General features: G+C 69.5%; 215 protein-coding genes, 2 tRNA genes and 1 riboswitch (1 of these 218 cut by a window edge). Of the genes, 98 read left to right on the forward strand and 119 right to left on the reverse strand.

All coding sequences use genetic code 11. From position 1 onward, the window contains the following. Positions 1–125, forward strand: the final stretch of a protein-coding gene (locus ABT352_RS10935; RefSeq protein ID WP_350944330.1) for an NsdA family TPR-like regulatory protein. Its footprint begins 1258 nt before the window's first position; 125 of the gene's 1383 nt are visible here — the last part of the coding sequence; the start codon falls outside the window, past its left edge; it ends in the stop codon at positions 123–125. After that, positions 122–607 carry a GNAT family N-acetyltransferase gene (locus tag ABT352_RS10940; RefSeq protein ID WP_350944331.1) on the forward strand — a complete coding sequence of 162 codons (486 nt, stop codon included), beginning with the start codon at positions 122–124 and terminating at the stop codon, positions 605–607. The genes ABT352_RS10935 and ABT352_RS10940 overlap by 4 nt, the downstream gene beginning before the upstream one ends. Before the next feature lie 127 nt (positions 608–734). Here the strand turns inward: ABT352_RS10940 and ABT352_RS10945 are convergent, their stop codons facing one another. Next, positions 735–1250, reverse strand: a complete 516-nt coding sequence (locus tag ABT352_RS10945) for a DUF6879 family protein (RefSeq protein WP_350944332.1) — start codon at positions 1248–1250, stop codon at positions 735–737. Between the two features lie 356 nt (positions 1251–1606). On the opposite strand from ABT352_RS10945, the gene ABT352_RS10950 reads away from it, so the two are divergent. Genes ABT352_RS10950 through ABT352_RS10960 form a run of 3 tightly spaced genes read left to right on the forward strand, consistent with a single transcriptional unit; the run spans position 1607 to position 2858 of the window. Next, a complete protein-coding gene (locus tag ABT352_RS10950; protein WP_350944333.1) occupies positions 1607–1969 on the forward strand; it encodes a hypothetical protein in 363 nt (120 codons plus the stop codon). A gap of 26 nt (positions 1970–1995) precedes the next feature. Beyond that, a complete protein-coding gene (locus ABT352_RS10955) occupies positions 1996–2415 on the forward strand; it encodes a helix-turn-helix domain-containing protein (RefSeq protein WP_350944334.1) in 420 nt (139 codons plus the stop codon). Beyond that, on the forward strand, positions 2415–2858 hold the full coding sequence (locus ABT352_RS10960; protein ID WP_350944335.1) for a DUF6941 family protein: 444 nt from the start codon (positions 2415–2417) through the stop codon (positions 2856–2858). The genes ABT352_RS10955 and ABT352_RS10960 overlap by 1 nt, the downstream gene beginning before the upstream one ends. Before the next feature lie 74 nt (positions 2859–2932). Here the strand turns inward: ABT352_RS10960 and ABT352_RS10965 are convergent, their stop codons facing one another. Continuing rightward, positions 2933–3328, reverse strand: coding sequence for a helix-turn-helix domain-containing protein (locus tag ABT352_RS10965; protein WP_350944825.1), 396 nt, complete (start codon positions 3326–3328; stop codon positions 2933–2935). Then, positions 3309–3455 (reverse strand): hypothetical protein, encoded by a 147-nt coding sequence (locus ABT352_RS10970; protein ID WP_350944855.1) that lies wholly within the window; start codon positions 3453–3455, stop codon positions 3309–3311. The genes ABT352_RS10965 and ABT352_RS10970 overlap by 20 nt, the downstream gene beginning before the upstream one ends. A gap of 142 nt (positions 3456–3597) precedes the next feature. Between ABT352_RS10970 and ABT352_RS10975 the strand changes: the two genes are divergently transcribed. After that, positions 3598–4812, forward strand: coding sequence for an MFS transporter (locus ABT352_RS10975; RefSeq protein ID WP_350944336.1), 1215 nt, complete (start codon positions 3598–3600; stop codon positions 4810–4812). A gap of 64 nt (positions 4813–4876) precedes the next feature. After that, complete coding sequence (locus ABT352_RS10980) at positions 4877–5563, forward strand: CGNR zinc finger domain-containing protein (RefSeq protein WP_350944337.1); 687 nt, start codon at positions 4877–4879, stop codon at positions 5561–5563. A 145-nt stretch (positions 5564–5708) separates the two neighbouring features. Here ABT352_RS10980 and ABT352_RS10985 read toward each other — a convergent pair whose 3' ends face one another. After that, the gene (locus ABT352_RS10985) at positions 5709–6860 is read right to left on the reverse strand and encodes an HNH endonuclease (RefSeq protein ID WP_350944338.1); all 1152 of its coding nucleotides are present in this window, start codon (positions 6858–6860) and stop codon (positions 5709–5711) included. Between the two features lie 178 nt (positions 6861–7038). Here ABT352_RS10985 and ABT352_RS10990 point away from each other — a divergent pair, with 178 nt between their 5' ends. Both ABT352_RS10990 and ABT352_RS40760 read left to right on the forward strand, forming a co-directional pair. Next, a complete protein-coding gene (locus tag ABT352_RS10990) occupies positions 7039–7290 on the forward strand; it encodes an AbrB/MazE/SpoVT family DNA-binding domain-containing protein (protein ID WP_350944826.1) in 252 nt (83 codons plus the stop codon). A gap of 12 nt (positions 7291–7302) precedes the next feature. Next, positions 7303–7473 carry a hypothetical protein gene (locus ABT352_RS40760; RefSeq protein ID WP_502992855.1) on the forward strand — a complete coding sequence of 57 codons (171 nt, stop codon included), beginning with the start codon at positions 7303–7305 and terminating at the stop codon, positions 7471–7473. A 60-nt stretch (positions 7474–7533) separates the two neighbouring features. On the opposite strand, the gene ABT352_RS11000 is transcribed toward ABT352_RS40760, so the two are convergent. After that, entirely contained in the window at positions 7534–7848 is a 315-nt protein-coding gene (locus tag ABT352_RS11000) for a hypothetical protein (RefSeq protein ID WP_350944339.1), read from the reverse strand. A 163-nt stretch (positions 7849–8011) separates the two neighbouring features. Between ABT352_RS11000 and ABT352_RS11005 the strand changes: the two genes are divergently transcribed. Then, entirely contained in the window at positions 8012–8527 is a 516-nt protein-coding gene (locus tag ABT352_RS11005) for a DUF4240 domain-containing protein (RefSeq protein ID WP_350944340.1), read from the forward strand. Positions 8528–8547: 20 nt separating this feature from the next. Here ABT352_RS11005 and ABT352_RS11010 read toward each other — a convergent pair whose 3' ends face one another. Further along, positions 8548–9744 carry a cytochrome P450 gene (locus ABT352_RS11010; RefSeq protein ID WP_350944341.1) on the reverse strand — a complete coding sequence of 399 codons (1197 nt, stop codon included), beginning with the start codon at positions 9742–9744 and terminating at the stop codon, positions 8548–8550. 521 nt (positions 9745–10265) lie between these two features. Here ABT352_RS11010 and ABT352_RS11015 point away from each other — a divergent pair. Continuing rightward, positions 10266–10784 (forward strand): O-acetyl-ADP-ribose deacetylase, encoded by a 519-nt coding sequence (locus tag ABT352_RS11015; RefSeq protein ID WP_350944342.1) that lies wholly within the window; start codon positions 10266–10268, stop codon positions 10782–10784. Positions 10785–10853: 69 nt separating this feature from the next. On the opposite strand, the gene ABT352_RS11020 is transcribed toward ABT352_RS11015, so the two are convergent. Beyond that, positions 10854–11297, reverse strand: coding sequence for a DUF4345 domain-containing protein (locus ABT352_RS11020; protein ID WP_350944343.1), 444 nt, complete (start codon positions 11295–11297; stop codon positions 10854–10856). Next, on the reverse strand, positions 11294–12124 hold the full coding sequence (locus ABT352_RS11025) for an NAD(P)H-binding protein (protein ID WP_350944344.1): 831 nt from the start codon (positions 12122–12124) through the stop codon (positions 11294–11296). Before ABT352_RS11025 ends, ABT352_RS11020 begins: the two co-directional genes overlap by 4 nt. 132 nt (positions 12125–12256) lie before the next feature. Here ABT352_RS11025 and ABT352_RS11030 point away from each other — a divergent pair, with 132 nt between their 5' ends. Next, positions 12257–13258, forward strand: coding sequence for an AraC family transcriptional regulator (locus tag ABT352_RS11030; RefSeq protein ID WP_350944346.1), 1002 nt, complete (start codon positions 12257–12259; stop codon positions 13256–13258). A gap of 132 nt (positions 13259–13390) precedes the next feature. Continuing rightward, a complete protein-coding gene (locus tag ABT352_RS11035) occupies positions 13391–14206 on the forward strand; it encodes a neutral zinc metallopeptidase (RefSeq protein ID WP_350944347.1) in 816 nt (271 codons plus the stop codon). A 71-nt stretch (positions 14207–14277) separates the two neighbouring features. Here the strand turns inward: ABT352_RS11035 and ABT352_RS11040 are convergent, their stop codons facing one another. After that, positions 14278–15162, reverse strand: coding sequence for a phosphatase PAP2 family protein (locus ABT352_RS11040; RefSeq protein ID WP_350944348.1), 885 nt, complete (start codon positions 15160–15162; stop codon positions 14278–14280). 441 nt (positions 15163–15603) lie between these two features. Between ABT352_RS11040 and ABT352_RS11045 the strand changes: the two genes are divergently transcribed. Together ABT352_RS11045 and ABT352_RS11050 are read left to right on the forward strand one after the other, a co-directional pair. Next, on the forward strand, positions 15604–16296 hold the full coding sequence (locus tag ABT352_RS11045) for a response regulator (RefSeq protein WP_350944349.1): 693 nt from the start codon (positions 15604–15606) through the stop codon (positions 16294–16296). Continuing rightward, positions 16290–17543 (forward strand): sensor histidine kinase, encoded by a 1254-nt coding sequence (locus ABT352_RS11050; protein WP_350944350.1) that lies wholly within the window; start codon positions 16290–16292, stop codon positions 17541–17543. The genes ABT352_RS11045 and ABT352_RS11050 overlap by 7 nt, the downstream gene beginning before the upstream one ends. On the opposite strand, the gene ABT352_RS11055 is transcribed toward ABT352_RS11050, so the two are convergent. Next, complete coding sequence (locus ABT352_RS11055; protein WP_350944351.1) at positions 17492–18193, reverse strand: hypothetical protein; 702 nt, start codon at positions 18191–18193, stop codon at positions 17492–17494. The two genes, ABT352_RS11050 and ABT352_RS11055, sit on opposite strands and share 52 nt — an antisense overlap. A gap of 172 nt (positions 18194–18365) precedes the next feature. Here ABT352_RS11055 and ABT352_RS11060 point away from each other — a divergent pair, with 172 nt between their 5' ends. From ABT352_RS11060 to ABT352_RS11075, 4 genes are all read left to right on the forward strand, one after another. Continuing rightward, positions 18366–19277 (forward strand): helix-turn-helix domain-containing protein, encoded by a 912-nt coding sequence (locus ABT352_RS11060; protein ID WP_350944353.1) that lies wholly within the window; start codon positions 18366–18368, stop codon positions 19275–19277. Between the two features lie 302 nt (positions 19278–19579). Further along, the gene (locus ABT352_RS11065; protein WP_350944354.1) at positions 19580–19957 is read left to right on the forward strand and encodes a hypothetical protein; all 378 of its coding nucleotides are present in this window, start codon (positions 19580–19582) and stop codon (positions 19955–19957) included. A 45-nt stretch (positions 19958–20002) separates the two neighbouring features. Beyond that, positions 20003–21187, forward strand: a complete 1185-nt coding sequence (locus ABT352_RS11070; RefSeq protein ID WP_350944356.1) for a serine hydrolase domain-containing protein — start codon at positions 20003–20005, stop codon at positions 21185–21187. Between the two features lie 277 nt (positions 21188–21464). Then, complete coding sequence (locus ABT352_RS11075; protein WP_350944358.1) at positions 21465–22214, forward strand: dienelactone hydrolase family protein; 750 nt, start codon at positions 21465–21467, stop codon at positions 22212–22214. A 95-nt stretch (positions 22215–22309) separates the two neighbouring features. On the opposite strand, the gene ABT352_RS11080 is transcribed toward ABT352_RS11075, so the two are convergent. Continuing rightward, positions 22310–23224 (reverse strand): NADP-dependent oxidoreductase, encoded by a 915-nt coding sequence (locus ABT352_RS11080; protein ID WP_350944360.1) that lies wholly within the window; start codon positions 23222–23224, stop codon positions 22310–22312. 91 nt (positions 23225–23315) lie between these two features. Here ABT352_RS11080 and ABT352_RS11085 point away from each other — a divergent pair, with 91 nt between their 5' ends. The 4 genes from ABT352_RS11085 (at position 23316) to ABT352_RS11100 (ending at position 26827) form a co-directional block, all read left to right on the forward strand. After that, positions 23316–24284 (forward strand): AraC family transcriptional regulator, encoded by a 969-nt coding sequence (locus ABT352_RS11085; RefSeq protein ID WP_350944361.1) that lies wholly within the window; start codon positions 23316–23318, stop codon positions 24282–24284. 9 nt (positions 24285–24293) lie between these two features. Further along, a complete protein-coding gene (locus ABT352_RS11090; protein WP_350944362.1) occupies positions 24294–24581 on the forward strand; it encodes a hypothetical protein in 288 nt (95 codons plus the stop codon). A gap of 123 nt (positions 24582–24704) precedes the next feature. Next, a complete protein-coding gene (locus tag ABT352_RS11095; protein ID WP_350944363.1) occupies positions 24705–25565 on the forward strand; it encodes an alpha/beta fold hydrolase in 861 nt (286 codons plus the stop codon). Between the two features lie 968 nt (positions 25566–26533). Then, positions 26534–26827, forward strand: coding sequence for a MerR family transcriptional regulator (locus ABT352_RS11100; protein ID WP_350944827.1), 294 nt, complete (start codon positions 26534–26536; stop codon positions 26825–26827). A gap of 39 nt (positions 26828–26866) precedes the next feature. Here ABT352_RS11100 and ABT352_RS11105 read toward each other — a convergent pair whose 3' ends face one another. Next, positions 26867–27334 carry a GNAT family N-acetyltransferase gene (locus ABT352_RS11105; protein WP_350944364.1) on the reverse strand — a complete coding sequence of 156 codons (468 nt, stop codon included), beginning with the start codon at positions 27332–27334 and terminating at the stop codon, positions 26867–26869. Positions 27335–27737: 403 nt separating this feature from the next. Between ABT352_RS11105 and ABT352_RS11110 the strand changes: the two genes are divergently transcribed. Next, entirely contained in the window at positions 27738–28556 is an 819-nt protein-coding gene (locus tag ABT352_RS11110) for a TetR/AcrR family transcriptional regulator (RefSeq protein WP_350944365.1), read from the forward strand. 37 nt (positions 28557–28593) lie between these two features. Further along, positions 28594–31068 (forward strand): PEP/pyruvate-binding domain-containing protein, encoded by a 2475-nt coding sequence (locus ABT352_RS11115; protein ID WP_350944829.1) that lies wholly within the window; start codon positions 28594–28596, stop codon positions 31066–31068. Positions 31069–31254: 186 nt separating this feature from the next. Here the strand turns inward: ABT352_RS11115 and ABT352_RS11120 are convergent, their stop codons facing one another. The 18 genes from ABT352_RS11120 to ABT352_RS11205 form a co-directional block, all read right to left on the reverse strand. Beyond that, positions 31255–32325 (reverse strand): PLP-dependent cysteine synthase family protein, encoded by a 1071-nt coding sequence (locus ABT352_RS11120; RefSeq protein WP_350944366.1) that lies wholly within the window; start codon positions 32323–32325, stop codon positions 31255–31257. A 19-nt stretch (positions 32326–32344) separates the two neighbouring features. Further along, positions 32345–33052 (reverse strand): restriction endonuclease, encoded by a 708-nt coding sequence (locus ABT352_RS11125; protein WP_350944367.1) that lies wholly within the window; start codon positions 33050–33052, stop codon positions 32345–32347. A 241-nt stretch (positions 33053–33293) separates the two neighbouring features. Next, positions 33294–34103 carry a thioesterase II family protein gene (locus ABT352_RS11130; protein WP_350944369.1) on the reverse strand — a complete coding sequence of 270 codons (810 nt, stop codon included), beginning with the start codon at positions 34101–34103 and terminating at the stop codon, positions 33294–33296. Positions 34104–34582: 479 nt separating this feature from the next. Then, positions 34583–35467: an NAD(P)-binding domain-containing protein gene (locus tag ABT352_RS11135; protein ID WP_350944371.1), complete on the reverse strand. Its 885-nt coding sequence runs from the start codon at positions 35465–35467 to the stop codon at positions 34583–34585. Positions 35468–36155: 688 nt separating this feature from the next. Further along, positions 36156–37565, reverse strand: coding sequence for a dihydropyrimidinase (gene hydA, locus ABT352_RS11140; RefSeq protein ID WP_350944373.1), 1410 nt, complete (start codon positions 37563–37565; stop codon positions 36156–36158). Further along, a complete protein-coding gene (locus ABT352_RS11145) occupies positions 37562–37966 on the reverse strand; it encodes an allophanate hydrolase-related protein (protein ID WP_350944374.1) in 405 nt (134 codons plus the stop codon). The genes hydA and ABT352_RS11145 overlap by 4 nt, the downstream gene beginning before the upstream one ends. 10 nt (positions 37967–37976) lie before the next feature. Then, entirely contained in the window at positions 37977–38780 is an 804-nt protein-coding gene (locus ABT352_RS11150) for an ATP-binding cassette domain-containing protein (RefSeq protein WP_350944376.1), read from the reverse strand. Further along, positions 38777–39637, reverse strand: a complete 861-nt coding sequence (locus tag ABT352_RS11155) for an ABC transporter ATP-binding protein (protein ID WP_350944377.1) — start codon at positions 39635–39637, stop codon at positions 38777–38779. Before ABT352_RS11155 ends, ABT352_RS11150 begins: the two co-directional genes overlap by 4 nt. Continuing rightward, entirely contained in the window at positions 39634–40500 is an 867-nt protein-coding gene (locus ABT352_RS11160) for an ABC transporter permease (RefSeq protein ID WP_350944379.1), read from the reverse strand. Before ABT352_RS11160 ends, ABT352_RS11155 begins: the two co-directional genes overlap by 4 nt. Further along, positions 40497–41552 carry an ABC transporter permease gene (locus ABT352_RS11165; protein ID WP_350944381.1) on the reverse strand — a complete coding sequence of 352 codons (1056 nt, stop codon included), beginning with the start codon at positions 41550–41552 and terminating at the stop codon, positions 40497–40499. Before ABT352_RS11165 ends, ABT352_RS11160 begins: the two co-directional genes overlap by 4 nt. A gap of 75 nt (positions 41553–41627) precedes the next feature. Beyond that, positions 41628–43235 (reverse strand): ABC transporter substrate-binding protein, encoded by a 1608-nt coding sequence (locus tag ABT352_RS11170; RefSeq protein ID WP_350944382.1) that lies wholly within the window; start codon positions 43233–43235, stop codon positions 41628–41630. 6 nt (positions 43236–43241) lie between these two features. Next, positions 43242–44969 (reverse strand): hydantoinase B/oxoprolinase family protein, encoded by a 1728-nt coding sequence (locus ABT352_RS11175; RefSeq protein ID WP_350944383.1) that lies wholly within the window; start codon positions 44967–44969, stop codon positions 43242–43244. Further along, positions 44966–47032 (reverse strand): hydantoinase/oxoprolinase family protein, encoded by a 2067-nt coding sequence (locus ABT352_RS11180; protein ID WP_350944384.1) that lies wholly within the window; start codon positions 47030–47032, stop codon positions 44966–44968. The genes ABT352_RS11175 and ABT352_RS11180 overlap by 4 nt, the downstream gene beginning before the upstream one ends. Next, the gene (locus ABT352_RS11185; RefSeq protein WP_350944385.1) at positions 47029–48327 is read right to left on the reverse strand and encodes a metal-dependent hydrolase family protein; all 1299 of its coding nucleotides are present in this window, start codon (positions 48325–48327) and stop codon (positions 47029–47031) included. Before ABT352_RS11185 ends, ABT352_RS11180 begins: the two co-directional genes overlap by 4 nt. Beyond that, positions 48321–49559: an NAD(P)/FAD-dependent oxidoreductase gene (locus tag ABT352_RS11190; protein ID WP_350944387.1), complete on the reverse strand. Its 1239-nt coding sequence runs from the start codon at positions 49557–49559 to the stop codon at positions 48321–48323. Before ABT352_RS11190 ends, ABT352_RS11185 begins: the two co-directional genes overlap by 7 nt. Next, positions 49556–51013, reverse strand: coding sequence for an FAD/NAD(P)-dependent oxidoreductase (locus ABT352_RS11195; RefSeq protein ID WP_350944389.1), 1458 nt, complete (start codon positions 51011–51013; stop codon positions 49556–49558). The genes ABT352_RS11190 and ABT352_RS11195 overlap by 4 nt, the downstream gene beginning before the upstream one ends. Beyond that, positions 51003–51323: a (2Fe-2S)-binding protein gene (locus ABT352_RS11200; protein WP_350944390.1), complete on the reverse strand. Its 321-nt coding sequence runs from the start codon at positions 51321–51323 to the stop codon at positions 51003–51005. The genes ABT352_RS11195 and ABT352_RS11200 overlap by 11 nt, the downstream gene beginning before the upstream one ends. Beyond that, on the reverse strand, positions 51320–52336 hold the full coding sequence (locus ABT352_RS11205) for a dihydrodipicolinate synthase family protein (protein WP_350944392.1): 1017 nt from the start codon (positions 52334–52336) through the stop codon (positions 51320–51322). Before ABT352_RS11205 ends, ABT352_RS11200 begins: the two co-directional genes overlap by 4 nt. 159 nt (positions 52337–52495) lie before the next feature. Between ABT352_RS11205 and ABT352_RS11210 the strand changes: the two genes are divergently transcribed. Beyond that, positions 52496–53533 carry a LacI family DNA-binding transcriptional regulator gene (locus tag ABT352_RS11210; protein ID WP_350944393.1) on the forward strand — a complete coding sequence of 346 codons (1038 nt, stop codon included), beginning with the start codon at positions 52496–52498 and terminating at the stop codon, positions 53531–53533. A gap of 159 nt (positions 53534–53692) precedes the next feature. Here ABT352_RS11210 and ABT352_RS11215 read toward each other — a convergent pair whose 3' ends face one another. Both ABT352_RS11215 and gad read right to left on the reverse strand, forming a co-directional pair. Beyond that, complete coding sequence (locus ABT352_RS11215) at positions 53693–54562, reverse strand: class II glutamine amidotransferase (RefSeq protein ID WP_350944395.1); 870 nt, start codon at positions 54560–54562, stop codon at positions 53693–53695. 76 nt (positions 54563–54638) lie between these two features. Beyond that, positions 54639–56057 (reverse strand): glutamate decarboxylase, encoded by a 1419-nt coding sequence (gene gad / locus ABT352_RS11220; RefSeq protein ID WP_350944397.1) that lies wholly within the window; start codon positions 56055–56057, stop codon positions 54639–54641. Between the two features lie 322 nt (positions 56058–56379). Between gad and ABT352_RS11225 the strand changes: the two genes are divergently transcribed. The 3 genes from ABT352_RS11225 (at position 56380) to ABT352_RS11235 (ending at position 59898) form a co-directional block, all read left to right on the forward strand. Continuing rightward, on the forward strand, positions 56380–56973 hold the full coding sequence (locus ABT352_RS11225; protein WP_350944399.1) for an RNA polymerase sigma factor: 594 nt from the start codon (positions 56380–56382) through the stop codon (positions 56971–56973). Then, positions 56966–58009: a CU044_5270 family protein gene (locus tag ABT352_RS11230; protein WP_350944400.1), complete on the forward strand. Its 1044-nt coding sequence runs from the start codon at positions 56966–56968 to the stop codon at positions 58007–58009. The genes ABT352_RS11225 and ABT352_RS11230 overlap by 8 nt, the downstream gene beginning before the upstream one ends. A 260-nt stretch (positions 58010–58269) precedes the next feature. Beyond that, complete coding sequence (locus ABT352_RS11235; protein WP_350944402.1) at positions 58270–59898, forward strand: heparinase II/III domain-containing protein; 1629 nt, start codon at positions 58270–58272, stop codon at positions 59896–59898. Positions 59899–60472: 574 nt separating this feature from the next. On the opposite strand, the gene ABT352_RS11240 is transcribed toward ABT352_RS11235, so the two are convergent. Next, the gene (locus ABT352_RS11240) at positions 60473–61840 is read right to left on the reverse strand and encodes a ricin-type beta-trefoil lectin domain protein (protein WP_350944404.1); all 1368 of its coding nucleotides are present in this window, start codon (positions 61838–61840) and stop codon (positions 60473–60475) included. 794 nt (positions 61841–62634) lie between these two features. Between ABT352_RS11240 and ABT352_RS11245 the strand changes: the two genes are divergently transcribed. After that, a complete protein-coding gene (locus ABT352_RS11245; RefSeq protein WP_350944406.1) occupies positions 62635–63858 on the forward strand; it encodes an HNH endonuclease in 1224 nt (407 codons plus the stop codon). A 19-nt stretch (positions 63859–63877) separates the two neighbouring features. Here ABT352_RS11245 and ABT352_RS11250 read toward each other — a convergent pair whose 3' ends face one another. The 5 genes from ABT352_RS11250 to ABT352_RS11270 form a co-directional block, all read right to left on the reverse strand. Further along, positions 63878–64786: an HNH endonuclease gene (locus tag ABT352_RS11250; RefSeq protein ID WP_350944408.1), complete on the reverse strand. Its 909-nt coding sequence runs from the start codon at positions 64784–64786 to the stop codon at positions 63878–63880. Positions 64787–65006: 220 nt separating this feature from the next. Further along, complete coding sequence (locus ABT352_RS11255) at positions 65007–66071, reverse strand: Shedu anti-phage system protein SduA domain-containing protein (protein WP_350944410.1); 1065 nt, start codon at positions 66069–66071, stop codon at positions 65007–65009. A gap of 52 nt (positions 66072–66123) precedes the next feature. Next, on the reverse strand, positions 66124–66684 hold the full coding sequence (locus ABT352_RS11260; protein ID WP_350944411.1) for a cysteine hydrolase family protein: 561 nt from the start codon (positions 66682–66684) through the stop codon (positions 66124–66126). 4 nt (positions 66685–66688) lie between these two features. After that, positions 66689–67864, reverse strand: coding sequence for a hypothetical protein (locus ABT352_RS11265; protein WP_350944413.1), 1176 nt, complete (start codon positions 67862–67864; stop codon positions 66689–66691). A gap of 86 nt (positions 67865–67950) precedes the next feature. After that, positions 67951–68361, reverse strand: a complete 411-nt coding sequence (locus ABT352_RS11270; protein ID WP_350944414.1) for a GntR family transcriptional regulator — start codon at positions 68359–68361, stop codon at positions 67951–67953. 113 nt (positions 68362–68474) lie between these two features. On the opposite strand from ABT352_RS11270, the gene ABT352_RS11275 reads away from it, so the two are divergent. The 14 genes from ABT352_RS11275 to ABT352_RS11340 all read left to right on the forward strand — a co-directional run bounded on the left by ABT352_RS11275 (position 68475) and on the right by ABT352_RS11340 (position 78747). Further along, positions 68475–68645, forward strand: a complete 171-nt coding sequence (locus ABT352_RS11275) for a hypothetical protein (RefSeq protein WP_350944416.1) — start codon at positions 68475–68477, stop codon at positions 68643–68645. A gap of 80 nt (positions 68646–68725) precedes the next feature. Next, complete coding sequence (locus ABT352_RS11280; RefSeq protein WP_350944417.1) at positions 68726–68863, forward strand: hypothetical protein; 138 nt, start codon at positions 68726–68728, stop codon at positions 68861–68863. Continuing rightward, positions 68860–69183, forward strand: a complete 324-nt coding sequence (locus ABT352_RS11285) for a WhiB family transcriptional regulator (protein WP_350944418.1) — start codon at positions 68860–68862, stop codon at positions 69181–69183. The genes ABT352_RS11280 and ABT352_RS11285 overlap by 4 nt, the downstream gene beginning before the upstream one ends. A 1-nt stretch (position 69184) precedes the next feature. Next, positions 69185–69355, forward strand: a complete 171-nt coding sequence (locus ABT352_RS11290; protein WP_350944419.1) for a hypothetical protein — start codon at positions 69185–69187, stop codon at positions 69353–69355. Positions 69356–69368: 13 nt separating this feature from the next. Next, on the forward strand, positions 69369–70115 hold the full coding sequence (locus ABT352_RS11295; protein WP_350944420.1) for a M48 family metalloprotease: 747 nt from the start codon (positions 69369–69371) through the stop codon (positions 70113–70115). Continuing rightward, on the forward strand, positions 70115–70501 hold the full coding sequence (locus tag ABT352_RS11300; RefSeq protein ID WP_350944421.1) for an RRQRL motif-containing zinc-binding protein: 387 nt from the start codon (positions 70115–70117) through the stop codon (positions 70499–70501). Before ABT352_RS11295 ends, ABT352_RS11300 begins: the two co-directional genes overlap by 1 nt. Next, positions 70498–71478, forward strand: a complete 981-nt coding sequence (locus ABT352_RS11305; RefSeq protein WP_350944422.1) for a hypothetical protein — start codon at positions 70498–70500, stop codon at positions 71476–71478. Before ABT352_RS11300 ends, ABT352_RS11305 begins: the two co-directional genes overlap by 4 nt. Beyond that, positions 71471–71923, forward strand: coding sequence for a plasmid transfer protein TraA (gene traA / locus ABT352_RS11310; RefSeq protein ID WP_350944423.1), 453 nt, complete (start codon positions 71471–71473; stop codon positions 71921–71923). The genes ABT352_RS11305 and traA overlap by 8 nt, the downstream gene beginning before the upstream one ends. 24 nt (positions 71924–71947) lie before the next feature. Then, positions 71948–74002, forward strand: a complete 2055-nt coding sequence (gene traB / locus ABT352_RS11315) for a plasmid transfer protein TraB (protein ID WP_350944424.1) — start codon at positions 71948–71950, stop codon at positions 74000–74002. 158 nt (positions 74003–74160) lie between these two features. Next, positions 74161–74883 (forward strand): DNA cytosine methyltransferase, encoded by a 723-nt coding sequence (locus ABT352_RS11320; RefSeq protein WP_350944425.1) that lies wholly within the window; start codon positions 74161–74163, stop codon positions 74881–74883. Further along, on the forward strand, positions 74880–75782 hold the full coding sequence (locus ABT352_RS11325; protein WP_350944427.1) for a bifunctional DNA primase/polymerase: 903 nt from the start codon (positions 74880–74882) through the stop codon (positions 75780–75782). The genes ABT352_RS11320 and ABT352_RS11325 overlap by 4 nt, the downstream gene beginning before the upstream one ends. A gap of 32 nt (positions 75783–75814) precedes the next feature. Beyond that, on the forward strand, positions 75815–77002 hold the full coding sequence (locus ABT352_RS11330) for a DUF3631 domain-containing protein (RefSeq protein WP_350944428.1): 1188 nt from the start codon (positions 75815–75817) through the stop codon (positions 77000–77002). 150 nt (positions 77003–77152) lie between these two features. Continuing rightward, entirely contained in the window at positions 77153–77338 is a 186-nt protein-coding gene (locus tag ABT352_RS11335; RefSeq protein WP_350944429.1) for a helix-turn-helix transcriptional regulator, read from the forward strand. Then, entirely contained in the window at positions 77338–78747 is a 1410-nt protein-coding gene (locus ABT352_RS11340; RefSeq protein ID WP_350944430.1) for a tyrosine-type recombinase/integrase, read from the forward strand. Before ABT352_RS11335 ends, ABT352_RS11340 begins: the two co-directional genes overlap by 1 nt. A gap of 143 nt (positions 78748–78890) precedes the next feature. Here the strand turns inward: ABT352_RS11340 and ABT352_RS11345 are convergent. Next, a tRNA-Ile gene (locus tag ABT352_RS11345) sits at positions 78891–78964 on the reverse strand. A 161-nt stretch (positions 78965–79125) separates the two neighbouring features. Between ABT352_RS11345 and galK the strand changes: the two genes are divergently transcribed. Then, the gene (gene galK / locus ABT352_RS11350) at positions 79126–80310 is read left to right on the forward strand and encodes a galactokinase (RefSeq protein ID WP_350944431.1); all 1185 of its coding nucleotides are present in this window, start codon (positions 79126–79128) and stop codon (positions 80308–80310) included. 165 nt (positions 80311–80475) lie between these two features. On the opposite strand, the gene ABT352_RS11355 is transcribed toward galK, so the two are convergent. The 6 genes from ABT352_RS11355 to ABT352_RS11380 form a co-directional block, all read right to left on the reverse strand. Then, positions 80476–82287, reverse strand: coding sequence for a dipeptide ABC transporter ATP-binding protein (locus ABT352_RS11355; protein ID WP_350944433.1), 1812 nt, complete (start codon positions 82285–82287; stop codon positions 80476–80478). Beyond that, positions 82284–83153 (reverse strand): ABC transporter permease, encoded by an 870-nt coding sequence (locus ABT352_RS11360; protein WP_350944434.1) that lies wholly within the window; start codon positions 83151–83153, stop codon positions 82284–82286. Before ABT352_RS11360 ends, ABT352_RS11355 begins: the two co-directional genes overlap by 4 nt. A gap of 127 nt (positions 83154–83280) precedes the next feature. After that, positions 83281–84252 (reverse strand): ABC transporter permease, encoded by a 972-nt coding sequence (locus ABT352_RS11365; RefSeq protein ID WP_350944435.1) that lies wholly within the window; start codon positions 84250–84252, stop codon positions 83281–83283. After that, positions 84249–86087 (reverse strand): ABC transporter substrate-binding protein, encoded by a 1839-nt coding sequence (locus tag ABT352_RS11370; protein WP_350944436.1) that lies wholly within the window; start codon positions 86085–86087, stop codon positions 84249–84251. Before ABT352_RS11370 ends, ABT352_RS11365 begins: the two co-directional genes overlap by 4 nt. Further along, positions 86084–87841 carry an FAD/NAD(P)-binding protein gene (locus ABT352_RS11375; protein ID WP_350944438.1) on the reverse strand — a complete coding sequence of 586 codons (1758 nt, stop codon included), beginning with the start codon at positions 87839–87841 and terminating at the stop codon, positions 86084–86086. The genes ABT352_RS11370 and ABT352_RS11375 overlap by 4 nt, the downstream gene beginning before the upstream one ends. After that, positions 87838–88773, reverse strand: a complete 936-nt coding sequence (locus ABT352_RS11380; RefSeq protein ID WP_350944439.1) for a glutathione S-transferase C-terminal domain-containing protein — start codon at positions 88771–88773, stop codon at positions 87838–87840. The genes ABT352_RS11375 and ABT352_RS11380 overlap by 4 nt, the downstream gene beginning before the upstream one ends. Before the next feature lie 39 nt (positions 88774–88812). After that, positions 88813–88925, reverse strand: a riboswitch (SAM riboswitch). Between the two features lie 52 nt (positions 88926–88977). On the opposite strand from ABT352_RS11380, the gene ABT352_RS11385 reads away from it, so the two are divergent. Next, positions 88978–89499 carry a DUF402 domain-containing protein gene (locus tag ABT352_RS11385; RefSeq protein WP_350944440.1) on the forward strand — a complete coding sequence of 174 codons (522 nt, stop codon included), beginning with the start codon at positions 88978–88980 and terminating at the stop codon, positions 89497–89499. A gap of 20 nt (positions 89500–89519) precedes the next feature. Here ABT352_RS11385 and ABT352_RS11390 read toward each other — a convergent pair whose 3' ends face one another. Further along, positions 89520–90272, reverse strand: coding sequence for an ABC transporter permease (locus ABT352_RS11390; RefSeq protein ID WP_350944442.1), 753 nt, complete (start codon positions 90270–90272; stop codon positions 89520–89522). Positions 90273–90352: 80 nt separating this feature from the next. Continuing rightward, entirely contained in the window at positions 90353–91315 is a 963-nt protein-coding gene (locus ABT352_RS11395) for an ATP-binding cassette domain-containing protein (RefSeq protein ID WP_350944444.1), read from the reverse strand. Positions 91316–91415: 100 nt separating this feature from the next. Between ABT352_RS11395 and ABT352_RS11400 the strand changes: the two genes are divergently transcribed. Continuing rightward, positions 91416–92153, forward strand: a complete 738-nt coding sequence (locus tag ABT352_RS11400) for a TetR/AcrR family transcriptional regulator (protein WP_350944446.1) — start codon at positions 91416–91418, stop codon at positions 92151–92153. A gap of 62 nt (positions 92154–92215) precedes the next feature. On the opposite strand, the gene ABT352_RS11405 is transcribed toward ABT352_RS11400, so the two are convergent. The 8 genes from ABT352_RS11405 to ABT352_RS11440 all read right to left on the reverse strand — a co-directional run bounded on the left by ABT352_RS11405 (position 92216) and on the right by ABT352_RS11440 (position 99060). Next, positions 92216–92956: an AAA family ATPase gene (locus ABT352_RS11405; RefSeq protein WP_350944447.1), complete on the reverse strand. Its 741-nt coding sequence runs from the start codon at positions 92954–92956 to the stop codon at positions 92216–92218. 3 nt (positions 92957–92959) lie between these two features. Continuing rightward, complete coding sequence (locus ABT352_RS11410; RefSeq protein ID WP_350944449.1) at positions 92960–93811, reverse strand: aminoglycoside phosphotransferase; 852 nt, start codon at positions 93809–93811, stop codon at positions 92960–92962. Between the two features lie 21 nt (positions 93812–93832). Then, complete coding sequence (locus ABT352_RS11415) at positions 93833–94732, reverse strand: radical SAM/SPASM domain-containing protein (protein WP_350944831.1); 900 nt, start codon at positions 94730–94732, stop codon at positions 93833–93835. Between the two features lie 666 nt (positions 94733–95398). Further along, positions 95399–95716 (reverse strand): hypothetical protein, encoded by a 318-nt coding sequence (locus ABT352_RS11420; protein WP_350944450.1) that lies wholly within the window; start codon positions 95714–95716, stop codon positions 95399–95401. Between the two features lie 137 nt (positions 95717–95853). Next, positions 95854–96141 carry a hypothetical protein gene (locus tag ABT352_RS11425; RefSeq protein WP_350944451.1) on the reverse strand — a complete coding sequence of 96 codons (288 nt, stop codon included), beginning with the start codon at positions 96139–96141 and terminating at the stop codon, positions 95854–95856. 33 nt (positions 96142–96174) lie between these two features. Next, entirely contained in the window at positions 96175–97779 is a 1605-nt protein-coding gene (locus ABT352_RS11430) for a caspase, EACC1-associated type (protein ID WP_502992856.1), read from the reverse strand. Then, positions 97727–98173, reverse strand: coding sequence for an effector-associated constant component EACC1 (locus tag ABT352_RS11435; protein WP_350944454.1), 447 nt, complete (start codon positions 98171–98173; stop codon positions 97727–97729). Before ABT352_RS11435 ends, ABT352_RS11430 begins: the two co-directional genes overlap by 53 nt. 251 nt (positions 98174–98424) lie before the next feature. After that, a complete protein-coding gene (locus tag ABT352_RS11440) occupies positions 98425–99060 on the reverse strand; it encodes a hypothetical protein (RefSeq protein WP_350944456.1) in 636 nt (211 codons plus the stop codon). A 350-nt stretch (positions 99061–99410) separates the two neighbouring features. Between ABT352_RS11440 and ABT352_RS11445 the strand changes: the two genes are divergently transcribed. Continuing rightward, a complete protein-coding gene (locus ABT352_RS11445; RefSeq protein ID WP_350944833.1) occupies positions 99411–99869 on the forward strand; it encodes a transposase in 459 nt (152 codons plus the stop codon). A 90-nt stretch (positions 99870–99959) separates the two neighbouring features. Here the strand turns inward: ABT352_RS11445 and ABT352_RS11450 are convergent, their stop codons facing one another. Both ABT352_RS11450 and ABT352_RS11455 read right to left on the reverse strand, forming a co-directional pair. Beyond that, on the reverse strand, positions 99960–100211 hold the full coding sequence (locus ABT352_RS11450; RefSeq protein ID WP_350944458.1) for a DUF397 domain-containing protein: 252 nt from the start codon (positions 100209–100211) through the stop codon (positions 99960–99962). Positions 100212–100235: 24 nt separating this feature from the next. Continuing rightward, on the reverse strand, positions 100236–101087 hold the full coding sequence (locus ABT352_RS11455; protein ID WP_350944460.1) for a Scr1 family TA system antitoxin-like transcriptional regulator: 852 nt from the start codon (positions 101085–101087) through the stop codon (positions 100236–100238). Positions 101088–101313: 226 nt separating this feature from the next. Between ABT352_RS11455 and ABT352_RS11460 the strand changes: the two genes are divergently transcribed. Both ABT352_RS11460 and ABT352_RS11465 read left to right on the forward strand, forming a co-directional pair. Beyond that, positions 101314–101604 (forward strand): hypothetical protein, encoded by a 291-nt coding sequence (locus ABT352_RS11460; RefSeq protein WP_350944461.1) that lies wholly within the window; start codon positions 101314–101316, stop codon positions 101602–101604. Next, positions 101601–102059, forward strand: a complete 459-nt coding sequence (locus ABT352_RS11465) for an ATP-binding protein (RefSeq protein WP_350944462.1) — start codon at positions 101601–101603, stop codon at positions 102057–102059. Before ABT352_RS11460 ends, ABT352_RS11465 begins: the two co-directional genes overlap by 4 nt. Positions 102060–102087: 28 nt before the next feature. Here the strand turns inward: ABT352_RS11465 and ABT352_RS11470 are convergent, their stop codons facing one another. From ABT352_RS11470 to ABT352_RS11500, 7 genes are all read right to left on the reverse strand, one after another. Beyond that, a complete protein-coding gene (locus ABT352_RS11470) occupies positions 102088–102861 on the reverse strand; it encodes an enoyl-CoA hydratase-related protein (RefSeq protein WP_350944463.1) in 774 nt (257 codons plus the stop codon). A gap of 61 nt (positions 102862–102922) precedes the next feature. Then, positions 102923–103690, reverse strand: coding sequence for an ABC transporter ATP-binding protein (locus tag ABT352_RS11475; protein ID WP_350944465.1), 768 nt, complete (start codon positions 103688–103690; stop codon positions 102923–102925). A 46-nt stretch (positions 103691–103736) separates the two neighbouring features. Further along, on the reverse strand, positions 103737–104732 hold the full coding sequence (locus tag ABT352_RS11480; protein WP_350944466.1) for an ABC transporter permease: 996 nt from the start codon (positions 104730–104732) through the stop codon (positions 103737–103739). A gap of 70 nt (positions 104733–104802) precedes the next feature. Next, a complete protein-coding gene (locus ABT352_RS11485) occupies positions 104803–105906 on the reverse strand; it encodes an ABC transporter substrate-binding protein (RefSeq protein WP_350944467.1) in 1104 nt (367 codons plus the stop codon). Next, positions 105906–107108 (reverse strand): agmatinase family protein, encoded by a 1203-nt coding sequence (locus tag ABT352_RS11490; RefSeq protein ID WP_350944468.1) that lies wholly within the window; start codon positions 107106–107108, stop codon positions 105906–105908. Before ABT352_RS11490 ends, ABT352_RS11485 begins: the two co-directional genes overlap by 1 nt. A gap of 235 nt (positions 107109–107343) precedes the next feature. Next, a complete protein-coding gene (locus ABT352_RS11495; RefSeq protein WP_350944469.1) occupies positions 107344–108540 on the reverse strand; it encodes a nitric oxide synthase oxygenase in 1197 nt (398 codons plus the stop codon). A 344-nt stretch (positions 108541–108884) separates the two neighbouring features. Further along, a tRNA-Asn gene (locus ABT352_RS11500) sits at positions 108885–108960 on the reverse strand. A gap of 170 nt (positions 108961–109130) precedes the next feature. On the opposite strand from ABT352_RS11500, the gene ABT352_RS11505 reads away from it, so the two are divergent. Next, complete coding sequence (locus ABT352_RS11505; RefSeq protein WP_350944470.1) at positions 109131–109442, forward strand: YtxH domain-containing protein; 312 nt, start codon at positions 109131–109133, stop codon at positions 109440–109442. 99 nt (positions 109443–109541) lie between these two features. Here ABT352_RS11505 and ABT352_RS11510 read toward each other — a convergent pair whose 3' ends face one another. From ABT352_RS11510 to dnaG, 4 genes are all read right to left on the reverse strand, one after another. Beyond that, positions 109542–110003, reverse strand: coding sequence for a hypothetical protein (locus ABT352_RS11510; protein WP_350944471.1), 462 nt, complete (start codon positions 110001–110003; stop codon positions 109542–109544). Continuing rightward, the gene (locus tag ABT352_RS11515) at positions 110000–111301 is read right to left on the reverse strand and encodes an MGH1-like glycoside hydrolase domain-containing protein (RefSeq protein ID WP_350944472.1); all 1302 of its coding nucleotides are present in this window, start codon (positions 111299–111301) and stop codon (positions 110000–110002) included. Before ABT352_RS11515 ends, ABT352_RS11510 begins: the two co-directional genes overlap by 4 nt. A gap of 424 nt (positions 111302–111725) precedes the next feature. Next, positions 111726–112862, reverse strand: a complete 1137-nt coding sequence (gene rpoD, locus ABT352_RS11520) for an RNA polymerase sigma factor RpoD (protein WP_350944834.1) — start codon at positions 112860–112862, stop codon at positions 111726–111728. A 166-nt stretch (positions 112863–113028) separates the two neighbouring features. Continuing rightward, complete coding sequence (gene dnaG / locus ABT352_RS11525; RefSeq protein WP_350944474.1) at positions 113029–114879, reverse strand: DNA primase; 1851 nt, start codon at positions 114877–114879, stop codon at positions 113029–113031. A gap of 201 nt (positions 114880–115080) precedes the next feature. Between dnaG and ABT352_RS11530 the strand changes: the two genes are divergently transcribed. After that, positions 115081–115965, forward strand: a complete 885-nt coding sequence (locus ABT352_RS11530) for a M23 family metallopeptidase (protein WP_350944836.1) — start codon at positions 115081–115083, stop codon at positions 115963–115965. 120 nt (positions 115966–116085) lie between these two features. Here ABT352_RS11530 and ABT352_RS11535 read toward each other — a convergent pair whose 3' ends face one another. From ABT352_RS11535 to ABT352_RS11585, 11 genes are all read right to left on the reverse strand, one after another. Beyond that, positions 116086–117318 (reverse strand): deoxyguanosinetriphosphate triphosphohydrolase, encoded by a 1233-nt coding sequence (locus ABT352_RS11535; RefSeq protein ID WP_350944476.1) that lies wholly within the window; start codon positions 117316–117318, stop codon positions 116086–116088. Positions 117319–117645: 327 nt separating this feature from the next. Then, entirely contained in the window at positions 117646–120288 is a 2643-nt protein-coding gene (gene ppdK / locus ABT352_RS11540) for a pyruvate, phosphate dikinase (RefSeq protein WP_350944477.1), read from the reverse strand. Positions 120289–120534: 246 nt separating this feature from the next. Next, positions 120535–121746: a sensor histidine kinase gene (locus ABT352_RS11545; RefSeq protein WP_350944478.1), complete on the reverse strand. Its 1212-nt coding sequence runs from the start codon at positions 121744–121746 to the stop codon at positions 120535–120537. Then, positions 121743–122414 (reverse strand): response regulator transcription factor, encoded by a 672-nt coding sequence (locus tag ABT352_RS11550; RefSeq protein ID WP_350944480.1) that lies wholly within the window; start codon positions 122412–122414, stop codon positions 121743–121745. The genes ABT352_RS11545 and ABT352_RS11550 overlap by 4 nt, the downstream gene beginning before the upstream one ends. A 134-nt stretch (positions 122415–122548) precedes the next feature. Then, the gene (locus tag ABT352_RS11555) at positions 122549–123451 is read right to left on the reverse strand and encodes a S1C family serine protease (protein ID WP_350944482.1); all 903 of its coding nucleotides are present in this window, start codon (positions 123449–123451) and stop codon (positions 122549–122551) included. A 10-nt stretch (positions 123452–123461) separates the two neighbouring features. Beyond that, positions 123462–124400 carry a VWA domain-containing protein gene (locus ABT352_RS11560; protein WP_350944484.1) on the reverse strand — a complete coding sequence of 313 codons (939 nt, stop codon included), beginning with the start codon at positions 124398–124400 and terminating at the stop codon, positions 123462–123464. Further along, complete coding sequence (locus ABT352_RS11565; RefSeq protein ID WP_350944486.1) at positions 124397–125335, reverse strand: DUF58 domain-containing protein; 939 nt, start codon at positions 125333–125335, stop codon at positions 124397–124399. The genes ABT352_RS11560 and ABT352_RS11565 overlap by 4 nt, the downstream gene beginning before the upstream one ends. Then, positions 125335–126336, reverse strand: coding sequence for an AAA family ATPase (locus ABT352_RS11570; protein ID WP_350944837.1), 1002 nt, complete (start codon positions 126334–126336; stop codon positions 125335–125337). The genes ABT352_RS11565 and ABT352_RS11570 overlap by 1 nt, the downstream gene beginning before the upstream one ends. Before the next feature lie 38 nt (positions 126337–126374). Beyond that, the gene (locus ABT352_RS11575; RefSeq protein ID WP_350944488.1) at positions 126375–126548 is read right to left on the reverse strand and encodes a hypothetical protein; all 174 of its coding nucleotides are present in this window, start codon (positions 126546–126548) and stop codon (positions 126375–126377) included. 320 nt (positions 126549–126868) lie between these two features. Further along, on the reverse strand, positions 126869–128254 hold the full coding sequence (locus ABT352_RS11580) for a glycine--tRNA ligase (protein WP_350944490.1): 1386 nt from the start codon (positions 128252–128254) through the stop codon (positions 126869–126871). A 144-nt stretch (positions 128255–128398) separates the two neighbouring features. Then, complete coding sequence (locus ABT352_RS11585) at positions 128399–128677, reverse strand: antibiotic biosynthesis monooxygenase family protein (protein WP_350944492.1); 279 nt, start codon at positions 128675–128677, stop codon at positions 128399–128401. Between the two features lie 214 nt (positions 128678–128891). On the opposite strand from ABT352_RS11585, the gene ABT352_RS11590 reads away from it, so the two are divergent. The 6 genes from ABT352_RS11590 (at position 128892) to ABT352_RS11615 (ending at position 133450) form a co-directional block, all read left to right on the forward strand. Then, a complete protein-coding gene (locus ABT352_RS11590; protein ID WP_350944494.1) occupies positions 128892–129281 on the forward strand; it encodes a DUF6703 family protein in 390 nt (129 codons plus the stop codon). 566 nt (positions 129282–129847) lie between these two features. Then, on the forward strand, positions 129848–130654 hold the full coding sequence (locus tag ABT352_RS11595; protein WP_350944496.1) for a metal ABC transporter substrate-binding protein: 807 nt from the start codon (positions 129848–129850) through the stop codon (positions 130652–130654). Between the two features lie 36 nt (positions 130655–130690). Further along, positions 130691–131443, forward strand: coding sequence for a metal ABC transporter ATP-binding protein (locus tag ABT352_RS11600; RefSeq protein WP_350944839.1), 753 nt, complete (start codon positions 130691–130693; stop codon positions 131441–131443). Further along, positions 131440–132285, forward strand: coding sequence for a metal ABC transporter permease (locus tag ABT352_RS11605; protein ID WP_350944498.1), 846 nt, complete (start codon positions 131440–131442; stop codon positions 132283–132285). Before ABT352_RS11600 ends, ABT352_RS11605 begins: the two co-directional genes overlap by 4 nt. Next, entirely contained in the window at positions 132269–132676 is a 408-nt protein-coding gene (locus ABT352_RS11610) for a Fur family transcriptional regulator (RefSeq protein WP_350944500.1), read from the forward strand. The genes ABT352_RS11605 and ABT352_RS11610 overlap by 17 nt, the downstream gene beginning before the upstream one ends. A 225-nt stretch (positions 132677–132901) precedes the next feature. Beyond that, on the forward strand, positions 132902–133450 hold the full coding sequence (locus ABT352_RS11615) for a CGNR zinc finger domain-containing protein (protein ID WP_350944502.1): 549 nt from the start codon (positions 132902–132904) through the stop codon (positions 133448–133450). Between the two features lie 80 nt (positions 133451–133530). On the opposite strand, the gene ABT352_RS11620 is transcribed toward ABT352_RS11615, so the two are convergent. Next, entirely contained in the window at positions 133531–134340 is an 810-nt protein-coding gene (locus ABT352_RS11620) for an isoprenyl transferase (RefSeq protein WP_350944504.1), read from the reverse strand. Then, complete coding sequence (gene recO / locus ABT352_RS11625) at positions 134337–135074, reverse strand: DNA repair protein RecO (RefSeq protein WP_350944506.1); 738 nt, start codon at positions 135072–135074, stop codon at positions 134337–134339. Before recO ends, ABT352_RS11620 begins: the two co-directional genes overlap by 4 nt. 169 nt (positions 135075–135243) lie before the next feature. Between recO and ABT352_RS11630 the strand changes: the two genes are divergently transcribed. The 5 genes from ABT352_RS11630 (at position 135244) to rocD (ending at position 140429) form a co-directional block, all read left to right on the forward strand. Beyond that, positions 135244–136818: a CDP-alcohol phosphatidyltransferase family protein gene (locus ABT352_RS11630; protein ID WP_350944508.1), complete on the forward strand. Its 1575-nt coding sequence runs from the start codon at positions 135244–135246 to the stop codon at positions 136816–136818. Continuing rightward, positions 136815–137525 carry a DUF5941 domain-containing protein gene (locus tag ABT352_RS11635; protein ID WP_350944509.1) on the forward strand — a complete coding sequence of 237 codons (711 nt, stop codon included), beginning with the start codon at positions 136815–136817 and terminating at the stop codon, positions 137523–137525. Before ABT352_RS11630 ends, ABT352_RS11635 begins: the two co-directional genes overlap by 4 nt. Before the next feature lie 192 nt (positions 137526–137717). Further along, a complete protein-coding gene (locus tag ABT352_RS11640; protein WP_350944510.1) occupies positions 137718–138215 on the forward strand; it encodes an Lrp/AsnC family transcriptional regulator in 498 nt (165 codons plus the stop codon). Positions 138216–138351: 136 nt separating this feature from the next. Further along, complete coding sequence (gene ddaH / locus ABT352_RS11645) at positions 138352–139158, forward strand: dimethylargininase (protein ID WP_350944511.1); 807 nt, start codon at positions 138352–138354, stop codon at positions 139156–139158. A gap of 59 nt (positions 139159–139217) precedes the next feature. Beyond that, positions 139218–140429: an ornithine--oxo-acid transaminase gene (rocD, locus tag ABT352_RS11650; RefSeq protein ID WP_350944512.1), complete on the forward strand. Its 1212-nt coding sequence runs from the start codon at positions 139218–139220 to the stop codon at positions 140427–140429. Between the two features lie 123 nt (positions 140430–140552). Here the strand turns inward: rocD and ABT352_RS11655 are convergent, their stop codons facing one another. From ABT352_RS11655 to ABT352_RS11670, 4 genes are all read right to left on the reverse strand, one after another. Continuing rightward, positions 140553–140984: a hypothetical protein gene (locus ABT352_RS11655; protein WP_350944513.1), complete on the reverse strand. Its 432-nt coding sequence runs from the start codon at positions 140982–140984 to the stop codon at positions 140553–140555. Continuing rightward, positions 140977–147261: an RHS repeat domain-containing protein gene (locus ABT352_RS11660; protein WP_350944514.1), complete on the reverse strand. Its 6285-nt coding sequence runs from the start codon at positions 147259–147261 to the stop codon at positions 140977–140979. The genes ABT352_RS11655 and ABT352_RS11660 overlap by 8 nt, the downstream gene beginning before the upstream one ends. 115 nt (positions 147262–147376) lie before the next feature. Beyond that, a complete protein-coding gene (locus tag ABT352_RS11665) occupies positions 147377–151579 on the reverse strand; it encodes a LamG-like jellyroll fold domain-containing protein (protein ID WP_350944515.1) in 4203 nt (1400 codons plus the stop codon). 278 nt (positions 151580–151857) lie between these two features. Further along, complete coding sequence (locus ABT352_RS11670) at positions 151858–153417, reverse strand: alkaline phosphatase D family protein (RefSeq protein WP_350944517.1); 1560 nt, start codon at positions 153415–153417, stop codon at positions 151858–151860. Positions 153418–153672: 255 nt separating this feature from the next. Here ABT352_RS11670 and ABT352_RS11675 point away from each other — a divergent pair, with 255 nt between their 5' ends. Next, entirely contained in the window at positions 153673–154965 is a 1293-nt protein-coding gene (locus ABT352_RS11675; RefSeq protein ID WP_350944519.1) for a Glu/Leu/Phe/Val family dehydrogenase, read from the forward strand. A gap of 158 nt (positions 154966–155123) precedes the next feature. On the opposite strand, the gene ABT352_RS11680 is transcribed toward ABT352_RS11675, so the two are convergent. Then, on the reverse strand, positions 155124–156068 hold the full coding sequence (locus ABT352_RS11680) for an NAD-dependent epimerase/dehydratase family protein (RefSeq protein ID WP_350944520.1): 945 nt from the start codon (positions 156066–156068) through the stop codon (positions 155124–155126). Positions 156069–156189: 121 nt separating this feature from the next. Between ABT352_RS11680 and ABT352_RS11685 the strand changes: the two genes are divergently transcribed. The 3 genes from ABT352_RS11685 to ABT352_RS11695 all read left to right on the forward strand — a co-directional run bounded on the left by ABT352_RS11685 (position 156190) and on the right by ABT352_RS11695 (position 159159). Next, positions 156190–156891 carry a TetR/AcrR family transcriptional regulator gene (locus ABT352_RS11685; RefSeq protein WP_350944521.1) on the forward strand — a complete coding sequence of 234 codons (702 nt, stop codon included), beginning with the start codon at positions 156190–156192 and terminating at the stop codon, positions 156889–156891. 1003 nt (positions 156892–157894) lie between these two features. Further along, the gene (locus ABT352_RS11690; protein WP_350944523.1) at positions 157895–158134 is read left to right on the forward strand and encodes a hypothetical protein; all 240 of its coding nucleotides are present in this window, start codon (positions 157895–157897) and stop codon (positions 158132–158134) included. A 416-nt stretch (positions 158135–158550) separates the two neighbouring features. Next, entirely contained in the window at positions 158551–159159 is a 609-nt protein-coding gene (locus ABT352_RS11695) for an NsdA family TPR-like regulatory protein (protein ID WP_502992862.1), read from the forward strand. A 115-nt stretch (positions 159160–159274) separates the two neighbouring features. Here ABT352_RS11695 and ABT352_RS11700 read toward each other — a convergent pair whose 3' ends face one another. From ABT352_RS11700 to ABT352_RS11720, 5 genes are all read right to left on the reverse strand, one after another. Beyond that, a complete protein-coding gene (locus tag ABT352_RS11700; protein ID WP_350944527.1) occupies positions 159275–159826 on the reverse strand; it encodes a hypothetical protein in 552 nt (183 codons plus the stop codon). Positions 159827–159974: 148 nt separating this feature from the next. Then, positions 159975–161246 carry an FAD-binding protein gene (locus ABT352_RS11705; protein ID WP_350944528.1) on the reverse strand — a complete coding sequence of 424 codons (1272 nt, stop codon included), beginning with the start codon at positions 161244–161246 and terminating at the stop codon, positions 159975–159977. A 238-nt stretch (positions 161247–161484) separates the two neighbouring features. Further along, entirely contained in the window at positions 161485–161934 is a 450-nt protein-coding gene (locus tag ABT352_RS11710; protein ID WP_350944529.1) for a TraR/DksA family transcriptional regulator, read from the reverse strand. A gap of 233 nt (positions 161935–162167) precedes the next feature. Beyond that, a complete protein-coding gene (locus ABT352_RS11715; RefSeq protein ID WP_350944530.1) occupies positions 162168–162803 on the reverse strand; it encodes an SSI family serine proteinase inhibitor in 636 nt (211 codons plus the stop codon). Between the two features lie 383 nt (positions 162804–163186). Continuing rightward, entirely contained in the window at positions 163187–163648 is a 462-nt protein-coding gene (locus ABT352_RS11720) for a VOC family protein (protein ID WP_350944531.1), read from the reverse strand. A 176-nt stretch (positions 163649–163824) separates the two neighbouring features. Here ABT352_RS11720 and ABT352_RS11725 point away from each other — a divergent pair, with 176 nt between their 5' ends. Next, positions 163825–164874: a helix-turn-helix transcriptional regulator gene (locus ABT352_RS11725; RefSeq protein ID WP_350944532.1), complete on the forward strand. Its 1050-nt coding sequence runs from the start codon at positions 163825–163827 to the stop codon at positions 164872–164874. A 248-nt stretch (positions 164875–165122) separates the two neighbouring features. Here ABT352_RS11725 and leuA read toward each other — a convergent pair whose 3' ends face one another. Next, positions 165123–166835, reverse strand: coding sequence for a 2-isopropylmalate synthase (leuA, locus tag ABT352_RS11730; RefSeq protein WP_350944533.1), 1713 nt, complete (start codon positions 166833–166835; stop codon positions 165123–165125). A gap of 311 nt (positions 166836–167146) precedes the next feature. Between leuA and ABT352_RS11735 the strand changes: the two genes are divergently transcribed. Further along, on the forward strand, positions 167147–167392 hold the full coding sequence (locus tag ABT352_RS11735) for a DUF2630 family protein (RefSeq protein WP_350944534.1): 246 nt from the start codon (positions 167147–167149) through the stop codon (positions 167390–167392). Positions 167393–167486: 94 nt separating this feature from the next. On the opposite strand, the gene ABT352_RS11740 is transcribed toward ABT352_RS11735, so the two are convergent. The 7 genes from ABT352_RS11740 to urtA all read right to left on the reverse strand — a co-directional run bounded on the left by ABT352_RS11740 (position 167487) and on the right by urtA (position 175068). Beyond that, positions 167487–168629 (reverse strand): hypothetical protein, encoded by a 1143-nt coding sequence (locus ABT352_RS11740; RefSeq protein ID WP_350944535.1) that lies wholly within the window; start codon positions 168627–168629, stop codon positions 167487–167489. Beyond that, positions 168626–170245 (reverse strand): transporter substrate-binding domain-containing protein, encoded by a 1620-nt coding sequence (locus ABT352_RS11745; protein WP_350944536.1) that lies wholly within the window; start codon positions 170243–170245, stop codon positions 168626–168628. Before ABT352_RS11745 ends, ABT352_RS11740 begins: the two co-directional genes overlap by 4 nt. 127 nt (positions 170246–170372) lie before the next feature. Continuing rightward, positions 170373–171062: an urea ABC transporter ATP-binding subunit UrtE gene (urtE, locus tag ABT352_RS11750; RefSeq protein WP_350944538.1), complete on the reverse strand. Its 690-nt coding sequence runs from the start codon at positions 171060–171062 to the stop codon at positions 170373–170375. Continuing rightward, the gene (gene urtD, locus ABT352_RS11755; protein WP_502992857.1) at positions 171040–171798 is read right to left on the reverse strand and encodes an urea ABC transporter ATP-binding protein UrtD; all 759 of its coding nucleotides are present in this window, start codon (positions 171796–171798) and stop codon (positions 171040–171042) included. Before urtD ends, urtE begins: the two co-directional genes overlap by 23 nt. Next, on the reverse strand, positions 171795–172901 hold the full coding sequence (gene urtC, locus ABT352_RS11760) for an urea ABC transporter permease subunit UrtC (protein ID WP_350944540.1): 1107 nt from the start codon (positions 172899–172901) through the stop codon (positions 171795–171797). The genes urtD and urtC overlap by 4 nt, the downstream gene beginning before the upstream one ends. After that, positions 172898–173764, reverse strand: coding sequence for an urea ABC transporter permease subunit UrtB (urtB, locus tag ABT352_RS11765; RefSeq protein ID WP_350944542.1), 867 nt, complete (start codon positions 173762–173764; stop codon positions 172898–172900). The genes urtC and urtB overlap by 4 nt, the downstream gene beginning before the upstream one ends. A 116-nt stretch (positions 173765–173880) precedes the next feature. Beyond that, the gene (gene urtA / locus ABT352_RS11770) at positions 173881–175068 is read right to left on the reverse strand and encodes an urea ABC transporter substrate-binding protein (protein ID WP_350944843.1); all 1188 of its coding nucleotides are present in this window, start codon (positions 175066–175068) and stop codon (positions 173881–173883) included. Between the two features lie 379 nt (positions 175069–175447). Here urtA and ABT352_RS11775 point away from each other — a divergent pair, with 379 nt between their 5' ends. The 6 genes from ABT352_RS11775 to ABT352_RS11800 all read left to right on the forward strand — a co-directional run bounded on the left by ABT352_RS11775 (position 175448) and on the right by ABT352_RS11800 (position 180381). Then, positions 175448–175750, forward strand: coding sequence for an urease subunit gamma (locus tag ABT352_RS11775; protein WP_350944544.1), 303 nt, complete (start codon positions 175448–175450; stop codon positions 175748–175750). Between the two features lie 70 nt (positions 175751–175820). Beyond that, a complete protein-coding gene (locus tag ABT352_RS11780; protein WP_350944545.1) occupies positions 175821–176147 on the forward strand; it encodes an urease subunit beta in 327 nt (108 codons plus the stop codon). Continuing rightward, complete coding sequence (locus ABT352_RS11785; RefSeq protein ID WP_350944546.1) at positions 176137–177852, forward strand: urease subunit alpha; 1716 nt, start codon at positions 176137–176139, stop codon at positions 177850–177852. The genes ABT352_RS11780 and ABT352_RS11785 overlap by 11 nt, the downstream gene beginning before the upstream one ends. A gap of 59 nt (positions 177853–177911) precedes the next feature. Further along, the gene (locus tag ABT352_RS11790) at positions 177912–178847 is read left to right on the forward strand and encodes an urease accessory protein UreF (RefSeq protein WP_350944548.1); all 936 of its coding nucleotides are present in this window, start codon (positions 177912–177914) and stop codon (positions 178845–178847) included. A 27-nt stretch (positions 178848–178874) separates the two neighbouring features. Next, positions 178875–179543, forward strand: coding sequence for an urease accessory protein UreG (ureG, locus tag ABT352_RS11795; RefSeq protein ID WP_350944549.1), 669 nt, complete (start codon positions 178875–178877; stop codon positions 179541–179543). A gap of 4 nt (positions 179544–179547) precedes the next feature. Further along, positions 179548–180381, forward strand: a complete 834-nt coding sequence (locus tag ABT352_RS11800; protein WP_350944551.1) for an urease accessory protein UreD — start codon at positions 179548–179550, stop codon at positions 180379–180381. Between the two features lie 153 nt (positions 180382–180534). Here the strand turns inward: ABT352_RS11800 and era are convergent, their stop codons facing one another. From era to ABT352_RS11835, 7 genes are all read right to left on the reverse strand, one after another. Next, positions 180535–181455, reverse strand: a complete 921-nt coding sequence (gene era, locus ABT352_RS11805) for a GTPase Era (protein ID WP_350944552.1) — start codon at positions 181453–181455, stop codon at positions 180535–180537. Between the two features lie 17 nt (positions 181456–181472). Continuing rightward, positions 181473–181805: a cytidine deaminase-like protein gene (locus ABT352_RS11810; protein ID WP_362870178.1), complete on the reverse strand. Its 333-nt coding sequence runs from the start codon at positions 181803–181805 to the stop codon at positions 181473–181475. A 27-nt stretch (positions 181806–181832) separates the two neighbouring features. Then, on the reverse strand, positions 181833–182405 hold the full coding sequence (locus ABT352_RS11815) for a hypothetical protein (protein WP_350944555.1): 573 nt from the start codon (positions 182403–182405) through the stop codon (positions 181833–181835). A 471-nt stretch (positions 182406–182876) separates the two neighbouring features. Beyond that, positions 182877–184178 (reverse strand): hemolysin family protein, encoded by a 1302-nt coding sequence (locus ABT352_RS11820; RefSeq protein ID WP_350944557.1) that lies wholly within the window; start codon positions 184176–184178, stop codon positions 182877–182879. Continuing rightward, the gene (ybeY, locus tag ABT352_RS11825) at positions 184175–184657 is read right to left on the reverse strand and encodes an rRNA maturation RNase YbeY (RefSeq protein ID WP_350944559.1); all 483 of its coding nucleotides are present in this window, start codon (positions 184655–184657) and stop codon (positions 184175–184177) included. The genes ABT352_RS11820 and ybeY overlap by 4 nt, the downstream gene beginning before the upstream one ends. Before the next feature lie 109 nt (positions 184658–184766). Beyond that, on the reverse strand, positions 184767–185831 hold the full coding sequence (locus ABT352_RS11830) for a PhoH family protein (protein WP_350944561.1): 1065 nt from the start codon (positions 185829–185831) through the stop codon (positions 184767–184769). Between the two features lie 92 nt (positions 185832–185923). After that, entirely contained in the window at positions 185924–186274 is a 351-nt protein-coding gene (locus ABT352_RS11835; protein WP_350944844.1) for a histidine triad nucleotide-binding protein, read from the reverse strand. A 284-nt stretch (positions 186275–186558) separates the two neighbouring features. Here ABT352_RS11835 and ABT352_RS11840 point away from each other — a divergent pair, with 284 nt between their 5' ends. Together ABT352_RS11840 and ABT352_RS11845 are read left to right on the forward strand one after the other, a co-directional pair. Then, positions 186559–187038 carry a SigE family RNA polymerase sigma factor gene (locus ABT352_RS11840; protein ID WP_043655278.1) on the forward strand — a complete coding sequence of 160 codons (480 nt, stop codon included), beginning with the start codon at positions 186559–186561 and terminating at the stop codon, positions 187036–187038. Beyond that, on the forward strand, positions 187035–187736 hold the full coding sequence (locus ABT352_RS11845; RefSeq protein WP_350944562.1) for a hypothetical protein: 702 nt from the start codon (positions 187035–187037) through the stop codon (positions 187734–187736). Before ABT352_RS11840 ends, ABT352_RS11845 begins: the two co-directional genes overlap by 4 nt. Positions 187737–187859: 123 nt before the next feature. Here the strand turns inward: ABT352_RS11845 and ABT352_RS11850 are convergent, their stop codons facing one another. The 3 genes from ABT352_RS11850 to hrcA all read right to left on the reverse strand — a co-directional run bounded on the left by ABT352_RS11850 (position 187860) and on the right by hrcA (position 190924). After that, positions 187860–188591, reverse strand: coding sequence for a 16S rRNA (uracil(1498)-N(3))-methyltransferase (locus ABT352_RS11850; RefSeq protein WP_350944564.1), 732 nt, complete (start codon positions 188589–188591; stop codon positions 187860–187862). Between the two features lie 162 nt (positions 188592–188753). Next, complete coding sequence (gene dnaJ, locus ABT352_RS11855) at positions 188754–189896, reverse strand: molecular chaperone DnaJ (protein WP_350944566.1); 1143 nt, start codon at positions 189894–189896, stop codon at positions 188754–188756. Positions 189897–189910: 14 nt separating this feature from the next. Then, on the reverse strand, positions 189911–190924 hold the full coding sequence (gene hrcA, locus ABT352_RS11860) for a heat-inducible transcriptional repressor HrcA (RefSeq protein ID WP_350944845.1): 1014 nt from the start codon (positions 190922–190924) through the stop codon (positions 189911–189913). A 182-nt stretch (positions 190925–191106) separates the two neighbouring features. Here hrcA and ABT352_RS11865 point away from each other — a divergent pair, with 182 nt between their 5' ends. Genes ABT352_RS11865 through ABT352_RS11875 form a run of 3 tightly spaced genes read left to right on the forward strand, consistent with a single transcriptional unit; the run spans position 191107 to position 193440 of the window. Then, positions 191107–191895: a hypothetical protein gene (locus tag ABT352_RS11865; RefSeq protein ID WP_350944567.1), complete on the forward strand. Its 789-nt coding sequence runs from the start codon at positions 191107–191109 to the stop codon at positions 191893–191895. A gap of 57 nt (positions 191896–191952) precedes the next feature. After that, positions 191953–192768: a DUF3097 domain-containing protein gene (locus ABT352_RS11870; protein ID WP_350944569.1), complete on the forward strand. Its 816-nt coding sequence runs from the start codon at positions 191953–191955 to the stop codon at positions 192766–192768. 24 nt (positions 192769–192792) lie between these two features. Continuing rightward, positions 192793–193440, forward strand: a complete 648-nt coding sequence (locus ABT352_RS11875) for a DUF4870 domain-containing protein (protein ID WP_350944571.1) — start codon at positions 192793–192795, stop codon at positions 193438–193440. Between the two features lie 34 nt (positions 193441–193474). On the opposite strand, the gene hemW is transcribed toward ABT352_RS11875, so the two are convergent. Then, a complete protein-coding gene (gene hemW / locus ABT352_RS11880; RefSeq protein WP_350944572.1) occupies positions 193475–194686 on the reverse strand; it encodes a radical SAM family heme chaperone HemW in 1212 nt (403 codons plus the stop codon). A 648-nt stretch (positions 194687–195334) separates the two neighbouring features. Here hemW and ABT352_RS11885 point away from each other — a divergent pair. Further along, positions 195335–196621, forward strand: a complete 1287-nt coding sequence (locus tag ABT352_RS11885; RefSeq protein ID WP_350944573.1) for a glycoside hydrolase family 18 protein — start codon at positions 195335–195337, stop codon at positions 196619–196621. Between the two features lie 68 nt (positions 196622–196689). On the opposite strand, the gene lepA is transcribed toward ABT352_RS11885, so the two are convergent. Further along, the gene (lepA, locus tag ABT352_RS11890; RefSeq protein WP_389769820.1) at positions 196690–198528 is read right to left on the reverse strand and encodes a translation elongation factor 4; all 1839 of its coding nucleotides are present in this window, start codon (positions 198526–198528) and stop codon (positions 196690–196692) included. Between the two features lie 74 nt (positions 198529–198602). Between lepA and ABT352_RS11895 the strand changes: the two genes are divergently transcribed. Together ABT352_RS11895 and rpsT are read left to right on the forward strand one after the other, a co-directional pair. Continuing rightward, positions 198603–199604, forward strand: a complete 1002-nt coding sequence (locus ABT352_RS11895; protein ID WP_350944577.1) for a glycoside hydrolase family 18 protein — start codon at positions 198603–198605, stop codon at positions 199602–199604. A gap of 168 nt (positions 199605–199772) precedes the next feature. Beyond that, complete coding sequence (gene rpsT, locus ABT352_RS11900; protein WP_350944578.1) at positions 199773–200045, forward strand: 30S ribosomal protein S20; 273 nt, start codon at positions 199773–199775, stop codon at positions 200043–200045. A 121-nt stretch (positions 200046–200166) separates the two neighbouring features. Here the strand turns inward: rpsT and holA are convergent, their stop codons facing one another. The 5 genes from holA to hutI all read right to left on the reverse strand — a co-directional run bounded on the left by holA (position 200167) and on the right by hutI (position 207371). Next, positions 200167–201138: a DNA polymerase III subunit delta gene (gene holA, locus ABT352_RS11905; protein WP_350944580.1), complete on the reverse strand. Its 972-nt coding sequence runs from the start codon at positions 201136–201138 to the stop codon at positions 200167–200169. A 178-nt stretch (positions 201139–201316) separates the two neighbouring features. After that, the gene (locus ABT352_RS11910; RefSeq protein ID WP_350944582.1) at positions 201317–203779 is read right to left on the reverse strand and encodes a ComEC/Rec2 family competence protein; all 2463 of its coding nucleotides are present in this window, start codon (positions 203777–203779) and stop codon (positions 201317–201319) included. Between the two features lie 253 nt (positions 203780–204032). Continuing rightward, complete coding sequence (locus ABT352_RS11915; protein ID WP_350944584.1) at positions 204033–204914, reverse strand: helix-hairpin-helix domain-containing protein; 882 nt, start codon at positions 204912–204914, stop codon at positions 204033–204035. Between the two features lie 270 nt (positions 204915–205184). After that, positions 205185–206054 (reverse strand): DegV family protein, encoded by an 870-nt coding sequence (locus ABT352_RS11920; protein WP_350944586.1) that lies wholly within the window; start codon positions 206052–206054, stop codon positions 205185–205187. A 108-nt stretch (positions 206055–206162) separates the two neighbouring features. Next, a complete protein-coding gene (gene hutI, locus ABT352_RS11925; protein WP_350944587.1) occupies positions 206163–207371 on the reverse strand; it encodes an imidazolonepropionase in 1209 nt (402 codons plus the stop codon). Between the two features lie 875 nt (positions 207372–208246). Between hutI and ABT352_RS11930 the strand changes: the two genes are divergently transcribed. The 6 genes from ABT352_RS11930 to ABT352_RS11955 are packed head-to-tail and all read left to right on the forward strand — an operon-like array spanning position 208247 to position 214159. After that, complete coding sequence (locus ABT352_RS11930; protein ID WP_350944589.1) at positions 208247–209122, forward strand: STAS domain-containing protein; 876 nt, start codon at positions 208247–208249, stop codon at positions 209120–209122. Further along, complete coding sequence (locus tag ABT352_RS11935) at positions 209122–209502, forward strand: STAS domain-containing protein (protein WP_350944590.1); 381 nt, start codon at positions 209122–209124, stop codon at positions 209500–209502. Before ABT352_RS11930 ends, ABT352_RS11935 begins: the two co-directional genes overlap by 1 nt. After that, complete coding sequence (locus ABT352_RS11940) at positions 209499–209900, forward strand: anti-sigma regulatory factor (protein ID WP_350944592.1); 402 nt, start codon at positions 209499–209501, stop codon at positions 209898–209900. The genes ABT352_RS11935 and ABT352_RS11940 overlap by 4 nt, the downstream gene beginning before the upstream one ends. Continuing rightward, positions 209888–210898: an ATP-binding protein gene (locus ABT352_RS11945; RefSeq protein WP_350944593.1), complete on the forward strand. Its 1011-nt coding sequence runs from the start codon at positions 209888–209890 to the stop codon at positions 210896–210898. Before ABT352_RS11940 ends, ABT352_RS11945 begins: the two co-directional genes overlap by 13 nt. Next, entirely contained in the window at positions 210895–212574 is a 1680-nt protein-coding gene (locus ABT352_RS11950; protein WP_350944594.1) for an ATP-binding response regulator, read from the forward strand. The genes ABT352_RS11945 and ABT352_RS11950 overlap by 4 nt, the downstream gene beginning before the upstream one ends. Further along, the gene (locus tag ABT352_RS11955; protein WP_350944595.1) at positions 212567–214159 is read left to right on the forward strand and encodes a SpoIIE family protein phosphatase; all 1593 of its coding nucleotides are present in this window, start codon (positions 212567–212569) and stop codon (positions 214157–214159) included. The genes ABT352_RS11950 and ABT352_RS11955 overlap by 8 nt, the downstream gene beginning before the upstream one ends. A gap of 83 nt (positions 214160–214242) precedes the next feature. On the opposite strand, the gene hflX is transcribed toward ABT352_RS11955, so the two are convergent. Together hflX and ABT352_RS11965 are read right to left on the reverse strand one after the other, a co-directional pair. Next, positions 214243–215613, reverse strand: coding sequence for a GTPase HflX (hflX, locus tag ABT352_RS11960; protein ID WP_350944847.1), 1371 nt, complete (start codon positions 215611–215613; stop codon positions 214243–214245). Positions 215614–215863: 250 nt separating this feature from the next. Then, complete coding sequence (locus tag ABT352_RS11965; RefSeq protein WP_350944597.1) at positions 215864–216544, reverse strand: DUF4097 family beta strand repeat-containing protein; 681 nt, start codon at positions 216542–216544, stop codon at positions 215864–215866. Between the two features lie 257 nt (positions 216545–216801). On the opposite strand from ABT352_RS11965, the gene aceB reads away from it, so the two are divergent. From aceB to ABT352_RS11995, 6 genes are all read left to right on the forward strand, one after another. Further along, complete coding sequence (gene aceB, locus ABT352_RS11970; protein ID WP_350944598.1) at positions 216802–218388, forward strand: malate synthase A; 1587 nt, start codon at positions 216802–216804, stop codon at positions 218386–218388. Between the two features lie 109 nt (positions 218389–218497). Then, complete coding sequence (locus tag ABT352_RS11975) at positions 218498–219133, forward strand: DUF1016 N-terminal domain-containing protein (RefSeq protein ID WP_350944600.1); 636 nt, start codon at positions 218498–218500, stop codon at positions 219131–219133. An 85-nt stretch (positions 219134–219218) separates the two neighbouring features. Then, positions 219219–220676 carry an FAD-binding oxidoreductase gene (locus ABT352_RS11980; protein WP_350944601.1) on the forward strand — a complete coding sequence of 486 codons (1458 nt, stop codon included), beginning with the start codon at positions 219219–219221 and terminating at the stop codon, positions 220674–220676. Continuing rightward, complete coding sequence (locus ABT352_RS11985; protein WP_350944603.1) at positions 220676–221992, forward strand: FAD-binding oxidoreductase; 1317 nt, start codon at positions 220676–220678, stop codon at positions 221990–221992. The genes ABT352_RS11980 and ABT352_RS11985 overlap by 1 nt, the downstream gene beginning before the upstream one ends. A gap of 1 nt (position 221993) precedes the next feature. Continuing rightward, positions 221994–223241, forward strand: a complete 1248-nt coding sequence (locus ABT352_RS11990; RefSeq protein ID WP_350944604.1) for a (Fe-S)-binding protein — start codon at positions 221994–221996, stop codon at positions 223239–223241. A gap of 82 nt (positions 223242–223323) precedes the next feature. Next, positions 223324–224094: an IclR family transcriptional regulator gene (locus tag ABT352_RS11995; RefSeq protein WP_350944605.1), complete on the forward strand. Its 771-nt coding sequence runs from the start codon at positions 223324–223326 to the stop codon at positions 224092–224094. Between the two features lie 156 nt (positions 224095–224250). On the opposite strand, the gene ABT352_RS12000 is transcribed toward ABT352_RS11995, so the two are convergent. Then, complete coding sequence (locus ABT352_RS12000) at positions 224251–224763, reverse strand: hypothetical protein (RefSeq protein ID WP_350944606.1); 513 nt, start codon at positions 224761–224763, stop codon at positions 224251–224253. A gap of 93 nt (positions 224764–224856) precedes the next feature. Between ABT352_RS12000 and ABT352_RS12005 the strand changes: the two genes are divergently transcribed. The 3 genes from ABT352_RS12005 (at position 224857) to ABT352_RS12015 (ending at position 227593) form a co-directional block, all read left to right on the forward strand. Beyond that, positions 224857–225540 carry a response regulator transcription factor gene (locus ABT352_RS12005; RefSeq protein ID WP_350944608.1) on the forward strand — a complete coding sequence of 228 codons (684 nt, stop codon included), beginning with the start codon at positions 224857–224859 and terminating at the stop codon, positions 225538–225540. Next, positions 225537–226796: a HAMP domain-containing sensor histidine kinase gene (locus ABT352_RS12010; RefSeq protein ID WP_350944610.1), complete on the forward strand. Its 1260-nt coding sequence runs from the start codon at positions 225537–225539 to the stop codon at positions 226794–226796. Before ABT352_RS12005 ends, ABT352_RS12010 begins: the two co-directional genes overlap by 4 nt. Positions 226797–226978: 182 nt before the next feature. Further along, positions 226979–227593, forward strand: coding sequence for an acyl-CoA-like ligand-binding transcription factor (locus tag ABT352_RS12015; RefSeq protein ID WP_350944611.1), 615 nt, complete (start codon positions 226979–226981; stop codon positions 227591–227593). Positions 227594–227598: the final 5 nt, after the last annotated feature.

Here is a 227598-nt window from a genome sequence, read left to right on the forward strand (position 1 = left end):
AGGTCCAGTCGATCCGCGCGTTCACCTACCTGCGTCGCCTGCGCCCGGCCTTCGCCCGCCGCAGCCGCTCCCCGGCGGTCGCGTCATTTCTCCCCCGGCTCGACACCGCACTGGCCCAGGCATGATCGCCACCCGTTTCCTCATCCGGCCCCGTCCCTACGATCACCCTGACTCCACCCACCTGGTCCACGCACTCTTCGACGACCAGCAACAGCGTTACGGCTACGCCGACCCCTTCGAAGCCGACCCCGCCTCCTACGCCCCGCCCCACGGCCTGTTCCTCGTCGGCTATCTCAACACCGTCCCGGTGACCTGCGGCGGCTACCGCACCTTCGACGAAAACACCCGCACCATCGAGATCAAGAAGATGTACACCGTCCCACGCCTACGCGGCCTCGGCCTGGGCGAACGCATCCTGACCGCCCTCGAACACCACGCCGCACGGAACGGGGCACAGCACTCCATCCTGGAAACCGGCGTACGCAACACCGCAGCTCTCGCCCTCTACACCGGCATCGGCTACCAACCCGCCGCCCGCTACGTCAACGGCCGCGACCCCGCCATCAACCGAGCATTCACCAAAACACTCACGAGCCCCACCCTCTGATCGGTCCAGCTTCCACCAGCGCGTTATTCAGTAGCGCCAGCCCGCCAGGGCACGGCCGGTGAGGTTGGCGCCCGTACGAATCTCGCGAAGACGCCGCCCGAGAGCTTCGGCGGCCTGCCGGGCGGGGCTAGGTTGGCGTGTACTCACTGTGGGGGATCGCGAGTTTCCAGACGGTCTCAAAAGCGCTCTTGCACAGCGCTATGTCGCCCGGATCGGTGGACGCCACCTTCGCTTCTCCCAGGCCGTTGCCGGCGTAGTGGAGAAACACCACCAGGCGATCGTCAAACAGGTAGAAGTCGTTGCCCGGTAAAGGGACCGACGAGACCAGACGTCGCGGAACCCAGCGGATGTCCTCGCCGGCTTCGACCATCGGATGAGCGACGCTGTACGACCAGCGCTGATAGTCACTCAGCGGCTCCGAAACGATACGTGCCCTTCGTATCGTCTTGCCGGTTTTCACGTGTTCGCGCAGTGTGGAGCACCAGCCCTGCAACCACTCCAGGTCATCCGGTTCTCCGGCCGCCCACTTGGCCATATAGGGCAACTCCACCGCGGTGCCGTAGGCATCCCGCATCTCCAGATGGACAGCGCTGCGCTCGAAGCCGGCCAACAGTTCCTCGAACGCGTCGTCAGAGATGTTCATGAGCCTTCCGAGGCGAGGAAACAAAGCATTCGATGGAGGGTCTCACAGGCAACCGCGCCCAGAGATGTCCGCCCGAGCGAGGGCTTTCAGGTCAGCGGCATTCCCTGCCCCAGCAACCGAAAGCGTTACGACCTTTTCCCTGAACACCCCCTATCGCTTTTTCTGTCTATATATTCCAATATGCGCCAACCACCTCACTTTTTGAAGTTTTGACGCAATTCAGACCTTAACTCCTACTAGCAAATCCATATTGGCTACACCCACCAAAGCGGAATCTCTGAGCCGGAGAGCAATTGCACTTCAAACCATGTAGGTTCGTTCACCATCGATAGCCAAACGCAGGCAAAGGTGCACGCGTGCAGGACAGACAGAGGTCAAAGTGGCAGCTCTATACCACAGCTTCTGGATCCGATGTGGTCAGCAAGGAGATCCGCGAGGTCTTGCAGGGCAGGCCGCCGAGGCTGGAGCTAGGGAACCTCATGCAGCGCATCGAGGACGGCAGGACACTTCGACGCGATACCAAGCACCTGGGCAAAGGGCTACACGAGGCTCGGCTCACCCATGAGACGAACGAGTACCGCCTGTACTACGCCGTCAACCCCCAGGGAGAGCATCTCCTCCTCGGTCTCAAGTTCCACATGAAGGGAGGCTCTGGAGCTCAAGACCGAGCCGTGGAAGTCGCTCGAGATCGGCTAGCCGAGTGGCAGAGCAGGATATAAGGTGAACCCGATATGAGGAGGTCATGATGGATCAGCACATCGCCGATCTGCTGGGCATCGATCTGGACGACCCTGCCGTGCGCCGGGAGAGTGCTGCCATTGAGCGTGACATGCAGCTGATCGAAGCTCTTGTTGCGACGCGTAAGCAGCTCGGCCTCTCTCAGGCGGATGTGGCGAGCCGCATGGGGCGCACCCAGCCGTCCGTTTCCGACTTCGAGCGCGTCGGGGGAGATCCACACCTTTCCACGATTCGCCGGTACGCCCTTGCCATCGGAGCCGAAGTACGCCACACGGTCTGTGTGACCACCACCAAGGAACCCGCGACCCAGGCACCCTCCTCACTCATAGTTCGTATGAAGGGCACTGGAGAAGGAACACAGACGACAGCGGCACAAAGCAGCACAGCAGGCGTCATGGCCGTCAATCTTATTCGAAGGAGCGCATAGTGCAGGCGTTCCTTCTCCTATGCGACTCCGCTCAATCCGACCCGGCCACCGGAAAAATTCATATGCTTGGCGCAGGATGGTCGGTAACCGGCCCCGTTGTTCCGGCTATGACGATTGCTGTCTTCCTACGGCTGTCCTGGGACGAAGCAGGCTCGCCGCGCGAATTCAACCTTTACCTGGTCGATGAGGACGGCGAATCAGTTACGACATCGTCCCCGGAAGGGGGCAGGCCGATCCAGTTCGGCGGAAGTGTCGGATTGGACAAGACGGCACAGGTGGAAGTCGATGAAATCCTACAGAAGACGGACCTGCAGACCAGCTTCACAGTGAGTGTGCCGCCTCCCCCTTTGAGTCCAGGCCGACATTACAAATGGATCTTCACCGTGAACAACGAAGAGCTGTCCAGCATTCCTTTCAGCGTACGACCTCTTCCAGAGGACTGACATCGCCTCCCTCGTAGACCCCGACTTTGGCTCCACCACGCCCCCGCCCTATCGAAGCCGGAAACGTCCAGGACCTACTGGCCCAGATGAACGACGCGTACGGCCAAGGGAGCAAAGGTCCCAGCCAGGAAGGGCCGAAGCGACGGCACCACGCCTTCCCCGGGAACGCTGGCGCTGACGTGGAAGCGGCCCCTCATCCAGGGCCGATAAGTTTCTGGAATCCAGTCCTCGGGGTCGCAAATCCGACACGAGATCCGGAGTTCTTCCTCGGTGGGAGTCTTGCCGCTGTGCTCCGAACGGCTGACCTTGCTGTAGTGCCGGCCCGCTTCGGCCGCCAAGGCACGGCCGGTGAGGTTGGCGCCCGTACGAATCTCGCGAAGACGCCGCCCGAGAGCTTCGGCGGCCTGCCTGGCGGGGCTGAGTGAGCCCCGCCCGGAAGTTCGTCGGGGGTCAGTAGTTGAGGTAGAGATCGCAGGCGCGGTCGAGGGCTTCTTGGGCGGTGCCGACGGGTAGCCCGGTCGGCACGCCCCTGCGACCCTGGTGAATTTCCAGGCGCACGACATGGCCGGAAGCCGCCTCACACTCGGACTCCTGCACGGCCGTCAACGTACCGTCTAAAACGCATTGACCGGTAGCATGCAAACGTCTAAATTAATGCTCAACAGGGAATTCCCACGATATGACATGAAAAAGCTACCTTCATCATCTCGAACGATGGTGAACAAGCCGAGGAGACCGCGTGCAAGAACGCTTCGGAAGCAGGTCGGCGATCGTCGCACTGACCGCTCTGACCCTGGCCGTGTTCATCTACGTGACCACCGAGTCGCTGCCCATCGGCCTGCTCTCCCTGATCGCCCAGGATCTCGGCACCAGCCCGTCAGCGGTCGGGCTCCTGGTCACCGGATACGGCCTGATCATCGTGCTGGTGTCCCTGCCGCTCACGCGACTGACTCGCCGGCTGCCCCGGCGGCGACTGCTGTGCGTTTTGTTGGGCATCTTCGTCGTGGCGACCTGCCTGTCGGCCATGGCGGGGAACTACTGGCTGCTCATGGGCGCCCGGATGGTGACAGCGTTGAGCCAGGCGTTGTTCTGGGCCATCGTGACGCCCGCCGCCGCCGGCCTCTTCCGGGCCGAGGTGCGCGGCCGGGCCCTATCCATCCTGTACGCCGGCGCCTCCAGCGCCGCGCTGACCGGCATCCCGGCCGGCACGTGGCTCGGCCAGCAGACCAACTGGCGGGTGGCGTTCCTCGCGCTCAGCGGCCTGGCCCTGCTCGTCCTCGCCACGATCGCGGCCGTCCTGCCCGACACGCCCGCCGGGCAGGGCGCGGCGGACCGGGGCAGCGCGCCCGACCGCGGCCGGTACCTGTCGATCGTGGCCACCACGGCGGTCGCGGTCACCGGCGCGTTCACGGCGTTCACCTACATCAGCCCGTTCCTGAGCGACGTCAGTGGCTTCACCGAGTCATCGATCGGCCCGCTTCTGCTGGTACGCGGGATCGCGGGCCTGACCGGAGTGTTCATAGTGGGCTACCTCGTCGACCGCCATGGCTGGAGCACCATGACGGGGCTCATAGGCCTGCAGACGTTGGCGCTCGCCGGGCAGTACGCGTTCGGCGCCTCCCCGGTCGGGGCCGTCATCGCGATATCCCTGTCCGGCTTCACTCTCGCGGGCCTGACCGCCGTACTGGGATCGCGGGTGCTCGTGTACGCGCCGGGCGAGTCGGTCATGGCGAGCGCCGCTACCTCCATGGCGTTCAATGTGGGCATCACCGCGGGCGCGTTCCTCGGCAGCGTGCTCCTGCCCGGTCCGGGCGTGCGCAGCACGGCACTGGCCGGGGCGCTGCTCAGCCTGGCGGCGTTCGCCATCGTTCTGGCCGAGCCGTTCCTGTCCAGCCGACGGAAGGGCCCGGCCATGGCCGCCGCCCCCCTGCCCGAGGGCACCCGAGTCACGTGATCCGATACTCAACCCACCAAGCCGTGCAACCTCCTTTTCTGTCTTGAGTGGTAGCATCAAGGGCATGATGCTCGACGTGGGACACCTTCCCCTGGTCGGCGGGCACCCCGCGCTCGATCTGGTCAACACGCTCGAACGAGGGGTACCGCTCGACGGCGGGCCGCCCCACGACTATCTGTCCGACGCCCCCGCATTGCTGCGCTGGGCGGCCAGGGCAGGCCTGATCAGCGACGCGGAGCGCGATCGGGCCGATCAGGCGTGGCACGACGATCCCGCGTCGGCGCAGGCGGGGCTGGCCACCGTACGCGACATCCGGGAAGGGCTGCATCTCGTGGTGCTCGCGACGATCCGGCCTGCCGACGGCGGGCCGGCGGACGACGCGGGCGAGGGGGATCCGATCGCGGCCGGGGCCGCGCTGATCGTGCTGCACGAGCGATGGGCCGGGGCGGCTGCCAGAGCCGCGCTGGTGCTCGACAGAGGCGACCCGCCGCAGGTGCGGCTCACCTACGGCACGATACCCGCCATGCTGATACCCGACCGGGTCGCCGAGGCCGCACTCGACGTCCTGCGGACGGCCGACCTGCCCCGGGTACGCCGCTGCCCCATCCGCGAGGGCGGCTGCGGATGGCTGTTCCTCGACCAGAGCCGCAACGGCTCACGCCGCTGGTGCCGCATGGCCGACTGCGGCAACACGGCCAAGGCCCGGCGGCTCACCGAGCGTCGCCGCGCCGCCCGGGGCGGCCCCCCGTAGGACTCGTACGCGATCAACGGTCGACGCCGCACCCAGACCGCGAGCAACACGCCGTTCGCGCCCGGCTGGAATGTTATCGGCGGCTTGGTGCGACCCTGCCCACCGATGGCGTCCCCGCCCTCGCCCCGCCGGGAAAAACCTCGGCTCAGCCCTGCTTGGCGATGTTCTGCCGGTGATAGTCGAGGTGATCCTGGCTGATCTCGTGGTTCTGGACGACTCGGAGACGGCCGAGCGAGGCACCGGACACCGTGTCCGTCGTCGTGAGATCCGCCTGGATGGTGATCATCCCTCGGTCCAGCAGGACGTGGTGGTTGGGGCAGAGGCAGAGCAGGTTGCCGGGCTCGTCGGGGCCGTTGTGCGGCTTTCCGAGCGGGCGGATATGAGCGCCTTCGGCGTAGAAGCCCCGGTGGAGGGCGAGTCGGTCGCCGCAGATCTGGCAGTGGAAGTCGTGCGCACCCTTGATCTGCTCGGAGAGCAGGGAGTCGCGGATGATGCGCTCCACGATCATCTCGCGACGACTGGCCGGAGAGGACACCGCGTCGAGTCCGACCCGCGCGAGAAGCCTGTTGTGGTCCACGCCGTGGAAGTACGCGCCAAGCAGCCTCACGACGATCTGGGCACGAACGTCCTCCCGATCGGTGACGATCTCGTACGCCCATGGCAGCAGGCCGCTGTCCGGCTCTTGTTCTTTCATCCACTGCTGCGCGTGCCGGCCACTGGCAGGCGGTATGTCGGCGCGGCCGGGCAGTTCCCAGAGACCGTGGTGGTAAAGCCACAACACGGGGAACTCAGGGTTGGGCCGGTCCTCTTCAAGACCGAACTCCTCGATGAGCCGCCCGAGTTCGCGGTAGGTGCTCTCCCACCGCCTCAGGCGTGGCTTGCCCTGGGCCGCGCGGCCGATCGCCCAGAGCAGGGTCAATGGCTGATGTCGTTTCCTCGCACCAGATGTGGGAGAAACAGCGGGCTTGAGCGAGTCGACCTTCTGTAAGAGGTCTTCGACGGAGGACACCTCGGCGGCCTGCCCCGGTTTCGTCACTTCAAAGCCCAGTCCACCGAGCACCCGAGCAACGGTTGCGTTCCCCCCGGAGAACTCGCCGGGACGCAGGGGCCTGCCGCTGACTCCTCGGTACGCGACTCCGGCGATCGCCTTGGAGTCGTACCGCTTGCCGTCATACACGAGGAAGTAATCGAGGGCGGGCCGGTAGCCGTACTCCTTGAGAAAGGCGTCGCGGCCCAGCTTGTCGCATTCGTCGATGGCGGCGAGCACCATCTCCCGCCGAAGGTCGGAAAGCGCCACCCCACAAGCCTATGCGGGCGCCGCCGGAACCGCTGCCTATTTCAGGCGAAAGCGGACTTAAGGTCAGCCGCAGCGTCGACCGAAATCCTCCGCATCGACAGCGGTGACTTCCTGAAATCGACTGCACACCATGGGCGACAGAGTTCAGTCTTTACTCGTGACGGCTGAAGCGAAGAGCATGGATCACGGCGAGTGGACACGTGCCAGACGTACGGGACCGGTACGCATCTCCAGCAAGAACCAGGTGACCCTGTCTGCGGCGGTCCTACGCACGCTCGGCCTTCATCCGGGAGACCTGGTGGACATCGCCGAAGAAGGTGGTCAGATCGTCATCCGGCGACACCGCAGCCGCCTCGATGGGGTGACCGGTGTCATCCCGGGCTTCACCGAGGCCGTGGACGTCGAGGCGAGCCGCGAGAGCTGGAGGTGACGGGTGCCGACCGTGGTTCTCGACGTCAACGTCGTCACCGAGCCGCCACAGCTGGTTGTCCCAGCCACGCGCGCCGAGCCGCACAGCGTGATCGGCCAGGTCGGGGTGCTGGTCGCGCAGCAGATCCCGCACCAGCTCCGCGGTGATCTCGATCTCGGTATGCGTCATGCGGGGCAACGGTAGCCGGACCCCGTTCGCAGGGTCAGGTCACTTCTGAGCTGCATGGAGGGCGGGAAGAGCCGGTCAGAGGAATTCGAAGCTGTGTCTGCCCACATGCTCGGCCGGCAGGCAGCACGCGTCCTCGCTGATCGGCTCGGTGGTCAGACAGTTCGGAAGCACCTTGAGCTCCCCGTGGATGTCCTCGGTGTCCCAGGTCGCCCACCAGTCCGTGACCGACGACCCCTGCGCCAGGGTGACGTGCCGACCGCGATGTCCCGCCTCCAGAGAGCACCGCATGTAGGGCTCCACGATGAGTCCTGGGCACGGGAGGCTGGAGAGGAACTCCCCCTGGACCCGGGTCAACTCCACGATGGCCGTACAGAACGGCAAGGGCACCATGCGCTAACAGTAGGCACAGCTCGGCGGGGGTGTCCTCCCTTTGGGGCGATGACGCCGACGGCGTTGCCAAGACGGCCTTCGCGTTGGTCATCGCCCGGACGGCGGCTGACTGTCGGTGCTCTCTGGTTGGGTGAGCGGCACCGATATGAGAAAGGCGACGATCATGAAAACTGATGAAGGTTTCTGGGACCTGGTGGAGGCGGCCTGGGCACCGCTGGGAGTGGAGGTCAATCAGGCACGACGGGAGTTGACACATCGGACGCCCGCCCCCGACGAGGACTTTTACGGCAAGCCGCCGTTTGTCGTGGTCGAAGCCGCCCTGAAGGAGTTTCTGAGCAACCTCGGCTCCCTCAGCGAGGGGTTGTCGTCGGACGAGCTGACGGATCTCGATCGGGTGGTCGAGGCGAAGCTCCACGACATCGACCGCGCGGACATCCAGGCGGTCACCGACGGTTCCGACGACGGTTTCCTCTACGCGCGTGGCTTCATCGTCGCGATGGGCCGCGACTTCTACACCGCGGTGGCCGAGGATCCGAAGAAGGCGGTGCTGGATGCCGAGTGCGAGAGGATGTGTTACTTCTTCGCCCATCTGCACCACGAGCGCTACGGGACCTTCCCTGACACCGGATCGGGAATCTCCCGCGAGTCGTGCTCGAACCCGGCCGGCTGGCCTCGCTGACCGGGCTCTGCTCACCCCCATTACGCGACGGGAACCGGCGGATCCCAGGTGATCGGTAGCTGGGCGATGCCACCACCGAGCTTCCGTTCGCTCATCCCCCCGGAGACCGGGATGTCACTGACCGGGATCGCCAGGCGCATGGTGGGCAGCCGGGGCAGAAGCCTGGCGAGTACCTCGTTGATCTCCAGCCGAGCCAGGGGGGCACCGAGGCAGTAGGTGATTCCGTGGCTGAACACCAGGTGGGGGTTGGGCGATCGGGTGACGTCGAACCGTTCCGGGTCCTCGAACACCCGGTCGTCGAACGCGGTCGAGCCGTGGTCGCACAGCACGAGGTCGCCGGCGCGGATCGTGACCCCGCCGATCTCGATGTCCTCGCTGGCGTAGCGGGGCAGTGCGGATTCGGCGAATTTGCTCATCCGCACGGCCTCCCCCACCGCGCCGGGCAGCAGTTCCGGGTCATCGAGCACCAGCTTGTGCTGGTCCGGGTTCATGGCGAACAGCGCGATCGCCGCGCTGATGCTGTGCGGAGTCACCTGGTACGACATGGTGACAAAAGCCAGCAACGCACCGACGAAGTCGTTGGGGAGTCCGGATTGGCACAGCGCCGAGGCCAGATCGTCGCCCGGTTGCGCGCGTTTGCGCCTGGCAACCTCGCTCAGGTATCTGAACAGCTCCTGCGCCTGGCCCAGTCCCGCCCCCACCCTGCTGACCCGGTCGAGCACCACCTGGTATTCCGCTGGATCCGCTATGCCGAGCAGATCGCACAGGATCTGATAGGAGAACGGCAGCGAGAACTCGGTGTGGATGTCTATCGGCGGCTGCTTGGCGAGTACGGCGTCGAGATACTCGTCGACCACGGCGCCGACGCGCGGCCGCATGCCGGCTATGCGCTTGGCCGAGAAATACGGGGTGAGATTCGACCGGAGGGCCTGATGCGCACGATGCGCCTCAGCCGGATCCTGGTTCGACACGACCAGGTCCAGCATCGGGCTGTCCAGGTACCGTGCTCTGTTCGGCGGGTCCGGGTGGGTGGTCCCGAGTCGGTCGTCGAGCAGGAGTTGCTTGAGTTCGGCGAGCCGGGTCACCAGCCACGCTTCATCGCCGACCGGGGTACGAACCCGGACGATGGGGCCGCTGTCTCGCAGTTGGCGGATCAACGGGTTCAACTGGCCTAGACATCCGGGTTCGCCCAGTGTCGGCAGTTCGCTATGGACCATCCAAGCCCCCCGAGGTTTGGTTTGAGCGCCACGCTATCGCTAGATGATCTCCTCTTTATGGCTAGGGGTTTTCTCAGATGCATCGGCAATTTTCAGGTCGCACACCATCCCGACATCCTGTTAATCCTGTTTCATCCCGTTAGTCCTTTTCGCGGCTCGTCAGGCGGTCTCGGAGTCGCGACAGGCGTACAGGTCGGCCAGGAGCTTGCCGCATCTCTTCCGCCTCGTCTTCAAGGGGCCGAGACGCCGTCGCCCCCAAATCTGACGCTTGGTCCACTTCGGCGACCGCCCTGGCCTCCTCGGCGCAGGCAGCAGCGGCTCCAGCCGCGCCCACTGCACACCGGTCAGGTCAAACCGCCTCGTCACCGCCAAGGTGGCCACAAGGTCTCCGGTGTTCAGGTTCTTCTTGGTCGATCACCGCAGCAGGAGATCCCGGCGACGCCTCGGCCGTCAACTCCATTGAGTGTGGCCGTATCGTGAGCGGCGAACCGCGTCGAGACTCTGCTGACAGACTCGTTCCCATGAGAATCACGCTGGTCCAGGGGGACATCACCGTGCAGCACGTCGACGCCGTCGTCAACGCCGCCAACTCCTCGCTGCTGGGAGGTGGCGGGGTCGACGGGGCCATTCACCGGCGTGGCGGCCCCGTGATCCTCGCCGCCTGCCGCGAGTTGCGCGCCTCGCACTACGGCGAGGGACTGCCGACCGGTCAGGCCGTGGCCACCGTCGCGGGTGAGCTGCCGGCCCGCTGGGTCATCCACACCGTCGGCCCCGTCTTCTCCGCCACCGAGAACCGCTCGCACCTGCTCGCCTCCTGCTACCGCGAGTCCCTCCGGGTCGCCGACGAACTGGGTGCCACCAGCGTCGCCTTCCCCGCGATATCCACCGGTGTCTACCGCTGGCCCGTCGACGACGCCGCCCGCATCGCGATCGGCACCGTACGTGCCGCGCCGACCCGGGTGACCGACCTGCGGCTCGTCCTGTTCACTGCCGACGCCTACGACGTCTTCGAAAGGACACTTGAGACCGAGGGGGCATGAGCGTCGAACGATCTGGCTCGACCGATCGACCCGCATGCCGTACACCTCGACCGTCTCGCGCCAATCGGCTCAGGCGGAGGTGTCCCGGTGGCGATACCGTACGAGAACGAAGACGCAGGCCAGCCCGATGACCAGTTCCAACGCGGTCGCGAGCACCAGCCCGCTCGCCGGTATCCCGTCCAGGGTGATGCCCAGCAGGCGGGACAGGCCGTAGGAGAGGTACATCACGGCACCGGCGAGTGTGGCGGTGAAGGCCAGCCGCGCGACGAACGCGCCGAGCGCGATCAGTGCGCCGGTCGCGAGCAGCGCGCCACCCCCGGCCCTGATCTCGCTGAGCAGGCCGGCGTCGCTCCCGAGCTCGATGCCGTTGGTGCCGTGGAAGGCCGCGGGCGCGAACAGCACGGCCGCGCCTATCCCGATCATCACCGCGCCGGACACGAGCAGGACGAGTCTCAGCGGTCTCGCGTGCCGCATCCTCGTCGCGTCCTGCGGGGGGTACGGCGGGCTCGTCATCTCCACGTCCCGGAGGCGGCGGCCGTACGGCAGAAGTCGGTGAAGTCGTGGGGTTCGCGGCCGAGTGCCTCGCGCACACCGTGGGCCACCGAGGCGTTGCGCCCGTCGAACACCTCCTTGCACAGGTCCGTGAGCAGGTCCGCGTAGTCGAGCCCGGCACTCTGCGCCACGGCGGCGTGAAACACCTCCGGTGAGACGGCGACGTACTCGACCGGCCGGTCAGCGGCCTTCGCGATCTCGGCCGCGGCCTCGTGGAAGGTGAGCGCGCGCGGCCCGGTGAGCTCGTAGAGCCGGCCGGAGTGGCGGTCGTCGGTGAGGGCGGCGACCGCGACGTCGGCGATGTCGTCGACGTCGACGAACGGCTCCGCGACCTCGCCGGCCGGCAGCGCGATCACGCCGTCGAGCACCGAGTCCCGCAGGTGGCCCTCGCTGAAGTTCTGCGAGAACCAGCTCGTGCGGATGAGCGTGTGGCTCAGACCGGACTCACCGACGATCCGTTCGCAGCGCTGCGCGTTGGCCTCGCCCCGGCCGGAAAGCAGTACCAGCCGCCGGACGCCCTCGTCGACCGCGCAGGCGGTCAGCTTCTCGATCGCGGCCGGTGCGCCGGGGTCGGCGAGGTCGGGGAAGTAGGAGATGTAGACGGATTCGGCGCCGCGCAGTGCCTGGCGCCAGGTGTCGGGCCGCTCCCAGTCGAAGGGGGGGTCGAGGTGGCGCGAGCCGCCCCTGACCGGGTGGCCGCGCTCGGCGAGCCGTTGCACGATTCGCCGGCCGGTCTTGCCGGTCGAGCCGATGACGAGGGTCACGGGGATGACGGGGGTGCCACGCATGGTCCAGATGCTCCCTTGGTTGTCGGTGAGTCCAGTTTTGTGCGGCACCCGTGGACCAACAATAGAAAAAGGTCCGCTCTCCTTTGCTGTTCGTCCAGGTTTTTGGACGGTCAATCAGGCATGATGAGATCTGTGCCAAATGTCCCCCGCCCGTTCCCCGCTCCCTCCGACCTGCTGGGCGAGAGCCTGCACCTGCTCCGGCTCACCGGCACCCTGTACTGCCGCGCCGAGCTCACCGCGCCGTGGGGGATCGAGGTGCCGGCGCTCGACGGGTTGATGGCGCTGCTGGTCGTCACCTCGGGCCACTGCCTGCTGGAGGTCGACGGAGCCGAGCCGCGCCTGCTCCGGCAGGGCAGCCTCACCCTGATCCCGCACGGCATCCCGCACCGGTTGCGCAGCGACCCGGGAGCCGACGTCGAACCGCTCTTCGACATACCGGTCGAGCAGGTCAGCGAGCGCTACGAGATCATGCGCCACGGTGGCGGCGGGGACCTCACGCACACCACCTACGGCGTCGTGCACTTCGACCATGTGGCCGCCCAGCGTCTCGTCGCGCAGCTTCCCGAGGTGCTGCACATCGACGCCTGGGACGAGGACACCGCCAACTGGCTCAGCAGCACGCTCCGGCTCATCTCCCGTGAGGCTCTCGCCCTGCGGCCTGGCGGGGAGACCGTCATCACCCGGCTCGCCGACATCCTCGTCGTCCAGGCGATCCGCTCCTGGCTCGACTCGGCGCCCGAGGCGAACCGGGGCTGGCTGGCCGCCCTGCGCGACGAGCAGGTGGGACAGGCGCTCGCGTTGCTCCACCGCGCGCCCGAACGGCAGTGGAGCGTCGCCTCGCTCGCGCGGGAGGTCGGAATGTCGCGTTCGGCCTTCTCGGCGCGGTTCACCGAGCTGGTCGGTGAGTCCGCCATGCGCTATCTCGCCCACTGGCGCATGCAGCTGGCCCGCATGCACCTTCGGCGCACGTCGGAGCCGCTCTCGGTGGTCGCCCGCCGCTTCGGTTACCAGTCCGAGGCGGCGTTCTGCCGGGCGTTCAAACGGGCCTTCGGTGTGCCGCCGGGCAACGTCCGCCAGGCGTCGGACGAGGTGATCCCGACGGCGCGAGGGTGGGACGGTGCTCCGGCGCGTTGAGCCGCGTGGGTGGCAAGGGCGGGAATTCCACGTCGGGAGCTCTGAAGCGGGAGCTCTGAGCCGGGAGTTCTAAGCTGTCCGATCGTGCGCTTCCTCCCGCTCCGTGCCGGTTCTCCGCGACCTCTCCGACACGTGACCCTGTTGTCCGCCGTGTGTCTTGCCGTCCTGCCCGCCGGAGCCGCGCAGGCCGCATCCCCCGAGTCCACGCCGGCCAAGCCGTCGAAGCAGGCCGCCACGTCCGGCTCTTCGTCTCCAGGGCGGACTGTCGCGCCCAAGACCTCGTTGCTGAAGTCCGGCAGGTTGGCGACCACCTCGTGCCCGGAGCCGCCGCTCGTCGACAGGGGCATCCCGCAGCCGGGCGAGTATCTCACCCTGGTCACGAGATGTCTGAGAACCTCGTGGGCCGCTCACTTCGCCCGCGCCGGGCTGCGGTTCCGCACGCCCACGGTCCGCATCTACTCCGAGCCCGAGCGGCGCGTCTGCGGAATAGTGTGGCCCACCGGCGCGGACGCCTTCTACTGCACGGAGCGGGCCACGCTCGTGTTCCCGCTCACCGGCCTGTGGATCGAGGACAGGATCGACCTGTACCCCTTCAAGGTGGCGGCGCACGAGTACGGCCACCACCTGCAGAGCCTCACCGGCATCAGGACGCATTTCGAAAGGCGCGTCCGCGCCGAACGCACCCGCCATTTCGAGCTCCGCCGCCGCTACGAACTCCAGGCCGACTGCCTGTCGGGGGTGTTCCTGGGCAGCGTACGAGCCTCCCTGCCCCGTACCGAGCAGGACTGGAAGGCACTGTCGGAGACGATCCGCGCCAACGGCGACGAGGGCGAGTACCGCACCCACGGCAGCGGCGCCAACCGGGTCCGCTGGTTCGAACGCGGCTACCGGGCTGTCTCCCCCGGCGCCTGCGACACCTGGACCGCCACACCGTCCCGGGTGTCCTGACCCGCGAACCCCGGCCGACGCGGCGCGGGGAGGGCTTCGGCTCCAGCCGGCCGCCCGTGTCGCCGGGAACCTCAGGGGTTCGGGCCGGCGCGGTGCCTGCCCACGGGGGCGACCCGGCGATCGGCGTACCTGTCCATGGGAGCGACCGGCCGATCGGCGTACCCGTCCCCGGGAGCGATCGGACGGTCGGCGTACCCGTCCCCGGGAGCGATCGGACGGTCGGCGTACCCGTCCCCGGGAGCGGAGCCGTTGCGGCCCAGGCGCTCCAGCAGCGGCGACACCAGTCGCACCGCCGGCGGTGTGAACGTGAGAAGCACCGCCGTCACCACGGCCGCGGCGAGGAGCACACCGGCGAGCACGTCGTGCGGGTAGTGGACCCCCACCATCACCCGGAGCAGCGCCGCCGCCACGGCCAGCGGCAGGGTCACCGCGGCGAGGCGGGGACGGAGCAGGGCCAGTCCGACCGCGAGTCCGGCGGCGAGGGTGGCGTGGTTGCTCGGAAACGACCAGTCCCCCACGCCGGGGCACTCCGCGATCGCCGCCGCGGCTCCCGGCACCACCCGGCAGGGGCGTTCCTCGACCACCATCAGCTTCACCGTCTCGCTGATCGCGTAGGCGGTGACGGTGCCCACACCGATCATGACGGTTCCCGCGACACCGCGCGCGTCGCCCCGGCGCAGGGCGGTCCACCACACCCAGACGAGGATCAGGCCGAGGATGACGAGGGTGCCCTCGCTGGCTATCTCCATCGCCGTACTCGCCCAGGTGGGCGCGTTCGCCATCGCCTCGGTCACCGATCGGTAGCCGGAGGCCGAGGCGCCTTCCACGACCTTCGCCGGACCGGTTCCTTCCGTTCCCTCCGGCGAAAGCCAGGCGACGGCCCCGGCTCCCAGGCCCAGTGACGCGGTCGAGCCGAGCAGCCGGTTGCGGAGATTGTTCCCACCGTCAGTCTTCATAGCGGATGATCATAAGAAGGAACGTGGCATAACGTCTAAATGAACAGTATTTGACTTCACGATGAAGGCCGGTCGTCATTCGCGGCCAGGTGTCGGGAGCCACTCCCCGGCTCTCGGCGCGTTCCGCGATCGGCCGCCGTACACCATCGGCCCGACCCGACCTCGCCACAGCCTCACATCGTCCCGTCCCGTCCCGTCCTCGCCCCGCCCCGACCTCGCCTCCGCCTCACGTCGTCCCGCCCTCGTCCCGCCCTGACCTCGCCTCCGCCTCACGTCGTCCCGCCACGGCCTCGCCTCCGCCGGCGGGTCGAACCCTGCCGAGACGCGGTAGCCGCTGCCGTCCGCCGGGTGACGGATCCGCGCTCCGCCGTACGACGGACGCGGTCGGCCCGTACCCCGCACGAAAATGGAGGGGTGGACGGCCTGGGTAGCATGCTGTGCATGTCTGGCACGACGACCGGTCTCGCGAGGATCAGGCTGGTCATCGCGGACGACCAGGCCATGATCCGCACCGGGCTGCGGTTCGTCGTGGAGGCCGCGACGGACATCGAGGTCGTCGGGGAGGCGGGCGACGGGCTGGAAGCCCTCTCCGTGACCCGGCGGCTACGACCGGACGTGCTGCTGATGGACATCGCGATGCCCCGAATGGACGGCCTGAGCGCCGCCCGGCGACTGCTCGCGGACCCGCATCCGCCCCGGATCGTCATGCTGACCACCTTCGACACCGACGAGAACCTGCATGCCTCGCTCCGCGCCGGAGTGAACGGCTTCCTGCTCAAGTCCTCGCCCCCCGAGCAGCTCATCGAGGCGATACGGGTGGCGGCGGCCGGCGAGGCGCTCATCGACCCGGCGGCCGCCATGCGGGTCATCGCCTCGTTCGCCGCGCACCACGAGCCGGTCGCACCGCCGGAGCTGGCCACGCTCACCCCGCGCGAACTGGAGGTGCTGCGCCTGCTCTCCCGAGGACTGTCCAACCCTGAGATCGCACGGGAGTGCCAGGTCGGTGACGCGACCATCAGAACCCACGTCGCCCGGGTGCTGCACAAGCTCGGCCTGCGCGACCGGATCCAGGCCGTCGTGTTCGCCTACGAGGCCGGGGTCGTGCGGCCGGGACAGCAGGACCGCCCGTGCTGAGGAGACTGCTCGGCGACTGGCGGCCTACCTGGCTGGATCTCCTGCTCTCCCTCGCCGTGGTGATCACCGGCCTCGCCGAGTCCTTCGGCCGTCAGGGCTCCCAGCCCGGCCAGATCAGCGACCCGGTGCCGCTGGCGGTGGGGGCGGTCGTCACCGGGACGCTACTGCTGCTCCGGCGCAGGTTCCCCACGACCCTGCTCATCGCGCTCATCTCGATCGGCCTCACCATACGGACGGTGGCGGGTGACGGCTACTACGCCGCCTGGCACTTCTACTCGACGCTCATCCTCGTCCACACCGTGGCGAGCGCCGCGGAGCTGCGCAGCCGCCGCGGGCTCGCGGGACTGGCGTGCGTACTGGTGGCGTACGCGAGCCTGCAGACGTTCCAGCGCAACGACATCGCCGAATTCATGATCAGCGCCGTCTTCATCGGGGTGGCGTACGGGAGCGGCATCCTGTTGCGCCGCCAGATCGACCGGACGTTGCGGCTGGCGGAACGCGCCGTTCGCCTTGAGGTGGAACGGGAGGAGCGGGCCCGGCAGGCGGTGGCGGAGGAGCGGACCCGGATCGCGAGGGAGCTGCACGACGTCGTCTCGCACAACGTGAGCGTGATGACCCTGCACACGGGCGGGGTGCGGATGCGACTCGGCGAGGAGCACCGGCGGGAGCGTGACATGCTGCTCGGGGTCGAGAAGGCGGGTCGCGAGGCGATCGAGGAGCTCCAGCTCATGCTGGGAGTGCTCCGCGGGAGCGGCGATCCGAACCCCGGCGCCTCCCAGCCGAGCCTGGAGCGGCTGGACGAGCTGGTCGCGCAGGTCAGGGAGGCCGGGGTGGACGTACGCCTCCGGATCACCGGCGAGCCGCGTCCCCTGCCGCCGGGACTCGCACTCTCCGCCTACCGGGTGATCCAGGAGGCTCTGACGAACGTGCTGAAGCACTCCCCCGCCGCCGCTGCCGAGGTCGTCGTCGCCCACGGGCCGACCGGGCTGGATCTGGAGATCACCGACGACGGCACGGGCGACGGCACTTTCCCGGCCGACGTGCCCGACTCGGACGCACAGCGCTCGAACGCACAGCGCTCGGACGGACAGCGCTCGGACGGACGGTACTCCGGTGGGCACGGTCTGATCGGGATGCGTGAGCGGACCGCGATGCACGGCGGCGAGTTGTCCGCGGGCCCCCTGCCCGGTGGCGGTTACCGGGTGGTCGCCCGGTTTCCGCTGGACGCCTCGGTGGCGACCGGCTGAGCCGTTTCCTGCCCGGCCCACTCCGCGTCGCTCATCCGCAGCATCCGCAGCCCGATCGCGCCGGAACCGGCCAGGTAGAGCAGGCCGCCCACGGCCGTGCCGATCGGGAAGACCGGGGCACCGAAGATACCCACGATGATCGCGAAAGGGGCCCACCACGGCCCGTGACCGGCGTAGGCCAGGACCAGGCCGAGCAGGAACAGGCCGAGCAGCCCGAGAAATCCCGGGATCTGGAACCCGAAGGTGGCGCCGGGGTCGGAGAACGCCTGTTCGGCGAGCTTCGCGCCCTCGGCGGGCGGCAGGGCGCGTTCGAGCCGGGAGTAGAAGAAGTCCCCGAGCATCAGCCCGGAGAAGTTCACCACGCCGAGGAGCGCGAGACCACCGGCGAGATGGCCGAAGACGACTCCCCTGTGCCGGATGAGGTGGATCATCCCGATGATTCCCGGGATCAGCAGCACCCAACTCCAGTGCAGCAGCGAGGCGCTGACCGAGACCTGTTCCGGATACCTGCCGTAGACGCCGGTGGTGTCACCGCCCTGCCGCAGGGCCGGGTCGGCGACGACGCCCGCGATGTAGATGAGCGGCGCGACGATGAGGCACACCCCTGCGGCCCATCTGCGGAAGCCGAGTGGATTGGAGAGCGACGGCATGAGATCTTCCCTTGCGTTCCGGCCCGCACCTGGACCGGCGGGGCGAGGACGGGAACGCTAGGCAACGACACGGCGTGCGTCGTCCTCCTCATGGTCTATCGCCACTCCGCCGTCCGGCGGACCGCCGTAATCGGTTTGACTCTCCAGTGACTGGAGGGTTGATGCTGCTGTGGTGAACGACCGCGACCAACTGCTCACCATCGGACAGCTCGCCGACTGCACGGGCCTGTCGGTGCGTACGATCCGCTTCTGGTCCGACATCGACGTCATCCCGCCGACGCGCCGGTCGGCGGGCGGTTTTCGTCTGTACGACATGGAGGCGGTGGCCCGGCTTGACCTGGTGCGAACGCTGCGCGAACTGGGGCTGGACCTCGACACCGTTCAGAAGGTCCTGACCAGGCAGTGCACGGTGGCCGACGTCGCGCGGGCGCACATGCGGGCGGTGGACACCCAGATCCGCTCCCTGCGGTTGCGCCGGGCGGTGCTGCGGTCGATCACCCAACAGGAGCGCACGACCGAGGAGATGGTACTCATGCACAGGTTGATCCGCCTGTCCGCTCAGGAGCGGCAGCGAATGATCGACGACTTCGTCGACCGTACGTTCGACGGCATCGACCCACAGGCGCCGGGGGCTCACATCGCGGCCTCGATGCGCCAGGTTCCCGCGGAGCTGCCGGACGATCCCACCCCGGAGCAGGTCGAGGCGTGGCTGGAGCTCGCCGAACTCCTGGGCGACGCCGGCTTCCAGGAGCGCGCACGACAGATGGCGGTGGCCGGTGCCACAGCATCCGGCGACGAGGTGCCGCAGCCGTACGACCCCGCCCTCGTCTTTGAGCACGCGGGGAGAGCGGTGGCCGCCGGCATCGGCCCCGAGTCTGCCGAGGGCAGGGCGATCCTGGATCTGATCGTGGATCCGGGGCTGCCCGCCGCGGACCGCGCCCGGTTGGCCGACCAGGTGGAGACGTTCACCGACCGCCGGGTGGAGCGGTACTGGCAGCTCGTGGGTGTGCTGAACGGCAGGCCGCCGTTTCCGCCCAGGGTTCCCGACTTCGAATGGTTCATCGCCGCGTTGCGCGCGTCCTGATCCGCGGCCGCCCTCGGAGACAGGCTCCGAGGGCGGCCGGCACCGTCCGGAGGTGAGGGTCCCCGGCTTCCGACCCCGGGCCGGTTCGCCGTCGTGGTCGTCAGTACGGCTTCGCGGTGGACCGCCACGAGAGGAAGAACCTCGTCTTCGTCGTTGACGACGTTCACCGCTCTCCCATAACATCGTCTCTACTAGAGACGATGTTCGGCGCATCCCGTGGACGTGGGGCTTCGCCTCGGGCGAGGCGGCGAGTGGTAGTAATGAGACCCGTAAAGGAGGCCGGACAGACAAGTTGGTGCGCCATGACCGAGCACTTCCTCGGCGTTCTCGGCATCGGCGAGGCGCTGGGGGTGAGCCGACACGCGGTGCACAAATGGCGCTCCCGCTATCCGAGCGGTTCGAGCCACCCCTTTCCGGAGCCCGACGTCGAGGTCGACGGGGCTCCCGGCTGGCGGGCCGACCGGCTGGAGGAGATCACGCGGTGGCGTGACGGCCTGCCGGGCCGCGGCGCGGGCGGAGGCCGCCCCTCAGCGGCACGCCAGGAGTATCTGAGGGCGGCGACGGCACGCGGCCTGGATCGGGACGAGGCGATGCGCGCGCTCGTCACGTTCACCGAAGAGTTCCCCGAGATGACCGAGCCGGAGATCTGTGCCTGGCTCATCGAGAAATGGCGCCGGTAGCACTTTCCGGCGACACACCCCAAACGAGACGAGAGGCGATGACGCATGCCCGAAATCGGCGGGAACACCGCACCGGGATTCGAAGGGGTACGCGAGGCGTTCGCGGCCAACCTGGCCGGTGGACAGGAGGTGGGCGCCGCGGTCGGCGTCTACCTGCACGGCAGGAAGGTCGTGGACCTGTGGGGCGGGATCGCCGATCCCAAGACCGGCCGCCCCTGGGAGCGCGACACCGTGCAGGTCGTGTTCTCCACCACCAAGGGCGTCACCGCCGCCTGCGCGCACCTGCTCGCCCAGCGGGGCGAACTGGACCTCGACGCACCCGTCGCCGCGTACTGGCCGGAGTTCGCGGCGAACGGCAAGGAGCGCGTCCCGGTCCGCTGGCTGCTCACCCACCAGGCGGGACTGCCCGTGATCGACCACCCGATCACCCCGGCCGAGGCGATCGCCTGGGACCCGATGGTGACCGCCCTGGCCGCCCAGCGCCCCTCCTGGGAGCCGGGCACCGCGCACGGCTACCACGCGCACACCTACGGCTGGCTGGTCGGGGAGGTCGTCCGACGGGTGACCGGCCGCAGCCTCGGCACGTTCCTCGCCGAGGAGATCGCCGCACCGCTCGGCCTGGACCTGTGGATCGGGCTGCCGGGAACCGAGTCGCACCGGGTCAGCCGGATCGTCGCCGACCCGATCGATCTGGACGCGTTCACCCGGATCGACCTGGACGCCCTTCCCGGGCCCGCACGCGAGGTGATGGCTGCGTACGCGGACCCCACGTCGCTGACCAGGCGGGCGATGTCCGTCATCACGCCGCTGCCGGACCACGACGACCCCGCCGAGCAGGCCGCCGAGATGCCCTCGACCAACGGCATCTGCACGGCCCGCTCGCTCGCCCGTTTCTACGCCGCGCTCATCGGCGAGGTCGACGGACATCGTGTCCTCACGCCCGACACCCTGGCCGCGGCGACCGCGGAACAGGTCGCCGGCATCGACCGGGTCCTGCGAGTGCCCGTCCGGATCGGCACCGGTTTCGGCCTGCCGACGCCGGACGCCTTCTGGTACAGCCCGACCGCCTTCGGGTTTCCCGGCTACGGGGGATCGCTCGGCTTCGCCGACCCGGCGAACGGCCTCGCCTTCGGTTACGTGATGAACCGTCTCCAGGAAGGCGTACCGGACCACAGAGCCGCCACCCTCCTCGGCGCGGTCCACGACGCACTCGAACTCCGGGCCCGGTAGGCCCCGCTCACCGTCCCGCGACGGCCCTCCGGCGGTGACCCGCAGGCGCCGAATCGGTTTCCCGGTCACGAAGCGGCTCGTCATGCCGTTCGGAGACCTCGCCCCGAAACCCCCGGGGCCGATGAACAACAGCTCCCTTCGTACGGTTTCGGGAGTCGATACCGGTTCGCTCGGTGATCGCGGATCATCGCTAGATTGATCTCCGGTCAACCTCACCTCCCGACAGACCTGACACCAGGTCGTGCACCGGCATCAGCCGAAGGAAGGAAGATCCGCCATGCCCACCGTGACAGTGCAGATTCCCACCGCGGACGGCCATGCCGACGCCGTGGCCGCCTTCCCCGACGACGGCGAACGGCATCCGGGCGTGCTGATGTACACGGACATCTTCGGCGTGCGGCCCGTGCTGAGAGAGATGGCCCGCGAACTGGCCGACCACGGGTACTACGTGCTCGTCCCCAACCTCTACTACCGGCACGGCCCGGCACCGGTGGTCGAACTTCCGGAGCACATCAGCAAGGAGATCCGGCCCGCGCTCTTCGCCCAGCTGCTGCCTCTCGCCCAGGCGCACACCACCGAATGTGTCCTGCGCGACGCCGACGCCTACCTCGAGTTCCTCACCACCCGGCCGGAGGTCGGTGCCGGACCGGTCGCCGTGGTCGGCTACTGCATGGGCGCCGTCCTGGCGATGCGCACCGCGGCGGCCCACCCCGGCCAGGTCGCCGCCTTCGCCGGATTCCACCCCAGCCCGCTGGTGACCGACGCGCCCGACAGCCCGCACCTCCTCGTCCCCGAACTCACCGCCCAGGTCCACCTCGGCCTCGCGGAAACCGACATGTCGCCCGAGGCCATCGGCGAGCTCAACCAGGCCATGGATGCCGCGGGACTCACCTACACCACCGAGGTCTACCCCGGTGCCCTCCACGGCTTCACCATGTCCGACACCGATGTCTTCGACCCCGCCGCGCTGCGGCGCCACTGGGACCGCCTGCTCCCCCTCCTCGGCCGCACCCTGGCCGGCGGCTGAGACTCCGGCTCGGAGACCGCGCCTGACATACGCCCGGAGTCCCCGGCTCGCCCGCCGGCGGCCGGGACCCGGTGATCGCGGTCACCGGGATTCCCTCAGGGAACGAGGATGATCTTGCCGCGGGTACGGCCGGACTCGGCGTCGCGGTGCACCGCGGCCAGGTCGGCGAGCGGGCGCGTCTCGGAGATGTCGAGACGGACGACGCCCGCGTCGACGAGCTTGACCAGGGCTGCGAGGTCGCCCGTGTCGTTGCGGGCCACGAAGTGCGTCGCGGTCACCGGGGAGTCCGCGGGGAGCCTGAGCGGAACGGTGACGGACACGACGAGACCGCCCGGCCGGACCAGCGGCACCAGTGGCCTCGCGCCGGCCGCGACGATGTGCAGGACCACATCCACCGGTTCGTCCAGCGCTTCGGCGACGGGCGTGGCCGTGTAGTCGACGATCCGGTCCGCGCCGAGGCGGCGGACCGTCTCCGCGCTGCGAGGACCGGCCGTGGCGATGACGTACGCCCCGGCGTGCTTGGCGAGCTGGACGGCGAACCCTCCGACGCCGCCGCCCGCGCCGTTGACGAGCACCCGCTGCCCGGAGGTGACGGCCGCGTGCTCGAACACCGCCTGCCACGCGGTGAGACCCGCGATGGGGAGGGCGGCGGCGTGCGCGAGAGGGACACCGGTCGGCGGCGTGACCAGGGTGTCCGCGGCGGCGGTGACGTACTCGGCCGCGGCGCCTCCGCCGTCGACCCTGCCGACGACCCGGTCGCCGACGGCGAGGGTACGCACGCCGTCGCCGACCTCGGCGACCGTACCGGCGACGTCCCCGCCGAGCGTGTACGGCAGGTCGAGCGAGAAGACCGAGCGCAGGAGCCCCCGGCGCAGGCCGATGTCGGACGGGTTGAAGGAGGTCGCGGCGACGTCGATCAACACCTCCCCCGGGCCGGGCACCGGCCTGGGGACGTCGTCGCGGCGGATGACGGAGGCGTCACCGTACTCATGGATTCGGATGGCTTTCACACAGTCGAAGCTATGGGCAGCCGACGAGACGAACCATGTTCGGTGATCCCTTATTCATAATCGATCGTCTTCGCGGGGATATCCTCGCCGGATGGACGTGCTCAGCGACGTGATCGCGGTCATGCGGACCGGACAGCCGCGCTCGGCCCGGGTGGCCTGGCACGCCCCGTGGGCGCAGCGGTTCGCCCCCATCCCCGGGGCCATCGGCCTGCAGGTGATCCTTCAGGGACCGTGCTGGCTCATCGGGCCGGACGGCGACGCCGTGCAGCTGGTCGCCGGGGATGTGGTGTTCCGGCCCCACGGGCGCGGGCACACGCTGGCCGACAGCCCGTCGACCTCGCCGGTCGCGCCCGCCTGCGACCCGGGCGATCCCCGCCTCCTCCAGCGCTACGTCACCGACACCGTCGGCGCCCCCGACAGCACCTCCGGCAGCGCCCCAGGCGCCCCCGGCGGCACCGGCGCTCCGGCCGCCGTGACGCTCTGCGGCGGGTATCACCTCGACCCGGCCCGCACCCACCCGCTGCTGAACGATCTTCCCGAGCTCATCCACCTTCCCGCGCACCTCGGACGACACCCCGAACTGCGCTCCACCGTCGACCTGCTCGCGGGCGAGGTGGCAGGCCCCCGCCTCGGTACGGACGCCATCGTGCCCGCGTTGCTCGACACGCTGCTGCTGCACATCCTGCGGGCCTGGCTCGACCGGCGGCCGGTGCCGGGGACCACCGGCTGGGCGGCGGCGCTCAACGACCCGGCCACCACCGCCGCGCTGCAGGCCATGCACAGCGACCCGGCCCGGCCGTGGACCGTCGCGACGCTCGCCGCCGAGGCGGGGCTGTCCCGGGCGCCGTTCGCCCGCCGCTTCACCGCCCTGGTCGGCCGGCCGCCGCTGACCTACCTGACCTGGTGGCGGATGACCGTCGCCGCGCGGCTCCTGCGCGAATCCGACGCCCCGCTGCACTCCGTCGCGACCAGGGTCGGCTACACCTCGGAGTTCGCCTTCGCCAACGCGTTCAAACGCCAGTGCGGCACCGCCCCCGGCAGATACCGCCGCAGCGGGTAGAACAACGTCATGGTGCCCCGAGACCACGAACTCCTGCAAGCCGCCCGACGCGTCGCCGCCGCGATGGGCTTCACCCCCGACGAGGTCATGCGACGTGTCGTGGAGCTGGGGCGCGGCGAGCGCCTCGGCTGCTCCAGCGGCGAACTCCTGCTGCTCGCCCTCGCCCAGCTCGCGCCCGAGCGGCCGATCTCCCAGAAAGCCGGAGGGCGTGCCTCGACGGTCGAGACCGTCGAGGCACCGCGCCTCGGCGTCGCCGCCGGCGGGTCCGCCCCGACGTGGGAGGGAGACATCCGCTGATCTCCGCGCGCGACCTCCCCTGAGGCCGACGGCGCAGCGGAGATCATCCCTGGACACCGGGCGCCTCCCCCGGCCCGATCGCCTGAGACGGTTGTGATCGCCCTCCTCGGAAATACTGGGGCGATGTTCGAAGGCTTCGAGGAAACATCGGTCCAGGTCGAGGAAGCGTCCGTTCTCACCCGGTACGGCGGGGAGGGGCCGCCGGTGCTGTTGCTGCACGGTCACCCCCGGACCTCGGCGACCTGGCATCGTGTCGCGCCGCTCCTCGTCGAGCGCGGTTTCACGGTCGTCTGCCCCGACCTGCGGGGATACGGTCGCTCGCGCGGTCCGGCCCCCGCACCGGACCACTCCGGGCACTCCAAGCGCGCCGTCGCGAACGACATGGTGGCGGTGATGCGTTCTCTGGGACATGACCGGTTCGCCCTCGCCGGACACGACCGAGGGGGTGCCGTCGCGTTCCGCCTCGCCCTGGATCACCAGGACGCGGTGTCCCGGGTGGCGCTCCTGGACTGCCTGCCCATCAGCGAGCACCTGTCCCGCATCACCGTGGAGTTCGCGACGCAGTGGTGGCACTGGTTCTTCTTCGCGCAGCCGGGCACCCCGGAACGCGTCATCAACGCCGACCCCGACAGCTGGTACCACGGCGATCCGGAGAGCATGGGCAGGGAGAACCACGACGAGTTCCGTGCGGCCACCCGGAATCCCGACGTGGTGCGGGCCATGCTGGAGGACTACCGGGCCGGTCTCACCGTCGACCTGCGCGACGAGGAGGCCGACCGGGCCGCCGGTGTGCGGCTGCGCTGCCCCGCTCTGGCCCTGTGGTCGCTGCGCGACGACCTCGAAGACCTGTACGGCGATCCGCTGGAGATCTGGCGGGGCTGGGCCGACGACGTACGCGGCCATGGCATCGACTCCGGCCACCACATGGCGGAAGAGGCCCCGGACGCTCTCGCCGCCGCCCTCGGTGACTTCTTCCACGGCTGACCTCGAAGGACCGGTTTCCTTCGTGACCGGCCGGTGCGGGGTCCAGAGGTCATCGCCGTCAGGGCCCGGAGGACGTCAGGGCCTGCGGGGTTCGCCCTGCTCTCGACACGGAGGCACGAATCCTCGCTTTGATGGAACCGAAAATCTGTAGTGGCCGAGGTAGACATTTGCGTTGGGTGAGGCTAGAGTTCCTGACATCGCAAGGAACGGTTCCACGAGGGCAGAGCAGGACGTAGGCATCACGACGAACTGCCCGGACGAGCGTGGACATCGAAGGACGACGAAGAAAGACGGGCAGAAGGTCGGACGTGCCAGGACCGAGCGGTAGAAGGGTCCCGGCCGTGGACACGCTGCCACCGCGGTAACGAGTACCACCGTCGGACGTGCCAGGACCGAGCAGTTGAAGGGTCCCGGCCGTGGACACGCAGCCGCCGCAGCGAAGGAGTACCAGCGTCGGACGTGCTGGGACCAGCGGTAGACGAAGGGTTCCGGCCGTGGACGCGCGGCTGCGACACGTGATGCATGAGCTCGAAGAGGACAGATAACGAAAGGAGTGTTGAACGCCATCAGGATCGCCCGTCGCCGGTTGATGTTCGCCGCACGGGTACCGCAGTCCCACAGATTGGAAGGTGGTCTACGGTCACGCATACGCGATCCCCGCATCCCCGCCCCCTGCGGGCGGCCAATGCGGAAGAAACAGGTTGGCCTCAGGGCCGATAGATGGTGTTGAACCTCGTGGGTCCCGGCGCATCATGGCGCCGGGACCCCTGTTGGCGTTACAGGAAGGTTGTATGGATCGAACACCGATGACGTCGGCCGTACGCGCGGAGCCCAGACTTCGCGACACCGCCGATAAGGCTGAAACGGCCGGTAAGGCCGACACCGCGGACAGGGCCGACGAGCTCCCCGCCACACCGGGCGAGGTCTCCGCTCGCCGGTTCGACGACGAGGACTATCCCGCCTACAGCATGGGCCGGGCCGCCGAGATGCTCGGCGTCACCCCGGCGTTCCTGCGCAGCCTGGGCACCGCCAGGCTGATCGAGCCGCAGCGCTCCGAGGGCGGCCATCGCCGCTACTCCCGCTACCAGCTCCGTCTGGCCGGCCGCGCCCGCGAACTGGTCGACCAGGGCACCGCCCTGGAGGCCGCCTGCCGCATCATCATCCTGGAAGACCAGCTCGCCGAGGCCCTGCGCATCAACGCCGAACTCCGGCAGGCCCGTGACCGGCAACAGCCCGACAGCGCGGACCGCCGCTCGGCGTGAGGCCGGCGATCCGCGGCACGAAAAGACGAGCCAGACGAGTCAAGGGGCGACTCCCGGTCGCCCCGCCTCCGGCTGGAGATCGATCTGGTAGAGGATGAAACCCCTGTTCACCGCGACCTTGTCGTAGAGCCGCCGGGCCTCGGTGTCGGTCTCCTTGGTCGACCAGTAGACCCGGCTGCAGTCGCGGGCGCTCGCCCACTCGGTCACCGCCTCGATCAGCGCCCGCCCCGCCCCCTCGTCCCTGGCCTGCGGCGCGGTGAACAGGTCCTGGAGATGGCACACGTCCAGCGCCGTGGTGCTCGAGTGGATGAGGAAGTGCGCGACGCCGACCAGCTCGCCGTCGAGCTTCGCGCCGAGGGCGTGCATACGAACACCCTCCCGGAACTCGTCCCAGGCCCGGTCGTACAGCTGGGGCGGGAGGGTGCGCCCGTAGAAGTCGTTGTGACCGCGGAAGAGGGTTTCCCAGCGGGGACGGTCCGCGGGGGTGAGCTTGCCGATCCTGAGCATGTGATGTCCTTCAGGCGAGGGTCGGGAGTTCAAACTCCGTATCCCCCGTGAGGACCGTCCCGAACGTTGAACGGGTGTCGCTTCCCGACAACCGGTGGGAACCGTCCCCACCGTTGACCAGGTATGCCTTCCCGGCAGCACGCGGGAACCCTCCCTAACGTTGACCGGCTGTCGCTTCCCGACAGCGCGTGGAAACCGTCCCCGCCATTGACGCAGGTGTCGCTGCCCGACAACCGGTCACCGCTTCTCACTGCCTGCCCGACAATCTGCCACCGCCTTCCTCCTTGCTCGGCCCCGTCCTTACCGAGCCCCCCACCGCCTTCCTCCCCCGCCTGGCGGCGTGGTATCAATTAAATGACCGGATACAGATATGTGGTCAAACTTTCAGGAAATGACGGGGGCCATGAAACCGGAGACCAGAAGGGTGGGGCGACCTCCGCAGGACGCCTCCCAGCGGCTCGCGCGGGCGCACCGCATCCTGGACGCCACCGCCGACCTCGTCCTGCGCTGGGGGTACGACAAGACCACCGTCGAGGACATCGCCAAGCGGGCCGGGGTCGCCAAGGGCACGATCTACCTGCACTGGAAGACGCGCGAGGAGCTGTTCGTCGCACTGCTGCGCCGTGAGCGGGTCGAGATGGTCACCGAGGTGCGACGGCATGTCGCAGACGGCCCGGCCACGCTTCGCGACCTGCTCAGGCTGCTCGTCCTGGAACTCCTCGGCAGGCCCCTGATGCGCGCGAGCATCCTGGGCGACTCGGAGGTGCTGGGCAGACTCACCCGCCAGAAGTGGGACGGCACGGCCGAGGCGGAACTGGGCGGCGGTTTTCAGACCTACCTCGGCACGCTGCTGAAACACGGCGCGCTACGGAGCGACCTGTCGCCCGCCGAACACGTGACCACGTTCGTCTCCGTCCTGTACGGGTTCCTGACCGTCTCGCCGATGATGCCCGCCGGGTACCGGCCGTCCGACGAGCGGCTGGCGGAGCTGGTCGCCGATGCCGGCGGCAACGCGATGGAGGCCACCGTCCCCGCCACCGTCACCCTCTCCCCCACCGCCACCGATCCCGCCGCCGCCGTCACCCAGGCGGTGACGCGAGCCACCCTGGAGTACGTCGACGCCGCCCTGGAGGTCGCGCGGCGGAAACTTCGCGTCTCCCTCGGCTTCGAGGAGACCGACCAGTTCGAGGAGCACGAGGAAAACAAGGAGAACGCGCGGTGAAGACCCCCCCCTTGACAGCGAAACGGCCGATCTCGCGCTGGCGGGCGGCAAGGGAGCCTCGCTGGCCCGGATGGCCCGCGCGGGACTCCCGGTTCCCGACGGCTTCCACGTCACCACGGACGCCTACCGCGACTTCGTCTCCCGCGACGGGCTGAACGACCAGATCATGGAGGCCGTCTCGGGCATGCCCCCCGAACAGGCGTCGCGGCGGATCGCGGCGCTGTTCGCCGAGCGGGAGATCCCGGCGGAGACCGCCGCCGAGATCCACGCGGCCCACGCGAGGCTCGGCGCGGACGTGCCGGTCGCCGTACGCTCGTCGGCCACCGCGGAGGACCTGCCCGACATGTCGTTCGCCGGGCAGCAGGACACCTACCTCAACGTCCGGGGCGACGGCCTGCTGGACGCGGTCCGACGCTGCTGGGCCTCGCTGTGGACGGCGCGCGCCATCGCCTACCGGGCCTCGAACGGCGTACCCCAGGACGACGTGGCGCTGGCGGTGGTGGTCCAGGAACTGGTGGCCGCCGACGCGGCGGGCATCCTGTTCACCGCGAACCCGGTCACCGGCGCGCGGGACCAGGTCGTGATCAACGCCTCGTGGGGACTGGGCGAGGCCGTCGTCGGGGGGCAGGTGACCCCCGACACCGTCGTCGTCTCCAAGGAGCGCGGCGAGATCGTCGAGGAGCGCGTCGGCGACAAGACCGTGATGACGGTCCGCACCCCCGGCGGCACCCGCGAGGAGGCCGTACCCGAGAACCTGCGCCACCGGCCCGTGCTCGCCCACGCCGAGGTCACCCGGCTCGCGCGGCTCGCGACGCGGATCGAGGAGTTGTACGGGACGCCCATGGACGTGGAGTGGGTGAGGCGCGAGGAAACGTTCCTCGTCGTGCAGGCCCGCCCGATCACCCGGCTCAGGCAGCCCGTCGAGGAGTGGAACGACAGCCTGACCGGCGACTACCTGTGGACCGGCGCCAACCTCGGCGAGGCCATCCCCGACGTGATGACGCCGTGCACCTGGTCACTCGTCCAGATCTTCATCGGGGAGGCGATGTCGACGTCGAAGGTGCCCGGCTTCGACGTGGTCGGCAACATCGGCGGACGCTTCTACATGAACCTGAGCGTCGCGTTCTCGGTGGCGCACGCCCTGGGCATGCGGAGAAGGCTCGGCGCGATCGAGCAGGTCTTCGGCAGGCTCCCGCGCGACCTGGACGTACCGTTGCTGCCCGCCTCGCGCCTGCGGATCATCAGAAGCGTGCTGCCGCTCGCCTTCACCCTGCGCAGGCGGGTCGCGGTCAACACCAGGAGGATGCCCGGTTTCCTCGCCACGGCGCGACGGCGCTGCGAGGCGCTGCGCGAGCGGATCGCCGCCGCCGCGACGACCGGCGAGCTGGCCGGGCTGTGGGAGAGGGAGCTGCTTCCGTACTTCGTCGAGGCCTGCCAGATCCTGGAGGCCTCCGGGCGGCAGGGCGGCGCCGCCCTGGTCATGACCCGCGACAGACTGCGCGCGCTGGTGGGTGAGATCGACGCCGAGGCCATGCTCACCGGCGCCAACGCCGACGGGGAGCTCGCCAGTCTCGGGACGATCGTCGGCCTGGAGAGGCTGGCCGCGCGGGAGATCGACAGGGAGACCTTCGCCCGCCTCTACGGGCACCGGGGCGCGCACGAGTTCGAGGTCTCCATCCCCCGGCCCGGCGAGGACCCGCGGTGGATCGACGCGCAGCTCGCGGCCATCTCCGAGAGCGACGGGCACGCCGGTACGCTGCTCGACCACCAGCGGGAGGCGCGTGAGGCGGCCTGGAGGCGTTTCGGGGAGCGCCACCCCCGCGAGGTCGCGAAAACGCGCCTGCGGGTGGCGCGGTGGAACGCGATCGTCCGTGACCGGGAATCGGCCCGCTCGGAGGTGATCCGCGCCTTCTGGGCGTTGCGTGCCTTCGTCCTGCGTGCCGGTGAGCTCACCTGCCACGGCGACGACCTGTTCTTCCTGTCGATCCAGGAGATCCTCGCCGTCCTGCGCGGCGACGACACCCCGACCGCGAAGGTGGCGGTCCGGCGGGCGACGTACGAACGGTACGCGGCCCTGCCCGCCTACCCCACGCTGATCATCGGCCGTTTCGATCCGGAACGCTGGGCCGCCGATCCCGGCCGGCGCGGCGACATCTTCGACGCCAGGGGCGGTGACACCCCGGTGAGCGACACCGTGACCGGCTTCCCCGGGGCGCCGGGCGTCGTCGAGGGCGTGGCCCGCGTCATCGCCGGTCCCGAAGACGGCGGCAGGCTCGCGCCCGGCGAGATCCTCGTGACGACGCTGACCAACATCGGCTGGACCCCGATGTTCCCCCGCGCCGCCGCCGTGGTAACCGACATGGGTGCTCCGCTGTCACACGCCTCGATCGTCGCCCGCGAGCTCGGCATCCCGGCCGTGGTCGGCACCGGCAATGCGACCATGCGTCTGCGCGACGGCGATCGGATCAGGGTCGACGGCGAGCGCGGCACGGTCGAACTCCTGGAGCGGTGATCCCCGGAACCCCGAACACGCCCGCCTCCTCGGCACCGTCCGGCCTGGCGACCCCCGGCGCCCTGAGCTGACGACCTCGGCGCCGCCCGGCCTGACGACCTCGGCATCACGGCTTGACCACCCCGCGCCCTGGCCTGACGACCTCGGCGCCGCCCGGCTCCACCATCCCAGCGCCGCCCGGCCTGATCACTTCGGGGTCGCCTCCGGTGTGGAATCCGGCCGCCAGGGCCCGCCGTGGTCGAGCAGTCGTTCCAGCCTCTCCGCGTACGGCCGCCAGTCCAGCCCCCTGTCCGCGGCCCAGGTGTCGTCGTGGCACGTTCGCAGATGGCGCGGATCGGCGTCGCCGAGCACGGTCACCACGTCACCTCCGACACCCTGGGCGCGCATGCGTGTGACCATCTCCAGCGCACCCCACAGGTTCGTTCCGGTGGCGGGGCCGACCGGGGATCCGATGTCCCTGCGGACGCGGCGGGCCGCGGCCACACTCGCGGCGTCCGGTACGGGAACGACCAGGTCGACGAGGTCGGGGACGAACCCCGGCTCCAGGCGTGGCCGGCCGATCCCCTCGATCCGGGAGGGCATGCCCGTGCCGTAGTCGGCGGCGCCGCTCGCCCAGCCGGGGAAGTAGGCGGAGTTCTCAGGATCGACCACGGCCAGCCGTCCCGGCAGGTCATGGGTGCGCAGGTGGCGGCCGACGGCCGCGGAGGTGGCGCCGGTGCCCGCGCCGACCACGACCCAGCGCGGGCACTCCTCCAACTGCCCGAACAGCTCCTCGGCCAGGCTCCCTCCGCGCCAGTCGACGTCCGCCGCCGAGGTGTAGTGGTCCAGGTAGTGGCCGCCCACCCGCTCGGCCAGCTTCGCGGCCTCCGCGTAGATCGCGAGGGGCGGATCGACGTGCAGGCATCTCCCGCCCAGCCTTTCGACCCCCTCCCCGGACGACCTCTTCGGCATGACGGCGACATACGGCAGGCCGAGCAGCCGGGCGAAGTACGCCTGCGCGACGGCCATCGCGCCACCGGTGGCCTCCACCACGGTGGTGCCCTCCGTGACCAGGCCCGCGGTGATCGCCCGAGCGAAGAGCGCCCGCGCCAGCCGGTGCTTGAGGTTGCCCGTCGGCTGCGCGGACTCGTCCTTCAGCCACAGCCGCACCTCCCATCCGACGGGCAGCGGGAACCGGCGCAGCGGTGTGGGAAGGGTCCGTTCCCTCTCGCCGTCCAGCTTCGCGATCGCCTCCACCGCCCACGTGCCACCACCCATGACGGCAATCTAGTGCGATTCACCGGTCTGACAGTGACCGAAAAATCCGCGGGGAACGGCCGAATGCGCGGCGCTCGGGCGGGGCGAGGGTGAAGGACCCGGTGAACCAGGCGGCGAGCAGCGCGCGGTCGATCAGCGTCAGGTCGGTGCCCGCCGCGTACTCCCTGGCAGGAGCCGTGAACGTCGCGGAGGTGACGAGCACACCGCGATGACCGGGGTAGGCGTGAAGCGCGCCGAGGAGGTCACGGATCTGGGGTGAACCGACCGAGGTGCCCCAGCGCTTGCACTGGATGACGAAGCGGTCGCCGCCGGGCGCGGTCGCGACGACGTCGACACCGCCGTCACCGCTGCCGCCGACCCTGCGTACCCCGCGAAAGCCCTCTCGCCGCAACAGAGCCTCGACGAGAGCCTCGAACCGGTCACCGGTCATCCGGTCGACGATCTCGAGGCGCGCGTTGACCTCCAGCCATTCCCGCTCCCGGGCCTCGACCACCCGATGACGCAGCAGGAGTGCCCCGGCCAGAGCCACGATCAGCGCGATCGTGCCACCGATCACCAGCGGCCAGTTGGCGATGACGACGTCGACGAGCCACACCCCGACCACGACGAGGGCGATGGCCGCGACCACCCACAGGAACGGGCCGCCGTCGTCCTTGCCCCGGCGTGATCTTCGCCCGCCGGAAGCCCGCCGTCGCGCCGTCCTGGCGGGTGTCCGTCGCCGTGCCATCGTGCACCTCCGGGGGACGAGGTTGGAACGTTGCCGCTGACCCTGCCGACTCTGACAACGGGCACCGACAATTTTCAGGGTGACGTGCCTGAGGCGGCGTGCCGCAGGGGGAACGCGCTTCGGCGTAACCGGCGGACGTGGAATCACGTCGGCCGCGTCGGATGCGCCCCACCCGTGACGATGCCGCGCACCCCTCCGTTCAGGGTCGAGGTCCGGAAGGGCGCGAAGTGTGCCGGGAACCTCACACGTTCCGGGGAGGAGCGGGCGAGTCCTCGGGGAGCGTCCCGCTCGCGCCCCCGACGCCGGCGAGGCGCTCCGCGATGTCGGTGACGAGTGCCGCCTCCCCGTCCTCCGGATGGCGGTGATCCCCGGGAAAGGTACGCAGCTCGAACCCGGAGGCCGCGACGCGGCTCCAGGCGCGCATCTCCCCGTGACTCACGCGCGGGTCTCCCGTCCCCAGGTAGCCGGTGATCGGAACGATGACCGGCGGGGTGGACGCGGGCCGGTAGGCGTGCAGGAGGTCGTGGTCGGCCCGCAACGCGATCATCGCCAGGTCCATCAGCTCAGGAAAGCGCAGGAGCGTCGGGTCCGCGGCGGCGGCCCGCTGGGCGAGCTGACGGTCACCCACGGGGATCCTTCGCGCGTCGTCCGCGCACAGGTGCGGCGCCGCGTGCGCCGACACCAGCAGCGCCACCGGGGAGATCCGGTACTGTCCGGCGAGCCTGACCGCGACCTCGTACGCGACCACGGCGCCCATACCGTGCCCGAACAGGGCGAGCGGCCGATCCGCGAGAGGGAGCAGCGCCCGGCACACCTGGTCGGCGAGAGGTTCCATGCGGTCGATCGGTCGCTCGCCGACGCGATTCTGCCTGCCGGGGTAACACACGGCGGAGAGCTCGATGTCGGTGGGCAACAGGTCCTGCCACCCCTGGTAGGCGGTCGGGGCACCTCCGGCGTGGGGAAAACAGACGAGGCGCAGGCGAGGCTCGGCGAGCGGGCACTGCCTGCGCAACCACAGGCGGGAGCTCGCCGGGAGGGTCTTTTCGAGCATGTCCCACTCGGGGACGCCTGATTCGGGGACACCCGAACGTGGGATACCGAGATCGGGTCCGAGGACATCGGAATCCGACGTCCCGGAACCCGGGACGTCGAGGTCGGGTCCGAGGGCAACGGAACCCGAGGCTCCGGAGCCCGGAACACCGAGGTCGGGAGCGCTGGGATCAGGAGCTCCCGGACGGGGACGACCTGGCCTTCGAGGGCCGGGATCCGGGCCCGCTGGACCGGGGCCGGGAAGGCCCGGGCCGGGACCGGGGATTCCGGGACCCAGGCCTCCGGGATCGGGGATTCCAGGACCGGGACCTCCGGGAGCAGGACTTCCGGGACCGGGACCTCCGGGAGCAGGACTTCCGGGACCCGGGATTCCAGGACCGGGGACGGCCGGGTCGGGAAGGCCGGGGCCGGGAGCGCCCGGCCTCGGGAAACCACGTCTCGCCCTGCCGTCAACCGGTTCGAACCCGTGCATGCTTCCCCTTAGCGGTTATGGACGGCCGCTCGGCGGCTACGGAACTGTTCGGTCAGCACCGCCACGTGCTCGCGCCGGTAGCCCTGCTCCATCGCCCTCAGCACGCGTTCGCGCATCACCGCGAGGTAGGACTGGTCGATCCCCGCCCGCTCCGCGATGCCCGCCAGGTTGTTGAGGACGTCCAGGTGCGAGGTGAGCGGGGCCTGCTCGAAGGTGTAGTCGCGGCGCGCGATGAGGCCGAGTCCGACGCAGATCGTGTTCCGGAAAGCGGGGTCGTAGAGCGGCACGGACTCCGCGAATTCGTGGAGGGGGACGCCGATGCTCTCCGCGATGGCCGAGCATTCGAGGAAACCGCTGAGGAACGCGTAGTGGAAGGCGCTGGAGACGACGTGGTACGCCTTGGCGTAGACGGGGTCGGCGCCCAGGCGCACCTGCTTGCCGGACAGCGCCTCGGTCACGCCCGCCAGTTTCTTGAAGTCCTCGGCCGCCCCGCTGTAGACGGTGAAGCAGTCTTCGGTGCCGATGGCGTCCGGGTAGTTGAGGATCGCGGCCTCCAGATATCTGCCTCCGGCGGCCTCCACCCGCTCGCGCAGGGGGGCGACGTCGTCGGGAACACCTCCGGCGCTCTGGACGACGAGCTTCCCGGAGAGGTCGGCCCCGGCCTCGTCGAGGACCGCGTGGGTGATCTCGTAGTTGAGAAGACACAGCAGCACGATCGGGGAGGTCTCGATCGCCTCGGCCACCGTCGCGTGGAGGTGGACGTCCCTTCCCGCGAGTCTCGCCGAGTGTTCCGGCGTACGGTTCCAGACCGAGACCTCCAGGCCGGAGTCGACGCAGGCCCGTACGATCGCGGAGCCGGTCACGCCGGTCCCGACGACCGTCACATCCGTCATGGCACCACTCCATTGTTCCTAGCGAGGGGACTGCCAGGTTCACCTGGCAGGTGAATCACTTCCCCGTCACCGTTCCCGTGTTTGAAACGGTCAGGGTTTCGCCGTCGCCTACCTCGACCGAGGGAAGCGAGAAGCCGCTCCCTTCGGGGAGCGGAGGGGTCACCCCGGTGAAGGTCATGCCGCCCCACCGACCTTGGCGAGGTCCGCCCACTCGGCGCTGCGCGGTGCCGGATGTAAGGCGAATTACGCCATTAGTTATAAATCGTCGGTCGCGCTAATCCGTCGACCGAGCGAAACATTAGCAGCGTACGCCGGGACAGTCGATGACCTCGAATATTTGGTTCTCACCAGGCAAGGTCAACATTTCCGCGGATATCATCCTTGACGTCCCACTCTTCCGCCATAAAACCATCTTCCAGCAAAAGGCATCAAAAACCCGCCTTCCCGCTGACTTCCTGTTTTACGATCCGTGGGCGTTCCGGCTACGCGAATCTCGGAAAGACCGCCCGGCACCTGAAAGGGACCCGGCTTGGGAACGGTCGTGAGGTGGCCCCTGTGCACCGGGTGGTCTCTTCGGCGTCGTCATCGGAGAACCCCTACCGGCGGCGGGTACGTCAAAGCCCCGGTCACGCAGGCGGACGAGACCGGCGAGCCGGCGGGACCGGCCTGCGCCGGGCTTTCGACGTCGTCACGGGGTCGCGCGTCCCAGTGCGGGGGTGAGCGAGATCGGCCCCGCGGACAGGTGCCGGCCTCGGGGGACGGGGTCGACCAGGATGCCGTCGTGGACCACCACCCGGCCGCCGACCAGGACGGTCCGCGGCCTGCCGGTGAGGGTCATGCCCTCGTACGGCGTGTAGTCCGTCGCCATGTGCAGGTCGCCGGCGCTCACCCGCCATCGGGCGGCCGGATCCCAGATCGCGATGTCGGCGTCCGAGCCCGGCATCAGCGTGCCCTTGCGCGGATACAGGCCGTTGGTCCTGGCCGGATTGGCGGCGGTCAGCTCGACGAACCGGGTGGCGGGCAGCCCGGCCCCGGCGACGTACTCGGAGAAGATCACCGGTAGCCGGGTCTCCACCCCGGGCAGGCCGTTGGGCATGGCCCGCACGTCGGTGCGCCGCGACTCCTTCTGCGCCACGTCGTAGCAGCAGTGGTCGCTGCCGATCGTGGTGATCTCCCCGGTGAACAGGTGGCGTCCCAGCGCGTCGACCGCCTGGCGGGAGCGGAGCGGCGGGCAGCAGACGAACCGCTCGGGGGCGGGGCCGTCATAGTTGCCGTCGTCCAGCACCAGGTGGTGGGCGACCGACTCGGTGAACGCCGGCACGCCGCGCCGCCTGGCCGCCGCCACCAGCTCGACCGCCTCGGCGGTGGACTGGTGCACGAAGTAGACCGGTGCCGACAGCGACTCGGCGATGGCCAGCACCTCGGCCACCGAGGCGGTCTCGGCCAGTTCCGGACGGGTCGCGGCCATGTGCTCGGCGCCGATCCTGCCGCTCGCCGCGCACCGCTCCTGGGTGTCCTCGATGATGTGGTTGGCCTCGCAGTGGATCACCACCATGCCGTCCAGGTCGCGCAGCGTCCTCATGGTCCGCAGGACGGTGTCCTCGCCCGCCATGGTCTCGCCGCGGTAGGTGGTGAACATCTTCACCGTGGGCATGCCGTCCGCGACCAGCGCGCCGAGTTGGTCGGGCACGCTCTCGTCCCACTCCACGACGCAGGCGTGCAGGGCGCTGTCGCACAGGCCCCGATCGGCCTTGGCCCGCTGGGCGTACGCCGCGTCGGCGGGTGCCTGGCCGGGCCGTGGGATGGCGAAGTCCACGATCGTGGTGGTGCCGCCGAACACCGCGGCCGTCGTGCACGCGGTGTAGTCGTCGAGCGAGGTGAAGTCGCCGGAGGTGAAGCCGACGTGGCAGTGCGGGTCCACCCCGCCCGGCATGACCAGCCGCCCGGTCGCGTCGACCTCGGCCGCACCGCCCGGCGCGGGTGTGCCCGGCTCGGCCAGGGCGACGACGACGCCGCCCGCCACGAACACGTCGGCGGGGGCGGACCAGCCCGCCTCGACCACCGTGCCGCCCCGCACGACCAGCTCGGCGTCTCTCATCCGGTCGCGCCCTGCGTCCGGCCGGACGCGAGATAGGCGCGCCAGCCGCCGGCCGTACTGATGTCGGTGACCCCCGGCAGGGTCAGCGACTCGTCGCGCATCCGCATGGAGAGCGATCCGCTGCCGTCGGAGAGCTCGATCACGCTCAGCTCCAGCTCCTCGGGCTCGTTCGGCAGCAGGTGCTCGCGCAGGATCCGGTAGCTCACCTCGTACAGCTCGCCGGGGACGACGTGCCCGTCGGAGGTCACCGGGTACAGGCCGGGAAACTCGTCGCGCACCGAGTAGAACCGGTAACGGGGTGCGGTCTCGACGGGTCCGACGAACACCGCGCCGCTCAGCGCGGTGTTCAGGCTGCCGCCCGACATCGCCTGGCCGTTGACGAACATCCGCAGATTCTCCACGGGTCCTCCTTCAGTACTGGGGTTCGGCCGCGCGGCGGGCACGCTCGGCGGCGGGGTCGGGGATCGGGACGGCCGCCAGCAGCGACCGGGTGTAGGGGTGCTCCGGCGCCTCGTACACCTGCTCCCGGGTGCCGATCTCGGCGAGCCGTCCCTGCTCCAGGACCGCTATCCGGTCGCAGAGGTAGTAGACGACCGCCAGATCGTGCGCGATGAACAGGATCGACAGGTTCAGCCGCAGCCGCAGGTCCCGGAGCAGGTTGAGCACCTGGGCCTGGACCGAGACGTCCAGGGAGGAGATCGGCTCGTCGCAGATGAGCAGCCGGGGCTCGACCGCGAGGGCTCTCGCGATGGCGATGCGCTGGCGCTGGCCTCCGGAGAACGACCTGGGGTAGCGGTCCAGGTGCTCGGCGGACATGCTCACCGTCTCCAGCAAAGCCGCCGCGCGCTCCCTGCGCCGGCGCCGGTCCGGTTCGAGGCCGTGCACGGCGAGTGGCTCCTCAAGCAGCTCGGCCACGGTCATCCGGGGGTTCAGCGACGAGTACGGGTCCTGGAACACCATCTGCATCTCGCGGCGCAGGGAGCGCAGTTCCCGGCGTCCGGCCGCCAGCACGTCGCGTCCGCCGAGTTCCACCCGGCCGGAGTCGGGTTGGGTGAGCCGCGCCACGCACCGCGCGGTGGTGGACTTTCCTGAGCCCGACTCCCCCACCAGGCCGAGCACCTCGCCCGGCATCATGTCGAAGGAGACGTCGTCCAGCACCCGCCTGCCCTCGAACGTCTTGACCAGGTTTCGCACCCGCAGCAGGGGCTCGCTCACGACGGGCTCACCGTTCCCTCCTCGGCCGTCTCCACCGCGGAGCCGATGGTGGCCAGCGGCCTGGACAGGTCTCCCCCGATCCTGGGCACGGCTGCGAGCAGCGCCCTGGTGTAGGGGTGCCGGGGCGCCGCGTAGATCTCCTCGACCGGGCCGCTCTCCACCGCCAGGCCGTGGCGCATCACCACCACCCGTTCGGCGAACCCGGCCACGATCCCCAGATCGTGGGTGATCAGCAGCACCGCCATGTCCCGCTCGTCGGCCAGCTCGTGCAGCAACCGCAGCACCTGTGCCTGGACCCGCACGTCGAGTGCGGTGGTCGGCTCGTCGGCGATGAGCAGCGCGGGTTCCGCGATGATCGCGATGGCGATCACCACCCGCTGCCGCATCCCGCCGGAGAACTGGTGAGGGTAGTCGTCGAAGCGCTGCTCGGCGTCGCGCACACCCAGCCGGGAGAGCAGCTCGACACCGCGCCGCCTGGCGACCTTCTTGGACACCCCTCGGATGACCAGCGGCTGCGTGATCTGCCAGCCGATCGTCATCACCGGGTTGAGCGAGGCGAGCGGGTCCTGGAAGACCAGGCCGACCCCCGAACCGCGGATCTGCCGCATCCGGCGCGGCGGCAGCGCCAGCAGGTCGGTGCCGTCCAGCTCGATCCGCCCGGTCAGCGTGGCCTCGGCGTCCAGTCGCAGCACGGCTCGCGCGGTGACCGACTTGCCGGAGCCCGACTCGCCGACCAGCGCGACCTTCTCGCCGCGGGCCAGTTCCAGGTCGACGCCGTGCACGACCTCCACCGGCCCCTCGGGCCCGGGAAAACTCGCCCGCAGATCTCGTACGGCGAGCAGTGGTGTGTCCTTCATCGGCCGGCCCCCTCGCGGATCGTCGGGTCGTTGCGCACCCGCAACCAGTCGCCCAGCAGGTTGAAGGAGATCGCGGTCAGCATGATGGCGAGGCCGGGGAAGGCCACCGCCCACCAGCCGTTGGTGAGGTTGTTGGCCGCCGCGGCGATCATCGCGCCCCATTCGGCGGACGGCACCTGCGCGCCGACGCCGACGAAGGACAGGCCGGAGATGACCAGCATCACCGCGGCGACGTCCAGCGTGGTCTGCACGTACAGGGTGTTCAGCGCGTTGGGCAGGATGTGCCGGAAGACGAGACGGGTTCTGGAGACCCCGAGCATCCTGGCCGCGTCGACGTACTCGGCGTCCTTGACGTCGCGGACCAGCGTGCGCACCAGCCGCGCGTAGCCGGGCCACCAGGTGAGGGAGAGGGCGATCACCGCGGACTGCAGGCCGGAGCCGAGCGCGGCGGCCAGGCCGAGGGCCAGGATGATCGACGGGAGCGAGAGGCCGATGTCGGTGATTCGCATCAGCACCTCGTCGACGACCTTACCGCCGAGGGCCGCGACCGTACCGATCACGGTCCCGATCAGCGCCGCGGCGACGATCACGATCATCGTGGCGGGCAGGGTGACCCGCGCGCCGGACAGCACCCGGCTGAGCACGTCACGGCCGCTGGCGTCGGTGCCGAACCAGTGGTCGCCCGAGGGGGGCAGCAGAGCCTTGGACAGGTCGACCGCGTAGGGGTCGTGCGGCGCGATCAACGGCCCGATGACGGCGAGGACCACCATCACCACGGCCACCGTCACCGCGGCGCGCTCGACGATCGGGACGCGGGGCAGGCTGCGGCGGCGCGTGCCGGCGCGCGCCGTGGCGGCGCTCACGCGTTCACCTCCGCGAGAGCGGGTACGGCCGGCTCGCCCGTGCGGCGCTTCGTCCTGCGCAGCCGTGGGTTGAGCCAGAGCTGGACCAGGTCCACGGCGATGTTCGCCACCACGAAGACCACTCCGATCACGAGAACCGTGCCGATCACGGTGTAGAGGTCGCTCTGCAGGACGGCGGCGACCGCGTGGGCGCCGATGCCCGTCCTGCCGAAGATGGATTCCACCAGGACCGTGGAACCGAGCATCCAGCCGAGTTGCATGCCGAGAATCGTGCTGGCCGGGACCATGGCGTTGCGCAGGCCGTGCCGTACCACCACGCGGAACTCCGAGGCGCCGGTCGCCCTGGCCAGCGTGATGTAGTCGGAGTCCAGCGTGGTGATCATCGAGGAGCGCACCGTGCGGGCCACCACCGCGACGAACGAGGCGGCCAGGGTGAGGGCGGGGAGTATCAGGTGTCGCAGGGCGTCGCCGAAGGCGGCCAGGTTCCCGCCGAGCAGCGCGTCCAGCGAGGTCATCCCGGTGATCCTCGGCACGTCCTGGCCGAAGGCGAGCTGGCCGGTCAGCGGCAGCAGCCTGAGTTCCGCGGCGAAGACGAGCTGAAGCATGAGTCCCAGCCAGAAGACCGGGACCGCCGCGCCCAGCAGGGCGATGAGCCGGGCCGCGATGTCGGCCGACCCGCCTCGGCGGTAGGCGGCGTACACGCCCAGCGGTACCGCCACCACGACGTTGATCGCCATCGCGGCGAGCACGAGTTCCACCGAGGAGGGCAGCATGGCCGAGATGTCGTCGAGCACCGGCCGCTGGGTGAACACCGAGATGCCCAGGTCGCCGTGGAGCAGCCGGTCCAGATACCCCGTGAACTGATGCCACAGCGGCTGGTCGAGGCCGAGCTCGATCCGTACCCGTGCCACCTGTTCGGCGGTCGCGTTACGCCCCGCGGCGGTCCTGGCCGGGTCGCCGGGCAGTACCTGGGTCATCAGAAAGGTGACGACGGCCAGGCCTGCCAGAACGACGACGCTGGTCACGAGTCGCCGTAGCAGGAAACGAGCCATGGGGTACCTTCCCTCAGTGGTGATCTCCGATGATGGGCGGGCTCGGCGCGAAGGTTCCGCGCCGAGCCCGGCGGGTCAGCCGACCTGCACCTGGTAGACGTCCACGGTCTGGTGGTGCGCGGGGTCATAGGCGTAGCCGGTGAGCCCTTCGCGGTGAACCGTCACGTACTGCGGGTTGGACATGTTGACCGAGGGGTGATCGGCCGCGATGGTCTGCTGGGCCTCCTTGTAGAGAGCACAGCGGGCCTCGGTGTCCGTCAGCTTCTGAGCGTCCTCGACCAGCTTGTCGACCTTGGGGTTGTCGTAGCCGCCGCTGTTCTGCCCGTTGTTGATGAACTTCGAGTTGAACTGCAGGTGCAGCACGGAGTCGGGGTCCGGATAGGGCGGGAAGCCGTAGATCATGCCGAGGTCGGGCGTGGTCTCGTTGCTCTTGAGCATCTCGACGTACTGCGGGTAGGTGACCGCCGACAGTTCGACCTTCACCCCGATCTTGGCGAGGTCGGACTGCAGCAGCGTGGCCGCCTGTTCCATCTCGGCGGTGGCCTTGAGGTAGCTCATCGTGAGCGTGACGTTCTTCAGGCCCGCGGCGTCCAGGATGCTCTTGGCCTTCTCCAGGTCGTAGCCCGCCTGCGCGACCGTGGGGTCGGCGCAGGCCATGGTGCCCGCCAGCACTCCGACGGCCTTCTTGCCCGCGCCCTTGAGGATGGCCGACTGGTGCTGGTCGTAGTCGTAGGCGTAGGTGATCGCCTCGCGCAGCGCCTTGTCGGCCGTCGGCGAGTCCTTCATCTTGAAGAAGGTGTAGAGCTGCACGTTGGTGTCGGCCTTGTCCACCACGTAGCCGGCGCTTTCGAGACCGGCCCAGTCGTTGGGGTCGATGTCCATCGCGATGTCCACGTCACCGTTGCTCAGCGCCGTCTTCTGGGTCGCGGCCTGCGGCAGGTAGCGGATCACCACGTCCTTGGCCTGGTTGGTGAAGCCACCCCAGTAGCCGTCGTGCCGGGTGAACTTGGCCTCCTGGTTGGGGGTGTAACCGACCAGCTTGTACGGCCCGGACCCCGCGCCGTTGGCCGCCAGCCACTGGCGGCCGTCGTCGGAGCCGGCGTTGGCCTGCACCAGCTTGGAGTTGAGCAGGTAGACCCGCGACAGCGCGCCCAGGAACGGCGCGTAGGCCTGCTTCAACGTGATCGTCAGATGGGTGTCGTCGACGACCTCGGCGGAGTCGTAGGCGGTCAGCAGCGACGCGACGCCCATCTGGAGTTTGGTGATCCGGTCCATCGTGTACTTCACGTCGGCGGCGGTGAGCTTGGTGCCGTCGTGGAAGGTCACGTCGTCGCGGAGCGTCAGGTCGAGGGTCTTGCCGTCCTTGGAGAACGTCCACTCGGTGGCCACGGCGGGGTCGAGCACGCCGCCCTTGCCGTACTTGACCAGGGTGTCGTAGGCGGGGATGGACACCTCGTCGACGGTCGAGTTGTCGGCCTGGACAGGGTCGAAGGTGGCCGGCGGCTCGTTCTCCGCGATGATCAGTGTCTGCTTGCGGAGGTCGGAGCCACCGGAGGCGCCGGAGCCGCCCGAACCGCTCTGGCCGCAGGCCGCGAGGGCCAGCGCGCCGACGAGCAGTACGGAGGTCAGGCCCAGCTTGCGCTTTCGGCCACGTGCCGCCGGGGTGGCGGGGGGTCGGTGCACTTTCGTCTACCCTTCGCTCTTGAGTCGGGCGGCCCTGGCCGGCGTGGGCCGCCAGCCGTCGCCGTCCACGATCACGCCATAGGACTGCTCCGCGGCCTCGGCGCCGACGTAGCCGTTGAGTACGTCGGCCACCACCGCGGCCGGGTCGCGGTCGAGAGGGTCGCCGTAGCCACCGCCTCCGGCGGTCCGGTTCACGAACCGGTCGCCGGCCTTCATGTCGGCCCTGTACATGCCGACCCGCTTGGCCCGATCGGTGTCGGGCCACAGCACCATCTCGCTGGGCTCGGGCTCCTGGCCGCCGTCCAGCGCCCAGGGCCTGGTCTTGCTCTTCTTCTTCATCGACAGCACCTCACCGTCGGCGAGGTAGCGGACCTGCCTGAGCACGCCGACGCCGCCGCGGAACCTGCCCGCGCCGCCGGAGTCGGGAATCAGCTCCAGCCGCTCGTGGAACACGGTGGACTTGTGCTCCAGCACCTCGACGGGGGTGTTTCTGACGACGCTCTGGGAGGGGTGCTGCTGGGCGTTCGCGCCGTCGCGGTCCTTGCGCGCCCCCCAGCCGATGCCCTCGTTGTTGCTGATCACGAAGTCCGCGCCGGTGCGCGGGTCGCGGCCGAGCGCCATGAAGCCCGGCTCGTCACCACCGGAGGAGGCCGGGATCGAGTCCATCACCTGGGCCAGCGCCTTGTGGATCAGCTCGAACGCGACGATGGCGCTCCACTGGGTGAAGGTCGCGGCCGGGTAGACGGCGTGGAAGAAGTTGCCGGGATCGGCCTTGACCTCCAATGCCCGGTAGTGCCCGGCGTTGGAGGGCTCCCTGGGCGTGGTCAGCTCCTTGAAGATGGCCTTGCCCAGGCTCTCGGTGGAGCCGATCGGCAGGTTGACCGGGCCGGCCACCGCACCGTCGGAGCCGTTGAAGTCGACCTCCATCCGGTCGCCGTCGATGGTGACCTTGACCTCCATCCGGATCAGGTCCTCGGTGATGCCGTCGTCGTCGCAGTAGTCGAAGGCCGTCCAGGTGCCGTTGGGCAGCGCGGCCAATGCCTTGCGGGCGACCCGATCACCGTGCTCGATGACCTGCCTGATGGCCTGGTCGACGGTCTCGCCGCCGAACTTCTCCCAGACCTGCGCCAGCCGGTTCTCGCCGGTGCGCAGGGCGGCGAGCTGGGCGTGGAAGTCGCCGATGGTCAGGTCGGGCAGCCGGGAGTTGAACCGGATGAGCTCGACGATGTCGCGGACCACCTCACCGCGGCTCACGATCTTGGTGCCGGGGAAGATGAGGCCTTCCTGGTGCATGTCGGTGGAGTCCAGGACATAGCCCGGAGACTTGGCACCGAGGTCCATCCAGTGCGCGCGCACCGCGAGGTAGGCCGCGGGGCCCTCGTGCCCGTCACGGAAGACCGGCGCGAAGAGCATCGCGTCGTAGGAGTGCGCGCCGCTCCAGTACGGGTAGTTCAGCAGGTAGACGTCGCCGGGTGCGAAGTTCTCCCGGCCGACGTACTCCACGCCCTTGACGATGGCGTGGTCGTTGGCGCCGAGGAACGAGGTGATCCCCGCGGCCTCGGCGGTCAGGTCCAGGTCGGCGTTGTAGATCGAGATGCCGAAGTCGAGCACCTCGTAGATCACCGGGTTGAAGGCCGCCCGCACCAGGGTGCGGCGCATCTGCTCGCCCACCGAGACCAGGTAGTTGCGGATCACCTCGACGGTCGCGCCGTCCAGACGCTCAGGGCTGTTCACAGGGTTCCTCCGGTACCGGTCACCAGCAGCTGTCCGTAGGTGTCGACGGTGAGCCGCTGATCACCGAAGATCACCGTCGTCGAGGTGCCCTCCTCGACGATCGCCGGGCCGCTCACCTCGTGGCCGGGTGCCAGAGTCGTCCGGTCGTAGACCGGGAACACGGCGGTCTCGCCGGTGGCGACGTCGAAGGCGGGCCGCTCGCCGACCGCCTCGGGCCCGCCGGGTCCGGCGGGTGCCCACTCGCGCAGCGACGGCTTGGCCAGCCGTCCCACCGCCCGCACCCGCAGGGTGAGGATCTGTCCGGTGTCGGCCATCGCGTGGCCGTAGCGCGCCTCGTGCTGGGCGTTGAAACGGGCCAGCACGCTCGCCGCGGTGTCACCGGGCCGCAGGTCGATGCCGAGGCTGTGCTCTTGACCGTGGTAGCGGATGTCCAGCCTGCGGATGAGGGTGCGGTCCTCGGGCTTGATGCCCTGCGCGGACAGCACCTCGTCGCCCTGCGCCTCCAGGTCGGCGAACTCGCTCTCCAGTACGGCCAGGCTCTCGTCGCTGAGGGAGCGCAGCACGGTGGCGGCGAACTCGTACTCCAGGTCGGACATCAGCATGCCGAAGGCGGAGAACGCGGCGGGCACCTGCGGGACGATCGTGGTGGCGATGCCCATCTCCCTGGCGAGCATCGGGCCGAGCAGCGGCCCGGCGCCGCCGATGGCGAGCAGCGCGAACTCGCGCGGATCCAGCGCCCGCTCCACGGTGATCTCGCGCAGCGCGCCGACCATCCGGGCCAGCAGCACCCGGAAGACGCTCGCGGCGGCCTGGTCCACGCTCACCCCGAGGGGAACGGCCAGTTTGGCCTCGACCGCGGCGCGGGCCGCTTCCGCGTCGATGCTCATGTCGCCGCCGAGGAACGCGGCGGGGTCCAGGTAGCCGAGCACCAGCGCGGCGTCGGTGACGGTCGGCTCGGTACCGCCCGCGCCGTAGGCCACCGGCCCCGGTACGGCGCCCGCGCTGTGCGGACCGACCTTGAGCAGTCCCTCGTCGATCCAGGCGATCGAGCCTCCGCCCGCGCCCACGGTACGGATGTCGAAGATCGGGATGAGCAGCGGGAAGCCGTCGATGCCCGCCTCGTGCACCTCGCCCGGCTCGCCGTCCTCGATGACGCAGCAGTCCACGCTGGTGCCGCCGACGTCGAAGGAGATCAGCTTGGGCAGCCGCTGCTCACGGGCCAGGAAGGAGGCGCCCACCACTCCCCCCGCGGGGCCGGACAGCACGGTCATCAGCGGGGCGCGGCGGGCCAGTTCCGCGGTCATCGCGCCGCCGCCCGAGCGCATGATGTGCAGCGGGTGGGTGAGTCCCGCCTCGGTCAGCCTGGCCTCCAGGGTGCCGATGTAGTCGCTCAGCACCGGCCGGATGTAGGCGTCCAGGGTGACGGTGCTGGTCCGCTCGTACTCGCGGTACTCGCGGGTGATGTCGGTGGAGACCGAGATCGACACGTCCGGGTAGAGCTCGCGCAGGATGCGCGCGGCCCGCCGCTCGTGCTCGGGGTTGGCGTAGGAGTGCAGGAAGCAGATGGCGAGCGAGGCCAGTCCCTGCTCCTCGACCAGGATCCGGCCGGCCTCGCGCACAGCGTCCTCGTCCAGGTCCTGCACCACGTCGCCCTGCGCGTCGATCCGGCAGGGTACGCCGATCCGCCGGCGGCGCGGCACCAGTGGCGGCGGCGGCGCGTAGGAGAAGTCGTACATGTGCTGGCCGGGGACGTTGGCTCGGGCGATCTCCAGCAGGTCCCTGAAGCCCTCGTTGGTGATGATGCCGAGGTCCGCGCCGCGGCGCTGCAGGATCGCGTTCAGGCCGAGCGTGGTGCCGTGGACGAACGCCTCCACCCCGTCCAGCCGGGTGGCGAGACCCCCCACCGCGTCCAGGACGCCCTGGGCGGGGGCGCCCGGGGTGGTCGAGGCCTTGTGCAGCCGGATCTCTCCGGTCTCCTCGTCGTAGGCGATCGCGTCGACGAACGTTCCGCCGATGTCCACGGCGAAGCGGGTACGGCCGGCCGGAGTGTCGGGGGAGTTCACAGGGCGCCTCCAGGGACCTGCTGCGGGGCGGGGACGACCGGCAGGTCGTCGCGGACGATCCGGCCGGCCTGCATGACGAAGGGGATCCGGCGCAGCGCGGAGACGTCGCTCAGCGGATCGCGCTCGGTGACGATCAGGTCGGCGAGGTAACCTTCCTCGACGGCACCGGCCTGGCCGGCCAGGCCGACCAGGCGCGCGGCCTCCGACGTGCCGGCCCGTACCGCCTGGAGAGGGCTGAGACCCGCGTCGGTGAGGAACTCCATCTCGCGGACCGCCACGACGGTGTCCTCGATGGGCTCGCCCGGCGGGTAGTCGGTGCCGGCGAGCATGGTGATGCCGGGCGCGCCGGGGTCGTCCGGGTCGGCGATGCCGGCCGCGACCGCCCGCCGGATGCTGTCCAGGTGGCCGGGACCGACCTCCACCGCCCGCTCGATCTGCCAGGGCGTGAAGCTGTGCTCGGCCATCCAGTCGGGGCAGCGGGTGACGCACAGGGTCGGGGTGAGGAACACCCGCCGGTCCGCCATCAGCTTGGCCGTGTCGTCGTCCAGGTCGTAGGCGTGCTCGTAGCCGCGGACTCCGGCGGCGAGCGCCTCGCGGATCGCCGAGCCGGCGCCGGCGTGCGCGGTCACGTAGCTGCCGTGCTCCTCGGCGGCGCGGACCACGGCCCGCATCTCCTCGGCGGTCATCTGCGCGCCGGTGAACGACTCGCCCTGGTGGGCGATGCCACCGGTGATGAAGATCTTGATCAGGTCGGCGCCCGCGTCCAGCTCCTGCCTGGCCGCGCGCAGGAAGCCGTCGTGCCCGTCGGCGTAGGAGCAGTCGGCGCCCTTGCCGTGGCCGCCGGTGGTGGAGATGGCCCGGCCCGCTCCGACGATTCGCGGCGCGGCCACCCAGCCCTGGTCGGCGGCGGTGCGCACCAGCAGGTCGGCGCGGTTCTGCTCGTGCACGCAGCGGATCGTGGTGACCCCCGCGACGAGGGCGTCCTGTGCCCGGGACAGCGCGCGCAGCGCGCTCAGCCCGGGGCTCTCCGACTCGTCGGTGGCGGAGAAGGGGTAGAGCACCGACAGGTGGGTGTGCACCGAGATCAGGCCGGGCATCAGGTACCTGCCGCCCAGCTCGACGGTCTCTGCTCCCGGGGGCGGGGCGTCCGTCGTGATCTTCTCGATCCGGCCTGCCGCGACGAGCACGTTGGCGTTCCTGCGGATCCGTCCCGATCGGACGTCCACGACGTGCCCACCGGTCAACCAGAGGGTCTCGGGCTCCGACGTGGGCCGCAGTCGAGGTGATGTCAGCACCGCTTACTCCTTCTGTCCTGGTGGTTTTCCTGCTCTGGGCCGTTGTCTTCCTGAATTCGCCCGTCTTCCTGACTTCGCCGCTCCATCAGCCGGCCGGGACCGAGGTCGGAGACGTCGACCGGCGGCGGCTTCCCCTCGATCAGGCAGCGCAGCGTCTCCCCCCACAGCGGGGCGAAGCTGAAGGCGTAGGTGCCTCCCGCCACGTAGAACCCGGGGGCGCCGGGTACCTCGCCGATCACCGGCATCTCGTCGGGCGTGGCCGCGAGCGGCCCGGCCCACATCCGCAGCAGCCGCAGGTCCCGGATGAACGGCAGCACCCGGACCGCCAGTGCGACGTTGCCGACCAGGCTGTCCAGACTGGTGGCGCTCCGGCCGGCCAGGTCCATGCGCAGGGCCGGCCAGCCGCCGCCGATCAGCAGGTTGCCCGCGGCGACCTGCTTCACCGACAGTCCCTCGCCGATGTGCTGGACCAGGTGGGACATGGTGGCCGAGGAGCGCACGGTGGCGTGCATCTGGATCGCCACGGGTGTCATCCGCAGCGTGATACCGGCCAGGGCCGCGATCTCCCCCAGCCAGGGCCCCGCGACGTCGACCACCACGGGGGTGTCCACCACCTGCTCGGCGGCGCCTCGCCCGGCGACCACCCGCCAGCCGCCGCCGTTGCGGGTGATCCGCCGGACCGGCGCGAACGCCACGGTCCGGCCGCCGTGTCTGGCCGCCGAGTCCAGGTAGGCGGGGGTGACCTTCAGCGGGTTGGCGTAACCGTCCAGGTCACACCAGGTGGCGGCGGCCACCGTCGGTCCGAGAAGGGGAAGCGCGGCCCGCGCGGCGTCCCCGTCGAGGATCTCGGTGTGTATCCCGGCTGCGGCCTCCCATTCGTGCTTGTCGCGCAGCTCCTGGCACTGCTCCTCGGTCTCCGCGACGGTGAAGCCACCGGTGCGGCGGACCTCCACCGAGGTCTCCAGCTCCTCCTCCAGCGTCTCCCAGCGGTCGCTCGCGGCGCGCTGCAGCGGCAGGAACCGTGCGCTGTCCAGCGGTACCTTCTGACCGGGGCGCCTGGTGTGCACGGCCTGCATGTGCAGATTGCCGGCGGTGGTGCCGGAGCCCTCCCTGCCCGGGGCCCCTCGTTCGAGGACGAGCACCCGATGGCCGCTGCGGGCCAGGTGGCTCGCCACCGAGGCGCCGAGCACCCCGGCTCCCACGATCACCGCGTCCGCGGTCCGCGTGCTCATGCGTCGCCTTCCTGCGATTCCGGTCCGGCCAGCTCCAGCAGCGTGGTGAGAGGGACGGGGCGCACCGGCAGCCGGGAGGGGAAGACCTCCACCCGTGATTCGCCCGCGCCCTGGTCGGACGCGACGGACCTGACCAGTCCCGCGACCGCGAACCCGCACTCCCGGCCCTGGCAGGGGCCCATTCCCGCGCGGGTCCAGGCCTTGGTCGCGTTGAGGTCGCCGTCGGCGCTTCCCGTGGCGGTGGTGCGGATCTCCTCCGCGCGGACCGCCTCGCAGCGGCAGACCATGGTGTCGGCGGGCAGCGCGGGCGCCAGCGTGGCGAGCAGCGCCGCCGGGTCCGGGTAGAGGGAGTCGGTCAGCGCGGTGAAACGTGCCAGACGGCGCCTGGCCGACACCACTCGCCGGGCCTCGGACACCGGTACGGTCACACGGGTCTCACGGGCCAGGATGTCGTACGCGGCGGCGAGCCCTCTGGCCCTCGCCGCGTGCACCCCGCCGATCCCCGCCGCCTCGCCCACCACGTAAACGTCGGCCCGGGAGGCGCGTCCCGCCGCGTCGGTCACCGGCACCGCGTCCCCGCTCGCCGCGTCGATCCGCACCTCGCAGCCCAGCATGCGGGCCAGGTCGGTCTGGGGACGGAAGCCGTAGCCGACGCAGAGCGCGTCCACCCCGACGGTGCGGACCGGGCGCGTGGGCCTGGCCGCGGCGGCGAGTGTCACCGAGGAGACCCGGTCGCGTCCGTCGGCGCGGAGCACGACGGTCTCCTGCCAGATCGGCACCCGGGCGCGGGCCAGCCGCGCGGCGTAGGAGGCCAGTTCGCGCAGTCGCGCGGGGTGGCCGAGCGTGCCCAGCGCCCGCAGGCTCGGCCGGTACGGCCTGCCCGCCTCGGCGATGCCCGCCACGTTCACGCCGAGTTCGATCAGCGAGCAGGCGACCGGCAGCAGGAACGGCCCGGAACCGGCCAGGACGACCCGGTCCCCGACGGTGGTGTGGTCGCTCGCGGCCAGGTGCTGGGCGAAGCCCGGGGTGGTCACTCCGGGAAGCTGCCAGCCGGGGAAGGGAAACACCCGCTCGAAGGCGCCGGTCGCCAGCACGAGACGGCGGGCGCGCAACCGCACCGGATGCTCGGCGGCGTCGGAGGCGAGCAGCGTGCGCCCGTCGTCGTCCACGCCCCAGACCAGATGGCCGGTACGGCACTCGACGCCGGCCGCGCGCACCTGGGCGATCAGCCGGCCACCCTCGGGTCGATGGTCGCCCCAGTGCCTCGCCACCGCGGGCGCGGGCCGCCGGTAGTACTGCCCGCCCAGTTCCGGCTGCTCGTCGAGGATCGTCACGGCCAGCCCCGCGGAGGCGAGCCGGGCCGCGGCGCTGAGCCCCGCGGGACCACCGCCGACGATCACGACATCCCGTTCGACGACCTCGCCGTACACGGCCGTGCCGCGCTCAGCGGTCATGCGGAACCTCTCCCCCTGCGGCCGTCTCGACCTGCATTCCGGCATAGATCTTGGTGATGCAGGCACGGACCCCCGGACGCCCGTCCACGGTCACCTCGCACTCGAAACACACGCCCATCCCGCAGAACGGGCCGCGCGGGTCGCCGCCCACCGGATTGCGTCGCAGGCTCCACCGCCGCTCACCGACGAGGACCGCGGCGAGGCTGATGCCGTCGACGGCCCGCACGGAATCGCCGTCGACGACGATCTCCGTTCGCGGAGCCCGGCCGGGGCCGGCATGCCGGCCGGTGCGGTTCCGCTCCGTCGTCATCGCCCGGCCCGCCCCAGGGCGGTGCCCCCGGCGTCCACGGTGCCCCCGGAAAGGGCTTCGACGAGGCCTGACTCCTTCAGCACGGCGCCGATCGCGTCGAGCCTCTTCGGGTCCGTGATCGGCAGGAGCGGCGGGCGGACGTGCCCGCCCGGCTGGCCGAGCATCGCCATGGCCGCCTTGAGCTGGGCGATGGGCGCGCCGTACACGCCGCTGTAGTCGGGATTGATCAGCCGGGAGGAGAGCCCCGCGTACCGGTCGACCCAGCCGCGCGCCGCCTCGCGATCCCCCGCCGCGACCGCCTCGTAGTAGGGGACGGCGAACGGGGCGCCCATGCCGCCGCCGTCGATGTTCCCGTCCCCGCCCAGCTCCAGCAGTACGGCGAGGCCACGCCGGTGCAGGAAGCTGCCGAACACCCGAACCCGGTCGCTCACCTCCTCCACGGTGCCGAGCATCCGCAGCCAGTCACCGGTGCTGTCCTTGATGGCGACCACGTTGTCCAGGTCGGCCAGTCCGGACATCAGCCCGGCGTAAGCGGAGATGTCGACGGCCACCCCGCGCGGCCAGTTGTAGACCATGAACGGCAGCTCCGTCGCGGAGCTGACCTGCCGGTAGAAGGCGAGGATGTCCTCGGGCCCCGGGTGCACGTACGGCGGGGGCGTCGCGAGCACGCCGTCCGCGCCCGCCTCGGCGGCGTGCCTCGCGAACCCGATCGCCTCCTCGGCGGTGTACGCCGTGACACCGACGACCACCGGGACCCTGCCGGAGAGCTCGGACACCGCGATCTCGGCGACCCTGCGGCGTTCGGCCGCGCTCTGGCTGAACCACTCACCGGTGCTCCCGTTGACCAGGACCCCGTGCACGCCCTGGGCGGCGTAGAGCCTGAGCAGCGCGCGCCACGCGTCCTCGTCCAGCCCGCCTTCGCTGGTGAAAGGGGTGGGCGCGGCCGGCCAGTAACCGTGCCAGGTGACGTCGTCGCGGTCCATGGAACCCCCGGAGATCAATGTTGTAGTCATTTTTTGGGATCGCTTGCATTAGGTTGCAGCACTCGGGAGATTCAGGTCAAGGCCGAAAACTGTTTTTAACCTGGGCAAATTTCTCATCACCGCACCAAGAGTCCACGATCTTGTGGCAAAATCTCCCCTCGGATGGGATCGATCCCAGGAAGAAGGACGATGGCGATCACGCTGAAGGACGTCGCCGCCGCGGCCGGGGTGTCACGCAGCACGGCTTCCCGCGCACTCAGCGGCTCACCGCTGATCGCCCCGGAGACCCGGGTGGCGGTGAAGGAGATCGCGGAACGGATGGGCTACCGCCCCAACCGTGCGGCCAGCGCACTGCGTTCCAAGCAGTCTCATGTCGTGGGACTGGTGCTGAACAACCTCATCAACGCGTCCTTCCACACCATCGCCGAGGTCGTGCAGCGTCGCGCCGCGTCCGAGGGCTACCAGGTGATGCTCTGCATCACCGACGCGGACCCCCGGCGGGAGGAGTCCTTCCTCCGGACCCTCGCCGCACACGGGGTGGACGGGCTGATCATGATAGGTACGGGCAAGAACACGGCCATGGCCAACGCGCTGCTCGCCGAGGGCATCGGAGTCGTCAACGTCATCCGCGCCGCCGCCGAGAGCGCCGCACCGTCGGTGCTCGCCTCCGACCGCGAGGGCGCCCACGCGGCCACCTCACACCTGCTCGATCTTGGTCACGAGCGGATCGGCTTCATCGGCGGCCTGCTGAGCGCCAACTCCGGCCTGGAGAGGTTCGCCGGCTACGAGCAGGCGCTGAGGGAACGCGGCCATCAGGTCGACGAGTCACTCGTCGAACGGGGACCGTTCGACTCCGCCTTCGGCTCCCAGGCGACGGAGCGGCTGCTAAGCCGCAACCCGGAGATGACGGCGCTGTTCGCCGCGAACCACGAGGCCGTGTTCGGCATGCTGCCCACCCTCGTCGGCGCGGGCATCGTCATTCCCGAGCAGCTCTCGCTGATCTGCTACGAGGACATCCCCTGGCTGCGCTGGTGGCAGCCGCCCATCACCGTCGTCGACAACGGGGCGAGCGAACTCGGAGATCTCGCCATGAACCTGCTGCTCCAGCAGATCGAACGGACCGACCGGTCGACGGCTCCCGTACGCACCGGACGGGCGGGCCGGGCCTACCGGGTAGGCGCCCAACTCGTCCTGCGCTCGTCCTGCGCGAGGCCGCCCGCCGGGTAGGCCCGGGACCGGGCGTCCGGCGGCCACCGCGGACCGGTCCGCGGGAGGGTTTCCCCGGAAAACGGCGAACGCGCTCTTCGTCGGCACGCAAGACCCGCGACAAGGACCCGCCGCCGTGTCGTCGGCGTCGGTCCTGGCCTCTCGGTCTTGGTCTTGGTCTCAGTCGGGATGCTGCGAGGTCGCGGCCTCGGGGCGCAGGTCGGCGAGGCTCAGCTGGTGCGCGGGCTCCTCCGGCAGGACGATCCGGCGGGTGGGGACGAGATCCGGTCCGACGTGGAGCAGTTCGCCGGGTTCCATCGGGCTCCAGCCGGGATGGTCGTCCATGTGCTCGCTCGCGACCACGTAGGCGGGGGCGCCGACGAGGTCGCGGGAGCGGACGCGGATACGGCCGTCGGTGCCGCTCTGGTCGAGGTGCCGGCCACCGTGGCACCCGCCCGCGGCCCGCTGGAGCACGTACAACCGGTGGGTGTCGGGATAACGCAGCGCCCACAGATCCCGCGGGGTGGTGAGAACCAGGTTGAGGCCGTAGATGGGCAGGTGCTGGGCGACCCAGCGGGCCGCGGCCTCGATACCGGCGGCGACGTCGCCGCCGTGCGCCCTGGTCTCGCGAGTGATCAGCGCGAAGAAGCGTTCGGAGTCGGTCTCCCCCTTGACGAGCTTTCGATCCTCGCCCAGCTCCGCGTCGAGGTCGTCCAGGCCCTCGACCACCCCGTTGTGCGCGAAGAGCCGCCCGTCCTGCAGGAAGGGATGCGTGTTGCGTCTCTCCAGGCCGCCGGTGGAGGCGAAACGTACGTGGGCCACGAAGGTGGTGGATTCCACCTCCTTCGCCTCCTCGGCGAAACACCGGTCCCGGTAGGCGGCGATGGGCGCCTTGTGCACCTCCGGGGTGCCGTCGGCGTCGAAGTACCCCAGACCGGTCCCGTCGGGATCGCGGTGGCTCTGCTTACTGAGGCTGTCCGGCGCGTCCAGAAGCCAGAAGGTGGCACGCGTACGCCGAGGCGCGCTGCTCAGACCGAACAAACGGCACATCTCACTGTCTCCTTCTCACTTTGTCCTTCGCCCGCGCCGGCCCTCCCCCGGCCGACGCGAGCGCCTGCGCACACCCTCAGCCGTGGTGTCGGTGTCTCTTCCCGGCGCCGTGCGCGAAGCCTCCGGCGTCATCGGCGGTGCGGTGCCCGCCTTGCGCCTCCAGGCGGGGCAGGACCCTGCGCAGGTCCTCCATCAACAGATCGGCCAGGTCGTGGCTGAAGCCGTTGCGGACGACGACGCGCAGCACCGCCAGGTCCGTACGGTTCTCGGGAAAGGTGTAGGCGGGCACCAGCCAGCCGCGCTCACGCAGCGCGGCGGAGACGTCGAAGACCGTGAAGCCGGCGACTCCCTCACGTACCCGGAAGGCGAACACCGGAGCCTCGCCGCCGTCGGTGAGCAGCTCGAAGTGGTCCAGCCCGGCGATCTCCCTTGCCAGGCGGGTCGCCACGTCCCGGCAGGTCCGCTGCACCCGGCGGTAGCCGTCGAAGCCCAGCCGCAGGAAGTTGTAGTACTGCGCGACCACCTGGGCGCCCGGCCGGGAGAAGTTCAGCGCGAAGGTCGGCATGTCCCCGCCGAGGTAGTTGACGCGGAAGACCAGATCGTCGGGGAGCGCCTGGGAGTCGCGCCACAGCACCCAGCCCACCCCCGGCATCACCAGCCCGTACTTGTGTCCGGAGGTGTTGATCGACGCCACCCGTGGCACCCGGAAGTCCCAGTGCAGGTCCGGATCGAGGAAGGGCGCGATCATCGCGCCGGAGGCGCCGTCCACGTGGATCGGCACGTCGAGTCCGGTACGGGCCTGCAGGTCGTCCAGGGCCGCGGCGATGTCGGCGACGGGCTCGTAGCTGCCGTCGTAGGTCGAACCCAGGATGGCCACGACCCCGATGGTGTTCTCGTCGCACCGCTCGACGGCGGTCTGCGGGCTCAGGTGGTATCGATCGCCCTCCATCGGCACGTAGCGGGGTTCGATGTCGAAGTAGTCGGCGAACTTTTCCCAGCAGATCTGTACGTTGACGCCCATGACGAGGTTGGGCCGGTCGTCTGGGCGGCCCTCCGCCCGGCGCCGCTGCCGCCAGCGTCGTTTGAGCGCCAGGCCGCCCAGCATGGCCGCCTCGCTCGACCCGGTCGTCGAGCAGCCCGTCGCGCGGTGAGGCTCCTCGGCGTGCCAGAGCCTGGCGAGGATGTCCACGCACCGCGTCTCCAGCTCCGCGGTCTGTGGATACTCGTCCTTGTCGATCATGTTCTTCTCGACGCACTCGGCCATCAGCCTCAGTGCCTGCGGCTCCGCCCAGGTGCTCACGAACGTCGCGAGGTTCAGCCTCGCGTTGCCGTCCAGCATCAGCTCGTCGTGAACCAGCTGGTAGGCCGTCTCCGGCTCCATCTCCCCTGCCGGCATGGCGTGGCGCGGGACCCGCAGGGGCTCCCGGCTGAAGATCGGATTGATCTCCAGATCCCGGCTTCCACGCCCGGTGTGACCTGGCCGCCTCAGAGGCATCGTCCACGTCCTTCCCCAGCTGATCAAACCGCTGTGAGCTGGGGTTTTCCCCTTGAACGGGGTACCCAGGCCACCGCCGCGCGACACCCTCGCCGCAGTGGCCCCGCCGAGACCTCACCGCCTGACCGGGAAACCCTGACCGTTGACCGGGACCGTTGACCGTGTCCGTGGGCCGGGACCGTACGTCGGGACCGTGGGCCGAGAACGTGGGCCGAGAACGTGGGCCGAGAACGTGAAAGCAGATCGGCGGATCGGGTGATGAGGGATGACCGCTGATCGCGTCCGAAGGGTTGCACATGACGGGAAGACCATCGTGACCACGATGTCCTGGACCGATCGTCCAGCGGACGACGCCGAGGTCCTCCGGCTCTCCCTCGTCGAGTCCGAGCGGTTCAGCGCGATCTTCGACCTCCACTTCCACGAGATCCACCGCTACGTCGCGCAGCGACTCGGCGCCGACAGCGCGGAGGACGTCGTGGCGGAGACGTTTCTCACCGCGTTCCGCAAGCGGGCGCTCTACGACCCGTCGCGCGCCGGCGTGCGGGCCTGGCTGTACGGGATCGCGACCAACCTCATCGGCAAACAACGTCGCGTCGAGGTGCGCACGCTACGCGCGCTCGGGCGCCACGGCCCGGACCCCGACTCGCCGGGACACGAGGAACAGGTCGCGGCGCGGGTCAGCGCGGAGAGCCTGCGGCCGAGCCTGGCGACGGCGCTGGCCGGGCTCCACCGGCGAGACCGCGACGTCCTCCTCCTGGTGGCCCTGGCCGGGCTCAGCCACGAGGAGATCTCCGGCGCCCTCGGCATCCCGTACGGGACCGTCGGGTCACGCCTGAACCGGGCGAGGAGAAAACTGCGCGCCGCGCTGGGTGGCACCAACCCCATGCTCGAACCCGAGGAGACCGATCGTGGATGAGCTGGAGAAGGTTCGCGAACTGTACGGCGAGCCGCGGCCCGACCCGTTTCTCAAGGCCAGGGTGTTCGGGCGGTTGCAGGCCGAACCCCGGCGCCGCCGGTGGTTGCCGTGGACGGTCGCGCTGACCGGCCTCGCCACCGCCATGACCGTGGTCGTGATCGTGGCCGTGCTCGTTCCGACGACGACCGCGAACCGGGCCCCTGAGATCTCCGGGCGGTCGGTTCTTCTCGCGGCGGCGACCCAGGCGGAGGCGGACCCCGCGACGACGGGAGCGTACTGGCGCGTCAAAAAGTCGCACCGCAGGACACACCCGGAGCCGCTGGGAAAGGGGCAGAACCGCTACCGGGTGGTGGAGTCGTGGCTCACCGAGCAGTGGGCCACCGAGGACGGCAGGATCTGGGCCGGTTCGCGGACGCTGGGGGCGCGTCCGGGAAGCGCGGCCGACAGCGAGGCGTGGCGCCGCGACGGGTCTCCCAGTGAGTGGGCGGGCGTGGCCCCGTCCTGGAGTTCTTCGGGAGGAGAAACCCTGTCCTCGTCGCCGGGTGAGGGCCTGCTCAAGCCCGTCACCGGCAGGACGGCCTTCAGCGTGGCCGGCCGGGACATGACCTTCGAGCAGATCCGGGAGCTTCCGGCCGACCCCGCCGCGCTGAAGGACCGGATCTCCTCGATGGTGCGAGGTGCGCCGCGCGGTTCGGACAGCGGCGTCCTGGCGGACGCGCTCAGCGGTCTGCTGTGGAGCAAGCCGTCGTCGCCCGAGGTGCGGGCGGCCGCCTATCGTGCCCTGGCGGAGCTGCCGAACGTCCGCTACCTGGGCACGGCGCGGGACGAGCGGGGCAGGAAGGGTGCCGCGTTCTCCTTCACCGTGCGGACCTCCCCGACCGCTCCCGCCCTCGTCCAGCGGACGCTGATCATCGATGTCGCCAGTTCCCGGGTGCTGTCCTCGACCGATGCGGGCGGGCCCGGGGAGGAGGAGGTCGAGGTGGTCCTGGAGGCGGGCTGGACGGACGACAAACCCGCCCCTCCCTCACTCCCGTAACCCGCCCGATCACCGCCTCCACAGCCCACCGGACGCCCCCGGGGCGGTCACCGTCTCCACATCCCCGTAACCAACCGGACGTCCCGGGCCTCGCCCGACCGGTCACGTCTCCTTGACCCACCGGCCGTCTTCAGGCCGCGCCGGCCCTCCCGCAGCTCACCGGTTCTCTTCGGGCTGCGCGGAAACGGCCCGGCCATCCCGGTGTACGACCGTTCGCGGGCTCGTAAGGACGTCCGCACCTCACCCTTTGGAGCGATCACGTGTTTCAACGCGCCCGCAGGGCCCTCGGCCTGGTCACGAGGCGTCCCGCCCCGTTGTCCCCCGTGCCCCAGGACGGCCCGGTCGTCTATCCTGCCGGGTGGTTCCCAGCGATCAAGGTTGACGAGGTCATGCGGGGCCGGGTCGCGTTCGTCGGCCTGCCCCCCGCCGACCTGGGCTCGGACATCGACTGGCGCGCCGACCCGTACGGCAACCGTTCCTGGGCGCTGAACCTCCACGCGCTGAGGTGGATGGGCCGCCTGGTCGGGGAGTACGAGCGGTCGGGCAGGCAGGAGTGTCTCACCCGCGCCACGGAGATCGCCGGCGACTGGGTAAGGAAGAACCCTCGCGGCGGGATCGGGGTCAGTCCCTGGGCCTGGGCCGAGCATCCGGTCGCACTGCGCGCACCGGCGCTGGTCTGTCTCAGCGCGCACGTACGCGCCACCTGGCTGTTCGACAGCCTGGCCGAGCACGGCGGGATCCTGTCCGACCCCGCGCCCTATCGTCAGGGCCACAACCACGGTCTGGACCAGGACATCGCGCTGCTCGCGGTCGGCTGCCGTCTCCGGCGGGAACGATGGAGGGACCTGGCCGTCCGGCGGATGACCGAGTCGGCGGAACTCTCCATCGACGCGCAGGGGGCGCTGCACGAGCAGGCCCCGAGATACGGCCTCTACGTTCACCGGCGGCTGGGGGCGGCCCTGGAGGCGATCGGGAGAAGCGGGGCCGCGGTCCCCGCGAGCCTCGCCGTGCGGCGGACATCGCTGGAGGCGTACGTCAGCCACGCCACCCAGCCCGACGGCCGTCTGGTGCCGATCGGTGACAGCCCCGCCGACACACGCCCGGAGGGTTTCCCGCACGAGAAGGACACGGTGAAGGTGTTCGACGGCGGCTACGCCTTCGGCAGGACGGCGTGGGGCGACCCGCGATCCGCCTACTACTCGATCAGGTTCGGCCCCGGACGCCGCCTGCACGGCCACGAGGACCATCTGGGCGTCACCTACCACGCCCACGGCCGGGACATCCTGGTGGAGGCGGGCTTCCACTCCTACGAGAGGACGGCCTACCGGGAGTGGACGACCTCCCCCGAGGCGCACAACGTTCCCGTCGTCGTGGGCGCCACCTTCCGCGAGGGTACGGCGACCCGCCTCGTGAACTCGTTCGTGGAACGCGCCCGCCAGTCCTACACGCTCGCCGACGACGCGTACGGCGTCCGGCGCACACGCTCGGTCCTGGTCTGTCACGGCACCGATCTGATGGCCGTACTGGACACGGTCCCCGCCGGGTCGGCGCTGCGCAACCTGTGGCACCTCGGTCCCTCGCTCAGGGTCGTCTCCAGCCGCGACGGCAGGGTGGTGCTGGCCGACGGGAGCCTGCGCGTGACGCTGCTGCAACTCACGATGCCCTCCCTCCGGCCGATCGGCGGCCAGGAGGTGCGCCCCTGCGCGATCTCGACCGGCTATCTCAAAAAGGCCGACACGGTGACGGTGCTCTCTCCCCCCGCCGCCTCCCTGCTGACCTTGATCGTCCCCGGCGCCGAAGATCCGGAGATCAGCCTCTCCGAGGGAAGGGTGACCGTCCGCACCCCCGGCGGCCCCGTCTCCTTCACGCCCTCACTCGACCGTCCCTGACCGGTACCGCGCCCTGTCCGAGACCGACCTCTGGGGGAGTGATCATTATGGCGGCCGAGCCGAATCGCCCCCAACAGGTACCGACCACAAAAAGATCGGCATACCAATGCCGGATACGCGATCCAGAAGGGCCCGCACACGGAAACGCCTGATGCGAGGCTCTTTTCCGTGTAAATCTGATCGCGTGCATCCAATCACAACTCTCCCCGCCGCCGTTCCGTCCGGCGAAGCAGCCCCCGAGCCGGCCGTACACCCCCTCATAATCCTCGCAGGCCTCCTGATCATCGGATATCTCATCTCCTGCGCATTTCATCCATACATGAGATGCAAAACCTGCAACAGGTCAAAAGAATCGCATTCCACAACCTTCAAGGGCGCATTTGGTAAATGCCGCGCTTGCCAAGGAAAGGGACATCACATACGGCGAGGCGCGCGGTTCCTCGGACGGAAGGAGTGACCGGATCGCCCGCGACGTCCCATAAGACGAGATGTCCGCCCTTGGAGGGAAACTCAAAACGCGTCGGGTCCAGGCGAAGTCGCCTGGACCCGACGTCCGTCATCGGCTAGCGGATGGTCATGCCCTGGTCCATCTCTGGGTGGCCTGGCCGTTGCACGTGGCGACGGTCACGGCGGAGGTGTTACCGGTGCCGGTGACGTTGAGGCAGAGGTTGTTGGCGCCGCTGGTCACGGTGCCGTTGGAGTTGAAGGTCCACTGCTGGTTGCTGTTGGTGTGACAGTCCCACAGTTGCACGCGGGTGCCGGAGCCGGCGTTCGTGGGTGAGTCCAGGCACTTGCCGAGGGTCTGGAGTCTGCCGGAGTCGTGGCTGAAGAGCTGGTTGGGGTTGGTGTGGCAGTCGTAGATCTGCAACTGGGTGCCGTTGGCGCTGGCGCTGTTGGGCGAGTCGACACAGCGTCCGGCGCCCTCGTTGCGCAGGCGGAAGCTGGTCGTGGGGGTCGGGGTGGGAGTCGGCGTCACCGTCGGGGTGACGGTCGGGGTGGGCGTCGGGTTGGGCGTGGAGGTGCTCTGGAACTGGGAGACGAACTTCCACACCTCCCCCTTGGTCCAGGTCTGGGCGCCGTTCTCGGTGTAGGTCCCGTCCACCGGGGCGGGCGTGTGACCGTTGTCGTACGCGGCCCAGACGACGGGGTATCCGGCCCGGCACCCCGAGTAGGCGGTGACGACGTGCCCTCGGCTGCCCGAGCCCGGCTCAGGCGGGTTCTGGGCGGTACAGCCGTTGTTGCGGACGAACCTGTCCCGCAGCGCCCGCCCCTGCGAGATGTTGAGGACGCTGTCGGTGATGCCGTGCAGTCCCATGTACGCGATGGGCTGGGAGCCGTCGCTGCATCCGCTGAGCTGCGCGCCGGCGAACACCGCGACCGCGCGGAAGACATTCGCGCGGCTACAGGCGAGGGAGAAGCTCATGCCGCCGCCGTAGCTGAACCCCATGGCGAAGCGCAGCGAGGGGTCGACACAGAGGTCCGCCTCCACCCGCCGCATGATGTCGTCGAAGAGGGTGACGTCCTCGCCGTTGGAGTTGGCCCAGCCGTTGTTGAGGCCCTGCGGCGCGATGAAGATCGCGGTGTTGTTCGACAGCTGCCGCTGCCCGTAGTAGGACCAGGAGGCCCCGCTGCTTCCACCGGAGTCGACGTCGTTCATGGTGCCGTTCAGCCAGTGGATGCCGAAGATCAGGCGATAGGGGTTGTTGTTGTTGTAGTTCGCGGGAATTCGCAGAATGAAGCTGCGATTCTTCCCGCTGGACTGAATGGTGTGCGTTCCGCTGCTCAGCGTCGGGTTCTTTCCACATCCCGCGGTTCCCGCGAATGCGGCGGCGGACGCAGAGCTCCCCGCGCTGCTCCCGCTGCTCATCGCCGCGTGCCCCGTCATCAGGACGACAGCCGCCGCGAGCGCCACGGCCCCGAGGATGGACCTATGCTTCAACATTTGCGCTTCCCTCTGGCTGTAGGGACCGGGCCGACGATAAAGACATGTTCTGCGTTCCTCTCCATCAGCGGCATCCAATTCCTGGAGTTGTGAAACCGGAATCGAATTGTGAGCGCTAACGTTCACCAGAACTCATCGGTATGCCGCTTGCACGCGTAGGGGGTGTAGTGCAAGGGAGCAAATACGACCCGATTGCGGATGTCAAGTAACTTGCTTCGCAGCCCCGGACGCCCGGGCCCGTGGGGCGCGCTGGCCAGGGAAGGTTCGCATCCGCCCTCGGCTCACAGGATGAAACTTTCGTAGTGAGGTAGGTCAATCACGCACCGGACAGAGGACGACGACCCCAACCGTGATCATGGAATGCCGCCGTCACGCGCATTACGCCTTGCCGGGAAGTTTTCGACAGAGTTCCGATAGTTTCGGCGCCCATTCGGCGCGATCAACCGCGGAGAACCGACGACCGTTGACAGCCGGACGATCAGAGAGCGCCCGGGACCGCGTAAGAACAGGTCACGGGCGCTCTTGTCACGGCCATGAGGGGTAGGGCGGGCGGGACTCGAACCCGCGACCCAGGGATTATGAGACACGGCTACAGCAGACACCGACCGTACTCGCTACCTGCGGAAACGTTCTTGCCGCCTTCCTGCCAGCTCATGCATGGGAAGGCATTGGGAATGATCATGGAAACAGAGTCCTCTACCAAGCCATGTGATACGAGACTCGGCGGTTCCCCACACTCTGACGTTATGGACCGATAAACATGGGTGAGTGACGCGCAGAGAGATGAGGGTTCGATGCCTGCTTGGGTACTGATCTGCAACCCGAAGATCTTCCGTCTGCACGAGATGCTCCAGGACGGCAGGACGCCCTCAGACTGGACCATCGGCAGACACCGCGACAAGATCAGCCCTGGAGACCCCTTCGTCATCTGGCTGAGTGGATCGTCAGGTGGAGCCGCCGCCATCGGTGAGGTCACCGGTTCACCTCATCAGACCGCTGAAACCGTCGACGCCCCCTACTGGGCGGCCGGTCGAGCGCCGAACGGTGAACGATGGGTCATCCCCATCGCAGTCACCCACTCGATCAACCCCTTGGTCTCACGCAATTCCATTAAGGCCGAACCGCTGCTGGAGGGCTCAACACCGATCACCCAGCCGTTCGCCACCAACCCCCACCAGTGGAGCGATGAACAGTGGCGAAGGTTCATGGAGATGGCCACTCCCGATCTCCAAGAGCTGCCAGACATCACCAGGGATGCTGAGGAGCCGGTGTCCAAGCCCGCGGGCCGGCGCAATCCGAACTGGACATGGGATGAAGTCGTCCTTGCCTGCGATGCGCTCGTGCGTAACAGCTGGAAACCGTTGGAGGTCACCGATCCTGAGGCCGCCGAGCTATCAAGGATCCTGCGGCTGCTCCCCATCCACCCGACAGACGTACGAGACGAACGGTTTCGCAGCACCAGCAGCATTCGACGCAAGACCGCAGACCTGGCCACCCACCACCCGGCCTACCAGGGCAAGCCCACCAACGGTGGAGAGACCGATCGGAAAGTCTTGAAAGCCTTCATCACCGACCCCGAACACATGGCGGCAAGCGCACACCTCATCCGCGCCGGTCTCGCCGCTGGCGCCTTCACCTCAACGAGCTTGATCGAGGAGATTGACGACGCCGAGATCAGCGCTCCCGAAGGGCGTCTACTTCTCCGTCGCCACCTGGTACGCGAACGAGACCGTAAACTGCGCAATCGCAAAATCGAGCAAGCCAGGAAGACCAATCCAGACCTGGCCTGCGAATCGTGCGGGTTCAGCTTTATCCGCACGTACGGTGCCCGAGGAGCGGACTATATCGAATGCCATCACGTGGTTCCGCTCCATGCCTCCGGCGAAACTCGGACCCGGCTGGAAGACCTGGCTTTGCTATGTGCCAACTGCCACCGAATGATCCACAGGGCGGCACCATGGCCAACACCAACCGAGCTACGCAGACTCATCGAGAAGACCCGCCAGGTGCAGGCCTGAGTGCAATTACATTGTTTTCTTAGCTAAAAAACCGCCGATAGCGCCGACTCGGAGCTATCGCCTTATCCGATTTGGCATTGTTGCACTTCTGGCAAAGCATTTGAATATTTGTAATATCGTTGAGCCCACCGCGAGCGAGTGGGATTATGTGATCAAATTGTTCTTGCGGCAGAGCGTCCAAGAGGTTAGTTAAATCCATACCACATTGAGCACACCTACCGTACTCTCGGAAAAAGACCGCACGCTTAACCCACTTAGGGATCGCAACACGTTTTAATTTCCCTTCGCTAGCGAAGAGACATGCGATATCCGGTTGATCATCCAACATTGCCGGGTCGACTTCTTCGACATACTTGGCGATGTAGTCGTTCAGCCCCGCCAGGACCTCTCGGTTTTGGAAAACCACATGAAAAACCTCATCGCCGATACAGGAGAGCAAATCTTCATAGGGCTGAGTCAATTTTAGGTACTGAAAATATTCGTAGCAGGCGTTGGCAACCTTTCCCGAGTCCTTCCATTTGCTGACATTTGGTCCAACTTCAGGTGCTGGCACAATCTCTCCGTCCGGCACCGGAACCTCGAAAGGGTCGTCAAGTATTCCATAAAGCTGCATAGCCAAGTCGACAGGAAGAAACCGCTTCTCCTCAAAGCGGGGCGGCTCGTGTATGACATATTTAGTTACATATGGTCCTTCTGTGTCAGTTGCAAACATTTCGTCAGCTACCCGCTCGGCAAATCTATGGAGCATAGTTTTTTTCTGCCAACTTGGAGCGAAGACTGAAACTCCGTAGTCGAGAGTCAGATCTTCTAGCTGGAGTAGATAATCAAGGGGGTGCCTGGCAATATCGGTGAGCCGGTCGGCAATGTCGTACGTTCTAAAGTACTGGTGAGTGATCCATTTTTTATGTTCACTGTTAATGCGCGACACGGACTTCCTCCAGAGATTACATAGAAGTTGAAGTTAACATGTCCAATCGTCAGCGATGGTTACTCGGGCTCCTGAGTCAGGTATCGAACAAGCACAATGTCACCGATCTTTAATAATGCAAAGAATGATTATTGATCTGGGAAAGGACATCGGCCACATCTCCTGAGCTTTCCGTAGCCGTAGTGACCGTCATCGCCGTTAGCGTTAAGGTGACTGTAAGTCATTCATCAAAATAACCACTTTCCCACAAAACACCAGGCGCCATTCCATTCTCGCTGCGCAATGCCTCATCACGCCAATACTGCCATCTTTGGATCAAGTAAGCGCGTCGCCTATCGGAGATGAGCGGGGTCATTGAGATTGCTGACTCAATGTTGGATATCTCCGCAGCTAAAGTCTTTGTAGCTTCCCCCGTACCTATTGTCGGAGGAACCCCTCGCATCGAAAAATCTCCGCGCATACCAGAAATGCTAGAGACATATTTCGCATCCTTTGCAGGACGCAATTGATCGAACGTATAAAGAAATTCAGAAGCTCGCGGAATAAGATCACGCTTAGCCCTTAGAACATCAGGCCTCTTGTGTCGGCTTCGGCCGATACGGAACTCAGCATCTCGCCCATAGACGAGTATGTACTGTACTTCGATCCTCCGGTACCCAAGTTCAGCAGGTATATATGCATGACGGAAGGAGAGCATATTTTCAGGGTTGGAGAACCAAAGTTTCCAATCCAGAATTTGATCAAGCGCCTGGTTAAGCTCAGCCGTGGCCCAACCGCTCTCTGTAAACCATTGTTTGCGAGGCGCCTCAATCTCAATGCAAATTATATGGACGGTGGAGGTATCGCGCCTTACCCACATGAAGTCAGGGATACGGTCCCTGCCAAGCCCTTTAAGTCGAGGTTGAGTTATGACTGCATCCCAACAAGCTCCATGATGACCACGGCCAACATCATCGGCCGCAGCAGGAAGAAGAGAGGGATGCCGCTCCAAAAAAGCCTGAACATCCGGCTCATCTGGATCTGAATCAATCAATTCCGTCCACTTGGACATCAGCCAAGTCTCATACAAATCCCATGGAACGGCTAAAGGGCGCTTTATATTTCGCGAATCACTTGTCAGCTCAAGTTCACAATAATCATTCAGCGGGTCTTGCGAGAGCAGATCAGGCCCCCCCTGGCCGAGCGATCCCCACATAGCATTTGCCGCATCATCATAGTTGCCGTAACGCTCAAGTATTTCAAGCTCGACACGCAGATGATTGTATGGCTCTGCTGGAATCTCCACGACTATTCCTCTTAATAGATTTATTTCGGCATCACGAAGATTAACTATCAACTCACATAGTTGCGGCGAGTTTTTCCCACGGAATATCTGCAACCTTGATGATCTGACTAGGGCCGATGAACCGAGAAGTCACTAGAATTCCAGCATCGTGAGCCGCTTGGCCTGCATGACTTGCTGAGGCGTCCTCAATAAGCCACGGCGTCAAATGGTCGCCGTGGTCGAATGCATCAACCGCAGTTTTAAGGACACAGCTTTCCGTAGCTATTCCGCATACATAGATGTCCCTCCATCCGTGACTGCGCACAAGAGCTATACCTTCTTCGTTGAAGAAGCTATATATAGTCTTATCAACTACGGCCGTCGCCTTGCTCGTGTATGGGATAAGTTCGGGGACGATATCCGTTTCGGGCGATTCCATAAGCTTGGACCATTTGAACAGCCGCTCGAAGTTGCTTCCCGCGTAATTGAAGTACCGAGTGAAAACTACGTCGCCGCCCGCAGCTTGCCAGCGACTCACTACATCCACGATAACTGGAACCACATGGGCCGACTGCTCCCGCACAAATCCGTTCTGGACGTCTACCACGACCAGAACCGCGGAACTGTTGAACACGGGCTTACCTTTCGCTGGTTTCTCTGAGAATGTCGATCGCTTGGGAAAGGTGGCCGATAAGGCCGCTCGTGTCCAGGATCGCAGTACGCATAGACCTATGTTGCCCGGTCTCTTGTGGGCGGGCGTTCGTCAGTCGAGAACGGACGCCCCGCAGGAAGCGCCAGCTGTACGGTTCAGGTACTTCAGGATCCATGCCCTGCTCTACCTGTCGGTTGATGTGCTCGCAGTACGCCCACATGGCTTGGGTAGCCAGCTCAATGGTGACAAGCTCGTCTTCGGCCAGCGCACGCCTGGGAGCAGTAGGGCAGTACACGACTCCGGACCAAGAGGCATATCCGATCGATATCCCTTTGATCCCAAAGGGGATCATTTCCGCTGGCTCGTATCCTTCGGCCAGCAAGGAGCGTTCAACTAGTTCCGCGTGTGCCAGTGACGCCTCTGTAGCCTCTGAGTCTCTTTCCAAGAGCACGCGTGGCGCACACATGATACGGAGCGCTGCGTCCATCTCATGTCCTGGCCATGACGGCTGGTGAAGCCAATAAGTGCTCAGCACGTAGGATGCCTCAACTAACGCCCCTGTCAGGTCGGAAAGATAACCTGATGCCCATTCCAGTTCTCTGGCATACGTCTTCCTGCGCCATACGGCCAAGCGTGCAATGTTGGGAAGTTCGAGTTCCTCGACGACGTGGAAGATTGCGACGCCGAATGGCCATACGTAGAGGCGACGTTCCCCCTCAGCATGCGCTATATCTGCCGCATGGCATTCAAGACCGCATTGGGGAGGATGCTCAGCAACCACTCCCCTGGCGATAAGCGCGTCAACCTGTTCAGCGCCGATGTAAGCCGCAACGAACTTATGAGAACGAACCCCAAACGCTTCGCCATTAGCGGGGGAAGCCGGTTCGATTTCCCCAAAAAGATCCTGAATCGTCGCTTCGTAGACAAGGCAATACAACTCGACATAGAGCGGATCCCGGCAGGCAGTGCGGCCCGTTTCATGCCGATATAGGGCTTTTTCGATCGTCCCAAGTTCCGGGACGCTTAACCCTCGGTCCCTACCCGCCCGTTCAAGCTCTCGCGCCGCCCGGTTGCGGCTCCATCCGAGCGCCTGACGTTTGGCTACCAGGACGTTGTTCGGGGCGAACTGCTTACTGCCGGCACGTACGCTCTCTCCGGACATGGGGGATGTCCCTTCGCGTCTATTCGCGTCGTCTACTGCTTACCGAACGTCACAGCAATTCTTGAGGCGTGAAAGAAAACGCCAGATCAGCCGGAATTGCCCGGCTCCCGCCGAGTCTCCACAGAAGCCGCGGCAGGGAGTCGTTCCAAGAGGGTTGTCACAGCCTTCTCGGCTGCGGACAGAGCTTCCCGAGTCTGCCGCAGCTGTCCACGTACCTCTTCCAACTCACCCCTCAGATCTTCCGGCAGCGCGTCCGGCTCCGACCGAACAACGGTGCCGCTACCCGGCCGGATCGTTACCCGACCTTCGGCTTGAAGCAGCCGAACAGCCGCTTGAGCGGTGTTGACCACGACTCCGTACCTCTCGGCGAGCTGCCGGTAGGAGGGCAGTCGAGCGCCGGGGGCCAACCGCCCCTCTGCAATGTCAGTGCGCAGAACCGCGGCGAGCTTCTTGCTCGCATGGCGTTCCGCGTCCTCGCGAGGACTCTGCTTCTCCACGGATCAAGCGTACTTAACCGTCTTACGACAGAGGGCTTGACGGGCTACTCACTCCCAATTACCGTCTTGAGACAGATAGAGCGTCTCAAGACACTCATCTCGAAGGGATCACCGTGTACTCCGACCGCACCCCCCGCCGCTTCCTGCTGATCCTGCTCGCGGCTCTCGCCTTGTTCTTCGTCATCCGGGAACCGGCCAAGGCTGCGGTTCTCGCAACACACGCCGTCAATGGCCTGATGGCCGCTGCTGACTCGCTGGTGACCTTCGCTTCCAGCTTCGGCTGATCCATCCACGCAAACGGGGCGACCCCCATCCGCCAAGACAACGGGCCGCCCCTTCACTCCCGCAAAGGAGCACAACCATCATGACCCGCCTGCCCATCGTGGCCAAGTCCGACGTGTGCACGTCGGACTGCCGCAACGGTCAGATCTGGAACCCTGGTTCCGGCCCCTACCCCTGCCCCATCTGCCGTCCCAACGCCGCGTCGAAGGCGGGCCGATGAGCAGCCTGCGCCGCGCCTACCTCAAGCGGCGTGAGCAGTTGCGTGAGGCGATGTTCGCCGCCGGACCGGCCTGCACCGACGCCGACCCCGACCTGTTCACCGCCCCCGACGTCTTCGAGCCCGAGCCGGACACCGTCCGCGAGGAGCGCGAGGCCGCGGCCAAGCGGATCTGCCGCACCTGCCCGGCCCGGCCGCAGTGCCTGGCCTACGCCCTGGACATCCGCCCCACCGAGGGCGTGTGGGCAGCGTTGTCGGTCGAGGAGATCCGCACCCTGTCCCTGTTCGGGATCGCGCCCGATGTCGAGCAGGAGGTGGCCTGACATGAGCCGCTTCCAGTGCCTGGACTGCGACCACGAGCACGGCACGGCCGTTTCCTGCCCGCGCTGCCGCACGCCGCGCGCCCAGATCGAGGTCTGCCGCTCCCACGGCGCCCGCCCCATCCGCCGTTGCGGCGCCTGCCGCACCCTCACCCGCTCCCAGTCCGGCCTTTAGCAGGAGGTGAACCATGACCATCGCCCCCACCCCCACCCCCACTCTCACCGCCCCCAACCACACCCCCGACGACCTGCCGGGCTTGGCTGAGCTGGTGTGCGCGCTGCGCCACTGCGCCCAACTGCCCGGCCTGCTGATCCGCATCACCCCCGACCTCGACGGCAACGCCGAAGCCTTCGCCAGCCGCTGCGACCGCACCCCGCGCGTCGGGCTGGGCGCCGACCTGCTGCAGGACCCGGATTCATCCTCGCTGTACGGGGTCTTGGCCCACGAGATCGCCCACCACGCCCTCGACCACGACCACCCCCGCATGTTCTGGCGCAACCCGGTGTGGCTGGCCAAAGCCGCGCTGCTGGGCGGGCTGGTGTTGCGCCTGCCCCTGCCGGCTCTGGCCGTCTTGGCCTGCGTCGTGCTGGCTGCGGCGCTGGTCGAGGCCCGGCGGGAACGGCTGCAGGAGTACGACGCCGACGCCCACGCGGTGCGGCTGCTGGACGCGGTCGGGTTGCCCGGCCGTCGCCTGATGGCCGCGGCGCTGGCCGATCTGATCGACGCACCCCCCGGATATCGGCTGATCGGGTGGGCGTTCGACGGTCACCCCAGTGCCCGCGCCCGGCGCCGGACCCTGGCCACCGGCCGCCCGGCCCGCCGTCTGCGCTGGGCGCTGATGTGGCAAAGCATCCCGACTCCGGCCGTCGCGCCGGGCTTCTCCTGCACCGCGTGCGGGCTGACCGGTTCGGACAGCATGGGGGCGAGCGCGTGATGAGCCGTATCCGTGCCCGCTTCTGGGACCCCGCCGGCGTTAAGCACGCCATCCCTACCTACCCGTGGCGCCTGGCCCCGGCTCACCTGCTCACGCGCCGTCAGCTGACCGCCGCCGGGCTGCGGCCCGGTGGGCAGGGCGTGCAGGCACAGATCATGTGGGCCTCGCGTCGGCATGGTGCGCCCGGTGTGCGGGTGGCCTACCTGTACGACGTGCGGTTCGCGCTGCCCAAGCGCACCGCCACCCCTGCGCAGCTGGTCGCGCTGGACAAGGCCAACGCCGCCCGCCGTACCTGCCCCGTCTGCGGGCGAGATGCCGGGTACGTGCTGCCGCGTCATCTGGGCACCTGCCTGGACTGCGCCGACGCGGGCGAGGTGGCCGCATGAGCGCCGCGATGACCCGCGCTGATGTCCTCGCTGAGCTGGAGGGGTTGCAGCGCACGAGCCGCAACGTCAACCGCGCGGTGTGGGGGGTCGCGGTCGGGGTGATGGTCTACGGTGCGGGCAACGTGACCGGGCTGCTGGTCGCTCACGGCGTGCACGCCGCGATTGCGTGGATGCTCTCGCCGATGGTGGACCTGGGTTTGATCGTCGCGTTGGTCGGCGGTCGGGCACTGGACCGCTACGGGGTGCGCGCCCGGTGGCTGACCGTGCTGCGCTGGACCGCCGGGCTGATGACCTGGTCGCTGAACGCCGCTGCTCCGGCCCTGGCGCCCGGTGGGGTGGACGCGGTCGGGGTACTGATCCACTCCTGCGGCCCGGTCCTGCTGCTGGTCGTCGCCGAGGCCGCCGCGTCCGTGCAGCGCGGCATCGCCGCCACCACCGACCGGCTGACCCGGCAGATGAACGAAGCCGCGACCCCGGCGCCGACCGCTCCCGGACCGGCGCCGGTCCGCCCGTCCGAGGCGCCTGCCCTCTCACCGGCCCCGGCGCGGTCGGCACCGGTCCGCACCCCTAAAGCGGTCGGTGCGGCCAAATCCCGCACGAGCAAGACCGCTTCGGCTGCTCGACCGCGCCGGGCGGCTACCGGTGCGGCGGATGTCGATGAGCTGATGCCGCTGGGCTGGCGCATCGCCGCTGAGCACGAGTCCCGCGGTATTCCGCTGACCCGCGACCGGCTGCGGGACGCGGTCCGCCAGGCCGGTCAGTCGATCTCGACCGACCGCGCCGGGCGGCTGCTGGCCCGGCTGCGGACCGACCCCCCGGCCGACCCCGCACCAACCGCGGTCGGTCCGGTGGACGCCTCCGGCGGTCCGACCGCCCCGCCCGCGCCCACCTCGACCGCCGGACCGGCCGACCGCCCCCACTCTCCGACCGCTATCGCCGAGCCCGTCACGACCGTTTCAGGAGACCTCCATGGCTGAGCGCACCGACCCCTTCGCCGGGGCACCCCGGCCCGGCACCGGCCAGCACAACACCAACGGCAAGGCCGGTGGCCACCCCTACGCCAGCATTTCCTACTCGCCGCTGGCCGACCCGGAGTTCTTCACCAACGCCGACATCCGCAACTACTGCGAGAGGGCGCGCGGGGAGTTCTTGAAGCTGTCGTTCGAGGTGGCCATGGCCGCCGAGGTGCTGCAGGCCGTGCTCAAGGAGATCCCCGACCCCGAGGCGCGTCTGTTCGGCTCTCAGGCCCGTGCCCGCCGGGTGGCTCGCCACCTCAAGCGCACCGCGACCGAGGCCCGGGATGCGGCCAAGAACGCCGCCCGCACCTACGCCGCGTTCCAGCGCGAGTTCGACCCGGAACTGTCGGCCACTGCCCGCTCTCGGCCGACGCGGGCACGGCGCCGCTTCGACTTCGGCCTCTGACCTTTAGAAGGGAGAACGAGCCTCATGGCTTCCAAGCGTGATCTGCCGATGATGCCGTATGAGTACGGTCGCTACCGCTCCGGAATCGGGGGCGGGGTGGGCGGGTACCTGCTGCAGCGCGCCACCCCGTACCTGCCGCCGTGGCTGTTGTGCGTCGGGACCGGCGTCGTGTCGCTGCCCGCCAACCAGCTGTGGGCGGATTCGGCCGCCGCGTCCGCCGGGCTGACCCTGGCCTCTGCGGCTTTGACCGCCACCACGTGGTGGGCGGGCAAGGCCACCACCGCGCAACGGCGCCTGCACTCCACCGTCACCGTCGGTTTGGCCACCTCGTGGCTGACCGCCGCGGCGCTCGCCGGTCCGGCTACCGGCCCGCTGCAGGGCCTGTACCTGATCGGTGGCCCCGCTTTGGCCGCGTCCTGGAACATCCGCCACCTGCTGCGCACCAACCAGGACGGCGCCCAGGGCGAGGGGCAGGGCTCCGGTGGGCTGCTGGAGAAGGTCGGCCTGGCCAAAACCATGGTCACCGGCTCGACCGTGTCACCGAACAAGGCCACCTTCCAGCTGCAGCTGCCGCCCGGTGAGCTGACCGCCGACGACGTGGCCAAAGCCGCGCCGCGCCTGGCTTCGGCGTTGGATGTCTCGCCGACCGCGGTGCGGGTGCACCCCGACCCCGACTCGCACGCCCGCGCCCAGGTCACCATCGTTCCGCGCGACATGCTCAAGAACACCACGCCGTGGCCCGGCCCGTCCGCCCCTGGCGGGTCGATCGCGGAACCGGTGGTGGTCGGAGTGTATGAGGACGGCACGGAGGCGGTGCTGTACTTCCCCGGCGACCCGAAGCAGGCGCGTAACGCCATGCACCTGCTGATCATGGGCATGACCGGATCGGGCAAGTCCGAGGGCGGGCTGACCGCGCTGGCCGAGATCGCCTCACGCCGGGACGTGGTGGTGTGGGCCTCCGACCCGGCCAAAGCCGACCAGACCCTGGGACCGCTGCTGCCCGCCCTGGACTGGGCCGCCCTCGACATGCCCTCCACGGTCGCGATGATCGAGGCCATTACCGCGGCGATTCCGGCGCGTACCAAGTGGCTGGCCAAGTACGGCTACAAGCAGTGGGAACCGGCGTGCGCCGAAACCCAGGCCGACGGCTCACCGGGCATGCCCTACCTGGTGTGCTGGTTCGAGGAAGCGGCCAAGACCATCCGCGAGATCGACGACGACGTCTTCACCGGCATCGGCCAAGAAGCCCGCTCCGCCGGGATCTCCCTGGTGGTCTCCCTGCAGCGCGCCTCCGGTACGCAGATCTCGACCGACACCCGCGCCTCGCTGGGCTCCTCCTGGTGCTTCGGGGTGCGCAGCGAAACCGACGCCGGATTCGCCCTGCCCGATGAGGCGCTGGACGCCGGGGCCGCACCGCACGCCTGGCGCGACAAGAAGCCCGGCTACAACTACCTGGCCGCCAACGGCGTCCCCGAGGGACTGTGGGCCACCCCGGCCCGCTCCCACCTCACCAACCGCGACCAACTCACCCAGGTCACCACCGTGTTCGCCGACGTGCGCGCCGAGGTGGACGCGGTCACCGAGCAGGCCGCCCGCCAGGCCGCCGGGAGCCTGTTCACCGACCGCGCCCGCCACCTCACCGACTCTCCCGCCGCTTCGCCTGCCGACGCCGGCCGTTTGGGACGCCACGCCCGCAACGCCGACGCCGACGCCGACGAGCAGGATCACGACGACGCCGAGGAAGCCGAGGAGTTCGAGCACATCGACCCCGAACAGCCCCTATCGCCAGTCCGGACCGTGCTGCAGCTGGCCACCCCCGACCAGAACCCACGCCGCGCCGTAGGAGCCGACGAGGCACGGCAGATCATGGCCGACCTGCTGGAGGAGTTCGAGGCCGCCGGACGGGTCGAAGTCGGGCCGAAGGACTTCATGGACCACTGCGACCGCTTCGGCCGAAGCCGCGGATGGGTCTCCGGACAGGTCTCCGCCATGGTCCTCACCGGACGGCTGCGCGAGACCGACAAGCCCGGCCGCTACCGCATCATCCCGCAGGACGGGCGAGTGCTGGCCGGTGTCTGACGTCAGACACCGTCTGACGCCACCGCCCCCTTTTCCCAGGTAACGCGCGCCCGCGAGGGGTGTCAGACGGCGTCTGACGCACCCGCTGACACCCCCGCGGCACCCGCGCTGACACCCCACTCCACCACCCCACTCCCGCCGCGAAAGCGAGCCTTGCCATGCCCACCCCACCCACCATCCGCCCGGCGCGAGAGGCCAACAGGCCACGGCTGTTGGACCTGTTCTGCTGCGCCGGCGGCGCCTCGATGGGCTACCACCTTGCCGGATTCGACGTCACCGGCATCGACATCAACCCCCAACCCAACTACCCGTTCACCTTCCACCAGGGCGACGCCATCACGTTCGTCCGCGAGCACGGCCGCTCCTACGACGTCGTCAACGCCTGCCCGCCCTGTCAGGCCGACTGCACCCTGTCGGCCGGCACCAACCAGGGCCGCGGCGACCACCGCAGCCTGATGGCCGAGACCCGCGCCGCACTGCTGTCCACCGGCCGCCCGTGGATCATCGAGAACCCCGTCGGCAGGGCGCCGATGCGCCGCGACCTGCTGCTGTGCGGGCTGATGTTCTCCGACCTGAAGGTGTTTCGCCACCGACAGTTCGAGCTGCACGGCCTGACCGTCCCCCAGCCCGCCCATCCCGGCCACGCCGGACACCGGGTGAGGGGATGGCGACACGGCCGGTACTACGACGGCGACATGGTCGCCGTCTACGGCGACGGCGGCGGCAAAGGCTCGATCACCGAGTGGCAGAGCGCGATGGGCATCGACTGGACCGACAGTCGTCGTGAGCTGGCCGAGGCCATCCCGCCCGCCTACACCCACCACATCGGCCGCGCCGTCCTCACCGCCCTGCGATCCACGCGAACGGAACAGGCCGCATGAGCGAAACCGACCGGCTCCGGTACGCGCTGGCCGCCGCCGCCCGCGGTTGGCATGTCTTTCCCGTCTCCATCGGTGACAAGCCCCCGCTGAAGGGCTTCACCGACTGGGAGACCAACGCCACCACCAACCCCGACGTGATCCGGCGCTGCTGGTCGAGCGCCCCGTACAACATCGGCATAGCCTGCGGCCCCTCCAACCTGGTCGTCATCGACCTGGACACCCGAAAGGACGGGCAAAGCCCGCCGCCCTCCTGGGACCTGCCGGGGGTCAACGAGGGCGCCGACGTGCTGGCCGTACTGTGCGAACGCGCCGGACAACCCCTGCCGTTCGAGACCTTCACCGTGCGCACCCGCCGCGGCGGCATGCACCTGTACTTCACCGCCCCGGACGGCTCCGCCCTGCGCAACACCGAGAGCGACAAGGGCAACGGGCTGGGCTGGCTGATCGACACCCGTGCCCATGGGGGTTATGTGCTGGGTCCTGGCAGCTTGGTGGACCTTCCTGACGGCACTGGCGTCTACGAGGTGGTTCACAACACGACCCCGGCCCCGCTGCCCCCCTGGTTGTTCCAGCAGCTCTCACCCCCGCCCCGACCCGCGCCGCAACCGGTGCACCTGGCCCTGCCCTACACCCGGCACGGCGCCTATCTGCACGCCGCCATCACTCGCGAACTGGACCGCGTCGCCACCGCCCCGCACGGCCAGCGCAACGGCTCGCTCTACCTGGCCGCCATCGCCCTGGGCCAACTCGTCGCCGGTGGCGCACTGGCCGAGACCGAGGTGACAACCCTGCTGGAACAACAGGGGGTCGATGCCGGGCTGAGCCGCGCCGAGACCATCCACACCATCGCCTCCGGGCTCAAAGCCGGTGCCAAGCGGCCCCGGACGGTCGCGGCATGACCGCCTCACTCCACCACACGGGAACCGAATCTATGAGCACGACCGAACCCGCCGGCCACGGCGCGATGTTGCTTGACGCGCTGCTGGCCGCGCTGACCCGCTATGTGATCCTGCCGACCCCGCAGGCCGCCGATGCGGTGGTGTTGTGGATCGCTGCCAGCCACGCCCAACCCGCGTGGGCGCACGCCCCGCGCCTGGTGATCCGCGCCCCGGAAAAGCGGTGCGGCAAGTCCCGGCTGCTGGACGTGGTCGAAGCGTGCTGTCATGACCCGTTCATCACCGTCAACAGCAGTAGCGCCGCGGTCTACCGCTCGATCAGCGAGGACCCGCCGACCATGCTTGTGGACGAAGCAGACACGATCTTCGGGCCGAAGGCGGACGGGAACGAGGACCTGCGCGGGCTGCTGAACGCCGGACATCAGCGCAACCGGCCGGCCAAGCGCTACGACGCCAACACCGGCCGCGTGGAGTCCATCCCGACCTTCGCCATGGCCGCACTCGCCGGAATCGGCGCCATGCCCGACACCATCGAAGACCGCGCCGTCGTGGTCCGGATGCGCCGCCGCGCCCCCGGTGAGACGGTGGCGCCCTACCGGCACCGCAGGGACCGGCCCCTGCTGCGCCAGCTGGCCGAGGACCTGTCCGCGTGGCTGCGCGCCGACCTGCCCACCCTGGAGCAGGCCGAACCGGCGATGCCCGTGGAAGACCGCGCCGCCGACACCTGGGAACCCCTGGTCGCCGTCGCCGACCACGCCGGAAACCACTGGCCCGAACGCGCCCGCGCCGCGGTGCTCGCGCTCACCGCCGAAGCCGACGACAACAGCGAGACCTCGACCAGGGTTCGGCTGCTGGCCGACTGCCGCACCGCGTTCGGCACCGACCCGGCCTTGCCCACCGCCAACCTGCTGGAACGGCTTAAGGCCGACACCGAAGCCCCGTGGGCCGATTACGGGCAGGGAGCTGCCGGGCTGACCGCGATGAAGCTGGGCGTGATCCTGCGGGAGTACGACATCCGCTCCACCACGATCCGATTCCCCAGCGGGCAGGCCAAGGGCTACCAGCGCGCCGACTTCACCGACGCCTGGAACCGCTACTGCCCCACCCCGCAGAGCCCCGAAAACGGCGAGGTGCTGCCGTTCGGCAGGGGAAGCCGTACCAGCCGTACCAGCCTCAACATCGCAGGTCAGGCCGATGAGGCTTACATCCCCGGTACGGCTTGAGCCGTACCACCCCCCGATCTTGGTACGGCTCAAGCCGTACCAGCGGGGAAGCCGTACCAGCCCTGACCAGCAAAAACGAGGCTGGTACGGCTGGTACGGCTTCCCCGCTCAAACCGATCCAGCCACCCGTAGCCCCGCCAGGAGACACCCATGCCCAAGGGCGAAAAGCTCACCATCGCCGACATCTGCGAAGACCTCGACATCAGCCGATCCACCTTCTACGACTGGCGCCAGAAGGGCCGCGCCCCCAAGTGCATGAAGCTCCCCAACGGAGATCTCCGCGTCCGCCGCACCGACTATGACCGCTGGCTGACCAGCTTGGAGGACGCCTCCTGATGAAGAACACCACCTACAACGTTCGCGTCTACAAGACCGAGGCCCGCAAGAACAAAGACGGCAAGGTGACGTCCTACCGAGTGCTATGGCAGACCGCGGGGAAGCCCTGGAAAAAGCCGTTTCCAAAGGAAGCGCAAGCCGACACCTACCGAAGCGCCCTGATCACCGCCGCACGCAACGGTGAGGCGTTCAGCCTCATCACCGGTGAGCCCGTCTCATGGAGCCGCACCGAACGGCCGGACATGAGCTGGTACGACTTCACCACCGCCTACGTGGACATGAAATGGAAGCGTGCCTCTGCCGGATACAGGCGTGACATCGCGCGAGCCCTCACAGCGGCATCTCCCGCCATGCTCACCGCTGACCGCGGCAAGCCGTCTGACAAGGAGATCCGGAAGGCGCTCACGCGTTGGGCCTTCAACACCAAGGACAGGGACAGTTGTTCGGCCGAAGACCCCGTTCTCGGATGGTTGAAGCGGAGCACCTGCATGGTTTCGACGCTTGAAGACGCCGCGACCATGCGTAAGGTGCTGGATATCGCAACGTCCAAACTCGACGGCAAGGCCGCTGCAGCGAGCACCGCGCGCCGGAACCGAGCGATTCTCTTCAACGCCCTGGACTACGCGGTTGAACTGAAGTTGCTCACCACGAACCCGATCCGGGGCCTGAAGTGGCAGGCCCCGAAGAGTTCACACGAGGTCAACCGTGACTGCGTCGTCAACCCTGCCCAGGCCCGGAAGCTCTTGACCGCCGTGGCAGCACAGCAACGGAGCGGGCCGAGATTGGTGGCCTTCTTCGCGGTTCTCTACTTCGCCGGCCTGCGTCCTGAAGAGGCGATGGACCTCCGTACGGCGAACGTGATCCTGCCCGCTCTGGAACGGAACGCGGAAACAGAGGAGTGGGAGGAATCGCCGGATGCGTGGGGAGAGCTGCGATTCCGTACGGCAGCGCCCGACGTGGGCAAGGAATGGACTGATGGGGGCACTCAGCGGGAAGAGCGCCAGCTCAAGCATCGCGCCGAGGGTGATAGTCGTGCCGTCCCCTGCACGCCCGAACTGGTGAAGTTCCTCCGCTCACACCTGGCCGCTTTCCCGCCCGGCGAGAGCGGTCACCTGTTCACCGGAGTCAACGGCGGAAGCCTTCCGACCATCACCTACCGGCGGGCATGGGACAAGGCCCGCGCCGAGGTGCTGACCAGGGCCGAGTATGCCTCTCCACTCGGCAAACGCATCTACGACCTCCGACATGCCTGCCTGTCCACTTGGCTCAACGCCGGGGTACCTCCTACCCAGGTCGCCGCATGGGCGGGGCACAGCGTGGACGTGCTCTTGAAGATCTACGCAAAGTGCATCGTCGGGCAGGACGAGACGGCCAAGCGCCGGATTGCCGACGCGCTCAGGGAGGAATGACGCCTACGTCGCGCCCCGTGGGAAGGCATTGGGAAGGATCAGCCGCCAACGATCAGCGACAGCCGTAGACAGCCGGACATGACCAAAGCGCCCTCGACCGCAAATATGCAGGTCAGGGGCGCTTTCTTCATGGTCACAAGGGGTAGGGCGGGCGGGACTCGAACCCGCGACCCAGGGATTATGAGTCCCCTGCTCTAACCGGCTGAGCTACCGCCCCTCGCGCACGCCGTACGCGGCATTCAACCAAACGTGGCGGCTGTTCGCACATCTGCCGGGCGGGACGGGTTCAAGATGTGACCTTCGGCGGGAACGAGCACGGAACCCGGCTCCGATGGAATCGATACCCTACGGGTGAGCCGTGTTGAGGAGTGTTGGATCATGCGCGTTGTTGGGGCTTTCAGGGACTCGTACGGCATGGAGCCGGCCGGGGTGTGGCACGCTCCCGGGCGGGTCAACCTGATCGGGGAGCACACCGACTACAACGACGGGTTCGTCCTGCCGTTCGCGCTGCCGTGGGGGGTGACCGCCGCGGTGTCGCCGCGCGAGGACGGGGTGATCAGGCTGCGGTCGCTGCAGGCGGGTGAGCCGGTGACGCTGGCGACGCCCGACGAGGCCGAGGGCTGGGCACGCTACGCGGCCGGGGTGTTCTGGGCGCTCGGCGAAGCGGAGCGGAAGCAAGGACGAGGTCAGGAGCAGGGGCGGGAAACAGACGAGGGACAGGGGGCAGGGCGGGGGCGTCCGGTCGGCGGGGCGGATGTGGTGATCGACGGGGACGTCCCCCCGGGGGCGGGCCTGTCGTCGAGCGCGGCGCTGGAGGTGGTGATCGGTACGGCGCTGAACGAGCTGTACGGGCTCGGCCTCACCAGGATGGAGATCGCCCTGGCCGCCCAGAAGGCCGAGAACGACTTCGTGGGCATGCCGTGCGGGATCATGGACCAGGCGGCCTCCGCCCTCGGCGAGGAGGGGAAGGCGCTGTTCCTGGACTGCCGGACCCTGGGGACCAGGAGCATCCCGTTCGACCTGGCGAGTCACGGCATGCAGCTGCTGATCATCAATACCGGGGTGCATCACGAGCTCGCCGACGGGCAGTACGCCCGCCGCCGCAAGGACTGCGAGAACGCCGCCAAGCGCCTGGGGGTCGACGCGCTGCGCGATGTCACGGATCTGGCGGGCGCCCTCGCGAAGCTGAGCGGCGACGAGCGCAGGCGCACCCAGCACGTGGTGACCGAGAACCACCGGGTGGAGGCGGTGATCGGGTTGCTGCGCGCCGGGGCGGTACGGGAGATCGGTGCGCTGCTGAACGCCTCTCATCTGTCGCTGCGCGACCAGTTCGAGGTGTCCTGCGCCGAGTTGGACGTGGCCGTGGAGGCGGCGGTCAGGGGCGGGGCACGAGGGGCTCGGATGACCGGGGGCGGGTTCGGCGGCTCGGCGATCGCGCTGGTCGCCGACGACCGGGTGGAGTCGGTACGGGAGTCGGTGACCGGGGCCTACGCCGAGCGCGGCTGGACCGCACCGGACATCTACCCGGCGACCCCGGCCCAGGGTGCCCGTCGGCTGCTCTGATCCGATCCCTCTCGACGTACCGGATCACCTGTCGCGCCCGGGGTGCCGGTTCTACCCGGCTCACGGTGAGTGCCGCTCCTGCCCCCGGCGTCCGCGACCTTCATCGGTCGGGTTCGCCCCGCTCGCGGTGGGTGCCGGCCCTGCCCCGCGCCTGCGGTCCGAGGGTCAGGGCTCGGCCGACACCAGCTTGGGCACCGCGCCGAGCAGTTCGCGGGTGTAGTCGTGCCGGGGCAGGAAGAACACCTCATCCACGTGCCCCTCCTCCACGACCCGCCCGCCGCGCATGACCAGTACCCGGTCGGCGACGTGGTGGACCACCCCGAGGTCGTGGGAGATGAAGATCAGCGCGGTCCCGTCGGCGGCCTGGATCTCCGCGAGCAGGTCGAGCACCTGGGCCTGGATCGACACGTCCAGCGCGGAGACCGGCTCGTCGCAGACGAGCACGTCGGGGCGGGTGGCGAGGGCTCTCGCGATGGCCACCCGCTGGCGCTGGCCTCCGGACAGGCGCCGGGGGTGCCGGTCGGCGATGTCCGCCGGGAGGCCGACCCGGCTCAGCAGTTCGGTCACCCGGTCGAAGAGGGCCTCTCGCGAGGAGCCGTGCCGGAAAGGAACGCCGCGCGGGGAGCCGTTCTCAGTGGGAACGCCACGCGAAGGTCTGTTCTCGGTCGGAACGCCGCGCGCTGAGCCGTTCCGGGAAGAGCGACCGCGAGGAAAGCCGTCCCCGGAAGAGACACCGGGCGAGGAACCGTTCCGGAAAGGAACGGCGCGCGAGGGGCCGCGTTCGAGGAAGGCGCCGCGCAGGGGTTCCGCGACCAGGCGGCCGACCGTGTAGCGGGGGTCGAAGGAGTCGAGCGGGTTCTGGGAGATCACCTGGATGCGGGACCTGCGGGAACGCCTGGCGCGCTCGCGGATCCCCGACCAGGGCTCGCCGCCCAGCCGGACCTCCCCCGAGGCGGGTTCGAGCAGTCCGAGGACGAGCCGGGCGACCGTGGTCTTGCCCGACCCCGACTCCCCCACGATGCCGAGCGTCTCACCGGGATAGACCTCGAAGGAGACGTCGTCGACCACCGTGCGCGAGCCGTACGCGGCCGAGAGCCCGGAGACCGCCAGGATCGGCGCGGCGTGGTCGACGGTCCGCTCCGGCAGCGGGGTGCGCAACGCGATTCCCCCGGCGGCGATGGCCGACAGGCGGGTGCCTCGCGAGACCGCGGAGGGGACGGCGGCGAGCAGCAGTTTGGTGTAGTCGTGGCGGGGCTCGGACAGCACGCGTCCCGTCGCCCCCTCCTCGACGATCACGCCGTCCTTCATCACCAGTACGCGGTCGGCGACGGCGGAGACCACGGCGAGGTCGTGGCTGATCATGAGCAGCGCGGTGCCCTCGGCCTTGCGGGCGGCGAGCAGCCGCAGGATCTGGGCCTGCACGGTGACGTCGAGCGCGGTCGTCGGCTCGTCGGCGATGATCAACGGCGGGCTCGCGGCGATCGCGGAGGCGATCAGGGCGCGCTGGCGCAGCCCTCCGGACAGCTGGTGGGCGTACTGCCGGGCCCGCACCTCGGGTTCGGGGACCCCGACCGCCTCCAGCAGTTCGATCACCCTTGCCTTCCGGGCGGTGCGGGGGACGACGTCGTGGGTGGTGAGCACCTCGGCGATCTCGTCGCCGACGGTACGGAGCGGGTCGAGCGAGGTGAGCGCGTCCTGGAGCACGAGCCCCGCGAACCGGCCGCGCAGCCGTCGCCAGTCGCGGGCGCCGAAGCGGAGCGCGTCCCCGCCGTTCACCACGAACCGGGAGGCGGTGACCTCGGCGCCGGGTCCGGCCAGCCCGACCAGGGTCCTCGCCGTGACGCTCTTGCCCGAGCCGGACTCCCCGACGATCGCCACGCACTCGCCCGCCTCGATCGAGAGGCTCACCCCCCGTACGGCCTGTACTCCGGCCTTGGGGAAGCCGGCCCGCAGGTCCTCGACGTCGATGAGGCTCATCGGTTTCTCCCCTCGAAACGGCGCTGCAGGCGGCGCCCGACGAGCGTCAGGCTGATGACGGTTCCGGTGACGGCGAGGCCGGGGAAGAGCACGCTCCACCAGGCGACGCGCAGGTAGTCGCGGGCCTCGGACAGCATCGAGCCCCACTCCGGGCTGGGCGGCTGCGGGCCCATGCCGAGGAAGCTGAGCCCCGAGGTGGCGATGATGGCGGTGCCCATGCCGATCGTGGCGAGCACCGGCAGGGGGCCGAGCACGTTGGGCAGTACGTGGCGGGCGACCAGTATCGGTCTGGCCAGGCCGAAGGTGACCGCCTGTTCGACGTAGCCGGAGCGGCGCACCACGAACGTCTGGGCGCGGATCACCCGGGCGTAGTTGGGGATCTGCGCGATGCCGATCGCGAGGATCACGTTGCCGGTGCCGGGGCCGGTGATCGCGATGACCAGCAGGGCGAGCAGCAGTTCTGGGAAGGTCGCCACGACGTCGAACAGGCGGCTGAGCAGTTCGTCGACGTAGCGGGGGGACAGTCCCGCCAGGACGCCCAGCAGGGTTCCGGCCCCCGCGGCGAGCAGTACGGCGGCGGCGCCGATGCTCAGCGAGTGTCCCGCGCCGTGGACGACGCGCGACAGCACGTCGCGGCCGAGGTGGTCGGTGCCGAACCAGTGCTCGGCGCTCGGCCCGGCGAGCGCGTGCAGCGGGTCGGCGGCGAGCGGGTCGACGCCGGTGAGCAGGCTCGGCGCCACGGCGGCGACGGCGGCGACCGCCAGGAACAGCAGCGGTGCGACCGGCGGCGCGCTGAGGCCGTACCCGCGCCTGGCCGGCGCCGGGGCGGCGGTCGCGACACCCGGGACCTCCGTGACCGTCGTCATCGGCTCCTCCTCGGGTGGTACGGCGAGGGCGCCTCCCGCGGCGGGGCCACCGTCGGCTCCAACCTCGGCAAAATCGTCGGTGGAATCGGCGGTGGAACCGTCACCGGCTCTTCGCGCGACGGGGTCGTCATCGGCTCCTCCTCAGGCGGGGGTCGATCGCGAGGTAGGCGAGGTCGACGATCGTGCTGACCGTCACGTAGGCGAGGGCGGATATCAGCACGACCGCCATCACCAGCGGCATGTCCTTGCTGTTCACCGCGCCGACGGTGACCTGGCCGAGCCCGGGTCGGCCGAACACGGCCTCCACGATGATCGCTCCGCCGAGCAGGAAGCCGACGAACCAGCCGGTGAGGGTGACGGCGGGGAGCAGCGCGTGACGCAGGGCGTGCCGGGCGACGAGCCGCCACTCGGTGATGCCGCGCGAGCGGGCGGTCACCGCGAACGGCTCCTCAAGTGCCCGTTCCAGCCCTTCGCGGAGCACCTGGCCGAGCACCCCCGCGATCGGCAGCCCGAGCGCGAGTCCTGGCAGTACCAGGGAGGCGAGTCCCCTGTCCCCGGAGACGGGGAACCAGCCGAGGGTGAAGGAGAAGACGGCGAGCAGCAGGATGCCGATGAGGAACGGCGGGACCGAGACGGTGACCAGCTCCGACAGTCCGACCAGGCCGCCGAGCCAGGGGCTGCGGCCCGCGGTGGTCAGGGCGAGCAGCAGGGCGAGGACGACCCCGAGGAGGGCTGCGGTGAGCGCGAGCCGGATCGTCGGCCCGATCTGGGAGGCGAGGATGTCGCCGACGCCGCGCTGCAGGATGTAGGAGCGGCCCAGGTCTCCCTGGAGCAGGCGGAGCAGATAGTCGCCGTACTGCTGGAGCGGGGAGCGGTCCAGCCCCCACTCGGCGATGATCTCCGCCCGCCGCTCGGGGGTGTCGATGCCGTCGCCGATGAGCACGTCGATCGTGTCGCCGGGGGCGAGCAGCAGGGCGAGGTAGGCCGCGGTGGCGGCGGCCCAGAGCACGGCGACGCCCGCTCCGAGCCGCCGGCCCGCCGGGCCGAGCCACCCGGCGGCGGCCAGCCCCCGCCGCCGGGTGAGTGAAAGGGTGCTCACGTCCCTATCCGGATGTCGTAAGCACTGTTGGGGGTGCCGGAGACCGGCTCGAAGGTGATCCCGGTGACCGAGGCGCTGTAGGCGACCTGGTCGGCGGGAACGTAGAGCGGGAGCAGAAGCGCCTCGTCGGTGATCACGGTCTTCTGCACCTTCGCGTAGAGCTCCTTGCGCTTGGCGACGTCGGAGGCGGCCGACGCGTCGGCGAGCAGCTCGTCCAGTTCGGCGCTCCCGAACTTCGTGCGGTTGATCGCGGCGTCCTTCGCCAGGATCAGGTTGAGCGCCGCCCCGGCGTCGGTGTCGCCGCGCGAGTTCTCGAAGATCTCGTACTCGTTGTCCTCGACGGCCTTCTGCGCGGTGCCCTGATCGACGATCTTGACCTGGAAGTCGATCCCGGCGCTCTGCTTGACGGCCGCCTGGACGGCCTGGGCGAGGACGTCGCGGCGGTCGCGGACGAACGGCGCGGCGTTGACGGTGCGCACGGTGAGTCGCTTGCCGTCCTTGACCCGGAAGCCCTCGGCGTCGCGTTCCTTCCAGCCCGCCTCGTCGAGCAGCCGGTTGGCCCGTTCGGGGTTGTTGCCGAAGGTCTTCTCCAGGGAGGGGTCGTAGAACTGCGGGCTGCCCTGGCCGATGACGCTCCAGGCCCGCTTGGCGGTGCCCTGGTAGACGGAGTTGAGCACCGCGTCCACGTCGACGGCGTCGCGGAAGGCCTCGCGGACCCGCTTGTCGTCGAACGGGGGACGGGAGACGTTGAAGTAGTAGGAGAACGCGCTTCCCGAGTTGAGGCTGGTCTCCAGTTTCAGCTCGGGGTCGCTCTTGATGAGGCCGATCTCGGTGGCGGGCACGCCCTCGATCACCTGCACCTGCCCGGAGGTGAGCGCGCCGACCCGTACCGCCGCCTCGGACAGGAAGCGGTAGGTGATCTCGGCCAGGTGCGCCGGTCCCTGGTGGGCGGCGCCGGTGGGCGGCCATTTGTAGTCGGGGTTGCGCTTGTAGTGGACCTCCTGGCCGGGGGTGAACCGGTCGAGGATGAACGGCCCGGTGCCGACCACGTCGACGCCGCCCGCCTTGAGGTCCTTCGCGTTCTTCAGCGACTTCGGGGAGACCTGGCCCGCGTACGGGGAGGAGAGGAAGTCGAGGAACAGTCCGTCGGGGGCCTTGAGCGTGACCTTCAGGGTGTACGGCGCGGTCGCCTCGGCCTTCTCGAAGTTGCGCAGTTGGATGGCGCTGAGCGCGGCGTTGTAGCCGGGTGCGACGAGCTGGTCGAGGTTCGCCTTCACCGAGGCGGCGTCGAACTTCTCGCCGTCGTGGAAGGTGACGTCGTCGCGGAGTTCGAAGGTGTAGGTCAGGCCGTCCTCCGACACCTTCCAGGACGTGGCCAGCCAGGGCAGGAACTCACCGTTCACGCCCCGGGCGATCAGTGCGTCGAACTGGTTGTGGACCAGGAGGCGGGCCTTGTTCTGGCCCCACTGGTGCGGGTTGAAGGTGATCGGCTGTGTCTCCACCGCCCACACGAGCGACCCGCCGTCGCCACTGCCGCCACCGCCGTCCGCACCGGCCTTCGCGCTCGGGGCCCCGCTCTCGGCTCCGCACGCCGCGAGCGCCAGCACTCCGGCGAGCGTCAGGGCGCCCCATCGCAACTTCACGTTCTTCTCCTTGCGCTTCTGTACGACGTGCTTCTGTATGGCGTGCTTCTGTATGGCGTGCTTCTCTGCGACGTGCTTCCGCACGGCGTTCTGTACGGCGTTGTTCTGTACGGCGTGTTGTGCGGCGTTGTTCGGTACGGCGCGTCCGGCCGGCTCGACGACACGCCGGGTATGGCGATCGGGGCGGTTCACGCGACGTGCCGTCTGATCTGGGTTCCGGCGGCCTCGGAGAGCACGATCCGGGCGAGGGCGTCGGCGTGGCGGAAGAGCGGGGCGTTGAGGCGGGGCCTGGCGAAGCCGGCGGTGGCCCTGCCGCCCACGACCCAGGGGCCGAGGGCGAACCTGCGGGGGTGCGGGCTGCCTGACCTGTCGAGCAGGCGGCGGTCCGCGGTCCGCACGTTCACCAGGCCCGACTCCTCGTCGAGCTCGCCCCGGTCGCGGAGCGCGCCGATGAGCGGGTCGACGGCCCGACTCACGCTGGGCGCGGGCAGCCGGGCCTCGACGAGTGTGCCGGCCGCGACGCCACCGGGCACGGTGGGGCTCTGTGCCCGCCAGCGTCCTTCATGGTGGTCGACCTTGAGGTTCGCGCCGAGGAAGGTGACCACCCCGGCCCTGGCGAGGGCGCGCATCTCCTCCAGCCGGGATCCCGGCGGACCGCTCGCGACGTAGCTGAAGAAGCCGCCGAACCACGGGTCGGAGATGCCCAGCTCGGCGAGGACACCGTAGACGGAGAGCAGTCCGAGGATCATGGCGTGGTCGGCGCTGTGCGCGGGGTCGGAGCGCCGTTCCAGGTCGACGGCGAGATAGCCGTGCATCCACTTCTGCAGGCCCGCGTGGTCGCCGAACCGGATGCCGTCCAGCGGCCGGTCGAGCCGGTCGAAGTCGAGCCGGTCCGGGTGCCGGGGCACGGCCTGGCGGATCAGCTTGCGCATCCCGAGGCTGCGCCACTCCTCGGCCGCGAAGCCCTCCTCGAACTCCTCCCAGCCCAGCTTGACCCGCTTGGGGTGGGCGGTGATGAGCTCGTGGTAGTACGCGAAGGCCAGCTCCTTGGCGACGAGCGGCCACACGTCCCTGCGGAAGTCCCACGGCCCCTCGCCCAGCGCCTCGCGGGTGAGGAAGCGCGGCACCGGCGGGCGGGCGCCCTTGAAGGGGTAACCGGTCTTGGAGTGGTACGGCACCCCGCGCCGCGAACCCACGTGCAGGAGGGGCTCCCGCCCGCTGGGCAGGTAGACGAGCTCCCCGTCGTACTCGCGGACGAACCGGCCGCCCCGGCCCGAGGTGAGCAGCACCATCAGGTCGACGAAGGCGAGCCCCATCCCCCGTACGATCACCGGCTCCCTCGCGGGGACGCCGTCCAGGTCGAGGTCCGCCGCGTAGCCGGTGGGCAGGTAGCGCAGCCCCGTACGTGTGGCGAGGCGGGCCAGCGTGCCCTCCTCGCTCGTCGGGGTCACGTCGCCGTGTCCCTGGGCGAGGATCACCGCGTCGACCTCGATCGTCCCGCCGTTCTCCAGCCTCACCGCCTGGCCGCCGGGGACGTCGGCGAGGTCGACGGCGCGGGTGGCGTGCACGTGCACCCGGACGCCCCGCGGCGCGGTCGCCACCGCGTGGCGGAAGACGTGGGAGAGGTAGCCGCTCTGCGCGGGGCGGGTGGCGAACCTGCCGGGGTCTCCGCCGAGCCATTCGGCCAGCGTGGGTCCCGGGCGGATCGGTCCCTCGCACCGCACCGACTCGTCGGTGAAGAGGGTCACGTCGGCCGCGGTGGAGTTCATCCAGAGCAGGTCCGGCTGGTCGCGCCGCCAGACGCGCCCGCCGCCCGGCGGGTGGGGGTCGATCACGTGGACGTCCAGCGACGGCCAGCCGAGCAGGTCGGCGGCGTTGGCGCAGATCCGCTCCACAAGGCAGGTGCCCGTCGGTCCCGCGCCGACGACCGCGATCGAGGCGCTCATACGGCGGCTCTGCGGTGCGGCTCGTCCCAGTCGGCGTACAGCGGCTCGACCGGGACACGCCAGGTGTCGGTCTCGCCGCGGAAGGGGGAGATGACGGTGAAGTCGGTGTTCTCGCGGAAGGCGGGGTGGGCGTACAGGTCCCTGGCGTAGGCCCACAGGTTGGTGAAGGCGGTCAGCGGGCGCTCGCTGATCCTGGCCGCCGGGTTGTCGCTCAGGTCGAAGCGGAGCAGGGTCGGCCAGAGCCGTACGTCCGCCTCGGTGATCCCCGAGCCGAACAGGTACCTGCGGTCGGCCAGCCGGTCGTCCAGATCGTCCAGGAAGGCGATCACCTCTGCGCGCGCCTCGGTGTACGCGGTCTCGGTGGTGGCCGACGCCACGCGGCCCGCCGCCGTGTTGACGATCTCGTAGATCCTCGTGTTGAGCTCGTCGATCTCCGGCCTGAGCTCCTCGGGGTAGAGGTCGGCCTCTGGGTCGCCGCCGAACCGGGTGGCGAGGTCGATCGTGATGTCGGGGAAGTTGTTGCTGACGATGCGGCCGCTCGTCCTGTCCCACAGGACCGGTACGGAGACGTGCCCGTCGAAGCCGGGCTCGGTCGCCTCGTACGCCTGCCGCAGGGTGGTGAAGCCGTTGACCGGGTCGGCCCCGCGCCGCTCGCGGAAGGCCCACCCGCGCCCGTCGCGCTCGTCGTCGACGTAGGAGAGCGAGACCACGTCCTGGAGTCCCCTGAGGGAGCGCACGATGGCGGCGCGCTGAGCGTACGGACAGACGGCCGCGACGTAGAGGTGGTAGCGCCCCGGCTCGGCGGGGAAGGCGGTTGTGCCGATCCGCCCCTGGAAGGGGTAGCGCAGGCCGGACCTGCCACCCGGCCGGTAGTGGCCGTGGGTGTCGAGGTCGACGGGGCTCGCGTGGTTCAGTGTGCTGCTCTTCGGCATCTGGCGCTCCCGGACATGTCGTGGTGACCCCGGTGAAGGGGTCCGCGCTTGCGGCACGCCCACCGTGCCGCCTGGTCTCCCCCGGGGGCACCCCGCCGCGGTGCGAGGGTTGCCGGTCAGTCAGCCGGGGCTTCGCACTGACACTCTTAACCTATTTAGAAGGTAGGAAATACATAGATCTCTGTCAAGCCTTAATGTCGGGGAATGTCCTATGAGAGCGTGAACGTGGTCTACCGCAAGTACGACGGGTCACTGCACTGGCACCACCGCGGCCTGCTGCTCGGCGAGGACGAGCACGGGGTGTGGACGGGCTGCGTGGCCGACTCCAGCGGCCACAAGGGCGACGGCCCCGCGGTCGCCTGGCCGCATCCGTTCGTGATGCTCTTCCCCCGCGACGCCTGGTGGACGGCCGCGTTCAACACGGCACCGCACAAGCACGAGATCTACTGCGACATCTCCACGGTGCCGCGGTGGAGCGACGGTCAGGTCACCATGATCGACCTCGACCTCGACGTGATCAGGGTCCGCGGGAACCTGCTGAAGGGCCGCCGGAGCCGGGTCTTCCTGGACGACGAGGACGAGTTCGAGGAGCACCGGATCAGGTACGCCTACCCGCCCGACGTGGTCGAGAGCGCCCGCGCCTCGGCCGCCTGGCTGATGGAGGCGGTCACCACCCGCACCGCCCCCTTCGGGGACGCGCCACACTGGCTCACCCTGGTCAGCTGAGCGCGTCCCCTCCGGCCACCTCAGCGGGCGCGGTCGCGGAACAACCTGCCGGACAGCAGCGCCGAGACCAGCAGGAAACCGCCGCACCAGGCCAGCGCCTTCCACGGGTCGCTCCCCACGGGCCTGTCGAGCAGCAGGCCGCGCACGGACTCGATGATCGGCGTGGCCGGCTGGTTCTCCGCGAACCCGTGCAGCCACGTGGGCATGGTGTGGACCGGGACGAAGGCGCTGCTCGGGTAGGGCAGGAACATCACCGCGAAGGTGAAGCCGCCCGCGGCCTCCGGCGTCCTGGCCAGCAGGCCGACCACGGCGGAGACCGCGGAGACGGCCAGGACGAACACCACCAGGATGCCCGCCGCCGCGGCCCAGCCCGCCAGGTCCGCGTCCGCCCGGAAGCCGAGCAGGAAGGCGACGACGAACACGATGACGAGCGAGGTGAGGTTGCGCACGGTACTGGCGGCCACGTGCCCGCCCAGGAACGCCCCTCCGCCGACGTCCATCGACCTGAACCTGTCGACGATCCCCCGGCTCATGTCCTGGCTGACGGCGACCGCGGTCAGGGAGGCGCCGTAGGAGGCGCACATGACGAGGACGCCGGGGACGGCGTAGGTGACGTAGTCGGTGCCGGTCTGGATCGCGCCGCCGAACAGGTAGACGAACATCAGCATGATCATGACGGGCAACAGGAACGAGGTGATCAGCGCGTCGAGGTTGCGCAGCGACAGGCGGACGGCGCGGCCGGTCATGACCGGCCAGGCGACGAGCTCAGACACCGGCCCTCCTCCCCTCGCACCCGACGACGGGGCAGGACACTCGCCGCTCCTCGCTTGTCGAGACGTCCGTCGCCGTGAGGTCAGACACCGGCCCGCTCCCTGTCCGTCGGATTGTCCGTCAGGTTGTCCGTCAGGGCGAGGAACGCGTCGTCGAGCGTGGCGCCTCGCACGGTGAACCTCTCGACCGCGGAACGCCCGGGATCCACCTCGTCCAGCAGGGCGCGGATCTGCGCGGCGCTCCCGTCGGTGGCCGCCTCGACGGTGAGCCTGGCGGGATCGGCGTGCACGGCCCGCGCCCCGAGCAGGCGCGTCACCTCGGCGAACGAGCCGGCGTCGGCCAGGACGAGGTTCAGCCGCCAGGCGGCGACCCTCGCCTTGAGCTCGTCGGCGGTGCCCTCCGCCACCACCCGTCCGCCGTCGAGCAGCGCGATCCTGCCGGCGAGGCTGTCGGCCTCCTCCAGGTACTGGGTGGTGAGGAAGACCGTCGTCCCCGAGTCGGCGAGGCGGGTGATCACCTCCCACATCGCCTGCCTGCTCCGCACGTCGAGCCCGGTCGTCGGCTCGTCGAGAAAGATCACCGATGGTGCGCCGACGAGCCCGGCGGCCAGGTCCAGGCGCCGCCACATACCACCCGAGTACGTACCGACCCGCCGCTTTCCCGCCTCGACCAGGTCGAACCGCTCCAGGAGCTCGGCCGCCCTGCGGCGGGCCCCCGCGCGTGACAGGCCGGACAGGCGGCCCATCATCCGGAGATTCTCCTCGCCGGTCAGCAGTTCGTCGACCGCCGCGTGCTGGCCGGTCAGGCTGATGGCGCGGCGCACCCGGCGGCGGTCGCGGACGACGTCGAACCCGGCGACCGTGGCCCGTCCCCCGTCCGGCCCGACCAGCGTCGCCAGGGTGCGTACGGTCGTCGTCTTGCCCGCCCCGTTGGAACCGAGCAGGGCGTACACGCTCCCCCTGGCGACGCGCAGGTCGACGCCCTTCAGGACGGCGACCCTGCCGTAGGACTTGGTGAGGCCGACCGCCTCTATCGCTGCTTCCACTACCCCTCCTGTGTATGGCGTACGCTCTACTGTTTATGGCATACACGATATTGCGTAAGGTATACACTCGCAGAAAAGGACGGTCAAGCCCGGGAGCGCGATGGAAGTGCCGGAGAGCGTGGAGATCGCCTGGGGCCTGCGCGAGCGGCCCGGCAAGGGCCCCAAACGCAGCCTGAGCCTGGAGCACATCGTGGAGGCCGCCCTGCGGGTGGGCTCCGCGGAAGGGCTCGCCGCGGTCTCGATGAGCAAGATCGCCGCCGAGCTCGACGTCTCCACGATGGCGCTCTACCGCTACGTCTCGTCCAAGGGCGACCTGCTCATGCTCATCACGGACGCGGTGCTCGGCCCGCCTCCCCCGCTCCCCGAGCCGGGCGACGACTGGCGTCAGGGCGTCCACCGATGGGGCGCCGCCATGCGCGTCGCCCTGCAGCGGCACCCCTGGTCATTGCGCATCCCCATCACCGGGCCGGGGATCATGCCCAACCACGTCGCCTGGCTGGAGGCCGGGCTGCGCTGCCTGCGCGGCACCGGACTGGACGCGGACACGAAGCTCGCGGCGCTGTTGCTGGTCAACGGCTTCGTCAGGACCGAGGTGGCGCTCCTCGCCGACCTCCAGGACGCCCACCGCACCTCCCAGGTCACCGACGAGGAGGCGCTGTCCGGCTACGGCAGGTCACTCGCCAGGCTCACCGACGCCCAGCGCTTCCCCGAGATCCACGAGCTTCTCGAAGCCCGGGTCTTCGACAAGCCTGGCGGCGAGGACGACGAGTTCGCCTTCGGCATGGAACGCATCCTCGACGGCCTCACGGTGCTCGTCGCCCAAAAACCGCCCACCTGATCTCCGGCGCCCCTCACACCGACAGAAGCTGACCCCTCCTACTTCCGTGTCATGCCTTCGCATTAGTCAGTGTCGGTGGTCGTCCCCAAGGCGTACCGCAGATAGAAGTCTGGTTTGGCGAGGAAGCGTCGCCAGTGATCGACCAGTTGGAGCTTTTCCCACTCTGCGGCGCGGGTGCCGTAGTCGCCGAGCTCGATGATCTGCGCGCCTGGAAGGCTGGCGAGAATCGGCGAGTGGGTAGCGCAGATGATCTGCCCGCCTTCGTCTGCGACGCGAGCCATGAGACCGACCAAGCGCACGCATGAGTGAAACGAGAGGGCCGCTTCGGGTTCGTCCATGAGGTAGAGCCCTGGCCCGCTCACCATGCGTTCCAGGACGGTGAAGAATCCTTCCCCGTGGGATTGCTCGGTGAGGTCTTCCTCCCAGAACCCGTATCGGCCGGAGACGTTCTGTCCGAGGTTGAAGAGGGTTTCGGCACGGAGGAAGAATGCTCGGCGCTTGGTGCGGGGGCCACGTAGAAGACGGAGGCCGGTCGTCGTGAGTTCGGCGTCCATGACTTCCCCGAGGGGTGTGGGAGGTCCTGTGCTGGCGTATCGGGTGCCTGCCTTGCCGCCTGCGGAATTGATGCCGCAGACGTCGGCGATCGCTTCCATGAGGGTGGACTTCCCTGAGCCGTTCTCTCCGATCAGGAATGTCACGGGGGCAGTGAGACTCAGGCCGTGTTCGGAGAGGTGGCGGATGGGCGGCAAGGCAGCGGTCCACCCTGTAGGAAGGTGGTGGGTGCTCAGTCGGGTAAGTAGCACGCGCTACCGCCTTCCTGCGGGTTGGATCAGCCGGGCGGCGTGGGCGCGCACGAGGGCGGCGAGGGTTGGATAGTCGCCGCTTCGGCCGGCGCGGTCGAGAATGTGGGCGGCGGCCGACAGTTGCGCCAGGCGGCCGGTGGGGGTGTCAAGGAGGTCGGCGAACAGGTCGTGAACGTGGGCGGCGGTGTCGGGAACCAAGAGGCTGTGCAGGTAGAGCGTGGCTGCCCCGTAGCCGGCGGGGGCGTTGCCCCAATACTCCCAGTCGAGTATCCACAGGCGGGGGTATGTCAGGTTGGCCCAATGCAGATCGGTGTGTTCGGTCCGCGTGGTCGGGGGTGAGGGTAAGGCGAGCGGTCGGCGGTAGAAGGCTTCGACTCGCTGGGGTAGCGCGGACGGGTCGTGATCCCCTCGGTCGGTGGGATATACGGCGAGCGCTTCCATCGCGGTGCGAAGATCGCTCCACCAGGCGGCGGGCACGATGGGGGGCGCGGTGAGTTCGGGAGTGGCCGAACATGGTGGGTCTGGTACGTAGGTGAGCAGTTCGGCGTACATGGACACCGGCGGCTCGTCCCAGTCCACGCGGGCGATCACTGCGGGTTTGGGGACGTCGGTGATCGCTGAGGCGTCCTGATTGCCGGTCCATGCCTCGCCGTGCGCCCAATCGCGATGTTCGCCGGTCGCGCGCAGCCAGAGTGTGTCCGTGTCTGTGAGGGCAGGCGATCCGATGGTGCGGTCATGCCAGCCGAACACCGTTTCCCCGGCCGGAGAGACACCGAGTCTTTGTGCGCCCTCGGCGAGGATGCGGCGCAGGAACGCGCGCTGGCCGGATCCGGGGGCGCGGTGTTGGCTGCTCACGTTCGGTTCCTCTCCATGTCCCTACTTCGTGGGGCGGCACTTGTTGGGGTTGCAGCTCATCACAGGGTTACAGTTTCGATCCTTCGGCGCACATGGCCCGCATGAGTAGTTCGGCGCGCAGTTGCTGGACGGGCGGCAGTTGCTTTGAGGTCTACATGAGGGGCTACAGTCTGGGCTGCACGGGTCGGGGTTGCATGGCTTGCGCTGGCCGAATTCCCTCTGTAGCTCGTCGGTGATCTGCGCGAACGCCTCACTGGTGAGGATCTTCGCGAGAGACGCCTCTTGAACGTTGCCCGCCGGGAGCCAGCGCGAGAACACGCACGGCCAGACTTCGCCGGTGGGCGAGATCGCGATCTGTCGATCTCCGCAGTTGCCGCAGAGTTGCGCAACGCTGGGGCCGTCTCGCCGGGCACCGCGTCCGACTTCCCGGAGGTCGTCGTAGCCGATTTCGGAAACGCCAAGGCGTTCCAGTACGGCGATGCCCTGCTGTGTGCGTTGGCCGTCGTTGATACCGATCACTCCCGCGCGAAGCGGGATGCCGAGGTCCTGTGCGCGGGCGATGTTCTTTGTTGTGACCTTGAGCGTGGGCCGCTTGGTGACCGCCTCGTGCTCCTCGGCCTGGTCCGAGTAGTAGGAGGTGGCGAGTCGAACGCCAGGCAGTTGGAAGGTCTCCCACATGGCGGGAGTGACGTGAACGAGGTTGGTGTAGATCTCCACCTCCATGCCTGTGCTGAGGGCGTGACGAACGAGGTCCGACAGGCCGGGGTACAAGGTCGGCTCACCGCCGATGAATTGCCCCATTGTCGCGCCCGCCTCGCGTGTCTGTGTGATGACACGTCGCCAGTCGGCAAGGGTCATGGTGCCGTGGGTTCCGTCTGTTCCCGATGAGGCGTAGCAGTGAGCACAGGCAAGCTGACACATGCCGGTGACCTCCCACCACGCGAAACGGAGCAGGTTTGATCTCGTCAAGATGCCTCCTGCTTGAGCGTTGAAGGCAAGCTCTATGCCTGCCCTTCCGCGACACACCGGCACGGAAACCTAACCAACGCCCAGAGCGTAGGTTCCGACAGGAGGGAATCCCTAGTAACTGGTCAGCCAGACTTGTTCTGCTAGAACGGTTCCAGTTGTAGCGCGCGAGACACTAGAGACGCTTAATGGCTGAGGTTACGGGGTCGGGAGTCAGGCCGGCCTTGGCGAGGAAGTCTGTGGCGAGGGCGGGGCGATACGGCATCTGTTTGAGCCGGCCCTTGGTCGGGTCGGTCATGCTCAAGGTCACGGCGAAGAAGATCCCACTCTTTCCCTGCTCCTTTCACTTAAGATCCATTTGTCCCTATGTGTCACACCAGCCTGGCGGAGAGGGAGTCGGGACGCACCTAGTCCAGCGGTGCCGCCTGGCGTTGGGACGGCCACGGTTCCTATGACCATGCGCTCCTCCGCGCCAAGGAGTGGGCCGTGGAGAGCGAGCCAGCGGAGCGCCGCGACTCGCCGATCGCGGAGGCGTGCGCGGCAGGTGCGCGGGGGTCCTGCTCGACCTCAACCGGGGGCGTCGCCGTAGGGCGGCGGCTCGGGGGTAGCGGTCGTGCTACATCAACGCTGGGTGCGGCGTTGGTGGAGGTCCACAGCCGTGTCGAGGATGCCGTCGATGTCGGCGGCGATGCCGGGGTTCGTGTTGTTCAGGTACCGCACGATCGCCGCGCCCGCCGACGACACGGCTGCGGGAGGTACGGAGACCGTTTGGAAGAGTCGCGGCACTCCGTATATCTGGCGGAGGATCTCCTCCACGACGAACTCGTTGACCGGTCGCCCTTCGCCGCGGTGTCTGGCAGCGACCGCGTCGCTGAACGCCGCGAGGTCCTCGATCTCGCACCGATCACCCAGTCGCGGCGCGAGGAGCACCGCGGCCACCGAGATGAGGAAATCGTTGAAGGCGATTCTGTCGCTCGGTGATAGGGCTTCGTCGAGTGCCTTCGCCCTACGGTCCTTGAGGACGAGGCAGCGGATCTGGTCGCGAAATCGTGGTTCTACCCGCATTCCGGCGCCCCCTATTCGACGTGGGTGAAACTCATGAGGACGGCAAGCACGGCGTCCTCGAACGCCTCATGCTGGCCGACCTCGTCGGAACGGAAGAGCCCGTGCGGCCGCACTACGGCGAAGGCGCACCAAAGCCCCAGGTGGTGGTCCACATGGCCGACATGGAGCGTCCCCCCACCGTTGTCGAGGACGACGTGGACGGTCTCCTCGCCGGGGCGCACTTCGGGCTGCGGCCGGAGCGAGAACCGGTGGCGTTCGAGGGATTGCCGAAGTGCCATGCTGACTTCCGGTATCGCCATATGCACTCCCCTTTCTTCGAGGTTCGGTTCGGATCACTTCGTCTGGCGATGGAGTCTGGCGGCGCGGAGGCGGAGGTTCCCCGGACCGACGGCCTCGCAGTATCGGCGCGCCACGCTCGCGAGCTCGGCCTTGCGTGGCAGCAGCGCGATGAAGCCGGTGAAGACGCGCTCTCGTTCCGCGTCGTCGAGGGCCGCCCACTCGCCGTACGGCCCGCCGCAGGCGTCGACGAAGACGTCGAGGCACTGGGCCAACGCGAGTTCCTCCCTACCGTCCCAGTCGGCCAGCCATCGTTGTCGCTGTACCTCGGTGGCGAGACCGGCGATGGTGACGTCGGCCGCGGGCGCCGGACGCGCCGGTTCCGGCTCCTCACCGCTCTCGTCCCCGGACCCTCGGGACACGTCGATCCCGAGGCGGATGCGTTGCTCCAGTCCGGTCAGCCGTTCCTGTGCCGCCCCGTTGCCCCGGCGCGCGGCGAGGGTGTACCAGTACAACGCCTGGTCCCGGTCCTTGTACTGCTCTTCGTAGAGCTGTCCGAGGTGAAGCGGGGCGACCGGGTCGCCAGCCTCAGCGGCTTTCGCGTACCACTGCGTCGCTTCCGAAAGCGCCGCACCGTCGACAGGGCCTGGCTCGATACCCTGCATCCTCGCCTGGACCAGGCCCTCGGCGATCTGCCCGAGCCGGTTCATCGAGGGGGTGTGTCCGGCCGCGGCCGCGGCGCGATACATCGCGGTGATCACAGGCAGTCGCTCGACGCCCTCCTTGGTCTCCCTGCGGTACGCCTCACGGTAGACGGTGTCCGGGTCGGCACCGGGTTCGGGCGGTGCTTCGGGGGTGTTGTTACGGGCGAACACCCAGTTGGCGGCGTAATCTTCGATGCGGCGGCGTGGCTCGGGGCAGCCATTCCCGACGAGCCGGTCGGCGACCACGCCGAAGATGTGATCGAACGTGAGACCGGCCGGTCCGCCGCGGATCCCCTCGTACACGGTGTCCACGAGGGTCTTGGTGAAGTACGTCTGCGCGTTGGGGACGTCCTCCTTCTCGTGCCAGGAGAACTCGAACGCGCTGCTGCTCATCAGCAGGTACGCGCCGGCCACCGGGGGCAGGCGGTCGGCGGAGAGGCGGCCGTACTCTTCCGCGGCGAGCCCCGCGTGGCAGCAGTCGAGCACTGCGATCTTGACCGCGGCCCGGCTGGCGCGGAACGCGTCCCGCACGGCCTCGAACGGCAGCCCCGTGGCGGCCGCGAAGTTCGCATCGGCCCTTGTGTCGCCCACGGTGAGGCACAGCCGCTCGCGATGATCGTAGATGCCGTGCCCGACGTAGTAGAAGAACGCGACATCCGTGGCCGCGATGAACGCCTCGATGAGCTCGACATGGATCCTGCCGAGCGTGGGGCGGTTGGCGAACCGCACGACGGACTCTTCAGGCCACGGGCCGCACACCGGGTCCAGGAGCAGGTCCCGCATCCGATTGAAGCTGCGTTCGACGGCAGGCACCTGATCGACGGCAGGGACCTGATCGAAGTCCGTGTAGTCCCAGGTGCCCATGAGGACCGCACGCGACCGAGAGTAGTCCCGGCCTGCCAGGTCAGTCATCGCGGAGCAGGCGGTCAGTGATCTCAAGGACCTTCTGGGGGTCATCGAGGTTCTCGCCGGTGACGGTCACGGACCGGTCTCCCCGGGTCGCCGTCACAGTCACGGACGACCGCCGGGACCTGATGAACACCGGCAGCGTCCGGATCGCGACAGCGAGCACCGCCGAAGAGGGCACGAGCAACTGCAGCACCTCGGTGACACCAAGCTTGCCGTCATCCGGGCCGGAGCGCCTTCGGGTGACGATCACATCCGGGATGGTACTGAGACGGCGGAACAACGGACCGACATCGGCCGGCTCGGAGACCGTCAGGACGACTTCGAACGGTGCCTCGGCAGCGTCCACGGGGGTTTCGGGCTCCTGTGGGGAGATCGGTTCAGGCATCGGGGCTTCCAGATCGCTGGTCCACTCAGTCCATATGCCAGCGTTCCACGCAGGCATTCGTCCCGTGAGCATCTTCAGCCGGTCGGCCGGGCATGACGTCCATCGCCGCCTTGGTGCTACACGATGACATCGATCAGGCCAACGACCGGGCTCACGGAAATGTCAGGAGGCCGATCACGGCCATTATGCGACGGTCATCGCCCCGATCCCGCGCTTCCGCCCTCGTGCGTCGCCGCACCACGGTGGACGTGGTCCGCGGTCACGTCCTCGATCAACCGCTCACACACGCTGCGGAGCAGAGAATCCGCTCAGCTTTCTACCCGCCGGTTTCGGTTGTAGTAGATCGCGACGTCCTCTGGGGCGTGCAGGCGCATATCCTCGCCGTCGGCGCTCACCATGTAGACCCACCCGGGCGGGGCGGAATCGGGTTTCGTGAGTTTGAAGGGGCCTTGTCCGTTTATCGCCCACACCGTGCTGCCGAGGCCCACGGTGTGACCGTCTTTCGTGCGATAGCTTGAGGTCATATGGAAGTCGTACCATTGTTCCTGTTGCCCCGCCGCCCTTTCGCGGAACTCTGAGAGGAAAGATGAGGGGCTGTCAGAGTGAGGACGAGAGGGAGAGGGCATCGGGGCGGAAGCGCGGAGAGCCCACCGAGAGCAGGATCTGTGGGTGGAATCTCGCTCGACGGTGTCGAGGGCGAGACGGAAGTCATCGCCGGTCCACCCGGATGGTCGAGGTTTTCCTATGTCGAAGGCATACTCTCTGGTAATTGCGTTTCCACTCTTCTCCCGGTCCGTTTTAATATGCCGGACTGCCTCGACGATGCTCTTCTCGGGAATTCCGGCGAGGTAATACTTCCTAATGATATAGAACTTTCCTGTGGGGATGTTTCCTTCGTCGGGAAGACAGGTCTCGCTGTCGAGGTTTGTCGGGACGAGGTCCATGCCGGGAGTCGCGGGGTCACTCCCAGCAGGATGACGCGGATGAGATCTTCCACCCGGGCGGTGGCTTGGGCTTCGGTGACGTTCGGCCCATCATTCATTGATGACTCCTTCTTGCAGCCACCGAGCCAGCCGGTCATCGCCAGTGCGGTGAGAGCCGCGAATGCCTAGAGGCCTTCAATGGTGAGGGTTATATGGCCTGGCCTCGGCGTGGGCTGGCAGCTGGTCATCGCGGTGCCACCTGGGGTGCATGAGGTATCCCGATGGCGGTGGCTTGACCGCCGAGCAGCGATTATGCCGCGAGCAGGTGAGGATGCAAGCAGCCGACCGGTTCACCAAAGGCGCGGCCGCGGCTGGTCTACCGGCTCCGGACTCACCGGGGACGCAAGGGCGAACGCCGGGGGTTCTCCGAGGCCGACTACGCCGCCCTGTTCGACGCCGCTCACCAGCAGCTCGGCGGACCGCTCGTGGTGGTGTGGGACAACCTCAACGCTCACACCTCCGCCCAGATGCGACGCCTGATCACCGCCCGCCCGTGGCTGACGGTGTTCTACCTGCCTGCCTACGCCCCCGAGCTCAACCCGGTCGAGGGCGTGTGGGCGCATATGAAGAAGAGCCTGGCCAACCTCGCCATGCGCACCGTCGATCAGCTGATCACTCTGGCGAAGAACCAGCTCAAACGGATGCAGTATCGCCTCGCCCTCGTCATAGGCTTCCTCGCCAAGACCGGCCTGGACTTCCGCCCCCCGCAACCTCAGCCATTAAGCGTCTCTAGGCAACGAAAAAGGCCCTCCCGAATGAGAGAGCCTTGATCGAGATTGGAGCCGCTTGCAAGGTACCGCCGTGTGGACTGTCAGGACAGATCGTTGAACTCACCGTCTTTTGTCCTAGCCCCGAAACAGTTAACCTCGTAGCTTTTTCGGAGTGAACTCACCTTGCTGCATGCCAATGATAAACGCTTGCCATTCGTCTGGAGTAAAGGCAAGTACCGGGCCATGCGGGTCTTTGGAGTCGCGGACAACGAACAGTTCCGTCTCGCCCGTCTTATGGTCGGACAGGGTCGTGTCACCTGGGATTACCGCCACTTCGACACAGCTAGCCCCGCCGTCGCCGCTGGCGGAAGATTTCACCCATCGAGCCGATGAGAGGTCCATCTCGGGGGCACCTCCTACTTCGTGCTAAGAAATTTCGTTCACCACTCGCGCAAGCAAGGCTCGTGAATCATCTGGGCTGAGCGCTCGGGCACGAAGGTGATCGAAAAGACTGACGTAGGTGTCAACGTCTGGCGCTTGCTCCAGGTAGAGAGAGCCTCGCCGGTACTCAACGTACACGACGCTTGGATCACCGGCGAAAGCCAGCAGGTGATAGGCCCCGTGCATGGCTGGATGAGCCCCAGCGCTGAAGGGAAGCACCTGAAGCGTGATGTTGTTGAGCCGCGATGCCTGGGTGAGCCTATCGAGTTGTTCGCGCATGGTCTCAACTCCTCCCACCATCCTACGCAAAGCCCCTTCTCCGATCACAGTCCATAGCTCCGGCGCATCGCTTGCCAAAAGTCGTTCCTGGCGCTTGAGGCGAACCGCGACCCGCCGGTCGATCTCCTCGTCGGACGGCACGATCAGTTCGGCTTGGAAGAGCGCCCGCATGTAATCCTCGGTTTGCAGCAGCCCGTCAATCTGCTCATTTTCCCAGGTGCAGATCTTGGATGCTTCTTCCTCCAGTCCCACGTAGACCTCGAACCACTGGGGGATGGCTCCGCTGTATGCCTGCCACCATCCCCGTCGGCGGGCGTCACGGGCCAGCGTCATAAGTACCTCGCGTCGTGGCTCCTCGACACCGTAAAGAGTCAGCATCATCGCCACGTCTGCGGGACGTGCGGCGGCTGAGGCATTTTCGATCTTCGTGATGGTGCTCGGTGCCACGCCAACATACGCGGCGACTTCGTCTCGACTTTTGCCGGATTTGCGGCGTAGTTCTCTTAATTCAGCGGCGAGCCGTCTACGGCGAATGGTCGGACTCGTCCTGCTCGTCACCCTTGCCTCCATGTATGACGATATACATTCCCAGGGAACATCGAGTTTCGGAACAGTTCCGCCGGAACGGTTTACAACGCGTTGTGCCGAGGGCACGATCAGGTTAGCGAGTCATCCGGAACGCGGGGGTGACTGCGTCAGTTTCCCCTGCTCAAAAAAGCGACCCGTCAAGCCGCTGTGGACGTGCTTGACGGGTCTTGATCGCACATCTGGAGGTGCACGATCCATGGGTAACTCTATGACCGCTCGGAGTACGGCACGAAATCACCTGGAGCAGCGGTACATCCACCTCGTCCGCATGGCGTGGGATCTCCGCTGCCTGGGCCTGGGGGCAAGGCTGGAGGTCCCGCAGCAGATCGAGCCGTACCTGCTCGTGCTGGGCGCGAAGCGAGAGCTGCGCGTGGTCATCCTCACGGAGAGGGGCTGGGTCTTTCGCTGGGGTCGCGGCAAGGCCGGGCGGGTCGACGTCCTCAACGAGAAGGCGGCGCAGATCATCCTTCTTAAGGCGGCCCTGTGAGCCGGGAGGGCGTCTACAGCGCGGTGGAGGCGATGTTCCGGCGCTGGGACGGGCTGTGCATCGTGGGCAGTCGCAACTTCGCGGGCGAGAGGCAGTCGGCGGGGCGGGCTCGTGCGTGGGTGAGGGACCTGCTGAGCGCTCATCGCGTCTGGGGGGATGTCCTGGACACCGTGACGCTGCTCGTCAGCGAGGTCGTCACGAACAGCATCCTGCACAGCGACTCGGGCAGCGATCCCGATGGGGTGATCATAGTCGTCGTGGGGCTGGGCAACGGCGCGGTCCACATCGAGGTGATCGACCGGGGTTCGGCGGTCAACGTGCCGAAGATGCGGCCGACCGATGCGGAAAGTCTCAGCGGGCGGGGCCTGGACTGGGTGGACGGCCTGTCGGATGGCTGGGGGTCCGATCACGACAAGGAGATGGGGCGCGCGGTCTGGTTCAGGGTGAAGACATGATGACGGCCGGGCCTACGAGGCCGCAGGACTACAGGGGCGGGAAGTCAGGGGCGCGGCGTTCGACGAAGCTGGCGACACCCTCGACGAAGTCCGGCCTGGCGAAGGACTCGGCCATCAGGTGCTTCGCGGCCGACTCCGACGCCTCTAGGCTCTGCTGCCAGTCACCCCAGACCTGACGCTTGATCACCGCCATCGAGGCCGGGGAGCTGTGCGTCGCGAGCTCGCGGGCGTAGGCCAGCGTCTCCTCCATCAGCCTCTCCCCCGGCACCGACCGGCCGGCCAGGCCCAGCTCGTACGCCTCGGCGCCGGTGAAGGTGCGGCCAGACAGCAGCAGGTCCATCGCCCTCGCCTGACCGGTCAGGCGGGGCAGGACCCACGACATGCCGTACTCGGCGATGAGGCCGCGCCGGGCGAAGGCGGTGGTCCACTTCGCCTCGGCGGCCGTGAAGACCAGGTCGCAGAGCAGGGCGTGGACCATGCCGAGCCCGGCGCAGGCGCCGTTGACGGCGGCGATCACCGGTTTGCGGATCGTGGTCGGGAAGGTGGTGGGACGCGGGTCGGGCTGCCCCGCGTAGGAGCCGTCCTGGAGGGCGGTGAGCGTCTGGAAGTCCGCACCGGCGCAGAATCCCCGCCCCGCGCCGGTGACCACGATCACCCGGACCTCGGGGTTCTTCTCGGCCTCGGCCAGCTGGTCGAAGTAGCGGCGGCCCATCTCGTCGGTCCAGGCGTTGAGCCGGTCCGGGCGGTTGAGGGTCAGCGTCAGCACGCCCCGCTCGATCGACGACAGCACCGGATCGACCATTGCGCATCCCCCTCGACAGCCCGCCGGGGACTCCCCGCCCGGAGAGTCACAGAATATCGTTCTACACCTTCTCCCTCTCCGGCGTCAGCATGTGCGAGCGGACCAGATCCTCGACCGTCGCGCGCAGGCCGAGGAAGGAGGAGGTGCGCTTGACGGTGAGCGCCCGGTAGGCGGGCAGGTCGATCGGCACCTCGGCGGCGACCCTGCCGGGACCGCAGGCGAAGACGAGCACCCGCTGGGCGAGCAGGACGGCCTCCTCCACGTCGTGGGTGACCATCAGCACGGTCGTGCCCGTGTCGCGCCACACCTGGCGCAGGAAGAGTTGCATGTCCTCCTTGGTCTGTACGTCCAGCGCCCCGAACGGCTCGTCGAGCAGCAGCACGGCCGGCTCGCACGCGAGTGCCCTCGCGATCGCCACCCGCTGGCGCTGCCCGCCGGACAGCTGCCGGGGCAGCGCGCCCGCCAGGGACGACAGTCCCACCTCGCCGAGATACCAGCGGACCCGCCGCTCCCGGTCCGCCCTGGAGATCGGCAGCAGTCGCAACCCGAAGGCCACGTTCTCCGCGACGGTGAGGAAGGGGAACAGCGCGCCCGACTGGAAGACAAGCCCGCGCTCGGGACCGGGACCGGTGACGGGCGCTCCGGCGAGCGAGACGGATCCCGCGCTCGCCGGGGTGAGCCCGGCGATCAGAGAAAGCAGCGTCGACTTGCCAGAGCCGCTCGCCCCGACCACGCACACGAACTCGCCCGGCTCCATCGACAGGTCGATGCCGTCCAGGACGCGCGTGGCGCCGTAGTCCTTGGCCACGCCGCGCAGTACGAGGGTCATGCCGTCCACCTCCCGAAGCGGTCGCCCAGGACTCGTGACTCCGGCCTCACGCCACCCACCTCCCGAGACGATCGCGCAGCAGGCGCAGCGCGACGTCGATCAGCAGGCCGACGATCCCGATCACGACGAGCACCGCGAAGATCTTGTCGGTCTGCAGGAACCGCTGCGCCCGGACGATCCGGTAGCCGAGCCCCGACTCGGCGGCGATGAGCTCGGCCACCACCACGAAGTTCCACGCGGCGGCGGCGTTGATCCGCGCCGCGTCCACGACCGCCGGGAGCGCGTACGGCCAGGTCACCTTCCTGAGGATCTCGCCGCGCCTGGCACCGAGGGTCGCCGCGGCCTGGCCCAGCTCACCGGGCACCCGCCGTACGGCGTCGGCGACCATCAGCGTGTTGAAGAACACCACGCCCAGCACGAGAATCGCGATCTTGGAGGGTTCGCCGAGGCCGAGCCAGATGATGAGCAGGGGGATGAACGCGGCGGCCGGCATGTATCGGAGCAGGCCGACGGCCGGTTCCAGCAGGGCCAGCGCCACGGCCGAGGTGCCCATCGCGACGCCCAGCGGCACCGAGATCAGCACCGCCAGCCCGAAACCGGTCCCGACCCTGCCGAGACTGGCGAGGGTGTCGTCGAGCAGCTGCCCGCTGCCCAGCATCTCCGCGAACGCCTCCAGGACGGCCAGCGGGGAGGGCAGGAAGGTGGGGTCGACCAGCCCCGCCGTGCTGACGGCCGCCCAGAGGGCGAGCGGGACGAGCACGGAGGCCGCCCGCAGGCCCCAGCGGGCCCGGAGAGACGGACCTCCCGCTCCGGAGCGGTTCTTGCCGATGGAGGCGCCGGAGCCGGGAGGGCGTCTTCTCAGCCGTCCGGGGCGGTCCGAGCGCCGGGGCAGCGGCTCCCAGGCCCGCCGTTCCTCGTCGGGGGGCGCGGCGGCGGGCTCGGCGGTCCGCGCGCTCATGAGGGCCTCGACCTTCCGGGTGGCGAGCAGGGCGAACTGGACCCGCCCCGGCCACAGCCGGTCGTCACCCGGCGTTGTCTCCATGTCGGTGCTCCCGCTCTGCCGGCTTCCACCGCTCTCACCGCTCTGACAACCCTCACTGCTCTCACGGTTCTCACGGCTTGAGACTTCTGACGAATTTCGGTTCGAACAGGCCGTCCAGCGACGGCTCGGTGTCGGCCAGGCCCGAGTCGACGAGGAACTTCGCGATCAGGGATGCCTGGTTGTCGAGGTGGTCGCCGGTGTCGCCGGGTTCGAAGGCGGCGAGGTTGTCCTCCAGGGAGAAGATCGTGGTCCCCGCGTCGTAGCTCGTGTAGTCGGCCTCGCTCACCCCCGCCCGCTTGGCCATGATCGCGGTGGCGTCGGCCCTGTTGGCGGCGATCCACTCCAGGGTCTCGAACCAGGTCTTCACCAGTGCCTGCACCTCCTGCGGCCGTTCGGCGACGAGCGAGGCGGCCACCACCAGGTGGTCGGGGATGGCGCCGGGGAAGTCCTTGGAGGTGGCGATGGCCGTGGAACCCGGCAGTTCCAGCGCGGTGGTGGTGAAAGGGGCGAAGACCCCGACCGCGTCCACCTGGCCGGCCTTGAAGGCCGCGGCGGCGGCATCGGTCGGCAGCGGCTTGAAGGTGACGTCCTTCTCGGTGAGCCCCGCCTTCCGCAGCGCGAGCAGCAGCAGGTAGTGGTCGACCGTTCCCTGCTCGGCCGCGACGGTCTTGCCCTTCAGGTCGGCCACCGTCGAGATGCCGGACCTGGCGATGATCTGGTCGTTGCCGGTGGAGTTGTCGTTGACCAGCACGATCGTCTGCTTCGCCCCGCCGGACACCGAGGCGATGGTGTCGTTGAGCGTCTGACTGTTGGCGTCGACGTTGCCGGTGGCGAGCGCCGTCAGGCTGTCGGTGTAGCTGTCGAAGTACTTCAGTTCGACGTCGAGGCCGTTCTTGGCGAACAGCCCCTTCTCCTGGGCGACCTGCCAGGGGAACCAGCCGGGCCAGGCGGAGAAGCCCAGTGTGAGGGTCTTCTCGCCGCCGGAGGCGGCGGGCTCGGCGGCACCGCCCGGGGTGGAGGCGCACGCCGCGCAGGCGGCGAGGAGGAAGAGAGAGACGAGCAGGCGAAGCGAGAACGGAGCGCGGGACGAACGAAACGCCCCGAGCGACCCGGTCCGGCCGGGCGGCCTGGACGAAACAGGCCGGCGGAGGGTGAGAGGCGGGCGGCGGAGCATCAGGAGGCTCCCTTCCTCGTGGGCAGGTGCCCGGAACGGACCAGGCAGCCGAGGGTGTCGCAGATGACGCGGGTGGCGATCAACGAGGTGATCTCCGCGTTGTCGTAGGGCGGCGAGCACTCCACGACCTCGATCCCGGCGAGCGGCGCCGCGTCGGCGATGATCTGGATGAATTTCAGGACCTCGCGCGGCAGGAAGCCACCGGGTTCCGGCCAGCCGGTGCCGGGGACGAACGCGGCGTCCAGGCAGTCGACGTCGAAGGAGAGCCACACGGCCTCGGCGTCCTTCCAGGCGACCTCCAGCGCGCGCTCGGCCGCCGCCTCGATGCCCATGTCCACGCAGTCGGTGACCGTCATGATCGTGGTGCCGCGCTCGCGGCCGACCTTCACCCCCGGCCGGGGCGCCTGCCAGCCGCCGATGCCGATCTGCACCAGGTTCTGCGGCGGCACGTTGGGGATGTCGGTCGCGTGGAACCACGGCGTGGTGTGCATGCGCTCGTCGAGGTCGGTCTCCTGGGTGTCCACGTGCCGGTCGAAGTGGATGATCCCGAGGTTTCCCGAGAGGTGCTCGGCCACGCCGCGCACGGTCGGGTACCCGATGGAGTGGTCGCCGCCCAGGACGACGGGGAAGGCCCCGCTGGAGTAGACGTGCGAGACGGCCTTGGAGATCTGGTCGAAGGTCTTCTCGATGTTGCCGGGGATGGTGAACACGTCCCCGAGATCGGCCATCGTGATCGACTCGCGCAGGTCCACTCCCAGCTCGAAGCTGTAGGGGCCGTACAGGGCGGAGATCTTCCTGATGCCCTGCGGTCCGAAGCGGGTGCCCGAGCGGTAGGTGGTGCCGCCGTCGAACGGCGCCCCCAGGATCGCCACGTCGTACTCCCCGCAGCGCCGCACGTCCTCGACGTACGGGGCCTTGAGGAAGGTGTTGATCCCGGCGAAGTGCGGGAGTTCTCCCCGGGAGAAGGTCGGGATGCGCCGGTCGACGATGGAGTCGGCGCCCTGCAGGCCCACCTCCAGGGCCCAGGCGACCTCGCGTTCCCAGTTGGTGGTGGGCAGTTCGGCCTCGCGGTCGACGGCGAAGCGGGCCTCGGGGCCGTACCTGTCGGGCGCCGAGGGCGCCGAGGGTGCCGAGGGTGCCGAGGGTGCCGCGGACGAGGGGCCCTGGCGGGCGGGGTCGGAAGCGGACGGGTGCCAGTGCATGGAGCTCCGATCAGCTCGGAACCCGGCCGGAGGGCAGCCGGGGTCGGCCGGCCTCCCGGGCTTTTGTCCCGCCGTGGAACGGCCACGCGGCCGCCTGCACCTCTCGGACCAGTCCCGCGCCGACGCCGTACGGCCTCACGGTCGTGACATCCGGCGTCGGCGGCGGCGGAACCCTAGGTGCGCCCCACCATGAGGTGGGTCACTGCAAGTGCATCGCCGGTACGTTTCCCCCGGATTAACCCCCCGTTGCAGTCCGGTGACCGAGTGCACGCTCCAGGGAGTCCGGGTGGTGGACGAAGTTCGGTGACAGCTGCCGGTCCTCGTAGTAGCGGTGGAAGACCGGGGTGGCCGAGGCCGAGATGGGGGGCACGATCCAGGACCAGTCTGCTGGGCAGACCCGTCCTTCCTTCTCCTCGCGTTCCAGATGCATCAGGAAATGTCTGGACTCGGTGTGGTGGTCGGTCATCGTCACCCCGGCCCGTTCGAAGGAGTGCAGGACCGCCACGTTCAGCTCCACCAGCGCGTAGTCCCGCCAGAGCGAGCGGTCGCTCTCGACATCCAGGCCCATCCGCCGGGCGATGACCGGCATCAGGTCGTAGCGGTCGGCGTCGGCCAGGTTGCGGGCGCCGATCTCGGTCCCCATGTACCAGCCGTTGAACGGGGCCGCCCGGTAACAGATCCCGCCGATCTCCAGGCACATGTTCGAGATGACCGGCACGGCGTGCCAGCGCAGTCCCAGCTGCTCGAACCACGGGTAGGCGGGGTGTGAGAGCGCGACCTCCAGCACGGCGTCGCCGGGGATCGTGGACAGCAGCGGAGGCCCGTCCCCCATCGAGATCGCCAGCGGGAGGACGTCGAAGGGACTTCCCGGCCCCCCTGCCCAGCCCAGCTCGCGCAGCATCGCGGTGAAATCGGTGTAGCGTGGATCACCGACGACCGAACCGTCCTTCATCGCGTATCCGGCGTAGCGGATGAGCTGCTCGTTCCAGATCCTCGGCCCCGGAGCCCCCGGCCGATCGGGAGGGAACACCGTGATCGTCGGGCGGATCCTGCGGTTCGGCGCCGCGTCCCGCAGGTGGTTCACGCACTCGACGGCGACCCCCTCGGCCGTGGTGACGTGTCGCCGGTCGCGCACCCGCAGCGAGCGCCAGTACAGGCGCCCGATGCACCTGCCGCTGTTGCGCCAGGCCACCCTGGCGCCGAAGATCAGCTCGCCGGGAGTGTGCGTGTACGTTCCGGTCCCGGCGATCTCCTGCCGGACCTCACGCAGGCGTTCCCGCAGGGTTCCCGCCCCGGGGTTCTCGGCGTGGAAAAGCCTGAGGTAATCCTCGGCCGCTGCCACGTCGACCGGGGGCACCTCGGGAACGCCCCTGGAAACACCGTCGGGAACACCGTCGGGAACACCGCCGGGAACACCGTCGGAAATGCCCACGGGCCCGAGTACACCGGGGACGTCGCGCATCGAATCCGGCGTACTCCGCCGGGACCTTCGCCAGGTCAGCACAGAAAAACCACCCATTGTGGCTCACGGGCACGGCGACCGTTCCGGGCGGCGCGGTGCCCTCGACGCGGCGGCCCTTCCCCGCTGCGATCGCTGTTGTCCGCGGCAGCCGCGCACCGGTCCGCCCGCCAAGATCATGGCGGCGCCGGGCGTGGCGTTCCCTATTTTCTGGGATTCACAGTGGTTTGTCCGGCGAACTGGAACGCGGGAGGCCGACTGAATCAGGACAGAAGACGGCAAAGGCCCCGGAAGCTGGGCTTCCGGGGCCTTTCAACTGGCTCCCGCGATAGGACTCGAACCTATAACCTGCCGGTTAACAGCCGGCTGCTCTGCCGATTGAGCTACACGGGATTGCGCTTCGCGCTGGTCGGACCGGGTGTCCCCCGTTCCTTGCGGCGCAGGAATAGATTAGCGCACTCCGTGGGTGTGTGTCGCATCGATACTCCGGGGTAGGGGCGAGACGAGGCGATCCGCGAGTGATCACAGGACAGGGTCCGCGGAACATGTTTGTGGAGGTGGACATGCGTTATCGACTGATGCTCGGAGTGGGATTCGCGGTCGGCTACATCCTGGGGAGCCGCGCCGGCCGGGAACGTTACGAGCAGATCAAGCGACTGGCCCAGCGCGTCTCCGACAACCCCGCCGTGCAGGAGACGGCCGGCCTGATGGGCGCCAAGGTCTCCCAGGCGACGGATGTGGCGAGGGCCAAGGTGAGCGACGTGGCCAAGAACCGGCTGCCGTTCCTGCGCTCGGCCAACGGCTGGCACAGCGACCGGCACGACGACACGGGCACCGGCTGGCCGGAGAACCAGAAGACCAACGCACCCTACTGATCTTCCTGCCGCCGCTCCGTCGGCGGCCACGGGCCGAGCACGGCCCGTCGGTGCGAAGGGCCCCTACGGGGGCCTTTCGCGTGTCCGGAGGCCGATGTCTCAGACGCCGAAGCTTCGGCGTGTCTCCTCAAGCGCCTGCTCCGCGAGGGCACGCAGGCCGGGATCGTCCGGGTCGAGGCCGGCGTCGAAGACGAACTCCCAGATCAGCCGGTCGGCGTCGGCCTTCCTCGCCACCAGTCGCACTCCCCCGCGCGCGTCCAGCGGAACGTAGTGGTTGACCACGATCGAGGCGATCACCCGCTCCCGCACGGCCTCGGGGATCCGGCCCGGCTCGGGCAGCAGCGCCCGGTGCGAGCGCCCGTCGGTGGTGGTGACCGTCAGCCCCTCCTCGTCCCACACCCCGCGATCCACCTGGAACCAGGGCACGCGCTCGCCGCCCAGGTAGAGGGCCTTGTCCGCGGCGATCACGTAGCCGTCGGGACCCTCGGCGTAGGCGAGCACCCGGTCGCCGGGGACGGCGGCCGCGCGGACCTCGGGGGGCATGCGATTGAAGAGCTTCACCGCTCCACGGTATCCGCCAGCAGGTCGAGGGTGAGCGCCGCCGACCAGGAGAAGTCCCGGCTGCCCCGCCCGCTGCCGTCGAAGGGGTCGAAGCACTCGCGAAAACCGGCCTGCCGTACGAGGCGCAGGGTGCCCGAGCCGAGCACCCGCACCAGCCCTTCCAGGCCGTGCACGGCCGCCGCCCGGCGCAGCAGCCAGTTGGTGTTCACCCAGGACGGCCCGCGCCAGTAGCAGGACCGGTCGAACTGCGGTGCGCGGATCTCGCAGCTCGGCACCGGATATCCGGCGGCCCCCATGAAACGGGCCGACTCCAGCACGCTCACCAGATCCGCGACCCGCTCGCCGGGCATCCCCTCGTCGAGCATCGGCCCGAAGCCACCGACCGTGCACACGGGACTGAGCCGGTCGCCGCGCAGGTCGCGGGCGCGGAAGACCCCGCCGTCCCAGAGGCGTTCCAGCAGCGCCGCGCGGATCCGCTCCACCGCCTCCCGGTGCGGGCCCGCGTCCGCGCCCGCGACCGGGGCCAGCTCGGTGAGGGCCTGGCAGGAGGCGAGCCAGATCCCGTTGAACATCGGGTCCTCGACCGCGAACGGGTGCTCGTCCCGCAGATAGGCCGGGTCGTAGCCGGAGTCCCGGCAGCCCAGGGCGAGCGCCATGTAGCGGTCCTGACGACTGTCGATGCGCCGCTCGGAGGGCTCCTCGCGCCGCCGGTAGGCGGGACGGACCGGGGGCAGCGCCTCCAGGGGCGCGTCCCAGGCGGGGCTGTCGTCCATCCCCGACTCCCACGGGTGCACGATCGCGGCGAGCCCTCCCCCGCCGAGGTCCCTGCGGGTGGCGAGGTAGTCGTGCTGGGCGACCAGCATCGGATAGAGCCGCCGCACCAGGGCCACGGCCGTGTCGCGGTCGGCCGCGTGCCGCCATATCCACCACAGGGCGAGCGCGTGCAGCGGCGGCTGCGTCAGCCCCGAGGTGCACACGGCGCGGGGGGAGGCCGGGTGCTCCCGGGATCGCCAGACCGAGGGGCCGGGGAAGTATCCGTCCGCGTGGACGGGGTGGAAGACGATGTGCGGCACCATTCCGGTCGCCCACTGCCCCGCCAGCAGGCTGATCAGCTCGGTCCCCGCCCTGCGGGTGTCCCAGCGGGCCAGGCCGATCGCGACGAAGGTGGAGTCCCAGTTCCACTGGTGGGGGTAGAGGCCGGGCGCGGGGACGGTCGCGGACCCCGTCCAGTTCGCGTCGAGCACGGACCACGCCTCGCGCCCGAGCGCGGCGTCGTCGACCGCCGCTCGCGACTCCATCCGCCCAGTCTGCGCCTGTATCGCCCAGGAGAACAGCCCGGCCCCCCGAACGCGCCGAACAGGAACGCCGTACGCCCCGGAAAACCGGGGCTTTTGGAGTGATCACCACGACAGGAATCCCTGGTGATCGGCGCCGGACCACCGCACCGGCACGAACCGGGGAAGCGGGGAAGCGGGGAGCCCGGATGATCCGCGCCGGACCACCGGAAGGATTCCCTCGGCAAGGCGAGAACTCCAGGTGACCGGTACCGGACCACTGGAAAGGTCGCCCCCGGGGAACCCTCAGGGAAACAGGGACTCCAGGTGATCGGCGAGAGCGGCACCGGCCCGGAGAGAGGGCGCCCTGACGGTCACGGTGGCGAGGTCGGCCGAACGGCGCGGGCCCCGGGAACGGAGGTTCCCGGGGCCCGCGCCGTGTGGCTCCTCAGTCGAGGTAGTCGCGAAGCGTCTGCGCCCTCGTCGGGTGCCTGAGCTTCGCGAGGGTCTTCGACTCGATCTGCCGGATGCGCTCGCGCGTCACGCCGAACTCCCTGCCGACCTCCTCCAAGGTGCGGGGATGTCCGTCCGCGAGCCCGAAGCGCAGCTGGATGATGCGCTGCTCACGATCGGAGAGGGTCGCGAGGATGTCGTCGAGCTGGTCCTGCAGCATGATGAAGGCCGCGGCCTCCATCGGCACGACCGCGTCGGCGTCCTCGATGAAGTCTCCGAGGTCGGAGTCCTCCTCGCCGATCGGCGACTGGAGCGAGACCGGCTCCTGGGCGATCCGCTGGATCTCGATCACCCGGTCGATCGGCAGGTCCATCTCCAGGGCGATCTCCTCGGGCGCGGGCTCGCGGCCGAGATCCTGGTGGAGCTGGCGCTGGACCCGTACCAGCTTGTTGATCGTCTCGACCATGTGCACCGGAATCCGAATGGTGCGCGCCTGGTCCGCGATGGCCCTGGTGATCGCCTGGCGAATCCACCAGGTGGCGTATGTGGAGAACTTGTAGCCCTTGGTGTAGTCGAATTTCTCGACCGCCCGGATGAGCCCGAGGTTGCCCTCCTGGATGAGATCCAGGAACAGCATCCCGCGTCCCACATATCTTTTGGCGATTGACACGACCAGCCGCAGATTGGCCTCGATCAGCCGCTGCTTGGCCCGCGTGCCCTGCCAGGCGAGCTCCTTGAACTCCGGGAAGACCATGCGTGAGACGACGCTGGTCAGCTTGTCCTCGGCGAACAGGCCCGCCTCGATGGACTTGGCGAGCTCCACCTCCTCCTCTGCCGTGAGCAGGGGGACGCGACCGATCTCCCGCAGGTATATGCGGACAAGATCGCTGGTCGGGGCCCTTTTTCCGACGTCCTCCTCATCGGCCCGGGCGGGCTCCTCATCGCCCTGGGGCTCAAGAACCTCCACTCCGTTCTCGGCGAGCATCCGGACGACGCGTTCGAGCGCGTCGGACGGCAACTCGGACTTGTCGAGAGCGGCGGCCACGTCATCGACCGTGACGCTTCCGCGCTCTCTTCCCTTCGTGACGAGGTCGGCCACCTGGTCTACCGATGGCGGCCCACTTGGCAGCACCGATGCACCCACGGGAGACAGTCTGCTGTATTGGGTCCCCTAAATGGCAGACCTATTTTTGTCACCGAAGGTAAGGCGACGATCATTATCGGATCGAGACCTTATTCGGGTTTGGTGTAATCAGTGCGCGGATATTAATGCCATTTATGCCGTCAGCTCCCGGCCGTCAGCTCCCGGCCGCGCGCTCCCTGAGCACGCGCCGCTGGTGCTCCAGCGCGACCAGCTCTCCGAACAGCCGGTTGTACTCCTGCTGCTCGTCGACCGGGTTCGTCCGCTCCATCCTCGACTTGAGCCGCTCGATGGCCCGCGTCACCGAGACGAGCTCCAGGGCCGCCAGCATCGCCGAGGCGTAGCGCTCCTCGCTCGCCAGGTCGGCCCGCAGCTCCTCGACGGCGAACCGGGTGACGACCCCGCGCAGGGAATCTTCGGCCCCGCGCAGCAACAGGTCGACCCACTCGCGTCCGCCCTGCCCCGCGGCGGCGGTGCCGCCGGAGTCGACGATCAGCCGGTAGAGGGCCGTGTGCTCGGCGAGTGTGAACGCCTCCGCTCCCAGCGCCTCGAAGCCGGGGCCGAGCAGCGCGGGACGCTGCACGGCCAGCCGCAGCACCTCCGCCTCGGTCCGCACCCCGGGGTCGGTGAGGTCGGCGACCTTGCGGGGTCCCGCGGGGCGCTGGGCGCGCGGCTGGGCCGCCGCGGAGACCTCGGCGATCCGGTCGAGGACGAACTGCTCGTTGTTGAAGCCCAGCCACCGGTCGAGGTCGACGGCGTACAGCCGGCGCAGCGACCTGTCCTTGATGCCGGCCACGATCGGGGCGGCGGCGTCGAGGGCGGAGAGCCGCCCCTCGTTGGTGCTCCCGTCGTAGCGGGAGATCACGCTGCGGATGGCGAAGGCGAACAGCGGCTCGCGCCCGGCGATCAGGTCGCGCACGGCCGCGTCGCCCTGCCTGACACGCAGGTCGCACGGGTCGAGGCCGTCGGCCTGCACGGCGACGAAGGTCTGGGTGACGAACTTCTGCTCGTCGGCGAAGGCGCGCAGGGCCGCCTTCTGGCCGGCCGCGTCGCCGTCGAAAGTGAAGATCACCTCACCCCGCGACCCCGACTGGTCGAGCAGCAGCCGCCGGAGCACCTTGATGTGCTCCTCGCCGAACGCGGTGCCGCAGGTGGCCACCGCCGTCGGCACGCCCGACAGGTGACAGGCCATCACGTCGGTGTAGCCCTCGACGATCACGGCCTGGGAGCGCTTGGAGATCTCGCGCTTGGCCAGGTCGACCCCGTAGAGGACCTCGCTCTTCTTGTAAAGCGGGCTTTCCGGGGTGTTCAGGTATTTCGGCCCGTCTTCGGCATCGTTCAATTTCCGTGCGCCAAAACCGATGACGTCTCCGGTTATGTCGCGGATAGGCCAGACCAGCCGTCCCCTGAAACGGTCGATCGGGCCACGCCGCCCCTCCTTCGCCAGGCCGCCCTTGATCAGCTCCGCGGTGGTGAAGCCCTTCGCCATCAGGTGCCGTGAGAGGGCCTCCCACTCGGCGGGGGCGTATCCGACGCCGAAACGCTCGGCGTCGACCCGCTCGAACCCGCGCTCCGACAGGAACCTGCGCCCGATCGCGGCGTCGGGGGCCGAGAGCTTGGAGGCGTAGAACTCGGCCGCCGCCCGGTGCGCCTCGATCAGGCGGATGCGCTCGCCCTGCTCGCGCCCGGGGACGTAGCCGCCCTGCTCGTAGCGGAGCTGGACGCCCGCCCGGTTGGCGAGCCGCTCGACCGCCTCGCCGAACGACAGGTGCTCCAGACGCCGGACGAAGGTGATGACGTCACCGCCCTCGGCGCAACCGAAGCAGTACCAGTAACCCCGGGTGGGGGTCACGTTGAAGGACGGGCTCTTCTCCTCGTGAAAGGGACAGAGCCCCTTCAGGTTGCCGCCGCCGGCGTTGCGGAGCTGGATGTGCTCACCCACGATGTCGGCGATCGGCGAGCGCTCCCGTACGAGCGCGATGTCCTCATCACTGATCCGGCTTGCCACGCCGCGAGTCTAGTCCGGCCTCCCGACAGATCGGGGCGGGGAGCCGGGCCCGCCCCCGCTCCGATCTTCCGGCAGGCCAGGGGGACCACCGGGACGGAAGGGACAGGAGGAACGATGACTTTCCCGAATTGGTCCTGACCAACCAGGACGTCGGTTACAAAGGTAAAGGCGGATTCTCGATAATGTACGCGGGTGGAGATCATGCGATCGGGGCATATAGCACGATTGGCCGCCGTGACCGGCGCGGCGCTCGTCACCGCGGCCTGTGCGCCGCCGGGCGGGGTGGCGGGCATCGGTACGGCGGCCCCGACCCCCGGAGCGGAGTCCGCGGCCGGAGCGCCGGCCTCGTCGGTCACCGCGACCATGCCCCAGGCGACTCCCACCTCCGCTCCCCCTCCCACGGCCGTCGACCGCCCCAAGGCCGACTCCCCGGTGCAGGTACCGCCACCGAAGGTCTCCGAGCACACCTACGTCTTCCCGGTGAAGGGCTGCTCGGTCACCTACGAGAGCAGGCTCCTGGTTCTGCCCAAGACCACGATCTGGGCGGGCAAGGGCTGCTCGTTCGTCTCCCCGGTGAACGGCGTGGTCGACGAGGTCAACACCAAGAACCGGTGGAAACCCTCCACCGATCGCGGCGCCGACCGTGAGGGCCGGTTCGTCACGGTGATCGGCGACGACGGCGTCCGCTACCTCGGCGGCCACCTGGACAAGATCGCCCTGGGGGTACGGCCGGGACTGCGCGTCAGAGCCGGTCAGGTCCTGGGCCAGGTCGGCAACTCGGGCAACGCCCGCTCGACCGCGAGCAACCTCTACTTCGCGATCTCCTGGAAGACCTCGCCCTCGATGTGGTGGGTACGCCGGGGCATGGTCAAGCCCTGGGACTACCTGGACGCCTGGCTGAAGGGCAATCCCACACTCTCCCCCAGGGAGGAGATGCTCGCCGTGATGAAGCAGACCGGGGCGGCTCCCCGCTGCTTCACCCTGTGCGCGTCGAAACCGCAGCCCACGCCGACGAAGAAGCCCACCAAGAGGAGGTCGGAGCCGTCGCAGGAGCCGGTGCAGATCCCGCTGAACGGCGGCACCTGACACCGGGAACGTGACAGGGCGGGCTCGCCCGTCCACCGGTCGGCCCCTGGCAGTCGGCCACTGACGAAGGAGGGTCGTCCCCGTCGCCGGAAGGCGCGCCGGGAACGCGACAGTGCCCGGTCAGCGGCCGGCGAGGGCGCGGTGCCAGGCGACCGCGGAGGTGTCGGTGAGCGAGGCGATCTGGTCGACGACCACGCGAAGCCGGCCGGCGTCGCCGGCGGCCCTGGTGAAGGCGGGTCTGAAGGCGGGCTCCAGGGTCCCCGGGGCGCCCAGCATGATGTGGTGGGCCAGGTCGTGGATCAGCTCGCGCTGCCTGACCTGGTTGGCGCTGTGCGCGTCACTGCTCATCACGTAGTGGGCCGTGACCCCCTTGAGCAGCGCGCACTCCAGACGGGTGGCCCTGGGCACGATCAGGTCGGCGCTGTAGCGTCCGGCCGCCGGTCCGTACGCCTCGCGGGTGGCGACCTCGGCGGACCTGCAGAAGCGGCCGATGAGCGAGCTGGTGAGCCCCTTGATCGCGGCGAGGTCGGCGAACGAGCTGTCGAAGTGACGGGGCCAGAGCGGCTGGGTGATGAGACGGTGGAAGAGGTCCTCCAGCTCGCCCGGCTCGGCGTCGGGGGCGTACCACTCGCGGGTGGTCGCGCAGACCTCGCGGCGCTCCGCCGGATCGCGCATCGCCTCCAGCAGCACGCCGCCGGAGTGCAGGGCGTCCTCCAGGTCGTGCACGGAGTAGGCGACGTCGTCGGCCCAGTCCATGATCTGCGCCTCGAAACTCACCTGCCCCTCCGGAGCGCCCTCCCTGATCCATTCGAAGACCGGCATGTCGTCGTCGTAGACGCAGTACTTGGCGCTTCTCTCGCGGGTCCACGGGTATTTGACGGCGGCGTCCAGGGAGGCCCTGGTGAGGTTGAGCCCGGCGCTGCGGCCGTCCTCGGTGACGACCTTCGCCTCCAACCGGGTCAGCAGGCGCAGGCTCTGCGCGTTGCCCTCGAAGCCGCCGCACCCCGCGGCGAGGTCGTTGAGCGCCGTCTCCCCGTTGTGGCCGAACGGCGGGTGGCCGAGGTCGTGGGCGAGGCACGCGGTCTCCACCAGGTCCGGGTCGCGGCCGAGGGTCTCCCCCATCTCACGGCCGATCTGCGCGCACTCCAGGGAGTGGGTCAGCCGGGTGCGGGGGATGTGCTGGCCGCTGCCGAAGGTCTCTCCCGGGCCGACGACCTGGGTCTTGGCGGCCAGCCGCCGAAGCCCGGCGCTGTGCAGCACCCGCGCCCGATCGCGCTCGAACGGGCTTCTTTCCGGGTTGCCGGGTGGTTCCGGCACCCACCTGACCTGATCGTGCTCGTCATAACCATGCATAAGTGCACTGATTTTATCCGCGAAAGGCACCTGCTATGCGGAACGGCGAGAAAACACCAGGTTATCGGGTATGCGGCGCCGTTCCCCGCCCGTTCGCGTGCTCTTACGGGAGCGCTACCGAGGGAGCGCGCCCCGCGTACCGGCCCGCGGCCACCGTTCCCGCCCGCCGGGAGCGCGGGCGTCGCGGGCGAGGTGTACCGGTCCCCGCGGCCGCCCCGGGTGAGGGTGGGACGGGCCGCGGGGACCGGCTCCGCGGAGAGTCGCCCCGGCGGCGCCGGAGGCGACTTCCCGCGAAGTCGGGGTGCCGACCGCGAGGGTCAGCGGGTGTCAGCGAGTGTCCGAGCCCTCGCACACCAGGGTGGCGCGGGCGGCCTCCAGGCGGGCGACCGGGATGCGGAACGGCGAGCAGGACACGTAGTCGAGACCGGCCTGGTGGCAGAAGTGGATCGAGTCCGGGTCACCGCCGTGCTCGCCGCAGATGCCCAGCTTCAGGTCGGGCCGGGTCGCGCGGCCCTGCTCGACGGCGATCTCCACGAGCCTGCCGACGCCGTCGCGGTCCAGGGTCTCGAACGGGGAGACCCCGAAGACGCCCAGCTCCAGATACTTGGAGAAGAAGGCGGCCTCGACGTCGTCCCGGGAGAAGCCCCACGTCATCTGGGTCAGGTCGTTGGTGCCGAACGAGAAGAACTCGGCGGCTTCGGCGATCTGCCCGGCGGTGAGCGCCGCGCGGGGCACCTCGATCATCGTGCCGATCAGCGCCTCGACCCCGGCCTCCGCGAGGATCCGCCGCGCCTCGTCCCGCACGTGTTCCAGCTCCTGGACGGCGGCCACCAGCGGGATCATGATCTCCGGGCGGCTGCCCGGCACGGCCTTGGCCGCCGCCGCGATCGCCCGGACCTGCATGGCGAACACGCCGGGGATGACCAGGCCGAGCCGCACGCCGCGCAGGCCCAGCATCGGGTTCTCCTCGTGGAGCCGCTTGAGCGCGGCGAGGAGCTTACGGTCCTTCTCCTCCGCCGCGTCACCGGCGAGGGCGACCCGCACCGACAGTTCGGTGTAGTCGGGCAGGAACTCGTGCAGCGGCGGGTCGATCAGGCGGATCGTGACGGGCATGCCCTCCATCGCCTGGAAGATCTCCGTGAAGTCCGCCCGCTGCAGCGGCTCCAGCGCGGCCAGCGCCCGCTCGCGCTCCTCGTCGGAGACGGCCAGCACCAGGTCCTCGACCAGGGCTCGACGGTCGCCGAGGAACATGTGCTCGGTGCGGCAGAGGCCGATGCCCTGGGCGCCGAACCTGCGAGCCCTCGCGGAGTCCTCGCCGGTGTCGGCGTTGGCGCGTACGGCCATCCTGCGTACCTCGTCGGCGTGGGACATGATCCGGTGCACGGCGCGGACGAGCTCGTCGCCCCGGTCGCCCGAGCCCTCGAAGTACTCCACGACCGGGGAGGGGACCACGGGCACCTCGCCGAGGTAGACGGCCCCGCTGGTGCCGTCGATGGAGATCACCTCTCCCTCGGAGACCACGAGGCCGGAGGCCGTGGTGAACGTGCGGTCCCTGGCGGAGACCTCCAGCTCCTCGGCGCCGCAGACGCAGGTCCTGCCCATGCCCCTCGCGACCACGGCGGCGTGCGAGGTCTTGCCCCCGCGGCTCGTCAGCACGCCCTGGGCGGCGATCATCCCGGCGAGGTCGTCGGGGTTGGTCTCGCGGCGGACCAGGATGACGGCCTCTCCGCGCCCGGCGAGCTCGACGGCCCTGGCCGTGGAGAAGACGGCCTTGCCGACCGCCGCGCCCGGCGAGGCGTTCATCCCCCTCGCGATCATCTTGGTGCCGGCGTCGTCGGCGAAGCGGGGGAACATGAGCTGGGCGAGCTGGTCGCCGGACACGCGGGTCACGGCCTCGTCCAGGTCGATGACGCCCTGGTCGACGAGCTGGACGGCGATGCGGAACGCGGCGCCCGGGGTCCGCTTGCCCACGCGGGTCTGGAGCATCCAGAGCTTGCCGCGCTCGACCGTGAACTCGATGTCGCACAGGTCGCGGTAGTGGTTCTCCAGCGTCTCCATGGTCCGCATGAGCTCGTCGTAGACGGGCTTGTCGAGGCTCTCCAGCTCCTGCAGCCGCATGGTGTTGCGGATGCCCGCGACCACGTCCTCGCCCTGGGCGTTCTGCAGGTAGTCGCCGTACACGCCCTGCTGGCCGCTGCCGGGGTCGCGGGTGAAGGCCACCCCGGTGCCCGAGTCCATGCCGCAGTTGCCGAAGACCATCGAGCAGACGCTGACCGCGGTGCCCAGGTCGGCGGGGATGCGTTCCTGGCGGCGGTACAGCACCGCGCGGGGGGCGTTCCACGACGCGAACACGGCCTCCACCGCCATGCGCATCTGCCGGTGGGGGTCGGCGGGGAAGTCCTCGCCGGTCTTGGCGTAGACGATCTCCTTGTACGTCGCGACCAGGCGCCTGAAGTCGGCCGCCTCCAGCTCCAGGTCGTCGCGGCCGTCCTTGAGCTCCTCCAGGGCGCCGTCGAAGAGCTCGCCGTCGATGCCCTGGACGGTCTTGCCGAACATCTGGATGAGGCGCCGGTAGGAGTCCCAGGCGAAGCGCTCGTTGCCGCCCGCCTGCTTGACCAGTCCGTGAACCGAGTCGTCGTTGAGCCCGATGTTGAGAACGGTCTCCATCATGCCGGGCATGGAGAAGGCGGCCCCCGAGCGCACGCTCACCAGGAGCGGGTCGTCGGCCTGGCCGAGGCGGCGGCCCATCGCGGCCTCCAGGGCGGCCAGGTGCGCGGAGACCTCCTCCTGCATCCCCTCGGGCAGGGTCCCGTTCGCGAGGAAGCTCCGGCACGCCTCGGTGGTGATGGTGAAGCCGGGGGGAACCGGCAGCCCGAGGTTGGTCATCTCGGCGAGGTTCGCTCCCTTACCTCCGAGCAGATCCCTTAGATCTTTGTTGCCCTCGGTGAAGTCGTAAACGTACTTCGGCACGGTTGCTCCTTCTGCGACTTCAGAACGATGTCTGGTTCCGCCTCCATCCGGACTCTACCGACGAACAAGGCAACGAAACGGCACCCACCACGTGAAACAGCATTATCGCAGCTCAGAGCACGTGCACCGGTCTAATCCAATTCAAATCACGGCCAAATGCGTAAGGATATCGATCACCTGGGAAATTGGTTTACACCAATTGGTATAAACCAATTTTTCCGGCATTCAACCCCGTTCACGACCGGTTCAGCGACCCGCCAGGTCCACTTCCGCGAGAGGGTTCAGGTCGGGGACATCGCCTTCCGCGGGGCCCTCTCCCGACGGGAGCCACAGCACGAACACGCTCCCCTCGCCCAGCCGGGAGAACAACCGCACGTGCCCGCCGTGCGACTCCACGATCTGGCGGACGATCGCCAGGCCCAGCCCGCTGTGCCGGTCGCGGCGGCTGGTCTGGCCGCGCCAGAAACGGTCGAACACCCGCGTCTGGTCGTCCTCGGGCACCCCCGGGCCGGCGTCGCGCACCGCGACCCAGATCCAGCCCTCCCTACGGCCGGCCGCCACGACGACCTCGCTCCCGCCCGGCGCGAGCCGTACCGCGTTGGAGAGCAGGTTGCCCACCGCCCGGCGCAGGGCGTCGTGGTCCCCCACCCCGCGCAGTCCTGCGGGCAGCGCCTTGCGGATCGACAGCCCGCGCCCCGCGGCGAGCGCGGTGAACTCCTCGGCCGCCTCGGCGGCGAGCGCGCCCACGTCCACCTCGGCGTCGGCGAGCGCGGGCGCGGACCGGCGCGCGGTCGCGAGCAGATCCTCGACCAGGCGGGTCATCCGGGTGGTGGCCCGGTCCACGATGGCCACCGCCCGCATCCGCTCCTCCTCGGTGCTGTCGGGCGAGGCGAGGACGGCGTCCACGTTCGCCCGGATGATGGCCAGCGGGCTGCGCAGTTCGTGGGAGGCGTCGTCGATCAGCCGCCGCTGCGCCAGGAAGGCGCCCTCAAGGCGGCCGAGCATGGTGTCGACGGTGTCTGCGAGGTCGCGGAGCTCGTCCTTCGGACCGGTGAGCAGGATCCGCCGCGACAGGTCGGTGCCCTGGATCTCGGCGGCGGCCCTGGTGATCGAGCGCACCGGACGCAACACCCGGCCCGACAGCACCCAGCCGATGCCGAAGCTCACCAGGAAGAGCCCGCCCAGGGTGAGGAACGAGTAGTCGCGCAGGGTCCGCAGGGTGAGCAGGTTGACCGCGTTCTCCACCTCGGCGAGTTCGACGACGGGGGCCTTGCCCACGTAGCGCTCGGTGTCGACGCTGTAGAGCTTGGCCTGCTGGACGGTGTAGGGCCGCTCCTCCGCGCTCCTGGCCACGGCGACGTACAGCACGCCGATGACCAGGGCGCAGAGCAGGAACAGCAGGCTGGAGTAGAGCACGGTGAGCCGGAAGCGGATCGTCTGCACGAAGGAGAACCTCACGTGTCCTCCCTCAGCCGGTAGCCCTTGCTGACCACGGTCTCGATCACGGCGTCGGCTCCGAGCTTGCGCCGCAGGTTTCCCACCGTCACCCGTACGGTGTTGGTGAACGGGTCGGTGTGCTCGTCCCAGACGTGTTCCAGGAGCTCCTCGGCGGAGACGACGTGCCCGGGACGGGTCATCAGATAGTGCAGGACACCGAACTCCTTGGGGGTGAGTCCCAGCTCGCGTCCGGCCGAGTGAGCCTCCACCCGGGAGGTGTCCAGCCGCAGCGAGCCCACCTGCAGGATCGCCGTCCCGCCGCCGGGCTCCCTGCGCAGCAGCGCGCGGACGCGGGCCAGGAGTTCGGGGAAGGCGAACGGCTTGACCAGGTAGTCGTCGGCGCCCTCGTCCAGCCCTCTGACCCGGTCGTCCAGCCGGTCCCGCGCGGTCACCATGATGATCCGCACGGCCTGGCCCTGGTCGGTGCCGCGCAGCGCCCTGCACACCTCGAAGCCGTCCCCTCCGGGCAGGTTGAGGTCGAGAAGGACCAGGTCGTACGAGTTGACCTGGAGCTTCTCCCGCGCCTGGGCCACGTCGTAGGCGACGTCGACCGCGTATCCGGCCCGGACGAGCCCCACCCGCAGGGCGTCGACCAGATCTTCCTCATCTTCGACAACGAGCAGTCGCATGGTACGAACCTAGGTCGTGCGCGGCCGGAAACGCGGATGCCACCGCCATACCGCGCTTCTCTTCCCTCGCATTCCCTTCCCTTCGCTTTCGTCCGCCTCTGTTCGCCCCGTCGCCCCGTCACCCCGTCACCCCGTCACCCCCGGATGATCCGCTCGGCGACGGGGGCCGCCCGGTCGATCGGGATGGCGAAACCGATGCCGATCGACCCGCTCCCCCGCCGCGAGAGCGTCGCGATCGCGGTGTTGATCCCGATCACCTCGCCCCTGGCGTTGACCAGCGGGCCTCCGGAGTTGCCGGGATTGATGGAGGCGTCGGTCTGCAGAGCGGTCTGCCCGCCCCCGCTCCCGTTCCCGCCCAGCCTCACCTGGCGGTCGAGAGCGCTGACGATGCCGCCGGTGACCGTACCCGCCAGGCCCAGCGGGGAGCCGATGGCCAGCACCTGGTCGCCCACCGCGACGTCCGCGGACCTCCCCAGCTCCGCCGGGACCAGAGCGCGGGTGTCGTTCACCCTGAGCACCGCCAGGTCGTACGCCGCGTCGGTGCCCACGACGGTGGCGGGCAGGCGCCGCCCGTCGTTGAGCACCACGGTGACGCCCGCGCCACCGGTGAGGACGTGCGCGTTGGTGAGCAGGTGCCCCGAGCCGTCGATCACGAAGCCCGATCCCGAGCCCCGCCCCGACTCGACCGACACGACACTCGGCAACACCTTGGCCGCCGTACCGCTGAGGCCGCCCGCGGCCCCCGCGGGGCCGGACGAGCCGACCGGGCCCGCGGTGGACCGGGGCAGCGCCGCCGGGGCCGCCTGCCCGTCTCCCGCCAGCCGGGCCCCCGCGACGCCCGCCGCGCCGCCGGTGACCGCGGCGACGAGCGCCGCGGCGACCAGGACGCGTGCGGCCCCCGCCTTCCGCGCGGTGGCCGCCGGACCGGGGCGCGGCCCCGGCTCCTCCGGTGGCGCGGCCAGGGGCGGGTCCCCCGGTGTGAAACCCGGTCCGCGAGGCCGTCCGAGACCCGAGAGCCGATCGTGCGATGTCACCATGGCCGACTCCTCACAGGATCCTTGAGAACCAGAACAGGGAGGTTCCGGCCGCCACGACCGCCCCCAGCAGGGCCACCCCGACGAACCACGGCCAGATCTCCTGCCTCTCGGTCCGGTAGCCCACCGAGCTGCCGATGTCGTCGTAGACCGCCCGCAACTCGTCACCGGAGGCCGCCTCGTAGAAACCCCCGCCGGTGCCTTCCGCCAGCTCGCGCAGCGCGGGGCCGTCCACCGGCACCAGGGTCTCCCTGCCGCCCAGCTGGATCGTGCCCTTGGAGGTGCCGTACGCGATGGTCGAGACCGGCACGCCCCTGGAGGTCGCCTCCTGTGCCGCCAGCTCCGGTGACCGCCCCATGGTGCTCGACCCGTCGGACATCAGCACGATGTGGGCGGGCGGCCGTTCCTGGGCCTCCAGGGCGTCGATCGCGTCCAGGGACGAGAACACCGCCTCGCCGATCGCCGTACCGGCGTCCGTGGTGAGCCGGTCGATCGCGGACAGCACCGCCGCCCTGTCGTCGGTGGGCGGCACGCTCACCGAGGCCGAGGACGAGAAGGTGACCAGGCCGAGGTTGAACCGGGAGGGCAGGTCCTCGACGAACCGCCGCGCGGCCTCCCGCGCCGCGGTGAACCGGTCGGGCGCCACATCGGTGGCCTGCATCGACGCCGAGACGTCGAACGCCACGACGATCGTCGCCTCCTCTCTCGGGACCCGCACCTCGGCCGTCGGCCGCGCGAACCCGACGACGAGGAGCACCAGCATCGCCATGAACGCCGTGGCGGGCACGTGCCTGCGCCACCCGGGCCTCCTGGGCGCCAGCTTGTCCAGCAGGTCCAGATTCGTGAACCGCAGGGCGTAGCGGCTGCGCCGCAGATACATGACCACGTAGAGGACCGCGATCATCAGCGCGGGCACCAGCAGCCACAACCAGACAGGGGACAGAAAGGTCATGCCGCACCACCTCTCGCACCGTTCGCACCACTCGCCCCACGGGCCCGCGCCAGGCGGCGCTGGAGCACGACATGACGGACCAGGTCGCGGACCCAGTCCCGATCGGTGTCCAGCCGCAGGTGCGCGGCCCCCGACCGGCGCAGCGCGGTCGCGATCGCCGCCCGCTGACTCGCGGCGGCCTCGGCGTAGCGCTCGCGCAGACGACCACCGGCCGTGGAGACCTCCCTGCGGCGGCCGGTCTCCGGGTCGACGAGGGTGAGCACCCCCACGTCGGGCAGCGTCAGCTCCCTGGGATCCACGACCTCCACCGCGAGGAGCTGGTGGCGCAGCGCGAGATGGCGCAACGCCCTCTCCCAGGTCTCCGGAGGGTCGAGGAAGTCCGAGACGACGACCACGAGCCCGCGGCGGCGCACCACGCGGCGGAGATCGTCGGCGGCCGGTCCGAGGCGCGGCGCCGGGATGCCCGGCTCGGTGCGCGGCAGCGAGAACACGGCGCCGAGCAGCGCCATGAGATGCGGGCGCCCGCTCCTGGCGGGGAACCGCCGCACCTCGCCGCCGTGCAGGATGTGCGCCCCGACGCGGTTGCCCGTCCGCTCGGTGAGGAAACCGATCGCCGCGAGGGCGGCGAGCGCGAGTTCCCGTTTCTCCATCAGCGCGGTGCCGAAGTCCATGCTGGCGCTGGCGTCGAGCAACACCCAGGTCTCCAGCTCACGGTCGGCGATCATGTCGCGTACGTGCGGCTCCGCCGTGCGGGCGGTGACGTTCCAGTCCATCCGGCGCACGTCGTCGCCCGGCGCGTACGCTCTCGCCTCGGCGAGATCGCCACCGGGTCCGAGGGTGAGCCCCCGGTGATCTCCCTGGAGCAGCCCGTCGAGACGCCTGACGACCGTCAGCTCCAGCCGCCTGAGCACCCGCTCGGACAGCAGGTGCCGCATCAGGCCGCCTCTCCCTGCCCGGGGGCGATCCTGGGCATCGGGATCGCCGTGACCACCCGGTCCACGATCCGGCGCGGGGGGACGTCGTCGGCCAGCGCGTCGAACGACGGCACCAGCCGATGCGCGATCACGTCGCCGGCCAGGTCCGCGATGTCCTCGGGCAGGACGTAGTCACGGCCGCGCAGCAGCGCCAGCGCGCGGGCCGCGGCCACCAGGCCGAGCGTCGCCCGAGGGCTCGCGCCGTAGGCCAGCAGCGGTGCGACGTCCGCCAGCCCGAACCGCGCGGGCTCCCGGGTCGCGTACACCAGCCGGACCGCGTACTCGGCGACGGCGTGGTGGACGAAGACGTCGTCCACGGCCCTCTGGAGCTCAAGCAGTCGCTCCGAATCGAGCACCTGCCGGGAGACCGGCCGGCCGATGCTCATCCGGTAGAGGATCGCGAGTTCCTCCGACTCGCTCGGGTATCCCACGTCGATCTTCATCAGGAAGCGGTCCCGCTGGGCTTCCGGCAGGTGGTAGACCCCCTCGGACTCGATCGGGTTCTGGGTCGCCAGGACCAGGAACGGGGCGGGCACCGGGTGGGTGCGACCGCCGATGCTCACCTGGCGCTCGGCCATCACCTCGAGCAACGCCGACTGGACCTTGGCCGGAGCCCTGTTGATCTCGTCGGCGAGCACGAAGTTGGCCATCACGGGGCCCAGCTCGGTGTCGAAGCTCTCCGTGGACGGCCGGTAGATACGGGTGCCGACGATATCGGCGGGCACCAGGTCGGGAGTGAACTGGATCCGGGCGAACGAGCCGCCCACGACGCCCGCGAGCGTCTCGGCCGCCAGCGTCTTGGCGATGCCGGGAACCCCCTCCAGCAGGCAGTGCCCCCTGGCGAGGACCGCGACGAGCAGGCGCTCGACCATCCGGTCCTGTCCGACGATCACCCGCTTGACCTCGAACAACGCCCGTCCGAGCACGGTGCTCTCCGGCGCCCTTTCCGCTCCGCCGTCCATGCCGGACGGGATCTCCCGCACGTGCTCCGCGTACCCGGTCACCGGGCGGTCGCGGAGGTCGAGGCGGGACAGTCGTCGACGAGCAGCCGCAACTCGACCGCGTCGTGCGTGGGTCGCGGGTCGGCGTGAGCGGCACTTCCGGTGAGCAGGAAGACGACCCCGGCGAGGGCCACGACCCCGGGAACGGCTTTCCAGGGTGATACGTGCGCCATCGTTCTCCCCCTTCATTGAACGAACGATCACCCTGATGTCATCAAAAAGACCCGAAAACCGCCGTAAGCCCGCTTTTTATCTCGTCTTTCGCCCGGCTCACCCTGGGAAAAGCCCCTGCCGGGAGCCACCGGGGCGGAGGCGAGGGGGAGGCGGGCCGTTCGGAGACGAGTGGGAGGAGAGCTCGGAGACGAGTGGGAGGAGAAAGGGCGGGAGGAGAGCCGCACCGGGAAGCCTCGCGGGGAGAACCGCGCCGCGCGGGAACGACGACGGCCGGCGACCCCGCGAACGGGGTCGCCGGCCGTGACCGGTCGGGTGGGCCTTAGTCGTTGAGGTGCTGACGAAGGTAGGAGTCGACCTGGTCGAGAGCCACGCGCTCCTGGGCCATCGAGTCGCGCTCGCGGATGGTCACCGCCTGGTCGTCGAGGGTGTCGAAGTCGACGGTGATGCAGAACGGCGTGCCGATCTCGTCCTGGCGGCGGTAGCGGCGGCCGATCGCCCCCGCGTCGTCGAACTCGACGTTCCACCGGCGGCGGAGCTGGGCCGCCAGATCCTTGGCCTTGGGCGACAGGTCGGCGTTGCGCGACAGCGGGAGCACCGCGACCTTGACCGGCGCGAGCCGGTGGTCGAGGCGCATGACCGTGCGCTTCTCCATCACGCCCTTGGCGTTGGGCGCCTCGTCCTCGGTGTAGGCGTCGATCAGGAAGGTGAGCGTGGCGCGGTCGACACCGGCGGCCGGCTCGATCACGTACGGGACGTAGCGCTCACCGGTGTCCTGCTCGAAGAAGCTGAGGTCGGTGCCGGAGGCCTTGCTGTGCGCGGTCAGGTCGAAGTCGGTGCGGTTGGCGATGCCCTCGAGCTCGCCCCACTCGGTGCCGGTGAAGTTGAAGCGGTACTCGATGTCGACGGTCCGCTTGGAGTAGTGGGAGAGCTTCTCCTGCGGGTGCTCGTAGATGCGCAGGTTGTCCTTGTTGATGCCCAGGTCGGTGTACCAGCGGAAGCGCTCGTCGATCCAGTACTGGTGCCACTCCTCGTCGCTGCCCGGCTTGACGAAGAACTCCATCTCCATCTGCTCGAACTCGCGGGTGCGGAAGATGAAGTTGCCCGGGGTGATCTCGTTGCGGAACGACTTGCCGATCTGGCCGATGCCGAACGGGATCTTCCTGCGCGCCGACTGCTGCACGTTGAGGTAGTTGATGAAGATGCCCTGGGCGGTCTCGGGACGCAGGTAGGCGAGGCCCGACTCGTCCTCGACCGCGCCGAGGTAGGTCTTCAGCAGGCCGCTGAACTGCTTCGGCGAGGTGAAGGCGCCCTTGGTGCCGCAGTTGGGGCAGGCGATGTCGGCCAGGCCGTTGACGGGGTGCTTCCCGTGTTTTTCGGTGTACGCCTCTTCGAGGTGGTCGGCCCGGTAGCGCTTGTGACACGACTGGCACTCGGTCAACGGATCCGTGAAGGTCTCCACGTGACCACTGGCCTGCCACACCTCTCGGGCGAGGATCACCGAGGAGTCGAGGCCGACCACGTCGTCACGCCCCTGCACCACGGTCTTCCACCACTGCCGCTTCACGTTGTTCTTGAGCTCCACGCCCAGCGGACCATAGTCCCACGACGCGCGCAGGCCGCCGTAGATCTCGCTGGAGGGATACACAAGACCACGCCGTTTGGCGAGGCTGACGATGGTGTCCATGATGTCCGTGCGGCGTGCCATAAGGGAGAATCTCCATCCGGCTGGAGGTCGGCGAGGAATTGATTGAGCCTCCAGCTTAGGGGAGACGGGCTCACGGAACGTGCGGATGAACCACGCCGCCCGCTTCACCCCCGGCAAAGCCTCACCTGGACGCCGGGCGAAAGGTCAGGGACGCTCGACGTCCTCGAACGCGCTCGGCTCGTTGATCATGAGTGTCATCAGCGGATACATCGCCATCCGCGCCGCGCCCAGCGCCCTGCGGTAGAAGCCCGCGCCCTCCCACTCGCTGACCAGCGCCCACAGCTCCGGCTCGTCCACCGACCTCGACACCCGGCCGCTCACGTAGCCCGGCTGCCCGGCCAGGGTGTCGACGATCTCGTGGGCCCGGAGCGTGAACTCCTCGGTCTGGCCGGGTGGCACCGAGTAGCGGATGAGAGCAAGCACCCGCCCAGCATGCCAGAGCCGGCTCCCGGCCCGGCGGACGCCTCCCGGGGCCGCGCACGGTGGGCGGGTCCGGAACCCGAGATCCGTCCGGGGTTCGAGAGGCGAGCACGGCCGGCGGGCCCGAGGTCCGAGCGTGGTGAGCGGGTCCGAGAGCGGGGGCAGAGGTCGGGGGCGGGGCATGTCATGGCGGGCGTGGTGGCGTTAGGCTCGACCCGTGGCAGAAAAGCGTGAGGAACGGCCCGCACACCCGCTGGCACAGCCCCGCCCCAGGCAGGGCAGGCGCCCGCTGCCCCCGGGTGAGCAGTTCTTCACGCCGGGGGCGACCGGGCTGAGGCGGAAGGTCGAGCGGCACAGCGCGGCCCCGCTGGTCTTCCTGTTCCAGCTCCCCCGCTGGATCGTCCCCGTGGTCCTGGTGGCCCTCCTGCTGGCCGGTTTCGCGGTGCCGTCCTTCTGGGGCGGTCTCGCCGTGCTTCCGGTGATCGGGTTCGTCGGCTGGCTCGCCTACATGTCGTGGCCGTCTCTGGGGGCCGGGGGGCGTCTCCTGCGCGTCGCGCTGCTCACCTTCCTGATCCTGCTCGCCGCCGACCGCTTCGGCGCCTTCTGACGCCGCCTTCGCCTCTTCCGGAACCCTTACCAACTCTTCGGTCTCCAGGGTCCTCGCAGGGTCCTCGCAGGGTCCTCGGTCTCCAGGGTCTTCGCAGGGGGCTACGGCGGGACGCGTACAGGACGGCCTGGCCGGCACCTCGCCGAGGCCGTCACCCGTTCCCCGCCCCCTCTCCCCGGTTACCGCCGCGACGTACGGCATCGTTATCCGGTGCCGGACACGCGGGGGCATCCGAAACGAGCCGGGCAACGCCGGGCAGCGGAGTCCTTCCCTGCCGGAGGTGGCCCTCTCGGCCGTCGCGCGGCGACTCCCCCGGGACATGTGCCGACTCCTTCCGCGAACTCCTTCGCGCTCGATTTTGACAATCGTTTTCATTTGCGCGCATACTAGATGGCATGATGTCCGAGTCCTCCCGACGTATCCGCATACGTAATGTCAGCCTGGCTGCCTCCGCCGTCCTCCTCGCCGCCACCGCCGCCTGCGGCACGGAAGCCGGTCCGGCCAGCGGCTCACCCGGGGGGGCCTCAAGTGATTCCGCGGACGGGAAACCCACCGTCACCGCGGCCATGTATCCCTTGCAGTGGCTCGCCGAGCGGGTGGGCGGCCCCGACGCGGCCGTCACGGGCCTGACCAAACCCGGCGTCGAGCCGCACGACCTGGAGCTGTCCCCGGTGCAGGTGGGCGGGCTGGAGAAGACGGGACTCGTCGTCTACATCAAGGGGATCCAGCCCGCGGTGGACGAGGCCGTCGAGCAGCACGCCGCCGACCGGGCCTTCGACGCGGCCACCGCGATCACCCCCCTTCCCGCGGTCGCGGAGGAGGAACACCACGACGAGGAGGGACACGAGCACGGGGATGTCGGCCACGACCCCCATCTCTGGCTCGACCCGGCCCGCTTCGCGACGGTCGCCACCAAGCTCGGCGAGAGGCTGGCCGCCGCCGACCCCGCGCACGCGCAGGGCTACCGGGACCGCGCCGCCGCCACCGCCGGCGAACTCACCGCCCTGGACCAGGAGCTGGCCAAGGGCCTGGCGACCTGTTCCTCGGACGCGATCGTCACCGCCCACGCCGCGTTCAGCTATCTCGCCGATCGCTACAAGCTGCACCAGATCGGCATCAGCGGCCTCGATCCCGATGCCGAGCCCTCTCCCGCCCGCCTCGCCGAAGTGGCAAAAGTGGCCAAGCAGGAGAAAGTAACTACGATTTTCACCGAAACCCTCGTCAGCCCGAAGGTCGCGGAGATCCTCGCCCAGGAGGTCGGTGCGAAGACCGCGGTCCTCGACCCCGTGGAAAGCCAGCCGGCGAACGGCGACTACCTGTCCGCCATGCGCCAGAACCTCTCCACACTCCAGGAAGCACTCAGCTGCTCGTAAAGGTCACACGTGACATCCACTAAAACGGTCTTCACCATGAACGGCGGCCAGGTCAACCTGGACCGCCGTCCGGTGCTTCGCGGCATCGACCTGTCCGTCGAGCCAGGTGAGGCGGTGGCGGTGCTCGGTGCGAACGGATCGGGGAAGTCCACCCTCATCCGCGCCCTGCTCGGCCTCGTCCCCCTGTCCGGCGGCGAGACCTTCCTCTACGACAAAACCCCCGCCCGGTTCCGCGACTGGTGGCGGATCGGCTACGTGCCCCAGCGGCTCTCGGTGGGCGGGGGCGTGCCGACCACGATCCGCGAGGTCGTCGCCTCCGGCAGGATCGCGAGGCAGCGACGCCTGCGTCCGACCGGCGCGGCCGACCGCGAGGCGACCGGCAGGGCCCTGGCGGCCGTCGGAATGGCCCACCGCGCCTCCGACCCGGTGCAGGCGCTGTCCGGCGGGCAGCAGCAGCGGGTGCTGATCGCCCGTGCCCTCGCCGGGGAGCCGGACACCTTCGTCATGGACGAGCCCACCGCGGGCGTCGACGCCGAGAGCCAGCGGCTCCTCGCGGAGACCCTGTCCACGCTCGTCGACCAGGGCAAGACGGTCCTGCTGGTCGCGCACGAGCTGGGCCCGCTGGAACCCCTGATCACCCGCGCGGTGGTCCTCAGGGACGGGTACGTGTGCCACGACGGCCCGCCGCCCCGGGCGGTCGGCACGCACGCGCTGCCCGGCCACGACCATGTGCATCCGCACGGCGAGGAGGAGCCCGTGAGCCCGCTCGACTGGAGGCCGATCCCGTGATCGAGCTTCTGCGGTTCGACTTCATGCAGCGGGCACTGATCGCCGCCCTCCTGGTCGGCCTGGCCGCCCCCGCCATCGGCACGTTCATGGTGCAGCGCCGCCTCGCCCTGCTGGGTGACGGCATCGGGCACGTCGCGCTGACCGGGGTGGCGCTGGGCTTCCTGACCGGAACCGCCCCGGTGCTGACGGCCGTGGTGGTCTCGATCCTGGGCGCCGTGGCGATCGAGCTGGTTCGCGCGCGCGGCAGGACCAGCGGGGACGTGGCGCTCGCGCTGCTGTTCTACGGCGGTATCGCCGGAGGCGTGCTGCTCATCTCACTGGCTCCCGGTGGCAGCAACGCCACGCTGATGTCCTACCTGTTCGGCTCGATCAGCAGCGTCACCGTCGAGGACGTGTGGGTGATCGGCCTGCTGGCGGTGGCGGTGCTCGGTGTGGTGACCGTCTTCGGGCGGGAGCTCTACGTGCTGTGCCAGGACGAGGAGGTCGCCAAGGCCGGTGGCCTGCCGGTCCGCTTCCTCAGCCTGCTGATCGCGGTGACCGCCGCGCTCACCGTGGTCATCGCCATGCGCGTCGTAGGATTGCTTCTGGTGAGCGCGTTGATGGTGGTGCCGGTGGCGACCAGTCAGCAGCTCACCCGGGGGTTCGTGAGCACGATGCTTCTTTCCATGCTGTTCGGAATGATCTCCACGGTCGGTGGTCTGACCTCCTCCTTCTACGTCGAGGTCCCACCGGGCGCGATCATCGTCGTCGTCGCTCTCGCGGGGTTCGTCCTCGCCCTCGGGCTCGGTAGATTCGTACGTCGAAGCCGATCTCAGGAGTTCAGTCATGAGCAACAGGCGTGATGCCGTCCACGCGATCCTCCGGCAGAGCGAGGGTTTCCGCAGCGCGCAGGACGTCTACGCGGAGATGCGCGCGGAAGGCGCCAAGATCGGACTGACCACCGTCTACCGGGCGCTCCAGGCGCTCTCCGACACCGGCCACGTCGACGTGCTGAGAACCGACGACGGCGAGTCGGTGTACCGGGCGTGCGCCAGCGGCGACCACCACCACCACCTGGTCTGCCGCAGGTGCGGCCGTACGGTGGAGGTGGCCGGGCCCGCGGTGGAGCGGTGGGCCGAGGCCATCGGCTCCGAGCACGGTTTCACCGAGATCACCCACACGGTGGAGGTCTTCGGCACCTGCGCCTCCTGCTCCACCGCCGCCAAACCGCTGCGCACGCCGAGCCGCGCCTGAGCGGACGGCCCGGGAGGCCGCGCGTGCGAGGAAAGCGATTCTTAACCCATCGGACATATCATGCAATAGCAGGACATAATTGCATAGAATGCCTTATAACACAGGGCACGCCGCCGCGACGGGCGTGCGCGAGAGGGCACCGGAGGTTCACCGGAGAGATACGCTTCCGACACGGCGAGCCGCCGTACGCGCCCTCACGCTGCAATCGCTTATACGGGAGTCAACATGCCATTCGGACATGACATGGTGCACTCACTCGCCACCGCGGTCGACCTGGTCAACACCTCCCCCTCCACCGGAGGCGAAGACACCCTGACCGACCTGCGGAAACTCAGCGACTTCGTGGCACGCTGGGAGGTCAGCGGGATCGGCGAGCTGAACGCCGCCGACCTGGCCCAGGTGCGCGCGCTGCGCGAGTCCTTCCACAAGGTCTTCACCGCCCCCGACCAGCCCACCGCGGTCATCCGGCTGAACACCCTGCTGAGCGGGACCCGCATCACCCCGCGCCTGACCGAGCACGACGGCCACCCCCTGCACGTCCACTACTTCGCGCCGGACGCCTCGCTCCACGACCACCTCGCGGCCGACATCGGGGTCGCGCTCGCCCACCTGCTCGTCGAGGACGAGTGGGAGCGCCTGCGCACCTGCTCGGCCCCCGACTGCGACCACGTCTTCGTGGACGAGTCACGCAACCGCTCGCGGGTCTACTGCGACAGCCGCACCTGTGGAAACCGGATGCACGTCGCCGCCTACCGCGCACGACGCCGAGCCTGACGACCGGGGTGCCGGCCCCGCGAGGTCCGAGGCCCGGCCAGGTGACACCCTGAGCCGGGCCGCGCGGGCCGGTACCCGCCTCATCCCGCGGCGCCGCCCGAGGCGTCCCGTGCGGGCGCGACCACGTTCGGCACCGCTCCCCCGTATCTCCTGTCGCGCTTGGCGTACGTCTCGCATGCCTCCCACAGATCGCGGCGGTCGAAGTCGGGCCAGAGGCGGTTGAGGAAGACCATCTCGGCGTACGCCGTCTGCCAGATCAGGAAGTTGGAGATGCGCTGCTCCCCCGAGGACCGCACGAACAGATCGACGTCGGGAATCTGCGGCTCGTCCAGATAGCGGGCGAAGGTCTCCTCCTTCACCCGGCCCGGCTTGACCCGTCCGTCGGCGATGTCCTGCGCGAGACGCAGGGCGGCGTCCACGATCTCGGCCCGGCCTCCGTAGTTGACGCAGAACTGCAGGGTCAGCGTGGAGTTGTCCTTGGTCATCTCCTCGGCGTCGCGCAACTCCTGGATGACGCTCCTCCACAGCCGTCCCGGACGACCGGCCCAGCGGACCCGCACGCCCATCGCGTGAAGCTGGTCCCTGCGGCGGCGGATGACGTCGCGGTTGAAACCCATCAGGAAGCGGACCTCGTCGGGGGAGCGCTTCCAGTTCTCCGTGGAGAAGGCGTAGGCCGACAGGTAGGGGACGCCGAGCTCGATCGCGCCCTCGATCACGTCGAAGAGCGACGCCTCACCCGCCTTGTGGCCCTCGGTGCGGGGCAGGCCGCGCTGCTTGGCCCACCGTCCGTTGCCGTCCATCACGATCGCCACGTGCCGGGGCACGAGGTCGCGCGGGATCGGGGGCGGGGTGGCACCGGAGGGATGCGGGACGGGTGGGCGGACGTTCACGTGGCGTGCTCCCTTTCTACGTGTCGAAGAGAGCGTATGCCGTGTTCGAGGTGCCACTGGAGATACGCGGCGACCAGGCCGCTGCACTCGGCGCGGTGCCGGGCGACGGAGGCGTCCGCGGTGGACCAGTCGCCCTTGAGCAGCGCCACCATCAGGGCGAGCGTCTCTCCCTCGGGCACCGCCGCTCCCGCGGGGCGGCAGGCGCCGCACACGACGCCACCGGCCACGATGGCGAAGGCCCGTACCGAGACGGCCTTGCAGCGGGCGCATGCCTCCAGGGCGGGGGCGTAACCGGCCACCGCGAGGGAGCGCAGGAAGTAGGCGTCCAGGACGAGCCTGGCCTCGTGATCACCTGAGCCGAGCGTGCGCAGACCGCCGACGAGCAGCAGGAACTGGCGCAGCGCCGGCTCTTTCTCCCCCATGACCAGGCGGTCGGCGGTCTCCAGCATCGCGGTGCCCGCCGTGTAGCGCGGGTAGTCGGAGACGAGCGACTCGCCGTACGGCCTGATGGTCTCGGCCTGGGTGATCATGTCGAGCGTACGGCCGGTGTGGAGCTGGAGATCGACGTGGGTGAACGGCTCCAGCCGTCCGCCAAATCGTGATGTTGTCCGCCGGACCCCCTTGGCGACGCCCCGGATCTTGCCCATCCGGCGGGTCAGCACGGTGACGATACGGTCGGCCTCTCCCAGCTTGTGGGTGCGCAGCACGATGCCGTCGTCACGGTACAGACTCACCCGCACAGTGTAGTGGGACGGTCCACTTGGCAGAGGTGGAACCATGATCAAACGACACGGATAGATCACTGGTGCGTGTTGTTCACCTAAAACTCACTAAACTTTGGCCCCTGGCGAAATGCCGCCCCCGGTTACACCGCCTCACACCGTCTCCGCACGAAAGGGTGCCATGCCCCGCGTGGTCCTGCTGGGCTCATCGCCCGGCCCCGATGCCGCTCCCGGCCAGGTGACGCCCGCCGCGTTGCCCCTGCCCGCGCTTCCCGGCTGCCCCACGGTGATCGGCAAGCTGCACGGCCAGCTCGCCTCACTCGACTCCGAGCCGGTGACCATCGTCCGCTCGGGCGACGCCGCCGCCCACCGGGGCTTCCCCGGCAGCCTTGTCGAGACCTCCGACCTCGCCGGTGACCTGCGCGCCGTGGCCGACGCGGTCGAGTACGCCACCGAGAACCTGCTTCTCCTTCCGGCCAACTCGCTGATCCACGACGAGCTGATCTACCAGATCACCAAGTCGAAGCGCGGAGCCCTCGCGCTGATCGTCAAGGAGCCGCGCGAGGAGGACGAGAACGGCGACGTCGTCGTCCCGGACGTCCCGATCGAGGAGGCGCTGCCGGAGATCGGCGAGCGGACGCTGGAGGGTCTGCCCGTCAGGGTGCGCGCCCGCAGGTCCCGGGTCATCTCGGTGGGCTCGGCCTTCCATGGGGTGACCAGGCCCAACTCGGTCCTGCTCGGCCCGCTGCACCTGCACCACAAGCACGCGCCCGTCCTCGCGGAGGCCGCCCGCGAGCTGGCCGACATGGCCCACCTGCTGGGGCCCGAGGACGACCTGGTCCAGCTGCTGGTGCTGGGGCTGGTGCGCAAGGGCGTCTCCGTCGGCATCCGCGGCCGCCGGGACCTGTTCTTCCGCCGGGTGTCCACTCCCGAGCAGGCCGCGGAGGCGCTGGCCGAGATGTCCACGTTCAACGAGGACAGGGCGCGGCTGGACAACGCGGTGAAGGGCGCCGACGGCTTCTTCACCACGTACTTCGTCAGCACCTACTCCCGGTTCATCGCCCGATGGGCGGCGAGGCGGGGTCTCACCCCCAACCAGGTCACGTTGATCTCCATCGCGCTGGGCGTGGCGGCGGCGCTGTGCTTCGCCACCGGTGAGCGGGCCGGGATGGTCGCGGGCGGCGTGCTGATCTACTTCGCGTTCGTGTTCGACTGCGTGGACGGCCAGGTCGCACGATACGCCCGTAAGTTCGGCGTGCTCGGGGCGTGGCTGGACGCCACGTTCGACCGGTTCAAGGAATACGTGGTCTTCGCGGGCCTGGCGGTCGGCGCGGCGGTCTCCGGGGTGGGCGACGTCTGGACGCTCGCGCTGATCGCGCTCGGCGTGCAGTCCATCAGGCACCTCCTCGACTTCTCCTACGGCGCGGCGAACCGGCGCAAGCCCCCGTCGCCGCTGCCGTCGGTCCCGCTCACGGTGAGCGCCGACACCGGGCTGCGCCAGGCGCTGGAGGAGCGCAAGAACGCGGTGACCGGCGGGATCCGCAGCCTGCTGAAGATGTGGGGCAGGGCCGGCAGATACCGCGCCGTGCACTGGGCCCGCAAGATGATCGTGTTCCCCATCGGCGAGCGTTTCGCCGCCATCGCGATCGTCAGCGCCCTGTTCGACGCCAGGATCACCTTCCTCACTCTGATCATCTGGGGCGGCATCGGTGCCGCCTACTCGCTCACCGGACGCCTGATGAGGTCTCTCGCATGATCACCCAGCCGCAGACCACCCCCGTTCCGGATCCGTACGAGGAGCGGTTGCGCGTGCAGACCGCGCGGCTGCTCGCCTACCGCGACGACGGCCCGCTGGTGACGCTGCTCCGCGACAAGGTGGGGCCGGGGCTGCCCCCGGTTCCCGCCACGCTCGCCGCGCTGCTGGCGATCATCGCGATGGCCGTGACCGGGCTACTGGTGGAGGGGCCGATCCTGCTCGTCCCGGCACTGGTCATGATCGTCCTGGTGCTGCCCACCGCGGCCCGCGACCACCTCGGCAAGCTCGACTGGCTCGCGCCGCCGCTGATCCGGGGGACCGAGTTCCTCACGATCATCCTCGTCGGCCTCGCGGTCGACGCGCCCAAGTGGCTGCTCTACGTGCTGATCTACGTGATCGGCTACCACACCTACGACACGGTGTACCGGACGCGGCAGAGCATCTGGCCCGCCCCCTGGGTGTTCAGGGCGGGGCTCGGCTGGGAGCTCCGGCTGCTGATCATCAGCGTCGGCGCCGTGCTGGGCGTGATGACGTGGGTGCTGGCCGCGCTCACGCTCTATCTCGGCGTGTTGTTCGCGGTGGAGAGCGTGACGAGCTGGGTCGGCCTGGACAAGCAGACGGCGAACGCCGCGCAGGCGAGCGACGACCTGGAGACCTCCCCCGAGGAGGCCCAGGAGCAGGCCACCGGCGAGGCCGACCAGACCTGAGCGGCTCCGGCCCGGCCTGACCTGACCGGGCTCGATCAAGATCGATCGGTGCTGATCAGGGCTGGTCAGGGCTTCACGAACGGCGAACGCCGCCGGACGGATCATCCGTCCGGCGGCGTTCGTGTCTTCCGGGCGCGGGCCGCCGGCGCCCGTCGCGAACCCGCGCCCGTCCGAAGCGGTATACAGGTCTTCGTGGAACTGGACAGGCTGGATCGCGACATCATCGGGGCGCTCGTCGAGGACGCCCGCGCCACGTACGCGGAGATCGGACAGCGGGTCGGCCTGTCGGCGTCGGCGGTGAAACGCCGGGTGGACCGGCTGCGCGAGACCGGCGCCATCACCGGGTTCACCGCCCGGGTGGAGCCCGCGGCGCTCGGCTGGACCACCGAGGCCTACGTGGAGTTGTTCTGCGCGGGCAAGACCTCGCCGTCGGAGATCGGGGTGGCCATCGGCCGCCATCCGGAGGTGGTCTCGGCGTGCACCATCACCGGTGAGGCCGACGCGCTGCTGCACATCAGGGCCACCGACGTGCGGCACGTGGAGAGGGTGATCGAGCGGATCGCCTCCGAGTCGTTCGTGGTGCGGACCAAGAGCTCCATCGTGCTCTCCCGGCTGATCGAGGCACCCCTGGTGACCTCGCGCAGCGAGCCCTTCATCGCCCCGCACAACGAATCGACGTTTCTGACCTGAAGCACGCGGGAAACCCGCGCCGACGCGCAAAAGCAGGCTCTTGGCCTGCGAGAACGCGCTTCCTAGGCTGATGACGCCGCCATCGGGACCGTGATGGGCGGCTGTCACCACGACCTTTCACACGCGGGGGTTATCCATGACCAGGCACTACCTCATGTGTCGGCCCGACCACTTCGCGGTCGAGTACGCGATCAACCCGTGGATGCACCCCGAGGCCGGGGCCGACCGCGAGGTGGCGATCCGCCAGTGGGAGGCGCTCAAGAGCGTCTACGAGGAGCTCGGGCACCGCGTCAGCCTCATCGACCCGGTGGAGGGCCTGCCGGACATGGTCTTCGCCGCCAACGGCGCGCTGGTCGTGGACGGCCGCGTGTACGGTGCGCGGTTCACCCACCCGCAGCGCGCGGCCGAGGGACCCGCGTACCTGCGCTGGTTCGTCGACAACGGCTACCGGCGGGTCCGTGAGGCGGCCTTCACCAACGAGGGCGAGGGGGACTTCCTCACGCTCGACCACCTGGTGCTGGCCGGGACCGGGTTCCGTACCGACATCACCGCGCACAAGGAGGCCCAGGAGTTCCTCGGCCGCCCGGTGGTGACGCTGCAGCTGGTGGACCCCCGCTTCTACCACCTGGACACCGCGCTCTTCCCGCTTAACGGACATAACGTGGCATACTTCCCGGAGGCTTTCTCTCCTGGAAGCCAGGAGGTGCTCCGCACCCTCTTCCCCGAGGCCGTCATCGCGAACGAGGACGACGCGGCCGTGCTGGGCCTCAACGCCGTCAGCGACGGCGTCAACGTGGTGATCAACGCCGAGGCCTCCGACCTGCAGCTCGAACTCAAGCGCCGGGGTTTCGAGGTCATCGCGGTGGACCTGTCGGAGCTTCGCAAGGCGGGCGGCGGCCCCAAGTGCTGCACGCTGGAGATCCGGGGACAGGGCGGGGCATGACAACCACAGACCAGACGTACCGGGCGGACCGGGCATATCGGGGAGGGGCGGATCATCGGATGACCGGCACCGACGAGTTCATCGAGCTGAGCGAGCGCCGCAGCGCGCACAACTACCACCCCCTGCCCATCGTGATCCACGAGGCGCGGGGCGCCTGGGTCGTCGACGTGGAGGGCAGGCGGTTCCTCGACTGCCTGTCCGGCTACTCCTCCCTGAACTTCGGGCACGGCAACCCGAAGATCATCGCAGCGGCGCAGGAGCAGCTGTCGCGGCTCACCCTGACCAGCCGCGCCTTCTTCCACGACCAGTTCGCCTCCTTCGCCGCCGGGCTGGGCGACCTCACCGGCAAGGACATGGTCCTGCCGATGAACACCGGCGCCGAGGCCGTGGAGACCGCGATCAAGGTGGCCCGCAAGTGGGGCTACGAGGTCAAGGGCGTGGCCGCCGATCAGGCCAACATCATCGTGATGGAGGACAACTTCCACGGCCGGACCACCACGATCGTCGGTTTCTCCACCGACCCCGACGCCCGGGGCGGCTTCGGTCCCTACCCTCCCGGCTTCAGGATCGTGAAGTACGGCTCCGTCGAGGCGATCCGCGAGGCCGTCGACGCCAACACGGTCGCGGTGCTGCTCGAGCCCATCCAGGGCGAGGCCGGGGTGCTGGTACCGCCGGACGGCTACCTCACCCAGGTCCGCGAACTGTGCACCGCGGAGAACATCCTGATGATCGCCGACGAGATCCAGTCGGGTCTCGGCCGCACCGGCGAGACCTTCGCCTGCGACCACGAGGGCGTCGTCCCCGACATCTACGTGCTGGGCAAGGCCCTGGGCGGCGGCGTCGTCCCGGTCTCGGCGATCACCGCGAACGAGGACGTGCTCGGTGTGATCAGGCCGGGGCAGCACGGCTCCACCTTCGGTGGCAACCCGCTCGCCTGCGCGGTCGCGAACGCGGTCATCGAGATGCTCGGCACCGGCGAGTACCAGGCGCGGGCCAGGGAGCTCGGCGAGGTCATGCACGAGAGGCTGCGCGGGCTGATCGGCCACGGCGTGGTCACCGTGCGCGGGCGCGGCCTGTGGGCGGGGGTCGACATCGACCCGTCGCTGGCGAGCGGGCGTGAGGTCTCCAAGGCGCTCATGGCCCATGGCGTGCTGGCCAAGGACACCCACGGCTCGACCGTCCGCCTCGCCCCGCCGATCGTCGTCTCCGAGGAGGACCTCCTCTGGGCGGTCGACCAGCTCGGCGCGGCCCTCGCCGAACTGGCGAAGTGAACCACCCCGGCCGAGCCCGGGCATGACGGAGCCGGTGCGGCTCCCCCGTCCTGGACGGGGGAGCCGCACCGGCTCCTCACGTTTCCGTCTCCCGGTCCCCGAGCGGGCACCGGGAGACGACTCCTACGTCGTCCAGCCGTCGCGGGTGGTCAGGCCCAGCCGTCTGCGCCGTTCCTCCTCCGCCACCAGCCAGGCCGGCCTCGCCTTGGCCGGAGGCCGGTAGAGCCGCTTGACGGCGATCCCGCCGAAGACGAAGGACCCGAGAAAGCCGAGCCCGACGAGCGCGTCGAGGATCTCCTGCCCGGACACCCAGGTGTAGGCCAGCAGCACCGCCCAGAGGGAGAACATGATCGCCCCCGGGACCTGGGCGAAGGGCAGGTTGCGCCACTCCTTCGGCTTGGCCTCGTCGAAGTAGCGCTCGGCCCACACGCTCTGCGCGTCCGCTCCACGGAACCGGCGATGGTTGACGAACCCGAGGACCGCCATGAGGGCGGTGGCGAGCACCGCCCACACCGGCGCGTGCGGGTACCCCGTCAGCACGGCTGTCTCATCCAAAGAGCTTGTTCCATCCCTTCTTGATCCCGGAACCGATGGACTTGGCGGTGTTCACCACCGGATCTCGCGCCTTGTCGTAGGCGGCGATGGCGGTGTCACCGACGACTCCGCCGACCATACCTCCGATGTAGGCGCCGGCCGCACCGCAGACCGCCGCGAGGACCACTCCGGGGCTGCACGCCGCGGCCCCGATGGTGGCACCCGCGTAGGCGCCGCCGGCCACCGCGGCGCCGCGGATACCGGCTCGCAGGGCTTTCTCGCCCTTGTTGATGTCCTTTCCCTTGTCGGAGTTCCACTGGGTCAGCGCGCCGTCGGCGAAGGTGGTCACCAGTCCGAACCGGCCCAGGAACTTCCCTGCCTTGGCCAGGCGTCCGCCCCACTTGATGCCGCGCGCCTCGACCCTGACCGACTTGGCGTCGTACCACTTGCGCAGCCCGTTCCAGAACCAGCTGGACTTCCAGTTTCCCTGCGGGTAGCTCGCCGCCTTGAGGGCGTAGATGCCGCCCATCACCCGCCCCTTCTCGGCGACGTTGGTTCCCCAGGTGTTGAGCATGTCGGACGGGCCGCCGAAGCCGTAGGCGAGCCAGCCGAGCGCGGTGAACTTGCGGGGATCGACGCTGCTGAGGGTGTTGGTCTTGACGGTCTTGCCGTAGGAGGTGCTCACGCCGCCGCTCGGCGCCGGGCGGTGCGGCGCACCGCCACCACCACCGCCACCGTTGCCGCCGCCGCCCTTGTGGCCGCCACCGCCGCCGCCGTTGAGCAGCGCCGCCAGCGCCCGGATGATCGCCAGCAGGGCGGCGATCCAGCTTCCCCAGAACTTGCCGTCCGGGTCGGTGAAGGTGACCGGGTTGTTGTTCGCGTAGGCGTACCCGTTCATCTGCTGGGGGTCCTGCGGGTCGATGATCGGGTCGACGCTGATGAAGCGGCCGGTCGCCGGGTCGTACTCGCGGGCGCCCAGATGGGTCAGGCCGGTGGAGGAGTCGACGGTGCCGCCGACGAACCCCTTCTCCGAGGGCCATGCCCCTGGCGGTGCCCCCCGAAGCTGGCCGAAGGGCTTGAAGCGGCGCTGGGAGACCGCCTGGGTGGCGGCGTTGACCGCGAGCTCACCGGTGCCGTTGTGGTCGTTGGCGACGAAGGTCACCCCCGCCGTGGTCCTGACCGCGACCGCGACCGTGTCGTGGACGTAGTACCTGGTCGCGGCGACCTTCGCGGTCGCGGTGTCCAGCCGGAGCTCCATGCCCGGCAGGTACAGGGTCGTGGCGGTCGGCTCCCTGCGGATCAGCCGGTTGCCGTCGGCGTCGTAGAGATAGGAGGTGACCTTGGCCCCGTCGGTGACCTTGCTCAGCCGTCCCTCGACGTCCCAGTCCAGCTTCTGGTCGACGGCGCCGATCTTACGGCTGGTCGTGTTGCCGGTGGCGTCGTAGCCGTAGCTCTCCACGCGAGCACCCGCGGCCCCGGTCTGGGTCACCGAGGCCAGCGCGTGCGGCTGTGGGGAACCCGCGGCCGGGTAGCCGTAGACACGCTGGGTGTCGGCGGCCCCGCCGACGCCGTGCTCGACCTCCTTCGTCCTGTTGCCCGTCGCGTCATAGCCGAACGACTGCCAGTACGGTGCCACCCCTCCGACGAGGTTCGCCGCGGGCGTGGTGGCGCAGCTCTGGGTGCCCTGCGTCCACGCCTCGGTCATCCTGCGCAGGTGGTCGTAGGAGAAGCACTGGGTGTCCGTGCCGGACCGGGAGACGTCGGAGACCGCGGTGACGTTGCCCGCCGCGTCGTAGGTGTAGGTGGCGTGGCGGTCCACACCGGCGACGTCCTCACGGTCGACCCGCGCCGACTTCAGCCGCTGTGTGCCGTACTCGTAGGAGTTGGTGAGCCAGACCTTCTTGCCTCCGGTGGAGAGCTCGTACTGCTCGGGTTTTCCGGTGAGGCTGTGGATCGACCTGGTCACGTAGGAGGTGAGACCGGAGGTGGCCGTGGGCCGCCGCAGCTCGTCGTAGGAGTAGACGACGGTCTCGGCCGCCAGGCCCCCCGAGGCGGGGAAGGTGGCGGACTGCACCGTGCCGTCCAGCTTGTAGCGGGTGTCGAACTGGTAGCTGCCCCCCAGTTCCTTCTCGGTCTCCGGGACGGTGATCGTGGTCCGGATCGCCCGGTCCAGGTTGTCGTAGGCGTTGACGGTCGTCGTGTACGCCTGGCCGCCCGCGTTCCTGGTGGAGCTGGAGAGCTGCCCCTTGCGGACCGTGTCGTAGGTCCACGCCGTCAGGACGTTGCCGGTCGCGGACCCCTCGCGGACCTCGGTCTTGCGGCCGAGCGCGTCATAGGTGGTGAACAGCTTGGCGCCCCTGGCGTCCTCGGTGGAGGTCACCCGGTCCAGGTCGTCGTAGGCGGACCTGGTCGTGCCCTTGTCCGGGTCGTCCACCCGGATCTCCCTGCCGCGCAGGTCGTAGTGATGGGTCCAGGTGTTGCCCGCCGCGTCCTCGACCGTGGCGAGCTTGCCCAGCGGGGTGTAGGTGTAGCGGGTCCGGTCGAAGTCACCGGTCGGAGAGTCCCCCCGGTACTGGCGCAGCTCGACGATGTGGTCGCGCGCGTCGGTGAAGGTGGTGACCGGCGTGTCCCCGGTCGGCGGGTCGACCGTGACCCGGCCTCCGGCGTACGAGGTGATCGTGCGCCACTTCTCCTGGGTCTCGCCGTTGCCGACGAGGAACCGCTCGACGGTCACCCGATTGCGGCCGTCGAACTCGAAGACCTTCTGCGACTCGACATTGCCGTCGAAGGCCCCGAAAAGGGTGGTCGAGGGCGCCCCGGTCGAGTAGTACTGCCCGTACTCGCGCGCGACGTTGCCCCGGGAGTCGTAGAGCTTGTCGGAGATCAGCCGCCCGCCGTCCGGCCCCGGGTCCTGGGTCTGACGCAGCCGCAACCTGCCGTCGTACAGCTCGTAGGTGGGCTCGGTCTGGCCGCCCTCGGCGGTCAGCCGTTTCGTGCCGATCGCGATGATCTGACCGTCGGTCACCCGGTAGCTGAACTCCAGGTTCGGTGTCTGCTTGGCCGCCTTGGAGCGGTCTGCCATCCACACCTTGAGCAGACGGCCCAGCGCGTCGTACTCCAGGTCGGTCCGCTTGCCTCCGGCGTCCACCTTGACCGTCTCGAAGCCGAAGGCCGGGTCGAGTTCCTCGCTCGTGACGTGGGCCGTACCGGGGTCGCCGGGGACGACCGGTGGCCCGGTGGTCTTCACCAGCGTGGCCAGGCCCGCGGTGTCGGTGTAGGCGACGGTGGTGACGTTGCCCGCGGCGTCCTTGGTGGTGAGCTCACGGCCGTAGGAGTCGTAGGTGGAGATCTCGGTGGGGACGTACGTCGCGGCGGTGCCGTTGTGGCTCGCTATCTTCTCGACCCTGGTGACCTCTCCCCTGTCCGGCGCCGCGCCGAAGGCTTTGCCGTCGTAGAAGGAGCGCCCGTCCTCGATCACGTGTTTGGACCGGTCGGGCGTGACCGAGCAGGCCACCGAGAGGCTCTCCACCCGCGAGGGGAACTTCAGCATCCAGGCGGTCTTGTCCTGCGCGTACGTGGTCCTGACGCACCGGTCGTCGGCCGCCGTGGCCAGGTCGCCCTTGTCGTCGACCTGGGTGGCGAGACCCGTGGCCGGGTCGTAGGAGGTCACGATCTCGGTCTCCCGCCACTTCCCTCCGTCCATCGCGGTCCAGGTGTGGCTCTTGGCGACGTCCGTCAGGTTCGCGGTGACCTTCCCCCAGCTCCTGGTACGGCTGGCGGTCTGCTCGCGCCACGGGGTGTTGACCGTCTTGACGGCCACCGCGCCGCCGACCCCCTCGTACTCCGTCCGCTTCAGCTCGAAACCCTGCAGCGCCTCGTGGTCGACGTGCGTTCCGCCCTCGCCGTCGGCGACGGAGACCTTCTTGGTGCCGCCGTCGGCGTCGAGCCGGTCACCGTCCATGCCCCGCAGGAACAGGCGCTCGCTCTGGGAGCGCAGGTCGTTCCAGCCTCCCGTCTTGATCCGCACCCGGCCGTAACCGCGCCACTGCGACCAGGTCTTGTACTTCTCCTTGGTCATGCCGTCGTCGTCGTCGTAGTGCCAGGCGGCGCCGTCGAGGTATTCGTAGGTGGTGAGCATGTCCGGCGCCTTGCCGGTCCTGTCGCTCTGCACGACCTGGGTGACCACGTACTTGTGGAACCAGTCCCGGATCGGGTCGGCGTAGCCGGCCGGTGTCCACTTGACCGGGAAGCAGCGCCGGGTGTTGGTCTCCGGCGTCGGCAGCGAGGACAGCGTGCAGTCGGCGTCGGAGTAGTTGACGTCGATCTGGCCACCGGACTCGTCGTAGATCGCCCCGACCCTGTACTTGACGAACGGCGCGATGTCGTCGCCCAGTTTGTCGACCCGGTTCGGCAACTGGACGTGGTTGAACGTCACCGGGGGCAGCGTGACGGCCGGGGACGCCGCATGACCGGTGTGCTGGATCGACTTGACCAGCAGGGCCCGGTCGATGTCGGCGTCGCCCCAGAGGTGGTCCAGCTTCCAGGAGTCGACGTCCCGGTAGGCTCCGTCCGCCTTCAGCACCTGGGTGGTGACCTTGGTCAGCCGCTTGCGTGACCAGAAGGTGGGCGCCAGTGTGCCCTTGGTGCCCTTGCACTCGGTGCCGGCGGCGCAGTTCAGGTCCCAGGGCACGTCCGGCCACCTGGTCGGATGGTCACCGATCTTGTCCTCCGCGCAGTCGGCGGCGGTCGCCGACAGGCAGCGCTCCGAGAGGCCGAAGACCACCCTGGCCGACGGCTTCGCCGAGAACAGGGTGGCGGCGCGCTGGCCGTAGTCGATCCGGTCCAGCCAGCCGCCCCGCACGTAGGGGGTGTCGTCGGCGGGCTTGAGGTTGCGGCCGTAGCGGTTGCCCTCCTGCGTGTAGAAGTAGGAGATGGCGTTGCCCCGTGGGTCCACGACGTAGTCGAGGTTCCACCGGTAGGCCTGCTGGCACCAGGAGGTGGCGAACGTGGAACCGTGACAGGGCTCGTCGGCGTCGTCGCCGAAGACCGGGTGGGTCCACGTCGACTTCGTCTCCTCCTTGCCGGTGCTCCAGCCGGGCAGGCGGTTCATGCCGAAGAAGTACTGCACGCCCTCGGTGGTGGTCAGCTTCCAGTACTCGCCGTCGTTGTCGCCGTTGGCCTTCCCGGTGTCCTTGACCCGCTCGATGCGCGTGCCGTCGTCGTTCTTCATCCGCCAGGTGCCGTCCGCGGCCTGGACCAGCTCGCCGCCCTTGCCGTTCCAGCTGAGCGTGGCGTTGTCGTAGGCCCAGCACTGGTCGCCCGGCGGGGTGCCCCACTGGTCCTTGGGAGCCCCGTCGTCGGCACACGGCTTGTAGCCGCGCTGGATGTAGCCGGGCCAGTAGTCGAATCCCTCTCCAACCCAGGACGGCTGGTTGTTGGTGTTGGACGTGCGGCCGTCCATCGCGCCCGAGGAGTAGCCGATCTCCACCTTGGGCGCGAGCTCACCGGGGACGGGCGGCACCCGCATCGGGTACGACCAGGCGAAGTCGCCCGACTGCTCGGAGACCGCCCAGGTCGACGAGGCCGACAGCGCCGTCGCCTTGTAGTCGCCCTTCTCACTGGACTCCCCCGCCACCGCGGCGAGCACCGTCGCCTGCGGTGCGGCCGTCACCTCGGCCGACAGCGTTCTCGCCTCGGTGTCGTTGCGCGAGGGGATCTCGGTGCCGGTACGGCACTGCGGCGCGTCAGGGGTGGTCAGCGCGCAGGCCGGCAGCCGGACCAGGCGCAGCCGGCTGCCGTAGGACCCGCCGAAACCTCCGGCGAACCCGGAGTAGTCCAGCTCGACACCGACCTGGCCGGTCCCGGGACCGCCCACGGTCAGCACGACCCCGTCCACGCCGGCCCGCCGGGCCGCCGCCCGTTCCAGGACCTGGACCTTCACCTCCTCCACGGGGGGCGCCGCCCCCCTGGCCCGCGACTGGGGAGCTCGTACCCGGACCGGCAGCTTCCCGGCGCGGACCGCCTCCCCGCTCGCCGGCACCTTCGCCTCGGTCACTCCCGGCTCCGGCCAGCCCGCCGGGGCCGGGTCTGGCTCGGCGGCCGCGGGGTCGGGCTTGCGCGGCCTCACCGTCTCCGCCCTGCCGGGCACCACGCGCTCGGCGCTCTCGACCTCGGGACGCTCTCCGTCCGGCCCGGCCCCGGCGTGCGCCGGTGGCGCCACCAGCAGGCCCGCGGCGGTGACCAGTGCCGTGAACACGGCCAGCCAACGCCGGGTACCCGATTCGTATAACCCCTTCATGAAAATCCTCCGCACAGGCGCAGGCCACCGGCCGCCGTACGCGGCGGCCGGGGCACCTCGGGAAATGGGGATGGGAAGGGGATCGCGGGCCGTGGCCCGCGATCCGCTCCTCAGGTCAGGGGCCGGTCTCGGTGTCGAGCTCGTTGCCCGCGGCCAGCATCTGGATCTGCTCCTGTGTGGCGACTCCCTGGAAGGCCCACACGTCGTCGATCACGCCGGGCCAGTACTCGCCCCAGGCGCCGTCGCCCTTGGTCCGGCCGAGCTGCAACCCCTTCGTGGCGTTGAAGCCCAGCACGTTGAACCGCCACGACACCTGCTCCTCGGTCTGTTCCAGCTCCCCGTTCACGTAGAGCCGCATCTCGTCCTGGAGCGCGTCGTAGGCGATCGCCACGTGGTCCCACTCGAAGCCCGACTGGAAGGCGGAGTGCTCCGAGGTGGGGCGGGTGGCTCCGGTGGCGTCGGAGTCCGGCATCTCGATCTGGTAGCCGCCCGCGTTGACCGGATCCGCCGGGTCCGGCCGGTAGCGGAGGGTGAAGGCGCTGTTGACCGCGCCCTCCTGGCTGAAGACCGTCGCCGGCCGGCCGGGACGGCCCGCGCTGGTCACCCAGCCGGCGACGGTGAAGCTGTCGTCCGTGCGCACCACGGGACCGGCGCTGGCCGCGTAGTCGCCGTCACCGTCCAGGACCAGCGCGCCGGGCGGGGTGCCGACCCAGCCCGCGCCCTGGTCGATGCGGGCGTTGCCGTACAGGGTGACGTGCCGGCCGGCGGTGCCGTCGTCGGCCGCGATGGTCAGCGGGGATCCCGACGCCAGCGTGGCGATCTCGGAGTCGGTGACGACCTGGTCGAAGATCCGCAGGTCGTCGATCTCGCCGGGGAAGAACGACCCGGCCGCGCCGTCGTAGGAACCCGCGCCCAGCTGCACGGGTCCGGTGGCGTTCCACGGCGTGGTGAACGCCGTGGTCGAGGCGAGCTTGCCGTTGACGTAGAGCCTGATCTGCTTGGCCGCCGCGTCGTAGGTCCCGGTCAGATGCGTCCACACCCCGCCCTGCGGCACCGAGGTGGACTGCGCCCGGATGATCGTGGCGGAGGCGTTGTTCGCGCTGAAACGGTTGAAGATCCACCGGTCGTAGGAGGAGGAGTAGTACAGCTCGAACGCCGGTTTCACCGACGCGGTCTGGGTGGCGATGATCCCCGCGTGGGTGGGTTTGGTGGCGGGGAGCCTCGCCCACGCCGACACCGAGAAGCTCTTGGTGGTGTCGAGCACGGCCCCGGTGGTCTTCAGGTACCCGTTCGTGCCGTTGAGGGTGACGGCCTTGCCGGACTTCCCGGTCGTCCCGAAGGTGACGGTGCCGACCTTGCTCGCCGGGTGGACGCCGCCCGCCTCCTCGGCGCGGGTCGCGCCCGCCGCCTCGTCCAGCTTCCAGTACGCCTTGCTCGCCCGGACCGCCGAGGCCGAGTCGTTCAGCTTCCAGCGGGCGTTCACCACCGGGTGCTGGCTGAAGAGGTTGCCGACCTCCTCCGCGGTGACGATCCGGTCGAAGATCCGCAGGTCGTCGATCTCACCGGGGAAGAACGCGTCCGGGACCGTGCTGTACAGGCTCGCGCCGAGTTGTACCGGTCCGGTGGCGTTCCACGGCGTGGTGAACGCCGTGGTCGAGGCGAGCTTGCCGTTGACGTAGAGCCTGATGTGCTTGGCGACCGAGTCGTACACGCCGACCAGGTGCGCCCACTCCCCGCCCTGCGGCGCGGTGGCCCCTATCGCCCGCACGATCGTGGCGCTCGTGCTGTCGGTGCTGAACCTGTTGAAGATCCACCGGTCGTAGGAGGAGGAGTAGTACAGCTCGAAGCCCGGTCGAGCCGTGCCCGCCTGGGTGGCGATCACTCCGGCGTGGGTGGGTTTGACCTCGGGAAGCCTCGCCCACGCCGACACCGAGAAACTCGTGGTGGTGTTCACCACCGGGGCCGTCGTCCTGGCGTACCCGGTGGAGCCGTTGAACTGCGCGGCGCTCTTCGAGACGCCGTCCACCCCCAGCGTGACGCCGCCGGTGACGGTGGCGGGGAAGGTTCCCCCGACATCCGTGACCTGCGGGGAGTCGATGGGCTCGTCCAGCGGCCACTCCGCCTTCGCCGGCGCCCCGGTCTTGACCCTGAAGGCGTGACGGCCGATCTCGCTGACGTTGCCGGCCGCGTCGAAGGCCTGGACCGTGACGTAGTTCAGTCCCGCGTGCTCGGGCGCGATGTCGATCGTCACCGGCCCGCCGTTGGTGGCGGGCTTGCGCTCGTTGGCCTGCGTGGGGTTGCCGTTGATCCCGAACCAGTACTTGACGACGTCGGTGGAGGTGGAGGTGGCGGTGAAGCGTCCGTAGCGGCCCACCCCGTCGTACCACGGGTCGAGCTCGTCCTCGGGATCCGATTTGGGATAGGCGGTCGAGGCCAGCGCGGGGGCGGCCGGCACGCTCTTGTCATAGGTGTAGTAGCAGCCGGTCGCGTCGCCCGCGTAGCTCCACGGACTGTACTGGTAGCCGTCCCAGGTGCGTACCGACCAGGCGATCGTCTTCTTCTCGGGGATCGTCGAGGGCATCTTGACCTGGAACGTCGATCCGGTGGTCTTGGGGCCGATCCTGCCGGAGGTCCACTTCGTCGCGCCGTCCCAGCTGGCCTGGAACTCGGCGTACACCTTCTTGGCGTCGCCGGAGTCGGAGTCGTGCAGCACCGCCGAGAGCGTCGGGGGCACCCGCACCGCCGGGGCCGGGGAGTAGACGCACTTGCCGCCCGGGTCCATCGTCAGGTTGGACATCTTCGGCTGGGGCGGCGGGGTGTTGTAGTTGACCCGGAGCCAGGCGTCGTCGGCGAACCGCTTCCACCCCTTCGGGTCGGTCTCGTACCCGGCCCTGAGTCCGAACGTGGTGGTCGACCACTTGCCCGCCGCGGCGTCCTTCACCGCCGCGGTCGCGTTGAACTCCACGTCGCCACCCGGGCAGTCGGAGGACCAGCCCTTCGCCACGTCCCGGGTGGCGAGGTGTTCGAGCCAGTTGTCCTTGGTGGAGTTCCAGGTCGAGCCCTCGACGAACCCCTTGGTCCGCCAGAGCTGGACGGTACGGCCGTCGCAGGAGTAGGACCAGGTCTCCTTGGCGACGAACTCCGCGGAGATGATGTGCTTGCCCGCGTACGCGCTGGTAGGCATCCGGTAGAAGATGCGCTTCACGTCCGAGGGCGCGCACCTGGCGTCACCCGAGCAGTAGCCCATGCCGGAGTCGGCCTTGCCGCTGAACTTGTAGTACGACGTGCTCGGGTAGGTACGCGAGACATATCCCCAGGCGGACGCCTTGACCGTCTTCCACACCGGGTCGATGTAGACGGGGAACCGGGTGTCGGGGGCGGTCAGCAGCGTGGTCTCGGGGGTGAGGGTGAGCGAACCGTCCTCGACGGCGGTCCCGACGTCGGCCACCTTCGAGGTCGGGGCGGGGCCCCTGGCGAGGTCCTCCTCCGGCTCGGCCGACGTGCGCCTCGCCGTCTCAGCGGGCGCCGACTCTGCGGGCGTCTCTGCGGGCGCCGTCTCAGCAGGCGCCGTCTCAGCGGGCGTGCTCCCGGCCTGCGTGCCGGAATCCCACATGATCGCCGACGGGGCCTCGAAGACCGCGCCCCCTCCCTCGGTGTCGACGGCACGCAGTCGCCCGTCCGGCTCGGCGCGCACCGCCAGCTCGGTTTCGCCCAGGTCGAAGCCGAGCCGGGCGAGGGCTCCGTTCTCCGCCGCCTCCCTGGTCTTCACGACGAGCGTGTGCGCGAACCCGTCGGTGTCGGCCCGAACGACCAGGTCGATGTCCTTGAGCACCGAGCGGTAGACGGCCGAGTCGCCCTGCAGTTCCGGCTCCGGCAGCTTTTCCGGCCACTTCAGCGACATCTCCCGGCCGGCGCGCGCCATCCGCACCATGGGCTCGTCCCCTCCCCCGGAGAGGGTCAGGTCGACGGTGGAGGCCTTGGGCCCGATGGACCCGTCGGGCCTGCGGATCAGGGTGACGTCCGGCGCCACCCAGGAACTGTCCTGCCGGACCCTGACAGGGCGAAGGTGCTCCACCGCGGTGAAGGAACCGTCGGGATTGGCGAAGACCTCCCTGCTCTCACCTCGCTTGGCGAGGATTTCCGTACTGCGGCCCGTCTCGCGGGCGATCCTGCCGGCCTGCTCATCCGTCGGAGCCACCGGCTCCGCCGAGGAGGCGACGGCTCTCGGAGCCCCTCCATGAACGTCGATCGCGACCGTTGACCCCGTAGCGATAACCCCGGCGGCCAGTACGGCCGCCAGGCCCCGTAACGTTGACATGCGCCTCACCAGAAAAAGAGATGACGGCAGCACAAAGCTGTGTCACCTGGTAGAAAAGGGGCAAATCAGCGCTGATGATCACTATGTAAAACCGAGTAACGTTCGATGTCAACGTTTTTTATGATCAAAACGAGCACGCCCACGGCCCCCGGTAAGCGATTTCCGCATCCGCCCAGGTGAGCACGCCTCACATACTTCCCGGCGCGCGAGAAGAGCGCCGCGGCCCGCCGACCGGCCCCCGGCCCTCTTCGGCGCGCGGGGGAACGGAGGGCGCTTCGCTAGCCCTCCTCCAGCTTCACGACGGTGATCTCCGATACCTCGGTTCCCGCGGCGGTGTCCCAGCGGACCGACGTGGGGGCCGTGTCCAGGGAGAGGGTCGCGACCGCGTTGGAGAACCACGGGCCGTCGGTGATCCGCCACTTGAAGGGCGGCTTGGGAATCCTCGCCGTGCGGGAGAGTGTGCGGCCGACCAGGCTCGCGATGCCGAACTGGGCGACGATGTTGGCCAGGCGGAGGGTGCGGCTCAGCGGGTTGCGGATCGGGGAGCAGACCAGCTGGTAGACAGGAAGGTCGCGCGCCTTGGCCACGTAGGAGTAGTGCACGTCGCCGGAGAGCATGATCACCGGCTTTCCCAGCCCGGCCAGCAGCTTGGACAGGTCCTCGAACGAGCGGCGGAAGGCCGCCCAGTGCTCCAGGTCGACGGCCTGGCGCAGGGCCTCGGCCCAGCGCGCCACGGTCTTGCCCCAGGCCCCCTGGGCGAGGGCCTCGTTCCAGTTCTGGATGTGGTGGATGCCCGCGGGGAGCAGGAACGGCACCGAGGAGCCGATCACGAAGCGCTTCGCGCCCCCCTTGTGCAGCTGCTCGGTGAGCCACTCCCACTCCACCGGGTCGATCATGCGCCGGTCATCGGGGTCGAGCTGGCGGGAACAGCGGGAGTCGAGCATGATCAGGCGAGTGTCGCCGAGGTCACGGGCGTAACTCCACCGGCTGTCGGCGGGAACGTCGTAGGCGTGCTCGGCGAAGGCGTCGAGGACCTCGGCGCCGTCCCCCTCGGCCGCGCACACCTTGCTGAGCAGCTCGTCCGAGGCGCGTTCCGCCGGCGACAGGTTGCCCAGGTGCTGGTAGACCCAGTAGGCGCCGATCCCGGAGATCACCCGGTGCCGCCACCACGGCACCTCCTCCATCGACGTACGCCAGGAGATGGAGGTGTTGAAGTCGTCGCGCAGGTCGTGGTCATCGAAGATCATCGCGCTGGGCACCGTGGAGAGGAGCCAGCGGATCTCCGGGTCGGTCCACGCCAGGCGGTACAGCTCGGCGTACTCCTCGAAGTCGGCGATCTCCTTCTTCGGCTCGGTGTCCCTGCGGCCCGCGATGAACTCCAGCATCTCCGCGGACGGCTCGTCGGCGTAGACCTGGTCACCGAGCAGCAGCAGCAGGTCGGGCCAGCGCTCGTCGGGCGTCTCGGGCAGCGTGCCACCGTACGCGCGCAACACGTCCACCCCGTGGGAGATCGTGTACACGAGGTCGTGCGGCACGCTGGTCCGGCAGGAGCCGAACATGACGCGATTCGGACCGTCGGGGCCGAGCAGGCGGATGCGGCTCGGCGGCTGATCGGGCAGGGGCCACACGGTCTCCCCGCCCAGGCGCACCTCGTAGGCGCCTCCGCCCTCCACGTCCACGATCGCGTAGTGGTGACCGTGGACGGTGAACGTCCTCGCCTCCGAGCGCACGCCACCGACCTCGACCGTCACCTCGCACGGCTCGCTCGTCTCCATCCACACCGACGCGCTCGTCTCGTCCACGTAACGCAACATCGGCCCGACCACAAGTTCCGGCACTTTCATCCCCTCGGCTGCACAACGGTAGGAATCCTGACCGGATTCTGGAAAATCTATGTTTTACTCCCAGATTGCCCAGGGGAGCAGGCAGATAACAACACACCTCCTGCTCGCAGGCTCGCGACCCGATCCGCGGATCAGTCATGAGAACGAAACACGGCCCGACCCTGCGGGCAAAAAACCGCGCCTAGTCTGATCGTGACCATGTGCCCCGAGCGGAGCAAGGGCGCTTCGCTCACCGTACGGAGGTATCCCTTGAGAACGCTCACGGTGCCGTCGACGACGCCGGCCGCCACCGCTCCCGTCAGTCCCGGCCGACAGGCCCTCGACTCCGCGCTCTTCCAGCTCGACCGGGCCGCGGACCGGCTGGACCTGGACGACAGCCTGCGCACCATGCTCGCCACCCCCCGCCGCTCGCTCACCGTCTCGGTCCCGGTCCGCCGCGAGGACGGCCGGATGGACGTCGTGCAGGGTTTCCGGGTGCAGCACAACACTACCCGCGGCCCGGCGAAGGGAGGCATCCGCTTCCACCCCCGCACCGACGTCCACGAGGTCACCGCCCTGGCCATGGGCATGACGTGGAAGTGCGCGCTGGCCGGCATCCCCTACGGGGGCGCCAAGGGCGGCGTCTCCCTGGACCCGGCCTCGCTGAGCGCCCGCGAGCTGGAACGGGTCACCCGGCGCTACGTCAACGAGGTCCTGCCCGTCATCGGTCCCGAGCGGGACATCCCGGCCCCCGACGTCGGCACCGACGAGCGCACCATGGCCTGGATCATGGACACCTACTCGGTGAACGCGGGCTACCCGGTGCCCGGCGTGACGATCGGCGGCCCCGTCTCCCCCGGCGGCGTGCCCGACACGGCCGGGACCGCGACCGCCCGCGGCGTGCGGATCGCCGCGCTCAGGGCTCTGGGCGGCTCCCCCGAGGGCCGTACCGTCGCGATCCAGGGCTTCGGCAAGGTCGGCGCCCCCGCCGCGCGCTACCTCGCCGACGCGGGCTGCCTCGTGATCGCGGTCTCCGACCGCACCGGGGCCGTGATCGACCGCTCCGGCCTGGACATCGACGACCTGCGGGCCTGGTCGGAGGAGACCGGCGGGGTACGCGGCTACCGCCGGGCGGACGCGCTGCCGGCGGAGGAACTGCTGGAGCTCGACGTGGACGTGCTCGTCCCCGCCGCCATGCAGGGGGCGATCACCGAGGAGAACGCCACCCGGATCAGGGCCGGCCTGGTCGTGGAGGGCGCCAGCTCCCCCACCACGCCCGGTGCGGACCGCGTCCTCGCCGACGCGGGCGTCACCGTGGTCCCCGACATCCTGGCCAACGCCGGCGGCGTGATCGTCTCCTACCTGGAGTGGCTGCAGGACATGCAGGCGCGTCGCTGGAGCGCGCGCGAGGTCGACGCGAGGCTTCGCGGCATCGTGCGGGACGCGTTCGACACGACCGCGGCGGTCTCCGCCGAGTGCGGGATCACCCTGCGCGAGGCCGCCCATGTGATCGGTGTCGGCCGGGTCGCCGACGCCCACCGGGCACGCGCGCCGCACCCCTGAGACCGTCGGGGACGTGCCGCACACCGGCCCGGACATACCGGCCCTCCCCGGCGGCGGGAACCGGCGTTCCCCCGTCCCGCGTACCGGGTGTGCCCGATGGTCCGCGCCCGCCTTCAGAGCGTCGTGGCACCCGTCCCCGTGTACGAAGGCGCGCCGTCTCACGCCGCCACGGCCAGGCGGCCGCGCCACCACGCGAGCGTCGCGGCCAGCGCCTCGTCCATCGGGGTCGGCGCGAGACCGAGGGCCGCCTGGGAGACGTCGGAGTCGAGGACGAAGGGACGGACGAACTGGTAACGCAACTCCTCCAGCTCCCTGAGCATCGGTGAGAAGACCCCGCCGGTGCGCAGCATCCAGTGGGGCAGGGCCTTCACCCCCGGGTTGGGCACTCCCGCGAGCGCGCACAGGCGCTCGGCGACCTCGCGCACCGACCTCGGCTCGTTCGTGGGGACGTGCCACGCGCGACCCCAGGCGTCCTCGCCCTCGCCCGCCGCGACCAGGGTCCGCGCGACGTCGGGCACATAGGTCCAGCTGTGCGGCTGGTCGGGGTCTCCGGCGAAGCGGACGGTCCTGCCGGCGAGCAGTGCGGGGACGAACCTCTCCCCGAGGTGCGACTGGTCCAGGCAGCCGGGGCCGAAGTAGTCGGATCCGCGCACCTCGGTCACCCTGACCCGGCCCGCCTCGTGCGCGGCCAGGGCGTCCCGCCACACCTTCACCCGGATCGCACCCTTGGCGCTGGGCGGGTCGAGGGGGTCGTTCTCCCTCATCGGCCGGTCGGGCGCCGCGTAGACGTACAGGTTGCCGAGGATGACGTATCCGGCGCCGGTGGTCTCGGCGGCTCCCAGCAGGGACGCGGCGAGCGGCGGCCAGTCGCGCGCCCACTCGTGGTAGCGCGGGTTGACGCAGTTGTAGAGGACGGCGGCGCCCCGGGTCAGGGCGGTCAGCTTCTCGCGGTCGCTCACGTCGGCGGCGACCCTGCGGACGCCCGGCAGGTCGGGGCCCGAGCCCGAGCGACTGATGAGGACGACCTCGTGCCCCTGCCCGGTCAGCAGCCTGGCGACCTCCGAGCCGACCTGTCCGGCTCCGGCGATGACGTGCTTGGCCATGATTCCTCTTCCTGTGCGGTGGCTTACCCGTTCCGTTCTGAGAGCAATGCTCTCGCTAGAGAGCACTGCTCGTCAAGAGCAGTGCTCTCGTTTTTTGTCGGCGCTCTGATATGGTCGCGACATGAGTTCGAGCCTCACCGCACGCGAGAGGGTCAGGGCCGAGCTGACCCGCGAGATCACCGACGTCGCCCGCAGGCAGCTCGCCGTCGACGGCGCGAGCGGCCTGTCCCTGCGCGCCATCGCCCGCGAGATGGGCATGGCCTCCTCGGCGATCTACCGCTACTTCCCGTCCAGGGACGACCTGCTCACGACCCTGATCATCGACGGCTACAACGCCGTCGGCGAGGCTGTGGAGAACGCCGACGCGGCCGTCCCGCCGGAAGACCACGGGGGGAGGTGGATGGCGGTCTGCCACGCCGTGCGGGACTGGGCACTCGCCCACCCGCACGAGTACGCCCTGCTGTACGGCTCACCCGTCCCCGGCTACCGCGCCCCCCAGGACACCGTCCCCGCCGCGGTCCGCGACACCGCCGTCTACGGCCGGATCGTCTCCGACGCCCACCGCGCCGGAGCGCTGAACCCACCCGACACCACCCACCCGCCCGTCCCGCCGTCCTTCCACGAGGACGCCGCACGCGTGCGCGAACTCATCCCCGACGTCCCCGACGACGTGGTCGTCCGCGGCCTGATCGCCTGGACCGGCCTGTTCGGCTGGATCAACTTCGAGGTGTTCGGCCAGTTCGACAACGCGATCCTCGATCCCGTGTCGGCCTTCGACCACGCCATGCGCTGCCAGGCCCGCACCCTCGGGCTGTCTATCTGATACGTCACGAGTTGGCCGCGACGAGTAACACCCGTATGGCCCACGTGATAAACGAGAAGAAAGGCTCTCCGATGAGCCGTCTCCTCGATGGGCGAAAGGCGCACCCGACTTCATGGTGGAAAGTCCTATTCACGGCGAAGGCGTGACAGTCCGCACGCTGTTCGAGCGGAATTCCTTCGCACTGGACTACTACCAGCGGGAGTACACCTGGACCCGCCACGAGGTCGTCGTCAGGCGTGATCACTTCGGAACGCGGACATGGCTGAGCGAGTTCACGTACTCGAGATCGATGATGACGAGGGCAACCGACCGCCGCGGATCGTGCGGCAGGGCTCCAGCTCACGGTGACAGTGCCTGACCTGGGCTTCGTATACCCAAAGAGGTTGGAGTCCGGCAGATTCGAACTCCTGACATCCTGCTTGCAAAGGCAACTCAGGTGGGAGCGGAACCCAGGGACGATATCCGCTCCCACCCGGGCTATGGCCAACAATGATCCACTGTCGTCCGGCCTAGTCCGTGGTCATCGTCACTCAGTTGGTCACTCAGAGGTCCGCTCTTCGGCCGAGGTTCGGATGCTGAAACCGTTGGTACGCATCGGGCGTCGCCGTATCGTCGCCGTATCGGACGGGATCATGGCCACTCAACACGAATGATGTACACCTCACGTCGCTCGTCCAGCACCATGTACCTCGCGAGCCCTCGCTCGCCGAACGTGCGACCTTGGGGTTGGCCGGGTTGTACGGCTGGCCGCTCCACGGCGCGACTTCCAGAAGTGTGAACGGGCGTGGAGGTGGGTGGCTGGGGTGGCTCCGTTGCGATGCACATCGCAGTACGAGGCGCCGAACCACCTCTCAAGATCCAGCCGATCTTCTCAGCGGGCCAGATGAGCTCGGGGCAAACCCGCTCCCCTCATGGGTGGGGTCGGTGGTGACGAAACCCAGAGGTCCGAGATGTGTACAATGCCCTCAAAGCCACTTGACCTTGCCGATCGAAAGCAGGGTGCATGACAGGACTACTCCCAGCCGCGTTGGCGCCGATCCTTGTCCTACTCTTGGTGTTAGGAATTGACATCTGGATTTATGCAGATGCCAAGGAGCGGCTGAAGCAGGGCAATCCTGCTGCTTTCTCGTTCTGGTCTTTCAAGGTAGAGACCCCCCAGGCGTGGTTCCTGGGATCCCTGATCCTGTGGGTTGTCTTCTTTCCGCTCTACCTGACCGCCACGGGACGAAACCCTTTCCGGTAGCCATCGTTGAATCTGAGCGTGCGAGATCAGGGTGACCCCCGAAACAATCAAGGCCCAGGGCGGGACATCCGAGTCTTTCTGCCGCGAACGGGTGACGGGGGCGGGCGGCGCCGTTCCTCAGCAGAAGAAGGCGAATGAAGATCAAAGACCCACGGCCCCGGCATCTCGAGGTTTTGACCGGGTTTGATTCCTCGTGCGCGAATGGCTGCGCCTTCGCCGCTGGTAATAAATGACCCAATTCGGGCACGGAAACGGACACGGCTCCCGAAGATCGGGGTTCTCACACCCAATCGATCCGGGAGGAAGCCGTGCCCGTGGCCTTATCATCGCTGATCAGCCCGATCGAGAGCGGCAACACCACGGGATCAATTGCCCGCGGCAGCAGCCGACGGCCGCCGTCCCCAACTGCTGTCTTCGTGATGCGGAGCATGGCTCGGCAAGGGATGAAACTACATCAGCCGGAACACTGCCTGGCTCTCGCCGAGAACGGCCTTTCACGGATTCACGGAAAAGTCGACACGCAGACCGAGGCACTCTTCGCGATCACGCACGCGCACGGCTTGGCGAAGACGGGTAAGCGCCGATCGGCCATCCAGGAGGTAGAACGAGCGCGCGCCTACCTGGCCGCCGAGCAGGGGGACGAGATGCCGTTCTGGGCCCTGGCATGGGGGCCGGCCACCGCGACCGTCCATTCGCGCACCGCCAAGGTCTTCGAGACACTCGGCGACCGGCGTGGAGCCGCCGAACAGTACGCCATCGCGACGGCGAGCCGATCTCCGGGAACGTACGCGCGGATCGTCGCCCTCGACCTGGTCGCCCAGGCCGAGATGCAGGCAGCACAGGGCGGTGTCGAGCAGGCGTGCGCGACCTGGGGCCGGGCGATGGACGCCATGGACGGAGTGCACTCCGTTCGCACACGTAAGGCTGTCATGGTCATGCGCCGCAGCCTTACACCGTTTCGCGCCCGCGGGCTGCGATGCGCCCAGGACCTGGACGAGCGCGCGATCGACTTCCTCAACGGCTGAAACGTCCACGGCGTAAAGAGTCAGGCGCCGGCTAGACGGTCACCCGGCGATCCACGGCCCCGAGGGGCCGTGGGACGACGGTCCACGTGAGACCGTGTGAAGGGCCGCAGGCCCTCTACCGGGAGAACTTCTTGCGCGCGGCTCCCCGGATGACCTGCCCCGGCCGCTGCTGCTCTCCGTGCAGGGAGGTGAGCACGACGAGCAACCCGGTGACGGCGGGGACGACCCACTGCATGAGACGCAGCTGCTGTTGTGTCTTGGCTACGTCCTCCGGAGTCTCCTTCTCCGGTTTCACGGCACCTTCCACCGGCACGTCGCCCGCGTCCGCGAGTTTGGCACCGAGCACCCCGGTGTAGGCGGTCGCGGCGAGCGCCCCGGCGGTCAGCACGGCCTTGGCCGCGGTGCTCGCCCCCACCCCGCGCTGGTACGCCACCCGCCGCCTGTTGGCGGACAGCAGACCGAGCGAGCCGACGAGAAAGGCGCCGACGCTCGCCGCGCTGACCGGCGCCCACCTGCCCCATCCCACGTTCGCGACCCGCAGGCGCTCGCTCCTGTCGCTCACCGCGGCGGTTGCACCGTTGAGGCCGATCGCGCCCATCAACGACCCCCCGAACCAGGCGGCCAGCCCGACATCGTGCATCGCGCGCACGACCGTATTGCGTTCCATGCTCTCCCCCTCATCACCAGCGCTGGATTCACGAGCTCTAACGGTGGATATCGCACTGTTATCGCTGTGATGGGAGTTGACTACCCTGATCCGATCGTAAGATCCGCTTGTGAGCTGATGTCCGGATCAAGGTTGAGGCTGGGAACAGTCAGGAAGCGAAGACACGGGCGTCGAGGAACGGGGTACGGAACTTGCCCGTGGGATCGAGGTCGGCGGCCAGGCGCCGGAAGTCCGGGAGCCGGTCGTACAGGGAGTTCAGGCGATCGGGTCCCATGAGGAAGAGTTTGCCCCAGTGCGGGCGGGCCTCGAAGGGCTCCAGCGACTCCTCGACCACGGCGAGCACCCGGCTCACCTCGGGCCAGTCCTTCTTCCAGGTGAAGTGGACGGCGACGACGTCCTCGCGGTAGGCGGTGCTCAGCCACAGGTCGTCCGCCGCGACGGTACGGATCTCCGAGATCTGCAGGACGGGGGCGATGACGTCCCTGACCGCGTCCAGCGCGCGGAGCGCGGCGAGGGCGTGGCGGCGCGGCAACAGATACTCCGACTGGAGCTCCTCCCCGCTGCTCGGGGTGAAGTCCAGACGGAAGTGCGGCAGCCGGTCGTACCAGGGGCCGGGGACGCCCATCTGCGCGGTGCAGTTGACGGCGGAGATCCCCGGCAGCGGGTGCCGGTCGGCCGTGGCCGCCGTGGCGTCCAGCCAGCGCGGCGCCGCCTCCCACGGACCGGGCTCGTCCTCGCGGCGCTTCACCCACACCTGGTCGATCCGGGGGCCGCTCCAGCCGGTGAACAAACTCACGCTGTACGCGGCGGAGAGGACCTCCTCGAAGTGCTCCTCCAGACGCGCCCACGGCAGGTTCTCGTAGACGTACTGCCGTACCTCGAAGGCCGGGACGACATCGAGGACGACCCTGGTGACGACGCCCAGCGCGCCGAGGCCGACGACCGCCCCGGCGAAGCGGTCGCCGTCCTTCTCGCGGCTGAGGACGGTGATCTCGCCGTCCGCGGTGACGAGTTCGAGGCCGGAGACCGCGGTGGCCAGGTTGCCGTTGGCGACGCCGGAGCCGTGCGTGGCCGTGGCGCAGGCGCCGGCGACCGAGATGTGCGGCAGGGAGCCGAGGTTGGGCAGTGCGTAGCCCTCGCCGTACAGCCACCGGCTCAGCTCGCCGTAGCGCACCCCGCCGCCGACCGTGACCGTGCCCCGCTCCGGGTCGAGTTCGAAGGCGGCGGGCAGGCCCTCCAGCGAGACGAGGTCACCGCCGGGACGGTCGGCGATCTCGTTGAAGGAGTGGCGGGTGCCGAGCGCCCCGATGGCGGCGCTGCCCGCGACCACCTCCTGGAGCTCCTCGACGTCGCCGGGGCGGTGGATCCGCGCGGCGCCGTAGGTGATGTTGCCCGCCCAGTTCAGCAACCCTCTGGTCACGATGTGCCCTCTCCACGCCTCACGCCAGGCCGTACGCGGCGGATGCGCGCCACACGCGGTGATCGTGCCGGGACACGGACTCACTCGGGTGACCGGGCGGGGGCACGGATCGCGGCCGGGCGGTCGCGGTCGTGGCCGTGCGCGAGCACGGCTCATGACCGGTGATCGCGCGAGACGCGACGGCGGGCATTGCCGCCCCCAGGTTAGTTGAGAAATGTCCGAACATCACCGGGGGCCTTCACCGGCCGCGGGCCGCGCACTCGATGCAGGTCCTGGCGATCGGGCGTGCCTTCAGGCGCTCCAGGGCGATGGGGCGCCCGCAGTCGTCGCACACGCCGTAGGTGCCCCGCCGAAGTCGCCCCGCCACCTCGTCGAGATCGTCGAGATGGGCTCGCGCCCTGTCGAGCAGGGCCTGGAGATGGGACCGTTCGAAGGCGATCGTCGCCCCCTCCGGGTCGTGCTCGTCGTCATTGCCCACCAGCGCCGACGCCTCGACGAGGTCGTCCCAGTCACGTGTCAGCGCCGCGATCTGGGCCACCGTCCTCTCGCGGTCCTCGGCGAGCAGATCTCGCATCGCCGCCCGCTGGGAGGAGGACAGCACGGTTTTCCCGGGCCGCTCGCCCATCGCCGTCTCCCCCGTCCTGTCGCGGATCCGCTCCTGGCCATGAGCATCGTCGACCCATGTCATGAGACCACCGACCTGTGTCTTTCCCTCGGTTCAGGGCGCGTGAGGGGGAACGGCCCGTACGGCGACGTGGGCACCCTCGCCGCCGTAGGAGCCTTTCGCGGGAACGGGGACCGGGAATCGGGCCCGCCGTTCCACGGCAGGCACGCTCGATCCTCTCCGGCACCGATCAGCGGGCCCTCCCGTGTCCCGGACGCCGCCCCGTGCCCGGAGCGGCGTGTTCCACGGAGCGGGTGTCAGAAGGAGAAGATCGGCCCTGTCGCGGTGCGCAGCTCGCACTGGTTGCTGAAGGTCCGCTGGTATCTGATGAAGCGGCCGTTCCAGGTGCCTGTCGCGGTGACGGTGATGGGCTCGTAGTACTGCGGGCAGGCCCTCCAGGGCAGCCTGATGCGTGCGGGGTCGCCCTGCGCCCTGAGCAGCAGCGAGCATGCCTGGCTTCCCTCGGGATGCGGGCCGTAGAGCGGCGTGCATCCGAGGCGGATGGTCCGCGTCCTGCCTATGCGCGAGACGGTCAGCGTGAGGTGCTTGGCGTACGGGCCTCCGGCCGTCGGCCACGGCGGGCGGGGCGGCATCGGGGCCGGAATCGGCGGAGGCGGGATGGGCTGACCCCACGGCGGGCGCGGGATCGAAGTGGGCCAGGGCGGCACCGGAACGGGCGGGGTCGCGATGGGCTGTGTCGGGATCGGGATCGGGATGGGCCTGGGCGGAACGGGCGGGGTCGGGATGGGCCTGGGTGGCCACGGGGGCGGATCGGTGACCGACTGGGCCACGGGCGGGTCGGGTATGTGGTTCGGCGGTGACTGCGTGTCCGCGGTGGCGGTGCCGCTGAGGATGACGAGCCCGGCGGTGGCCAGGCCGAGAATACATCGCATAGTTTCCCCCGATAAATACGAATTTCGCATATAACCGATAAGTCGTTTTCGGTTGATTTGGGGGGAGCGAGTCGTACCCTGAGCTGCGAAGAGGCTACGTCGATAACGCGGGGATGTCTCGCAGTGACTCGCCACGGAATGCCATGAATTCACCGGTCGAGGGCGTCTCCGCACGGCCGCTCGGGGCAAAGGTCCGCGAGCATGATCGATCACACCGCAGATGGCGCCGTCCGCGGTGAGGGCGCGGGTTTCCGATGATCGCCGAGGTGACCGCGGGCCGGCTGATGACGAAGGCCGGGGCCCAGGGCTGAAGGCCGGGTGGTCCGAGGCGGTCGGGGAAGGCCGCCTCGGACCGGACTCGGACCGGATGAGTGCGGTGGTGGTCAGCCGGCGTAGGGGGCGGCGACATCGAGGATCCAGGTGACGCCGAAGCGGTCGGTCAGCATCCCGAAGCCCGGCGCCCACTGCGAGGGACCGTACTTCTCGATGAGGTCGGCGCCGTCGGCGAGCCTGTCCCACAACGCGCCGACCTCCTCGGCGGTTTCGCCGCGGACGGACACGAAGAACCGCTCGCCGGTCAGCGTCATGCCGTGCTCACGAGTGGTGGCGGCGGGCACGGCGGGGGCCGGCGCCTGGCCGGGCACGTCGTAGGCCATGACGGCGAAACCGTTGTCGGCCGCGACCTGGCCGAAGACGATCTTGTCGGCGTCGGGCATGTCCTTCGGCATGCCGAAGTCGCCGTAGGTGATGGTGGTGAGGTGGCCGCCGAACACGGTCCGGTAGAACTCCAGCGCCGCGCGGGCGTCGCCGCGGAAGTTCAGGTGGGTGGTGGTGGAAATGGCCATGTGGGTGACTCCTTGTTGATTTTCCAGGCGCGGTACGGCCGGTATGGGGTGGTGAATCTCATGTGAGAGCACCGGGGAAAGAGGGCGGCCGGGTCGCGGTGGCCGACCGGCTCGAAACGAAGATTCGCAGGGGTAGGTGACAGGATGTGGCACCTACTTCGGACAGAATCAGGTTCATGCCGAAGACTTCCGCCCGACTGCTGGCCCTGCTGTCGCTGCTGCAGACCCGCCGGGACTGGTCCGGCACGGTGCTGGCCGATCGCCTGGACATCAGCCTGCGCACCGTGCGCCGCGATGTCGACCGGCTCCGCGAGCTCGGCTACCCCATCGCCGCCGTCAAAGGTCCCGACGGCGGTTACCGGCTCGGCGCCGGCACCGAACTACCCCCGCTGCTGTTCGACGACGAACAGGCCGTCGCCCTCACCATCGCCCTCCAGATCGCCGCCACCACCCCCGGCAACGGCCTCGCCGAACCCGCCGAACGGGCACTGAACACCATCCGGCAGGTCATGCCCTCCCGGCTCCGGCACCGCGTCGACGCGGTGCGCGTCACCGCCGTCGAACCCCCTGCCACCCGACCGGCCGCCCCGGTCGACGGCGACGTACTCCTGACTGTCAGCGCCGCCGTCCACGCCCGCGAGATCCTGCGCTTCGACTACGCCGGCGGGGGCGCGGACGAACCCCCGCGCCGCGTCGAACCCCACCACGTCATCACCTGGGACGGACGCTGGTACCTCATCGCCTGGGACCTCGACCGCGACGACTGGCGCACCTTCCGCGCCGACCGGATCACCCCGCACACCCCCAACGGGCCCCGGTTCACCCCACGCGTACTGCCCGGAGGAGACGTCGCCGCCTTCGTCACCGGCACGTTCCGCGGCTCCGGCGACTCCTCGGGCAACTGGCCCTGCCAAGGCACGGTGATCCTCGACCTGCCCGCCGCCACCGTGGCCCTCTACACCCGCGACGGAGTCGTCGAGGAGATCGGCCCCTACCGCTGCCGGCTCACCCTCGGATCCTGGTCCTGGCCCAGCCTTGCCGCCGCCATCGCCCGTTACGACGCCGACTTCGAAGTCGTCGGTCCCGACGAACTCGCCGGCGCCTTCGAACACCTCGCCCGCCGATTCACCAGGACCACGGCCGGCCCCGTCGCCCGCTCAGGCCGGTGGTACCGAGGCAGTGCGCCTGACGTGGCCGACATGCCAGAAGCCCCTCGAACACCATGAAGGCGGATAGTCACCCACCACACACGGCCAGCTGTTCGGAGCCACCCAGGACGACCGCGACACCGTCTTCGCCCTGAGGTCACGAGCGTCTCCGGCACCGGAAGGCGAGCGGAGACGACTCGACCGCGCCCGGGCGGATTTCGCGGTGGGCGCGGTCGGGTGAGCGACGTCGATGCCTTGTGGGCCTCTGTCGAAACCTCCTACGGCAGATCGTGCCGTACGGTCCTTCGCTAGCGGCCGGTCCTTCGCTAGCGGCCGGCGCGGTTGACCGCGGAGATGACGGCCTTGAGCGAGGCGGTGGTGGTGTTGGAGTCGATGCCGACACCCCACAGGGTGCGGCCGGCGATCTCGCACTCGATGTAGGAGGCGGCCTTGGCGTCGGTCCCCGCGCTCATGGCGTGCTCGGCGTAGTCGAGGACGCGCACCTGGACGCCGACCCTCGCCAGGGCGTCGCAGAAGGCGGAGATGGGACCGTTGCCGACCCCCTCGACCTCGCGGATCTCACCGTCGAGGCGCAGGTCGGCGCTGATGGCGTCCTTGCCGTCACCCCTGGAGGTGGTGCGGTGGGCCAGCAGACCCAGACGGCCCCACGGGCTGGCCGGGTTGGGCAGGTATTCGTCGGTGAAGACCTCCCACATCCGGGTGGCGTTCACCTCGCCGCCGACGGTGTCGGTGTGGGCCTGGACCGCGCGGGAGAACTCGATCTGCAGGCGGCGCGGCAGGTCCAGGTGGTGGTCGGCCTTCATGATGTAGGCGACGCCGCCCTTGCCGGACTGGCTGTTGACCCGGATGACCGCCTCGTAGGTGCGGCCGATGTCCTTGGGGTCGATCGGCAGGTACGGGACCGCCCAGGTGAACTCCTCGACCGGAACGCCCGCGGCGGCCGCGTCACGCTCCAGGTGCTCGAAGCCCTTCTTGATGGCGTCCTGGTGGGAGCCGGAGAAGGCGGTGTAGACGAGTTCGCCGCCCCACGGGTGGCGCGGGTGGACGGGCAGCTGGTTGCAGTATTCGGTGACCCGGCGGATCTCGTCGATGTCGGAGATGTCGACCTCGGGGTCGACGCCCTGCGAGAACAGGTTCATGCCCAACGTGACCAGGCAGACGTTGCCGGTGCGCTCACCGTTGCCGAACAGGCAGCCCTCGATCCGGTCGGCCCCCGCCATGTAGCCCAGTTCGGCGGCGGCGACGGCGGTGCCTCGGTCGTTGTGGGGGTGCAGGGACAGCACGATCGAGTCGCGGTGGGCGAGGTTGCGGTGCATCCACTCGATCTGGTCGGCGTAGACGTTGGGCGTGGCCATCTCGACGGTGGCGGGCAGGTTGATGATGACCTTGCGGTCGGGAGTCGGCTGCCAGACGTCGTTGACGGCGTCGCAGACCTCCACCGCGTACTCCAGCTCGGTGCCGGTGAAGGACTCGGGGGAGTACTGGAAGTAGATCTCCGTGTCGTCCATCTGGGCGGCGAGCTTCTTGCAGAGCTTGGCGCCCTCGACCGCGATCGCGGTGATGCCCTCGCGGTCCTGGCCGAAGACGACCCGCCGCTGGAGGGTGGAGGTGGAGTTGTACAGGTGGACGATCGCCTGCTTGGCCCCGCGCACCGACTCGAAGGTCCGCTCGATCAGCTCGGCCCGCGCCTGGGTGAGGACCTGGATCACCACGTCGTCGGGGATCAGGTCCTCTTCGATGATCTGCCGTACGAAGTCGAAGTCGGTCTGGGAGGCGGCGGGAAAGCCCACCTCGATCTCCTTGTATCCCATCTTCACCAGCAGCTCGAACATCTTGAGCTTGCGGTGGGAGTCCATGGGATCGATCAGTGCCTGGTTACCGTCACGCAGGTCGACGGCGCACCATCGGGGGGCTCGGTCGATGACCTTGCCGGGCCAGGTGCGGTCGTCCAGCCGGATCGGCGCGAAGGACTGGTAACGCGTGAAGGGCATGGGACTGGGTTGCTGCTGCGGATACATGCAAGGCTCCTCGACTGGGAAAACAATCGTGGCCGACGCGCATGGCTCGCTCCGCGACGAGGGAGCCGGCCTCTACAGGCCCTCGTCGCGGCAGCTAAGAAGCAGACCGCGCAGCATGCCTAGCACGTTAGCAGACGTCTCAGGATCCCCGTGCCCCGGTCTCACATCGCGGGACTTCGAAGATCTTCCAGATCCCGTCCGTACGGGAGGCGCCGCCCGCGACGGCCGCCGCGCGAGGCCGCCCGATTCCCCCGGTGCGACGATCCACTGATCGGATACAGTCCAGAAATACTCTGACAGGGGGAACGGCCATGAAGGACGGCGACATCCTCGCCCACATCAACGAGCTGATCGCCGAGGAGCGGGAGCTCCGGGCGAAGCTGGGCTCGCACTCGATCTCCTCACACGAGGAGAACAACCGGATCAAGCAGCTGGAGGAGGCTCTCGACCAGGCTTGGGACCTACTCAGGCAGCGCCGGGCGCTCCGCGAGTTCGGCGAGGACCCCGACTCGGCGGCCCCCCGCCCGATCGACGAGGTCGAAGACTACCGTCAGTGACCGTTCACCCGGAAAGTCGTCACAGGGAGTGCGTCGGCCGCCCCGCGAGCTGACCCGTCACTCCCGCTCGCCCGCCCCTGCCGCTCCGCCGCACTCACCCGGCGCGCGGCTCGGTCACGGACGGAGACTCGGCGGAAGTCGGAGACCTGGCGGGGGTCGGAGACTTCTCCGCACTCGGGGACGGATGTGGAGACGGATCCGGGGACCGGTCGGAGGACGGTGGCAGCGGGCCGGTCGCCTTCTCCGGACGGCCCTCGCAGCGCGAGTCCGCCGAAGTCCGCTGTGACGCCGGGGCGAGCCAGGAGATCACACTCTGTTCGACGTACCAGCCGTGCAGGTTCACCCACGTCCTGGGCACCTCACCGGGATCGGGGCAGAGCACCTTCGACTGCAGCCTGTCGTTCTGGATGAACTCCACGGCACCGTCGCGCTTGAGGACGGTGGTCATCTGGTCGTCGCTGGCGACCATGTAGCCCACGACCACCTCGGCGGGCCTCTTCGCGGTCGGACTCTCCACGCTGATCTGTATGGCGATCAGCGGGAGGATCGGCGCCCTCATCACGACCACGCCGACCAGGAACGGTGTGAACACCGCCATCCCGATCGCGATGCCGTGGGTCAGCACCCTGGCCGGCGCCTCGGGCACGGGACCGGTCAGCAGCGCCGCGAACACCGGGGGAAGCGTGAGCAGGATCGCGGTCGCCACGTCCCGCGCGGTGAACGCCGAGACGATCGCCGGCCACAGCATGACGTACGACAGTACGGCGGCGATCACCGGCAGCGCGTAGCAGAACGTCGTCCGCAGCTCCTCGTGATCCGGGAACCGTTCGCGCACGGTCAGCCCGAGCAGGGCGAGTGACATCATCGCGAGCGTCGGCAGGAAGCGCAGCTGCCAGGTGCACACACCCATCGCGACGGCGAGGACCACGACCCAGCCGGGCAGCCGCTGGGCGCTGTGCACCAGCCACGAGAAGCGGCCGGTGCTGATCCAGTAGAGGGTGCCGAGAAGCCTGCCCCCGACCACGACGACGGGCAGCACCCACACCGTGGTCAGCAGGACCGCGCTCAGCAGGCCCAGCGGGCTGATGGTCTGCACGAGCAGGAGCAGCGTCTGGGTGTCCTGCCTGCTGGCGTACCACAGCCGCATCACCAGCAGGACGATCGGGAACACCGGCAGCAGCGTGAGGAACCACTCCTGGTTCCTCGGCGCGTCCCTCAACCGCGCGTTGGGCTTCAAGGCGCGGAGGGGCAATCCCGCACGGGGAGGGTCCGCTCCCAGGGCCAGCGGCGTACGTCCGGGGGAAGCGCGCACGGCTGCTGCGCCTGCGCCACGTCCACCCCCGGGTTGGCCGCCAGCAACGGCCGGATGTGCTTCTCGTACGCCTCCTCCCACATCTTGTTGCCCGGATCGGCGTAGGAGCGGTAGAGCGCGAGGTCGACCAGGGTGCGCAGCGCGCGGTTGGAACCCGCGTTGACCGCCCACATCTCCGTCTTCTCCAGCGCGATGTCGTGGTGGCGCAGCTTCCTCTCCGGCTGTGCGACGAACCCGGCCAGCAGTGCCGCGTCGGTCGTCACCGCCTCGGCCGCCCTGTCGCTCGGCACACCGTCCGCCAGACGGTCCACGCACTTGCTGATCAGGAGCTCGGCGATGGGATCGGTCTTGATCGCCTTCCTCAGTTCGGCCAGGGAGGTCGAGGTGCCGAGTGAGCAGACCTTCCTGCCCTCAAGCTGACCCAGCGAGGCGACGTTGTCGTCGGGGTAGTCGGCCCTGGTCACCACCGACTGCTCGGTGTAGAGGTAGGGCGTGGAGAAACCGACGGAGGGGTCGGCCCTGCGTTCCGGCGTCACGCTGAAGGTCGCCACCACGAGGTCGACCTTGACGAACGTGCCGTCCGTGTCGCGGGCCTGCATACGCGCCCTGTCCTCGGTCTCGATGGCGAGGAAGTCGACCTGGTCGGGCCGGAATCCCAGATCCGCCGCGATCATGTAGGCGATGTCGATGTCGAAGCCGGTGAAACCGGTCCCGCCCGGCTCCCGCAGGGCGATGCCGGGGGTGTCCTCCTTCACCCCGATCAACAGTCTGTCCTTGTTGAGGAGTCCCGCCTTCTCCCGCAGCTCGGCCTCGGTGGGAGGCCCGTTCACCCACGCGATGGACACCCCGACCACGACCGCGGCGAGCACCAGCGCGATCCAGGCGGCCAGCCGGAAACGGCGGAAACGGCGCCTGCGGGGCGGCCCCGGCGCTCCGGCCGGGGTGGTCGGCGGCCCGGGCTGGAAGCCCTTGACGTCCGCGTCGTCGAATCGCGGAGCGCGATCGTAGCGGTCGTCGTAGCGCCGGTCGCGTCCGTACCCGTCATCGTCCCGGCGGTCCCGGTCATAGCGGTCGTCAGACCTCCGGCCGCGCTCATATCGTCCGCCGTCGCGCCGGTCGCGTCCGTACCCGTCATCGTTCCAGCGGTCCCGGTCATAGCGGTCATCGGGATCACCACCCCGCCGGTCACGCTCATACCGATCGTCACCCCGCCGGTCACGGTCATAGCGGTCATCAGACCTCTGATCACGCTCGCGGCGGTCATCAGACCTCTGATCGCGGTCGTGGCGGTCATCGGGATCACGACCCTGCCGGTCGCGTCCCTCGTCGCCTCGCGAGCCGGGGGCGGCGGGGGTGGCGCCGTCCGGCTCGCCGATCGCCCCGCCGGGCGGTGTCTCGCGCTCGCCGACGGCCGGAGGGCCGGTCTCCCCCGAGCCCGCGGCCAGGCCGCCACTCTCTCCCGGGGAAGACCGGCGCTGCTTCTCGGGAGGTGAGGGAGCCTTTTCCGGGCCCGTCTCCCCGTCCGCAGGTTCCTTCGCCATGACACCCCCGGACTCCGCTTTTCTGGGCAGATTATGTCGTCGTCACCCGCCGCGGGAGGCTCTTCATCAAGAAGTGATCAAATGGACCCTTCTTGATATTGGAAGTCCGATTCGGATTTTCTGCGGATCAGACGGCGAGAAGACGGTGAATTCCCTCCCCGCGCAGTTCCTCGGCCGCGCCCGAGTGGACGACGTGCCCGGCGTCGAGGATGAGGAAACGGTCGGCGAGGCGGAGCGCCAGATCCAGATACTGCTCGACCAGCAGAACCGACAGGCCCGTGGCGTGCAGCCGCTCGATCGCCTCCTCGATCTCGATGACGATCGACGGCTGGATGCCCTCGGTGGGCTCGTCGAGGATGAGCAGCTTGGGACGGGTGACGAGGGCGCGGGCGATGGCGAGCTGCTGTTGCTGCCCGCCGGACAGGAATCCGGCGCGCCGTTTGAGCAGCGGCTTCAGACGCGGGAAGGTCTCCAGGGCCTCCTCCAGCGCCTCCTGCGGCCCCTTGGCGGCCTCCAGCGTGACCTGCAGATTGCCGAGCACGCTGAGCTGCGGGAACGTCTCGTGCCCCTGGGGGACGTACGCCATGCCGAGCCGGACCCGCTCGTGCGGCGGCATCCGGGTCACGTCGCGGCCCTCGAAGGTGACCGATCCCGCGGTGGCGGGCAGCACGCCCATCACCGTGTTGAGCAGGGTGGTCTTGCCGACCCCGTTGCGGCCCATCACGCACATCAGCTGCCCAGGCTCCACCTCCAGGGAGACTCCGAACAGCACCCGGGCCCTGCCGTACCCGGCGTCAAGTTCCTGTACCGACAGCATCGCTGCGCTTCCTTCCGATGTAGACCTCCTGCACGCGCGGATCGTCGCGAACCTCGTCGACCGACCCCTCGATCAGCACCTTGCCCTCGTGCAGGACGGTGACCTGCGAGGCGTACCTGCGCAGGAACTCCATGTCATGTTCGATCACGATCACCGTGTGGTCGTTCGCCACGGACGTGAGAAGCTCGCCGGTGCGCTCCCGCTCGTCCTTGGACATACCGGCCACCGGCTCGTCCAGCAGGAGCAGCTTGGGACTCTGGGTGAGCAGCATGCCGATCTCCAGCCACTGCCGCTGACCGTGGGAGAGCACCCCCGCGGGCCGATCGGCCAGCTCTTTGAGACCGGTGGTCTCCAGGGCCTCGGCGACGGCCTCCGAGATGCCCCGCCTGCGCCGGGTCAGCGACCAGAGCGGCCTGCGGAACGACGCGGCCAGGTCGAGGTTCTCCAGGACGGTGAGCTCCTCGAAGACCACCGAGGTCTGGAAGGTCCGCCCGACGCCGAGCCGTACGATCTTGTGTTCGCGCTGCCCGACCAGGCTTTTCCCGTCGAAGACGACCTCGCCGGTGGTCGGGCGGGTGAGGCCGGTGATGACGTCGATGAGCGTGGTCTTCCCCGCCCCGTTGGGGCCGATCAGGAAGCGCAGCTCCCCCTTCTCGACGGTGAGGTCGATGCCGTCGATGGCGCGGAAGCCGTCGAAGACCACCGACAGCCCGCGCACCTCGATCATCGGGCTCATCCGACCTCCTCCATGACTCTCACTCCGGGGGCGTCCGCGGGCGGCGGTTCCGGGTCCGTACGACGTCTCGACCTGCGCGCCCAGGCGTCGCGCGCCGACGCCGCCACGCCGAGGATCCCCTTGGGGGCCAGGGTCATGACGAGGATGAACAGCGCGCCCTGCAGGTAGAGCCAGCCGTCGGCGAACTGCTCGCTGAAGGACGTCTTGGCGTACCCCATCACGACCGCGCCGAGGATCGCCCCGGCCAGCGCGAACCTGCCGCCCACCGCGACCGCGACGACGAGTTCGAGGGAGGGGACCACGCCCAGCAGCGCGGGCGAGATGATGCCGACCACGGGCACGAACAGGGCCCCCGCGAGCCCGGCCATGCCCGCTGAGAGCGCGAAGGTGACGGTCTTGATCCTGGCGGGGTCGTAGCCGAGGAACCTGACGCGGTCCTCGCCGTCCCTGATCGCGACGAGCAGCCGCCCGAAGCGGCTTTTGACCAGCTGGCGGGCACCGAGATAGAGCAGTCCCGTGACGATCGCGACCGCGAAGTACAGCCCGCGCTGGGTGGAGTCGGCCGCCAGGTCCTGGCCGAACAGGTCGTAGAAGTTGGTCAGGCCGTTGGTGCCGCCGGTCAGGCCCTGCTGGCCGACGAGCAGGATGACGAACGCGGCGGCGAGCGCCTGGGTGAGGATCGCGAAGTAGGCGCCGCGCACCCGCTGCCTGAACACCAGCAGGCCGAGCACCGTGGCGATCGCCATCGGCCCGACGACGACCATGGCGAGCGCGAACACCGGGTTCGCGAACGGTTTCCACAGGGCGGGCAGCTGCTCGACCCCGCTCCACACCATGAAGTCGGGCAGGTCGCCCTGGGCGTCCACCAGTTTCAGGTGCATCGCCATGGCATAGCCGCCGAGGCCGAAGAACACGCCCTGGCCCAGGGTGAGCATGCCGCCCTGCCCCCAGGCCAGGCCGATGCCCAGGGCGATGATCGCGAAGCAGAGATACTTGGCCAGCAGGCCGAGACGGAAGGGCTCCAGCAGCAGCGGCGCGACCACGAGGGCGAGCACGGCCACCACCGCGAAGACCCCGGGCCCCCTGAGACGTGCGAGATTCATGTCAAAGCCCTCGATCGGAGTACGAACAGGCCCTGTGGCCGGAACTGAAGGAAGGCGATGATCGCGGCGAACACGATCACCTTCGCCAGGCTGGCGTCGCTCCAGAACTCGGCGTAGGAGTTGAGCAGGCCGAGGCCGGCGGCGGCGATGACGGCGCCGCGCAGCTGGCCGAGGCCTCCGGCGACGACCACGAGGAAGGCGTCGACGATGTAGTAGGTGCCGAGGGCGGGTCCGACGGGGCCGATGAGGGTGAGGGCCACTCCGGCGACCCCGGCCAGGCCGGAGCCGATGAAGAAGGTGCGCTGGTCCACGTGGGCGGTGTTGATGCCGCTGACCGCGGCCAGCTGGCGGTTCTGCATCACCGCCTGCATCCGCCGCCCCTGGCCGGTGCGGTTCATGTAGGCCCAGATGCCGACGACGGTGACGATGGCGAGGGCGAAGATGAAGAGCCGGTTGTAGGGCAGGGACGCGATACCGCCCTGCAGCCAGGTGGGTGCCTGTACCTGCACGTTGGGCGCCCCGAACAGGTCGCGGGCGAGCTGCTGCAGCACGAGGCTCACGCCCCAGGTGAGCAGCAGGGTGTCGAGCGGGCGGCCGTAGAAGTGGCGGATCGCGGTCCGTTCGAGGATGAGCCCCATCAGCCCGGCGACCAGGAAGGCGACGGGCAGGGCGACGATCACGGCCATCCGGCCGGTGAGGTCCTGGAGCAGGTAGGCGGTGTACGCGCCCGCCATGATGAACTCGCCGTGGGCCATGTTGATCACGCCCATCTGGCCGAACGTGAACGTCAGGCCGAGGGCGATGAGGAGCAGTACGGCGCCGATGGACAGGCCGATCGGGAGCTGGTTGAGGAAGGCCTCCACCGAATCCCCTTCCTAGGAGTGTCTGGCTCCGGAGCGGGCCGTGCCGCATTGTGGGTGCGCCACGGTGCTGCCCGTGATCTGGTCACGGCCCGGTCCGGAGCCGGTCTGAGAGGGGGTCAGCCGTTGGCCAGGCCGCTCGCCCAGGGGTAGCCCTTGAGGTAGGGGTCGGGCTTGATCGGTTCGCCGGAGTTCCAGACCTCCTTGATGAGGCCGTCGGGCTGGATCACTCCGATCCTCGCCGTCTTGTACATGTGCTGGTTCTCGCCGTCGATGGTGACCAGGCCCTCGGGGCGCTCCAGGGCGATGCCCCCGGCGGCCTTCTTGACGGCTTCGACCTCGACGGTTCCGGCCTTCTTGGCGGCCTCGGCCCAGAGGTAGACGGCGTTGTATCCGGCCTCCATCGGGTCGGAGGTCACCTTGTCGGCGCCGTACTTGGCCTTGAACGCGGCGACGAACTTCTCGTTCGCCGGGTTCTCCGTGGTCTGGTAGTAGTTCCAGGCGACGGGGTGGCCGGCGATGTTGTCGACGCCGATGCCCTTGACCTCCTCCTCGGCGACGCTCACCGACAGGACGGGCATCTTCTCGGCGGTGACCCCCGCGCTGTTGAGCTGCTTGAAGAAGGCGACGTTGCTGTCACCGTTGAGGGTGTTGAAGACCGCGTCCGGTTTGGCCTGGACGACCTTGTTGGTCAGCGTGCTGTACTCGGTGTGACCGAGGGGGGTGTACTCCTCGCCGAGGATCTCCATCCCGTTCGCCGCCGCGTACGCCTTGATGATCTTGTTGGCGGTGCGGGGGAAGACGTAGTCGCTGCCGACCAGGAATATCTTCTTCTTGCCCTGTTCCTTGAGGTAGTCCAGGCCAGGGATGATCTGCTGGTTGGTGGTGGCGCCGGTGTAGAAGATGTAGGGCGAGCTCTCCAGGCCCTCGTACTGGACCGGGTACCACAGCAGGGCCTTGCTCCGCTCGAACACCGGCAGCATCGCCTTGCGACTGGCGGAGGTCCATCCACCGAAGGTGGTGGCGACCTTGTCCTGGCGGATGAGCTTGGTGGCCTTCTCCGCGAAGGTCGGCCAGTCGGACGCGCCGTCCTCCACGACGGGGATCAGCTTCTTGCCGAGTACGCCTCCGGCGGCGTTGATCTCCTCGATCGCGAGCAGCTCGGAGTCCCGCACGGTCACCTCGCTGATGGCCATGGTCCCGCTGAGCGAGTGCAGGATGCCGACCTTGATGCCGTCCTCACCGCCACCGGCACTGGCCGCGTTCTTGTCCGCAGGGGCTTCGCCTCCACATGCGGTCAGTGCCATGGCCAGCGCCACGGCGACGACTCCGGAGCGCCACACTGTGTTCCTCAATGACTTTCCTCCTTGCCGGTACGGCCCCCGCACCGAGCTATCTGCCGTCAAGGTGACTGAGTGAGGTTTCCCGACTAGTTCGCAGTTGTTAATTGCGCTTTACCGGGATTTCACCGCTGTGACAGGACGTGGCGGTGCGGACACCGCGCCACTTTTTATCCTGACAAATCAGCAAATTTCGTGATATTCACTTCGGAACGCGTCGGTATACCCGCAGGAAAGGGGACACCGATGGCCGCTTCTCCCCCGTTCGTACGATCCGCACCACCTGGAAACCGGCACGACATCGACGTGCAACATCATGGAAACCGCTGGTTCCTATGGTCCGGGAATGCGGCTCACACCACACGAGCAGGAACGCCTGCTCATCCACGTCGCCGCCGGTGTCGCCCGCGACCGCAGGTCACGGGGCCTCCGGCTCAACCACCCCGAGGCCACCGCGATCATCGCGTCCTTCCTCATGGAGGGCGCCAGAGACGGGCGCACCGTCGCCGAGCTGATGGACGCGGGCCGCAAGGTGCTCTCCCGCGACGACGTCATGGAGGGGGTGCCCGAGATGCTGTCGTCGGTCCAGATCGAGGCCACCTTCCCCGACGGCACCAAACTCGTCACCGTCCACCACCCGATCCCGTGAGCCCCGGCCGATCTCATGAGAGCCCACGACTTTCCACCGGCCCCTCACATCCCAGGAACGGTGAGCGCCGATGACACCCGGTGAGATCCAGTACGGCGACGCGCCCATCCCGCTCAACCCGGGCCGCGAGCGCGTCACCGTCCGCGTCGTCAACACCGCCGACCGGCCGATCCAGGTCGGCTCGCACTACCACTTCGCCGCCTGCAACCCCGGCCTGGAGTTCGACCGCGAGGCGGCCTGGGGCACCCGGCTCGACGTCCCCGCCGGCACGGCGGTGCGGTTCGAGCCCGGTGTGGAGCGCGACGTCACCCTCGTACCGATCGGCGGACTGCGGATCGTCCCCGGCCTCCGCCCCGAGTGGGCCGGACCTCTCGACGGGAGCCCCGGTGTTCATTGAACGATCGCGCTATGCCGCGCTCTACGGCCCCACCACCGGCGACCGGGTCAGGCTGGCCGACACCGACCTGCTCATCGAGGTCACCGAGGACCTGTCCATGGGCCCTTCGGGAGCGGGTGACGAGGCCGTCTTCGGCGGCGGCAAGGTCATCAGGGAGTCGATGGGCCAGGCCAGGACCACCAGGGCCGAGGGTTCACCCGACCTGGTGATCACCGGCGCGGTGATCCTCGACCACTGGGGCGTGGTGAAGGCCGACATCGGGATCGGCGACGGCCGCATCGTCGCGATCGGCAAGGCGGGAAACCCCGACACCATGGACGGCGTCCACCCCGACCTGGTCATCGGCCCCTCGACCGAGATCCTCGCGGGCAACGGGAAGATCCTGACCGCCGGGGCGATCGACTCCCACGTCCACCTGATCTGCCCGCAGATCCTCGACGAGGCCCTCGCCGCGGGGGTGACCACCATCGTGGGCGGCGGCACGGGGCCCGCCGAGGGCACCAAGGCCACCACCGTCACCGGCACCTGGTATCTCGCCCGGATGCTGGAGTCGCTCGACTCCTACCCGATCAACGTCGCGCTGCTCGGCAAGGGCAACACGGTCAGCCGCGAAGGGCTGCTCGAACAGCTCCGCGCCGGGGCCTCGGGGTTCAAGCTGCACGAGGACTGGGGCACCACCCCCGCCGCGATCGACGCCTGCCTCTCGGTCGCCGACGACACCGGCACCCAGGTCACGATCCACACCGACACCCTCAACGAGGCCGGGTTCGTGGAGTCGACGCTCGCGGCGATCGGCGACCGGATGATCCACGCGTACCACACCGAGGGGGCGGGCGGCGGTCACGCGCCGGACATCATCCGGGTCGCCTCCTACGGCAACATCCTGCCGTCCTCGACGAACCCGACCCGCCCGCACACCGTCAACACGCTCGACGAGCACCTCGACATGCTGATGGTCTGCCACCACCTCAACCCGTCCATCCCCGAGGACCTGGCCTTCGCCGAGTCCCGGATCCGGCCGTCCACGATGGCGGCCGAGGACATCCTGCACGACATGGGTGCGATCTCGATGATCGGCTCGGACTCCCAGGCGATGGGCCGGGTGGGCGAGACGATCATCCGCACCTGGCAGACCGCGCACGTGATGAAGCGCCGCCGGGGCGCGCTTCCCGGCGACGGCCCCGCGGACAACCTCCGCGCCCGGCGCTACGTCGCCAAGTACACGATCTGCCCGGCCGTGGCCCACGGCCTGGACGGCGAGGTCGGCTCGGTGGAGGTCGGCAAGCTGGCCGACCTCGTCCTGTGGGATCCGGCCTTCTTCGGCGTCAAACCGGACCTGGTGGTCAAGGGTGGTGTCATCGCGTACGCCCAGATGGGTGACGCCAACGCCTCCATCCCGACCCCGCAACCGGTCATGCCGCGCCCGATGTTCGGTGCCGCCCCGCTCACCGCCGCCGCCACGTCGGTCCACTTCGTCGCCCCCCTCGCGATCGAGGACGGCCTCGCCGACCGGCTCGCCGTACGCAGGCGCCTGCTGCCTGTCGCCGACGTGCGTCGCAGGGGCAAGGAGAGCATGCCGCTCAACGACGCGATGCCCAGGATCGACGTCCATCCCGACACCTTCGCCGTCAGCGTCGACGGCGAGGTGATCGAACCCGCCCCCGCCGAGACCCTGCCCATGACCCAGCGCTACTTCCTGTTCTGACCGGTTCCCGATCGACCGCCCCGCTGTCCCGTCCAAGCGAAGGTGAGGCCCCGTAGCGCATGAACGCCGCGTTGCTGCTCCTGGCCGACTCCCGGTTGCCCGCCGGGGGTCACGGTCACTCCGGAGGCGTCGAGGAGGCGGTCAGGATCGGTGCGATCCACGACCTTCCCGGCCTCGCCGCCTTTCTGCGGGGCCGCCTCGCCACCGCGGGTCTCGTGACGGCCGCCCTCGCCGCCGCGGCCTGCGAGCTCGGCACGGCCCACCTCTCCGCGAGCCTCTCGCCTCCGGCGGGCGGCCCTCCGGCGGAGGTTCCCACGCGGACGAACGGCCTCCCCCCGGCTGACGGCGCCGCTCTCGCGAACGGTCCGGCTCCCACGCCCGCGAACGGCTCGTCTCCGGATCCGGAGACGAGCCGTTCGCTCTGGGTACGGCTGGACGCGGAGGCAGACGCCAGGATCTCCTCGCCCGCCCAGCGGGAGGCGAGCCGCACGCAGGGCAGGCTGCTGCTGCGCACCTCGCGGAGAATCTGGCCCTCCCCGGTGCTCGACGCGCCGGCCGGGGCCGTCACCTCGGGGGTCCACCACCCTCTCGCGCTCGGCGCGGTGGCGGCGGTGGCGGGCTGCTCCCCCGCCGAGGCCGCCCTCGCGGCGGCCTACACCTCCGTCACCGGACCCGCCACGGCGGCGGTACGGCTGCTGGGACTCGACCCGGTGGCCGTCCACCGCCTGCTCGCCGAACTCGCCCCGGCCCTGGAAAGGGTCGCGGCCGCCGTCCCCACCGGGCCTGCGTCCCGATCCCGGGAGTCCTGGGGAGCCGGAAAACCCCGAAAGCCCGAGAAGTCGCGGGAGTCCGGAGAAACCGGAAAGTCCCGAGGGCCCGGGATGTCATGGGAGTCGTGGGAATCGTGGGAGTCACTGCCCGCGCACGCCGCCCCCGCGCTCGACCTGCTCGCCGAACAGCACATCCGCGCAGATCTGAGGCTCTTCGTCTCCTGACGACCATCTGGAAGGACGGTGACCCCCATGGGCGCCAACCACGACGACCACCACCACGCCGCCGACCCTCACGGACGAGCATTACGCCTGGGCATCGGAGGCCCGGTCGGCAGCGGCAAGACCGCGCTGACCGCGGCCCTGTGCCGGACGCTCGGCCCCTCGATGCGCCTGGGGGTGGTGACCAACGACATCTACACCACCGAGGACGCCGACTTCCTGCGCAGAGCGGGCGTGCTCCATCCCGAGCGGATCGTCGCCGTCCAGACCGGATGCTGCCCGCACACCGCCATCCGCGACGACATCGCGGCCAACCTCGACGCGGTGGAGAGCCTGGAGGAGCGGTTCGGCCCGCTCGATCTGGTGATCGTGGAGAGTGGCGGGGACAACCTCACCGCCACCTTCAGCAGGGGCCTGGCCGACCGGCAGATCTTCGTCCTGGACGTGTCGGGCGGCGACAAGGTCCCGCGCAAGGGCGGCCCCGGCGTGACGACGGCCGACCTGCTCGTGGTCAACAAGACCGACCTGGCGCCGATGGTCGGCGCGGACCTCACGGTGATGTCGCGCGACGCGGCGGCCGTACGGGAGGGCAGGCCCGTGCTGTTCACCTCGATCAGGGAGGACCCGAGCGCGCACGCGGTCTCGGAATGGGTCACCGGCCTGGTCTCGTCCTGGGCCCACGAACACTCCGGCGTCTGACCCCATGTCCGTCACCGACTCCGCTCCCGCACCCGCCGACAACACCACCGCACCCGCACGGTCCCTACGACCCGAGCCCGGGCGGGCCGGGCGGCGGTCGATGAGGGCACGGGCGGAGATCGTCACCCGGCGGGACTCCGGCGGCCGGACCGTCCTGGCCACGATGCGTTCCGGACCGCCGCTCACGGTGCGGGCGACCGCGCCGGGCCGGGTGCACCTGGTGTCCACCGCCGCGGGTCCGCTGGGCGGCGACGACCTCGCCCTCGACATCGAGGTGGCACCGGGCACCGCGCTTGAGGTGCGGTCGGTGGCGAGCACGCTGGTGCTGCCCGGTTTCACGGGGGCCGAGTCGCTGATGACGATCACGGCCAGGGTCGGCGCGGGCGCCTCGCTGCGGTTCGCGCCGGAACCGACGGTGCTCGCGGCGGACTGCCTGCACCGGACGGCCGTCCGGCTGGACCTGGCCGAGGACGCGCGGGTGTTCTGGCGCGAGGAGATCGTCTTCGGCCGGTACGGCGAGCGGCCCGGGCGTTGCCACTCGCGCTTCGACGCCGTTCTCGGCGGGGTGCCGCTGCTGCGGCAGGAGTTCGTGGTCGGCGATCCGGAGATCGACGGCAGCTCCGCCGTCTACGGTGACGCCCGCTGCGTGGGCAGCACCCTGATCACCGGACGGGCGCCGGAGACGACGGTGGGGGACGGCTGGGCCGTCCTTCCGCTCGCCGGCCCGGCCACCCTGGTCTCCGCGCTGGGCCGGGACGCCGTCGAGCTGCGGCGGCGGCTCGGGCACGGTGAGGAGGCGACCGCCCTTGAGGCGGCGATGACGGATCCTCGCTCGTAGAGACCCGGCCGGCGGAGCCACCGGGCCGGTCTCTACGAGCGTGCGGGAAAAACCGGATCCGGCCGTCATCAGGTGGTGATATCCGGTCAACGTTCGAAGACGGGCCGGCACCCGTCGTGCTCTCGCCGGGTTCGAGGTGCCTCGGTGCCGCTCTCAGTCGTAGAAGCCCAGGCGGCGGAGCTGCTTGGGGTCGCGCTGCCAGTCCTTGGCGACGCTGATGCGCAGGTCGAGGTAGACGCGGGTGCCGAGAAGTGCCTCGATCTGCCCGCGGGCACGGCTGCCGACGTCCTTGAGCCGGGAGCCCTTGTGCCCGATCACGATGGCCTTCTGTGACGGACGCTCGACGAACATGTGCGCGTAGATGTCGAGCAGGTCGTCGCGGCCCTCCCTGGGCATCATCTCGTCGACGACGACCGCGATCGAGTGCGGCAACTCGTCGCGTACGCCCTCCAGGGCCGCCTCGCGGATCAGCTCGCCCACCAGCACCTGCTCGGGCTCGTCGGTGAGCCGGCCTCCCTCGTACAGCGGCGGGCTCGGTGGCAGGTGCCGGACCAGCACGTCGGCGAGCACGTCGAGTTGCTCGCCCGACTGCGCGGAGACCGGGACGATGTCGTCGAAGTCGGCGAGCTGGGAGATCGCGAGCAGCTGCGCGGCGATCTGCTCGCGGGTCGCCAGGTCGCACTTGGTCACCACGGCGACCACCGGGGTCTTCTTGATGCCCGCGAGCTTCTCCGCGATGAACCGGTCGCCCTTGCCGATGGGCTCGTTGGCGGGCACGCAGAAGCCGATCACGTCGACCTCGGTGAGGGTGGAGAGCACCAGGCTGTCCAGCCGCTCGCCCAGGAGCGTGCGGGGCCGGTGCAGCCCGGGAGTGTCGACGATGATGAGCTGGGAGTCGGGGCGGTGCACGATGCCACGGATGGCCCGGCGGGTCGTCTGGGGCTTGGAGGAGGTGATCGCCACCTTCGTGCCGACCAACGCGTTCATCAGCGTGGACTTGCCGACGTTGGGCCGGCCGACGAAGCAGGCGAAACCGGCATGGAAATCAGCAGCTGAGGAACTCACGTCCACCATTGTCCCCGATACCGGACTCAGCTCTGACGCGGTGTCCCGTCGGGGCCGGCCACGAGCACGGTCTCACCGCCCAGGTCGCGGACCGCCCGCGTGTCGGCATCCGAGGGGCCTTCACCCGCCGTGACCAGCGCGGCGGCCTCCAGTGACTCCGCTCCGCTGGAGACGGCCATCGCCACGGCGACCTGGAGCGCGGAGAGGGTCAGTGACGGCAGCGCCACGTTGGTCGCCGAGTAGGTCCTGCCCGTCTCGTCCCGCACGGCGGCCCCCTCCGCGGCGCCGTTGCGGGCACGGGCGGAACGGGCCAGCACGATGATCTTCTTGTCCTCGGGATCGAGGGTCGCGTCACTCACGGCACAAGGGTATTCAGCCATCGACCCTCACCGCGACCCGGCCTCGTCGACCAGCAGGCGGGCGAGCTGCCCGGTACGCGCGGCGTCGACCTCCCTCACCCCGGCGTGCACCAGCGAGATCAGGGTGTGACCGCTGAGCGCGAACACCAGGTGGATCTCGTACGGGTATCCGTCCAGCCTGCCGTTCAACCGCCTCGCCCGCACCCCGTCACCGACCCCGCTCAAATCCAGGTCCAGGTCGGAGACCCTGAAGGCGGTGCCGCGACCCGCCATGGACGTGCGCACGACAGGGCAGCCGCCCAGCGCCTCGGCGAGCTCGCCGAAGTGGAGTGCGGCGTCGTCGCCGTCGTAGGAGGCCAGGCCGAACCCGGCCAGCTCCCCGACCCCGTCGCCCTGGTAGGTCACGGCGGCCCGCGCTTCCAGCGCCCGCTTCGGCGGCCTGCCTCCGGCGGCGTCGAGGACGAGTCTGCAGTCCTCGTCGACGGCTTTGAAGGGGGCGCGCCAACCGGCGCGCGGGCGTGCCGTGAACCCGTCAGGCAGCCCTCGCGCCTCGCCGAGTACCGCCCGCAGCCGGTCCCGCTCCGCGGCGCGATCCGGCACCCCGCCCTTTTCCTGCTCGCCACACCCGACCAAAACACCCGATAAAAGTCCACACAACACTACAAAAACGACAAAACTCATCCCCCGTGTCATGACCATTCCCCCGATGTCATGTGCGAGGCATCCCTGTCCCCACCGACCCGCTTTCTTCCCCATCGGCAAAAGCGGCAATCATTCAATAAACGCCTAAGGGTGCCCTCAACCGCACTTCACGGTCGAGAACACCCTTGCGCGAGTCACGCAGAACAGCCTCGGAGCTCTGCGTGACCCTGTCTCCCCTGAGGTGGATCCCTCGCACCGCGAACCCCTCCGGGCACCGGGACCTTCCCCACCGGCTCCCGCGCGACCGGGTGCCGTGAGAGAAGAGTCGCGCGTCCCGGTTGCGAGAGGCTTGCGAATGGCTTGTAAACGGATAACCCACCCAAAACGCATGGGGCGCTTCCCCGGGCCGCCGCGGCGGCCCGGGACCCCTCACTGGTCGGCGGAGGCCGAGACCGAGTCGGGCTCGGCGGGAACGGCCCTGGTGACGAGGACCGTGCCGATCCGGTTGCGGCGCCCGGCGAGGCTCTCGGCCGTCAGGCTGAGACCCTCCACCACCGCGTGGGAACCGGCGATCGGCACCCGGCCCAGCGCGTGCGCCAGCAACCCTCCGACGGTCTCGACGTCGTCGACCTCAAGCTCGATGCCGAACAGGTCCTCCAGGTCGCTCACCGGGAGCCTCGCGGTCACCCGGACCGCGCCGCCCTCCAGCGGCTCCACCCTGGGCGCCTCCTGGTCGTACTCGTCGGCGATCTCACCGACGATCTCCTCCAGAATGTCCTCGATGGTGACCAGACCGGCCGTGCCGCCGTACTCGTCGATGACGATGGCCTGGTGGATCTGGCGGGCCTGCATCTCACGGAGAAGCTGGTCGATCGGCTTGCTCTCCGGCACGTAGGTGGCCGGACGCATGAGGGACTCCACCGGCTCGGCACGCCCCTCGTCACCGGTGTCCTGCACCCGGCGCGCGATGTCCTTGAGGTAGGCGATACCGATGACGTCGTCCTCGTTCTCACCGACCACGGGGATCCGCGAGAAACCGCTGCGCAGAGCGAGCGACAGAGCCTGGTTCAGCGTCTTGCCGCGCTCGATGAACACCATGTCGGTGCGGGGCACCATGACCTCGCGGGCCAGGGTGTCACCGAGCTCGAAGACCGAGTGGATCATCTCCCGCTCGTCGGGCTCGATCACCCTGCGCTCCTCGGCCAGGTCGACCAGGTCGCGCAGCTCGGCCTCCGAGGTGAAGGGCCCCTCGCGGAAGCCCTTGCCGGGCGTCACGGCGTTGCCGAGCAGGATGAGCAGCTTGGGCAGGGGGCCGAAGATCCGGGTCAGCCCGTAGACGAGGGGCGCGCTCGCGAGCGCGATCGGCTCCGCGTGCTGACGCCCCAGCGTGCGCGGGGAGACCCCGACGATCACGTAGCTGATGACGATCATGACGGCCGCGGCGGCGGCGTAGGCACCGCCCCGGTCGCCGAGCCAGTCGATGAAGAGCAGCGTGGCGATCACCGTGGCGACCAGCTCGCAGCTCAGCCGGAGCAGGAGCAGCAGGTTCAGGTAGCGCGGCGGGTCGGCGACGATGGCCTGCAGGCGCTCTGCGCCCCGGCGGCCTTCGCGGCAGAACTCCTCCGCGCGAACCCTTGAGATGCGGGTCAGGGCCGTCTCCGCGCTGGCGATCAACCCGCCGACCACGACGAGGACGACGGCCGCGAACAACCACCCGTTGGCGAGGTTCACCGCTGGGGGCGCACCTCCTGCCACGACTCCAGAAGCTCGCCCTGAAGGCCGAACATCTCCTTGTGCTCCTCGGGCTCGGCGTGGTCGTATCCGAGCAGGTGGAGGATGCCGTGCGTGCACAGCAGCTCCAGCTCGGCCTCGGTGCCGTGCCCGGCCTCGGCCCCCTGCTTGGCGGCCACCTGCGGGCAGAGCACCACGTCACCGAGGAGCGCCGGGTCGGTGGGCGCGTCGCCCTCCTGCCTCGCCCCCGCGCCGGGCCCGGGGCGCAACTCGTCCATCGGGAAGGCGAGCACGTCGGTGGGGCCGGGCTCGCCCATCCACTGCTCGTGCAGCACCGACATCGCCTCTTCGTCGACGACCAGGATCGACAGCTCGGCGAGCGGGTTGATGCCCATCCGCTCCAGCACGTGCCCCGCGAGCGAGACGATGAGCCCCTCGTCGATCTCGACACCGGACTCGTTGTTGACCTCGACGCTCATCGGGCGCTCCTCGCTCCCCGCTCGCCACGCGGCCGGCTCGTGCCCCGCGCCCCGATCGGTTTCCCGCGCCGGAGTCGCTCCACGCTCATCGCCTCTCGACCGGCCGTTCTCATGATCTCCCTCGGGGACGCTTGACCACGCCCTTGATCTGCTCCACCGCGCTGCTCTGGCGCTGCGTCTCGTCGTAGCGCCCGTACGCGTCCACGATGTCTCCCACCAGCTTATGCCGCACCACGTCAGCGCTGGTCAGGCGGCTGAAGTGAATGTCGGAGATGCCGTCCAGGATGTCCTGGACGACCCGGAGGCCGCTCTGTGTGCCGTTCGGCAGGTCGACCTGGGTGACGTCACCGGTGACAACGATCTTCGAGTTGAAGCCCAGTCGCGTCAGGAACATCTTCATCTGCTCCGGCGAGGTGTTCTGCGCCTCGTCCAGGATGATGTAGGCGTCGTTGAGCGTACGGCCGCGCATGTAGGCCAGGGGGGCGACCTCGATCGTGCCCGCGGCCATCAGCCTGGGGATCGAGTCGGGGTCGAGCATGTCGTGCAGCGCGTCGTAGAGCGGGCGCAGGTAGGGGTCGATCTTCTCGTAGAGCGTGCCCGGCAGGAAGCCCAGCCTCTCGCCCGCCTCGACGGCGGGGCGGGTGAGGATGATCCGGTTGACCTTCTTCTCCTGGAGGGCCTTCACGGCCTTCGCCATGGCGAGGTAGGTCTTGCCCGTGCCTGCCGGACCGATGCCGAAGACGATGGTGAACTTGTCGATCGCGTCGACGTAACGCTTCTGGTTCACGGTCTTCGGGCGGATGGTCCGGCCCCGCGAGGAGATGATGTCCAGGGAGAGCACCTCGGCGGGCCTGTCGGAGGTCATCCGCAGCATCGCGATGCTGCGCTCGACCGCGTCGGCCGTGAGCTGCGCGCCCCCGCGGACGAGTTCGGACATCTCCTCGAAGAGCCGCACCACGGTGCTGCTCTCCTCGGGGCTGCCGGTGACGGTGATCTCGTTGCCCCGGACGTGGATGTCGGCGCGGAAGGCGCCCTCGATGACGCGCAACAACTCGTCGCGCGAGCCCAGCAGGCTGACCATCGACTGATCGTCCGGAATAACCACCTTCGCCTGGGTCCGGCTGGCACCCCGGGACCTCGGCGGCGTTCTGCTGGAATCGTTTGTCTCGGACATGAGCGGGCCTTACGGCCTGTTCGCCTCCAGATATAGGCGCGGAACTTCAACGCCATGCTATCCGCGATCGTCAAGATCACGCCTACCGGTTTTCAGCCGGGCGGCCACTGCAGGCCCCGCCCGCCGATCACGTGTCCGTGCACGTGGAAGACGGTCTGGCCGGCACCGGGCCCGGTGTTGAACACCAGCCGGTAGCCCGACTCGGCGACCCCCTCCAGCAGGGCGACCTCGTGCGCGGCCTTGATCACCTCGTCGGCCAGGCCGTGGTCGGCCGCGGCGAGGGCCGCCGCGTCCCGGTAATGGTCCTTGGGGATCACCAGCACGTGGGTCGGCGCCTGGGGATTGACATCGCGGAAGGCCAGCGCGCGATCGGTCTCGTAGACGATCTCCGCGGGAATCTCCTTGGCCACGATCCTGCAGAACAGGCAGTCGGCTTCGCTCACCATGACAGGCACCATACCGCTGAGGACGTTGTGAATCGGTGATGGTTCCCGTCCGCAAACAAAGATCCGCCCGGATATGGTGGGTGTGCAAAACTTCAACCACGACAGCCCTTTGCGCACAGCAATATATGGCCGCCTGGCGAGGACACGACTGGGTCATGCCCCCTAATGAACCGGAAGAGCGTAAACCCTCTGGGAAGGCCAAGCGTCCCACTGATGTGACCACCGAGACCCTCGTGGCCGACAGGTCGCTCGGGGCGGTGCCCGTCGGATGGGACGCCGACATGGCCGTTACCGCGCTCTACAGCGCGCACTATCGGTCACTTGTCCGTCTCGCCGTCTTGCTCGTCCGCGATATGGCAACCGCGGAGGAGGTCGTGCAGGACGCGTTCGTCGCCATCCATGGCGCCTGGCGCCGACTGCGCGACACCGACAAGGCACTGGCCTACCTGCGACAGTCGGTCGTCAACCGATCACGTTCGGTGCTTCGGCATCGAGCGGTCGTCGAGAAGTACGCGCCCAAGGGCATGCCCGACGCGCCGAGCGCCGAGAACGGCGCGATCGGCGAGTTCGAGCGTTCCGCCGTCATCGAAGCGCTGCGCGGGTTGCCCGCACGCCAGCGGGAGGCCCTGGTCCTGCGTTACTACGGAGACCTGTCCGAGGCGCAGATCGCCCACGCGATGGGCATCAGCAAAGGCGCGGTCAAGAGCCACACGGCTCGTGGCATGGCCGCCCTACGAACCTCACTGGAGCAACTGTCATGACCGACTCCCCGGATGAGTACGGCGAGCTGCTTCGCCGCGCGCTCAGCGCGGAGGCGAACTCGGTCGTCCCCTCCCCGGACGGGCTGGAGATAATCCGCGGCCGCATCGAGCGGCGCGGACTCCGCGGGCTGATGTGGTGGCGTGCCGGAGCCTCCGTCGCCGGTGCGGTCCTCGTCGCGGCGACCGTCGTCATGGTGGTTCCCCAGTTCCGCGAACAGGTGATCCCTCAAGTGAGCACCGAAGGGGTCAAGTACGCCGAGTCGACTCCTCCCGTCGACGGGTCCGCCACCTCGCGCCCCCCTGCGGCCTCCTCGCAGCCACCGTCCGCCCACGCCCCGCTTCCGACTCTCGACAGGTCGGGCGGCCCCGGCGCCACCATGCTCCCGCCGACGCCCACACCGTCCAGGAGCGCGGCGTCCAGCACCCGGCCGTCCAGGACCGACTCGGCGCCGACGCCCCGGGCTGCGCCGACGCCGACGCCGACCTGCCCCACTCCCCCCGACAGCCCTGAGGTCGAGCCCAGCGGGATCATCAGCAAGTGCGAGGAGATCGAGGCGACCCCGACGCCGTCGCGATCGAGGCCACCGGCCCCCTCGGAGAGCCCGTGCTCGCCCGACGAGTGCGCCCCCTCGAGCGACGTGTCGCCCCCCATGCCGACGGAGGCGAACACCCTGGCTCCGGCCCCCATCCAGAACTAGCGCGGTAACCGGTCACGGCGAGCCGTGACCGGTTTTTGTCTCACGGCTGCCGAGAACCTCACGGCGCGGATCCCCCGGGCCCCGTGGTCGCCGTGCGATCGGTGGCGCGCCGGCAGGGGCGTCCTACCAGCGGCCACTGCGCGTCTGGAGCACCGCCGCCGCGACGACGCCGGCCGTCGAGGTGCGCAGCACCGTCGGCCCGAGCAGCGCGGGCACCGCCTTGGCCTCGCGGAACGCGGCGATCTCCTCCCCCGACACCCCGCCCTCGGGTCCGACCACCACGACGATGTCGCCGCCCGCGGGGAGAGGCAGGCCGGACAGCGGGGAGGTGGCCTCCTCGTGCAGTACGACGCCCAACGCCGCCGCCGACAACAGGCCGGCCACCTTCGCGGTGGACGCGAGCTCCGTCACCTCCGGCAGGTGAAAGCGGCGCGACTGCTTGCCCGCCTCGCGCGCCGTGGAGCGCCAGCGGGCCAGCGCCTTGGCCGCCCGCTCGCCCTTCCACTGGGTGACGCACCTCGCCGCGGCCCAGGGGACGATCACGTCGACCCCCGCCTCGGTCATCATCTCCACGGCCAGCTCGCCCCGGTCGCCCTTGGGCAGGCCCTGGACCACGACCAGGCGCGGCGACGGCACGGGCACGTCGTGGCGGCGCAGCACCTCGACCCGGAGCGAGTCCCTGCCCGCCTCGGTCACCACACACTCGGCGACGGAGCCCGCCCCGTCGGTCAGGTCGAGCCGCTCACCCGCCCGCAGCCGCCGTACGGCCGCCGCGTGGCGCCCTTCGGGACCGCCGAAGACGAACTCCGGCCTGGCCAGGTCGGCCGGGTCCGCCAGGAAGACCGGGACGGTCATGGGCCGTCCGGGCGGACCGCCCCGAGGTGCCCCCGGCAACGCGACCGGGACGACGCCTCGGGACGGACCCGACGCCCCGGCCGGGAACCCGCACCGGGCAGGGTGCGGGCCGGACCGTGACGACGCGACCGGAAGCGGGGCGGAGCGGCCGTTGAGACCTGGTCAGCGGCCATTGAAAGCGTCCCGCAGGCGGGAGAAGAAGCTCTGCTGACCGGGGGCGAACTTACCGGGCGGGCGCTCCTCGCCGCGGAGCCTGGCGAGCTCCTTCAGGAGCGCCTCCTGCTCAGCGTCGAGGCGGGCGGGGGTCTCCACGTTCACATGGATCAGCAGGTCGCCTCGGCCCGTCTCGTTCAGCCGTTGCACGCCCCGCCCGTAGAGGGGGATCGTCTGCCCGGACTGCGTGCCGGGACGGATGTCGAGCTCCTCGGCGCCGTCGAGCGTCTCCATGGTCAGGATGGTGCCGAGCGCGGCCGCGGTCATCGGGATCTGCACGGTGCAGTGCAGGTCGTCGCCGCGCCTCTCGAAGATCTCGTGGGGACGCTCGACGATCTCCAGGAACAGGTCTCCGGGCGGACCCCCGCCCGGGCCGATCTCGCCTTCGCCGGCGAGCTGGATGTGGGTGCCGTCCTCGACACCGGCCGGGATGCGGACCTTGATGGTCCGGCGGGTGCGAACCCGGCCGTCACCCGAGCACTCCTGGCAGGGGTTGCGGATGATCGATCCGAAGCCGCCGCACTGGGGGCAGGGGCGGGAGGTCATGACCTGGCCGAGGAAGGACCGGGTGACCTGGGACACCTCTCCCCGGCCGTGACACATGTCACAGGTGTCGGGGTGGGTGCCGGCCGCGGCCCCTGAGCCCGTGCAGACCTCACAGACCACGGCGGTGTCGACGACCAGCTCGCGGGTGGTGCCGAAGCCCGACTCGCGCAGGTCGAGCTCGACCCTGATGGTCGCGTTGCGCCCGCGGCGGGCACGGGAGCGGGGGCCTCGGCCACCGCCTCCACCGGCCGCGCCGAAGAAGGCGTCCATGATGTCGCTGAACGGGAAGCCAGCGCCGAAGCCCCCGGCGCCCGCACCACCGCCCGCGGCGAACGGGTCGGCACCCATGTCGTACATCTGCCGCTTGCCGGAGTCGGACAGGACCTCGTAGGCCTGTGTGATCTCCTTGAAGCGCTCCTGAGTCTCAGGATCGGGGTTGACGTCGGGATGCAACTCGCGTGCCAGGCGGCGGTACGCCTTCTTGATCTCTTCCGCACTGGCGTCACGGCGCACCCCGAGGGTGCCGTAGTAGTCGCTCTTAGCCACTTTTCGTTGACCTCTTATGATGCAGCCAGAATCTGGCTGACGTAGCGTGCCACCGCGCGCACCGCGCCCATCGTGACCGGGTAGTCCATTCGCGTCGGGCCCAGCACACCGAGCCGGGCGAGTTGCTTGTCCCCGGAACCGTATCCAGCGGCGACGATGGATGTGCCCTGGAGTCCGGTGTAGGGGTTCTCCGAGCCGATCCGCACGGTCAGCGCGGAAAGGTCCGAGGTCTCACCGAGCAGTCGCATGAGCACGACCTGCTCTTCCAGGGCCTCCAGCACGTCGCGGAGCCCGACGGTGAAGTCGGCTCCCGCGAGGTTGGCGGCCCCGGCAAAAACGATCTTCTCATCATGCCTGTCCACCAGGGACTCGAGCAGTACGGACAGGATAGTCGCCGCGAGCGGTCGATCCTCCGCGGGCAACCGCTCCGGCAGATCGGCGACCCGGTCGGGAACGCTGGTGAGCCCGCATCCGTCGAGGGAGGCGTTGAGCATCGCGCGCAGGTGTGCCACGCGCTGCTCGTCGACGACGTCGGGCACCTCGATCACGCGCTGCTCGACCCTGCCGGTGTTGGTGATCAGCACGAACATCAGCCGGCGCTCGCTCAGCGGCACCAGCTCGACGTGCCTGACCGTCGAGTGGGTCAGCGTCGGATACTGCACCACGGCGACCTGCCGGGTGAGCTGGGCCAGCAACCGCACCGTCCGCATGACGACGTCGTCGATGTCCACGGCGCCCGCGAGGAAACTCTCGATCGCCTTGCGTTCCGCGCTCGACAGGGGCTTCACCTGCGAGAGCCTGTCGACGAAGAGCCGGTAGCCCTTGTCGGTGGGCACCCGGCCGGCGCTGGTGTGGGGTTGGGCGATGTAGCCCTGCTCCTCCAGCATCGCCATGTCGTTGCGGATCGTCGCCGGGGACACCCCCAGGTTGTGCCGGTCCGCGAGAGCCTTCGACCCCACCGGTTCGTTGGTGGACACGTAGTCCTCGACGATGGCGCGGAGCACGGCGAGCTTGCGGTCGTCGACCAACGTGGTCACCTCCCTGCCTGCGTTCAGAGGGAAACACGAGGCTTGGCACTCTGTGTTCCCGAGTGCCAAGTGTACGGCCCCCGCACGGAAGGCGCGATAAGCGAAAGCGGTGGATGATGACGGCAAGCCTTTGTCAAGTCAACTGCTATCGCGATCCAAGCGGTACCCACCACAATTTGCACATGTCCAACGATTTCGGTTCTTATCCGGGCGACGCCTCCCGCGGCCCCGGTCACGGCGGCCCTCAGCAGCCGTATGGTCAGCAGTACGGCCAGCAGCAGCCCGGCCAGCAATACGGTCAGCAGCCGTACGGCCAGCAGCCCCCCTCGTACGGTTACGCCCCTCCCGGTTACGGCGCCCCGCAGGGACCGCCCCCCAGCGGAAAGATCAAGCCTGGCATCGGGTGGATCGTCGGGGTCTGGTTGCTCGCCCTGGTCAGCATCGTCGTCGGCATCGGCGGCTTCGCCGGTGGCATCCTCGGCGCGGTCACCGACGCGGCCCCGACGCGGACGTTCGCCCCCGGCGAGACCGCGACGGTCGCGCTCGACCCGGCGGACAAGCCGGCGATCTACGTCGCCACCGGCGGGCCCACCAAGTTCGAGTGCACGCTCACCGGCGGTACGAGCACGCCCCGCCTGCAGAAGCCGGACATCCAGCAGACCGTCGCGGGATCCGACGGCGTCACCTGGGAGATGGGCCTTCGGGTCGGCGTGGACCAGGCGGGCGACTACCAGGTCCAGTGCTCCGCCGACCCCGCCGACGGCACGACCTTCGGCGTGGGCAGGGAGCTGTCCGCCGACTCGCTGGTGGGCGGGGTGGCCGCCCTGTTCTTGATCCCCGGTATCGGGATCCTGCTCGCCATCGTCGTGACGATCGTCGTGCTGGTGAAGCGCAGCGGCGCCCGCAAGCGCCAGGCCGCCGCCGCGTCGTCGATGGGGCAGTGGGGACAGCCGGGACCCTACGGCAGGTGACACCGGTGTTTGCTAGCGTCCCACCTGATCCCCGGCGAGAGAGGGTGGCGGTCGGTGATGTACGAGCGTGACGTTCTGGCGGGAGACTGGCGGCGCCCGCGCAGGGGGACGATCCCCCAGGTGCCCGCGGAACTCGACCTGGTCGTCGAGGACGCCGACGGCGGCTTCTGTGGCGCCGTGGTGGCCTGCGACAAGGAGGCCGTCACCCTGGAGGACCGCTTCGGGCGCCGGCGGGTCTTCCCGCTGGAGCCGGCCGCCTTCCTTCTGGAGGGCAGGGTCGTGACACTCGTACGACCCGCCGCCGCGTCGCGTGGCCCGAGGCGGAGCGCGTCGGGTTCCATCGCGGTCGAGGGCCTGAGGGCCCAGGTCGCGAAGGAGAGCCGGATCTACGTGGAGGGCGTGCACGACGCCGCGCTCGTGGAGAAGGTCTGGGGGCACGACCTGCGGGTCGAGGGCGTGGTCGTGGAGTATCTGGAGGGGGTCGACCACCTGCCCTCGATCGTCGAGGAGTTCGGCCCGGGGCCGGGGCGGCGGCTGGGTGTGCTCGTCGACCACCTCGTCCCCGGTTCCAAGGAGAGCCGGATCGCCGCGCGGATCTCCTCACCGCACGTACTGATCGTCGGGCACCCTTTCGTGGACGTCTGGCAGGCGGTCAGACCGCACGCGCTCAGGATCCCCTCCTGGCCGTCGGTGCCCCGCGGGGTGCCCTGGAAGGAGGGTGTCATCGCCGCGCTGGGCTGGAATGTGGAGCCTGCCGCCGCATGGCGCCGCATTCTCGGATCGGTCACGACATATGCCGATCTGGAGCCAGAGCTCCTCGGCCCCGTCGAGGAGCTGATCGACTTCGTGACGGTTCCGGACGAGGACGGATAGGCCGTCAACCCATCAGGAGGGGACATGAGCGAGAACCCCGAAGGCCCATCGGCCGACGACCCGACGCGGCGGGTCGGCAACCCTCCGCCGGACCACTCCTGGCCGGGGCAGAGCACCCCACCCCCGGACCAGGGATACGGGCCCGGCGGCCAGGGTCACCCCCCACCGGGCCAGGAATACGGATCCCACGGGCAACCGGACCAGCGGTACGGGGGCTACCCGCCCTACACCTCCCCGTACGCCTCCGACGGCTACCCGGGTGGTTACCAGCACGGATACCCCGAATACGGGGCGTACGGCCCCCCGCCGAGATACGGCCACCAGGCGCCCCCTGGAACGTACGGCCCGCGACCGGGCAGCGACGACACCACCATGGCGATGCTCGCCCACCTGCTGGGCCTGCTCACCTCCTTCGTCGGGCCGCTGGTGCTCTATCTGGCGAAGAAGGACGAGTCGCCCTACGCGCGCGACCAGGCCGCCGAGGCGCTCAACTTCCAGCTCACGGTGCTGATCGCCTACGCCGTCTGCTGGGTCCTGGCGTTCGTGTTCATCGGTTTCCTGCTGATGTTCTTCCTCTGGGTCGGATCGATCGTCATGGCGATCGTCGCCGCGCTGGCGGCCAACCGGGGAGAGACCTACCGCTATCCGATAAACATCCGCTTCGTCGACTGACCCGCCCGGCGGACCGGCCGGTGCCCCGGAGCTCTCAGGTGAGATCCCGGACCAGGGCGTCCGCCAGGAGACGACCGCGCAGGGTGAGCACCGCACGGCCCGCCTTGAACGGCTCCACCTCCAGCAGGCCGTCGGCGAGCGCGCGGGCGACCACGAGCGGGCGTTCCAGCTCGCCGAGCGGGAAACCCCGGGCGAGCCGCAGTTCCAGCATCAGCCGCTCCACCGCCCGGTCCTGAGGGTCCAGCACCTCGCGCGCGTGCGCGGGCGAGGTGCCCTCGGCCAGACGCCGGGCGTAGGCGGCGGGGTGCTTCACGTTCCACCAGCGAGTGCCGCCGACGTGGCTGTGCGCCCCGGGACCGACGCCCCACCAGTCGCCGCCGGTCCAGTAGAGCAGATTGTGCCGGCAGCGCCCGGCCTCCGAGGTCGCCCAGTTGGACACCTCGTACCACTCGAACCCCGCCTCGGCCAGCATGGCGTCGGCGATCAGGTAACGATCGGCGGCCACGTCGTCGTCGGGCATCGGGAGCTCGCCGCGCCTGATCCTGGCGGCCAGCTTCGTTCCGTCCTCGACGATCAGCGAGTACGCGGAGACGTGGTCCGGCCCCGCCTCGATCGCCGCGGCCAGCGACGCGCGCCAGTCGTCGTCGCTCTCCCCCGGCGTGCTGTAGATCAGGTCGAGGTTGACGTGGTCGAACCCCGCCTCCCTCGCCTCCCGTACCGCCCGCGCGGGGCGGCCGGGGGTGTGGCGGCGGTCCAGCACCTGGAGCACGTGCTCGCGGGCGCTCTGCATCCCGAAGCTCATCCGGTTGAACCCGCCCGCGCGCAGCTCCGCCAGGTAGGCGGGATCCACCGACTCGGGGTTGGCCTCGGTGCTCACCTCGGCGCCGGGGGCGAGCCCGAACTCCTCCTCGATCGCCTTCAGGATCCGTACCAGATCCCCGGCGGGGAGCAGGGTGGGGGTTCCTCCGCCGAAGAACACGGTCTCGACCGGGAGACGCGCGGCGCCGAGGTTGGCCCGCGCCCGCCGCACCTCCTCGACGGCGGTGTCCGCGTAGTCCTTCTGCGAGGCGCCGGGGCCGAGCTCGGACGCCGTGTAGGTGTTGAAGTCGCAGTAACCGCACCGGGTCACGCAGAAGGGGACGTGGACGTAGAAGCCGAAGGGCCGCTCGCCGAGTCCGGCGAGCGCGCTCTCCGGGAGCTCGCCGGAGGCGGGTACGGGATCCCCGTCGGGAAGTGTGGATGGCACGCCCCAAGTCTGCCGCTTTCCCCGCGATGCCCGGTACGCCGAAGATCCGATGCTCAGGGACACCGACCGGCTCGAAGCCAGGGCCGTCGGCTTCGAGCCTCGGCTCTCGCCTATCGACCGGAGTCGCCGCCGTCGGCGAGGACCGTGGCCGGCGGAGGCGGGGGCCAGACCTTGCGGTCCTGGCGAGGCGACCGGGCACGGCCCCTCGGGGCCGGGTCGTCCGGCGCGGGCGGCCGGGGGCGCTCGTCCGGTGGAAGATGCTGCTGCCAGTCGGCGGGATCCTGCCGCCACTCTTCGGGCGGGATCCTGCTCCCGCCCGGAGGGACGCCCCCGGAAGGCCGCACCGAAGGGGTCTGAGCCGACGGGGCCTGGAGCGGCGGGAACCCGGCCGGCGAGGACCGGCTCGCCGAGGGCAGGCCCCCCGTGGACGCCCCACACCCGGGACATCGCGACAGCCCGCGCACAGGGGTGCCACATCGGTTGCAGAACGCCTGCTGCTCCATGCCTTACCAAGGTAGTCGAAGCATCCTGCCGCCCACCGGTCAAAACGCCGATGGCCGTTGACGGCCAGATCGCGCAGGTCTACGATCCGGGAAAACTTAAAGGAAAGTTTCCTATAAGTTACTATTCCAAGCAGTGGAGAAGCCCGTGCAGAGACTCCTCCGTAAAGTGATCGCGACAGCCCTCGCCGCGGGTCTCGTGGCGGTGGCCGCGCCGGCCCCCGCCCAGGCTCAGGCATCTCAGGGACTCCAGGGACACGGTGACCGCTACAAGCGGGTCGCCTACTTCGTCCAGTGGGGCATCTACGGTCGCAACTACCACGTCAAGGACATGGACACCAGCGGCGCCGCGGCCAAGCTCACCCACATCAACTACGCCTTCGGCTTCGTCAACGCCGAGGGCTCCTGCTACTCCCCCGACCCGTGGGCCGACTGGCAGCGCCCGGTGCCCGCCGAGCAGAGCGTGGACGGCGTCGCCGACGTCGAAGGGCAGGCGCTGAACGGCAACCTGAACCAGCTGAAGAAGCTCAAGGCCAAGCACCCCGGGCTCAAGGCCCTGATCTCCCTCGGCGGCTGGACCGGCTCGAAGTACTTCTCCGACGCGGTGCTGACCCCCCAGGGCCGCGCCAAGCTGGCCTCCTCCTGCATCGACCTGTGGCTGAAGGGCAACCTGCCCGGTACCGCCCCCGGCACCGGGGCCGGCGTGTTCGACGGCATCGACCTCGACTGGGAGTGGCCCGGCTCCTCAGGGGAGGTCGGCAACATCATCCGCCCCGAGGACAAGCGGAACTTCACCCTGTTCGTCGCCGAGATCCGCCGCCAGATGAACCAGTTCGACCAGCGCACCGAGCTGACCGCCTTCCTGCCCGCCGCCGCCGCGAAGATCGACGCGGGCTTCGAGGTCCGCGACGTCTTCAAGCAGCTCACCTTCGCCACCATCCAGGGCTATGACCTGCACGGCTCGTGGGAGACCGTCACCGGCCACAACGGCAACCTGTTCAACGACCGGCGCGACCCCCACCCGGTGAAGTACAGCGTGGACCAGACGGTCCGCGACTACCTCACGCGCGGCGCACCCGCCAAGAAGCTCGTGGTGGGCGTACCGGCGTACGGCCAGGGCTGGACCGGCGTCACCGGCGGGAAGAACGGCCTGTACGGCACCGCCACCGGCCCCGCTCCCGCCACCTACGCCGCCGGAAGCGAGGACTACAAGATCCTCGTGAAGAAGCCGGGCAAGCGCCACCGCGACCTGCTGACCGGGACCGTGTGGCTCTACGACGGCAACGAGTTCTGGTCCTACGACGACCCGGCCACGCTACTGCAGAAGGCGGCCTACATCCGCCTGAAGGGCCTCGGCGGTTCGATGATGTGGTCCATCGACCAGGACGACACCCGGGCGTCGCTCACCTCGGCGCTCTACAGCGTCCTGCGCTGAGCGATCCCCCTCATACCGGGCGAGGCCGCAGGATCTGGATCACCAGCGGCCTCGCCCGCACGTTTCAGCTATTTCTTGGCCTTGTCCGTGGAGGACTCGGTGGACAGCGCGGCGACGAACGCCTCCTGGGGCACCTCGACCCGGCCGACCATCTTCATCCGCTTCTTGCCCTCCTTCTGCTTCTCCAGCAGCTTGCGCTTCCTGGAGATGTCGCCGCCGTAGCACTTGGCGAGGACGTCCTTGCGGATGGCGCGGATGTTCTCACGGGCGATGACCCGGGCGCCGATCGCCGCCTGGATCGGCACCTCGAACTGCTGCCTGGGGATGAGCTCGCGCAGCTTCTTGGCCATCTCGACCCCGTAGGCGTACGACTTCTCCCGGTGGACGATGGCGCTGAAGGCGTCCACGGCCTCGCCCTGGAGCAGGATGTCGACCTTGACCAGATCCGACTCCTGCTCGCCCGAGGGCTCGTAGTCCAGCGAGGCGTAGCCGCGCGTACGGGACTTGAGCTGGTCGAAGAAGTCGAAGATGATCTCACCGAGCGGCATGGTGTAGCGGATCTCGACGCGGTCCTCGGACAAGTAGTCCATGCCCTGCAGGTTGCCCCGGCGGTTCTGGCAGAGCTCCATGATCGCGCCGATGAACTCCGAGGGGACGAGCACGGTCGTCTTGACCATCGGCTCGAAGACCTTCTCCACCTTGCCGGTGGGGAACTCCGAGGGGTTGGTGACGACGACCTCCTTGCCGTCCTCCATGATCACCCGATAGACCACGTTGGGCGCGGTCGAGATGAGCGAGAGGTTGAACTCGCGCTCCAGCCGCTCGCGGACGATCTCCATGTGGAGCAGGCCGAGGAAGCCGCAGCGGAATCCGAAGCCGAGCGCCGCGGAGGTCTCCGGCTCGTAGTCCAGGGCGGCGTCGTTGAGCTGGAGCTTGTCCAGGGCCTCGCGCAGGTCGGGGTAGTCGTCCCCGTCGATCGGATAGAGACCCGAGAAGACCATGGGCTTGGGGTGCTCGTAACCACTGAGCGCCTGGAGGGCCGGACGCGTCACGGAGGTCACCGTGTCGCCGACCCGCGACTGGCGGACGTCCTTCACCCCGGTGATCAGGTAACCCACCTCGCCGACGCCCAGCCCCTTGTCGGCGATCTTCGGCTCGGGCGAGATGACACCGATCTCCAGCGTCTCGTGCGCCGCGGTGGTGGACATCATCAGGATGCGCTCACGCTTGCCCAGGTGGCCGTCCATCACCCGGACGTACGTGATCACGCCGCGGTAGGTGTCGTACACCGAGTCGAAGATCAGCGCACGGGCGGGCGCGTCGGCGTCGCCGACCGGGGCCGGAACGTTCGAGACCACGTGGTCCAGCAGCTCGCGGACGCCGACGCCGGTCTTGCCGGAGACCCTCAGCACGTCCTCCGGCTCGCAGCCGATGAGGTGGGCGATCTCCGCGGCGTACTTCTCCGGCTGGGCGGCGGGCAGGTCAATCTTGTTGAGCACCGGGATGATCGTCATGTCGTTGTTCATCGCCAGGTAGAGATTGGCCAGCGTCTGCGCCTCGATGCCCTGCGCGGCGTCGACCAGCAGGATCGCGCCCTCGCACGCCTGGAGCGACCGGGAGACCTCGTAGGTGAAGTCGACGTGCCCGGGGGTGTCGATCATGTTGAGGACGTAGTCGGTGTCGCCGACCTTCCAGGGAAGCCTGACCGCCTGCGACTTGATCGTGATGCCGCGCTCGCGCTCGATGTCCATGCGGTCGAGATACTGGGCACGCATGGAACGGTCGTCGACCACTCCGGTGATCTGCAGCATGCGATCGGCGAGCGTCGACTTGCCATGGTCGATATGCGCGATGATGCAGAAGTTGCGGAGCACAGCGGGGTCGGTCTGGCCAGGCTGAATGCGCACCGGGATCCGTTTCAACAGATTGATGACGATCATACGGCTGGCATGCCAGCCGTCTTCCATGGTGACATGTCCGGGTGATTGCCCGGACCAGAGCACGGCGCGGCCTGCGGTTCCTCGCTACGGTGGCGGCCCTGCTCCTCGCGCTTCCAGGGGTGGCCGTGGCCATCCTCACCCTGCAGTTTACCGGGACACCCGCCCCATGGGCGAAGACGACCGGCCACGACGCCCTGTGGCTGGGCCACGCGTGGGTCGACGGCCGCAAGACGGCCGACGACGTGCGGACCCTCGCCGCCCGGCTGCGAAAGACCGGGATCAAGGACGTGTACGTCCATTCCGGCCCGTTCGACTCGGACGGGACACTGCCCGCCGGCGCGTATCCGAAGGCGGCCGACTTCCTGAAGTGGTGGCGCGAGGAACTCCCCAAGGTCAGGGTGTCCGCCTGGCTCGGCCAGAAGGTCGACGGCGTCCTGGATCTCGACGACGCCGCCTCCAGGCAGCGTGTACTGGAGGGGGCCCGCGCGATCACGGAGCTCGGCTTCGACGGCGTCCACTACAACTTCGAGCCGATCGGCGACGGCGACACCGACTTCCTCGACCTGCTCACCCAGACCCGGGCGATCGTGGGCGACGGCCTGCTCTCCACCTCGACCCCGCAGATCGAGCCGTTCCCGCTCGTCCGGCCGGCCGTCCGCGCGGCCCTCGGCCACGACAAGTACTGGTCGCCCGCCTACTTCCGCGAGGTCGCGAAGCTCACCGACCAGGTGGCGATCATGACCTACGACTCCTACCTCCCCTTCCCCACCGTCTACGGCGGCTACGTCGTACGGCAGACCTCGCTCGCGCTGGAGATCGTCCCCGAGGAGAAGACGGTGCTGATCGGCGCCCCGGCCTATCACGACCACGGCGTCTCCTGGGCCGACGAGGCCGAGAGCGTCGAGAAGGCGGCGACGGGCGCCCGGCTGGCACTGACCTCGTACGGCAAGCCGCGCGAGCGGTTCGGCCTGGCGCTCTACGTCGACTTCGCCGCGACCAAGGAGGACTGGGCGGAGTACGAGAAGTTCTGGTTCAAGCCATGAGGATTCCGGCCCGAGCCATCGGGACCACACGCTAGACTGATCAGGCATCCCTCTGCCCGGCCTGTCGATTTGAGTGTCGACCACGGCAGTTGGTAGCCTAGTCAACTGCGTGTGGCGCGCCCTCTCTGCCCGCGCGCCCCATCCAACGACATTCACCGAGGCTTCTTCGTGGCGAACATCAAGTCCCAGATCAAGCGCAACCGGCAGAACGAGAAGGCCCGGCTGCGCAACAAGGCTGTCAAGTCTTCCCTGAAGACGGCCATCCGCAAGTTCCGCGAGGCCGCCGACCAGGGTAACGTCGAAGAGGCTGTCGCGCTGCAGCGCGCCGCCTCCCGCCAGCTGGACAAGGCTGCCAGCAAGGGCGTGATCCACAAGAACCAGGCCGCCAACCGCAAGTCGGCGATCGCCCAGCGCACCGCCGCCCTGTCGGTCGCCAAGTAGTCCCAGGTTCCGCGAACGCCGCATCCCTTTGGGATGCGGCGTTTCTGCGTTTCCCGCCGTCCCGCCCCGGCGGCTTCGGTTCCCGGCGGTCCCGTGAGGGGCTCCTCTCCCCCGTATCCGCCTAACGCCCCGTGCGACTGGCGACCACGGTCTGGACCATGTGCTCCAGCGCGTACGCGGGGTCGGCCCCGCCGCCCTTCACCTGCGCATCGGCTGTGGCGGCCGCCTGGATGGCACGGGCGAGCCCTTCGGGCCCCCAGCCGTTCAGCTGCCGCTGGACCCGGTCGATCTTCCAGGGCGGCATGCCGAGATGGCTGGCGAGCTGACCACCCCGGAGGTTGCGGGGAGCGCCTCCCACCTTGGCCAGCGAGCGCAGGCCCCCGGCGAGCGCGCTCACCAGCAGGACGGGGGCCGTACCGGTCGAGAGCGCCCAGCGCAGCTGCTCCAGGGCGTCGCCCAGCCGCCCCTCGACCGCCGAGTCCGCCACGGTGAAACCGCTCACCTCGGCCCTGCCCCGGTGGTAGCGCGCGACGGCGGCCTCGTCGATCGTCTTGCCGGGGGTGTCGAAGGCGAGCTGGCTGCACGCGGCGGCCAGCTCGCGCAGGTCGTTGCCCACGGCGTCGAGGAGGGCGGAGGCGGCGTCGGCCCCGATGGTGCGCCCGGCCCGTTTCAGCTCCGCCTTGACGAACGCGAGACGCTCGGCCGGTTTGGTCACCTTGGTGACGGAGACCACCTGGGCACCGGCCTTCTTGACCCCGTCGACCAGGGCCTTGCCCTTCACTCCTCCCGGATGGACGAGGACGAGCACGGTCTCGTCCGCCGGGTGTGCCGCGTAGGAGACGACCTCGGCGATGACGTCCTTGCCGAGGTCCTGGGCCGAGCGGACGACCACCACGGACCTCTCGCCGAACAGCGAGGGCGACGTCATGCGGGTGAGCTCCCCGAGCTCCATCTTCGAGCCGGGAAGGTCGTGCACCTCGGCGGTCGGATCGGCCGCCTTCGCCGCCGAGGTCACCTCGCTCACCGCGCGGTCGGCCAGGAGTTCCTCGTCGCCGAGGATCAGGATCACGGGTGCCGGATCGATTGCCGCCATGTCGAGCAGCATGCCACGTCCCGGTGACCGGCTGGGCCGTCGGCAAGCCGTTCGCAATCGAAATGCAGGTGCCACCGGGCACCCTGGGAAACATCAGAGGAGGTGAGAACCATGACAAACTCCACCATTCGCCGGCACGCCTGCCCTCGCTGCGGAACATCCCTCGACGAGGGCCCGATCATGTACCGTTGCGCGCGCTGCAGCCGGTCGGTCTACGCCGCCGATGTGGACACCGAGTTCCGCCGCCAGGCCGGAAGCGGGAACTGATCCGCACCGGCGCGACCGGACCCGGAAGCCTGCCCACCTCGACCCGGACTCCCCGAGCCGCCCGCGAACGAGTCTCCGCCCCCCTCGCGATGACGGCCAGAGCCCCCTCGCGGACCACCACGGCGAGGTCTCCCGACAGATCCGTTCGATAGACGCGGGCGCCGAGCCGGCGCAGCGCGGCCAGGGTCGACGGGGCGGGGTGGCCGTAGCCGTTGTCCGTCCCCACGCTGATCAGAGCGGCGCGGACACCGGAGGCGGCGAGGAAGCCCGGATCGTGCCTGCCCGATCCGTGGTGCGGAACCTTGAGGATCTCGGCGGACGGCAGGCCGCGCCGGAGCAGCTCCGCCTGGGCCTCGGTCTCGATGTCGCCACTGAGCAGGGCCGCCCCCGCCGCCCAGCGGACGTGCACCACGACGCTGGCGTTGTTGACGGCCGCCCCCTCCCCCGCGCCGGGCGGGGACGCCTCGGCCACCGGGCCGATGACGGTGAGTTCAGAGGGCCCGAAGCGCCAGCTCACACCGGGCCTCGCCGCCCACTCGACCACATGGCGACGGGCGAGGGCGTCGCTCAGCCTCCTCCCCTCGTGCCCTCCGGCATCGTGCGGGGTCACCACCACCGCCCCCACGACGCGTCCGCGAAAGACCCCGTCGAGCCCTCCCACATGGTCGAGATGCGGATGGGTGAGAATGACCAGCGGCACCTCTTTGATCCCCATGGAGCGCAGGCAGCGGTCCATCCGCACCGGGTCGGGGCCCGCGTCCACCACCACGGCCCGCCCCGGTCCCGCCGCGACGAGCAACGCGTCTCCCTGACCGACGTCACAGGCCAGGAGCAACCATCCGCGAGGCGGCCAGCGTGCCACGATCGGCGCGGCCACCGTCACTGCGAGAACCAGCCCGGCCATGGCCGCGAGGGCGATCAGGCGTGACCGCCGGTGTCGCAGCACCAGCACCGCGAGCGGGACGGCGGCGGCCAGCAGGAGCAGGCCGGTGACGCCGCCCGGCCACGGGATCACGCCCAGCGGGAGCCCGGCGGCGTGCGCGGCCACCTCGATGATCCATCCGGTGGCCAGCCCCGCCGGCCGGACCAGCAACCGGGCGAGCCCCATGTGCAGCGGGGCGATCAAGGCCACCGCGAAGCCGAGCAGGGTGGCGGGGGCGACGGCCGGTCCCGCGAGCAGGTTGGCGGGAATCGCCACCGGCGCGAGCTGCCCCGACATCAGAACCAGGACGGGGGTCACAGCGGCCTGAGCCGCGGCAGCCACCGCGGTCGCCTCCGCGAGCCATCGGGGCATGCGGGCCGAGAGCCGGTCGCGCCAGCCGGGAGCGAGGACCAGGATGCCCGCGGTGGCCGCGACCGACAGGGCGAAACCGTAGGAACGCGCGAGACCGGGAACGAAGAAGATCAACCCCAGGGCCGTCACCGACAGGGCGGCGACACCGTCACGCGAGCGGCCCGTGCCGAGGGCGAGGGCGGCGACTCCACCCATCAGGAGTGCTCTGAGCACGCTCGGCGAGGGCCGGGCGACGACCGCGAAGGCGACCATGGCCGACATCGCCAGCACCGCCCGCGCCGCGAGGGGCAACCCGGCCATTCTGGCCAGCGCGACCACCGCCCCCGCCACGACGGCGAGGTTCGCGCCGGAGACCGCGAGCAGATGGCTGAGGCCTGCCGCCTTGAAGTCGGCCTTGACCTGCTCGTCCATCCGGGACACGTCACCGACCACCAGGCCGGGCAGCAGTCCGCGCCGCGCCGGAGGCAACACGTCGGCCGCCTCCCGCAATCCCGACCTGAGCGCCCCGGCCGCGCGCTGCTCCCAGGACGGCCCGCTCAACACTCGCGGTGCCCCTCTGACCAGCACCACCGCCGCGAGCAACTCTCCGGGGCCAGCCCTGCCGAAGCGACCGGTGACCTCCACTCGCTGGCTGGGCAGCAGGAAGCGCCACTCGGCGCCCGAGACGAACAGCACCACCGGAGCCCGCAGCACCACCCTGCCCGCTCCCGTACCGACCGACTCGACCCGGGCGGGCACCACGAAGCTCTCCCGGAGGGAAGGCCCTCCCCTCCTGCCCGTCTCCCGCGGGTCGTCGGTCACCACCACCTCGGCCACCGCCAGGGCGTTTCCTCCCGCGAGCTCGGCGACCGGTCCAGTACCGACCGCGTGCACCCGGAAGGCCACCGATCCCGCCACCGCGGCCGCGCACCCAAGGACCGCGATCATCGCGTTTCGCCGGCCCGCCACTCCCGGTGGCCGGGGCAGGACGGCCATCGCCAGGGCACCTGCGGCCATGAGACCGGCCGTCACGGCACCGGTCACAGCCGAGCAGCCCAGCAGGACGAGGGCGGTGATCCATGAGGCCGCCGCCGGCAGCACCAGCTGAGCGGCATGTGCGCGCCTTCCCTTGCCGGAACCCTCCGGGCCTCCCTGCCCGCCCGAGCCTGCCGCACCTCGGGAATGACCGGGGTCGGCGGACCATCGGGGACCGCCGGAGCCGATGGACTCCTCCGGTCCGCGCGGCCCCCCGAGACTCCGAAGAGCGGCGACATCGCGGCGAGGAGGGCCACCGGAGCCGGCTGCCGTGATGACCGTGACGAGCCGTGTCACGACCTCCCTCGCCGTCGGCGCGTCAGACACGGACCTTGTCGCGCATCTCGGCGTACTTACGGTCGCCTATCCCGCTCACGTCGCGAAGCTCCTCGACGGTGCGGAAACCACCGTGGGCGTCGCGATATTCGGCGATGCGCCGGGCGAGCACCTCACCAACGCCCGGTAACCGCTCAAGCTGCTCGGGGGTGGCCGTGTTGAGGTCGACGACGGCGGTGGCGGGATCCACGGGATTCACCGGGTTGGGCGCCGCCGCGACGACGGCCGCGCCGGAGGGTCCGACGACGATCTGTTCGCCGTCGACGAGCCTGCGCGCGAGGTTGAGGGATCCCGTGGCGGCCGCCCCACGGATGCCCCCGGCCGCCTTGACCGCGTCGGCGACCCGGGAACCGTCCGGCAACGTGAGCACTCCGGGACGCCGGACCTTACCCGTCACGTGAACGGTGAGTCCGGTGAGCGGCTCGGACTGCCGGCGTGGAGCGATGGCGGGCGCCGACAGCGGTGGCCCGGAGACCGGCACAGGTGGTGCCAGGGGCTCGGGCTCCGGTTGGGACCGCCAGGCGTACACGCCTCCCATGACGAGGGCGATCAGGGCGACGAGCAGCAGGAGACGCAGCCCGGGACGGCCGGGCACGAGCGCGGGGCTCTGGATGGCCACGACCTTGCGAAGCGCCTCGAAGGACGGGGGGATCGGTGCCGAACGCAAGCGCGAGGCGGGGCTGTCGTGGACGACATCCTCCATCCCGTCATGAACGCCGGGCCGCGCGTGCCGGCCCCGGCGCGGTATGCCGCCCGGACGGCGTGGCGAGAGCAGGGGGTCGGGGGCGGATGATCCGCACCCCGTCAGGATCCTCAGCCGCGACTCGGCTTGGAACCGCTCGATGTTCTGGCCTGTGGTCCGCACCCGCAGGACGTTACGGTGGCGGCGGCGAGCGAACTTTCACCGAATCTGGTTCTGTGGATAACCGGAAGATCGCGCGACGGAGGGGGTGGACGCCGGTCATCTGATCGGCGTGTGGGACACCGAAGGCCCGGAGACCTGCGAGTGCAGAAATGTGCGAGCGCAAAGACGTGCAAGCGCAGAGAGCCACGGACGCAAGACATCCGCGGGCGTCCCGTGTGTCCCCGCTGTCGCTGTCACGAATTCGGAGACGTCGGCTCCGAATCGGAGACGTCAGGGCTCCGAAGACGTCAGAGGCTCACGAGAGGAGACGGTGATGCCCAGCATGCCGGGGCCGACATGGGCGCCGATGACCGAGCCGACCTCGACGACGACGACCTCGGTGAGTGCGGAAATACGTCCCTGCAGGCGTGCGGCCAGGGCTTCCGCGCGGGACCGTGCGCCGAGATGCTGGACGGCGATCTCCACCGGGCCCGTGCCCGCGGCCTCGACCGCGAGGTCTTCGAGACGGGAGATGGCACGACTCGCCGTACGGACCTTCTCCAACGGGACGATCGTCCCGTCGGATATGTGCAGGATCGGTTTGATCATCAGCGCCGAGCCGAGGAGGGTCTCCGCGGCGCCGATCCGACCTCCCCTGCGGAGATGCTCCAGGGTGTCGACGTAGAAGAGGCTGCGGGCCGACTCCGCCCGGCGACGGGCGACGTCCGCCACCTCTGTCCGGGGCGCGCCCCGCGCGGCGGCGCTCGCGGCCGCGAGGACGGGGAATCCGAGACCCATGGCGATGGACCTGCTGTCGACGACGTCGACGGGAACGGGAGAGTCCTCGGCTCCCGCGCGGGCGGCCTCGACCGTACCGGACAACTCCGCCGACAGGTGGACGGAGACGATACCGCTCGCGCCCCGGGCCGCCGCTTCGCGGTAGACATCGGTGAAACGTCGCGGGGCGGGCCTGGAGGTCGTCACCCGGCCTCGTTCCCTCAGCACGTCCTCGCCGCCCGCGCCGTCGGTCCACGCCATGTCGTCGAACGACCTGCCGCCGACGACCACCTGGAGGGGCACCACGACGACTCCCAGGCGGGAGACCTCCTCCTGCGGGAGGTAGGCGGTGGAGTCCGTGATGACGGCGACCGGTGCGGGCATGTCCAGAGGCTACGTGGAGGAGATCACGCGAAGGAGACGGGGTCGATGCCCAGGAGGGATCCGGCGGGTGAGGGTTTCGAGTGCGGACCCGCCGGAGGAGGGAGGGCTCTACTGGACGGGGGTGCCGCCGCGCCAGACCCGGCGAGGCTTGAGGCCGAAGGACCAGGCGAAGGCGCCCTCGTGGTCGGCGTCCCACTGGACGATGTCGGCCAGGCGTCCGGGAGCGAGGACACCGCGGTCGGGAGCGCCGAGGACCGTGGCGCCACCGAGGGTGGCGGCTCGGAGGGCGTCGCCGACACTCATGCCGAAGGCCGCGACGGCGAGGCTGATGACCAGGGACATCGAGGTGATGCCGCAGTGGCCCGGATTGTGGTCACTGCCGAGAGCCACGGTGACCCCCTGGGCGAGCATCCGGCGGACCGGGGGCAGGCTGCCACGCTGGAGGGCGGTCCCGGGGCAGACCACGGCGGGGACACCGTAGCGGGCCAGGATCGCGATGTCCTCGTCGGTGGTGTGGTGGAGCAGGTCGGCGGAGGCGCAACCGAGTTCGGCGGCGAGCTGAACGGCGCCGCGTCGACTGTAGGCGCCGGCGTGCACGCGCGGCAGCAGGCCGACGTTGCGCCCGGAGGCGAGGACCCAGCGGGCCTCCTCCGCGGTGAAGTGGCCCTCGTCGCAGTAGACGTCGACACCGTCGGCTCCCGCCGCGGCGGCGTCGGCGCACCAGGAACCCACCGCCTCGACGTAGTCGCGCTGGCGGCCGAAGTATTCGGGCGGGACGACGTGCGCGGCCATGAAGGTCACGTGGACCCGCGGCATCATCGGCTCTTTCTCCAGCTCGCGCAGGAGCCGTACGTCGGCCAGCTCACCGTCACGGGTGAGGTGATAGCCGGTCTTGGCCTCGATGGTGGTGGTGCCGCTGAGCAGCCATTCACGGAGTCGCTCACGGACGCCGTTGCAGAGCGTCCAGGGGTCGGTGCCTCGGGTGACCGTCACGGTGGAGCCGATGCCGCCGCCCGCCGCGGTGATCGCGGAGGGGGTGGAACCGCTGGAGCGCATCGCCATCTCGGCGTAGCGGTTTCCCGCGTAGACCGGGTGGGTGTGCGCGTCGATCAGACCGGGGGTGACCAGCGCGCCGCCCAGGTTCTCGACGTGGTCGACGTCGACGATGTCGTCGACGACACCGGGCACGCTCTGCGGAAGATCCGCGGCGCGACCGACCCAGGCGATCCGGTCGTTGTGGACGAGAATCGCCGCGTTGCTGAACACGTCGTTTCCGGTCCAGAGCCGGCCGATGTTGGTCAGGAGGCGGACCGTCATCGCATCACCGCCTTGTGTTCAGGGGAAGACACCTGGAGGAGGACCACACCCGGACGGGGCGGGCCGCTCCGCGCGGCGCCGAGCACCGCACCCTTCGAGCCCGCTGTGAGTCCGGACGGCATCGGGGGTCTCCTGCTCTCATCCGCGTGTCTGTTGTGCGGCGACAGTATCGCCGGGATCATGATCGGGCGATTTCAGTTCAGTTACGTTATTTCACAAGTCGGCCCGCTGTACAGGCTAATTGGGAAGAACGCCGCCCCTCCGCGACCGCACCTCACCCGCCGGCTCGACGGTCACGCGTGGCGTCGAACAACTTTCCACAGCTCAGACTACTTCTTCATCGCTCGTAACAGTAGTCACCAGAGCAACTTGCGTCATAACATCTCGCTAGATTTGCCTTATGGTAGCAATCTAAACCTTGGGCGACCACTGCAACTTTTGAGGCTTTTGTACGCTTTCGCACTCTCACAGTGCAGCCACCGCAGGCCGTCGGACGCAAGTTCCGCCATTGAAACGCGGTTCGCCACCACTCTAGGCTGGAACTCGGAAGTCTCAAAACGCGCCCTCCCGGCGACCCGCCCCACCTGCCCGCGGGCCTGCACCGCGGGCGTGACGGCGATCCCACGGTCACTCGCGAGCTCCGACGCCCTCGCCTCCAACGCTCCCGGTGGGCACGCGCCCTCGATGGGGACACACCCCAGGATGACGCCCGAGCAGCTCGCGGGACCTCGCGATGTGATACAACGCACAGGCCGTCCAACCTGGTCGCTCCCCCTCGAAGATCTGACCACAAGCGGCCCACCAAACCCCCAAAAAAGGTCGTAAGCAGGACGTTCCATGTAGCCTTTCGTGCGAGTTGTCTTCAGGTCGTACGCATGGGAGTTGCCTTGTCCGTCCACGCGGACGCCGGTCGGCGTCGCATCGAAGAACTTTTCCAGGAGCACGAGGCACGCGTCTTCAAGCGCTGGCTTGAGATCGCCCGTTCGTCCATCGGGGACCATGCGGAGAGCGGAAAGCTCGCCGATCAGTTGCGCGAGCTCTCCCAGGCGCTGCGTCAGTCCTTCGGGGACTCCGGAGACCTCAGTGACCTGCGCGGCCTGCTCTCCGAACTCTCCCGGGACCGTGCCCGCCAGGGGTTCACCCCGACCGAGACCGCGACCCTGGTCTTCGGTCTGAAGGAGGCCCTCTACGAGGTCGTCGAGGATGACGGCTCCCCCGAGGCCATTCGTGGTTTCATCTGGTTCTCCCGGGTAATCGACGACCTCGGCCTCTTCACCATGGAGAGCTACGCGGCGGCCAGGGAGAAGATCATCATTGACCAGGCGGAGCAACTGCTGGAGCTGTCCACCCCGGTGGTCAAGCTCTGGGAGGGCATCGTCGCGGTGCCGTTGGTCGGCACGCTCGACTCCGCCAGGACCCAGGTCGTGATGGAGAAGCTGCTCCAGACGCTCGTCGACACCGGCTCCGAGCACGCGGTCATCGACATCACGGGGGTCCCCGCCGTCGACACCGAGGTCGCCCAGCACCTGCTCAAGACCGTGGTGGCGGCCCGGCTGATGGGTGCCGAGTGCGTGATCTCCGGTATCCGCCCGCAGATCGCCCACACCATCGTCACCCTGGGCATCGAGTTCGGTGACATCGTGACCAAGGCCACCCTCGCCGACGCGCTGGCCCACACGCTGCGGGCGAGCGGCGTCAAATTCGTCAAGGGCGGGGCGTCCCGCATCGCCGTGCGGACGGTGGAGGGCTGATGGATCGCGTTCCCATCCTCAAACTCGGCGACATCCTGATCGTCTCCATCCAGATCGACCTGCAGGACATGAGCGTGCTCGCCCTGCAGGAGGACCTGTCGGAGAAGGTCGTCGAGACCGGAGCACGAGGGGTGATCATCGACATCACCGCCGTGGAGATCGTCGACTCCTTCATCGGCCGGATGCTCGCCACCATCGCGGCGATCTCCCGCATGCTCGACGCCGAGACGATCGTCGTCGGCATGCGACCGGCGGTGGCGATCACCCTCGTCGAGCTCGGCCTCTCCCTCGGCGGCGTACGCACGGCGCTCAACCTTGAGAAGGGCGTCGCCCTGCTGAACCAGATCGAAGAATCCCAGCACTTCGAGGCCTCCCGGTGACAACCGCGAAGGAACTGCCCATCAACGTCAACGGCGATGTCGTGCTGGTCCGCCAGCACGTCAGGACCGTCGCGGTGGACGTGGGCCTCTCCCTGGTCGACCAGACCAAGGTGGTGACCGCGGCCAGTGAGCTGGCCCGCAACGCCCTGGTCTACGCGGGAGGCGGGCAGGTACGGGTCGAGGTCGTCCACAAGGGCATGCGGCGGGGCCTGCGGATGGTCTTCAGCGACAACGGCCCCGGCATCCCGGACATCGAGCAGGCGCTGACCGACGGGTGGACCACCGGCGGTGGCCTGGGGCTCGGCCTCAGTGGTTCGCGTCGCCTGGTCGACGAGTTCGACCTCGAATCGACTCCCGGTGAGGGGACGTTGATCACGGTGACGAAATGGGCGCGCTGATCCACTCCCAGCGTGACACCTGGGTGAGGGCCGAGGACGCCAGCGCGATCGGCGCCCTTCGCCGTACCGCCGTGACACTCGCCGAGGCGAAGGGATTCAGCGAGGAGGACAGCGGACGAGTCGCCGTAGCGGTGAGCGAGGCCGCCTCGAACCTGGTCAAGCACGCGACCGACGGGGTCATGCTGATTCGTCCTCATCTGGAGCTGGAGTCGGCGGTGGAGGTCCTCGCGATCGACCAGGGGCCGGGAATGCGGGACGTCTCCCGCGCCCTGCGCGACGGCTACTCCACCACCGGCACGCTCGGCATCGGCCTGGGCGGCATCGCCAGGATGGCGAGTGGATACGAGGTTCACTCCATGCCGGGCCGGGGCACCGTGCTCGGTATGTACTTCGTCGCGAAGGACGCCCCGCGGCCCCCGTCCCGGGTGAGCGGCCTCACCCGCCCGATCGGCGACGAGACCGTCTGCGGCGACGCGTTCGTGATCAACGATGAGGGCTCCGTGACGACCGTGATGCTCTGTGACGGCCTCGGCCACGGCCCCGCGGCCGCCCATGCCTCCCAGGAGGCGGCACGGCTGTTCCTGCGGCACGCCGACCTCACTCCGGTCACCGCCCTGGAACGCATCCACGCCGGTCTCGGCCACACCAGGGGCGGCGCGGTCGCCGTGGCCCGCGTCGACGGCGCCGCGGGCACGGTGAGCTTCGCCGGCCTCGGCAACGTCTCCGCGTGGATCGCCCACAACGACGGCCGTCAGGGGATGATCTCGGTTCCCGGCATCGCCGGTCACAAGGCCAGGACCCTGCGCCAGTACGAGTACGTCCTGCCACCGCACAGCGTCGTCCTGCTCCACTCCGACGGTCTGTCCGAGCGGTGGAACATCACCTCCTACCCCGGTCTCGTCACGCGCCTCCCCTCCGTCGTCGCCGGCACGCTGCTGCGCGAGGCCGGGACCCGCAGGGACGACGCCTGCGTGGTCGCCGTCAGGCCGGGCACATGACCGGGGACGAGCTGATCCAGATCCAGATCCGGGACGACCAGGATGTCTTCGCCATGCGAAAGCTGGGCCGTGAGGTGGCGGAGAACGTCGGGATGGAGGCCCAGGACCAGATACGGGTTGCCACCGCGCTGAGCGAGATCGGCAGGGAACTCGTGGAGGCGGGGAGCGACGCCTTCGTCGCCTTCCGGCTGGAGCGGGACGCCCTGCTCATCGCGGTCGACTTCTCGAAGGCCGACTTCCGTCCTTCCGACGGCATGACCCTGGCGGGGCGTCTCGTCGACCGCATCGAGCTCGATTCCGCCGAGGGAAGAATAAGCATGGTCAAACGGCTCCCGCAGGGCCGCAAGCCGAGATTCTCGGCGGAGGAGATCCGCGCCAAGCTCGCCGCGGTCGCGCCCACGACGGCCCTCGACGAGCTGCGCAGGCAGAACCGCGAACTCGCCGAGACCCTGGAGGAGGTCCTGCAGCTCAACACCGAACTGCAGGAGACCAACCAGGGAGTGCTCGCGCTCTACAACCAGCTGTCGGAGGAGCTGGAGGAGACCAACCGCGGCGTCGTGGCGCTCTACGCGGAGCTGGACGAGAAGTCCGCGCAGCTCCGGGCGGCGAGCGACGCGAAGAACAGGTTCTGGGCCACCGTCAGCCACGAGCTGCGCACCCCCCTCAACTCGGTCATCGGCCTGGTCCGCCTTCTGGTGGGCCCCGGCGGGGAGCCCTTGGCCGACGAGCAGCTCCACCAGATCAACCTCATCGGCTCCTCCGCGGAGACGCTCCTTTCACTGGTGAGCGAGTTGCTCGACATGGCGAAGGCCGAGGCGGGCAGGCTCGACCCTCAGCCGTCCATGGTCGACCTGACGGCCCTGGCCGAACGGCTGCGCATGACGCTGCGCCCCACCACCGGCCACGACGGGGTGCGGCTCACCGTGGAGGTCTCGCAGGCACCGACGGAAATGCTGGTGGACGAGGTGATGCTCACCCGGATCCTGCGCAACCTGCTCACCAACGGACTGAAGTTCACCGAGCAGGGCGAGGTCAAGCTGGAGGCGAGGCTGGAGGAGGCCACCCAGGATCTGGTCTTCACCGTGACCGACACGGGGATAGGCGTGCCCGAGGAGCATCTGGAGCGCGTCTTCGAGGAGTTCTTCCAGGTTCCCGGGCCGATCCAGGTGCGAAGCAAGGGGACCGGGCTCGGCCTGCCGTACGCACGTCGGCTGGCGGAGGCGATGGGCGGCTGGCTGCACCTGACCAGCGTCGCGGGCTCAGGCACCACGGCCACCCTGAGGCTGCCCTACCGGCACGACGGTGCCCCCGTGGTCGACCGGTTGCTCGTCGTGGACGACGACGAGGAGTTCCGCGCCGTCGTGCGCCGGATGCTCACCGGATTCGCCGCCCACATCGACGAGGCCTCCGACGGCCTGAGGGCACTGGAGTTGATGGAGGAGAACCCGCCGGACGTCGCCCTGGTGGACCTGCTGATGCCCCGGCTCGACGGCACCGCGCTGATGCTGCGGATGTCCGACGACGAGCGGCTGCGCCAGGTGCCGGTGATCGTCGTGACCGTCGCCACGGCGCGCCAGATCCCCGAGGGGGCGCACATGATGGTCCCCAAGCACGGCCTCCGCCGTGACACCCTGCTGGAGGCGATCGAGAGCGCCCTGGGACACGTCGATGACTAGGAACGCCGCGAGGAAGGAGGCGACCGTACTGGTCGTGGACGACACCCCGACCAAGCTGTACATCCTGTCGAGCTGGCTGCGGCGCTCGGGGCACCAGGTCGTGCAGGCCACCGGCGGCATGGAGGCACTCGCCAAGGTGCGGGAGCTCCTCCCCGACCTCGTCATCCTGGACGTACGGCTGCCCGACATCAGCGGCTACGAGGTCTGCGAGCAGATCAAGGCGGACCCGGCGACGTCCTCCATCCCGGTCATCCAGATCTCCGGTGCCGCGATCGCCCCCGCCGACCGGGCCCAGGGGCTCGAACGCGGGGCGGACGCCTACCTGGCGGAGCCGGTCGAGCCGGACGAGTTCGCCGCGACGGTCGAGGCCACGCTGCGCTACTACCGCGCCCGGCAGCGGGCCGAGCTGATGGCCGGACGGCTCGCCGCCCTCACCGAGGTCACGCTCTCCATGAACTCCGCCGAGACGTTCGACGAGCTCCTCGCCACCGCCGTCGAGGGAACCTCACGGATCCTGGGGCGGCACGCGGGCGCGCTCGCCCTGCCCCCCGACGGCCGGACCCGCAGGTTCGCCGCGACTCCTTCGGAGAACGTCGCCCAGGCCAAGGTCGCGGCGCCGGACACGCTGCCCAGGCTGAGCGCGATGTCCCTGGGTGCCGCCGCGGGCACCCAGGTCCTCACGGTGCCGGCCGCCGAGTGGATGAAGTTGATGCCCGACGCGACGCTCGACGGTGCCGTCTCGGCGGTGATCTGCCGCACCAAGCTGGGCAGGCCCCCCGTCTATCTCGGGGTGGTGGAGACGCCGCCGCTCGACCCCGACGAGTCCAACGTGCTGCGCCAGCTCGGCCAGGCCCTCGCCCTCGCCGTGGACGCGCTGCGCGCGTACGCCGAGGAGCACGCGATCGCCCTCACCCTGCAGCGCAGCCTGCTGCCGGCGCGGATCCCCGAGATCCCCGGAATCGCGATCAGCTGGCGGTACCAGCCCGCGGTCGACAACGTCGAGGTCGGCGGCGACTTCTACGAGGTCCTGCGGATGGACCACCGGGTGCTCATCGCCATCGGCGACGTCCAAGGGCACTCGCTGCTCGCCGCCACCGTCATGGCGGAGTTGCGCCACGCGCTGCGTGCCTCCGTCATCGGCGCCCAGGATCTCGGCGCGTCGATGGCGCTGCTCAACAACGTGCTGCGGCGCTACCACCCCGGCATGACCGCCACCGTGGCCCTGTTCCTGATCGATCCGGTGACCGGGGAGATGGAGATCTCGAACGCGGGGCACATCCCGCCTCTCGTCATCGCGGACGGCCACGCCCGCTACCACGCTCTGGGCAACCTCCTGCTGGGGGTGGCCGAGGAGACCTACCGGGTCGACCGGGTGAACGTCCCCGAGGGAGCCTCGGTGCTGCTGTTCACCGACGGGCTCATCGAGGACCGCGACAAGCTGCTCGACGAGAGCCTGGAGATCGTACGGCACCTGGCGGAGAGCCTGGAGGGAGACCAGGAGGCCTTCTGCGACCGGCTGATCGAGCGGTTCGGTGCCAGGGAGGACGACGTGGCGCTGGTGATGTTCCGGCGCGAGAAGCGCTGAACGACGTCCGGGAGACGGCGGACGCGCCCGGATGTGCTAGATGCGCCGTACCGCCTCGGAGAGGACGGTACGGCGCACTGGCGTCAGACTGCGGTCTCGACCGGTTTGGCGGTCTTCTCCAGCTCGGCGAAGAGGCCGGGCAGGACCCTGGCGTGCAGCACCGTGCCGTCTCCGGTGTGCTCGACGCCGAGGACCTCGCCCTCCTTGTGCGCCCTGGAGATCAGGTCGCCGCGCTCGTACGGCACGAGAAGCCTGACCTCCTGGTCGAAGCGGGGCAGCTCCCGCTCGATCGCGGCCCTCAGCTCGTCGAGTCCGGCGCCGGTGCGGGCCGAGACCACGACGGTGTGCTTCTCCTTCGCGGTCAGCCGGGCCAGCACCACCGGGTCGGCGGCGTCGGCCTTGTTCACGACCACGATCTCGGGGATGTCGCGGGCGCCCTCGATGTCGCCGATCACCTCGCGTACCGCGGCGAGCTGCGACTCGGGGTCGGGGTGCGAGCCGTCGACCACGTGCAGGATCAGGTCGGCGTCGCCGACCTCCTCCAGCGTGGAGCGGAACGCCTCGACGAGCTGGTGCGGCAGGTGCCGGACGAATCCGACGGTGTCGGCGAGCGTGAACAGGCGGCCGTCGGGCGTGTGCGCCTTGCGGACCGTCGGATCGAGCGTGGCGAACAGGGCGTCCTCGACCAGCACCCCCGCGCCGGTCAGCCGGTTCAGCAGCGAGGACTTGCCCGCGTTGGTGTATCCGGCGATGGCCACGGCGGGAACCTCGCGCTGCAGGCGCCGCGAGCGCTTGGTCACGCGGGCGGTGGTCATCTCGCCGATCTGGCGGCGCAGCTTGGCCATCCGCTCACGGATCCGGCGGCGGTCCAGCTCGATCTTGGTCTCACCGGGTCCGCGGCCTCCCATGCCGACGCCGCCCGCGGCGCGACCGCCGACCTGGCGTGACAGGTTTCCACCCCAGCCTCGCAGGCGCGGCAGCAGGTAGTTGAGCTGCGCGAGCTCGACCTGCGCCTTGCCCTCGCGGCTCTTGGCGTGCTGGGCGAAGATGTCGAGGATCAACATGGTCCGGTCGATGACCTTGACCTTGACGATCTCCTCAAGCTGGCGGAGCTGGCCGGGGCTCAGCTCTCCGTCGCAGACCACGGTGTCGGCACCGGTGGCGGAGACGATGTCGGCGAGCTCCTGCGCCTTGCCGGAGCCGATGTAGGTCGCGGTGTCGGGCTTCTGCCTGCGCTGGATCAGACCTTCCAGGACCTCCGAGCCCGCGGTCTCGGCGAGGAGCTTCAGCTCAAGGAGGGAGTTTTCCGCGTCGGTCGACGTACCGGAGGTCCAGACGCCGACGAGGACGACCCGCTCAAGCCGCAGCTGGCGGTATTCGACCTCGGTGACGTCTTCCAGCTCAGTGGAGAGGCCCGCCACCCGGCGGAGTGCCTGGCGCTCGGCCAGGTCCATCTCGCCGTTGTCGAGCAGGTCGTCGAATCGGTCGATGTCCAGCGGCTCACGAGTGTCTATGTCGTCGCTCCATTCAGATGGTTGGTGCGTATGCGTTCTTCTCACAGGAGAGAACGCCCCGACACCCCGGGTCTCTTCCCCTTGATGGTGCCACGGGAACCTCTCGCCATCACCTGGTTATCACCGCCTCGCCCCGGCGTGCCGCGAACGCCCCTGGTCGGGGCGCCGGGAACGGGTCGGACACGCGGCCTCAGGGAAGCCGGACCGAGGCGTCGCCCGAGCCGGTCCGCAGCGTGACCTTGCGGGGCGAGGAGGGGTCCCTGACCACCTCCACGGTCTCCTGCCCCGAACCGGTGTCGGTGGTGACGTCGTAGCCGCCCTTGGGAAGGTAGGCGACGACGTCGCCGGAGCCGGTCTCGATCCGCACCTCCTCGGGCGCGGCGGAGAACCTCGCCTCGACGTCGCCGGAGCCGGTGTCGGCGACGAACCGCTTGGAGGTCAGGGCGCCGGCCTCGATCTCGCCGGAGCCGCTCGTGGCCTCAACCTCCCCGGTGAGCCCGCGCATCGTGATGGTGCCCGAGCCGGTGTCGAGTTTGGCCGTGAGGCCCCGCGGGATCTCGACCTTGTAGTCGACCGAGCAGTTCCCGCGGCATTCGTAGCGCAGGGTGAGCGTGCCGCCGTCCACCGGGTGCCGGAGGGTGGGCTTGTCACCACGCCAGTGGATGGTCTCGGTCACCCGGACGGCCTCCCGGTCCGACTCGGCGACCACGATGTCCCCGGAGCCGGTGGCGACGTCCAGGGCCTTCAGCTCGCCGGTGACGTCGTAGGAGACGACCTCCTGCTGCCGGTCGCGGAAGTCGAGTGCGCCGCACCCCGAGAGCACGAACACCGACCCCAGGATCGCCCCTGCGACGACCATGTTCCTCTTCATGTGCTCAGTCCTCGACCTTCCGGGAAACCTTCGCTTCCCAACCGACGTGCGACGGGTTCGTCCTCTCCCTCTGCCGACCTGCCGAGGGCGCTGACCCAACTCTGGCCGAGCCCGCCTCCCAGATCATCGGGGAACGCCCGGATCGACCCCTGAGGGGGACCCTGCCTTTGACCGGTGACCGGCCCTGAAGTAGCGTCGATTCCACAATTCAGAATTACTTTTCCACCATATGGAAATCCGCGAGGAAAAGAGGACCCATGGACGGCGTTGAGATCGGCGGCCCCCTCCAGGACCGCTTCGAGGAGATCCTCACGCCGGAGGCACTGGCCTTCCTGGCCACCCTCCAGCGCGAGTTCGACGGCCGGCGTCTGGAGCTGCTGGAGGCCCGCCAGACCCGCCAGGCGGAGCTGTCGGCGGGAGGCACCCTCGACTTCCTGCCCGAGACCCGGCACGTGCGTGAGTCCGAGTGGCACGTCGCCCCGCCCGCCCCCGGCCTGGTGGACCGCCGCGTGGAGATCACCGGCCCCGTCGACCGGAAGATGACGATCAACGCGCTGAACTCCGGCGCCAAGGTGTGGCTCGCGGACTTCGAGGACGCCAACGCTCCCACCTGGGAGAACACCGTCAACGGCCAGCTCAACCTGCGCGACGCGCTCGATCGGACCCTGGACTTCTCCGCCGGGGAGAAGAGCTACGCCCTCAAACCGGACACCGAGCTCGCCACCATCGTGGTCCGGCCCCGCGGATGGCACCTGAACGAGAAGCACCTCACCTGTGACGGCAGGCCGTTCTCCGCCTCCCTCGTCGACTTCGGCCTCTACCTCTTCCACTCGGCGCAGCGGCAGATGGCCAAGGGCAGGGGCCCGTACTTCTACCTGCCGAAGATCGAGTCACACCTGGAGGCCCGCCTCTGGAACGACGTCTTCGTCAGGGCCCAGGAGCTGCTCGGCATCCCCCACGGCACGATCCGGGCGACGGTGCTCATCGAGACCTACCCTGCCGCGTTCGAGATGGACGAGATCCTCTACGAGCTCCGCGACCACTCCGCGGGGCTCAACGCCGGCCGCTGGGACTACCTCTTCAGCGTGATCAAGAAGTTCCGCACCCGGGGCCGCGAGTTCCTGCTGCCCGAGCGCAACGCCGTGACGATGACCGCTCCGTTCATGCGGGCCTACACCGAGCTGCTGGTCCGCACCTGCCACCGGCGCGGGGCCCACGCCATCGGCGGGATGGCCGCGTTCATCCCCTCCCGCCGCGACCCCGAGGTCAACAAGGTCGCCCTGGAGAAGGTCACCGCCGACAAGACCCGCGAGTCCGGCGACGGTTTCGACGGCTCGTGGGTGGCGCACCCCGACCTCGTGCCGATCTGCCGCGACGTCTTCGACGCCGTCCTGGAGGACCGGCCGAACCAGCTCCACCGCCTGCGCGAGGACGTCTCCGTCTCCGCCGCCGACCTGCTGGCGGTCTCCAAGACCCCCGGCGACATCACCGAGGCGGGGCTGCGCAACAACGTGGACGTGGCGCTGCGCTACCTGGCCGCCTGGATGGGCGGGCTGGGCGCGGTGGCGATCCACAACCTGATGGAGGACGCGGCGACCGCCGAGATCTCCCGTTCCCAGATCTGGCAGTGGATCCACAACGGCATCGAGCTCGCCGACACCGGTGCCGTGGTGACCAGAGAGCTGGTCGAAAAGATCATCGACGAGGAACTCGCCAAGATCAAGGCGGAGCCCGGCTACGACGAGGCCCGCTACGGTCAGGCCACCGCCCTGTTCAAGGAGGTCGCCCTCGACGACGACTTCGCGGAGTTCCTTACCCTCCCGGCCTATGCGCGTATGCCGTGACATGGCCGGCCCGACAGTGCGAAATCCTCATCCCCCGGCGGGGATTCCTCACTCCGGGCGGTCCTCGCGGACGGATGCGGACGCCGGGCTCAGTGGATACTTTGCGTGCATGAGCGATGACAGGAACGGCGAAGGAGCCGACCAGGGCGAGTACGCGGCGCTGCTCGACGCCGTCAAACGCGAGATCATCGGCAGCAGGGGACGGGTGGCGCTGCTCACCACCGACACCGAGCTGATCCGGCAGTACTGGCGGATCGGCCGCCACATCCTCGATCGGCAGCCGGACGACGACTGGGGCAGAAGAGCGGTGCCCCGGCTCTCGACCGACCTGCGCGGCGCGTTCCCCGAGGCGATGGGGTACTCGCGGACCAACCTCCTCTACATGAGGGCCTTCGCGGCCGCCTGGCCGGACTCCATCCCGAGGACGACCCGGCCGATCCCCTGGGGCCATCACATCGTCCTGCTCGACATGCTCGACAACAGGGCGACCAGGGAGTTCTACGCGCGCAAGACCGCGGACGAGGGGTGGGCTAGGGGCGTCCTGATCACGATGATCAAAGGACGGCTCCACCTGCGCGTCCGGCACTCCCCGCCGGGCCCCGTCCACACGCCGCCCTCCCCCGACCGCCGTACCCCGCAGCGGGCGCCCGGAGAGCCCTGCTTCTCCGGCCTCGTGGACGACGGCCCCAGACACGGCAGGAACGCCGGCGCCGCCGCGCTGAGTGAGAATTCGAGACGAGGATGACAAGAACGGCGTCCTCGATCGGCCGATGGAGGCCGGCGGGCACCGGCGACAGCGCCGGGACGCCGGGCACGCCGGAGGAGGAGCGATGTCGACGAAGACCCTGGACGAGCCGGCCCGCAGGTTCGAGGAACTCCTCGGACCCGGGTCGGTCATCACCGATCCCGTGCGGCTGCGCACCTACGAGTGCGACGGGCTGACCCACCACCGGGTCACCCCCGGAGTCGTGGTGCTGCCGGAGAGCACCGAGCAGGTCGCGGCCGTGGTGAGGATCTGCAACGAGTACGACCTGCCGTTCGTGGCCAGGGGCGCCGGGACCGGACTGTCGGGCGGTGCCCTGCCACGGGCCGACGGGGTGCTGGTCGTGACCTCGAAGATGCGGCGGATCCTCTCCGTCGACCTGCCGAACCGGAGGGCGACCGTGGAGCCTGGGGTCACCAACCTGGCGATCACCGAGGCCGTCCGCGACCTGGGCCGCTACTACGCGCCCGACCCTTCCAGCCAGCAGGTCTGCACGATCGGCGGCAACGTGGCCGAGAACTCCGGCGGCGCCCACTGCCTGAAGTACGGCTTCACCGTCAACCACGTGGTCGGCCTGGAGATCGTCACCCCTGACGGTGACATCGTCGAGCTGTCGGACACCGATCCCGGATACGACCTGCTGGGCGCGTTCATCGGCTCCGAGGGCACCCTCGGTATCGCGACCAAGGTCGTCGTACGGCTGAGCAGGCTGCCGGAGGCCGTGACGACGCTGCTCGCGGCGTTCGAGGACATCGAGCGGGGCGGGCAGGCGGTGTCGGCGATCATCGGCGGAGGCATCGTGCCCGCCGCGATCGAGATGATGGACGCCCTCGCCGTCGAGGCGGCCGAGGCGGCCGTGGCGTGCGCCTACCCGGAGGGCGCGGGGGCGGTGCTCATCGTGGAGCTGGACGGCCCCGCGGAGGAGGTCGCGCACCAGTTCGGCGAGGTGACACGGCTCTGCCGGGAGAGCGGCGCGTTCGAGATACGGGTCGCCGACGACCCGGCGGAGCGGGCCGCGATCTGGCGGGGCCGCAAGTCTGCGTTCGCCGCGGTGGGCCGGATCAGCCCCGCCTACATCGTCCAGGACGGTGTCGTCCCCCGCACCGCGCTGGGCGGGGTGCTGGCGAGCATCGACGCCCTCTCCCGCGAGTACGGCATCAGGGTGGCGAACGTCTTCCACGCCGGTGACGGCAACCTGCACCCGCTGGTGCTGTTCGACGACGCCGAGCCGGGTGCGGAGGAGAGGGCGGAGATCGTGTCGGGGAGGATTCTCGACCTGTGCATCGAGCACGGCGGTTCCATCACCGGCGAACATGGCGTCGGTGTGGACAAGTCACGATATATGCCGAAAATGTTCTCTGACGACGATCTCAACACCATGCAGCTGGTGCGCTGCGCCTTCGACCCCCGCGGCCTGTCGAACCCGGGAAAGATCTTCCCGACCCCCCGGCTGTGCGGCGAGGTCCCCGGGGTCCGCAAGGGCGCGCACCCGCTGGTCGAGTCGGGACAGGCGGAGCACTTCTGATGGGAGCACCGCTGGAGGCACCGTTGACGGCACAGCAGGCACAGGAAGCGCAGAAGGCGCTGCGCGCGACGGGCGTGACGATCCGGGAGGCGACCTCCGACGACGCGGTGGGCGGGGTCTCGCCACGCTGGGTGGCCCTGCCGGAGAACACCGGGGAGGTCGCCGCGCTGATGCGCGTCTCGGCCGCCCACGACCTGGCCGTGGTCCCGGTGGGAGACGGCACCAAGCTCGGCTGGGGCAATCCCCCCGAACGGTGCGACCTGCTGATCGACACCTGCTGTCTGCTCCTCGGGGACGGAACCGCGGTCGAGCACTCCTCGGGCGATCTCGTGACGCGGGTCGGCGCGGGACTCCCCCTCAACGTCCTCAACGCCACGCTCTCGCGGTCGCGGCAGGAACTCGCCCTGGACACGCCCCTGGGCGCCGGCACGGTCGGCGGCACGCTCGCCACCGCGGTCGCCGGCCCCCGCAGGTTCCGCTACGGCACCGCCCGCGACCTGCTGATCGGCATCACGGTCGTGCTGGCCGACGGCACGATCGCCACCTCGGGCGGCAACGTCGTCAAGAACGTCGCGGGCTATGACCTGGGCAAGCTCTTCACCGGCTCCTACGGCACGCTCGGCGTCATCACCGAGGCCACCTTCCGCCTCCACCCGATCCCCGCCGACCGCCGGTGGGTCACCGTGGACCTGCCCGCCGGCGGACCGGGTTCCGCCGGTTCCCCCGCGAGGGACGGACTGGACGCGCTGGACGCACTGGTCGCCGAGCTCGCGGCCTCGCAGGCCGAGCCGAGCGCCGTCGAACTGGAGTGGCCGGACATCACCGGCGAGGCCACCGTCTGCGCGCTCGTCGAGGGAGTGGCGGCCGATGTCCGCGCGGAGGCCGTGCGCACCTCGATGGACGAGTACGGGAGCGCGCGGATCACCGCCGAGGCGCCCGCCTGGTGGTCGGTGCCGCCCGGCGAGGAGGTGCTGCTGGAACTGCGGGTCCCGCCCGCCGCGGCCTGCCCGGCGCTGCGCGCGGTCGCCGCACGCGGGCTGCCCGCTCGGGTGCGCGGGTCGGTGGCCTCAGCGGTCCTGCTGGCCGCCCTGCCGGGGGACGTCGGCGAGGCGGAGTTCTCCGGGTTCGTGACGGGCGTACGCGACGACCTGCGGCGGCTCGGCGGCGCGCTCACGGTGCTCGCCGTGCCCTCCGCTCTCGCCCGCGGGATCGACCGCTGGGGTCCCTCCGGCGCCCTGCCTCTGATGCGGCGGGTCAAGGAACGGTTCGACCCCGGCCGGAGGATGTCCCCCGGCCGGTTCGCGGGAGGGATCTGACATGGACCCTGAGCTGATCAACGACTGCGTGCACTGCGGGTTCTGCCTGCCCTCGTGCCCGACGTACGTCCTGTGGGGCGAGGAGATGGACTCCCCGCGCGGCCGGATCCACCTGATGAAACAGCACGTCGAGGGCACACCGCTCACGCCCGAGATGGCCGGGCACTTCGACGCGTGCCTGGGGTGCATGGCATGCGTGCCCGCCTGCCCGTCCGGGGTGAGGTACGACCGGCTGATCGAGCAGACCCGGGCCGAGGTGGAGCGGGTGCACGTGAGAGAGCCTGACGACAGGGCGCTGCGGGCGCTGGTCTTCCAGCTGTTCCCCTATCCCCGGCGGCTGCGGGCGATGCGGCTGCCGCTGCGGCTCAGCGCCGGGCTGCGCCGCGCGGTCGCGCCGAGGCTGGAGCGGATCAACCCGTCCCTGGCGGCGATGGCCGACCTCGCTCCCCCGGCCGCCGACCGGACGCGGCTGCCGCGAAGGATCGCGGCGCGGGGCCCGCACCGGGCCACGGTCGGCATGCTCACCGGCTGCGTGCAGGGGGAGTTCTTCCCCCAGGTCAACGAGGCCACGGCCCGGGTGCTCGCGATGGAGGGCTGCGACGTGGTGATCCCGCCCTCGCAGGGCTGCTGCGGGGCGCTGTCGCTGCACTCCGGCCAGGAGAGGCAGGCCCTGCGGTTCGCGAAGCGGACGATCGCCACCTTCGAGCGGGCGGGCGTCGACACGATCGTCGTCAACGCCGCCGGATGCGGATCGACGATGAAGGACTACGCGGAGATCCTCGAGGGCGAGGGCGGCGAGTGGGTCGAGAGGGCCCGGGCGATCAGGACCGTCGACCTGGCGGAGTATCTCGTCGCGCTCGGCCCGGCGGCCGAGCGCCATCCGCTGCCGCTCACCGTGGCCTACCACGACGCCTGTCACCTCGCCCACGCCCAGGGAGTACGGTCCCAGCCCCGCGAGCTCCTGGGCGGCGTGCCCGGCCTGAAGCTGAAGGAGATCGCCGAGTCGGCGATCTGCTGCGGCTCGGCGGGAACCTACAACCTGTTCCAGCCCGAGACCGCGAAGGACCTCGGTGACCGCAAGGCGGAACGGGTGCTCGCCACCGGCGCCGACCTGCTGGTCTCGGCCAACCCCGGCTGCACCATGCAGATCGCCTCGGCGATCCGCCGCCGGGGCGCCGAACCCGTCCCCGTGGCGCACACCGCGCAGGTTCTCGACGCCTCGCTGCGCGGACTCGCGAGGGTGCCGTGAGGGCGGGTGGGGATCTCGTGAGCGGCCCGTCCCGCCGGTACGGGACGCGCCGAGGTCGGGGGCCGTCCCGTGGGGAGGGCACATGAGCGCGGTGCAGTCGGTCGACCGGGCGCTGGACGTGCTGGAGGCGCTGGCCGAACGGGGCGGGGAGGCCGGCCTCTCGGAGATCGCGGCGAGGACCGGCCTGCCGTACGGGACGATCCACCGGCTGCTGCGCACGCTGCTCGCCCGGGGCTACGTGCGCCAGGAGTCCGACCGCCGCTACGCCCTGGGGGGCGCTCTGGTGCGGCTCGGCGGGGTGGCCGAGCGCATGGTGGGCGTGTGGGCGCAACCGTACCTGACGAGGCTCGTCGAACTGTCGGGTGAGACGGCCAACCTGGCGGTGCTGGAGGGTGACTTCGTGGTCTACGTCGCCCAGGTGCCCTCGCCGAGGCGGCTGCGGATGTTCGCGGAGGTCGGCAGGCGGGTGCTGCCGCACAGCACCGCCGTGGGGAAGGTCCTGATGGCCGACAGGGCGGACAGCGAGGTGGCGTCGCTGGTCGAGCGGACCGGCATGCCCCGCAGGACCGCCAACACGATCACCGACCTGCCCGGGATGCTCGCCGAGCTGGAGCGGGTGCGAGAACACGGGTACGCGATGGACCTGGGCGAGGAGGAGCTGGGCGTGCACTGCCTGGCGGTGGGCGTACGGGACGGGGCGCGGACGATCGCCGCGCTGTCGGTGTCCGGGCCGGCCGAGCGCATCGCCGCGCTCGACCGGCGGGACCTCGCCGAGGGCATGCGCAGGATCGCGCACGACTTCGGCGCCGAACTGGGCCCGATCACGCCCGGCGGAGCCGAGCGCGTCTCGTGAGCCGATCACCGTCCCGGCAGGGGACGGCGTGCGGCGACCGTGGGATCACCGGGGACGGCCGCCGGACGAGGGTTCCAGAAGACTGGGCGGCTGCCGGGTGCCGGAGGGTGGGGGCCGAGGTCAGCATCCGGGAGGGGTGAGGGATGAGGGCCCGGATCAGCTGTGCAGGCGGTGGACGGGTGATCCGTCGGCCGCGCAGCGGACCTCGACCTTGACCTCGTCCTCCTCGGACTCGAACTCGACGCGGGCCCGGTCGGCGGGTCCGCGCTCGACGTCGTCGGCCTGGAAGCCCTGGGCCGGACTCCACGACCGCAGGGTGACGAGGCCGCCCTCGCACCGGGCGATCACCCTGCCGCCCTTCGTGATGATCAGCCGGCTCTCGCCGGGCTCCGCGGCGGTGGTGGCGGGCTCGGGGGTGGCCTCACCGGACTCCTCGACGCCGTCGGTCTCGGAAGGGGCACTTTCGGAAGGGGAGGGAGCGGTGGGCGGGGCACTGGGAAGGGACGAGGCGAGGGCGAGCGCCTCATCCACCTCGGCGGCGGAGAGCGGCCGAAGACCGGTGTCCGTCAGCGGCTCGCTGAGACGATCGATCACCGCCACACCCGCTCCGATCGCGAGAAGCCCGGTGATCAGCCATCCGGCCACGACCAGGGGAAGACGCTTGCGCATGTCCTCACTGTGCCACCTGGAACGATAAGACAACGCTAAGGAGCGGCTAACCCGCTTTTGACGCGGTGCCGGAGAAGGCTAACGTGGCGGCAAATGTCGAATGTGCTGCTCATCGAGGACGACGCCGCGATCCGCACCTCCCTCACCCGGGGCCTGCGCGATCGCGGCCACGCCGTGTCGTCCGCCCCCACCGCTCTCGAAGGCCTGCGGCTGGCCGTCGAGGAACACCCCGAGCTGGTCGTCCTCGACCTCGGCCTGCCCGACATGGACGGCCTGGACCTGCTGCGGATGCTCCGCGCGGTGAGCCGGGTCCCGGTGATCGTGGCGACCGCGCGAGACGGCGACACGGAGATGGTCAGGCTGCTGGACGCGGGTGCCGACGACTACGTGGTCAAGCCGTTCAGCGCGGCCCAGCTCGACGCGCGGATCCGGGCCGTGCTCCGGCGGGTGGCGGGCGAGAGCCGCGCCGACAGCGCGGTCACCGTCGGTGGCCTGCGCATCGACCCCCGTACCCGGGAGGCGACCCTGGACGGGACGCCGCTGGATCTGAGTCCTCGCGAGTTCGACCTGCTGCACTACCTGGCGGCCAGGCCCGGCGAGGTGGTCACCAAGCGGGAACTGCTCACCCACGTCTGGCAGATCCCCTACGGCGGAGCCGACAAGACGGTGGACGTCCACCTCTCCTGGCTCCGCCGCAAGCTGGGCGAGACATCCCAGGAGCCCCGCTACCTGCAGACCGTCCGGGGTGTCGGCGTGCGACTGGCCGCCCCGGCATGAGGCGCTGGCTGACCCTGCTGGTCGCGGCGACCACCTCCCTCGTACTGATCGCCCTGCTGGTCCCGCTCGCCCTGCTGGTCCGCACGGTCGCGGTGAGCGGAGCGGTCAGTGAGGCGGAGAGCGAGGCCGAGTCGGTGGCGGTCGTGGTCGGCGCGGTGGACACCGAGACCCTGCGGCTCACCGCGGAACAGGCCAGGCATCCGGTGACGGTCTTCCTCCCCGGCGGGGAGGTGATCGGCGATCCCGCGCCGCGCTCCACCGCCGTGGAGCTGGCCTCCCGCGGCCGCAGCGTCACCGCCGCCGCGCCCGGCGGGCGGGAGATCCTGGTCGCGGTCCAGGGGGCGCCCGGGGGCACGGCGGTGGTCCGGGTCTTCCTGGACGACGCCGACCTGACCAGGGGCGTGCCCCAGGTCTGGGCCGGGCTGGCGGCGCTCGGCCTGGCCCTGGTCGGACTGGGCGTGCTGGTCGGCGACCGGCTGGCCCGCGCGGTGATCAGGCCGATCACCGCGCTGGCGAAGGTGTCGCACCGGCTCGCGGCGGGCGACCTGTCCGCCAGGACGGTGCCCGACGGCCCTCCCGAGGTGCACGCGGTCGGTCTCGCCCTCAACCACTTGGCCGAGCGCATCACCGGCCTGCTCGCAGAGGAGCGGGAGAGCGCCGCCGACCTGTCCCACCGGCTGCGCACCCCGCTCACCGGGCTGAGGCTGGAGGCGGAGTCACTGGCCGATCCCGAGGAGTCGGCCAGGATCGAGGCGAGGGTGGACGCCCTGGAACGCGCCGTCACCTCGGTGATCACCGAGGCGAGGCGGCGGGTGCGTGAGCGGGCCGAGTGCGACGCGGCGGCGGTGACCGAGGCGCGGGTCGCGTTCTGGTCGGTGCTCGCCGAGGACCAGTCACGAGACTTCACCCTGGATCTCGCCCCGGGACCGCTGCCGGTCGGGGTCGCCGCGGACGACCTGGCCGCCTGTGTGGACGCCCTGCTCGGCAACGTGTTCGCGCACACCCCGGAGGGGGTCTCGTTCTCCGTACGGCTGGAGGCGACCGGCGACGGCGCGCTGCTGACCGTCGCCGACGCGGGTCCCGGCTTCGCCACGCCCGATCCGCTGCAGCGTGGCGAGAGCGGGGCCGGATCGACCGGTCTCGGCCTCGACATCGCCCGCCGCACGGCGGAGTCGGCGGGTGGCTCGCTGTCCCTGCGCACCTCCCCCTCCGGTGGGGCGAGCGTGATCCTGTTCCTGCCCGCCGTCACGTCCTGACCCCGGAACCCTCGCCCCCGCGGTGGCCGGAGGTGGACGCGGTGGCCGGGGAGTTCACGGAACCGATGAGGAAGCCCCCGCCCATCCCCGCGACGCCCGCGTGCTCGTCCCACCTGTGATCTGCCGCACTTCAGACAATGAAATGTTGCACAATCTGAAAGTTTCTCCCTACTGTTGACGTCGTGACCAGTGTGGAGAGCGTGGACGAGCTCGGCCGGAGAGATCGAAAGAAGCTCGAGACCCGTGCGGCGCTGGAGCACGCCGCCCTGACGCTGGTGGCCGAACACGGCCTGGCGGGTGTCACGGTGGAGGACATCGCCACGGCGGTGGACCTCTCTTCGCGCACGTTCTTCAACTACTTCCCGTCCAAGGAGGACGCCCTTGTCGGAGCGAGCCCGGCGTCCGTCGCCGAGCTGCGCGAGAGGCTGGAGGCCGTGCCGGCCGAGGTGCCGGTTCTGGAGGCGCTGCGCCTGATGTCACGGGTCGAGGCCGAACACGTCCAGCAGCGCCGCGAGCAGTGGCTGCTGCGGTTGAAGGTGTTCGAGCAGAACCCGTCACTCCTGCCGCGGCTGGTCGCCAACGGCACCGAGACCGAGCGCGCCGTGTCCGCCGTCGTCGCGCGCAGAATCGGCGTCGAACCTGGTACGAGCGGCTATCCCGAGCTGGCCACCGCGGTGGCCATGGCGGCCTTCCGGGCGGCGATGATGCGCTGGAGCGCCGCGGACGGCCGGCCGGCGCTGGCCGACCTGGTCGACGAGGCCTTCTCCCAGCTCGCCGCCGGCCTGCCCAATCCGTGACCGTC

The organism is Streptosporangium sp. NPDC000563, from assembly GCF_040299985.1.
Classification (GTDB): Bacteria; Actinomycetota; Actinomycetes; order Streptosporangiales; family Streptosporangiaceae; genus Streptosporangium.

Coding starts and splice junctions, on each gene's coding strand:
- ABT352_RS10940 (WP_350944331.1), top strand. CDS start 122: ATGATCGCCACCCGTTTCCTCATCCGGCCCCGTCCCTACGATCACCCT.
- ABT352_RS10945 (WP_350944332.1), bottom strand. CDS start 1,250: ATGAACATCTCTGACGACGCGTTCGAGGAACTGTTGGCCGGCTTCGAG.
- ABT352_RS10955 (WP_350944334.1), top strand. CDS start 1,996: ATGGATCAGCACATCGCCGATCTGCTGGGCATCGATCTGGACGACCCT.
- ABT352_RS10980 (WP_350944337.1), top strand. CDS start 4,877: ATGATGCTCGACGTGGGACACCTTCCCCTGGTCGGCGGGCACCCCGCG.
- ABT352_RS10990 (WP_350944826.1), top strand. CDS start 7,039: ATGGATCACGGCGAGTGGACACGTGCCAGACGTACGGGACCGGTACGC.
- ABT352_RS11000 (WP_350944339.1), bottom strand. CDS start 7,848: ATGGTGCCCTTGCCGTTCTGTACGGCCATCGTGGAGTTGACCCGGGTC.
- ABT352_RS11005 (WP_350944340.1), top strand. CDS start 8,012: ATGAAAACTGATGAAGGTTTCTGGGACCTGGTGGAGGCGGCCTGGGCA.
- ABT352_RS11010 (WP_350944341.1), bottom strand. CDS start 9,744: ATGGTCCATAGCGAACTGCCGACACTGGGCGAACCCGGATGTCTAGGC.
- ABT352_RS11015 (WP_350944342.1), top strand. CDS start 10,266: ATGAGAATCACGCTGGTCCAGGGGGACATCACCGTGCAGCACGTCGAC.
- ABT352_RS11020 (WP_350944343.1), bottom strand. CDS start 11,297: ATGACGAGCCCGCCGTACCCCCCGCAGGACGCGACGAGGATGCGGCAC.
- ABT352_RS11025 (WP_350944344.1), bottom strand. CDS start 12,124: ATGCGTGGCACCCCCGTCATCCCCGTGACCCTCGTCATCGGCTCGACC.
- ABT352_RS11040 (WP_350944348.1), bottom strand. CDS start 15,162: ATGAAGACTGACGGTGGGAACAATCTCCGCAACCGGCTGCTCGGCTCG.
- ABT352_RS11045 (WP_350944349.1), top strand. CDS start 15,604: ATGTCTGGCACGACGACCGGTCTCGCGAGGATCAGGCTGGTCATCGCG.
- ABT352_RS11055 (WP_350944351.1), bottom strand. CDS start 18,193: ATGCCGTCGCTCTCCAATCCACTCGGCTTCCGCAGATGGGCCGCAGGG.
- ABT352_RS11065 (WP_350944354.1), top strand. CDS start 19,580: ATGACCGAGCACTTCCTCGGCGTTCTCGGCATCGGCGAGGCGCTGGGG.
- ABT352_RS11070 (WP_350944356.1), top strand. CDS start 20,003: ATGCCCGAAATCGGCGGGAACACCGCACCGGGATTCGAAGGGGTACGC.
- ABT352_RS11075 (WP_350944358.1), top strand. CDS start 21,465: ATGCCCACCGTGACAGTGCAGATTCCCACCGCGGACGGCCATGCCGAC.
- ABT352_RS11085 (WP_350944361.1), top strand. CDS start 23,316: ATGGACGTGCTCAGCGACGTGATCGCGGTCATGCGGACCGGACAGCCG.
- ABT352_RS11090 (WP_350944362.1), top strand. CDS start 24,294: ATGGTGCCCCGAGACCACGAACTCCTGCAAGCCGCCCGACGCGTCGCC.
- ABT352_RS11095 (WP_350944363.1), top strand. CDS start 24,705: ATGTTCGAAGGCTTCGAGGAAACATCGGTCCAGGTCGAGGAAGCGTCC.
- ABT352_RS11100 (WP_350944827.1), top strand. CDS start 26,534: ATGGGCCGGGCCGCCGAGATGCTCGGCGTCACCCCGGCGTTCCTGCGC.
- ABT352_RS11105 (WP_350944364.1), bottom strand. CDS start 27,334: ATGCTCAGGATCGGCAAGCTCACCCCCGCGGACCGTCCCCGCTGGGAA.
- ABT352_RS11110 (WP_350944365.1), top strand. CDS start 27,738: ATGAAACCGGAGACCAGAAGGGTGGGGCGACCTCCGCAGGACGCCTCC.
- ABT352_RS11120 (WP_350944366.1), bottom strand. CDS start 32,325: ATGGGTGGTGGCACGTGGGCGGTGGAGGCGATCGCGAAGCTGGACGGC.
- ABT352_RS11125 (WP_350944367.1), bottom strand. CDS start 33,052: ATGGCACGGCGACGGACACCCGCCAGGACGGCGCGACGGCGGGCTTCC.
- ABT352_RS11130 (WP_350944369.1), bottom strand. CDS start 34,103: ATGCTCGAAAAGACCCTCCCGGCGAGCTCCCGCCTGTGGTTGCGCAGG.
- ABT352_RS11135 (WP_350944371.1), bottom strand. CDS start 35,467: ATGACGGATGTGACGGTCGTCGGGACCGGCGTGACCGGCTCCGCGATC.
- hydA (WP_350944373.1), bottom strand. CDS start 37,565: ATGAGAGACGCCGAGCTGGTCGTGCGGGGCGGCACGGTGGTCGAGGCG.
- ABT352_RS11155 (WP_350944377.1), bottom strand. CDS start 39,637: ATGAAGGACACACCACTGCTCGCCGTACGAGATCTGCGGGCGAGTTTT.
- ABT352_RS11165 (WP_350944381.1), bottom strand. CDS start 41,552: ATGGCTCGTTTCCTGCTACGGCGACTCGTGACCAGCGTCGTCGTTCTG.
- ABT352_RS11190 (WP_350944387.1), bottom strand. CDS start 49,559: ATGAGCACGCGGACCGCGGACGCGGTGATCGTGGGAGCCGGGGTGCTC.
- ABT352_RS11195 (WP_350944389.1), bottom strand. CDS start 51,013: ATGACCGCTGAGCGCGGCACGGCCGTGTACGGCGAGGTCGTCGAACGG.
- ABT352_RS11200 (WP_350944390.1), bottom strand. CDS start 51,323: ATGACGACGGAGCGGAACCGCACCGGCCGGCATGCCGGCCCCGGCCGG.
- ABT352_RS11205 (WP_350944392.1), bottom strand. CDS start 52,336: ATGACTACAACATTGATCTCCGGGGGTTCCATGGACCGCGACGACGTC.
- ABT352_RS11210 (WP_350944393.1), top strand. CDS start 52,496: ATGGCGATCACGCTGAAGGACGTCGCCGCCGCGGCCGGGGTGTCACGC.
- ABT352_RS11215 (WP_350944395.1), bottom strand. CDS start 54,562: ATGTGCCGTTTGTTCGGTCTGAGCAGCGCGCCTCGGCGTACGCGTGCC.
- gad (WP_350944397.1), bottom strand. CDS start 56,057: ATGCCTCTGAGGCGGCCAGGTCACACCGGGCGTGGAAGCCGGGATCTG.
- ABT352_RS11225 (WP_350944399.1), top strand. CDS start 56,380: ATGTCCTGGACCGATCGTCCAGCGGACGACGCCGAGGTCCTCCGGCTC.
- ABT352_RS11240 (WP_350944404.1), bottom strand. CDS start 61,840: ATGTTGAAGCATAGGTCCATCCTCGGGGCCGTGGCGCTCGCGGCGGCT.
- ABT352_RS11245 (WP_350944406.1), top strand. CDS start 62,635: ATGCCTGCTTGGGTACTGATCTGCAACCCGAAGATCTTCCGTCTGCAC.
- ABT352_RS11265 (WP_350944413.1), bottom strand. CDS start 67,864: ATGTCCGGAGAGAGCGTACGTGCCGGCAGTAAGCAGTTCGCCCCGAAC.
- ABT352_RS11280 (WP_350944417.1), top strand. CDS start 68,726: ATGACCCGCCTGCCCATCGTGGCCAAGTCCGACGTGTGCACGTCGGAC.
- ABT352_RS11285 (WP_350944418.1), top strand. CDS start 68,860: ATGAGCAGCCTGCGCCGCGCCTACCTCAAGCGGCGTGAGCAGTTGCGT.
- ABT352_RS11290 (WP_350944419.1), top strand. CDS start 69,185: ATGAGCCGCTTCCAGTGCCTGGACTGCGACCACGAGCACGGCACGGCC.
- ABT352_RS11295 (WP_350944420.1), top strand. CDS start 69,369: ATGACCATCGCCCCCACCCCCACCCCCACTCTCACCGCCCCCAACCAC.
- ABT352_RS11300 (WP_350944421.1), top strand. CDS start 70,115: ATGAGCCGTATCCGTGCCCGCTTCTGGGACCCCGCCGGCGTTAAGCAC.
- ABT352_RS11305 (WP_350944422.1), top strand. CDS start 70,498: ATGAGCGCCGCGATGACCCGCGCTGATGTCCTCGCTGAGCTGGAGGGG.
- traA (WP_350944423.1), top strand. CDS start 71,471: ATGGCTGAGCGCACCGACCCCTTCGCCGGGGCACCCCGGCCCGGCACC.
- traB (WP_350944424.1), top strand. CDS start 71,948: ATGGCTTCCAAGCGTGATCTGCCGATGATGCCGTATGAGTACGGTCGC.
- ABT352_RS11320 (WP_350944425.1), top strand. CDS start 74,161: ATGCCCACCCCACCCACCATCCGCCCGGCGCGAGAGGCCAACAGGCCA.
- ABT352_RS11325 (WP_350944427.1), top strand. CDS start 74,880: ATGAGCGAAACCGACCGGCTCCGGTACGCGCTGGCCGCCGCCGCCCGC.
- ABT352_RS11330 (WP_350944428.1), top strand. CDS start 75,815: ATGAGCACGACCGAACCCGCCGGCCACGGCGCGATGTTGCTTGACGCG.
- ABT352_RS11335 (WP_350944429.1), top strand. CDS start 77,153: ATGCCCAAGGGCGAAAAGCTCACCATCGCCGACATCTGCGAAGACCTC.
- ABT352_RS11340 (WP_350944430.1), top strand. CDS start 77,338: ATGAAGAACACCACCTACAACGTTCGCGTCTACAAGACCGAGGCCCGC.
- galK (WP_350944431.1), top strand. CDS start 79,126: ATGCGCGTTGTTGGGGCTTTCAGGGACTCGTACGGCATGGAGCCGGCC.
- ABT352_RS11355 (WP_350944433.1), bottom strand. CDS start 82,287: ATGAGCCTCATCGACGTCGAGGACCTGCGGGCCGGCTTCCCCAAGGCC.
- ABT352_RS11360 (WP_350944434.1), bottom strand. CDS start 83,153: ATGACGACGGTCACGGAGGTCCCGGGTGTCGCGACCGCCGCCCCGGCG.
- ABT352_RS11375 (WP_350944438.1), bottom strand. CDS start 87,841: ATGAGCGCCTCGATCGCGGTCGTCGGCGCGGGACCGACGGGCACCTGC.
- ABT352_RS11380 (WP_350944439.1), bottom strand. CDS start 88,773: ATGCCGAAGAGCAGCACACTGAACCACGCGAGCCCCGTCGACCTCGAC.
- ABT352_RS11385 (WP_350944440.1), top strand. CDS start 88,978: ATGTCCTATGAGAGCGTGAACGTGGTCTACCGCAAGTACGACGGGTCA.
- ABT352_RS11400 (WP_350944446.1), top strand. CDS start 91,416: ATGGAAGTGCCGGAGAGCGTGGAGATCGCCTGGGGCCTGCGCGAGCGG.
- ABT352_RS11415 (WP_350944831.1), bottom strand. CDS start 94,732: ATGTGTCAGCTTGCCTGTGCTCACTGCTACGCCTCATCGGGAACAGAC.
- ABT352_RS11425 (WP_350944451.1), bottom strand. CDS start 96,141: ATGGCGATACCGGAAGTCAGCATGGCACTTCGGCAATCCCTCGAACGC.
- ABT352_RS11430 (WP_502992856.1), bottom strand. CDS start 97,779: ATGACCCCCAGAAGGTCCTTGAGATCACTGACCGCCTGCTCCGCGATG.
- ABT352_RS11435 (WP_350944454.1), bottom strand. CDS start 98,173: ATGCCTGCGTGGAACGCTGGCATATGGACTGAGTGGACCAGCGATCTG.
- ABT352_RS11440 (WP_350944456.1), bottom strand. CDS start 99,060: ATGGACCTCGTCCCGACAAACCTCGACAGCGAGACCTGTCTTCCCGAC.
- ABT352_RS11450 (WP_350944458.1), bottom strand. CDS start 100,211: ATGGACCTCTCATCGGCTCGATGGGTGAAATCTTCCGCCAGCGGCGAC.
- ABT352_RS11460 (WP_350944461.1), top strand. CDS start 101,314: ATGGGTAACTCTATGACCGCTCGGAGTACGGCACGAAATCACCTGGAG.
- ABT352_RS11470 (WP_350944463.1), bottom strand. CDS start 102,861: ATGGTCGATCCGGTGCTGTCGTCGATCGAGCGGGGCGTGCTGACGCTG.
- ABT352_RS11475 (WP_350944465.1), bottom strand. CDS start 103,690: ATGACCCTCGTACTGCGCGGCGTGGCCAAGGACTACGGCGCCACGCGC.
- ABT352_RS11480 (WP_350944466.1), bottom strand. CDS start 104,732: ATGGAGACAACGCCGGGTGACGACCGGCTGTGGCCGGGGCGGGTCCAG.
- ABT352_RS11485 (WP_350944467.1), bottom strand. CDS start 105,906: ATGCTCCGCCGCCCGCCTCTCACCCTCCGCCGGCCTGTTTCGTCCAGG.
- ABT352_RS11490 (WP_350944468.1), bottom strand. CDS start 107,108: ATGCACTGGCACCCGTCCGCTTCCGACCCCGCCCGCCAGGGCCCCTCG.
- ABT352_RS11505 (WP_350944470.1), top strand. CDS start 109,131: ATGCGTTATCGACTGATGCTCGGAGTGGGATTCGCGGTCGGCTACATC.
- ABT352_RS11515 (WP_350944472.1), bottom strand. CDS start 111,301: ATGGAGTCGCGAGCGGCGGTCGACGACGCCGCGCTCGGGCGCGAGGCG.
- ABT352_RS11530 (WP_350944836.1), top strand. CDS start 115,081: ATGCGATCGGGGCATATAGCACGATTGGCCGCCGTGACCGGCGCGGCG.
- ABT352_RS11535 (WP_350944476.1), bottom strand. CDS start 117,318: ATGCATGGTTATGACGAGCACGATCAGGTCAGGTGGGTGCCGGAACCA.
- ABT352_RS11550 (WP_350944480.1), bottom strand. CDS start 122,414: ATGCGACTGCTCGTTGTCGAAGATGAGGAAGATCTGGTCGACGCCCTG.
- ABT352_RS11555 (WP_350944482.1), bottom strand. CDS start 123,451: ATGGTGACATCGCACGATCGGCTCTCGGGTCTCGGACGGCCTCGCGGA.
- ABT352_RS11560 (WP_350944484.1), bottom strand. CDS start 124,400: ATGACCTTTCTGTCCCCTGTCTGGTTGTGGCTGCTGGTGCCCGCGCTG.
- ABT352_RS11565 (WP_350944486.1), bottom strand. CDS start 125,335: ATGCGGCACCTGCTGTCCGAGCGGGTGCTCAGGCGGCTGGAGCTGACG.
- ABT352_RS11570 (WP_350944837.1), bottom strand. CDS start 126,336: ATGGACGGCGGAGCGGAAAGGGCGCCGGAGAGCACCGTGCTCGGACGG.
- ABT352_RS11575 (WP_350944488.1), bottom strand. CDS start 126,548: ATGGCGCACGTATCACCCTGGAAAGCCGTTCCCGGGGTCGTGGCCCTC.
- ABT352_RS11580 (WP_350944490.1), bottom strand. CDS start 128,254: ATGGCACGCCGCACGGACATCATGGACACCATCGTCAGCCTCGCCAAA.
- ABT352_RS11595 (WP_350944496.1), top strand. CDS start 129,848: ATGTATCCCTTGCAGTGGCTCGCCGAGCGGGTGGGCGGCCCCGACGCG.
- ABT352_RS11600 (WP_350944839.1), top strand. CDS start 130,691: ATGAACGGCGGCCAGGTCAACCTGGACCGCCGTCCGGTGCTTCGCGGC.
- ABT352_RS11610 (WP_350944500.1), top strand. CDS start 132,269: ATGAGCAACAGGCGTGATGCCGTCCACGCGATCCTCCGGCAGAGCGAG.
- ABT352_RS11615 (WP_350944502.1), top strand. CDS start 132,902: ATGCCATTCGGACATGACATGGTGCACTCACTCGCCACCGCGGTCGAC.
- ABT352_RS11630 (WP_350944508.1), top strand. CDS start 135,244: ATGCCCCGCGTGGTCCTGCTGGGCTCATCGCCCGGCCCCGATGCCGCT.
- ABT352_RS11635 (WP_350944509.1), top strand. CDS start 136,815: ATGATCACCCAGCCGCAGACCACCCCCGTTCCGGATCCGTACGAGGAG.
- ddaH (WP_350944511.1), top strand. CDS start 138,352: ATGACCAGGCACTACCTCATGTGTCGGCCCGACCACTTCGCGGTCGAG.
- rocD (WP_350944512.1), top strand. CDS start 139,218: ATGACCGGCACCGACGAGTTCATCGAGCTGAGCGAGCGCCGCAGCGCG.
- ABT352_RS11660 (WP_350944514.1), bottom strand. CDS start 147,261: ATGAAGGGGTTATACGAATCGGGTACCCGGCGTTGGCTGGCCGTGTTC.
- ABT352_RS11665 (WP_350944515.1), bottom strand. CDS start 151,579: ATGTCAACGTTACGGGGCCTGGCGGCCGTACTGGCCGCCGGGGTTATC.
- ABT352_RS11680 (WP_350944520.1), bottom strand. CDS start 156,068: ATGGCCAAGCACGTCATCGCCGGAGCCGGACAGGTCGGCTCGGAGGTC.
- ABT352_RS11685 (WP_350944521.1), top strand. CDS start 156,190: ATGAGTTCGAGCCTCACCGCACGCGAGAGGGTCAGGGCCGAGCTGACC.
- ABT352_RS11690 (WP_350944523.1), top strand. CDS start 157,895: ATGACAGGACTACTCCCAGCCGCGTTGGCGCCGATCCTTGTCCTACTC.
- ABT352_RS11700 (WP_350944527.1), bottom strand. CDS start 159,826: ATGGAACGCAATACGGTCGTGCGCGCGATGCACGATGTCGGGCTGGCC.
- ABT352_RS11710 (WP_350944529.1), bottom strand. CDS start 161,934: ATGACATGGGTCGACGATGCTCATGGCCAGGAGCGGATCCGCGACAGG.
- ABT352_RS11715 (WP_350944530.1), bottom strand. CDS start 162,803: ATGCGATGTATTCTCGGCCTGGCCACCGCCGGGCTCGTCATCCTCAGC.
- ABT352_RS11720 (WP_350944531.1), bottom strand. CDS start 163,648: ATGGCCATTTCCACCACCACCCACCTGAACTTCCGCGGCGACGCCCGC.
- ABT352_RS11725 (WP_350944532.1), top strand. CDS start 163,825: ATGCCGAAGACTTCCGCCCGACTGCTGGCCCTGCTGTCGCTGCTGCAG.
- leuA (WP_350944533.1), bottom strand. CDS start 166,835: ATGTATCCGCAGCAGCAACCCAGTCCCATGCCCTTCACGCGTTACCAG.
- ABT352_RS11735 (WP_350944534.1), top strand. CDS start 167,147: ATGAAGGACGGCGACATCCTCGCCCACATCAACGAGCTGATCGCCGAG.
- ABT352_RS11745 (WP_350944536.1), bottom strand. CDS start 170,245: ATGGCGAAGGAACCTGCGGACGGGGAGACGGGCCCGGAAAAGGCTCCC.
- urtE (WP_350944538.1), bottom strand. CDS start 171,062: ATGCTGTCGGTACAGGAACTTGACGCCGGGTACGGCAGGGCCCGGGTG.
- urtD (WP_502992857.1), bottom strand. CDS start 171,798: ATGAGCCCGATGATCGAGGTGCGCGGGCTGTCGGTGGTCTTCGACGGC.
- urtC (WP_350944540.1), bottom strand. CDS start 172,901: ATGAATCTCGCACGTCTCAGGGGGCCCGGGGTCTTCGCGGTGGTGGCC.
- urtA (WP_350944843.1), bottom strand. CDS start 175,068: ATGGCACTGACCGCATGTGGAGGCGAAGCCCCTGCGGACAAGAACGCG.
- ABT352_RS11775 (WP_350944544.1), top strand. CDS start 175,448: ATGCGGCTCACACCACACGAGCAGGAACGCCTGCTCATCCACGTCGCC.
- ABT352_RS11780 (WP_350944545.1), top strand. CDS start 175,821: ATGACACCCGGTGAGATCCAGTACGGCGACGCGCCCATCCCGCTCAAC.
- ABT352_RS11790 (WP_350944548.1), top strand. CDS start 177,912: ATGAACGCCGCGTTGCTGCTCCTGGCCGACTCCCGGTTGCCCGCCGGG.
- ureG (WP_350944549.1), top strand. CDS start 178,875: ATGGGCGCCAACCACGACGACCACCACCACGCCGCCGACCCTCACGGA.
- ABT352_RS11800 (WP_350944551.1), top strand. CDS start 179,548: ATGTCCGTCACCGACTCCGCTCCCGCACCCGCCGACAACACCACCGCA.
- era (WP_350944552.1), bottom strand. CDS start 181,455: ATGGTGGACGTGAGTTCCTCAGCTGCTGATTTCCATGCCGGTTTCGCC.
- ybeY (WP_350944559.1), bottom strand. CDS start 184,657: ATGAGCGTCGAGGTCAACAACGAGTCCGGTGTCGAGATCGACGAGGGG.
- ABT352_RS11830 (WP_350944561.1), bottom strand. CDS start 185,831: ATGTCCGAGACAAACGATTCCAGCAGAACGCCGCCGAGGTCCCGGGGT.
- ABT352_RS11840 (WP_043655278.1), top strand. CDS start 186,559: ATGGCCGTTACCGCGCTCTACAGCGCGCACTATCGGTCACTTGTCCGT.
- ABT352_RS11845 (WP_350944562.1), top strand. CDS start 187,035: ATGACCGACTCCCCGGATGAGTACGGCGAGCTGCTTCGCCGCGCGCTC.
- ABT352_RS11850 (WP_350944564.1), bottom strand. CDS start 188,591: ATGACCGTCCCGGTCTTCCTGGCGGACCCGGCCGACCTGGCCAGGCCG.
- ABT352_RS11865 (WP_350944567.1), top strand. CDS start 191,107: ATGTCCAACGATTTCGGTTCTTATCCGGGCGACGCCTCCCGCGGCCCC.
- ABT352_RS11870 (WP_350944569.1), top strand. CDS start 191,953: ATGTACGAGCGTGACGTTCTGGCGGGAGACTGGCGGCGCCCGCGCAGG.
- ABT352_RS11875 (WP_350944571.1), top strand. CDS start 192,793: ATGAGCGAGAACCCCGAAGGCCCATCGGCCGACGACCCGACGCGGCGG.
- holA (WP_350944580.1), bottom strand. CDS start 201,138: ATGGCGGCAATCGATCCGGCACCCGTGATCCTGATCCTCGGCGACGAG.
- ABT352_RS11920 (WP_350944586.1), bottom strand. CDS start 206,054: ATGCCCGCACCGGTCGCCGTCATCACGGACTCCACCGCCTACCTCCCG.
- hutI (WP_350944587.1), bottom strand. CDS start 207,371: ATGACGGTCCGCCTCCTGACCAACATCGGCCGGCTCTGGACCGGAAAC.
- ABT352_RS11930 (WP_350944589.1), top strand. CDS start 208,247: ATGGGAGTTGCCTTGTCCGTCCACGCGGACGCCGGTCGGCGTCGCATC.
- ABT352_RS11935 (WP_350944590.1), top strand. CDS start 209,122: ATGGATCGCGTTCCCATCCTCAAACTCGGCGACATCCTGATCGTCTCC.
- ABT352_RS11945 (WP_350944593.1), top strand. CDS start 209,888: ATGGGCGCGCTGATCCACTCCCAGCGTGACACCTGGGTGAGGGCCGAG.
- ABT352_RS11950 (WP_350944594.1), top strand. CDS start 210,895: ATGACCGGGGACGAGCTGATCCAGATCCAGATCCGGGACGACCAGGAT.
- ABT352_RS11955 (WP_350944595.1), top strand. CDS start 212,567: ATGACTAGGAACGCCGCGAGGAAGGAGGCGACCGTACTGGTCGTGGAC.
- hflX (WP_350944847.1), bottom strand. CDS start 215,613: ATGGACCTGGCCGAGCGCCAGGCACTCCGCCGGGTGGCGGGCCTCTCC.
- ABT352_RS11965 (WP_350944597.1), bottom strand. CDS start 216,544: ATGAAGAGGAACATGGTCGTCGCAGGGGCGATCCTGGGGTCGGTGTTC.
- aceB (WP_350944598.1), top strand. CDS start 216,802: ATGGACGGCGTTGAGATCGGCGGCCCCCTCCAGGACCGCTTCGAGGAG.
- ABT352_RS11975 (WP_350944600.1), top strand. CDS start 218,498: ATGAGCGATGACAGGAACGGCGAAGGAGCCGACCAGGGCGAGTACGCG.
- ABT352_RS11980 (WP_350944601.1), top strand. CDS start 219,219: ATGTCGACGAAGACCCTGGACGAGCCGGCCCGCAGGTTCGAGGAACTC.
- ABT352_RS11985 (WP_350944603.1), top strand. CDS start 220,676: ATGGGAGCACCGCTGGAGGCACCGTTGACGGCACAGCAGGCACAGGAA.
- ABT352_RS11990 (WP_350944604.1), top strand. CDS start 221,994: ATGGACCCTGAGCTGATCAACGACTGCGTGCACTGCGGGTTCTGCCTG.
- ABT352_RS11995 (WP_350944605.1), top strand. CDS start 223,324: ATGAGCGCGGTGCAGTCGGTCGACCGGGCGCTGGACGTGCTGGAGGCG.
- ABT352_RS12000 (WP_350944606.1), bottom strand. CDS start 224,763: ATGCGCAAGCGTCTTCCCCTGGTCGTGGCCGGATGGCTGATCACCGGG.
- ABT352_RS12005 (WP_350944608.1), top strand. CDS start 224,857: ATGTCGAATGTGCTGCTCATCGAGGACGACGCCGCGATCCGCACCTCC.
- ABT352_RS12010 (WP_350944610.1), top strand. CDS start 225,537: ATGAGGCGCTGGCTGACCCTGCTGGTCGCGGCGACCACCTCCCTCGTA.